The 230,686-nt window shown below is 39.8% G+C and carries 197 protein-coding genes and 2 tRNA genes; 92 read left to right on the top strand and 107 right to left on the bottom strand.

What is annotated here, in order from left to right; genetic code table 11:
- Positions 1-164 precede the first annotated feature (164 nt).
- The 4 genes from NE848_RS07675 (at position 165) to NE848_RS07690 (ending at position 2,244) form a co-directional block, all read left to right on the top strand.
- A complete protein-coding gene (locus NE848_RS07675; RefSeq protein ID WP_252112141.1) occupies positions 165-446 on the top strand; it encodes a GIY-YIG nuclease family protein in 282 nt (93 codons plus the stop codon).
- A gap of 86 nt (positions 447-532) precedes the next feature.
- The gene (locus NE848_RS07680; protein ID WP_252112143.1) at positions 533-814 is read left to right on the top strand and encodes a GIY-YIG nuclease family protein; all 282 of its coding nucleotides are present in this window, start codon (positions 533-535) and stop codon (positions 812-814) included.
- 86 nt (positions 815-900) lie between these two features.
- Positions 901-1,182 carry a GIY-YIG nuclease family protein gene (locus NE848_RS07685; RefSeq protein WP_252112145.1) on the top strand — a complete coding sequence of 94 codons (282 nt, stop codon included), beginning with the start codon at positions 901-903 and terminating at the stop codon, positions 1,180-1,182.
- 264 nt (positions 1,183-1,446) lie between these two features.
- On the top strand, positions 1,447-2,244 hold the full coding sequence (locus NE848_RS07690) for a DUF5694 domain-containing protein (protein WP_252112147.1): 798 nt from the start codon (positions 1,447-1,449) through the stop codon (positions 2,242-2,244).
- Positions 2,245-2,344: 100 nt separating this feature from the next.
- Here NE848_RS07690 and NE848_RS07695 read toward each other — a convergent pair whose 3' ends face one another.
- From NE848_RS07695 to NE848_RS07730, 8 genes are read right to left on the bottom strand one after another with little or no spacing between them, the layout of a single operon-like run.
- The gene (locus NE848_RS07695) at positions 2,345-3,529 is read right to left on the bottom strand and encodes a molybdopterin molybdotransferase MoeA (protein ID WP_252112149.1); all 1,185 of its coding nucleotides are present in this window, start codon (positions 3,527-3,529) and stop codon (positions 2,345-2,347) included.
- Between the two features lie 3 nt (positions 3,530-3,532).
- Positions 3,533-4,309: a sulfite exporter TauE/SafE family protein gene (locus NE848_RS07700; protein WP_252112151.1), complete on the bottom strand. Its 777-nt coding sequence runs from the start codon at positions 4,307-4,309 to the stop codon at positions 3,533-3,535.
- A complete protein-coding gene (locus NE848_RS07705) occupies positions 4,290-5,357 on the bottom strand; it encodes a HesA/MoeB/ThiF family protein (protein WP_252112153.1) in 1,068 nt (355 codons plus the stop codon). The genes NE848_RS07700 and NE848_RS07705 overlap by 20 nt, the downstream gene beginning before the upstream one ends.
- Positions 5,354-5,944 carry an NTP transferase domain-containing protein gene (locus tag NE848_RS07710; protein ID WP_252112155.1) on the bottom strand — a complete coding sequence of 197 codons (591 nt, stop codon included), beginning with the start codon at positions 5,942-5,944 and terminating at the stop codon, positions 5,354-5,356. The genes NE848_RS07705 and NE848_RS07710 overlap by 4 nt, the downstream gene beginning before the upstream one ends.
- Entirely contained in the window at positions 5,934-6,407 is a 474-nt protein-coding gene (gene moaC / locus NE848_RS07715; protein ID WP_252112157.1) for a cyclic pyranopterin monophosphate synthase MoaC, read from the bottom strand. The genes NE848_RS07710 and moaC overlap by 11 nt, the downstream gene beginning before the upstream one ends.
- Positions 6,400-7,386 carry a GTP 3',8-cyclase MoaA gene (gene moaA, locus NE848_RS07720; RefSeq protein WP_252112159.1) on the bottom strand — a complete coding sequence of 329 codons (987 nt, stop codon included), beginning with the start codon at positions 7,384-7,386 and terminating at the stop codon, positions 6,400-6,402. Before moaA ends, moaC begins: the two co-directional genes overlap by 8 nt.
- Before the next feature lie 11 nt (positions 7,387-7,397).
- The gene (locus NE848_RS07725) at positions 7,398-7,814 is read right to left on the bottom strand and encodes a molybdenum cofactor biosynthesis protein MoaE (protein ID WP_252112161.1); all 417 of its coding nucleotides are present in this window, start codon (positions 7,812-7,814) and stop codon (positions 7,398-7,400) included.
- Between the two features lies 1 nt (position 7,815).
- Positions 7,816-8,055, bottom strand: coding sequence for a MoaD/ThiS family protein (locus NE848_RS07730; RefSeq protein ID WP_252112163.1), 240 nt, complete (start codon positions 8,053-8,055; stop codon positions 7,816-7,818).
- 172 nt (positions 8,056-8,227) lie between these two features.
- On the opposite strand from NE848_RS07730, the gene NE848_RS07735 reads away from it, so the two are divergent.
- The 4 genes from NE848_RS07735 (at position 8,228) to NE848_RS07750 (ending at position 12,703) form a co-directional block, all read left to right on the top strand.
- Entirely contained in the window at positions 8,228-9,253 is a 1,026-nt protein-coding gene (locus NE848_RS07735; RefSeq protein ID WP_252112165.1) for an XdhC family protein, read from the top strand.
- Entirely contained in the window at positions 9,246-9,848 is a 603-nt protein-coding gene (locus NE848_RS07740) for a nucleotidyltransferase family protein (RefSeq protein ID WP_252112167.1), read from the top strand. Before NE848_RS07735 ends, NE848_RS07740 begins: the two co-directional genes overlap by 8 nt.
- A 100-nt stretch (positions 9,849-9,948) precedes the next feature.
- The gene (locus NE848_RS07745) at positions 9,949-10,413 is read left to right on the top strand and encodes a (2Fe-2S)-binding protein (protein WP_252112169.1); all 465 of its coding nucleotides are present in this window, start codon (positions 9,949-9,951) and stop codon (positions 10,411-10,413) included.
- Between the two features lie 28 nt (positions 10,414-10,441).
- The gene (locus NE848_RS07750; protein WP_252112171.1) at positions 10,442-12,703 is read left to right on the top strand and encodes a xanthine dehydrogenase family protein molybdopterin-binding subunit; all 2,262 of its coding nucleotides are present in this window, start codon (positions 10,442-10,444) and stop codon (positions 12,701-12,703) included.
- Between the two features lie 82 nt (positions 12,704-12,785).
- Here the strand turns inward: NE848_RS07750 and NE848_RS07755 are convergent, their stop codons facing one another.
- The gene (locus tag NE848_RS07755; protein ID WP_252112173.1) at positions 12,786-13,985 is read right to left on the bottom strand and encodes an NAD(P)/FAD-dependent oxidoreductase; all 1,200 of its coding nucleotides are present in this window, start codon (positions 13,983-13,985) and stop codon (positions 12,786-12,788) included.
- A 637-nt stretch (positions 13,986-14,622) separates the two neighbouring features.
- On the opposite strand from NE848_RS07755, the gene NE848_RS07760 reads away from it, so the two are divergent.
- Positions 14,623-14,976 carry a Na+/H+ antiporter NhaA gene (locus NE848_RS07760; RefSeq protein ID WP_252112175.1) on the top strand — a complete coding sequence of 118 codons (354 nt, stop codon included), beginning with the start codon at positions 14,623-14,625 and terminating at the stop codon, positions 14,974-14,976.
- A gap of 17 nt (positions 14,977-14,993) precedes the next feature.
- On the opposite strand, the gene NE848_RS07765 is transcribed toward NE848_RS07760, so the two are convergent.
- The 3 genes from NE848_RS07765 to era all read right to left on the bottom strand — a co-directional run bounded on the left by NE848_RS07765 (position 14,994) and on the right by era (position 20,132).
- Positions 14,994-17,762 carry an outer membrane beta-barrel protein gene (locus NE848_RS07765; RefSeq protein ID WP_252112177.1) on the bottom strand — a complete coding sequence of 923 codons (2,769 nt, stop codon included), beginning with the start codon at positions 17,760-17,762 and terminating at the stop codon, positions 14,994-14,996.
- Between the two features lie 102 nt (positions 17,763-17,864).
- The gene (gene der, locus NE848_RS07770; protein WP_252112179.1) at positions 17,865-19,169 is read right to left on the bottom strand and encodes a ribosome biogenesis GTPase Der; all 1,305 of its coding nucleotides are present in this window, start codon (positions 19,167-19,169) and stop codon (positions 17,865-17,867) included.
- 75 nt (positions 19,170-19,244) lie between these two features.
- Positions 19,245-20,132 (bottom strand): GTPase Era, encoded by an 888-nt coding sequence (era, locus tag NE848_RS07775; RefSeq protein ID WP_252112181.1) that lies wholly within the window; start codon positions 20,130-20,132, stop codon positions 19,245-19,247.
- Between the two features lie 185 nt (positions 20,133-20,317).
- Here era and cfa point away from each other — a divergent pair, with 185 nt between their 5' ends.
- Together cfa and NE848_RS07785 are read left to right on the top strand one after the other, a co-directional pair.
- Positions 20,318-21,472 (top strand): cyclopropane fatty acyl phospholipid synthase, encoded by a 1,155-nt coding sequence (cfa, locus tag NE848_RS07780; protein ID WP_252112183.1) that lies wholly within the window; start codon positions 20,318-20,320, stop codon positions 21,470-21,472.
- 165 nt (positions 21,473-21,637) lie between these two features.
- On the top strand, positions 21,638-23,179 hold the full coding sequence (locus NE848_RS07785) for a SulP family inorganic anion transporter (RefSeq protein WP_252112185.1): 1,542 nt from the start codon (positions 21,638-21,640) through the stop codon (positions 23,177-23,179).
- 2 nt (positions 23,180-23,181) lie between these two features.
- On the opposite strand, the gene NE848_RS07790 is transcribed toward NE848_RS07785, so the two are convergent.
- Positions 23,182-23,589, bottom strand: a complete 408-nt coding sequence (locus tag NE848_RS07790) for a VOC family protein (protein WP_252112187.1) — start codon at positions 23,587-23,589, stop codon at positions 23,182-23,184.
- 277 nt (positions 23,590-23,866) lie between these two features.
- On the opposite strand from NE848_RS07790, the gene NE848_RS07795 reads away from it, so the two are divergent.
- A complete protein-coding gene (locus tag NE848_RS07795; RefSeq protein WP_252112189.1) occupies positions 23,867-25,318 on the top strand; it encodes a TonB-dependent receptor in 1,452 nt (483 codons plus the stop codon).
- On the opposite strand, the gene NE848_RS07800 is transcribed toward NE848_RS07795, so the two are convergent.
- Entirely contained in the window at positions 25,319-25,783 is a 465-nt protein-coding gene (locus tag NE848_RS07800; RefSeq protein ID WP_252112191.1) for an RNA methyltransferase, read from the bottom strand.
- Between the two features lie 176 nt (positions 25,784-25,959).
- Between NE848_RS07800 and NE848_RS07805 the strand changes: the two genes are divergently transcribed.
- Positions 25,960-26,544 (top strand): c-type cytochrome, encoded by a 585-nt coding sequence (locus tag NE848_RS07805; RefSeq protein WP_252112193.1) that lies wholly within the window; start codon positions 25,960-25,962, stop codon positions 26,542-26,544.
- A 136-nt stretch (positions 26,545-26,680) separates the two neighbouring features.
- Here the strand turns inward: NE848_RS07805 and NE848_RS07810 are convergent, their stop codons facing one another.
- Positions 26,681-27,661: a hypothetical protein gene (locus NE848_RS07810; protein ID WP_252112195.1), complete on the bottom strand. Its 981-nt coding sequence runs from the start codon at positions 27,659-27,661 to the stop codon at positions 26,681-26,683.
- A gap of 246 nt (positions 27,662-27,907) precedes the next feature.
- Between NE848_RS07810 and NE848_RS07815 the strand changes: the two genes are divergently transcribed.
- The 4 genes from NE848_RS07815 (at position 27,908) to NE848_RS07830 (ending at position 35,883) form a co-directional block, all read left to right on the top strand.
- The gene (locus tag NE848_RS07815; protein ID WP_252112197.1) at positions 27,908-29,851 is read left to right on the top strand and encodes an alpha-1,4-glucan--maltose-1-phosphate maltosyltransferase; all 1,944 of its coding nucleotides are present in this window, start codon (positions 27,908-27,910) and stop codon (positions 29,849-29,851) included.
- A 4-nt stretch (positions 29,852-29,855) separates the two neighbouring features.
- Positions 29,856-31,502: a maltokinase N-terminal cap-like domain-containing protein gene (locus tag NE848_RS07820; RefSeq protein ID WP_252112199.1), complete on the top strand. Its 1,647-nt coding sequence runs from the start codon at positions 29,856-29,858 to the stop codon at positions 31,500-31,502.
- Positions 31,503-31,511: 9 nt separating this feature from the next.
- Complete coding sequence (gene glgB, locus NE848_RS07825; RefSeq protein ID WP_252112201.1) at positions 31,512-33,419, top strand: 1,4-alpha-glucan branching protein GlgB; 1,908 nt, start codon at positions 31,512-31,514, stop codon at positions 33,417-33,419.
- A gap of 64 nt (positions 33,420-33,483) precedes the next feature.
- Entirely contained in the window at positions 33,484-35,883 is a 2,400-nt protein-coding gene (locus tag NE848_RS07830) for a glycoside hydrolase family 31 protein (RefSeq protein ID WP_252112203.1), read from the top strand.
- A 69-nt stretch (positions 35,884-35,952) separates the two neighbouring features.
- On the opposite strand, the gene NE848_RS07835 is transcribed toward NE848_RS07830, so the two are convergent.
- Positions 35,953-39,804, bottom strand: a complete 3,852-nt coding sequence (locus NE848_RS07835; RefSeq protein ID WP_252112205.1) for a triple tyrosine motif-containing protein — start codon at positions 39,802-39,804, stop codon at positions 35,953-35,955.
- Positions 39,805-39,984: 180 nt separating this feature from the next.
- On the opposite strand from NE848_RS07835, the gene NE848_RS07840 reads away from it, so the two are divergent.
- Positions 39,985-40,716 carry a hypothetical protein gene (locus tag NE848_RS07840; RefSeq protein WP_252112207.1) on the top strand — a complete coding sequence of 244 codons (732 nt, stop codon included), beginning with the start codon at positions 39,985-39,987 and terminating at the stop codon, positions 40,714-40,716.
- Positions 40,717-40,875: 159 nt separating this feature from the next.
- Here NE848_RS07840 and NE848_RS07845 read toward each other — a convergent pair whose 3' ends face one another.
- The 13 genes from NE848_RS07845 to NE848_RS07905 form a co-directional block, all read right to left on the bottom strand.
- Entirely contained in the window at positions 40,876-41,034 is a 159-nt protein-coding gene (locus tag NE848_RS07845) for a hypothetical protein (RefSeq protein ID WP_252112209.1), read from the bottom strand.
- A gap of 26 nt (positions 41,035-41,060) precedes the next feature.
- Positions 41,061-41,771 carry a sulfite exporter TauE/SafE family protein gene (locus NE848_RS07850; protein ID WP_252112211.1) on the bottom strand — a complete coding sequence of 237 codons (711 nt, stop codon included), beginning with the start codon at positions 41,769-41,771 and terminating at the stop codon, positions 41,061-41,063.
- Positions 41,772-42,221, bottom strand: a complete 450-nt coding sequence (locus NE848_RS07855) for a FixH family protein (RefSeq protein WP_252112213.1) — start codon at positions 42,219-42,221, stop codon at positions 41,772-41,774.
- Between the two features lie 11 nt (positions 42,222-42,232).
- Positions 42,233-43,645, bottom strand: coding sequence for a cytochrome c oxidase accessory protein CcoG (ccoG, locus tag NE848_RS07860; protein WP_252112215.1), 1,413 nt, complete (start codon positions 43,643-43,645; stop codon positions 42,233-42,235).
- Between the two features lie 20 nt (positions 43,646-43,665).
- Entirely contained in the window at positions 43,666-44,625 is a 960-nt protein-coding gene (locus NE848_RS07865) for a cbb3-type cytochrome c oxidase N-terminal domain-containing protein (protein WP_252112217.1), read from the bottom strand.
- A gap of 2 nt (positions 44,626-44,627) precedes the next feature.
- Positions 44,628-44,834 carry a CcoQ/FixQ family Cbb3-type cytochrome c oxidase assembly chaperone gene (locus NE848_RS07870; protein WP_252112219.1) on the bottom strand — a complete coding sequence of 69 codons (207 nt, stop codon included), beginning with the start codon at positions 44,832-44,834 and terminating at the stop codon, positions 44,628-44,630.
- 12 nt (positions 44,835-44,846) lie between these two features.
- Positions 44,847-47,042, bottom strand: a complete 2,196-nt coding sequence (gene ccoN, locus NE848_RS07875) for a cytochrome-c oxidase, cbb3-type subunit I (RefSeq protein WP_252112221.1) — start codon at positions 47,040-47,042, stop codon at positions 44,847-44,849.
- Between the two features lie 2 nt (positions 47,043-47,044).
- A complete protein-coding gene (gene ccoS / locus NE848_RS07880) occupies positions 47,045-47,239 on the bottom strand; it encodes a cbb3-type cytochrome oxidase assembly protein CcoS (protein ID WP_252112223.1) in 195 nt (64 codons plus the stop codon).
- 73 nt (positions 47,240-47,312) lie between these two features.
- A complete protein-coding gene (locus tag NE848_RS07885) occupies positions 47,313-49,724 on the bottom strand; it encodes a heavy metal translocating P-type ATPase (RefSeq protein ID WP_252112225.1) in 2,412 nt (803 codons plus the stop codon).
- 8 nt (positions 49,725-49,732) lie between these two features.
- The gene (locus NE848_RS07890) at positions 49,733-50,548 is read right to left on the bottom strand and encodes a universal stress protein (RefSeq protein ID WP_252112227.1); all 816 of its coding nucleotides are present in this window, start codon (positions 50,546-50,548) and stop codon (positions 49,733-49,735) included.
- Positions 50,549-50,642: 94 nt separating this feature from the next.
- Entirely contained in the window at positions 50,643-51,689 is a 1,047-nt protein-coding gene (locus NE848_RS07895) for a response regulator (RefSeq protein ID WP_252112229.1), read from the bottom strand.
- A gap of 16 nt (positions 51,690-51,705) precedes the next feature.
- Entirely contained in the window at positions 51,706-52,932 is a 1,227-nt protein-coding gene (locus NE848_RS07900; RefSeq protein WP_252112231.1) for a PAS domain-containing sensor histidine kinase, read from the bottom strand.
- A gap of 149 nt (positions 52,933-53,081) precedes the next feature.
- The gene (locus tag NE848_RS07905; RefSeq protein WP_252112233.1) at positions 53,082-53,303 is read right to left on the bottom strand and encodes a hypothetical protein; all 222 of its coding nucleotides are present in this window, start codon (positions 53,301-53,303) and stop codon (positions 53,082-53,084) included.
- A 150-nt stretch (positions 53,304-53,453) separates the two neighbouring features.
- On the opposite strand from NE848_RS07905, the gene NE848_RS07910 reads away from it, so the two are divergent.
- The 3 genes from NE848_RS07910 to NE848_RS07920 are packed head-to-tail and all read left to right on the top strand — an operon-like array spanning position 53,454 to position 54,977.
- Complete coding sequence (locus tag NE848_RS07910) at positions 53,454-53,753, top strand: HPF/RaiA family ribosome-associated protein (RefSeq protein WP_252112235.1); 300 nt, start codon at positions 53,454-53,456, stop codon at positions 53,751-53,753.
- A 16-nt stretch (positions 53,754-53,769) separates the two neighbouring features.
- On the top strand, positions 53,770-54,603 hold the full coding sequence (locus NE848_RS07915) for a universal stress protein (protein ID WP_252112237.1): 834 nt from the start codon (positions 53,770-53,772) through the stop codon (positions 54,601-54,603).
- A 32-nt stretch (positions 54,604-54,635) separates the two neighbouring features.
- Positions 54,636-54,977 (top strand): hypothetical protein, encoded by a 342-nt coding sequence (locus tag NE848_RS07920; RefSeq protein WP_252112239.1) that lies wholly within the window; start codon positions 54,636-54,638, stop codon positions 54,975-54,977.
- Between the two features lie 29 nt (positions 54,978-55,006).
- Here NE848_RS07920 and deoD read toward each other — a convergent pair whose 3' ends face one another.
- Together deoD and deoC are read right to left on the bottom strand one after the other, a co-directional pair.
- Complete coding sequence (gene deoD, locus NE848_RS07925; RefSeq protein ID WP_252112241.1) at positions 55,007-55,705, bottom strand: purine-nucleoside phosphorylase; 699 nt, start codon at positions 55,703-55,705, stop codon at positions 55,007-55,009.
- A gap of 5 nt (positions 55,706-55,710) precedes the next feature.
- Positions 55,711-56,358 (bottom strand): deoxyribose-phosphate aldolase, encoded by a 648-nt coding sequence (deoC, locus tag NE848_RS07930; protein WP_252112242.1) that lies wholly within the window; start codon positions 56,356-56,358, stop codon positions 55,711-55,713.
- Between the two features lie 273 nt (positions 56,359-56,631).
- On the opposite strand from deoC, the gene NE848_RS07935 reads away from it, so the two are divergent.
- The 9 genes from NE848_RS07935 to NE848_RS07975 all read left to right on the top strand — a co-directional run bounded on the left by NE848_RS07935 (position 56,632) and on the right by NE848_RS07975 (position 64,310).
- Complete coding sequence (locus NE848_RS07935; protein WP_252112244.1) at positions 56,632-57,135, top strand: c-type cytochrome; 504 nt, start codon at positions 56,632-56,634, stop codon at positions 57,133-57,135.
- 34 nt (positions 57,136-57,169) lie between these two features.
- Positions 57,170-57,739, top strand: a complete 570-nt coding sequence (locus NE848_RS07940) for a fasciclin domain-containing protein (RefSeq protein ID WP_252112246.1) — start codon at positions 57,170-57,172, stop codon at positions 57,737-57,739.
- A 26-nt stretch (positions 57,740-57,765) separates the two neighbouring features.
- Positions 57,766-59,730 carry a Sec-dependent nitrous-oxide reductase gene (gene nosZ / locus NE848_RS07945; protein WP_252112248.1) on the top strand — a complete coding sequence of 655 codons (1,965 nt, stop codon included), beginning with the start codon at positions 57,766-57,768 and terminating at the stop codon, positions 59,728-59,730.
- Positions 59,731-59,831: 101 nt separating this feature from the next.
- Complete coding sequence (locus NE848_RS07950; protein ID WP_252113430.1) at positions 59,832-60,446, top strand: hypothetical protein; 615 nt, start codon at positions 59,832-59,834, stop codon at positions 60,444-60,446.
- A 5-nt stretch (positions 60,447-60,451) separates the two neighbouring features.
- Positions 60,452-60,886, top strand: coding sequence for a nitrous oxide reductase accessory protein NosL (locus tag NE848_RS07955; protein WP_252112250.1), 435 nt, complete (start codon positions 60,452-60,454; stop codon positions 60,884-60,886).
- Positions 60,887-60,889: 3 nt separating this feature from the next.
- Positions 60,890-62,137 (top strand): nitrous oxide reductase family maturation protein NosD, encoded by a 1,248-nt coding sequence (locus NE848_RS07960; protein WP_423748002.1) that lies wholly within the window; start codon positions 60,890-60,892, stop codon positions 62,135-62,137.
- Positions 62,124-62,834, top strand: a complete 711-nt coding sequence (locus NE848_RS07965; protein WP_252113444.1) for an ABC transporter ATP-binding protein — start codon at positions 62,124-62,126, stop codon at positions 62,832-62,834. The genes NE848_RS07960 and NE848_RS07965 overlap by 14 nt, the downstream gene beginning before the upstream one ends.
- Positions 62,827-63,609, top strand: a complete 783-nt coding sequence (locus NE848_RS07970; protein ID WP_252112252.1) for an ABC transporter permease — start codon at positions 62,827-62,829, stop codon at positions 63,607-63,609. Before NE848_RS07965 ends, NE848_RS07970 begins: the two co-directional genes overlap by 8 nt.
- An 83-nt stretch (positions 63,610-63,692) precedes the next feature.
- A complete protein-coding gene (locus NE848_RS07975) occupies positions 63,693-64,310 on the top strand; it encodes a thioredoxin family protein (protein WP_252112254.1) in 618 nt (205 codons plus the stop codon).
- On the opposite strand, the gene NE848_RS07980 is transcribed toward NE848_RS07975, so the two are convergent.
- Entirely contained in the window at positions 64,307-65,512 is a 1,206-nt protein-coding gene (locus tag NE848_RS07980) for a hypothetical protein (RefSeq protein WP_252112256.1), read from the bottom strand. The two genes, NE848_RS07975 and NE848_RS07980, sit on opposite strands and share 4 nt — an antisense overlap.
- A 120-nt stretch (positions 65,513-65,632) precedes the next feature.
- Between NE848_RS07980 and NE848_RS07985 the strand changes: the two genes are divergently transcribed.
- Positions 65,633-66,064: an RrF2 family transcriptional regulator gene (locus tag NE848_RS07985; RefSeq protein ID WP_252112258.1), complete on the top strand. Its 432-nt coding sequence runs from the start codon at positions 65,633-65,635 to the stop codon at positions 66,062-66,064.
- Between the two features lie 89 nt (positions 66,065-66,153).
- Here NE848_RS07985 and ric read toward each other — a convergent pair whose 3' ends face one another.
- The 3 genes from ric to NE848_RS08000 form a co-directional block, all read right to left on the bottom strand.
- Complete coding sequence (ric, locus tag NE848_RS07990; protein WP_252112260.1) at positions 66,154-66,876, bottom strand: iron-sulfur cluster repair di-iron protein; 723 nt, start codon at positions 66,874-66,876, stop codon at positions 66,154-66,156.
- A gap of 21 nt (positions 66,877-66,897) precedes the next feature.
- Positions 66,898-68,262 carry an oxygen-independent coproporphyrinogen III oxidase gene (hemN, locus tag NE848_RS07995; RefSeq protein WP_252112262.1) on the bottom strand — a complete coding sequence of 455 codons (1,365 nt, stop codon included), beginning with the start codon at positions 68,260-68,262 and terminating at the stop codon, positions 66,898-66,900.
- Positions 68,263-68,348: 86 nt separating this feature from the next.
- Complete coding sequence (locus tag NE848_RS08000) at positions 68,349-68,975, bottom strand: DUF4403 family protein (RefSeq protein WP_252112264.1); 627 nt, start codon at positions 68,973-68,975, stop codon at positions 68,349-68,351.
- 444 nt (positions 68,976-69,419) lie between these two features.
- Here NE848_RS08000 and NE848_RS08005 point away from each other — a divergent pair, with 444 nt between their 5' ends.
- Together NE848_RS08005 and pckA are read left to right on the top strand one after the other, a co-directional pair.
- On the top strand, positions 69,420-69,896 hold the full coding sequence (locus NE848_RS08005) for a carboxymuconolactone decarboxylase family protein (RefSeq protein WP_252112266.1): 477 nt from the start codon (positions 69,420-69,422) through the stop codon (positions 69,894-69,896).
- Between the two features lie 562 nt (positions 69,897-70,458).
- Positions 70,459-72,039 carry a phosphoenolpyruvate carboxykinase (ATP) gene (gene pckA, locus NE848_RS08010; protein ID WP_252112268.1) on the top strand — a complete coding sequence of 527 codons (1,581 nt, stop codon included), beginning with the start codon at positions 70,459-70,461 and terminating at the stop codon, positions 72,037-72,039.
- Between the two features lies 1 nt (position 72,040).
- Here pckA and NE848_RS08015 read toward each other — a convergent pair whose 3' ends face one another.
- Entirely contained in the window at positions 72,041-73,183 is a 1,143-nt protein-coding gene (locus NE848_RS08015) for a hypothetical protein (RefSeq protein ID WP_252112270.1), read from the bottom strand.
- 171 nt (positions 73,184-73,354) lie between these two features.
- On the opposite strand from NE848_RS08015, the gene NE848_RS08020 reads away from it, so the two are divergent.
- The 8 genes from NE848_RS08020 to NE848_RS08055 all read left to right on the top strand — a co-directional run bounded on the left by NE848_RS08020 (position 73,355) and on the right by NE848_RS08055 (position 84,732).
- Positions 73,355-76,603 (top strand): SusC/RagA family TonB-linked outer membrane protein, encoded by a 3,249-nt coding sequence (locus NE848_RS08020; RefSeq protein WP_252112272.1) that lies wholly within the window; start codon positions 73,355-73,357, stop codon positions 76,601-76,603.
- A gap of 13 nt (positions 76,604-76,616) precedes the next feature.
- Positions 76,617-78,035 (top strand): SusD/RagB family nutrient-binding outer membrane lipoprotein, encoded by a 1,419-nt coding sequence (locus tag NE848_RS08025; RefSeq protein ID WP_252112274.1) that lies wholly within the window; start codon positions 76,617-76,619, stop codon positions 78,033-78,035.
- A gap of 11 nt (positions 78,036-78,046) precedes the next feature.
- Positions 78,047-78,820, top strand: a complete 774-nt coding sequence (locus NE848_RS08030) for an SGNH/GDSL hydrolase family protein (protein ID WP_252112276.1) — start codon at positions 78,047-78,049, stop codon at positions 78,818-78,820.
- Complete coding sequence (locus tag NE848_RS08035; RefSeq protein WP_252112278.1) at positions 78,820-80,301, top strand: SLC13 family permease; 1,482 nt, start codon at positions 78,820-78,822, stop codon at positions 80,299-80,301. Before NE848_RS08030 ends, NE848_RS08035 begins: the two co-directional genes overlap by 1 nt.
- Positions 80,302-80,330: 29 nt before the next feature.
- Positions 80,331-82,118: an Ig-like domain-containing domain gene (locus tag NE848_RS08040; RefSeq protein ID WP_252112280.1), complete on the top strand. Its 1,788-nt coding sequence runs from the start codon at positions 80,331-80,333 to the stop codon at positions 82,116-82,118.
- 43 nt (positions 82,119-82,161) lie between these two features.
- Positions 82,162-83,532, top strand: a complete 1,371-nt coding sequence (locus NE848_RS08045) for an Ig-like domain-containing domain (RefSeq protein WP_252112282.1) — start codon at positions 82,162-82,164, stop codon at positions 83,530-83,532.
- Positions 83,533-83,881: 349 nt separating this feature from the next.
- Entirely contained in the window at positions 83,882-84,142 is a 261-nt protein-coding gene (locus NE848_RS08050) for a hypothetical protein (RefSeq protein WP_252112284.1), read from the top strand.
- A gap of 161 nt (positions 84,143-84,303) precedes the next feature.
- On the top strand, positions 84,304-84,732 hold the full coding sequence (locus tag NE848_RS08055; RefSeq protein ID WP_252112286.1) for a DUF6616 family protein: 429 nt from the start codon (positions 84,304-84,306) through the stop codon (positions 84,730-84,732).
- Between the two features lie 136 nt (positions 84,733-84,868).
- Here NE848_RS08055 and NE848_RS08060 read toward each other — a convergent pair whose 3' ends face one another.
- The 10 genes from NE848_RS08060 to NE848_RS08105 form a co-directional block, all read right to left on the bottom strand.
- Complete coding sequence (locus NE848_RS08060) at positions 84,869-85,774, bottom strand: gluzincin family metallopeptidase (protein ID WP_252112288.1); 906 nt, start codon at positions 85,772-85,774, stop codon at positions 84,869-84,871.
- A 195-nt stretch (positions 85,775-85,969) separates the two neighbouring features.
- Positions 85,970-87,520, bottom strand: coding sequence for a hypothetical protein (locus tag NE848_RS08065; protein WP_252112290.1), 1,551 nt, complete (start codon positions 87,518-87,520; stop codon positions 85,970-85,972).
- A gap of 243 nt (positions 87,521-87,763) precedes the next feature.
- On the bottom strand, positions 87,764-88,843 hold the full coding sequence (locus NE848_RS08070; RefSeq protein WP_252112292.1) for a serine hydrolase domain-containing protein: 1,080 nt from the start codon (positions 88,841-88,843) through the stop codon (positions 87,764-87,766).
- A gap of 184 nt (positions 88,844-89,027) precedes the next feature.
- Positions 89,028-89,100 (bottom strand) — tRNA-Met (locus NE848_RS08075).
- A gap of 59 nt (positions 89,101-89,159) precedes the next feature.
- The gene (locus NE848_RS08080) at positions 89,160-89,513 is read right to left on the bottom strand and encodes a SpoIIAA family protein (RefSeq protein WP_252112294.1); all 354 of its coding nucleotides are present in this window, start codon (positions 89,511-89,513) and stop codon (positions 89,160-89,162) included.
- A gap of 62 nt (positions 89,514-89,575) precedes the next feature.
- The gene (locus NE848_RS08085) at positions 89,576-89,758 is read right to left on the bottom strand and encodes a CPXCG motif-containing cysteine-rich protein (protein WP_252112296.1); all 183 of its coding nucleotides are present in this window, start codon (positions 89,756-89,758) and stop codon (positions 89,576-89,578) included.
- 2 nt (positions 89,759-89,760) lie between these two features.
- Positions 89,761-91,092, bottom strand: a complete 1,332-nt coding sequence (locus NE848_RS08090) for a TolC family protein (protein ID WP_252112298.1) — start codon at positions 91,090-91,092, stop codon at positions 89,761-89,763.
- Positions 91,076-94,282, bottom strand: coding sequence for an efflux RND transporter permease subunit (locus tag NE848_RS08095; protein WP_252112300.1), 3,207 nt, complete (start codon positions 94,280-94,282; stop codon positions 91,076-91,078). Before NE848_RS08095 ends, NE848_RS08090 begins: the two co-directional genes overlap by 17 nt.
- A complete protein-coding gene (locus NE848_RS08100) occupies positions 94,279-95,421 on the bottom strand; it encodes an efflux RND transporter periplasmic adaptor subunit (RefSeq protein WP_252112302.1) in 1,143 nt (380 codons plus the stop codon). Before NE848_RS08100 ends, NE848_RS08095 begins: the two co-directional genes overlap by 4 nt.
- A gap of 63 nt (positions 95,422-95,484) precedes the next feature.
- Positions 95,485-97,401, bottom strand: coding sequence for an ABC-F family ATP-binding cassette domain-containing protein (locus tag NE848_RS08105; protein WP_252112305.1), 1,917 nt, complete (start codon positions 97,399-97,401; stop codon positions 95,485-95,487).
- A gap of 52 nt (positions 97,402-97,453) precedes the next feature.
- Here NE848_RS08105 and NE848_RS08110 point away from each other — a divergent pair, with 52 nt between their 5' ends.
- Entirely contained in the window at positions 97,454-97,840 is a 387-nt protein-coding gene (locus NE848_RS08110; protein ID WP_252112307.1) for a DUF983 domain-containing protein, read from the top strand.
- Here NE848_RS08110 and NE848_RS08115 read toward each other — a convergent pair.
- The 8 genes from NE848_RS08115 to NE848_RS08150 form a co-directional block, all read right to left on the bottom strand.
- Positions 97,837-98,895, bottom strand: a complete 1,059-nt coding sequence (locus NE848_RS08115) for an NAD(P)/FAD-dependent oxidoreductase (RefSeq protein ID WP_252112309.1) — start codon at positions 98,893-98,895, stop codon at positions 97,837-97,839. The two genes, NE848_RS08110 and NE848_RS08115, sit on opposite strands and share 4 nt — an antisense overlap.
- A 96-nt stretch (positions 98,896-98,991) precedes the next feature.
- On the bottom strand, positions 98,992-99,885 hold the full coding sequence (gene porN / locus NE848_RS08120; protein ID WP_252112311.1) for a type IX secretion system ring subunit PorN/GldN: 894 nt from the start codon (positions 99,883-99,885) through the stop codon (positions 98,992-98,994).
- Between the two features lie 13 nt (positions 99,886-99,898).
- Positions 99,899-101,443, bottom strand: a complete 1,545-nt coding sequence (porM, locus tag NE848_RS08125; protein ID WP_252112313.1) for a type IX secretion system motor protein PorM/GldM — start codon at positions 101,441-101,443, stop codon at positions 99,899-99,901.
- A gap of 50 nt (positions 101,444-101,493) precedes the next feature.
- Complete coding sequence (porL, locus tag NE848_RS08130; protein ID WP_252112315.1) at positions 101,494-102,141, bottom strand: type IX secretion system motor protein PorL/GldL; 648 nt, start codon at positions 102,139-102,141, stop codon at positions 101,494-101,496.
- Between the two features lie 57 nt (positions 102,142-102,198).
- Positions 102,199-103,563: a T9SS ring complex lipoprotein PorK/GldK gene (gene porK, locus NE848_RS08135; protein WP_252112317.1), complete on the bottom strand. Its 1,365-nt coding sequence runs from the start codon at positions 103,561-103,563 to the stop codon at positions 102,199-102,201.
- 115 nt (positions 103,564-103,678) lie between these two features.
- The gene (locus tag NE848_RS08140) at positions 103,679-104,839 is read right to left on the bottom strand and encodes a formimidoylglutamase (RefSeq protein WP_252112319.1); all 1,161 of its coding nucleotides are present in this window, start codon (positions 104,837-104,839) and stop codon (positions 103,679-103,681) included.
- Positions 104,840-104,842: 3 nt separating this feature from the next.
- Positions 104,843-107,347 carry a type I DNA topoisomerase gene (gene topA, locus NE848_RS08145; protein WP_252112321.1) on the bottom strand — a complete coding sequence of 835 codons (2,505 nt, stop codon included), beginning with the start codon at positions 107,345-107,347 and terminating at the stop codon, positions 104,843-104,845.
- Positions 107,348-107,510: 163 nt separating this feature from the next.
- Positions 107,511-108,533, bottom strand: coding sequence for a hypothetical protein (locus tag NE848_RS08150; protein ID WP_252112323.1), 1,023 nt, complete (start codon positions 108,531-108,533; stop codon positions 107,511-107,513).
- Between the two features lie 159 nt (positions 108,534-108,692).
- On the opposite strand from NE848_RS08150, the gene NE848_RS08155 reads away from it, so the two are divergent.
- Positions 108,693-108,917 carry a hypothetical protein gene (locus NE848_RS08155; RefSeq protein WP_252112325.1) on the top strand — a complete coding sequence of 75 codons (225 nt, stop codon included), beginning with the start codon at positions 108,693-108,695 and terminating at the stop codon, positions 108,915-108,917.
- Positions 108,918-109,039: 122 nt separating this feature from the next.
- Entirely contained in the window at positions 109,040-109,546 is a 507-nt protein-coding gene (locus NE848_RS08160; RefSeq protein WP_252112327.1) for a hypothetical protein, read from the top strand.
- Between the two features lie 4 nt (positions 109,547-109,550).
- Here the strand turns inward: NE848_RS08160 and NE848_RS08165 are convergent, their stop codons facing one another.
- On the bottom strand, positions 109,551-111,572 hold the full coding sequence (locus NE848_RS08165) for a protein-disulfide reductase DsbD family protein (protein ID WP_252112329.1): 2,022 nt from the start codon (positions 111,570-111,572) through the stop codon (positions 109,551-109,553).
- Between the two features lie 221 nt (positions 111,573-111,793).
- On the opposite strand from NE848_RS08165, the gene NE848_RS08170 reads away from it, so the two are divergent.
- The 3 genes from NE848_RS08170 (at position 111,794) to NE848_RS08180 (ending at position 114,462) form a co-directional block, all read left to right on the top strand.
- Positions 111,794-112,906 (top strand): glycoside hydrolase family 130 protein, encoded by a 1,113-nt coding sequence (locus NE848_RS08170; RefSeq protein WP_252112331.1) that lies wholly within the window; start codon positions 111,794-111,796, stop codon positions 112,904-112,906.
- Positions 112,907-112,916: 10 nt separating this feature from the next.
- Positions 112,917-113,783 (top strand): bile acid:sodium symporter family protein, encoded by an 867-nt coding sequence (locus tag NE848_RS08175; protein WP_252112332.1) that lies wholly within the window; start codon positions 112,917-112,919, stop codon positions 113,781-113,783.
- Positions 113,784-113,886: 103 nt separating this feature from the next.
- Positions 113,887-114,462 carry a sigma-70 family RNA polymerase sigma factor gene (locus NE848_RS08180; RefSeq protein WP_252112334.1) on the top strand — a complete coding sequence of 192 codons (576 nt, stop codon included), beginning with the start codon at positions 113,887-113,889 and terminating at the stop codon, positions 114,460-114,462.
- Between the two features lie 244 nt (positions 114,463-114,706).
- Here the strand turns inward: NE848_RS08180 and NE848_RS08185 are convergent, their stop codons facing one another.
- The 8 genes from NE848_RS08185 to NE848_RS08220 all read right to left on the bottom strand — a co-directional run bounded on the left by NE848_RS08185 (position 114,707) and on the right by NE848_RS08220 (position 122,065).
- Positions 114,707-115,171 carry an ArsI/CadI family heavy metal resistance metalloenzyme gene (locus NE848_RS08185; RefSeq protein ID WP_252112336.1) on the bottom strand — a complete coding sequence of 155 codons (465 nt, stop codon included), beginning with the start codon at positions 115,169-115,171 and terminating at the stop codon, positions 114,707-114,709.
- Positions 115,172-115,333: 162 nt separating this feature from the next.
- Positions 115,334-116,347 carry a hypothetical protein gene (locus tag NE848_RS08190; RefSeq protein WP_252112338.1) on the bottom strand — a complete coding sequence of 338 codons (1,014 nt, stop codon included), beginning with the start codon at positions 116,345-116,347 and terminating at the stop codon, positions 115,334-115,336.
- A 149-nt stretch (positions 116,348-116,496) separates the two neighbouring features.
- Positions 116,497-116,634, bottom strand: coding sequence for a hypothetical protein (locus NE848_RS08195; protein ID WP_252112340.1), 138 nt, complete (start codon positions 116,632-116,634; stop codon positions 116,497-116,499).
- A gap of 255 nt (positions 116,635-116,889) precedes the next feature.
- Positions 116,890-117,639, bottom strand: a complete 750-nt coding sequence (locus tag NE848_RS08200; protein ID WP_252112342.1) for a 3-keto-disaccharide hydrolase — start codon at positions 117,637-117,639, stop codon at positions 116,890-116,892.
- A gap of 26 nt (positions 117,640-117,665) precedes the next feature.
- Positions 117,666-119,123: a Gfo/Idh/MocA family oxidoreductase gene (locus NE848_RS08205; protein WP_252112344.1), complete on the bottom strand. Its 1,458-nt coding sequence runs from the start codon at positions 119,121-119,123 to the stop codon at positions 117,666-117,668.
- 144 nt (positions 119,124-119,267) lie between these two features.
- The gene (locus NE848_RS08210; protein WP_252112346.1) at positions 119,268-120,020 is read right to left on the bottom strand and encodes a 3-keto-disaccharide hydrolase; all 753 of its coding nucleotides are present in this window, start codon (positions 120,018-120,020) and stop codon (positions 119,268-119,270) included.
- Between the two features lie 18 nt (positions 120,021-120,038).
- Positions 120,039-121,388 (bottom strand): Gfo/Idh/MocA family protein, encoded by a 1,350-nt coding sequence (locus NE848_RS08215; protein ID WP_252112348.1) that lies wholly within the window; start codon positions 121,386-121,388, stop codon positions 120,039-120,041.
- A gap of 284 nt (positions 121,389-121,672) precedes the next feature.
- Complete coding sequence (locus NE848_RS08220) at positions 121,673-122,065, bottom strand: PAS domain S-box protein (RefSeq protein ID WP_252112350.1); 393 nt, start codon at positions 122,063-122,065, stop codon at positions 121,673-121,675.
- Between the two features lie 305 nt (positions 122,066-122,370).
- On the opposite strand from NE848_RS08220, the gene NE848_RS08225 reads away from it, so the two are divergent.
- The 7 genes from NE848_RS08225 (at position 122,371) to NE848_RS08255 (ending at position 129,917) form a co-directional block, all read left to right on the top strand.
- Positions 122,371-124,356 (top strand): histidine kinase dimerization/phosphoacceptor domain -containing protein, encoded by a 1,986-nt coding sequence (locus NE848_RS08225; protein ID WP_252112352.1) that lies wholly within the window; start codon positions 122,371-122,373, stop codon positions 124,354-124,356.
- Positions 124,356-125,099, top strand: coding sequence for a LytR/AlgR family response regulator transcription factor (locus tag NE848_RS08230; protein WP_252112354.1), 744 nt, complete (start codon positions 124,356-124,358; stop codon positions 125,097-125,099). Before NE848_RS08225 ends, NE848_RS08230 begins: the two co-directional genes overlap by 1 nt.
- Before the next feature lie 926 nt (positions 125,100-126,025).
- A complete protein-coding gene (locus NE848_RS08235) occupies positions 126,026-126,364 on the top strand; it encodes a hypothetical protein (protein ID WP_252112356.1) in 339 nt (112 codons plus the stop codon).
- Between the two features lie 439 nt (positions 126,365-126,803).
- Entirely contained in the window at positions 126,804-127,142 is a 339-nt protein-coding gene (locus tag NE848_RS08240; RefSeq protein WP_252112358.1) for a hypothetical protein, read from the top strand.
- A gap of 225 nt (positions 127,143-127,367) precedes the next feature.
- On the top strand, positions 127,368-127,721 hold the full coding sequence (locus tag NE848_RS08245) for a hypothetical protein (protein ID WP_252112360.1): 354 nt from the start codon (positions 127,368-127,370) through the stop codon (positions 127,719-127,721).
- Positions 127,722-128,010: 289 nt separating this feature from the next.
- A complete protein-coding gene (locus NE848_RS08250; RefSeq protein ID WP_252112362.1) occupies positions 128,011-129,543 on the top strand; it encodes a tetratricopeptide repeat protein in 1,533 nt (510 codons plus the stop codon).
- A 2-nt stretch (positions 129,544-129,545) separates the two neighbouring features.
- Complete coding sequence (locus NE848_RS08255; RefSeq protein WP_252112364.1) at positions 129,546-129,917, top strand: hypothetical protein; 372 nt, start codon at positions 129,546-129,548, stop codon at positions 129,915-129,917.
- Between the two features lie 75 nt (positions 129,918-129,992).
- On the opposite strand, the gene NE848_RS08260 is transcribed toward NE848_RS08255, so the two are convergent.
- Both NE848_RS08260 and NE848_RS08265 read right to left on the bottom strand, forming a co-directional pair.
- Positions 129,993-130,160 (bottom strand): hypothetical protein, encoded by a 168-nt coding sequence (locus NE848_RS08260; protein WP_252112366.1) that lies wholly within the window; start codon positions 130,158-130,160, stop codon positions 129,993-129,995.
- A gap of 381 nt (positions 130,161-130,541) precedes the next feature.
- Complete coding sequence (locus NE848_RS08265) at positions 130,542-132,404, bottom strand: helix-turn-helix domain-containing protein (RefSeq protein WP_252112368.1); 1,863 nt, start codon at positions 132,402-132,404, stop codon at positions 130,542-130,544.
- Between the two features lie 232 nt (positions 132,405-132,636).
- Here NE848_RS08265 and NE848_RS08270 point away from each other — a divergent pair, with 232 nt between their 5' ends.
- From NE848_RS08270 to NE848_RS08280, 3 genes are all read left to right on the top strand, one after another.
- A complete protein-coding gene (locus tag NE848_RS08270; protein ID WP_252112370.1) occupies positions 132,637-133,257 on the top strand; it encodes a hypothetical protein in 621 nt (206 codons plus the stop codon).
- Positions 133,258-134,185: 928 nt separating this feature from the next.
- The gene (locus tag NE848_RS08275; RefSeq protein WP_252112372.1) at positions 134,186-135,475 is read left to right on the top strand and encodes a flavin-containing monooxygenase; all 1,290 of its coding nucleotides are present in this window, start codon (positions 134,186-134,188) and stop codon (positions 135,473-135,475) included.
- Complete coding sequence (locus tag NE848_RS08280; RefSeq protein WP_252112374.1) at positions 135,475-135,630, top strand: hypothetical protein; 156 nt, start codon at positions 135,475-135,477, stop codon at positions 135,628-135,630. The genes NE848_RS08275 and NE848_RS08280 overlap by 1 nt, the downstream gene beginning before the upstream one ends.
- Positions 135,631-135,658: 28 nt before the next feature.
- On the opposite strand, the gene NE848_RS08285 is transcribed toward NE848_RS08280, so the two are convergent.
- Complete coding sequence (locus NE848_RS08285) at positions 135,659-136,975, bottom strand: coiled-coil domain-containing protein (RefSeq protein WP_252112376.1); 1,317 nt, start codon at positions 136,973-136,975, stop codon at positions 135,659-135,661.
- A gap of 1,498 nt (positions 136,976-138,473) precedes the next feature.
- Between NE848_RS08285 and NE848_RS08290 the strand changes: the two genes are divergently transcribed.
- The gene (locus NE848_RS08290) at positions 138,474-139,562 is read left to right on the top strand and encodes a sulfotransferase (protein WP_252112378.1); all 1,089 of its coding nucleotides are present in this window, start codon (positions 138,474-138,476) and stop codon (positions 139,560-139,562) included.
- On the opposite strand, the gene NE848_RS08295 is transcribed toward NE848_RS08290, so the two are convergent.
- Genes NE848_RS08295 through NE848_RS08310 form a run of 4 tightly spaced genes read right to left on the bottom strand, consistent with a single transcriptional unit; the run spans position 139,550 to position 151,503 of the window.
- Positions 139,550-142,774 (bottom strand): non-ribosomal peptide synthetase, encoded by a 3,225-nt coding sequence (locus NE848_RS08295; RefSeq protein ID WP_252112380.1) that lies wholly within the window; start codon positions 142,772-142,774, stop codon positions 139,550-139,552. The two genes, NE848_RS08290 and NE848_RS08295, sit on opposite strands and share 13 nt — an antisense overlap.
- A 2-nt stretch (positions 142,775-142,776) precedes the next feature.
- The gene (locus tag NE848_RS08300) at positions 142,777-148,428 is read right to left on the bottom strand and encodes a type I polyketide synthase (protein WP_252112382.1); all 5,652 of its coding nucleotides are present in this window, start codon (positions 148,426-148,428) and stop codon (positions 142,777-142,779) included.
- A gap of 49 nt (positions 148,429-148,477) precedes the next feature.
- On the bottom strand, positions 148,478-149,785 hold the full coding sequence (locus NE848_RS08305) for an LLM class flavin-dependent oxidoreductase (protein WP_252112384.1): 1,308 nt from the start codon (positions 149,783-149,785) through the stop codon (positions 148,478-148,480).
- Positions 149,782-151,503, bottom strand: coding sequence for a fatty acyl-AMP ligase (locus NE848_RS08310; RefSeq protein WP_252112386.1), 1,722 nt, complete (start codon positions 151,501-151,503; stop codon positions 149,782-149,784). The genes NE848_RS08305 and NE848_RS08310 overlap by 4 nt, the downstream gene beginning before the upstream one ends.
- 439 nt (positions 151,504-151,942) lie before the next feature.
- On the opposite strand from NE848_RS08310, the gene NE848_RS08315 reads away from it, so the two are divergent.
- From NE848_RS08315 to NE848_RS08325, 3 genes are read left to right on the top strand one after another with little or no spacing between them, the layout of a single operon-like run.
- On the top strand, positions 151,943-153,973 hold the full coding sequence (locus NE848_RS08315) for a 3-oxoacyl-[acyl-carrier-protein] synthase III C-terminal domain-containing protein (RefSeq protein WP_252112388.1): 2,031 nt from the start codon (positions 151,943-151,945) through the stop codon (positions 153,971-153,973).
- Positions 153,974-153,984: 11 nt separating this feature from the next.
- Entirely contained in the window at positions 153,985-155,340 is a 1,356-nt protein-coding gene (locus tag NE848_RS08320; RefSeq protein ID WP_252112390.1) for a cytochrome P450, read from the top strand.
- A gap of 19 nt (positions 155,341-155,359) precedes the next feature.
- Positions 155,360-156,109, top strand: coding sequence for a 4'-phosphopantetheinyl transferase family protein (locus NE848_RS08325; RefSeq protein WP_252112392.1), 750 nt, complete (start codon positions 155,360-155,362; stop codon positions 156,107-156,109).
- 247 nt (positions 156,110-156,356) lie between these two features.
- On the opposite strand, the gene NE848_RS17325 is transcribed toward NE848_RS08325, so the two are convergent.
- The 7 genes from NE848_RS17325 to NE848_RS08355 form a co-directional block, all read right to left on the bottom strand.
- A complete protein-coding gene (locus NE848_RS17325; protein WP_423748003.1) occupies positions 156,357-156,665 on the bottom strand; it encodes a phage integrase SAM-like domain-containing protein in 309 nt (102 codons plus the stop codon).
- Positions 156,625-157,026 carry an Arm DNA-binding domain-containing protein gene (locus tag NE848_RS08330; protein ID WP_252112394.1) on the bottom strand — a complete coding sequence of 134 codons (402 nt, stop codon included), beginning with the start codon at positions 157,024-157,026 and terminating at the stop codon, positions 156,625-156,627. The genes NE848_RS17325 and NE848_RS08330 overlap by 41 nt, the downstream gene beginning before the upstream one ends.
- Before the next feature lie 298 nt (positions 157,027-157,324).
- Positions 157,325-157,398 (bottom strand) — tRNA-Asp (locus NE848_RS08335).
- An 86-nt stretch (positions 157,399-157,484) separates the two neighbouring features.
- The gene (locus NE848_RS08340) at positions 157,485-158,414 is read right to left on the bottom strand and encodes a DUF58 domain-containing protein (protein ID WP_252112396.1); all 930 of its coding nucleotides are present in this window, start codon (positions 158,412-158,414) and stop codon (positions 157,485-157,487) included.
- A gap of 172 nt (positions 158,415-158,586) precedes the next feature.
- The gene (trxA, locus tag NE848_RS08345; RefSeq protein WP_252112398.1) at positions 158,587-158,907 is read right to left on the bottom strand and encodes a thioredoxin; all 321 of its coding nucleotides are present in this window, start codon (positions 158,905-158,907) and stop codon (positions 158,587-158,589) included.
- Between the two features lie 221 nt (positions 158,908-159,128).
- Positions 159,129-163,514, bottom strand: a complete 4,386-nt coding sequence (dnaE, locus tag NE848_RS08350; RefSeq protein ID WP_252112400.1) for a DNA polymerase III subunit alpha — start codon at positions 163,512-163,514, stop codon at positions 159,129-159,131.
- 288 nt (positions 163,515-163,802) lie between these two features.
- Positions 163,803-164,249 (bottom strand): ferritin-like domain-containing protein, encoded by a 447-nt coding sequence (locus NE848_RS08355; protein WP_252112402.1) that lies wholly within the window; start codon positions 164,247-164,249, stop codon positions 163,803-163,805.
- Between the two features lie 274 nt (positions 164,250-164,523).
- Between NE848_RS08355 and NE848_RS08360 the strand changes: the two genes are divergently transcribed.
- Both NE848_RS08360 and rimM read left to right on the top strand, forming a co-directional pair.
- Positions 164,524-165,111, top strand: coding sequence for a 30S ribosomal protein S16 (locus tag NE848_RS08360; RefSeq protein ID WP_252112404.1), 588 nt, complete (start codon positions 164,524-164,526; stop codon positions 165,109-165,111).
- Positions 165,112-165,125: 14 nt separating this feature from the next.
- Positions 165,126-165,653 (top strand): ribosome maturation factor RimM, encoded by a 528-nt coding sequence (rimM, locus tag NE848_RS08365; protein ID WP_252112406.1) that lies wholly within the window; start codon positions 165,126-165,128, stop codon positions 165,651-165,653.
- Positions 165,654-165,668: 15 nt separating this feature from the next.
- On the opposite strand, the gene ald is transcribed toward rimM, so the two are convergent.
- The 3 genes from ald to NE848_RS08380 form a co-directional block, all read right to left on the bottom strand.
- Positions 165,669-166,769 carry an alanine dehydrogenase gene (gene ald / locus NE848_RS08370; protein WP_252112408.1) on the bottom strand — a complete coding sequence of 367 codons (1,101 nt, stop codon included), beginning with the start codon at positions 166,767-166,769 and terminating at the stop codon, positions 165,669-165,671.
- 103 nt (positions 166,770-166,872) lie between these two features.
- Positions 166,873-169,689 (bottom strand): leucine--tRNA ligase, encoded by a 2,817-nt coding sequence (gene leuS / locus NE848_RS08375; protein ID WP_252112410.1) that lies wholly within the window; start codon positions 169,687-169,689, stop codon positions 166,873-166,875.
- A gap of 176 nt (positions 169,690-169,865) precedes the next feature.
- Entirely contained in the window at positions 169,866-170,798 is a 933-nt protein-coding gene (locus NE848_RS08380) for a ketopantoate reductase family protein (RefSeq protein ID WP_252112412.1), read from the bottom strand.
- 176 nt (positions 170,799-170,974) lie between these two features.
- Between NE848_RS08380 and NE848_RS08385 the strand changes: the two genes are divergently transcribed.
- From NE848_RS08385 to NE848_RS08410, 6 genes are all read left to right on the top strand, one after another.
- Positions 170,975-171,853: a cell division protein FtsX gene (locus NE848_RS08385; RefSeq protein ID WP_252112414.1), complete on the top strand. Its 879-nt coding sequence runs from the start codon at positions 170,975-170,977 to the stop codon at positions 171,851-171,853.
- A 61-nt stretch (positions 171,854-171,914) separates the two neighbouring features.
- Positions 171,915-172,172, top strand: coding sequence for a DUF3098 domain-containing protein (locus NE848_RS08390; protein ID WP_252112416.1), 258 nt, complete (start codon positions 171,915-171,917; stop codon positions 172,170-172,172).
- A gap of 5 nt (positions 172,173-172,177) precedes the next feature.
- On the top strand, positions 172,178-172,972 hold the full coding sequence (locus tag NE848_RS08395; RefSeq protein ID WP_252112418.1) for an undecaprenyl-diphosphate phosphatase: 795 nt from the start codon (positions 172,178-172,180) through the stop codon (positions 172,970-172,972).
- Complete coding sequence (gene truB, locus NE848_RS08400) at positions 172,962-173,678, top strand: tRNA pseudouridine(55) synthase TruB (RefSeq protein WP_252112420.1); 717 nt, start codon at positions 172,962-172,964, stop codon at positions 173,676-173,678. Before NE848_RS08395 ends, truB begins: the two co-directional genes overlap by 11 nt.
- Positions 173,679-173,700: 22 nt before the next feature.
- Positions 173,701-174,414, top strand: a complete 714-nt coding sequence (locus NE848_RS08405) for an energy transducer TonB family protein (protein ID WP_252112422.1) — start codon at positions 173,701-173,703, stop codon at positions 174,412-174,414.
- 4 nt (positions 174,415-174,418) lie between these two features.
- Complete coding sequence (locus NE848_RS08410) at positions 174,419-175,012, top strand: DNA-3-methyladenine glycosylase I (protein WP_252112424.1); 594 nt, start codon at positions 174,419-174,421, stop codon at positions 175,010-175,012.
- Here the strand turns inward: NE848_RS08410 and aat are convergent.
- The 3 genes from aat to NE848_RS08425 form a co-directional block, all read right to left on the bottom strand.
- Positions 175,005-175,643: a leucyl/phenylalanyl-tRNA--protein transferase gene (gene aat / locus NE848_RS08415; RefSeq protein ID WP_252112426.1), complete on the bottom strand. Its 639-nt coding sequence runs from the start codon at positions 175,641-175,643 to the stop codon at positions 175,005-175,007. The two genes, NE848_RS08410 and aat, sit on opposite strands and share 8 nt — an antisense overlap.
- 80 nt (positions 175,644-175,723) lie before the next feature.
- Positions 175,724-176,098 (bottom strand): DUF3127 domain-containing protein, encoded by a 375-nt coding sequence (locus NE848_RS08420; protein WP_252112428.1) that lies wholly within the window; start codon positions 176,096-176,098, stop codon positions 175,724-175,726.
- 5 nt (positions 176,099-176,103) lie between these two features.
- Positions 176,104-176,976, bottom strand: coding sequence for a flavin reductase family protein (locus tag NE848_RS08425; RefSeq protein WP_252112430.1), 873 nt, complete (start codon positions 176,974-176,976; stop codon positions 176,104-176,106).
- A gap of 114 nt (positions 176,977-177,090) precedes the next feature.
- Between NE848_RS08425 and NE848_RS08430 the strand changes: the two genes are divergently transcribed.
- Positions 177,091-178,239: a sensor histidine kinase gene (locus NE848_RS08430; protein ID WP_252112432.1), complete on the top strand. Its 1,149-nt coding sequence runs from the start codon at positions 177,091-177,093 to the stop codon at positions 178,237-178,239.
- Here the strand turns inward: NE848_RS08430 and NE848_RS08435 are convergent.
- The 3 genes from NE848_RS08435 to greA all read right to left on the bottom strand — a co-directional run bounded on the left by NE848_RS08435 (position 178,236) and on the right by greA (position 179,616).
- A complete protein-coding gene (locus tag NE848_RS08435) occupies positions 178,236-178,649 on the bottom strand; it encodes an acyl-CoA thioesterase (RefSeq protein WP_252112434.1) in 414 nt (137 codons plus the stop codon). The two genes, NE848_RS08430 and NE848_RS08435, sit on opposite strands and share 4 nt — an antisense overlap.
- Complete coding sequence (locus NE848_RS08440) at positions 178,646-179,041, bottom strand: HIT family protein (RefSeq protein WP_252112436.1); 396 nt, start codon at positions 179,039-179,041, stop codon at positions 178,646-178,648. Before NE848_RS08440 ends, NE848_RS08435 begins: the two co-directional genes overlap by 4 nt.
- A gap of 98 nt (positions 179,042-179,139) precedes the next feature.
- Positions 179,140-179,616 (bottom strand): transcription elongation factor GreA, encoded by a 477-nt coding sequence (gene greA / locus NE848_RS08445; RefSeq protein ID WP_252112438.1) that lies wholly within the window; start codon positions 179,614-179,616, stop codon positions 179,140-179,142.
- Positions 179,617-179,872: 256 nt separating this feature from the next.
- Here greA and NE848_RS08450 point away from each other — a divergent pair, with 256 nt between their 5' ends.
- Positions 179,873-180,301, top strand: a complete 429-nt coding sequence (locus NE848_RS08450) for a Rieske (2Fe-2S) protein (protein ID WP_252112440.1) — start codon at positions 179,873-179,875, stop codon at positions 180,299-180,301.
- A 64-nt stretch (positions 180,302-180,365) separates the two neighbouring features.
- On the opposite strand, the gene NE848_RS08455 is transcribed toward NE848_RS08450, so the two are convergent.
- Entirely contained in the window at positions 180,366-182,747 is a 2,382-nt protein-coding gene (locus NE848_RS08455; RefSeq protein WP_252112442.1) for a TonB-dependent receptor, read from the bottom strand.
- Positions 182,748-183,029: 282 nt separating this feature from the next.
- Here NE848_RS08455 and NE848_RS08460 point away from each other — a divergent pair, with 282 nt between their 5' ends.
- The gene (locus NE848_RS08460; RefSeq protein ID WP_252112444.1) at positions 183,030-185,474 is read left to right on the top strand and encodes a hybrid sensor histidine kinase/response regulator; all 2,445 of its coding nucleotides are present in this window, start codon (positions 183,030-183,032) and stop codon (positions 185,472-185,474) included.
- Here the strand turns inward: NE848_RS08460 and NE848_RS08465 are convergent.
- The 10 genes from NE848_RS08465 to NE848_RS08510 all read right to left on the bottom strand — a co-directional run bounded on the left by NE848_RS08465 (position 185,464) and on the right by NE848_RS08510 (position 193,519).
- Positions 185,464-186,822, bottom strand: coding sequence for a sigma-54-dependent transcriptional regulator (locus NE848_RS08465; RefSeq protein ID WP_252112446.1), 1,359 nt, complete (start codon positions 186,820-186,822; stop codon positions 185,464-185,466). The genes NE848_RS08460 and NE848_RS08465 overlap by 11 nt on opposite strands.
- A 340-nt stretch (positions 186,823-187,162) precedes the next feature.
- Positions 187,163-187,513, bottom strand: a complete 351-nt coding sequence (locus NE848_RS08470) for a hypothetical protein (protein ID WP_252112448.1) — start codon at positions 187,511-187,513, stop codon at positions 187,163-187,165.
- Positions 187,514-188,015: 502 nt separating this feature from the next.
- Positions 188,016-188,417, bottom strand: coding sequence for an alternative ribosome rescue aminoacyl-tRNA hydrolase ArfB (gene arfB, locus NE848_RS08475; RefSeq protein ID WP_252112450.1), 402 nt, complete (start codon positions 188,415-188,417; stop codon positions 188,016-188,018).
- Position 188,418: 1 nt separating this feature from the next.
- Positions 188,419-189,954, bottom strand: coding sequence for a DUF4301 family protein (locus tag NE848_RS08480; RefSeq protein ID WP_252112452.1), 1,536 nt, complete (start codon positions 189,952-189,954; stop codon positions 188,419-188,421).
- Between the two features lie 7 nt (positions 189,955-189,961).
- Positions 189,962-190,522 carry an AAA family ATPase gene (locus NE848_RS08485; protein WP_252112454.1) on the bottom strand — a complete coding sequence of 187 codons (561 nt, stop codon included), beginning with the start codon at positions 190,520-190,522 and terminating at the stop codon, positions 189,962-189,964.
- On the bottom strand, positions 190,483-191,115 hold the full coding sequence (pnuC, locus tag NE848_RS08490; protein WP_252112456.1) for a nicotinamide riboside transporter PnuC: 633 nt from the start codon (positions 191,113-191,115) through the stop codon (positions 190,483-190,485). The genes NE848_RS08485 and pnuC overlap by 40 nt, the downstream gene beginning before the upstream one ends.
- The gene (locus NE848_RS08495; RefSeq protein WP_252112458.1) at positions 191,099-191,359 is read right to left on the bottom strand and encodes a thiamine-binding protein; all 261 of its coding nucleotides are present in this window, start codon (positions 191,357-191,359) and stop codon (positions 191,099-191,101) included. The genes pnuC and NE848_RS08495 overlap by 17 nt, the downstream gene beginning before the upstream one ends.
- A 223-nt stretch (positions 191,360-191,582) precedes the next feature.
- Positions 191,583-191,969, bottom strand: coding sequence for a VOC family protein (locus NE848_RS08500; protein ID WP_252112460.1), 387 nt, complete (start codon positions 191,967-191,969; stop codon positions 191,583-191,585).
- A gap of 186 nt (positions 191,970-192,155) precedes the next feature.
- Positions 192,156-192,875 carry a phosphoglycerol geranylgeranyltransferase gene (locus tag NE848_RS08505; RefSeq protein WP_252112462.1) on the bottom strand — a complete coding sequence of 240 codons (720 nt, stop codon included), beginning with the start codon at positions 192,873-192,875 and terminating at the stop codon, positions 192,156-192,158.
- Positions 192,869-193,519, bottom strand: coding sequence for a 4'-phosphopantetheinyl transferase family protein (locus NE848_RS08510; RefSeq protein WP_252112464.1), 651 nt, complete (start codon positions 193,517-193,519; stop codon positions 192,869-192,871). The genes NE848_RS08505 and NE848_RS08510 overlap by 7 nt, the downstream gene beginning before the upstream one ends.
- Positions 193,520-193,581: 62 nt before the next feature.
- Here NE848_RS08510 and ahcY point away from each other — a divergent pair, with 62 nt between their 5' ends.
- The 3 genes from ahcY to NE848_RS08525 all read left to right on the top strand — a co-directional run bounded on the left by ahcY (position 193,582) and on the right by NE848_RS08525 (position 197,549).
- Positions 193,582-194,898 carry an adenosylhomocysteinase gene (gene ahcY / locus NE848_RS08515; protein ID WP_252112466.1) on the top strand — a complete coding sequence of 439 codons (1,317 nt, stop codon included), beginning with the start codon at positions 193,582-193,584 and terminating at the stop codon, positions 194,896-194,898.
- Between the two features lie 109 nt (positions 194,899-195,007).
- Positions 195,008-196,810, top strand: coding sequence for a DUF885 domain-containing protein (locus NE848_RS08520; RefSeq protein WP_252112468.1), 1,803 nt, complete (start codon positions 195,008-195,010; stop codon positions 196,808-196,810).
- Between the two features lie 256 nt (positions 196,811-197,066).
- Positions 197,067-197,549: a YybH family protein gene (locus NE848_RS08525; protein WP_252112470.1), complete on the top strand. Its 483-nt coding sequence runs from the start codon at positions 197,067-197,069 to the stop codon at positions 197,547-197,549.
- A gap of 75 nt (positions 197,550-197,624) precedes the next feature.
- Here NE848_RS08525 and NE848_RS08530 read toward each other — a convergent pair whose 3' ends face one another.
- Both NE848_RS08530 and NE848_RS08535 read right to left on the bottom strand, forming a co-directional pair.
- Complete coding sequence (locus NE848_RS08530) at positions 197,625-197,858, bottom strand: hypothetical protein (protein WP_252112472.1); 234 nt, start codon at positions 197,856-197,858, stop codon at positions 197,625-197,627.
- Between the two features lie 202 nt (positions 197,859-198,060).
- Entirely contained in the window at positions 198,061-198,789 is a 729-nt protein-coding gene (locus NE848_RS08535; RefSeq protein ID WP_252112475.1) for a CPBP family intramembrane glutamic endopeptidase, read from the bottom strand.
- A gap of 164 nt (positions 198,790-198,953) precedes the next feature.
- Between NE848_RS08535 and NE848_RS08540 the strand changes: the two genes are divergently transcribed.
- Positions 198,954-199,388 carry a retropepsin-like aspartic protease gene (locus NE848_RS08540; RefSeq protein WP_252112477.1) on the top strand — a complete coding sequence of 145 codons (435 nt, stop codon included), beginning with the start codon at positions 198,954-198,956 and terminating at the stop codon, positions 199,386-199,388.
- Between the two features lie 238 nt (positions 199,389-199,626).
- Here NE848_RS08540 and odhB read toward each other — a convergent pair whose 3' ends face one another.
- The 3 genes from odhB to NE848_RS08555 form a co-directional block, all read right to left on the bottom strand.
- Positions 199,627-200,901 carry a 2-oxoglutarate dehydrogenase complex dihydrolipoyllysine-residue succinyltransferase gene (gene odhB / locus NE848_RS08545; RefSeq protein ID WP_252112479.1) on the bottom strand — a complete coding sequence of 425 codons (1,275 nt, stop codon included), beginning with the start codon at positions 200,899-200,901 and terminating at the stop codon, positions 199,627-199,629.
- Between the two features lie 51 nt (positions 200,902-200,952).
- Entirely contained in the window at positions 200,953-203,733 is a 2,781-nt protein-coding gene (locus NE848_RS08550; protein ID WP_252112481.1) for a 2-oxoglutarate dehydrogenase E1 component, read from the bottom strand.
- 177 nt (positions 203,734-203,910) lie between these two features.
- Positions 203,911-204,885: a polyprenyl synthetase family protein gene (locus NE848_RS08555; RefSeq protein ID WP_252112483.1), complete on the bottom strand. Its 975-nt coding sequence runs from the start codon at positions 204,883-204,885 to the stop codon at positions 203,911-203,913.
- Between the two features lie 140 nt (positions 204,886-205,025).
- Here NE848_RS08555 and NE848_RS08560 point away from each other — a divergent pair, with 140 nt between their 5' ends.
- Genes NE848_RS08560 through NE848_RS08575 form a run of 4 tightly spaced genes read left to right on the top strand, consistent with a single transcriptional unit; the run spans position 205,026 to position 211,730 of the window.
- Positions 205,026-205,628: a TetR/AcrR family transcriptional regulator gene (locus NE848_RS08560; protein ID WP_252112485.1), complete on the top strand. Its 603-nt coding sequence runs from the start codon at positions 205,026-205,028 to the stop codon at positions 205,626-205,628.
- Entirely contained in the window at positions 205,621-207,060 is a 1,440-nt protein-coding gene (locus tag NE848_RS08565) for a TolC family protein (RefSeq protein ID WP_252112487.1), read from the top strand. Before NE848_RS08560 ends, NE848_RS08565 begins: the two co-directional genes overlap by 8 nt.
- 16 nt (positions 207,061-207,076) lie before the next feature.
- On the top strand, positions 207,077-208,255 hold the full coding sequence (locus NE848_RS08570) for an efflux RND transporter periplasmic adaptor subunit (protein ID WP_252112489.1): 1,179 nt from the start codon (positions 207,077-207,079) through the stop codon (positions 208,253-208,255).
- Positions 208,248-211,730: an efflux RND transporter permease subunit gene (locus tag NE848_RS08575; RefSeq protein WP_252112491.1), complete on the top strand. Its 3,483-nt coding sequence runs from the start codon at positions 208,248-208,250 to the stop codon at positions 211,728-211,730. Before NE848_RS08570 ends, NE848_RS08575 begins: the two co-directional genes overlap by 8 nt.
- A gap of 70 nt (positions 211,731-211,800) precedes the next feature.
- Here the strand turns inward: NE848_RS08575 and NE848_RS08580 are convergent, their stop codons facing one another.
- Positions 211,801-212,133: a toxin-antitoxin system YwqK family antitoxin gene (locus NE848_RS08580; protein ID WP_252112493.1), complete on the bottom strand. Its 333-nt coding sequence runs from the start codon at positions 212,131-212,133 to the stop codon at positions 211,801-211,803.
- A 249-nt stretch (positions 212,134-212,382) separates the two neighbouring features.
- Between NE848_RS08580 and aspS the strand changes: the two genes are divergently transcribed.
- The 4 genes from aspS (at position 212,383) to NE848_RS08600 (ending at position 216,512) form a co-directional block, all read left to right on the top strand.
- The gene (gene aspS, locus NE848_RS08585) at positions 212,383-214,131 is read left to right on the top strand and encodes an aspartate--tRNA ligase (protein ID WP_252112495.1); all 1,749 of its coding nucleotides are present in this window, start codon (positions 212,383-212,385) and stop codon (positions 214,129-214,131) included.
- A gap of 58 nt (positions 214,132-214,189) precedes the next feature.
- Entirely contained in the window at positions 214,190-215,980 is a 1,791-nt protein-coding gene (locus NE848_RS08590) for a chloride channel protein (RefSeq protein WP_252112497.1), read from the top strand.
- A gap of 14 nt (positions 215,981-215,994) precedes the next feature.
- A complete protein-coding gene (locus NE848_RS08595; RefSeq protein ID WP_252112499.1) occupies positions 215,995-216,222 on the top strand; it encodes a hypothetical protein in 228 nt (75 codons plus the stop codon).
- 95 nt (positions 216,223-216,317) lie between these two features.
- Complete coding sequence (locus NE848_RS08600) at positions 216,318-216,512, top strand: cold-shock protein (RefSeq protein ID WP_131397137.1); 195 nt, start codon at positions 216,318-216,320, stop codon at positions 216,510-216,512.
- A 49-nt stretch (positions 216,513-216,561) separates the two neighbouring features.
- Here NE848_RS08600 and NE848_RS08605 read toward each other — a convergent pair whose 3' ends face one another.
- The gene (locus tag NE848_RS08605; protein ID WP_252112501.1) at positions 216,562-217,527 is read right to left on the bottom strand and encodes an NAD-dependent epimerase/dehydratase family protein; all 966 of its coding nucleotides are present in this window, start codon (positions 217,525-217,527) and stop codon (positions 216,562-216,564) included.
- A gap of 151 nt (positions 217,528-217,678) precedes the next feature.
- On the opposite strand from NE848_RS08605, the gene NE848_RS08610 reads away from it, so the two are divergent.
- The 4 genes from NE848_RS08610 (at position 217,679) to NE848_RS08625 (ending at position 223,812) form a co-directional block, all read left to right on the top strand.
- Entirely contained in the window at positions 217,679-218,236 is a 558-nt protein-coding gene (locus NE848_RS08610) for a hypothetical protein (RefSeq protein ID WP_252112503.1), read from the top strand.
- Between the two features lie 41 nt (positions 218,237-218,277).
- The gene (locus NE848_RS08615) at positions 218,278-218,808 is read left to right on the top strand and encodes a nuclear transport factor 2 family protein (RefSeq protein WP_252112505.1); all 531 of its coding nucleotides are present in this window, start codon (positions 218,278-218,280) and stop codon (positions 218,806-218,808) included.
- A 47-nt stretch (positions 218,809-218,855) separates the two neighbouring features.
- Entirely contained in the window at positions 218,856-221,681 is a 2,826-nt protein-coding gene (locus tag NE848_RS08620; RefSeq protein ID WP_252112507.1) for a S9 family peptidase, read from the top strand.
- A gap of 64 nt (positions 221,682-221,745) precedes the next feature.
- A complete protein-coding gene (locus NE848_RS08625) occupies positions 221,746-223,812 on the top strand; it encodes a M13 family metallopeptidase (protein ID WP_252112509.1) in 2,067 nt (688 codons plus the stop codon).
- Between the two features lie 128 nt (positions 223,813-223,940).
- Here the strand turns inward: NE848_RS08625 and NE848_RS08630 are convergent, their stop codons facing one another.
- Positions 223,941-224,300, bottom strand: coding sequence for a YraN family protein (locus NE848_RS08630; protein ID WP_131397127.1), 360 nt, complete (start codon positions 224,298-224,300; stop codon positions 223,941-223,943).
- A gap of 12 nt (positions 224,301-224,312) precedes the next feature.
- Entirely contained in the window at positions 224,313-224,894 is a 582-nt protein-coding gene (locus NE848_RS08635) for a hypothetical protein (RefSeq protein ID WP_252112511.1), read from the bottom strand.
- Positions 224,895-225,016: 122 nt separating this feature from the next.
- Here NE848_RS08635 and metG point away from each other — a divergent pair, with 122 nt between their 5' ends.
- From metG to NE848_RS08655, 4 genes are all read left to right on the top strand, one after another.
- A complete protein-coding gene (gene metG / locus NE848_RS08640; protein ID WP_252112513.1) occupies positions 225,017-227,092 on the top strand; it encodes a methionine--tRNA ligase in 2,076 nt (691 codons plus the stop codon).
- Between the two features lie 45 nt (positions 227,093-227,137).
- Entirely contained in the window at positions 227,138-228,040 is a 903-nt protein-coding gene (locus tag NE848_RS08645; RefSeq protein ID WP_252112515.1) for a histone deacetylase family protein, read from the top strand.
- A 92-nt stretch (positions 228,041-228,132) separates the two neighbouring features.
- Complete coding sequence (locus NE848_RS08650; RefSeq protein WP_252112517.1) at positions 228,133-228,390, top strand: DUF4212 domain-containing protein; 258 nt, start codon at positions 228,133-228,135, stop codon at positions 228,388-228,390.
- Between the two features lie 26 nt (positions 228,391-228,416).
- Positions 228,417-230,186, top strand: coding sequence for a sodium:solute symporter family protein (locus tag NE848_RS08655; RefSeq protein WP_252112519.1), 1,770 nt, complete (start codon positions 228,417-228,419; stop codon positions 230,184-230,186).
- Positions 230,187-230,246: 60 nt separating this feature from the next.
- Here NE848_RS08655 and NE848_RS08660 read toward each other — a convergent pair whose 3' ends face one another.
- Positions 230,247-230,579 carry a single-stranded DNA-binding protein gene (locus NE848_RS08660; RefSeq protein ID WP_252112521.1) on the bottom strand — a complete coding sequence of 111 codons (333 nt, stop codon included), beginning with the start codon at positions 230,577-230,579 and terminating at the stop codon, positions 230,247-230,249.
- Positions 230,580-230,686: the final 107 nt, after the last annotated feature.

The raw sequence follows: 230,686 nt of genomic DNA on the forward strand, positions 1-230,686 counted from the left end.
AGCGAATGAAAAGCAGGGTTTTTATTGAAAAAATTATAAACAAACCGGAGATTCTATCTGACATACTATCTAAAAAATAGTCCCTGGTTCCCCCGAAGCTTCGGGGCTGGAGGCACCACCTTTAAAACCCGCTTCAATTGGAGCGGGTTTTTTATTTTTATAAAATGCATTTTTTATACATTCTCTATTCTGCAAAAATTGATCGCTATTATGTAGGAGAAACTGCAGATGCAGAATTTCGACTCAACCTCCACAATCAACATTATTTCTCTCAAAGCTTTACTAAGGCTGCTAAGGATTGGGAATTGAAATTAATTTTTAAAACCAGCAACAGGGAAGATGCGCTTTTTCTGGAAAAACTTGTTAAGCGAATGAAAAGCAGGGTTTTTATTGAAAAAATTATAAACAAACCGGAGATTCTATCTGACATCCTATCTAAAAAATAGTCCCTGGTTCCCCCGAAGCTTCGGGGCTGGAGGCACCACCTTTAAAAACCCGCTTCATTTGAAGCGGGTTTTTTTATATTCATCATATGCATTTCTTATATATTATCCATTCTGCGAAAATTGATCGATATTATGTAGGAGAAACTGCAGATGCAGAATTTCGACTCAACCTCCACAATCAACATTATTTCTCTCAAAGCTTTACTAAGGCTGCTAAGGATTGGGAATTGAAATTAATTTTTAAAACCAGCAACAGGGAAGATGCACTTTTTCTGGAAAAATTTGTTAAGCGAATGAAAAGTAGGGTTTTTATTGAAAAAATTATAAACAAACCGGAGATTCTATCTGATATACTATCTAAAAAATAGTCCCTGGTTCCCCCGATGCTTCGGGGCTGGAGGCACCACCTTTAAAAACCCGCTTCATTTGAAGCGGGTTTTTTTATATTCATCATATGCATTTCTTATATATTATCCATTCTGCGAAAATTGATCGATATTATGTAGGAGAAACTGCAGATGCAGAATTTCGACTCAACCTCCACAATCAACATTATTTCTCTCAAAGCTTTACTAAGGCTGCTAAGGATTGGGAATTGAAATTAATTTTTAAAACCAGCAACAGGGAAGATGCGCTTGTTCTGGAAAAATTTGTTAAGCGAATGAAAAGCAGGGTTTTTATTGAAAAAATTATAAACAAACCGGAGATTCTATCTGATATACTATCTAAAAAATAGTCCCTGGTTCCCCCGAGGCTTCGGGGCTGGAGGCACCACCTTTAAAAACCCGCTTCAAATGAGGCGGGTTTTTTTATAGAATTTAATCTTTAGGTAATACTGACTTCCTCAGTCATTAATCTAGGTAAATCCATTTTCTAGATCTAGGTTTTTTAGATTCATTTTATTTGTTCTGAAAAAAGAATTAAACATTTACTGGTTAACTGTAACAATTTGTATATCAGCATGTCCTTTCCATACTATTAATCTAAAAAGTCTGAAAAAATGAAAAAGATCACCTTCTTCCTACTACTACTTCTCTTAATTCCCTTTACCGGTTTTTCCCAGGAGGAGCTTCCAAAAGTTGCCTTTTTGGGCACCTTTCATTTTGGTGAAACGAATGACATGAATAGACTCGAAGCTGATAACCTGATGACAGAAAAACGACAGAAGGAACTGGATGTATTATCAGAAAAGTTAGCAGCTTTTAAACCTACAAAGATTATGGTTGAATGGGAACCGGTTCATTATGACAGAGTCAATAATGAATTGCAGCAGTATTTAGAAGGGCAGCTAAGTCTTAAGAACCTGGAAGTACATCAAATTGCCTTTAGAGTAGCCAAAAAATCAGGACTAAAAGAGATTCTCCCTATAGATCATAAATTAGAGCTTGGAGACTCCGAAATGATGCAATACCTGAATGAAAATGAAAAAATGCCAGAATTTCAAAACCTCATGGGCCAGGTCCAACAGTATTTACAGGAAGAAAGTGCTTTTTTGAAATCTCATTCAATTACAGAGTTCTATTCGAGGTCTAATTCTGAAGAAACCGATAATTTTAACCGTAACATGTACCTGGAGGTACTGCCTAAGCTCTCAAAAGAACCTGGTAATCCGCTCCTTGCCTATACCGGAAACTGGTATAAAAGAAATATTTTTATAATGGGCAATATTGACAGTCATCTGGAACCGGGGGACAGGGTACTAATTTTAATAGGTAATGCTCACCGGGCAATATTAAAGGAGTTCTACAGAAATCGCAATGAGGTTGAATACATAGAAATATCAGATTACCTCAAGTAAAACCCGTTAATTTATGTTGAAACGGGATGCTCCACATTTAAAAATCCGCTTCATCTGGAGCGGATTTTTGATTAATATTTTTCCTAACTCATCCTGTCGTTCACCTGAAGGGAACATAACTAAAAGCAGATCCAGTTTTAAAAGCCGATTGCGGCTCAACTTTTATTACTCCGGATGCTTTGCTAAGGCTTACAAGATCCCCAGAGCCGTTACCATTTACCAGATTTCCGGTCAAAACAGCTTTCTCATGATTGGCAGAAACAAGAAGGAATTTGGTTAAGTCAGTAGAATTTTCAACCTCATCATTCATCCTGATCTCATAGTTTTTTGATGACGCACTCATACAGGCATCCAGCCAGTCGTTAAAATAAATATGAAAATTCACATAGGTACTTACGGGATTTCCCGGAAAGGCAAAAATATGTGTCTCATAGTCCCGATGCATCCCAAACCAGAATGGCTTACCCGGTTGCTGGGCCACCCTATGGAATTTCTTCTGAACCGATAGTTTCTCGAAGATCTCTGGCAGGTAATCATATTTTCCCTTTGATACTCCGCCACTCAGGACGAGAACATCAAAGTTCTTTAACGCAGTGAGGATTCGCTTCTCAAGGATATCCTTTTCATCCGGAATATGCATTAATTCACTTTCAATGTTCAATTGCCTCAAAAGAGCCTGCAGAGAATAAGAATTAGAAGTCCTTATCTGGTGTATCTCCGGAACCTTATCTATAGGCACGAGCTCATTCCCGGTGGAAATAATAGCCACCTTTGGCAGCTTTTTCACGCTTATCCTTTCCTTCCCAACAGTAGCAAGAACACCTATATTTTGTGAAGAGATGGGTTCTCCTTTCTTAAGAAGAACCTCATCTTTTTGTTGATCACTTCCTTTTTTATGAATATTCTGCCCTGGGATGGGACTACTACTTATCCTGGCTTTGCCATTCTCAATATCAACTTCTTCATACATGATTACCGCATCGCAATTATCAGGAAGCACAGCGCCGGTCATAATTTCGAGACAGTTAGCGAAATCTTTCAGTTCTTTCTGCGGATCACCGGCAGCGCAAATTCCCTCTATTTTCAAAGAATCGTTTTCCTTTATATATTTCGAATTCACCGCGATGCCATCTTTTGTAGATCTGTTAAACGGAGGAAAATCCCTATCAGCTAAAATATCTTCAGCCAGAACGCAGCCAATACTATCCATTATATGCACCTGGGTTTCACCAAAATCCATTGCTGTTTCAATCACCTTCTTATGGGCTTCCGTATAACTTATCATGATCTAAAAAATTTCGATTCCGTTGACTAAAATCACCCTGACTCCTACTATAAAGACCATCAAGGCGGTAATCAATTTTATACCCTTGCTGGTTAACCTTTTAATGCTTAGCCTTATTCCTATCTGACCACCAAGAAAGACTGCCAGCATGAGAAACAGGATCTCGGGCACGGGTAGCTCCAGCGTTTGGTTAACGGCCAGCCCGGTTAATCCCGAAACTGAATTCACCAGAATAAAGAAACTGGCGAGTGCCGCGATGCTTATTGACCGGTCCCAATTTAATTGGTTGAGTACCGGGGCGAGAAATATTCCCCCACCTATTCCCACCATTCCTGAAAGCAGGCCAATAGCTCCTCCAATAATATAAGCTAAAACAGGATGGTACTCCCTGATCTCTTCTGAAGTCTTTGGATTTTTCAAGGTTTGCCAGGCCAGAAATATCGCAGATAGGATAAGAGCCACACCCAGAATACTGAAAAAGACCTGTTCCCTTAATTTGAACATTGCTCCCACAAAAGCCAGTGGAATACTTGTGATAATAAAGGGCAGGAATTTCCGCAGGTTGAAATGCCCATTTTTCCAGTAAAGGAAGGTACTTCCAGTAACCACCACAAGATTGCAAATAAGGCCCGAACTACGAATTATAAAAAAGCTTGTGAAAAATAAAGTGAGTATAGCCAGGTAACTGGATCCTCCTCCAAATCCTATAGAGGAATACAAAATCGCGATTATAAAGAATCCGAGACTAATGAGCAGCAGCTCATTTAAGGACAATACCATATTTTTTTATACTGTTTATCCCTCCTTCTACATTTTTCAGCTTCGTGAATTGATGTTTTTTTAAAATTTCGACCGCTTTCCCACTACGAACTCCCGACTGACAAATAAGATAAATATCCTTAAGCTTATCTACAGATGCTATATTTCTTTCTAACTTATCCAGCGGAATATTTACCGAATTATCCAGGCTAAATTCTGAATACTCCTGCGGACTACGCACATCTATTATTTGAATATTTTCTGAAGCCCTGATCTTTTCAAATTCTGAAGCATTTATGGAAGCGGTATCGCAAAACTGCTCATAGGTAGCCTGCAATTCTGAAATGGCGGAATTCTTAGTATCCTTTTTAAATTTTATATGTCGGATGTTCTGGCTCAGGCCATCATAGATCAATAATTTACCGGAAAGTACCTCGCCGATTCCAGTAATAAGCTTTACAGTTTCCAGCGCCTGAAAGGTGCCGATAATTCCAGGAAGCACTCCCAGAACTCCGTTAGTATTACAATCCGGCAATTCGTGGGGTTGTGGCATTTTAGGGAAAAGACATCGGTAAGTAGGGCCATCATTATAATTGAAAACAGAAACCTGGCCTTCAAAACCGTGCAAAGCTCCATAAACCAAAGGCTTCTCCTGAATCACACAAACATCGTTGACCAGGTAACGCGTGGCGAAATTATCAGAACAGTCGATAATAATGTCAAAACCGGCTGCAATTTCTTCAGCATTTTCAGTTGAAAAAAAAGTATCAAAAGGAATGATCTTCGTTTCCGAATTCTGGGCTTTTAATTTAGAAACTATCACTTCAAGTTTAGACTTTCCGTGATCTTTTTCAGAATAAATGACCTGCCGCTGTAAATTCGTAAGTTCTATTTTATCATTTTCAACAATCCCAAGCGTTCCCAATCCCATCGCATTGAGATACTGCAAAACAGGAATTCCCAGGCCGCCGGCTCCTATCACCAGAACCCTGGCTTTTGAAAGCTTCTCCTGCCTTTCCTTTCCGAATTGGGGAAGCCTGGTCTGCCTTATGTATCTGGATTTATTCAAGTTTCACTCAATATTTTCTTTACTTCTTTGTAGTCGTCCTCATCGTTGGCATTCATCAATACCGCATCATCATCGGGATGAATGATCTTAATATCAGAATTGATAAGGAATTTACGCGGACAGGTATTTCCGGTTTCTGAAATGAATTCTTTTGCCAGGTCAAAACTTCTGGGTTCCCAGATAGCACATAAAGGTTCAGGAAGATCTGAGCCTGAAACTGCATAAGCCGTGGCAACTTTTTCCTTTTCTCTTTCTACAATCAGTTTTAAAAGAGCATCTTTATTAAGTAAAGGAAGATCTGTAGCCACTATCAGCCAGGCAGCTTCCGGATGCGTTTTATGTGCGCTTTGCATTCCATTCTGTGGCCCGCGAACTTCGTTCATATCAGCAATAGTCCTGAATTTTTCGGGAATTTCATCTTCCTGATCGCTTCGCACACTTAAAAAAACCTCATCACATACCTCCTGAAGCATTTCGTACAGATGATCTCGCTGGGGTTTTCCATGATACTTTAGAATACCCTTATCTGTCCCCATCCTGGAACTTTTACCGCCTGCCAGTACGAGTCCGTATAACTTAGTTTCCATAATCTTTTTTTCCTCCGGTCTTTTTCTCCAGTTGAATACCTGAGATCACAATTTCATGACTCAGGGCCTTTGTCATGTCATATATTGTTAGCGCTGCAGCCGAAACTCCCGTAAGCGCTTCCATCTCCACTCCTGTTCTTTCAGAACATTTCACCTCACAGCTGATTTCCAGACAATCATCCCCAGGTTCTATCTCAATACCGATCTTTGAAAGTTTTAGCGGATGGCAGAGAGGGATGATATCGGAAGTTTTCTTTACCGCCTGAATTCCCGCAATAACTGCCGTCTGAATGACGCTTCCCTTTTTACTTAGAAAATCCTTTTGCAGCAGATCATTAAAAATTTCAGAAGGAAAGATCACTTTCCCCGAAGCTCTTGCATACCTGGAGGTAATTTCCTTTTCGGAAACATCCACCATGTGCGGATTTCCAGCCGAATCTATATGTGTTAATTTTTTATCCACCTATGCTCGTCATTGAATTTGAATAAATATCCGTACTTCTCTCCTCGGCCTCAAAACCATTTTTTGCCCGGTTGGATATAGCTGCCAGGATCTCATTTTCCACAGGTATGTCCTCCGGTGAATCCCTCAAAATATCTCTCAGGTTCTTTGATGCGGTCGCGTAAAGGCAGGTGATCACATCGCCGGTTGCCGTAACTCTCAACCGGTTACAACTTCCGCAGAAATTACGGGTGAATGAAGGGATGATCCCAAAACTGCCCTTATAGCCTTTAATCCTGTAGTTCACTGAAGTGGATGTCTTTTCAGATTCCAGTTTCCTGATATCGTCGTAATGTGATGCGATATACTCATATATTTTACTATGGTTCCATTTGATCTTCTGAAAACTCCTGCTGCCACCATTAAAAGGCATTTCCTCCAGGAATCTTACCGAAACCCGGTAATGTTTGGTAAGCCTTTCAATAATCGGGATTATATCATGAATGTTCTGATTGTCCAGAACAATGAAATTCACCTTAACCTCAAAGCCCTTCTGTATCAGTTTTAAAAGATTCTGGTAGACTGTCCCGAACTGCTCTCTTCTGGTTATCTTATTGAAGGTAGATTCTTCAATAGCATCCAGGCTCAGATTGATCCTGGTAATTCCCAAAGTTTTTAATTCAGGGATATGTTTTTCGATTAAGGTAGCATTGGTCGTAATGCTTATTTCTTCAAGCTCATCCAGGGTTTTAAGTCTTCTAAGAAGTTTCATAAGGTCTTTCCTCATAAAAGGTTCGCCTCCGGTGATCCTGATCTTTCGGATGCCCTGACCAACCATTATCTTGCTTAGGCGGAAAAGCTCATCAATTGATAAAAGATCCTTACTGTCCGCAAAATTGATCCCTTCAGCAGGCATGCAATAATTACATCTCAGGTTACACCTATCGGTAACCGCCAGACGCAGGTAATCTATTTTTCGAATATGGTTATCTATCAACATTCAATTCAACTTTAGGGATGGGCGCTCACCCAGACTTCATCATCATCAAAAAACTCCTTTTTCCAGATCGGCACTTTTTCCTTTAATGTATCTATTAGATACCTGCATGCTTCAAAGCTACTATCCCGATGTGCCGAAGAGGCTCCAACGATCACCACAGGCTCCTGTACTTTTTTATTTCCAACGGCGTGCTTGATGATTACCTTATTCAGGTTCCATTTCTCTGCGACCTCATCGGCGATCCGGTTCATTTCCTTGATAGCCATATTTTCATAGGATTCAAAAAAGAGATGTGAAACCTTTCTCTTTTTGGTAGCTTCCCTTACAGCGCCAAAGAACACACAAATTCCACCGCTTCCGGGATGTGAAAGTTCTTCATATACTTTCCCGGGATCCAGATCTTCAACAAGTTCAATAATTCTTTCCATATCAACCTCCGCTAACCGGCGGAATTAATGCAATTTCGTCATTTGCCGAGATAGCTTTAGAATCTTCAGCAAACTCCTCATTTATTGCGAAATTAAGCGATGATAAATCCTTTAACCGGGGATATTTAGCATTCAGCAGATCACGCAGGTCTCCAACGGTACCGATTTCTTTAAATTCTCCCGCATCAAACTCAGGTTTCCCAACAATATCTCTGGTAATGCCGAAAAAAAGAATTTTCATGACAGTTTTATTTTAAATGTAAGAAAACTGTTCGTAAAAGCTATACCCTTTACATCTAATTTTACCGCTTAGTGAAATTTTCAAACAGGAAGAATAGCCCTAAAATCCTCGCGTACCTACTAACGAATCCAAAATTCTTGCAGGATTTTGCTAATTGAGCTATCTTCAAATCATGACTCACGAATTCAGGAAACTTATTGAAGTCGCTTTTCTTAACGGGCAGAAGAATATTCGAAATGTTCTGGCGAGTGTAGTGGCACTCGAGGGCTCTTCCTACAGAAAACCGGGAGTTCGCATGCTTATTTCGGAAGAAGGTAAAATGACAGGAGCCGTTAGCGGTGGTTGCGTGGAGAAAGAGATCTTTTACCAGGCCCAGGAAGTTTTTGAGACAGGTAAACCGAAAATGATGACCTATGATGGAAGATACCGGCTGGGTTGCGAAGGAATTCTTTATATACTTCTGGAGCCATTTGAGATCGATGAAAAGTTGCATACTTCCTTCCAGGAAACTTTCAGGAAAAGACAATCATTTAGGCTTATTTCAAAGTATGATAAAAATGTTGAAACCGAAGCTGTCTTAGGGACTCATGCACTGATTCCGGATTCTGAAAAAATCAGTTTTAGGAAGGGGTCACAGAAAGAAGCCAAAGTCAGTTCGGTATTTGAACAGGAAATACCTCCTCTTTTTAAGCTTCTTATCATCGGGGCTGAACACGATGCGGTTCAATTATGCAGCCTCGCCTCAATGATGGGGTGGGAAGTGGATGTGGTGGATTCACCAAAAGACCCGAAAAAGTCTGATAATTTTCCCGGCATTAATAATCTGCATCATCTTTTCCCGGAACAGCTTTCAGAACTGACCTTTGATAAAAATATGGCTGTGGTGCTCATGAACCATAGTTATGTGACCGACCTGAAATTCCTGATATCCCTTAAGGATCTTGAACTCCCATATATTGGTGTCTTGGGATCGGTTAAACGCAGGGAAAAACTCTTTAATGAATTGCTCGAAAGAGCTCCCGAACTTGAAGAGAGTTTCTTTGATTCGATCTACAGTCCGGCGGGTATAAAGATCGGTGCTGAGACTCCACAGGAGATAGGGGTCTCGATCATTTCAGAAATACTTTCCGTGATACGCAACAAAGAAATAGGCCATCTTAGAGAGGAAAATGGCAAAATACATTCGGAAATTGAATAATATTCATATTCTCATTCTTGCGGCCGGTTCATCTTCCAGGATAAAAGAGATCAAGCAGCTTTTAAAATTCAGGGACAAGAGCCTGCTGCAACATGCCCTGGATACCGCTAAAACTTCAAATGCCGAAAAAATTTTCTGTGTTCTGGGTGCTAATTTCGAAACCATTACAGAACAGACGGATACAAACGGAGCCGTAATTCTTAATAATAAGAACTGGCTGGATGGCATGGGGTCTTCCCTGGCCTATGGGGTTAATAAAATATTGGAGCAGGAAAACGATTGTGATGGAATTCTGGTCATGCTGGCCGATCAGCCTTTGATAACAACAGATTATCTGAATTCCATTCTTGAAGCTTTCAGTAAAAATGAAAAGCAGATCATAGTGAGTAATTACGGACAAAAAAATGGAGTTCCTGCTCTTTTTTCAAAAGATTTCTTTCCGCAATTAATTGATCTGAAAGGAGATCAGGGCGCTAAGCATATAATTCGAGCCAATCAGGAAATAGTTATTTCTCTACCAGCCCAAGAAATGTTATTTGATATTGACACCAGGGAAGATTATCTAAAACTCCTTAACAAGGAGGACAATAAATAACTAAATATGAGCTGCTAAGCTTCAGGATAATCTTTACAGACTTCATTTTAAACTCCAGATATTTTAAAAAAAACCTTAACTTTTAGAAAAAATTTTTCGCATGGCAAATTTTAAGATCAACATCAACGGAAAGAGCCAGAATGTAGATGTAGACCCTTCTACTCCTATGTTGTGGGTCTTAAGAGACCATCTAAAGCTGGTTGGAACTAAATATGGTTGTGGTGTCGCGCAGTGCGGTGCCTGTACCATTCACCTGGACGGGACTGCAGTTAGATCCTGCCAGTTAACTGTTTCGGCAGTAAAAGACAAGGAAATCACCACGATAGAAGGTTTATCTGAAAATGGTGATCATCCGGTGCAGAAAGCATGGCTGGAGCACGACGTTCCCCAGTGTGGCTATTGCCAGGCCGGGCAGATCATGTCGGCCAGCGCTTTACTAAAGCGGAATCCTCAACCCAGTGATGAGGAGATAGAGAGAGCAATGAACGGAAATATTTGCCGCTGCGGAACCTATACCCGTATTAAAGCTGCCATCAAAACAGCTTCAGATTCCCAGATCGCCTAATCGTCAGTTTAATTAAAGACCGGAAAAAATGAGTAAAGTAAGAACAGGAATAGGAAGAAGATCCTTTATCAAGAGCGTTTCCCTGGCCGGAGGCGGACTGGTAATCGGTTTTAACTGGCTGGCGTGTAAACGGGCTGAAGAAGCAGCCGGAAAAGAAGTGGCCATGCAAATGCCAGATGAATGGTTTGAAATAAACGGATATCTAAAAATTGGCGATAATGGAATTGTCACCATTTATTCACCAAACCCGGAAATAGGTCAGAATGTAAAGACTTCCATGCCTATGATCGTGGCTGAGGAACTGGATGTGGACTGGAATAATGTGATCGTGGAGCAGGCCCCTCTTAACACCGATATTTTTACCCGGCAGTTGGCGGGAGGAAGTCAGTCTATCAGGCAGGGTTGGGAATCCCTGAGAATGGCCGGTGCTACTGCGAGGCAGATGTTGCTAACAGCCGCCGCCAATCAGTGGGAAGTACCTGTATCTGAACTAAGCGTAGAGAAAGGAATCATCAAGCATAAGAACAGCGATAAATCCATCGGTTATGGTGAGATAGCCAAAGCCGCTTCACAGGTAGAGGTACCGGAAGAGGTTGAATTAAAGGATAATGATAATTTCAAAATTATTGGTACCTCAAGAAAAAATGTGGACGCTAAAAAGATAGTGACCGGCAAGCCACTGTATGGCCTGGATGTTCAGCGAGAAGACATGCTTATCGCAATGGTGGTTCAGCCACCCGCTTTTGGGATGGAATTCAAATCTATGGATGCTGAAAAGGTTAAGGATATGCCCGGTATGGTGGATGTTTTCACCATAGACACCTATCCCGAAGACATGGAAAAGGAATGGAGCGATGTGGCTGCCTTTTCTAAACTGGTTGTCCTGGTTGGCGAATCAACCTGGCAGGTGATGCAGGCCAAAAAAGCATTGAAGGTGGAATGGGAACTCAACCCCGAACTCACAAAAGATATTCAGATTCTAGAAAAATCTGCAGGACTGGAGGATGCCAGTGGTTTGGAGAGCAGCGAATTTCACACTTCCTTAATGGCAGAAGCTGGTTCCAAAAATTCTGAAGTAGTACGTCGGGACGGAAATCCTGAAAAGGCTTTCAAAAATGCGGCAAGGGTTATCGAAAGGACCTATACCTGTCCTTTCCTGGCCCATAACTGTATGGAACCAATGAACTTTTTCGCTAATGTCACTGAAGATAAGGCAGAATTACTTGGCCCAATCCAAACACCCGAATATGCCGAAAAGAGTATCAATAAGCGTTTAGGCTTCGATCTTGAAAATATCGATATACAAATGACCCGGATGGGAGGAGGTTTTGGCCGTCGACTTTATGGCCACTTCCTGGTTGAAGCCGCGGTGATCTCTCAGAAACTGGGCAAACCCGTTAAACTTGTTTATACCCGTGAGGACGATATGACCAATGGTGTTTACCGTCCTGCCTATCATGTGAAATACCGCGCTGCACTGGATGGAAATAACAATCTTACCGCTTTTCATGTAAATGCTGGTGGTATTCCTGAAAGTCCGCTTTTTGCCAATCGTTTTCCTGCAGGTGCTATTGATAATTACCTGGCCGAAAGCTGGACCCTGAAGTCGAATATTTCAGTAGGTGCATTCAGAGCGCCCAGGTCTAATTTCATCGCCGGAGCTGAACAATCCTTCCTGGATGAACTTGCCGAGGAAATGGGTAAGGATCCAATACAGTTCCGTTTAGATATGCTGGAAAGAGCGAAAACCGATCCAGTGGGCGAAAATAATGATTATGATGCTTCACGTTATGCAGGAGTTATAAAACTGGCAAGGGATAAAGCCAAATGGGGTAAGGAAAGCTCAGAAATGAGCAGGGGTGTATCAGCCTACTATTGCCATAATTCCTATGTCGCACAGATCCTGGATATGAGCATGAAGGATAACCAACCGATTATAGATAAGGTAACCTGTGCGGTGGATTGCGGAATAGTGGTAAACCCAGATGCAGCTAAAAATATGGTCGAGGGAGGAACTATTGACGGAATCGGCCACGCCATGTATAGTGAAATGAGCTTCAAGGATGGAGTTCCTCAGCATGAGAATTTTGATACTTACAGGCTAATACGTCATAGTGAGGCTCCAAAAGCCATAGACGTTCATTTTGTAGAGAATGGCATAGATCCTACGGGACTCGGCGAACCTCCATTCCCTCCTATCATGGGAGCGGTCGCCAATGCTCTTTATAAAGCTACAGGGAAGCGTTATTACGATCAGCCTTTCATGAAAGCCCAGTCGATATTGGGTTAGAGACTTATATACTTCTAAAAAAGCCCGCTTATTTAAAGCGGGCTTTTTTCATTCAATCAAAAAATTATACATCAATCAATCCCTATGGTAAATAAGACAATCCGTTTCTTGTCTTCCATAGAAAGTATTTTTCAAACAATATTTTAGAGAAGTCATAAAATACATTGGGTATCATAACCGCGAATTTTCGGGGTTTGAAAAGAGTATCAGACAGTATGATCACTTCTTTTTTTCCGGCATCCATAACACATATGCCAGGTATCTTACCCCAGGCCTTCTCTTTAAGCCTGGTTTTACCTATGGAAATACGATGAATATTCTCTGCTACTATCTTTCCTGTTTCATCAGAAGGATAACCGGTCTTTGGACCAGAAAACGGAACTTTTCCAGGGGTAAAGGGCAGTTTCACATCAACAGCGATCCCTGCCGCCCAGATATCGGGATAGTCTACATGTCTGTAATCATTGGTCACTGGTATGTATCCATTTTGGGTTGCATGTAATCCAGGTGAATTCTGAACAAAATCAACGCCTACAAACGGTGGCATAAGCATGGTGAATTTACTTGGCAACACTTCACCGCTTGTAAGTTCTACCCTGTCTTTAAATACTTCTTTTATGCCCACTTCTGTTCTGTAATGAATATGAAACATTTTCATAAAAGACTTGAGCATGGTCTCTCCTCCTTTGATCCCTTCAATTCCAAAATGGCCAAGAAATGTTTCAGGAGTGATCCAGTACAGATCTACCTTTTTACGGATCTTTTGTTCACGAAGCCATTTTTCAGTATTAAACAAAAACTCATACGCGGCTCCCATACAGCCTGCATTTTGTGTAGCTCCAATAACAATTGGACCAGGATCTTTTTTAAAATCCTCCAGTGCTTTACGGGTTTTCATAGCTCCGTTAGGAGTTCCAATATAATGAGCGTATTCCCTAACACCAGGCGCTACATCATATTTCACTTTTGGCCCGGTAGCGATTACAAGTTGATCATAGGAAACATCTCCCTGGCTTGTTGCAACGATCTTCTTTTTAGGATCTACCAAGATAGCCTCTGCGTTCATAAATTCCACGCCTTTTTTACGGAGTAGCTCATCTTTTCTAAAAGAGATATCCTTGACTTCCCTTCTTCCAAACGGAACCCAAATGAGGGACGGAATAAAAAGAAACACAGGAGACTTATCTATCAGTACAACCTGATGCTCATTTTTACCTTTTCTCTTTAATTCCAGGGCAGCGGTTAAGCCTGCGAAATTCCCTCCTATTATTACAGTTTTCATGACTTCTGATTTTAATACTATAAAGTTAGGACTCAGCATTAAAAAGTATGGTAACAAGTGTTACACATAAACCTGATTTTAGAAGTTTTACAATATAATTGATGGGAAGTATTATGAAGATATGTCTTCTTGAAACGCGTAGCAGGTGTGATAAAAAACAAAATCCTTTCACAGTCCTAATAAAGGGCTGCAAAAGGATTCTGAAGATTTAGTAGTTCAATTCTGGATTATACCATAAAATTAAACATTGTGAATGATCACATTTACTATAGCTCCTAAAACTGCAAGTAATATTAACACTAAAGCTAATGTCACCCCAATTTTGGCAAAAATATTTAAACCTCTTAGGGAACTATTGTAATTGTGAACAAAATCAGTAAAAATTTCCATACGCTGTACTTTTTAATTCACACTCAACTCCCTTAAATTTAACTCCTTATTAGGATGACACAAAAATTAATCGGTGAACAAACAATAAAATAGGCGTAGAACATACTGCCGTTTTTTACTGTCATAAAATCTCGCAATTTCCTCCAAAAAGAAGCTGATTTTCTGCTAATATTTGGTTCAGAAACACTTTGTACTGAGATCGCCTTCTTTTATTCTTAACAGATCTTCAATTAGAAATTAGAGGCTTATGGCGGGTATCATGCCTACTGGCATACATGCCACTACCATCGAGGTCCTGACAGCATTTGCAATCCTACCAGTAAAAAATCAGTATCCCTATTATATTGGGGAAAGTAAAATTATTTTAACCATATTAGAAATACTATCCGACTCATGGTTGCCCTTAAGATATCACCCCTGCCCAGAAGGTAGAATGGAAACATATGTATGCGGTAGATCTTTTAGTAGCCCTAGGTTTACAACGTCCCTTTTTAAATCCGAACTGGCCTTTGATACCGAAAACTATCCTGACCCGGCTAAAATGGAAATTTTCTCAGCCTCCTTCCTGGCGGGTATCCTTGGTTATTTTTATTTGAAATAATCAGAACCTAGAAATAATTACATCCTTATAATCCTGTGGCTCCCCCTTCCCTGGGGACCTTTACCACCACCAAAACTGCTGAATTTATAGGTAAAGCTTAGCATGCCGTAGCGCTGAAGAATAAGGTTATTCACATCCTGGATATAGTCATCCCCAACCATTCTTCGGGTATCAACGTTCTGGTCTAAAATATCATAAACCTTCACCTTTATAGTTGCCTTCTCCTTAAGGAACTGGTATCCCAGGCTAGTACTCCATAATAAGGATGTATTATCAAAGCCGGGCGATACGTTCCCGTATACGTTATAGGAAATATCATTTCCAAATACTACATTTTTAGGCCAGTAAGTGGTGGTTTCCAAAGAAAGGTTATGGTTCACGTAGCTCTGGTCCCGCCCCCGGTTAATATCATAGCTGATGTCGTTATAGGTCAATGAATATCGCGGACTTATTTCCAGAAGTTCATCAATGGCATATGATAAAAATACCGTAGGGCTTAGTGTATACTGATCGGAATTATATTTAACGGCATTAATGAAGCCAACATTATGATTATAATTAGCGCCCAGTCTGAGCCTGTAACGAAACTCGTGCTCATCCTTTTTATAGGTCTTTGTATAGCTTGCCCCAAGATATCCATTTACTACCCCGTCAACATTCGTATAGGTAGTTTGCCGCACAAAATCCTCATTTAAACTACTTACAGCCACCACCTGGTTATTGGTAAAGTTCAGATTGAAATAACTGAAAAATCCACTCCTGGTCGCAAAATCAAAATTCCTGAAATTGAAATTTATTCTTTGATTGAAAGTTGGCTTCAATTCAGGATTTCCCACCACAATATTAAGGGGATTCGTACGATCTTCAACAGGCTGTAACTGCCTTACTGAAGGTACATCAGACCTCGTGCTGTATCCCAGATGCAAACTCTTTGAACGCTCTATAGTGTAACGTACGTCGGCATCTACAAATACATTATTAAAGGTATTATCAAACGAGACGTCATCTATAAAATTATTGGTTTGCAGGGTAGTGTTAAGCAAGCCCAACTCGGTATCTACCCTCCACTTCTCACCTTCATAATTGATCCCGGCGTTAGGGGTATGAATGTAACTTATCAGTTCAAAGTCATTGCTGAGCAACTGATTGAAATTGGTATATTCCCCATTTTCAGCATTAAAAACGCTCCTTGTATTGGTAGATTTTGAAGTATTGAAATTATAATTTATATCAAGGAATAGTTTATCTGCCAGAACGCTTCTCTTAGATGCACCCACTTCAAGTGAATTCCGGTTCTCATCCTGGTCTATGTACTGGTCCTGGATCTCTGTTTCCTGAGAACCATCAGAAATAAAAAGGCTTTCAGAATAATAAAAATTATCATTACGCTGCCTGTCATGAGAATGGTTAAGGTCAAGCTGAAGATATGAACCCCTGCTTCCAAAACGTCTTATAAAATCTATCCTATTAGAAAAATCAACACTTTCCAGATCTTCCGTTTCCCGGGTGCCGGTAGAATTTCGTAATGACATATCTTCATCCAGGGTTTCCTGATCCCTGCTTCGGATTGAAGATCCAAAATTGGCGTTTATCCTCGGCCTGATAGAAAGCCGGGTAAGCGTATCAAATTCGATCTCAAAGCGGGTATTGGCGCGGTGACTATCGTTCATCAGATTACTTTGGCTAAGCGAATTTGTAAAATATCTCGAATCCGGAAGGATATTCTCCCGCTCTACCCTAGTTCTTGTTTCGGTATCGTTACGGCCAAAGAAATAATCTGCACTTAATTCTATTCCATTTTCCCATTCATTCACAAAATTGAATCCGCCGGTTTCAGATTTAGTAATTCCTCCGGAACTCCCAAAACCGTTCCCATTGATGCTGAAGGAACCATCCCCGTTTACCCTTACACTTCTCGCGTTGCCACCCATCATACCAAAGACCTCATCAAAGCTAAAACCCGAACTGTTGATATTATTTGAACTGCCCAAAAGACTAACTCTCATATCTTCCTTGAAATAATTACCGATCCCGCTTAGCTCATAACGATCATCGGTACCTCCACCTGCCGTTAGCCGGGCAAAATATCCTTTATTCTTATCTTTCTTAAGTTCAATATTGATGGTCTTGTTATCGGGATCTCCTGCTTTCCCGGTAAACTCCTCGCTTTTGGTTTTAGTATCGGTAACCTGGACTTTATCTATGATCTCTTTTGGAAGATTTTTCGTTGCGATCTGAGGATCGTTACCAAAGAACTCTTTTCCATTTACCAATATCCTTGATACCGGTTTTCCGTTTACAGTGATATTCCCGTCAGAATCAACCTCTACCCCGGGAAGCTTTTTCATTAGGTCTTCCAGGTTCGCGTCCTGTCTTGTATTAAAGGAATTGGCATTGAACTCAAGCGTATCTTTCTTGATGGCTATAGGCGCCCTGTTTGCCGTAAGGGTGACCTCCTCAAGAGTATTATCCATGACGGCCAGGGGAATATTTCCAAGGCTTATCTGGCTTTCCACCTCCAACGCACGCTTGTGAGGAACATAACCGGTATAGCTTACAAAGAGATTGATTTTTTCAGCTTCGGTTTCACCTTGTAACAGAAAAGAACCATCCTTTTCACTTATCGTGTAACTTACAAGGCTACTATCAATAACCTTTTCAGCATACACGGTGGCAGCTTCTAGAGGCTGAGATTTATTATCGGTGATCTTACCGCTGATTTTAAAATCCTGGGAAAAGCTTAAACTGCTAAAAAAAAGTAAAAGCAGACTAAAATATAAACGCATTAGGAAATCTTATAAGGTTGGTTATTTCAATAATCCATACGGGTTACTGACACAAGTTGTCAAGCCTTAGACTTTTACAAATGTTAAAAGTTTAATCTACGTTTATTTTTTTCTGAAATAAATAGTGACGGGTACCCCCTGGAAATCAAATTCCTTTCTCAATTTATTCTCTATGAACCTTTTATACGGATCACGCACATACTGCGGAAGATTACAGAAAAATGCAAACTGTGGATGCGGAGTTGGCAATTGAGTACAGAATTTGATCTTAACATATTTACCTTTATAGGCCGGCGGCGGATTCTTTTCTATAATAGGGAGCATAATATCGTTAAGCTGACGTGTCTTGATCTTACGGCTTCGGTTCTCAAAAACCTTAACAGCCGTTTCAATAGCCTTGAAGACCCGTTGTTTGGTGAGTACAGAAATGAATACGATAGGAACATCGGTAAAAGGCTCTATTTCCCTGCGGATCATAGCCTCATAATCTTTAAGAGTGTTCGTCTCTTTATCTACCAGATCCCATTTGTTCACAAGAATTACGATACCTTTATGGTTACGATGCGCCAGCCAGAAGATATTCTGTACCTGTCCGTCAAAACCACGGGTAGCATCCAGAACGAGCAAGCAAACATCACAATTCTCGATCGCCCTTACAGAACGCATCACCGAATAGAATTCGAGGTTTTCCTTAACCTTCGATTTTCGCCTGATCCCGGCAGTATCTACCAGGTTGAATTCAAATCCGAAACGATTGTACCGGGTATCCATAGAATCCCTGGTGGTCCCGGCAATATCGGTAACAATATAACGCTCCTCTCCTATTAGCGCATTTATGAATGAAGATTTACCGGCATTTGGCCTACCTACCACCGCGAATCTGGGCAGTTCGGTCTCCTCTTCGGCTTCCGTTTCAGGCAGGGCTTCAACCAGAGCATCAAGAAGGTCTCCTGTTCCACTACCATTTGTACTTGCTATGGGGAAGTATTCACCTAATCCCAGTGAGTAGAATTCCACGGCATTTTCAAGCCTCTTATTATTATCTACCTTATTTACGGCCAGAAGCACCGGCTTTTTCACTTTTCGAAGAAGATTGGCAACCTCCTCGTCCATCGGTGTCACACCAGATTCCACATCTACCATAAAGATGATTGCATCGGCCTCATCAATAGCGAGCTCAACCTGCTTATCAATTTCAGCTTCAAAGATATCATCGCTGCCTTTCACATATCCACCGGTGTCTATAAGTGAAAACTTTTGGCCATTCCAGTCAGATTTACCATAGTGCCTGTCACGGGTCACCCCACTCACAGAATCTACGATCGCTTCGCGACGCTGGATGAGTCGGTTAAAAAATGTTGATTTCCCCACATTAGGTCTACCTACAATAGCAACGATATTGCCCATAACTCAAATTGATTTAAGGGTGCAAAAATAATGGTTTTAAACCAATTAAGCGCCCTTTGTATTAACCTGAAAAGATTATTTTTTATCTGTGTACCCGAATCTACGAAGTTGTTTGGAATCGCTTCGCCAGTTTTTGTTCACTTTAACGTAAAGTTCCAGATGTACCTGTTTTCCAAAAAATTTCTCAAGATCCTGTCGGGCTTCCACTCCTACCCTTTTAAGAGCCGAACCTTTATGACCGATTATGATTCCCTTTTGTGTATCACGTTCTACCATAATCACGCTGCGCATCCTGATGATATTTTCCTCTTCAAAAAATTCATCAGTCTCAATCTCCACACTATAAGGAATCTCTTTCTTATAATGCATCAGTATCTTTTCGCGAATGATCTCGTTCACAAAGAATCGCTCCGGTTTATCGGTAAGTGTATCCTTTGGGTAGAAAGCCGGGGATTCAGGAAGCAATTCCACAATGCGATTAAAGACTTCAGAAATATTAAAACCTTCCAGGGCCGAAATTGGATGTATCTCTGCATTTGGCACCTGTTCCTGCCAGTAAGCAACCTGGTCTTCCAGTTGTTCCTGGTTGGATTTATCGATCTTGTTCAAAAGTAAAAGAACCGGAACTCCAGAATTCCTGATTTTGGTAAAGAAGGCCTCATCCTTCAACGCCTTTTCGCCGATCTCCACAATATAAACCAGCACATCGGCATCTTCAAAAGCAGACTTCACAAAATCCATCATGCTTTCCTGAAGCTCATAGGCGGGCTTAATGATACCGGGGGTATCACTTAATATCACCTGGAAATCCTCGCCGTTCACTATCCCAAGAATTCTGTGACGTGTGGTCTGTGCCTTTGAGGTAATGATAGACAACCTCTCTCCCACGAAGGCATTCATAAGAGTAGATTTCCCTACATTAGGATTCCCAATAATATTCACAAAACCAGCCTTATGTGTCATAGCTCTTCTTCATTCTTTTTGAGACCACAAAAATAGGAAGTTAAAAGCGAGCATTCCACAAAACTTGAAGCAAATTTCAAAATATCAGGGAAATGATTTAATTTTAATACTCATTCCCTTCCGGGAATCAATTTTCATAGTTATTGTACTGCCCCCTAATTCTGCCAAAGTAAAATAATAGAGCTATGCAGAATCAGTATAAAAAAATCATCGAAGATCTTCTTGCCAGTGCCGGGATCAGGATTAATGGTAACAAAAACTGGGACATTCGTGTTTTTAATGAAAGGTTCTACCGGCGAATTCTCAGGGATGGTTCCATGGGACTCGGCGAATCGTATATGGAAGGCTGGTGGGATTGCCCACGCCTGGACGAATTCATTCACCGTATTTTTGAGGCCGACCTGGAGAAAAAGATAAAAAACAGCTTCAGTATAAAGTGGCAGATACTTAAAGCCAGGCTTTTTAATATGCAATCCATTAAAAAAGCCAGAAAATCTATTTCCAGGCATTATGATATCGGGAACAAATTATTTAGAGAAATGCTGGATCCGCTAATGATTTATTCCTGTGGCTATTGGCAAGAAACCAATGATCTTGCACGCGCCCAGGAACATAAACTGGAATTAATCTGCCAGAAGCTTCAGCTAAAACCCGGACAAAAAGTACTTGACATTGGTTGTGGATGGGGAGGCTTCCCATATTATGCAGCTAAAAATTATGATGTGAAGGTTGTAGGGATTACCATCTCGAAGGAACAACAGAAAATTGCACTGGAGAGATGTGAAGGCCTTCCCGTTGAAATCAGGTTACAGGATTACCGTGAGGTTAATGAGGAATTTGACCGGATAGTTTCGATTGGAATGCTTGAACATGTTGGGCATAAGAATCATTCTTCATTCATGAAGACCATAAACCATAATTTAAGGAATGACGGGATATGCCTGCTTCATTTTATTGGTGGCAATGAAACCCGTTACACTACCGATGCCTGGATCAATAAATATATTTTCCCGCAGGGGCTTATCCCATCAATTACGCAAATAGGACAATCCCTGGAAAAAAATATGGTTCTTCAGGATCTTCATAATTTTGGCCTGTATTACGACAAAACTCTAATGGCCTGGCATGAGAATTTTCAAAGAGCATGGCCACGCTTAAAAGAGACCTACAACAATTTCTTCTATAAAATGTGGGAGTTCTATCTCTGCTCTTCGGCTGCAGCATTTAGATCACAAAAACTAAATCTTTGGCAACTGGTAATAACAAAAAGGGAATTTCCTCATATTTATCAGTCCGTTAGACCTCAGAATTTGTCTATCAAGGACTTTATCAATGGATAAAATGCAAATCAGGGTTTTCAAAAATCACGAACCCCTTAATCATAAAGGCCTGAAAATCAAAATTTCATAAAAATCCTAATCTAATTCCAACAGAAGTTGTGCTTCAGTTTTTAATGACTATTTTTGCCGGCTCTTAAAGCAAGCTGAAAAGCGAAAAATATTGTCATGAAAAAAGTACTTAATCTCTTCGATTTTTCCCAGAAGGTCAATTACAGAACTGAAATCCTGGCCGGTTTAACAGTGGCTTTAGCCCTGATCCCGGAAGCAGTCGCATTCGCAATGATTGCAAAACTGTCTCCATTAACCGGACTTTATGCAGCTTTCGTAATGGGATTAATAACCGCAATTCTTGGTGGACGTCCCGGAATGATCTCAGGAGCAACCGGAGCTGTTGCCGTGGTGATCGTGGGACTTTCTGTTTCTCATGGTCCCGAATACATATTCGCTACCGTTGTGCTTGCAGGGATCTTACAGGTGCTCGCCGGCGTATTCAGGCTTGGAAAACTTATTCGGCTTGTTCCCCACTCGGTGATCTTCGGATTTGTAAACGGGCTTGCCATCATAATTTTCATGTCCCAGCTAACCCAGTTTAAAACGTTGAACGCTGAAGGAGAAATGGTTTGGATGACAGGAGCACCATTCTACATATTCCTTGGCCTGGTACTTATTACCATGTTTATAATTTGGGGACTCCCAAAGCTTACCAAAGTTTTTCCTTCTTCGCTTGCAGCTATCCTTGCCATATTCGGAATCGTGGTCGCGCTGGGGATCGACACCAAGAGTGTGGGTGATATGGCCTCAATAAATGGTGGCTTTCCTCCTTTTCATATCCCGATGGTACCGGTAAACTTCGAAACCTTATCCCTTATTTTCCCATATGCCCTGATCATGGCTGGGGTAGGATTGATCGAAAGTTTGCTTACTCTTAACATCGTGGACGAGATCACCGAAACCAGGGGAAGCGGCAATAAGGAGTGTGTCGCACAGGGAACTGCGAATATCTTTTCCGGATTTTTCTCAGGAATGGGCGGTTGTGCCATGCTGGGACAAAGTCTTATCAATGTTTCATCGGGAGCAAGAGCCAGATTATCAGGGATAACCGCAGCGATCATGTTACTCGTTTTTATCATGTTCGGAGCAGACCTGATTGAAAAATTACCAATGGCAGCTTTAACCGGAGTAATGGTGATGGTTGCCATAGGAACCTTTGAATGGGCAAGTCTTAAGACCTTCAATAAAATGCCAAAATCTGATGTAATCGTTATGGTTCTGGTAACCGCCGTTACAGTGATCCTTCACAACCTTGCGCTTGCAGTACTGGTAGGTGTTATCATTTCGGCTTTGGTTTTCGCCTGGGATAATGCTAAAAGAATACGCGCCAGAAAGCATATTGATGAGAACGGAGTGAAGCATTACGAGATCTACGGGCCACTTTTCTTTGGTTCAACTACCGCATTCAACAGCAAATTTGATGTCTTGAACGATCCCGAAGAGGTGATCATCGATTTTTCAGAAAGCCGCGTGGTAGATATGTCGGGGATCGAAGCCCTGAATAAACTTACCGAAAGATACCTGAAGCAGGGAAAAACACTTCATTTAAGACATCTTAGCTCCGACTGTCGTAAACTTCTGGATAATGCAGATAAGATCATTGAAGTGAACATCCTGGAAGATCCAACTTACAAAGTAGCAACAGACAGGCTTTAGTTCTAAAGACTGTTATTGTTCACTTCTATCCAGTATCCGTCTGGGTCCTGGAGATAGACCTGTTTTATTCCATCGGGACGGGTGTTGGTCTTTCCTTTTATACCGGGCCAGTTCTCGAAATGAATGTTCTTTGATTTGAGGAACTCCATAAAAGCCTCAAGGTCATCAGTGCTTAAAGCAAGGTGAAAGCCTTTTTTCTTTTCAGGCTGTTCTTCACTCTCTATGAGATGGAATTGAATTTTATCTCCAAGTTCAAACCATCGAATATGATCACCAAGACCTCCATTAGGAATTTCCCTGAGACCGAAGATCTCCCGGTAAAATTTTGCCGAAACATTAACATCTTTTACGAGCAGGGCATCGTGATCCTTTCTTAAGTTAAATGGGTTTTGAGCTGAAGATGAGTTCATAATAATTAATGTGATTATTGAAAGATAAAAGCTTTTCATTCTTTTGAAAGTTAAGGTAAACGATAGAGCACACTTCTTCAAAAAGCAAAAAGAAACTCAGTATTTATTAAATATAAGTTTAATTATACAAAATATAATTTGGTATCTATTTTTTTAATCTGTAACACTATAAAAACCTTCCTAAAAATTAGAGTTCAACCTTTAAACATTACTTAAAATATACCACAGGCACATTTAATATTCCTAACTTTCAGATGCTAAATTAAAAAAGTGTTGTATGTCTGCACTCGCCGAAGATCAATTTGAGAACATACTTTCCATTGAGAATAAATGCACCCGTTTAAATCTCAACGAGAATATATATGGGACTTTTGCAGAGATAGGCGCCGGGCAGGAAACAGTAAGACATTTCTTCAGGGCCAGGAATCCAAAAGGTACCATAGCCAAGACCCTGAGTGCCTACGATAAAGATTTTAGCGATGCCATCTATGGCCTGGATCCTCAGAATCGATATGTGACCGAGCCCAGGCTCAAAAGCATGCTCAAATATGAGACTGGTCTAATTGAAAAGCGTATCTCCAGGGTGAAGCATCCAAATAAACTGTTCTTTAGTTATGCCAATACGGTGGCCACTATAGACTGGGCTAAGAAATATAAAGGACATGGCTGGATTGGCATCCGTTTTCAGAAAAAACCGAAACAGGAATACAACGAGATCATTCTCCATGTACAGTTACATGAGAATAGCGCGTCACATCAACAAGTAAGCCTGGGGATGATGGGGGTTAACCTTATTTATGCCGCTTTCTATCAAAGCGACGATCCCCAACAGCTGATGATCCATCTTTATGACCACCTAGATAAGGATAAAATAGAAATCGACTCCATAAACTTCAGTGGTCCCGAGTTTGAAAATGTGGACAACAGGCTCATGAGCTTATATTTGGTGAGAGAGGGTATTACCGAAGCTGTTATGTTTTCTGAAGACGGTAATAATATCCTGCCTGCAAATGCTCTTTATAAAAAGAACATTTTAACCTTAAGAGGTAGTTTTAGACCTGTAACGAACCTCAACCTGGATATGTTTAAAACGGCCAGGAGATTATTTCTTGACGAAAAGGAAGTGAGAAAAGAAAATACTGTTATTATCTTCGAAATGACCCTGAACAATCTTAAGGCTGAGGGAGAAATCGATGAAAAGGATTTTCTGGACCGTGCAGATCTACTATGTGCCTCAGGGCAAACGGTAATGATCTCCAGCTTCCAGGAATATTACAAGGTTGTTGAATATTTCGCGATGCATACCAAGGAGCAACTAGGACTGGTACTGGGAGTGGACAATCTTCAGGATATTTTCAATGAGAAGTATTATAGAGGATTGAGCGGTGGTATACTGGAGGCGTTTGGCAAGCTTTTCTTTAAAAATCTGAAGGTGTATCTCTATCCTATTCTGGATGAAGAAACCGGCAAAATAACCAACAGTAAGAATTTGAAAGTCCATCCGCGTTTAAAGGAGTTATATAAGTTTTTCATCGATAACGATAAGGTGATAGATATCGAAGATTATGATGAGAAAGCCTTAAAGATACATCCGAGGAAAGTATATGAAATGATTCGTGAAGGAGATAAGAAATGGGAAGGAATGGTCCCCGGACTTACTGCGAAAATGATCAGGGAAAAGAATCTTTTCCAAAGAAAACCCTCCAAAAAATCTTCAGAAACCTCCTGATCAGGTTGAAAACTCGGTTTTTAAACCGCGATCATACATCACTATACTTCCTGCTACCGATACATTAAGACTCAAAGTAGATTTAAATTTCACCAGGTAATGAGCTTTCTCGATGGCCTGATTTGAAAGCCCGTGATCTTCAGCTCCCAGAAGATAAACACATCTTCGTGGATGTTTAAAGGTTTCAAGGGGCTCTGCATCTTTAGTAAGTTCTACTCCAACCAGCATGGCTCCTTTAGGCAAGTGATCGTAAAAATCCTCAAAGGTCTCGTAATGAAAATATGGCATGGCACCCACAGCCTTATGAGTATCACAGGCCTGCTTCGCATAGCGATTACCTATGGTAAAGATAAAGCTTGCCCCCATATTTTGGGCAGAACGCCATAAAACTCCAAGATTTTCAGGGGTTTTTCCGTTCTGTATCCCAATTCCAAAAAATCCCTGTTCAAGGTTATCTAATTTCATGGCTCAAAAATAAGCATCATATAAAAATATGGGTAAATCATCTTTATTTTCTCAACACTCAACGAATAATTACCTAAATATCAAAAACTTATAATATTTTAGAAAGACTAATCAACCATCTAATTATGAATACAATTATTCCAAACATCAATTTTTGTGCATTTCCAAGAAAAATCATGTCTTTCCTTTTAGCAGGAATTCTTCCAATTTTAATCTCCTGTAATGATGGAAAATATGAAGACAAACCGGAAGAAAAGAAAATGACCCTCAACGACAGTATTAAAAGAGGCGAATACCTAATAAAAACCATTGGGTGCCAGGATTGCCATTCCCCTAAACGAATGGGAGAAAGAGGCCCCGAGGAAATTCCTGAACTGGCTTTATCGGGCTTCAGGGCTGGAGACAGCCTGCCTCCAATGAATACTGAGGCGCTCAACAGTGGATGGATGCTGATGAATGGTCAACTCACTGCTTTTGCGGGTCCATGGGGAGTTTCTTATTCAGCAAATTTAACCTCAGATGACACAGGGATAGGGACCTGGTCTATGGAACAATTCAAAAGGGCCATGAGAGAAGGAAAGTTCAAAGGGCAGAAAAATGGCAGAATGCTTTTACCTCCAATGCCATGGCAAAATTTCGCCAATCTCAACGATGCAGATCTTGAGGCTATGTTCAAATACTTACAGAGCACCGAGCCCGTTAATAATGCAGTGCCTGCGCCGGTACCTCCCACCAAACTTGACAGCTTAAAAGCAGCATAAAGAAAGCTGTCTAGAAAGTTAATCCAGGCGTCATTACGAACGAAGTGAAGTAATCTCACCTTTGATTATCAATTATGTAAAGATTGCTTCGTTCCTCGCAATGACAGATAATTGACTTTCTAGACAGCCTTTTTATTTATTTCACTTCAAAGGTTTGTAACATTCCCTTTCCTTGTGATTCTGGCACCTCTGATATTAGTGCATACTTACCCGGTTTGAGGTCCACGGTAAAGAAACCTTTATCACCTGCCTTCATCTCCTGTACTCCGCCCAGAAATCTAAAACCTTCAGGAGCCGGAGTCTGTAAACCTTTAGGATCACTCCAGTTAACCCATTTTTCAAGTTTTGCCATATTAGCCCCCTCATCAACCCAAACAATATTCACATCATGTTGTAAATAATGTTCATGTACTTTTTGCTCGCCGTAGTTTACCTGGAAGGTCTTCTTACCGGCACTTATATTTTTGTCAAATTGAATCCCATTTGTAGCATCAATATCGATCACATAATCTGCTTCCGGTGGTTCCATTCCACTATCCGTTTCAGTTACCTGAACCTGTTCAGTCATTTGTAGAGAATGGAAAGTACCATCGGCCATTTTCACATAACATTCAATTATGTAAGTTCCCGGTTCCAGTTTAATAGTAGACTGAGCTTCAGTGCCGGGAGACAGAAGACCCACCCCTCCCGTGAATTCCACTTCCTGAAACCATTCCGGCAACTTACCAAAAGCCTGTTGCGCTTCTTCCATTTTACCTTCATTAATTAAGTCCATTCCTTCTTGGAAAGGGGGGATTACCTCTTTATGAGCATCCTCAATACCTTTTCCTTCAGGGTATTTATCGAATAGTATTAAATGAACCTCATTAGAGTTATTCTTATACCTGATGGTATTCCATCCTGAAGGCAAAGTGTCTGACGGAATGGTAAATTCCATAGATCTTGTGGTAATAGTAAAGACCCCACTGTTAGCGGAAGATTTTTTATCCGCTTTAGCTGTTTCTTCCATTTCCTTGTCTTCATCCTTATCCTTATCACTTTTACATCCTGCAACAAGACTTAATCCCATAAGGGCGACAAAGAAGAATCTGAAAATTTTCAATTTTTGAATAGACATAGTTTTCAACTTTTGGTTAGTTAGTATTATTTGTATTGGTTATCAGAAGAGTAGGGCAGGAAATAAATTTCTTAAAATTAATTCAAAACACCAAAAGGAAGAGATACTCACATTAAGAATTAGCGGGACAAACCTTAATTAATTGTCAAAAAACCAAACAACTTTGCAAATACATACGATTTTCAGAATCAGTTTATTAAATTTAAGATTCAGCTCATTTTTAAGAATAAAAAACCAACCATTGCTATGCTGGAGAAGAGCAGAATTGTTATTGAAAACATCAGACCTATTGTAAATTGTGGTGAATATGCCATTAAAAGAGTCGTCGATGAAATAGTACATGTAGAGGCTGATATTTTTGGAGACGGTCATGATATAATTCAGGCCTCCGTATTTTATAAGCATTCGAAACAACGTAACTGGAGCGAATCACGAATGAATCCTACGATAAATGATGCCTGGGAAGGATTCTTTAAAGTTGAAAACCAGGGAGATTACCAGTATTACATCCAGGGCTGGGAAGATCATGGCCTGAACTGGCGGCATGGGATCATAAAAAAAATCGAGGATGGGCAAAGAGTGACTTCAGAATTACTTGAAGGTTCAGAGATCCTGAAACGCACCTTAAAAAAATGTACAAAACCAGAAGCCGTTCTTTTAAAAAGAGCTATTTCAGCTTTTACTGATAAAGACCAGTATGAAGAAGCTGTTAATATCTGCCTGGATGAAGGTCTTGAAAAAATCCTTTTAAAATATCCACATAAGGCGGTTCCTTACCAATCTAAGAAAATGCCGGTATATGTTGACCGAAAAAAAGCACGCTTCAGCACCTGGTATGAATTCTTTCCCAGATCTGCCTCAAAGGAAGAAGAAAAGCATGGAACTTTTAAGGATTGTGAAAACATTCTTCCACGAATCGCCGAAATGGGATTCGATACACTCTACTTCCCGCCAATACATCCTATAGGAGAGGTAAACAGGAAAGGAAAGAACAATGCTACCAATGCGGGTCCAGACGATGTAGGTTCCCCATGGGGAATTGGTTCTCAAAAAGGAGGGCATAAAGATATTCATCCCGATCTGGGAAATCTTGACGATTTTAAATCACTGGTGAACAAAGCCAAAGAACTGGGGATTGAAGTGGCTATGGATTTTGCTCTCCAGGCCGCCCCGGATCACCCTTATGTTAGCGAACATCCAAACTGGTTCAGGTGGAGACCAGATGGCACTATTCAATACGCAGAGAATCCACCCAAAAAGTACCAGGATATCCTGCCTATTTATTTTGAATCGGAAGAATGGAAGAAAATGTGGAAGGAGTTCCTGGACATCGTTCTGTACTGGATAGAGGGAGCCGGTATCACCATATTCAGGGTAGACAATCCCCATACTAAACCTTTCTATTTCTGGGGCTGGCTTATTTCTGAAGTAAGAAAAAAACACCCTGACACCCTGTTCCTATCTGAAGCCTTTACCCGGCCGAAGATCATGGAACAACTGGCAAAACAGGGATTCACCCAATCTTACACCTATTTTACCTGGCGTACCGGTAAGCATGAACTAATTGAGTATGTGAACGAACTTACCAAAACCGATCTAAAGGAATATTTCAGACCTAATTTCTGGCCGAATACTCCAGATATCAACCCCTATCATCTTCAGGGGGCCAACGAGTCCATGTTTATGATCCGTTATTTCCTGGCGGCTACTTTAAGTTCAAATACGGGAATTTACGGGCCGGTATTCGAGTTCATGATCTCAGATGCAGTTCCCGGTAAGGAAGAGTATCTCGATTCTGAAAAGTACCAGATAAGGCACTGGGACTGGAATGCTGAAAATAAACTAATGAGAGTGATCACAAAGATCAATGAGGCAAGACAAACCAACCCCTCATTACAGCAAACCAACAATATCCACTTCTGCGATATCCATGATGACGGCCTCATGGCCTATTATAAATATGACCAGGAAAGGGAAAACCATACTTTAATGGTGGTAAGCCTTGATCCTTATTATCAGAAGAATGGTTCAGTAAAAGTACCCCGATACGAACTCGGGCTACACGATGGCCAATCTATAAGGGTTGAAGATCTTATAACGGGAAATTCCTATAACTGGGACCAGGAATGGTGTTATGTGGAGTTACATCCGGGAATGCCTTTCCACTTATTCAGAATCCATAAAAATTAAAAGAATGTCCAAGAAAGTACCATCAAATGTAAATACTTCAGATTTTCAGTTCAAATGCAGCTGGGATGAGGCATTTGAAGATTCAGAATTCATCAAGACCTTCAGCACGGAAATACTGGAGGACTATATTCTGAAAAAACGATGGTATGCGGGAAAATCGAGTACCCTGAAATATATCGAGGTTGTGGATCACTGCAAGATATCCTCAGAAAAAAACACCTTTCATGGAGTATTAATTGAAATAAATTTCAGTGAGGCATTTTTCCAGGATTATTTTATACCCCTAAGTTTTATAAGTGGTCCTAAAGAAAACCTTGAAACCGGAACTATTATCGCACCAGTAAGTTTTAAAGGAAAGGAAGGCCACCTCATAGACGCCATACATATTGAAGAATTCAGGTCACTGGTTTTTAATAAAATAATGGAGTCATCGGCAGATAAACCCGAAAAAAAGATCATCTTCCACAGGTCAGATACGATTCAACCTGGAAAGTATAAATCCTCTCGCTTTATGGGGGGAGAACAAAGCAATACTTCCATTATTTACAATGACCAGTATGTGATGAAGTTTTTCCGAAGGATTTATACCAGTAAGAATCCCGATTATGAGATTATCAGGTTCCTAACGGAAAAGAGTAAATTCAAGAATATACCCGCCTATGTGGGAAGTATAAATCTGGCGCTGGATGGCGGAGACACCATCACTCTGGGACTTATGCAGGATCTTATCGAAAATGAAGGAGATGCCTGGAAATATATGTTACAGGAACTAAAACTAGTATTTGCTAATCTTGAAAAGAAAAGAATAAGGGTGAACCGATTTCCTGATATTAAACTTTATCAGCGACAACCCATAAATACCATTCCGCCCGAAATAATCGACTTTGCCGGCCTGAATCTATTCCTGAAGGTCTCAAAACTGGCTCTCAGAACGGCCGAGATGCACATTGCTCTTGGTAGTGATATGCAGGATACGGCATTCACCCCTGCAAAATACAATGGGGATTACGCGGTTTGGCTGAAGAACAGGCTTATCTATATGTTCCAGAATCGCCTGAACACCATAGAAAACAACATGCACAAACTTGAGGGAGAAGCTCTTGAACTGGCAAAGGAGTTTCTGGATAGAAAAAAGGAGATCCGGGAGCACTTCCTTAATTTCAACTGGACCAGGATGAAGAGTGAAAGGATAAGGATACATGGAGATTATCACCTGGGACAGGTTCTGGTTCATGATGATGATTTCTATTTGCTGGATTTTGAAGGTGAGCCAGAAAGCACCATCCAGGACAGAAAGGTTAAACAACCCCCACTTAAAGACGTGGCCGGGATGTTCCGGTCTTTCCATTACGCGATCTATTCTACCATCTTTAACAGTGATGAAAATTTCTCTACTTCACAGGAAGACCTGTTCAAGGCCGGGGAGATATTATACAAGTACATGATCGGGGTATTTATGGAAACCTATGTTCACAAAGTGCAGGCAGAAAATCTTAACATAGGATATAAGCAGGAAATCGAATTTTTACTCGATTATTGCCTGTTGGAAAAAGCCGTTTATGAGTTAGGTTATGAACTCAATTCGAGGCCCCGCTGGACTATTATTCCTTTAAGAGGAATAGCCAGCATATTAAAACACAAGAAAAACTAGCAACCCATTATGAAAAAAGAAGTACAGGTACACTCTTTATTTTCAGATTTCGATATTTCACTCTTTAGAGCCGGTAAACATTTCAGGCTCTATGAAAAATTTGGCGCTCATCTAACGGAAGTGGATGGCGAAAAAGGAGTCTATTTCGCCGTTTGGGCACCATCTGCAAAATCGGTTTCAGTGATAGGCGATTTCAATTACTGGCTGGAGGGCGAACATCCCCTGAATGTTAGATGGGATGGCAGCGGAATCTGGGAAGGCTTTATTCCCGGTGTTGAGAAGGGAGCAAAATACAAGTATAAGATACAGTCACATCATAATGACCAGGTTCTGGAGAAAGCCGATCCATATGCCCTGAGTTGTGAACACCCGCCAAATACCGCATCTATTGTATGGGATCTGGACTATAAGTGGAAAGACAAGAAATATATGGCTTCCAGAAAGGATAAAAATTCCCTGGATCAGCCTTTTTCCATCTACGAGGTTCACCTTGGCTCATGGCGTAAGAACATGGACGAAAAGCGTTCGCTCACCTATACCGAGATGGCAGATGAACTTGTAAGCTATGTAAAGGAATTGGGCTTTACTCATGTAGAGTTCATGCCTATTATGGAATATCCTTACGATCCTTCATGGGGATATCAGCTTACGGGATATTTCGCTCCTACTTCCCGCTTTGGCAATCCTCAGGAATTCATGCATCTTATGGATGCATTTCACAAAGAAGGAATAGGAGTTATACTTGACTGGGTTCCCTCCCACTTCCCCGAAGATAAACATGGCCTGGGCCAATTTGATGGTTCTCATCTTTATGAACATCCCGATCCCAGAAAGGGTTATCATCCAGACTGGAAAAGCCTGATCTTTAACTACGGAAGGAATGAAGTAAGATCTTTTCTTATAAGCAACGCGGTCTTCTGGCTTGACAAGTATCATGTGGACGGATTAAGGGTAGATGCTGTAGCCTCCATGTTGTATCTTGATTACTCAAGAGAAGATGGTGAATGGGAGCCCAATGAACATGGCGGCAGGGAGAACCTGGACGCGATCAGTTTTCTGAGAGAGCTTAATAAGGAAGTATATAGCAGTTTTGAGGGAGTACAGACCATCGCTGAAGAGTCTACCTCCTTCCCAATGGTCTCACGACCTGTTGATCTTGGCGGGCTTGGCTTCGGAATGAAATGGATGATGGGATGGATGCACGATACTCTGGAATATTTCAAAAAAGATCCTATTTACAGGCAATATCATCAGAATGATATCACCTTTAGTATGACCTATACCTTTACCGAGAATTTTGCGCTTCCACTAAGCCATGATGAAGTGGTGTATGGCAAGCATTCCCTTCTTGGAAGGATGCCCGGTGATGAGTGGCAAAGATTTGCCAATCTCCGCCTTCTGTATTCCTATATGTTCACGCATCCCGGCGCAAAGCTTTTATTTATGGGAGCTGAAATTGGCCAGTATGAAGAATGGAATTATAACACCAGTCTGGACTGGCATCTCCTGCAATATGATTACCACAAAGGAATTAAGGCACTGCTTACCGATCTGAATAAATTATATAAAAAGCAACCGGCTTTACACCAAAAACAGTTCAGTGCTGAAGGTTTTGAATGGATCGCTTATGATGATCACAAAAATTCAGTATTAAGCTTTATTCGAAAGGGAGAAGATCCAAAAGATTCACTGATCATAGTCTGCAATTTCACGCCCAGTGTTCTTACAGATTATACTATAGGTCTTCCGACCTCGGGAAAATTAAAAGAGATCTTTAACTCAGATGATAAGAAATATGAGGGCTCAGGAATTAAGAACAAAAGCCTGAAAATTCAAAAAGAAACTTTTCACGGAAGGGACTATTCCAGCAAAATTACGATCCCTCCACTGGGTACGCTTGTTTTTCAAATTTTATGAACAAGTTTGTAATTATTCAGCTGAAAAAGCTTCTTTTGTAACTTTCTAAAAAGATTGCAAGACTATGATTACCAATACAGAACTAGAACATAAGGGGAATCTATACCCCGCTGGCTTAATATCATTCGAACACGATCAGGACACCATAAATTTTATCTCCAAAAATGGCGTTCGGCTTCAAATTACCGTGCTGCGGGACAACATGCTCCGGTTTCGATATGCTACCAACGGTATTTTCGAGAATGACTTTTCATACGCGGTAGATGAGAATCATCCTCATGGCTTTAACCAGCTTAATATTGAAGATACTGAGACCCATGTAATAATTACAACAGAAAAATTCCAGTGCAAGGTTGCAAAAGATGATCTCAGAGTGGGAATGTATGAACTTGACGGGCGGCCGATCCTGGAAGACGAACTGGGTTTTCACTGGGAAGAAAGCTTTGAATATGGTGGCAATTTCGTGAAGATGAGTAAATCTTCCAGAGATCAGGAAAATTTCTTCGGGCTCGGGGATAAACCCACCAACTTCAACCTCAAAGGAAAGAGGATGAGCCTCTGGAACACCGACCAGTACGCCTATGGCAAGGACACTGTTGAGCTATACAAAGCGGTGCCTTTCTATATGGGCCTGCATAGCAATCTTTGCTATGGGATATTCTTCGATAATACATTCAAAACACATTTCGATTTTTGTCACGAAAGAAGAAATGTTACAAGTTTCTGGGCCGATGGCGGCGAAATGAACTATTATTTCATTTATGGGCCACAAATGCCAGATGTACTTACAACATATACCGATCTCACTGGTAAGCCAGAATTACCTCCAATGTGGGCACTTGGTTTCCATCAGTGTAAATGGAGCTATTATCCCGAAAGCAAGGTAAAGGAGATCGCTTCAAAGTTCAGGGAGCTTGATTTCCCTTGCGATGCCATTTATCTCGACATAGACTATATGGATGGTTTTCGCTGTTTCACCTGGAATAAAGAATATTTCCCCGACCCTAAACGCATGGTAAAGGAACTGGAGGAAGATGGTTTCAAGACAGTGGCGATCATAGATCCGGGTATAAAAATAGACCTGAATTACAGCGTTTTTAAAGAAGGCCTGGAAAATGATTATTTCTGCCGAAGGGCTGACGGCCCTTACATGAGAGGAAAAGTATGGCCTGGAGAATGTTACTTCCCCGATTTTACCAATCCCGAAGTCAGGGAATGGTGGAGCGGATTATATCGTGAGCTTATCGGTGAAATTGGAGTAAAAGGTGTTTGGAACGATATGAATGAACCGGCGGTAATGGAAGTTCCGGGAAAAACATTCCCGTTTGATGTTCGTCACGATTATGACGGTCATCCCTGCAGCCATCGTAAAGCACATAATGTTTACGGAATGCAGATGGCCCGATCTACCTACGAAGGGGTCAAGAAATTCAATTTCCCGAAACGCCCATTTATCATCACAAGAGCTAACTATTCAGGCGGGCAGAGATATACTTCAACCTGGACAGGAGACAATATCGCTACCTGGGAACACCTATGGTTGGCAAACGTTCAGATTCAGCGACTGTGTATGAGTGGGATGAGTTTCGCAGGATCGGATATCGGTGGATTTGCAGAACAACCTTCCGGTGAATTATACACCAGGTGGTTGCAACTGGGAATATTCCATCCTTTTTGCAGGGTACACTCATCTGGAGATCATGGAGAGCAGGAGCCATGGTTCTTTGGTGAAGAAGTACTTGAGATAACAAAAAAATATGTAGAGTTAAGATACCAGTTGCTTCCTTATCTATACACCACTTTCTATAAATATGTATCTGAAGGATTACCAATTCTAAAACCCTTGGTATACCATGATCAGGAAGATGTTCAGACCCATTACAGGTCTGATGAATTTATCTTTGGAAACCACTTTCTTGTATGTCCCGTACAGGAGCCAAACGTACAGGGTCGTAGAATGTATATCCCAAGAGGCAGATGGTACAACTTGTGGACTGACAAACCGGTTTCCGGCGGTCGTGAAATGTGGGTGGATGCTCCACTGGAAACTATTCCTGTTTTTATCAAAGAAGGTGCTATTATTCCAAAATATCCAGTACAACAATACGTAGGCGAAAAGAAGATAGACCAGATGACGTTGGATATCTATTATAAATTAGGAAAGGAAAATTCAGAGTTCTATGAAGATGCGCATGACGGATATGAGTATCGCCAGGGGATCTTTAGCCTGCGTAATTTCAAACTTACCGGAAAGGCCGACGAGATAATCCTGCAACAGCACAAGAGTGGTAAATATTCTGCTCCTTACACTACCTTCAAATTGAAGTTCCATGGACTTCCTTTTGAGATCAAAAAAGCATTTTTCGAAAATGAAGAAGTTTCCCTGAAAGAGCTTCAATTTGATAAAGATGAAAACACAATGATAGTGAATAAGGACTTCAGCGAAATTCACCTGGTAGGTTAAGCATTTCAAAAACAATTAGCCTGGCTGAAATTGAATTTCAACCAGGCTAATTTCTTTCAGGGCAAAAGATCAAATAGGTTTCTCGATAGAATCGCTCAAGTTATAGCCATAGAATTTTTTAAAAGAACTATAGAAAAGCTTGGGACTTGAAAAGCCCGATCTGTAAGCGACTTCCATCGCGTTATACTCACCGCTATCCAGCATTTTTCTCGCATAATTAAGCCTTGTAAATTCCATGAAATCCTGAGGGGAAAGATCTACAAGACCCTTCAGCTTCATGAAAAGAGCATTACTGCTAATTCCAATTTTTCCGCTTAAATCGTGGACAGTAAAATTTTCATTACTAATATTCTGAATAATGATTTCTGTAAGGTTGGAAATGAACCTTTCATCACTCTCACTTCTGTATTTTACAGCCGAAGTATCATTATGCGATTGTACATATGAAGTTCTCAACTCCTTCTGCCATAGCAGAATCTTGGTCAACTGTGACAATAACTGCTTTATGTCTAAAGGCTTTTTCACTATCTGTGTAAGTCCGTCAAGCTGTTCTTTTGCAAACTTGTGTCCTTCGTCTGCCACTACGATAAGATTGATATGATTAAGACCTACATTCCTTTTCAGCATTTTCGCAAGCTGGAACACATTCATATCGGGCAGAACGGTTGCCGAAATAATGATATCGGGAAAGATCATTCCTGCCTTTTCCAATCCTTCTTCGGCAGTTTCGGCCTGATATATCTGGCAGTATTTCCCGATGTTTCTCCCCAGCAACTCCCTGGTCTCCTTGTCATTTTCAATGATAAGGATCTTACTCTCACTTAAATTCTTAAGCTCTGCCGGAATACTTGTCTTAGGCTGGTCTTTTGACTTTTCAGCTTTAAAGATAGCTGCAGCCCTTTCCGGAACCTTACGGTAATCTTCACTTCGGTTCTTTAGAATCGCAGTGAATGTTGAACCTTCATTCTTTTCGGTCTCATAACTAAAACTGCCTCCCGAACGGGAAATAAGCTCTTTGGCCTTCAGAATATATGTTAATCCGCCCCTGTCTCTCAATCTCATTTTGGGGTCTGAATACTTATTTTTCTCCAGCACTCTTATGTCATGGATCGGGATGCCACGTCCATTATCTGTTATTTGTAACTTAAGATCTCCAACACTGGTTTCGATAAGATTCACAATGATCTTGCCTCCCTTAAAAGAATAACCGGCACTACCCGAAATAAGGCTGAAGAATATCTTATCCAGCATTTCCATATTGTAATAGAACTCCCCTTCACCCCACTGGTCGTTAATGATCATTTCGAGTTCTTTTGTCTTGTAAACCGGTTCTATATCTTTTACCACCTGCGGAAGATGCTTCTTAAGGTTGATTTTAGATATCTCATATACAGATTCCTGATAATTGAAATTTAGTATCTGGTGAAAGAGATCGTCAAACCTCGCCGCGAATCGCTGCAGGTCTTCTACGCTTTCCGCATCGGCCTTGGCCGAGATCTTGCTTAAAGACTGTACAGCGCTCTCAACAGGCTTTTTGAATTCCTTTTTCAGCTGATCCCTAAGCTCAGCTCTCGCAATAAGATCGGCACTTCTGGACCTTCTGCTGAACACAAATATGAAGATGGCCACCATTGCCAGAACACTAATTCCCATGAACACGTATACCGTACTAATGGTCGCGGGGGCGGCTTCAACATTGATTGCCAGTTCCTGAGGGCTTGTCCAGCCAGAATCTTTAAGTTTCGAGCGGACTTTAAAGACATAATTTCCCGGTGGCAGTCCTGAATAGCCAGCCTTGCTCACCGGCGAAGCTTTGGTCCATTCCTTATCCAGGCCTTCCAGTTTCCAGGAATACAAAATTCCCTCCGGATCCAAATGAGAGATCCCTTCAAAACTTATTTGAAATCCTGTACCTTCTTTTACTTTCAGATCATTAATTCCGGCCAGTTGCAGTTCCTGTGTCTTTCCATCCTTATCTGGCCTGAGAAAGTTTTTAAGTTCCAGGCGTGGTTTGAACTCGGTTTGGGCAAGCATTGTTTTAGGCTTAAAGATATTAATGCCCTTGGAGCTACCCAGTGCATAGCTGCCATTTCCGAGCTTCACAAAACCGGTGGTAAGTTCATTGGTGCTAAGTCCGTTTAATTCAGAAAATATCTTAAACTCATCACCATTATAAAATGCCATTCCCTTATCGGTCGCTATCCATATATTATCATCAGCCAGCCATTCAAAACCGGTTATATTATTTGAAGGAAGCCCATTTTCTTCATTCAGTCTCTTCAGAATCTCATCTTCAAAATCATAAACAAGCAGCCCGGCACCTTCAGTAGCAAAAAGACCGAGTCCTGTTTGGGTAATTGAAAGGTCATTGATCGAATAATACAGAAGGTCCTCATCAGCAGTAAGAGTCTCCAGGTCGTTTATCCTCCCAGTTCTGGGATCGAGCGAATGAACTCTTGTTCTGGTAGCCACAATAAGTTGTCTTGGCCCCAGTTCGGCAATAGCCTGAACATCTTTAATAGGATAATCCTTGATTTGATTGTCTCTTTTTATCACGGTTAAATAACCATCTTCCCCACCTATCCAGACATTTTTTTCGGCATCGATAAAAAGACTTTTCGCGGCCTGAATCTTTGTTTTGTATAACGCATCTACCGAATAATGGGCTCTTAAAAGCGTGTTTATATTGATCTTGTAGACCCCGTCTTTAGATGTGGCTACCCACATATGTTCATCTACAGCAGCAAGATCTGTAATATCATCAGGCGCGTTCATATGCCGGCTATAATTGAGGTTTTCGATATGTCTCCAGCGGTCGGTTTCAGAATTCCAGATACTGATCCCTTTTCCTGTTCCAAACCATATATTTCCCTGCGAGTCTTTTTCTTCTGCCGTAACAAAGTCATCGGCCAGGCTGGAATATCTTGCCGCATCATTCTGAAGCTTTTCTACAGCAAAGCCAGAGAAATTCTGAATAAAAAGTCCCTCCTTGGCAACGATCCAGAAAAGGTTTTGATGGTTAAGGAAACTCCCATAGACATTTTGAGGATATATGTTAGTCTCTTCCTGAACCAGTTCCAGTTTTTTGTTCAGGCGAATTATGCCAGCTCCATTAGTAGAAACTATGATCTCATCATTGAATTCCTGAAGAGCTGTAATCTCCTTTTGCGCAATATTGTAGGGAATTGAATAAAGCTTTTGAATATTCTTAAAGTCTCTATCGGTTTTATACAGACCCTGACGCAGGGTCCCAAATATCACCATATCATTAAGGGCTAAGACACTGGTGATATGAAGATTCTGATAATACCCCATATCGATCTTTTCAAACTTCCCGGATCGGCGATCTATAGTTAATATCCCATTAGGCCCAGCAAACACCACCAAATTTCCAAAGAGTACCACATCTGCAGCTACCGTATTTTCTGAAAGGAAACGTGAGATCCCGTAATCCTTTTTTGGGGAATCAACTTTAAGCTTAAAGATTCCATTTTCAGCGGCTATCCATAATTGTTTTCCGGAATCCTCGCGCAAAGCGTAGATTCTTCCAGTAACATCACTTACAAATTTGAAGCTGTCATTTTCAGGATGGCGAATAGCGAGTCCCTGGTTACCGGCAAGCCAGGTTTGATCTTCAGAATCGGAATATGTAGCTATGAATTCATCGCCAATTTCGCGTGGAATCCCACGAAATTTATTAAAGTCGACAACCTTAACTGAATTGTACTTTAAGACCTTAACAGGAGTAGTGATCCAAAGGTCATCTTTAGAATCCTGCTGGATGTGTACCTCCGCAGCCCTTATAAAAGGATCGATGGCCTTTACTCTTTTAACTGAACCTGCATCCTGCCCGATAAGCCTACCGGTAATTCCCAAAACCAACAAAAGGGAATACAGAATTTTAAATTTAAAATGCCCCAAATCTCAAATTTTAAATAATGTAAACTGGGATAATTTAGGAATTATCAGACTTATAAAGCCCTGTTTTCTAAAGTTTTGAAAGGGATTTATTAAGAGGATATTAACAATGCATGACACATAAAATCAGACATCTCATTGAATGAAATTTTCGTATATTTTAAATCCTATTAAAATAATATCATGAGATTGAGAAAAAATATAATCGTATTCCCTTTTATCCTGTTCTTATTTTTAACGGTAAATGGCCAAAAAGTTAACTCAGGAATTATCACAGGATCCGGCGATCACAATAACCGGTACCTGGATATGTTCCAGGATTTTAAAAAGAAAATTAACACCCCCATTCCTTTGAGTGAAATGGATGGAAGCCCCTACCTGAAAGAAGAATTCATAAAAGGACAGATTTTTCAGGCAGATAGTAGTTTGGGAGCATATTTCCTTAGATATAATATTTATAATGACGTTATGGAGGTTTTAACCCAGGATGATAAAATAATGGAATTGCGTAAATCCCCCTCATTAAAGGTTTTTATAAATAATAAAAGATTTAAAGTGCTGCCATATTTAAATTCAGAAAAGAAAATAGAACAGGCCTATTTTGAAATTATGGAAGATGGAAAAAGAATCGACTTACTTAAAAAGCACTCCTGTACATATATCCCCGGTGAAAGGGCTAAAACCAGTTTTCATGTTGAAAAAAAGCCGGAGCTGGAATCCTCAATAGACTATTATCTATTTTTTAATAATGAAAACCTGCCTTCAAAGATTGAAAGATTAAACGAACGAAATATTATCAAACAATTAGGGATAGATAAAAAGGAAATCATGAATTTGGTTAAAAGGAATGATTTAAATTTAAGAGATATTGAAGATGTCAATAAATTAGTAACACTTATCAATAGTACTTCCTAGAATCATATAAAAAAGGCTAATCGTTATACAAACGCATAGCCGACTAGCCTTTCTGCTATCCTATAGAAGGATAACAACGTTTAAAGTTACGAAGTAAAATTTCTAAATCCTATCCTTAGGATTTTATTGACGAAAAATACGGGATTTCCCCTATTCCTGTCATTTATTTTCACCTCCTTTATCCTGGTTTTTATTTTTTCCACTGTTAATCATACTATGCACAGTAAGCATCAGACCAATACAAACCAGGCCAAAAAACATGATCATTCCTGTGCCCAGGTTCCAGTTTACGAGGGGTATTAATAAATTTAAAAGCATAATCTACGAGGTTAGTGGTTTATAATTTAATTTGTTGGTTGGCATTCATAATTAGCAGAAATCTTTTCTCCCTGCTGTTTTGGCGAGAGATATGGTATACCGAGCCCCAGACCCCTTATTATAAACATTACCGCAATTATCCCTAGAAATAAGGGAATCATACGGCGGATATATTTTCTCACGTTCACTGAGATAAAATTCCCTATCCAGATTGCTCCCGTCATCAAAGGAATGGTACCCAATCCAAACAACATCATATATAAGGCTCCGTTAGCTGCATTTCCGCTCGCTATAGCTCCAAAAACAGCCATATAAACCAGTCCGCAGGGTAGAAATCCGTTTAAAAAGCCAACGCTAAAAAAAGTATCCAGACGTTTTTTCCTTAATTCCCTTCCAAGCGAATTCTTGAGTTTTCCTACGGACTTCATCCAGATAGCCGATAGTTTATTTCCACCTAATTTCCGGGAAGGAACCATGAGAAATACTAGCATTAAAACTCCGATGATTATGGACAACTGCTGCTGCAAGCCGAACAGAGAAAGGCTCTTACCTACCAGGCCAAAGGCAACACCAATGATCGAATAGGACGTTATCCTTCCAAGATGATATAACATGATCTGCAGGAATTTACGGATGCTGTTTTGCCTGTCTACAGGCAACAGGAAAGCTATAGGTCCGCACATGCCCATACAGTGGAAACTTCCTAACAATCCGAATATCAACGCAGATACCAACATTTAAAAAATGATCTCCTTTTTAAATAAAAATTCCTTTCCCTCAGAGTTCCAGCTTACACTCACATTCCACCGGCCTTCAACCAGTTTATCCTCAGGAATTAGATATTCCCTGGTATTTACCTCAGAAAGCGGGATCTCGAAATCAAGTGCTTTATTAGAAGGGCGGTAGAGAGAAATCACTCCTTCCATTTCTTGTGTTAACATGTTTTCGGGAAAAATTAATAACAGTTTTCCATTATCATTTTTAAGGCTGATATTTTCCTCCATACCAAGAGCATTTCTTTCAGCATCAATATCCTGCTGGTAGTGAAGCTCGGCTTTATAATAATCCTCAACCACGAGGTCGTGATCGTAATCCTTACTGCTCATCATGGTCACCACAAAATACATGATGAAAGAGATAAAAGCGAGCATCCCAATAACCAGTCCTGTTCCCCAATTGATCTTCATAATCTTTATTTTTAATTATAACTTCTCGGGCCTAAAAATGTAGTTGTTGTAGTCTCTATAAGCTTATCGCCACTGTAAACCGCAACCTCCACCTTGTCTTTTTCATCTTTTAGTCCCGACCTGTTTATTTCTATAAAAAGAGTTCCTTCAGCCAATCCGTTCCCTGGAACATGAATCCCGTGATCTTTTACAGTATGGATCTCACCCTTATGAGAAATAAGCATAAAGCTAACCTCGTCATAATCCTGAGTGGTCTTATTGATTAGCTTATAGGTATACACATTACTAATAATATTATTTTCCTTATGTTCATATAACTGCCCAGGTAACCTTAGTATATTTGCTTCAACATCACTCCTTAAAAACAACATTCCTGTTAGTACAGATATCAGAATAAACAATACCACTGAATATCCTTTTAAACGGGGGGTGAATTTGAATTTTGCTTTCTTTTCAATGTTCTCTTCACTCGCGTACCTAATCAATCCTTTAGGGAGATCTACCGCTTCCATCATCTGGTTACAAGCATCAATACAAGCGGTACAGTTCACGCATTCCAGCTGAGTTCCGTTTCTTATATCAATACCTGTAGGACAAACCTGGACGCACTGAAAGCAATCAATACAATCTCCTTTCCCGCTGGCTGCCCTATCTTCGTTCTTTTTGAATTTGGCTCTACCCCTTTCTTTCTCTCCCCTTTTGTGATCGTAAGCGACTACAATGGATTTATTATCAAGCAGAACTCCCTGAAGCCTACCATAAGGACAGGCGATGATACAAACCTGTTCACGGAACCAGGCAAAAACAAAATAGAATACACCGGTAAAGATGAGCAGGGAAAAAAAAGTGCTTAAATGGGCTACAGGCCCTTCTTCAATATATAAAAGCAACCGATCTGCACTTATCAGATATGCAAGGAACACATTGGCTATCGCAAAAGAGATAAAAAAGAAAACACTCCATTTTAAAGTTTTCTTCCTGATCTTTTCCGCATTCCAGGGCTGTTTGTTCAGCCTTATCTGTTTCCCCCGATCTCCTTCAATCCAGTATTCCACCCTTCTGAAAACCATTTCCATAAAAATGGTCTGCGGGCAGATCCATCCACAGAAGATCCTTCCGAAGGCGACTGTAAAAAGCAAAATAAAAACAACCCCAATAAGCATGATTATCACGAAGAGATAGAAATCCTGAGGCCAGAAGGTAGCTCCAAAAATACTGAATCTCCTTTCCAGAACATTGAACATAATGAACTGGTTACCGTCTATTTTTACAAAGGGTGAGATGAAAAGAAAGGATAGCAGAACATAACTTACATATTTACGGTATTCATAAAGTTTTCCTGAAGGCTTCTTGGGATATACCCAGGATCGTTTGCCTTCTTTGGTTACGGTACCTATGCTATCTCTAAATCTTTCGTTCTCCACCTTTTCAGTCTTTCTTTTATTTATTCTTCAGTGTCCTCGTAATCCATCTGAATTTCTACCGAAGCTGAATCGGGTTTGGTGACCTCAACTTCATCTACCGGGGCATCTGGATCCACCCATAATTCACCCTCCGGTTCTTTAGCATCGGCCGGAGTGGTCCCGTGCAGACTCAATACATAACTAGCTACCTGTGCGATCTCATCTGGTTTCAGATCGGTTTTCCAGGAAACCATTCCTTTACCGGCACGACCTCCTTCAGAGATGGTATTAAATACATTCTTGATTCCTCCACCGAGAATCCAGTAAGAATCGGTAAGGTTAGGGCCAATTCCTCCTCCCCCATCAATCTTATGGCATGCGGCACAATTCCCTTCAAAGATTGCTTTCCCGCCGTTTAAATCTTCTTCACCTGTAAGCAGTTCAACGGTATTTGCGTCAATAAGACCTTTTGCAGTCTTTTTATATTCTTCCACGGCAGCTTTAGCTTCAGCCACTTCCATCAAATATTCTTCTTTCTGGGTGGTTCCATCAAAAATGTGATACCAGGCAAGATATATTCCGGCAAAAATGATACTTGCGTAAAAACCGTATAACCACCATGGAGGAAGATTGTTATCAAGCTCCCTGATTCCGTCATAATTATGATCCAGAATGATCTCTTCTTCCTTTTCAAGAGGCTTCTTATCCACCATTTTTTCATAGGTCTTTCTCCACCATGACTTTTCTGCCTTTTTGCCCGCCATCGCCGCATCATACCTTTCCTTAGCTTCAGGCTTCAGAGAATGATATAATGTTCTTTCCAGTGCTGCAATTGAAACTTCTATGGCAAAACCGATGATTATCACCACGGCAAGAATTAGCCATAAAATCGGATAAGCTTCAAAACTCGTTTTATCTCCTGTCTCAAGCGTAACTTCGGCGATAACAATCGCGAGAATGGTGAGACCCAGGATTCTTAATGCTGAAAAAACTCTCTTCATGATTAGTCTGTTTTTTGGTTGTTATGACCTTCCTGATCATTATTCAATTCTAAAGGCAGGTTGCTTACATCTCTGATATATTCTTTTCTTGCAGTGAACACCCACCAGAATAAAGCGGTAAAAAAGAAGAAGAAGATGAGCAGGGAGATGATGGGGTATATCTCAACCCCATCTATACTTTCCAAGGGACCTTTTACAAATTTCAACATGGTCGTATGGTTTTAATTATTTGTAACTTGTTCTAAATCTTCGGCCTTGATATCTGTACCAAGCCTTTGCAGATATGCGATAAGAGCTACAATCTCCCGATCACGCATTTCTGTGAATTCCAGTCCGTTTTCTTCGGCATATTTTTTATCAGCTTCATAGCTAGCCACAAAATCGGGATCTGAATAAAGGTTCTGTTCGATCTGAGTTCCCTGCTCGTCCATCCACTCCTGCGCCCTGGCGATCTCTTCATCGGTATAAGGAACTCCGAGTGTTTGCATGGCCCGCATCTTATCTTCAGTCTGAGATTTATCCAGTTCATCGGTCACTAACCATTTATAGGATGGCATTATAGAACCCGAAGAAGTACTTTGCGGGTCATACATGTGATTAAGATGCCAGTTATCGGAATATTTCTGGCCTATCCTGTGAAGATCGGGTCCTGTTCTTTTACTACCCCAGAGGAAAGGATGATCATAGCGATATTCTCCAGCCTTGGAATATTCCCCATAGCGTTCAACCTCACTCCTAAAAGGCCTTATCATTTGAGAGTGACAGGAAACGCAGCCTTCACGAATATATATATCCCTACCTTCAAGTTCCAGAGGTGTGTAAGGTTTCACACTGGATATAACCGGCACATATTCATCAACCATCAGGGATGGGATGATCTGTACCATTCCTCCTATAAGGATCGCAATGGTCGCAAAAATGGTCAGCTTTACAGGTCTTCTTTCCAGCCAGCTATGATATGCCTCTCCAGCTGTTCTCTTTTTGGTTACTGGTTGTAACGCAGCTGCTTCAGCAAGCTCATCCTCCACTTTACTTCCCTGGCGCGCTGTTTTAACAATGTTATAAAGCATTACAAAAGCTCCAAGGATATAAAGACTTCCTCCAATCGCACGCATCCAGTACATTGGGATGATCTCAGAAACTGTTTCAAGGAAGTTACCGTAAGTCAATGTTCCATCAGGATTAAATTGTTTCCACATTGAGGCTTGAACGAATCCAGCAACATACATTGGCAACGCATAAATAATAATCCCAAGGGTCCCTATCCAGAAGTGAGTATTGGCAAGTTTTACTGACCAGAGTTTGGTTTTGAAAAGCTTAGGCACAAGCCAGTAGACCATTCCGAAAGTCAGGAATCCGTTCCAGGCAAGAGCTCCAACGTGAACGTGAGCAATAATCCAGTCACTAAAGTGCGCAATGGCATTCACATTTTTCAGTGAAAGCATTGGTCCTTCAAAGGTTGCCATCCCGTAACCGGTGATCGCAACGACCATGAACTTAAGTACAGGATCTACCCTTACCTTATCCCAGGCTCCACGCAGGGTTAAAAGTCCGTTGATCATTCCTCCCCATGATGGAAAAAGAAGCATTACAGAAAAAGCGACACCAAGGTTCTGGGCCCAGTCTGGTAAAGCCGTATATAACAAATGGTGTGGCCCCGCCCAGATATAGATAAAGATGAGTGACCAGAAGTGAATAATTGAAAGCCTGTAAGAATAAACAGGGCGGTTCGCCGCTTTCGGAACAAAGTAATACATAAGTCCCAGGAAAGGCGTGGTCAAAAAGAACGCAACTGCATTATGGCCGTACCACCACTGCACCAGTGCATCCTGTACCCCTGAATAAAAGGAATAACTTTTAAGAGCGCTTACAGGAATTTCTATATTATTAAAAATATGAAGTACCGCAACCGTTACGAATGTAGCCAGGTAGAACCAGATCGCAACATACAGATGCCGCTGCCTTCTTTTGATCATGGTACCGATAAGGTTGGCACCAAAAGCTACCCAGATAATCGCGATGGCAATATCAAATGGCCATTCCAGCTCGGCATACTCCTTTGAAGAGGTAAAACCCATTGGCAGGGTGATCGCTGCCCCAACAATGATGAGCTGCCAACCCCAGAAGTTGATGTTACTAAGCGCATCACTCCACATCCTGGCTTTAAGCAAACGCTGGGTGGAGTAATAAACTCCGGCGAAAATAGCATTCCCCACAAATGCGAAAATCACCGCATTGGTATGCAGCGGTCTTAGCCTACCAAAGCTAAGCCAGGAGATACCCTCGGTAACATTCGGGAAAATGAACATAAAGGCGAGCAGCAATCCAACGCTCATGCCGATAATGCCCCAAAACATGGTGGCAATAATAAATTTCTTTACGATCTTATTATCGTAATAAAATTGCTGTACTTCCATAATTAATTTGATTTCTCTTTATTGACAGGTTGATTTTTTTCGGGATCATTTTTGATAAGTTCATCATCGAAGAGCATCCTAACAGAAGGTGTGTAAACGTCATCATACTGTCCCTCTTTCACAGAGACAATAAAGGCAACAAAAAAAATAAGGGCTACAACAACGCTGATTGCCAGTAACATATAGATAATGCTCATGCTATTTGAATATGGATGTAAAAATATCCTGAGAGTGATGGCTAAAAAATGACAATCGTCAGCTTTGCCTTTTTTAGTTCTTTAATCTTTTTCCCAGGATCTGTGTAGCCAGAGTAGTGAATCCAACTATGCTAATGGAACTCAAAGGCATAAGGATCGCTGCAACTACAGGCATAAGATTACCAGAAACAGCAAAACCAAGACCTATCAGGTTATAACAAAGGGAAAGGATGAAACTCCATTTTATTACTGAAATGGCCTTTGAAGAGAGCCCAAAAAAGTCATGGATCTTTCCAAATTTTCTTGCGTCCAGGATACCATCGCAGGCAGGGGAAAACACATTGATATCTTCTGAGATCACTATCCCCACATCGCTTTGGGCAAGAGCCCCGGCATCGTTTAAACCATCACCTACCATCATCACTTTTCTATTCTGATTTTGCAGGTCTTTTATGAACTGAAGTTTATCTCCCGGCCTCTGATTAAAGAACATTCTCGTGCCTCGGGGTAGTATCTGCTCCAGCTTTTCTCTTTCGCCATCATTGTCTCCCGAAAGAATGATTAGTTCTTTATCTCCAGCCAGGCTGTTGAACAGACTGGACAGGTGTTCCCTGTATGAGTTATGAAAAGTAAAACATCCCTTATACTGCTCATTTGAACTGATATGAACTGAGGTCTTTTCAAGTTCTTCCGGCTGTGCGAAAAAAGAAGCATTGGCGACATTTTTCTTTACAAAAGCTGCCGATCCTATTTTTAAAGACAGGTCTTTAGAAGAGGTTTCAAGTCCCTGCCCTACATATTCATTAAAGACCTCGGGAGTTGAAATATTGTTCTTCTGAAGTACCCTGTATAAAGCCCGGCTTAATGGATGATTAGAAGCCCTTAAGCTACCGGATAACAACTCCTTCTCTTCTTCGGTAAGCTCTATACCTTCATATTTTATATTATCACGTTTATTGCTTGTAATGGTACCGGTTTTATCAAAGACCACGGTATCTATTTTCGCAGTTTGCTCAATAACAGTAGTGTCTTTTAAATAAAGATGATACCTGCCAAAAATCCTTAATAGATTTCCCAAAGTAAAAGGAGCCGCAAGGGCAATAGCACAGGGGCAGGCAATGATCAGCACCGCTGTAAAAACATTCCATGCTTTGGCCGGTTCATAATACATCCAGAAGATAGCTGAAATAAAGGCTATACTTAAAACCCCAAATGTGAATCTCTTGCTTATCTGGTTAGTCAGAGTTTGAAACGCACTGCTTTTATCTTTACTGAATACCTCATCACTCCATAATTCGGTAAGATAACTCTGCTGTACAGGTTTTAAAGCTTCTACTTCAATTATGCTTCCCTGCTGTCTCCCTCCGGCATAAAGCCGATCGCCCCTTTTCCTTTTCACAGGTTCGGCTTCTCCGGTGACGAAACTATAATCTATCTTCGCATCTCCTTTGATAAGAATTGCATCCATAGGAATAAGCTCCTCATTCCTGATGATCACCCTGTCTCCTTTCTGAATTTTATAAACCGGAACCTGCTCTTCCTTTTGCTGACCCGTTTCTGAAAATATACGAGTAACGGCAATTGGAAAATAAGATTTATAATCCCTTTCAAATGAAAGGAATGAATAGGTCTTTTGCTGAAAGAATTTCCCTAATAAGAGAAAGAATACGAGTCCACTGAGACTGTCAAAAAACCCCGTCCCGGTATCCGTAATAATTTCAGCGGTACTTCTAAGAAACAGCACGGCAATTCCCAGGGCGATAGGCACATCAATGTTCAGGATCCCCGATCTAAGACCCTTGTAAGCCGAAATAAAATAATCCTTTCCGGAATAAAAGACCACAGGCAGAGAAAAGCTGAACATCAGCCATCTGAAAATATGCTTGAACTGATCCAGCCAGAATTCGTTGATCTCAAAATATTCAGGAAATGAAAGGAACATGATATTTCCAAAAGCAAATCCGGCAACCCCCAGTTTGTATATAAGGCTACGATCAATTCCCTTCTTTTCGCCTTCGAAATTTTCAAGGGAAATATTGGGTTCATAACCTATTCTTGCCAGTAAAAGAACAAGCTCTTTCAAACTTAGATCTTTTGAAGAAAAACTAATCCTCAGTTTCTTTTTGGGAAAATCTACCTGGGAACTTTTAACTGCATTATGCAATTTCTTCAGATTCTCCAAGATCCAGATACAGGAACTACAATGAATGGCTGGAATAACAAATGAAACTATCTGGCTGTCGCCATGATCAAACTCTAGTAGTTTTTCAATAATTTCGGGGTTTTCCAGAAAATCATATTTCCCCTCCCTGATCTTCGGAGATATTCCCGGAGCTTTTTCCAGGTCATAATAATAAGAAAGGTCATTGGAATTAAGGATCTCGAATACCGTTTTACATCCGGTACAGCAGAATGATTTTTCAGAATAATTGATTGGGCCGTCAACACATTCCTCCCCACAATGAAAGCAATTTATCTTTTCCATTCCCAAGGTCATTTGCATTCATGAATAACCAGTATAGGTAATGAATTGCTCAGGGTTGACAACAAACCATAACGTGCATGGAGAAAATGATCACATACGCTCAGGTTCTTCCCAATAATAACGATCATATCAAACCTTCCCTGGATCTCCTTTAGCAAATCTTCACTAAAGATCTGCGATTCACCCATTTTTACATACCTGGTCTTTGCTTTACCATTAACCTTGGCAAGTTTTGGCCAGGCAAATTCATTTGTTGTGCTTTCATGGTGGTCTTCATCCAACTCAATGACCGTAAGTCGGCCCTGATTTATAAAATCGGCCTGTTCAAGTTGACTGAAGACCTTCTCACGGGAGATCACCGAATAGTCAACGGGGAGAACAAACTTCTCAGCTTCAGCATAGCTACTATCACCGGGAACAGCCATAATATTACACCTTATTTTGCGTATCACCTCATAGGCGTGATCTCCAAGAATAGGGTGATGGTGTACAGCCTGACTGGCCGCACCAATAAAAATAAGGTCTATCTTTTTCTCGGTTAGGGCTTTTCTAACAGCATTAATAAGGTTATCTGAAGATAATATAGTATTGAAGCTGTGTTCAGGATTTTTTGTGTAATTCTCCAAATCACGAACACTCTTCTGAAGTTTTTCCAGTGTAGAAACAAGTTCATTTTCCAGAGTTCTGCTGGCCGATTTACTAAAGTTAAAATCGTGAATATTTAGAATAAAAAAGTTTGCCGGGATCTTCTGAAGAAAATCAACAGCATAACGGCCTGCATTATCAGAAACCTCCGAAAAATCGGTAAGGATTAAAACATTCATAGGTCATCACTTATCAAGAGCGAAATTAAGTGAAGCCTGCAACCGGAAAAATGACAAAAGTCAGTTCTTCCCGTTTAAATGAATTTTGGGTGATTTAACTTATACTTTTTAATGCCTCTGAATCAACAAGTTTGATATTACGCCCTTCAATTTCTATAAGGCCCTCTTTTTTAAATTCAGAAAGGGTTCTAATAAGACTTTCTGGTGCCATACCCGCTACACCGGCAAGATCGGCCCTTGAAATACGGATACTTTTAAGAGGATGTTTTTTGATTCTTTCGGCAAAAAGAAGAATGGTATTTGCCGTTTTTTTACGAACAGAGCCATAGGCCATATCCATAAGCTGTCTTTTCAATTCTGAAAGGTTATTATTCAAAACCTCAACAAGCTGAAGCGTAATACGGGGGTTACGGGCAAGGATTTTATGGAACTCTTCGCGAGAAACCACATACAATTGGGTGTCTTCCATCGCGGTGGCATAATCTTCATAAGCCGACTGTGGGTCGTTGGCATGATTTCCGAAGAAATCGTCATCCTTATAAAGCTCGGTGATTAGCTCCTTTCCCTGGTTATCCATTCTATGAGCTTTCACCACTCCCCTTTTTACAAGGTAGAAGAAATTAGACTTTTTACCTTTTTCATAAATGGTATCTCCCTTCTTGAATTCTTCCAGTGGATAATCTTTAAAAAGTTCTCTTAGATCCTCAAGGTCTTTAAGGTCTCCCTCTTTGGTTTGTGAAACTGCATTTTTCTTCTGATGAGATTTCAGAATTTCAACTTTTGCCAGGCGACTTTCAATAGCGCTAAGAAGATCTTCTTCTTCAAATGGCTTGGTAAGATAATCATCAGCTCCAAGGTCCATCCCTTTCCTAATATCCTTATGTTCAGTTTTGGCTGATAGGAATATAAACGGAATATTCAGGGTCTCTGGATTCTTACTTAATCCCTGCAGCACACCATAACCGTCCACTTCGGGCATCATGATATCACAGACTATAATATCAGGAAGATTTTGTTTTGCTTTTTCAATTCCGTTCTTACCGTTAGAAGCGGTAACGACCTCATAACCCGATAATTCCAATAATTCAGCGGTATTTTCGCGAACCGTCACATCGTCTTCAATAAGCAATACTTTCTTCATAAGATAGTCTAATTAATCAGTTGTTTTTCATTGGTATCTCAACAATGAACTTTGTCCCCTCATTTTCCGTGCTGGTAAAGTCTATGCTTCCATTGAGATTTTCAAGGTGGGCCTTGGCAATATTAAGGCCTATGCCCGTACCCTGATCCAAAAGAGCATTTTCTGCCCTGAAATATCTTTCAAAAATATGTTTCTGATCCTTCTCTGGAATTCCCCTTCCCTGATCTTCCACTTCAAAAATTATATTCTCTCCATCCATTTTTACGTCTAACCTAATTACAGTGTCCTCGGGAGAGTATTTAATAGCATTCCCTAATAAGTTAGAAAGGATCAATTCAAGGATCTTTTCATCCTGATGCAAAGTGATCTCATCTAAATCTTTTGGATAGATGATCTCCTGCCCATCTTTAAGCGTGATGTTTGCGTTGTAAACCACTTCATTTATAAGCCTTTTAAGACTAAAGGTGGTATACTTATACTGACCTTTCCCGGAGTCCAGCCTTTCAATAGAAAGAAAATCATTAAGAATATTGTTCAGGTAATGAACTTTATTCCTGATAGTTACCAGGTGTTTTTCCCTCTTCTCCTGCTGCTCTTCCTTAGTGTATTTTTCGATGAGGGTTGCCGAGGTAAGTATCCCGCTTAATGGAGTCTTGAATTCATGGGAAACAAGTGAAAGGAACTTGGTCTTAAGTTCATTGAGCTCTTTTTCCTTCTGAAGTGCATCCTTGATTTTTCGCTCGGCCTCTTTCCTTCTCTTTATTTCTTCTTCCAGATTTTCAACAGTCTCCCTTAGCTCCCGGGTACGTATCTTTATCTTATCTTCAAGCTGAGTATTTAGCTCTCTTATCTGGCGTTGGGTTTCCTTTCTTACACTTATATCGATCACAAGTGACATTACGTAATCCTCCCCATCCATTTTAAATGGATTAAGTCCGGCCTCTACTGGAAAGCGGGTCCCATCTTTTTTTACTCCGTACAGGTCCCGGCCATGACCCATCTGTCTTTTTTCGCTTTTATCGAGAAAATTATCAAAATGATGGTGATGGCTGTGATGATATTCCTTGGGAATAAGAACATCCAGGTGCCGGTCTACGAGCTCACCTTCCTTGTATCCAAACATCTCCTGGGCTGCTGCATTGGCAGCAACAACGATCTGATTCGAATTTACAACGATGATTCCTTCAGATGCGGCCTGAAATAAAATATTAAAAATATCTCTGTGATCCAGAAATTCCTGCAAACTATATAACTTATTAAGTAGGTTTTCCGTTTATAAGCTCCAAAGACCTTCACGGACTCTAAGCGAATTTAAAGGTAAAACTTTTTTACAAAGTTGACGATAATAGAAAAATATTCAAATAAGGAAATGCAAAAAATTGTAAATTGTACCTACTCATCCCTAATAGGGTGGTCTTCATAGAAATCATCAAAGGTTTTTGTGGTAGTATACTTATCGGTCAAGACTTTATAGACCGTAAATATTAATAAAATCTGACCAAAACACATTAAAAAATAGAGAACCGGAAAAGGAAACCCCAGTGCTGAAAAAACAGCCAGCAAGACCAGTACAATAGTGGTAAGAGCTAATAAATTAAGACATAGACTTTTCATGTATATAATTTAGACATTTAGGCTGTAAGGCTTTCTTAAAAATTAGCTAAAAACCCATTACATAAAAGGAAAAATAACAATACTGATAAGGGTCATATTTTTTAAATAAAGTAAGAAGTAGCTTTGAGTAAACTAAAAACTCAATCAACTATGCTTACTCAAATACAATTCGTGAAAATACCTACCAGCGAAGCCCTCACCTACTATACCGAGAAAAAACTGAAAAAGCTAACTTCTAAATTTGAAATGATAAAAGCGATAGATGTCTATTTCAAATTAGAAAAAGATCCAAAAGGAGAAGGGAAAATTTGCGAAATAGAATGCAGTATTCCCGGAACAAAAGTTTTTGCGGCTACCTCTCAAAATTATTTTGAACATGCCGTTAAAGTAGCAATTGCAGAGATAGAGAAACAGCTTGAAAAAAGAAAAGCAGTTATGATGGTTTATTAATCTAAATCCTTTAGTTATGAATACGATTCTAGTACCCGTAGATTTTTCGGAATATTCCGAATATGCACTTGAAGTGGCTGCAAGTATTGCCAGAAAACAGAATGCTGACATAGTTGTAGTTCATATGATGGACCTTCCCGAATCCTTTCTGACTAAAGATGAGAAACAGGAAGTCTTCAATGCCATCTATTTTATGAAGCTCACCAAACAGCGCTTTGATAAATTCCTGGATAAGGATTATATGAAAGATATTGAAGTGACCCAGGCCGTAAGAAACTACAAGGTCTTCAGCGAAATAAACGATGTAGCCAAGGAATATGAAGCCGATCTTATTGTAATGGGCTCACATGGTGCTTCCGGATTCAAGGAGATCTTTGTTGGCTCCAATACCGAAAAAGTGGTTCGTACCTCTGAAACGCCAGTGCTGGTAATTAAAAAACAGATTTCCAATTTTAAACTTGAAAATGCGGTATTTGTTACAGAATTCGATCCTGAAACCCTGGATGCATTTTTAAGTTCAAGACAGTTTTTCCAGCTTTTTGATGTTGACCCAAAACTACTTTTTGTGAACGTTCCCGAAAAATTTATGAGCACCAAAGAAATGATAGCAATCACCAATAAATTTCTCGAAGATGCAGGCCTCGATGCTCCTGAAATAAAGGATCGGGTAATTTATTATGATGATTATAGTCTTGAGAAAGGAATATTCAATTATTGTAATTCTGTAAAAGCCGATATTATTGCGATGCCAACTCATGGCAGAAAAGGGATCGCTCATTTCTTTTACGGTAGTATAGGAGAAGATATTGCCAATCATGCCGATATTCCAGTGCTTACTTTCAAACTCTGAAAAGGAGGCCATGGATTTAATTTTAGGGAATCATGAAGATTGCATTTATAGCCTTATTAATGGTCCATCTTTTAATCCATTTATTAGGATTTTTCAAGGCTTTTGATTTAGTTGAACTATCGGAGTCTGGTAGTCAAATATCCAGAACTCAGGGAATATTCTGGTTAGTGACTGCTCTTCTTTTCATTCCGGGAGGTATACTTTATATTCAGAATAACCCCGCATGGACACTGGCGGTCATTCCCGCAGCTTTAGCATCCCAGATTTTGATCGTTCTCAATTGGAATGATGCAAAATTTGGCACCATCGTGAACCTGCTGATCATTCTGGTTGCCATGATGCATTTTGCAGCCTGGCAGTTTGAAAACACCTAGAAAAGATTAATAAAGGTGCGTCCATAAAATCAAAAAGCATTCAGGGCAATCTCCACCATTTCTACCAGTTTTTTCTCCCTTACCATCGCACTCACCTCTTCGCCGTTCACCAGGGAATCTGAAATAGTAAGTATTGCCAGGGCATCTACGCCAAATTTTGCCGCGAGAGTGTAAATTGCTGCTGCTTCCATTTCTACACAAAGCACACCATGATCTGCCCACTTCTTATAAGAATCCTCATTGTCTTCATAAAACTTATCTGATGAAAGCACATTTCCGGCCCTGAAGGGAATATCATGTTCTTTTGCATAAGAAGCAGACTTCATTAAAAGGTCGAAACTTGCTGTAGGTGCAAAATCTGCATTTGGAAAATGAGACCTATTCATCGCTGAATTCGTAGAGGCGCTCATGGCGATCACGATATCCATCAGTTTGATATCTGGCTGGTATGCGCCGGCACTCCCTACACGAATTAGCTTTTTTACATCATACTCTTTTATCAATTCATTACAGTAAATAAGGGTTGAAGGAATTCCCATACCTGTTCCCTGTACCGAAACTTTTTTTCCTTTGTAAGTACCAGTATAACCCAGCATTCCCCTTATATTATTATAGCAATGGGCAACTTCAAAAAAAGTCTCAGCTATCCATTTAGCTCTTAGCGGGTCTCCCGGAAGAAGTACAGATTCGGCGATCTCACCTTTTTTCGCTTCTATATGTAAACTCATGATGTTTAAGGATTATCGGTGACAATTTTAATTCCGGAAGAGGTACCAATGCGGTCTACACCCAGATCTATATATTCAAGGGCAGTTTTCGCATCCCTGATTCCTCCAGAAGCCTTGATCTTCATTTTATCTCCCACCACTTCTTTCATGATCCTTATATCTTCAGTACTGGCTCCCCGACTGCCAAATCCCGTTGAGGTCTTTACAAAATCGGCACCGGCTTTAAGGGCCAGCTTACAGGCTATCCTTATCTCTTCTTCAGAAAGATAACAGGTTTCAATAATCACCTTTAAAAGTTTGCTGCCAGCTGCCTTTTTAATTAATGCGATCTCTTCTTCAACTTCTGCCTGCTTTGCATCTTTCAAAAAACCAATATTGATCACCATATCAAGTTCATCTGCACCATCCAGGATCGCCTGCCTGGTTTCCTCAATTTTTGAAGTTTTGGAAACTGCTCCTAGAGGAAAACCTATGGTCACTGCAAGTTTTACAGATGAATCTTTCAGGTATTGCTTTGCAATAGCCGTATTACAACTGTTTACACAAACCGCATAAAAATCATGGTTTATCGCTTCTTCACAAAGTTTTTTTATATCGCCAGAAGTCGTATTGGCTTTGAGTAATGTATGATCTATAAAACTGTTTAGATCCATATATGATTTAGTGTTTGAATAAGTGTTACTAAAATTAAGCTTTTTAATCGGCCTGATTAATATTTGATTTTTTAATCAGGATTACCCCTCAAAAATAGCTCCCCAGGCCTCCATCAAAAATGATATATATCAGTCTATCATTAATTGTCTATGCACGGTAATTCTGGCTTTTAAATCAATAAAGGACAATTTTATCCTAAATATGACAACGGTCATATTTTCCCTAAGGCTTCCACCATACTTTTGAAGAGATTAATTAAATGTCAAAACACTATGAAATATATTTTTAAAAGCCTTTGGGTACTTAGCATTATGGCACTTATAAGTTGCGGTGGAAAAGAAGAAAAAAAAGAATCGGATGAGCTTCAATTAGGAAATTATTCCAAAAAAGAAGAGCCCGCCAAACCGGCCACCTCTACTTCTTCAGAATCCATGATAGATATGGATAACAAGGGAATCGGGCCGATTAAAAATGTGGAGCTCAACCCTGAAATTGATCAGGCAATGGCTCAAAAAGGAGAGGCTCTTTTCAATTCAAAATGTCTGGCCTGCCACAAACCAACTAAAAAGTTCATTGGTCCTGCCCCAAAAGGAGTTCTGGACAGAAGATCTCCAGAATGGGTAATGAATATGATGCTTAACCCTGAAGAGATGGTTATGAAAGATCCAATTGCAAAACAATTACTGGTTGAGCATAATGGATCACCTATGGCGAACCAGAATCTTACAGAAGAAGAAGCAAGACAGATCCTGGAATATTTCAGGACAATTGAGTAGGGATTAAAATTATGACCAACTAAATCCTATAAATATGAAAGCAACAATCAAATTTTTTCTATTAACAGTTCTCATTGCAGGCCTTACCTCATGTAGAAATAACAACGAATCGGAAGAAGACAACGTTTCCGCTTCCACAGAGCAAGCCAGTACAGAAAGACAGGGTCAGGCCTTTGTAAAGGATGATGTCTCTGAACCTACAGTTCTGGACATTGCCATTCAATCTGAAGATCACAAGACCCTGGTAGCCGCCGTTCAGGCTGCAGAGTTGGAAAACGCACTTGTGAATGCAGGGCCATTAATGGTTTTTGCTCCAACCGATGAAGCCTTTGCAGCATTACCTGAGGGTACCGTTGAAGACCTTTTAAAGCCGGAGAATAAAGATAAACTGGCTTTTATTCTAAAACATCATGTCACCCCTGGTAAATATGACAAGGAGTTTCTCAAGAAATTTAAAAAACTTGGTCAGGCAAGTGACCTCAGTATCCCTGTAGAAGTAAAAGGAGAAGACGTATATGTTGGCGGCTCCAAAATCATTGCAAGTGTACCTGCCGGTAACGGTATCGTACACGTAGTTGACAAAGTAATAATACCCGAAAATTAATAAGCCTATAAATCAATCTCACAATCATGAAAAAATCAGTTTTATTTATACTATCACTGTTCATGGCAGCCAGTTTCTTTAGCTGCAATAACAGTGAAAACTCCAAAAATGGAGATCGTGGAGCCTTAGCTTCCAGTGCTGCAGAAAAAGTATATGTGGCACCCGGAGAACATGATGAGTTCTACGCATTCATCTCAGGTGGTTTTAGCGGACAATTGTCTGTTTACGGCCTTCCTTCGGGAAGATTATTAAAGGTTATCCCGGTATTTTCTCAGGATGCTGAAAAAGCCTGGGGTTATAACGAGGAAACAAAACCTATGTTGAATACTTCTCACGGATTTGTACCATGGGATGATGCTCACCACCCCGATATTTCCCAGACAAATGGAAAACTTGACGGTCGCTGGGTATTCATAAACGGTAATAATACTCCAAGGATTGCGAAAGTAGACCTTACCACATTTGAAACTACTGAAATTATAGAAGTTCCAAACTCTGCAGGTAACCACAGTTCTTCTTTCGTTACTGAAAATACAGAATATGTAGTGGCAGGAACAAGATTCTCGGTACCTGTACCTCAGCGCGATATGCCTATTAAGGATTACAAAGGTAATTTTAAAGGATCTCTTACTTTTATTAGCGTAGATCCTGAAGAAGGTCATATGGATATTAAATTTCAGCTTATGATGCCAGGTTTCGATTATGACCTTGCTCACCCTGGACGTGGAAAATCTCACGGCTGGTTCTTCTTTTCTACTTATAATACCGAAGAAGCGAATACCTTAATGGAAGTTAACGCCTCTCAAAACGATAAGGATTTTATCGCCGCGGTTAACTGGAAGAAGATCGAAGAATATGTGAACAACGGAGGAGGTAAAAAAATGCCTGCCAATTATGCTCACAACGTATATGATGAAGATACTCACACCGCAACCTCAACCATGAAAAAAGAGGTGCTTGTAGTAGATCCTTTAGAAGTTCCGGGAGCAGTATTCCTATTGCCTACTCCTAAATCCCCTCACGGATGTGACGTGGATCCTACAGGAGAGTATATAGTAGGAAACGGAAAACTTTCAGCTGATCTTACCGTGCATTCATATACTAAAATGATCGAAGCCATCGAAAATAAAAGCTTTGATGGAGAAGCTTACGGAATTCCAATTCTTAAGTTTGAGGATGTTCTTGCCGGAACAGTAAAACAAGCCGGTCTTGGACCATTGCATACCGAATTCGATGGCGAAGGTAATGCCTATACTTCATTCTTTATTTCTTCTGAAGTCGTAAAATGGAATGTTGAATCAAGAGAAGTTATCGATAGAAAACCATGTTACTATTCTGTAGGTCACGTAATGATCCCAGGTGGTAACTCTGCCGATCCTTTTGGTAAATATGTACTGGCGATGAACAAGATCACAAAAGACCGTTATTTACCAACCGGTCCTGAAGTAACTCATTCTGCACAGCTTTATGATATCACAGGTGAAAAAATGGAGTTGTTACTCGATTTCCCAACCATTGGTGAGCCTCACTACGCTGCAGGTATTCCGGCAGATATAATAAAGCCTAATTCCAAGAAGATATTCAAATTGGATGAGAACAAACATGAGCATGCGACCCTTAATAACGGTGATGCCCGTGTGGAAAGAGATGGAAACGAAGTTCATGTTTATATGACTATGATCAGAAGTCACTTTACACCAGATAATATTGAAGGTATCAAGGTGGGAGACAAAGTTTACTTCCACGTGACCAACCACGAACAGGATTATGATGTACCTCACGGAATTAGTATGATAGGTGCCAATACCTCTGAATTGCTGATCATGCCCGGACAGACCGAAACCTTTGTCTGGGAACCAAAACAACCAGGAGTATGGCCATTCTACTGTACCGATTTCTGTTCAGCTTTACACCAGGAGATGCAAGGATACGTTAGAGTTTCCCCCGCTAATTCTAATATAGATCTAAGCTGGTCTTTAGGTGAAGATTGATGTTTAGTTAGATGGGAAATACATGATACTAAGGGCATGTATTTCTGCAAAGGCGGGGGTTGGTTGATTGCTCCCGCCTTTCTATTAAAAATGAGATTATGATGAAAAAAGCCGGAATAATAATGATAATAGGTTCCCTGCTGTTGCTGGGTCTCTTTAAATTTCCTTTATGGAATATCATGCTGGGTGCTCCCCAGTATCCTGACCCTATGGGAATGAACATACATATCACCGGAATTGAAGGAGTTCATGAATTCGATATTCAGAATATAGACGGTCTCAACCATTATATAGGTATGAAAAAAATCCCCAAACCGGAAGAAATGTGGGAGTTTGAAGTATTCCCGAAAGTAGTGGGAGGAATGGCCGTTCTAGGGGTAATAATAGGTCTTCTGGGAATCTTTAAAAAGCTTAGTTATAAGTGGTTCCTTGGCTGGCTGATCTTAATGACGGTGCTTGGTGTCATGGGAATGTATGATTTTAATTTATGGCTTACAGATTATGGGACAGACCTTGATCCTAATGCTATCATGAAGATGACACATCCCGACGGCACTCCAATGACCTACAAACCACCTCTATTTGGACATCAGAAAATGTTAAATTTTGATGTGGATTCCTATCCACATACCGGAGCCTATATGCTCTTTGTTGGAATGCTACTCACATTTATAGCATTCTTCGTAGGAAAAAAAGAATGGAAAACGAATAATTAAGAAAGATGAAACGCTTTATTTACACACTTATTTTTGCCTTAGCGCTGATCTCTTGCGAGATAGGCCCCAAGCCTATAAATTACGGAGAGGACGGTTGTGAATATTGCAAAATGACGATCGTTGACAAACAACATGCAGCAGAACTTGTAACAAGCAAAGGCAAGGTTCATAAATTTGATGCAATTGAATGTATGATCAATTATAGAAAGGAACATACAGACATTCAATATGCTCTTTACCTGGTGAACGATTTTAGTAATCCGGGTGAAATGATCGATGCTACCATGGCTACATTCTTAATAAGCGAGAATATTGCAAGTCCCATGGGAGCAAACCTTTCAGCTTTTTATGCTGAAGCTGCGGCAAATGAAGTCCGGGCTTCTCATGGTGGAGATGTTTACAACTGGAATGAAATTCAGCCATTCATTAGTAAAAATTAAGCTGTGAAGTTCCTGGTTTTCATATTGAGTCTTTTCCTGTTTTCATTCAATTATGGCACGGCAAATACTATTGAAGTATGTGGCAGCTGTAATTACAAAACGATAAAAACAGCAATTGAAGAGGCATCAGCCAACGATACCATCCTTATACAAAAGGGGATCTATCAGGAATATAATATACACATCACCAAACCTCTAACTATAATCGGAAAGGGTTTGCCGGTTATAGATGGTGAGGATCAGGGTGAAATTATTACAATAGAAGCCGATAACGTCACAGTTGACGGATTGAAGATCATAAATGTCGGCACCAGCTACACCACGGATTTTGCTGCGGTAAGAGTGGTTAAAAGTGAAAATTTCCTGATTAAGAACCTTGAACTTGAAAAGCTTTTCTTCGGGATATACCTGGAAAAAGCAAAGAATGGGAAAGTGATCAATAACACTATTAAAGGTGATGCGGTGGAAGAGTTCAATTCCGGGAATGGGGTTCAGCTCTGGTACTGCAATGATGTGGAAGTGATTGGAAACAATATCAAAAATGTGCGTGACGGCATCTACCTGGAGTTTTCAGATGGTATCCTTATAAAAGATAATCTTAGCCAGAACAACCTTCGTTATGGTCTGCATTTTATGTTTTCGAATGAGGATACTTATGAAAACAACATATTTGAGAACAATGGGGCTGGAGTAGCCGTAATGTTCTCCAAGTTCATTACCATGAAGGGAAATATCTTCAGAAAGAACTGGGGTACGGCTTCATTTGGATTGTTGTTAAAAGAGATCAACGATTCAGAAATAACCAATAATAAATTCGAGGAAAATACGGTGGGTATCAATATTGAAGGTTCCAACCGTATTAACTATACAGACAATGATTTCAGGAATAATGGCTGGGCCGTAAAGGTAAGAGGAGCCTGTTATGCCAATATTTTCGAAAAAAATAATTTCTTCAACAATTCATTCGACATTTCATATAACAGCAAACTGAATGATAACAGCTTTGACAGAAATTACTGGAGCAGCTATACGGGCTACGATCTCAATAAGGACGGGATTGGCGATGTACCATACAGGCCCGTTAAGCTGTTTTCCTACATAGTGAATCGCACGCCTGAAACCATCATTCTTTTAAGGAGTCTGTTCATCGATATTATCGATTTTTCGGAAAAAGTTTCTCCGGTATTTACGCCCGATAACCTGATGGATGAACATCCGTTACTTAAACCTGTATCCCATGATATCCATTGAAAATCTACATAAGAAGTTCGGAAAGAACAAAGTGCTTAAAGGCATCGATCTGGAAATAGAACAGGGCGGAATCTTTGCGGTTCTGGGCCCCAACGGTTCCGGAAAGACCACTTTGATTAAAAGTATCCTGGGAATGGTAGTACCAAACTCCGGAAGCATAAAATTAAACGGAAAACCAGTCAAAAATGACTGGAAATACCGAAATGATATTGATTATCTACCCCAGATTGCGAATTTTCCAGGAAACCTAACAGTCCGGGAACTCATTCGCATGATAAAGGACCTGCGCTCCTATAAGAAAGCGGAAGACAAAAGTCTGATAGATCTTTTTAAACTTGAACCTTTTCTGGATAAAAAACTAGGGAACCTTTCAGGCGGGACAAAACAAAAGGTAAACCTTGTTCTGACGTTTATGTTTGATAGTCCCCTGATCATTCTGGATGAACCTACCACAGGACTGGACCCTATCTCCCATTTAAGGTTAAAAGAACTTATTACTCATGAAAAGCAAAAGGGAAAGACCATTCTTATCACTTCACACATTATGAGCTTTGTAGAGGAAATAGCAGACGAGATCGTATTCCTGTTGGAAGGCAAAATCTATTTTAAAGGAGATATTCCCGCATTGAAGACCAAGACCGAGCAGCCCGATTTTGAACATGCCATAGCATCAATTTTAACCACCAGTTATGTTTAAGATATTAAAATACAGTTTCTACGACCTGATGCGAAGCCGCTGGAGCTACGTTTATTTCCTATTCTATTTACTATTGGGACTCGTGCTTCTATTCCTGAATAATGACCTTTCAAAAGCGGTAATAACACTTATGAATGTGATTATCATCCTGGTACCTCTAATCGGGACCATCTTTGGAGTGATGTATTATTATAATTCCAAGGAATTTACTGAATTGCTCCTGGCCCAACCGGTGAAAAGAAGCTCTATCTTTTTAGGGCAATACTTTGGTGTGGCACTATCCCTCGCGCTTAGCCTGGTGATAGGGCTTGGCTTGCCGTTCATCTTTTACGGAATTTTCAACAGTGATGCGATTGGTAATTTCTCTCTGCTATTAATAACAGGAGCTTTTCTAACAATGATCTTCACAGCGCTGGCTTTTGTAATAGCCCTTACGAACGATAATAAGATAAAAGGTTTTGGGTATGCCATCTTATTATGGCTCTTCCTTGCGGTGATCTATGATGGAATATTCCTGATGTCACTGGTTTTGTTTGAGGATTATCCACTCGACAAATTCTCACTGATCGCCACCATGCTGAACCCCATAGATCTTTCTAGGGTTCTAATTCTATTAAAAATGGACATTTCAGCATTACTTGGCTATACCGGAGCGGTCTTTCAAAAGTTCTTCGGAACTAATCAGGGGATCATATTATCATCGGTAATGCTCATCTTATGGGTAAGTATTCCCCTTTACCTAATCAGAAGGATTTCCAATAAAAAAGACTTCTAAAAAGAAAGCCTTCTAACATGAGAATAGTCATAAATATTGGGAGGCGAAGTATTTAATTTAGTGGGGATTTAAAAAATTTTGTCATGAATGAACTACTATTGCAAAGCCTGAAAAACTCTTTCAGCTATCCACAATATTTGAATCTTCTGGAAGAGCTTGTAAAAAATGGAAACACAACGGGAGAACCGACAGAGGACCGGATTAATTTCACAGCCCTTAATTTCAAACGCATTCAGCGACTGAATAAAAGGATAAGACTACCTGAGGAGCAGAAAACCATATTTAAAAATATTGAAACCAAGCAAACCTGGCTTGTTCTTCTTGAATCCTGGTGTGCCGATGGCGCACAGACCATCCCGGTGCTGAACAAAATAGCAGAAACCTCTGATAATATAAGCCTGAAGATCATATTAAGGGATGAGAACCCGGAAATTATGGATAATTTCCTTACCAATGGTACCCGCTCCATTCCGAAACTCATCATTCTGGATGAAGACTTTCAAGTAATGGCAACCTGGGGGCCACGTTCAGTTCCGGCCACTAAAATGGTAGCAGATTACAAAGAGGAATTCGGAAAAATTGACGCCACCTTTAAGGCCAGACTTCAGGTATGGTATAATAAAGATCATGGTTTGAGTATCATCAATGAACTGAGTGATATTGTTCAAAAACTGGAAAAAAATTCATTTACTTCGGTTTAATCTTTTGATAAAACTTGTGTGGCCAGCATCAGGGCAATTGCTATAAAAAGGATCAGGCTGGCCAGACTTATAAGCAGATGTATAGACGGGATTGGCCCGGTTACAAGAACGGCTGCCAAACCCCTTGAAAATATGAGAAACTCTGTTAGAAAGAAACCAAGGAGGTAAGTATACACCTGCATTCTGGTTAGTTTCAGGAGTTTAAAATAGTTGAGAAATGCCAGTAAAAGTATACTCACTATTCCAAGGAATACCCAGTGGATATAGCTAATGATCATATCCAGATTAGTAAAGATGGTTTGGGCTATAACCGGAAACGCACCTAAGATCTGGGCGATCAGTTTTACAAATAATAAAAAGATGACGATCCTTACCGAAAAGGTGAATAAAGAAGGCATACTCTTAAAAACAGACAGGGCTTTAGAATATACCGCTCTGAAGAGTATACCAAATGCAATGAGCTGAATAACCCCGCCTATGAGTGCGAGTAAATAAATCCACCAGTAAGGTTGCATCCACAGCAGTGAGAGAAAAAATGTAAGGATAACTCCTGCATTCAGGAAATTATAGAACCTATTAAAGACTCTTTTTGGGAGTGAAAAGGATCTTTGTTCGAGTATATAAAGAAAAATGCCTGTTAGAGCGACTATAAACCATCCATTATACTGAAAATGAAGAAAGAAATATATAGCGTTCCTGTACCAGGCCGATCCACTTCCGGCAGTATTCATGATAATGCCAAGTGCCCAGGGGCCAATGCTGGAAATCACAAGGTACCAGAGGGAAATCTTTATGAACTTATAAGGTCCGGTCTTTTTAAGGGCATCTGGACAGTATTTAAAAAAGAAAAATACGAACCAATAAGATGCGACAAGAAATAGACTGGAAAAAATGATCGAGAAGAGGGCATAACCTGTAAAAGGGAAAGTTACGAGCATCCCTATAATAGTAATCTGGGTAAACCAGAATATAAGTCTGTATTTATTTTTAATAGGCTGGGACCGCAAAAAGGCAAAATAGATGAGGCTTGTCAAAGCTGTATAAACCCAGCCCAGTAATGCAATATGAGAATGGGTATGAACAATAAACTTATAAGTTATCGGGATGTCAAAAATCGCAAAGAACCGTAGAATGACTCCCATAATTGCAATGAGCAGAAAATACACTAAGGCCGTGCTTGTATGACGTTTCAACATTCTCATAAAATAAAAGCTAGTGCCTGACCAAATTAAAGCTAAAAAATACAATGAAAATTTAAAAAAGGACAATTTTATCCTTTTTTTGAACTATCTTAAAAATCTTCTTATAAACCACATTAGCGAATGTTTTCAAAAGCATGTGAATACGGAATAAGAGCAACTTTGTTCATAGCTCAGGAATCGAAAAACGAGAATCGTACAGGTCTCAAAAAAATAGCCAGGGAAATAAATTCTCCCGAGGCTTTCACTGCCAAGATCCTGCAGAAACTTGTTCAGGAAAATATTATTACATCTTCAAAAGGACCACAGGGTGGTTTTTTTATCGCTCCCGAAAACCAGACAATTGTACTGGCTGAAATCGTAAAAGCCATAGATGGTGATTCCATCATAAATGGATGTGCGCTGGGCCTTGATAAATGTTCTGAAGATCATCCCTGTCCCCTGCATTCCGATTTTGCTGAAATAAGAAGCGGCCTAAAGCACATGCTCGAAAATACCAGTATTCGTGAACTCACCGCAAGGCTGGATTCAGGCCTTGGTTTCTTAAAGACTTAAAAAAATAAGAAGGTGTCTAAAAAAGGTGAATTTAAAGGACGTGAGGTTTGTTTAGACGTTTTAGACACCCTCTCAATTAAGACTTTAATTTAAGCTCTTAATTTCTTTTCCAGCTTTAATGCTTTTGGATGAAGAATATTGTTTTCCAAATGTATATGTTCATGCAGATCCTGCTCAAACTCATCCAGCTTATCAAACAAGGCCCTGTAAGTGTTACAGGCATGTGCCGGTGGCGTATAATCATTTGTTAAGCGGGCAATTTCTTTAAATATATCTCCTGCTTCCTCATGCTCCACTTCCATCATTTTAATAGGATTTTCAACTGTACTGAAATGAGGAACATCTATGGTAGTTCCCTCCTGCTCGGCCGCTACCATCTTCTTGATGAACGGAAAAAGGATAAGTTCTTCTTTTTTAAGATGCGAGGCAAGCTCTCCTGCAACCTGCTCGAATAATTCATAAACCTTCACCAGTTCAGGACTGTTAGCACCATGAACCCGGGCCACTTTATTAGTGTACTGGAGGAGCAGAGGAATATTAGCCTCCACATATTTATGATGTTTTTCTACAATATGATCTATTAACTCATCTAGCGGAAGACTGTTGTAATCGGTCCCCTTATCATCAGCATTTCCTATACTTTTAAGATCATCGGCTAGAAGTTCATAATCCACTCCATATTTTTCACAGGCCTTTTGAATGCTGATCCCTCCGCCGCAGCAAAAATCTATTCCATACTTCTTAAAAACATGAGATGCTTTTATATTTTCTGTTACACAATCGGCAACAGTTCTTTCGGGTGTAAATTCCATAGTTTTAAATTTAAATGTTTATTATACTGTCATTGAAAATAATTGTGTTTGGGGCTTATTCCTTTGCAGTCTCATATCGAAGGCCATGCATATATTTCGCACAAATGGCCGACCCTTTTCCGTAATTTTAAGGTAATTGCTATCTATTTCGATGAGTCCGTCATTTCGCATTTCTTTGAGGCGAACCAAAACATCAGGCAACCCATTGAAAAATTCCTGCCTGGTATACCAGGAAGTCTTTAGTTTACACATAAGATTGAGAATATGTTTCCTTATCACAAGGTCCTCTTCGGTAAGGATATGACCACGGTACACCGGGATCATGCCATTATTAACCAGATTCTGATATTCCTCAACACGTTTTACATTTTGAGCAAAACCGTACCAGCTGTCACTTATCGCAGAAACTCCCAATCCTATCATAGCCTGGGTTTTGGAGTTGGTATATCCCATGAAATTACGGTGTATTGTACGGTCTTCTACAGCTTTATATAAACTGTCTGATTTAAGCGCGAAGTGATCCATTCCTATCTCAACATAACCGGCATCCCGCAACATTTGCTTTCCGGTTTCATACTGCTCCCTTTTTTGTGCTGCAGTGGGAAGATCTTTCTCATTAAAACCCCGCTGACCATTTCCTTTCACCCATGGAACATGGGCATAACTGTAAAAAGCTATCCGGTCTGGCTTCAGCTCCTTGGTACGCTCTATTGTATGGATTATATGTTCTTTTGTTTGAAAAGGAAGCCCAAAAATGATGTCATGTCCCACCGATGTAAATCCTGTTTCTCTTGCCTGCTCAGTAGCTCTCTTCACATTTTCAAAAGGCTGGATTCTATGGATGGCTTTTTGTACGGCTGCATTATAATCCTGCACTCCGTAGCTCACTCTTTTAAAACCTAAAGAAGCAAGTACTTTTAGGTGGTCCCTATTTGTATTGTTAGGGTGACCCTCAAAACTCATCTCAGGTTCAGCAGCTATTTTAGCCTGTTTAAAAATCCCATCTATTAGAAGCTTCAGGTTATCAGGCGAGAAGAATGTAGGAGTACCTCCTCCAAGATGTATCTCTTTTACCACTGGTTTTTCTTCCAGTAGCTCACAGTACATCTCCCATTCTCTTAAAACCGTTTTTATATAAGGATCTTCAACCCCATGATTCTTTGTGATTCTCTTATTACAGCCACAAAAAGTGCACAGGCTCTCGCAAAAAGGCAGGTGTATATAAAGGCTTATCCCTTCAGAAGAGTTACTTTCCTTAAAACTCTTTTTAATAGAGTTCTTCCACTTCTCCCGGGTGAAAAGCTGTTCATCCCAGTAAGGTACCGTAGGATAACTGGTATATCGAGGTCCCGGAACATTATATTTTTCGATTAATTCTGAAGCCACCTTAGGTTTTATTTGGCTTCAAAAATATTGGTAGTCAGGCTAAAGAAATATGATATACATCAGCTTTTGCCGAAAACATAGAAAAATCAGAGTTTAATTTTCTCAATTTCCACAACTCCATTTGCACTAATGTTCAATGAGATCCATAGATCATTTTCCCCTGCTTTAAATCGAGATATTTCCAGATCGTCAAGAGAACCTATGAGATGTATGCCTTCTTTGGCTTCCAGCTTATTTTCGAGCTTTTCGTTAAGAGCGTCCATTTGCTCTTCGATATGCGGCATAAAATTGAAATTCATTTTCTCTTTCAATTTAGCATACATCCACTTGTTGATGACAGCTTCCAGTAACTGATTGGCAATCCAGTTACCAGTCTTACTATCTACTTCATAATCTTTCAGTGAGATCTTCTGAAATTCCCTGTTCAGTTCCAGCGAAGCGTGAAAGAGTAGTTCCACCTGTTTATTCTTAAAAAGACTCGTGAGAGTTTGTAAATTCACATGCAGACAAAGATCAAAATCTTCAAGTTCACTTTTGCTGATAGAAATATCCAGAATTTGTGCATAATTAGACTTTTCACCATCTTCATTTTCCTTGCTAATGATCTCTCCTACCAGCTTTTCCCTTAAATAATTATCAAGTACGGGATAGCCTATCTTTACAGGTATAGATACATTGAAATTGGCTTCCGAAATTTTATCTGAATCATTCATTCTAATAAGATTTATATTTTACTAAGGGCTTGTGAATGCCGAAAGAAAATATTCTAAGAAAAAGGTAAGCATTTCAGGATAGCCTAGATAAACCAGAAATGATAATTTTTTGCTAATTCAATGCAAAATCTAAAAGAAGCAGGCTGTAAAGGTGGAAAAAACAAAAACCTTCCAGTAATCTGAAAGGTTTTGAATGGGCAATTCAACAGTAATAGTCTCAGCTTAAGTGTGCTATATTTCTACCCTACATTGAAATAAGCTTTAAAGCTATAATAGAATACTGGCAGAATTATCCTATTAGCAAGGTAGGAATAAGAAGGAAGCCAGGAAATACCCAAAAAGAGGTATTTTCTTGCCTGCCGGCTCGTTTTTTCTGGTTTTAACCTATTTCGAAAACAGGGAAAATAAATGACCTTAAATATTAATTTCAAAAATTTTATAGTCATGAAATCTCTGATTAAAAAAGAATTAATTAAACTACTACTCATTGTACCTCTTCTGCTAATTTCATTTACGATAAACGCCCAGGACACCAGTTCTTATGAAAAGGCCAAGGCCGAAATTGAAGAAGAATTCGGGATGTTTCCCAAAATGTTTGAAATCTTCCCAGATCATGCCCTCGCCGGAGCCTGGGAGAATTTTAAGATGCTAAACAGTCCTGAAAGCAAGATTCCTGCAAAATATCGGGAGTTATTACAGTTGGCTGTGGCTTCCCAGATACCCTGTAACTATTGTATATACTACCATTCTGCCGCCGCCAAAGCTTATGGTGCCACCGAGGAAGAAATTCAGGAAGCGGTTGCCCAGGGGGCACAGACCCGGCACTGGAGTATGATATTACAGGGAAACCAGGTGGACTTTGAAGAATTTAAGGCAGAGTTCAATGCCATGATGAAGCATATGGCATCAAAGTCTAAATAGATCATTACAATTAGCGAAAGGATCAGGGTTACTGATCCTTTCCTGTTCTGTTACCTAATAGCTTATTTCTTCCGCATATGCCTGAATACAATAAACAAAACTATAAGGGCAACTACGAGGATCGTTATAAGGCCTATCAATTCTAAATTTTCCATTATTAGGTATTTATCATGAATCTATTCCAAACCAGTGTTTTGGACAATTCACTATCAATTTATGAAAATAAGCTTTAAAAAATAAAAAAAGGGCCGATGCCCTACACTATCGACCCTTCAAATCCTTAACCAAAGAAGGAATCAAATATATTTTTATTTGTGCTTGATAGTTAGCTGTATAGCATGAAATATTAGCTCTATAAAATTATTAATGCTTAAGAAAGTTTTCTTTTCCAGCTTCTTTTAAATCGAAAGAGACTAATTGGGTCCATTTTTAGAAATTGGATTATTCAAATCTGAAATAAGAAAATCCACTAAATATTAATAAAATTCAATAAAAAACACTAAAGACCTATTTTTTAATATATTTTTAGTCATATTGCTGAATTATTAACAAAACTTATCTCATGAAATCAGATGTTTTATCAGACTCTAAGGTATTATTTCAGCCTGATCCTGAACAATTAACCGATATAATTATTGATAACAATGAAGGGCAATTGACCGATTCGGGAAGTATTGCCATAAATACGGGGAAGTATACGGGAAGATCCCCGAAAGACAGGTTTATTGTTAAAGATGAGATCACTGAAGAAAAAGTGGATTGGGGTAGTATAAATCAACCTATTCAATCCGAATATTTTTTCAAACTTAGAGAAGACCTGCTGCAATATCTAAAGGGGAAAAAAGTATATAAAAGATATGCATACGCCGGGGCCCTTAAAGACTACCGACTTAACCTTGAAGTAATTACCGAATACTCCTGGTCAAATCTATTTGCTTACAACATGTTTTTAAGACCAGATCCATCAGAAATTGAAAACTTCAAAAAGGAATGGACGGTTATTGATGCCCCCGGATTTATGGCAAATCCACAAATACACGGAACCAGACAGTCCAATTTCGCAGTTATCAATTTTAAGGAGAAGACGGTTCTTATCGGGGGTACGGGTTACACCGGGGAGATCAAAAAAGGAATATTTTCAGCTCTCAATTTCATACTACCGGTACAACACCATGTACTCCCAATGCACTGTTCTGCTAATGTAGGGCGGGATGGAGATACAGCTATTTTCTTTGGCCTGTCGGGCACTGGAAAGACCACTCTTTCCGCAGATCCCAACCGAAAACTTATTGGGGATGACGAGCATGGGTGGACGCCAGATGATAAAATATTCAACTTTGAAGGTGGCTGCTATGCAAAGGTGATCAACCTAAGAAAAGAGTCGGAACCGGATATCTATAACGCTATCAAAAAGGGAGCGCTTCTTGAAAACGTCATGATTAAGGATGGTGAGGTAGATTATACCGATACCTCCATAACTCAGAATACCAGAGTAAGCTACCCCATAGATCATATTAAGAATATCCAGACGCCCTCGGTAGGTAGTAACCCGAAAAACATATTTTTCCTCACTGCTGATGCCTTTGGAGTATTACCTCCTGTTTCCAAGCTTACTTCCAGCCAGGCGGCCTATCATTTCATTTCAGGATACACATCAAAGATTGCAGGTACCGAAGCCGGAATTACAGAGCCGGCACCTTCATTTTCAGCCTGCTTTGGAGCACCATTCATGCCTTTACATCCAACGGTTTATGCCGAAATGCTCAGCGAAAAAATAGATAAAAGCGGTGTTAACGTCTGGCTTATCAATACAGGCTGGACCGGCGGAGCCTATGGTGTTGGGGAAAGAATAAAACTGAAATACACCAGAGCTATGGTGAATGCCATCCTGGACGGAAAACTGGACACCAGGTATTCTTACGAAAAATACCATATACATTCGGTGTTTGGTGTGGCCCAACCCAGAAGCTGTCCCGGAGTTCCTGATAAGGTCTTAAGCCCAAGAGCAACATGGAACGATGATAAGGCATACTATACCGAAGCTTTCAAACTTTCTAATGCTTTCAGGAAAAATTTCGAAAAATTCGAATCATATGCCAATGAGGACATAAGAAGAGGTGGACCTCAGAGATTCGATTTTTAAGCTATCTGCAAATATTGTTAATGTATTGATCGTCCAGAACAAAGATCTTTTCATAATCAATCAAAAACCTTCCGGTGGTGAACTGACATTTAAAACTCAGTTCATCACCTTTATCAATATAATGAAAGTCTGTATTAGGCACCTTTGATGGCTGGCAGCTGATTGGCTTAGAGAAATCCTCCAATCGGTTCTTTGCTATCGCGTTTATCTCACTTTTAAGTTCGTCCACCAGTTTTTCCGATTCTATATTTACCATAAGAGTTTCTTCGGGCAGAAATTCGATATCCCTTCCAATAGCCTTTCCCTTTCTGTTTATCACAGTGCTGTCTATGGAAAATCCATTTCTGAAAAAGGTATGTACATAGGCAATTTTCACAAAATTATCGTCAGTGGCAAAATCTGAATTTTTATAAGATTCTCTGATCCTGGTCCTGTTATCGGCCATCAAAAACGAATCTATGGGAAGCTCCCTCTTATCATACCATATTTCATGTAGCTGATACTCATAACCTTCAAAATTTTTCCCATCGTCACTACTTTCATCCATGCACCTGGCATACATCACGGCATCCTTCGCTACATAGTGAAACCCGTTCCTTTCCCTGAAAAATGGCATCTTGTATTCATTCTTTAAAATCCACTTTCCCTGATATTTATAACATGGGTAATTACAGTCAGCCGGAAGTTCCTTAAGTTTTACGTACGGCATGATATATTTATTCTCAAAACTCCATTTTAACATCTCATATCGGGGAGATTCCTTTGTAATCAGATTTTCACCGGTGTCTCTGGAATATAAGAATAACATATAGGCCAGTAGAATAATAAATGCCAGCCCAAGAATATAAACTACCCAGTTTCTTTCAGCCCGTACACCAACATTTTCTGGTGATCCATACTCCTTTTGGAGCCTGGCTTCATTTAATAAACGGTTGACATTTCTTAAGGCTCTTTGAAATTCCCCTTCAGAAGCAGTGTTATTGATGAGCCTGGAAAACTGGGAATCGCTATAGCAAAGGTCCCTGGCGATTCGGGAATTGCTAGTAGATTCAAACTTATTCTTCCCAGAATCAAACTGACCATACTTAGTCTCAAGCTTTGAAACAAATTCTTTATGATAAGGGGTAGTATTTTCCTGGTTCATTTTAGGCTTTAATCAATAAAATTCGATAAAAATCATTAAAAATTATTAAAGTGACAATTATATGGTTATCATTTTATATAATTGCTAACAAACGTAACAGTTTTTTAAGGTTATAATAACAGATCCTAAAGGTACAATTAATTAACCAGTACTTAAAAAAAACCAATTCCAATGAAATATTTATTTACTAAATCTTTTTTGCTCTTACTCTTTTGCTTTTCTCAGGTTGCGTTTAGTCAGCAACAGGTTACAGGAACTGTTAAAGATCAATATGGCATGCCACTCGCCGGAGTAACGGTTTTAGAAACCGATACCCAAAACGGAACAGCGACCGATTTTGATGGCAAATTTACGATATCGATTTCGAATGAAGATGCTTCGCTAACATTTAGCTATCTCGGCTTTAAAAGAAAAGTGGTTAGCGTTGGGGATGACACTAATATAGATGTTGTTCTGGAAGAAGATGTCGAGTCGCTGGAAAGCGTAGTGATCAACTCTCTTGGCTTCAAAGAAAAACGAGATGAGTTAGGTTATGCCAGTTCTACCGTAGAAGGGGAAACCGTTAGCGAATCTGGAGAAGCCACTTTATTAAATGGATTATCGGGTAAATCCTCAGGAGTACGGATTAGCAGGAATTCAGGTGATCCCGGAGCCGGGGCCTATATTCAAATCAGAGGATTGTCTTCCATAACCAGAAACAGCCAGCCACTTATTGTTGTAGATGGCGTTCCTATCAGTAATGATGTTCGTGGAAATTCTGATAGAAGTGGGGTTAGTCAGGAATCCAGGCTAAACGATATTAACCCGAACGATATTGAATCTATTTCGGTATTAAAGGGTGCTTCAGCAGCCGCCTTGTGGGGGACACAGGCCCTTGGTGGTGTTGTGATCATTACCACTAAAGACGGTAGCTATAACCAGGGCCTTCAGATAAATTATTCCACTACCTTTTCTTATGATGTGATCAATCAGAAGTATCCATTACAGAATGAATACGGACAGGGCGATAATGGAGTTTATGATCAGCGCGCGAGGGATTCTTATGGAGACCTCATTGCCGATCGTCCCGGTGGCCAGGATGACTTTGACACTTCAGGAGAATTCTATGAAGACCAGGATGGGCGTATCTATTACCCTATCATAAACAAGAATTCACAGCAAACTTATGATGAGTCAAATTTCGACAAGGTATTCGACAATGGTTATTTCTGGGAAAATAATATTAGCCTTAGTGGAGGAAGCGCAAAAAGTTCAGTTTTCTTCAGTATAAGTGATCTTGATCAACAGGGTATTATTAAAAATAATTCTGATTACAGAAGAACTACAACGCGTTTAAACGCGAAACATAAATTTAATGAGGTATTGAGTCTGGACTTTAGTTCAACTTATGCCCGAACAAACTCCAACAGAATTAGAAAAGGTGCAAGTTCTTCAGGTTTATATCTAGGACTGTTAAGGAACCCGACAGATTTTGATATCTCAGGTTACCGAGGTAACTACTATTCTGGTCCAGAAGCTTCTCCGGTTTCAGACAGACAAAGATCTTATCGTGAACCCTTGGGAGCCGATGGATCACCGACTTATAACAACCCATTATGGACCATAAATGAACAGGAAAATGAAGCAAAGGTAGACCGTTTTATCACCAATTTTGAACTTACGGCAGAACCAATGAGTTGGCTGGACCTTATCGCAAGAGTTGGTCTTGACCATTATAGTGAAGAACGAGATGAATTCTTTACCCCTGGATCTGCTGCTGGTGCCTATCGTTCAGGCCTTATAGATAATTCTATTGCTACCAACACCATTTTCAATATGGATTATATCGCCAAATCTCAGTTTAACGTAAGTGATGATTTTGGTGGTATTTTCCTTGCGGGATTCAACTATAATTCAAAATCAAGAAGTGTTGAGGGAGCGTCCGCAAGAAATTTCATTCAGTTTGTAGATGTAGATAGCGGAATTCGTGATATAGACAATGCATTGCCTGAAAACAGATCGGTTACAAGTACTGAAGGCCATGAAAGAACCGCAGCGGTCTATTCCTCCCTATCTCTTAATGCCCTTGAAATGTTATATTTCACGGGAACTATCAGGGTAGAATCAGCCTCTACCTTCGGGAATAATGTAGATAATACTTTCGCTTTTCCATCGGCGTCACTGGCATGGCAGTTCACCAAGCTTCTGGACATCAATGACGATGTACTTTCATTCGGTAAATTAAGAGCTTCTTATGGTGAGGTTGGGGTGCAACCCTCTCGTTATAATACTTCCAATATATTCGTTTCACCTTCATTTGGCGATAGTCTTGGTGGTGACCTCGATTTGACCCTATTCGGAAATGGAGCGTTCATTCCAGCTGCTAGTAGAGGAAATAACGCACTAAGACCTGAAAGAAAAAAAGAAGTTGAATTTGGAGTAGATCTTAGATTCCTTCAGGATAAACTTCGATTTAGTGCTACTTATTTCGATAATAAAACCGAGGACGTCCTTTTAGATTTTCCTTTACCCAACTCAACCGGTTACAGTTCCATTTATGCTAATGGAGCAGAAATTGAGAATAAAGGGCTCGAGTTAGATTTAGGATATCAAATAATCCTGACAGATGATTTCTCATGGAGCATTAACTCAAATTTCACCACTGTAGAGAATAAAGTTACCGACCTAGTTGGTATAGAATCATTCGATTTAGGAGGACTGGCAGCAGTTTCTTCCAGAGCGGTTAAAGGTGAGCCACTAGGTGTACTTTGGGGTTCGAGAGTTTTAAGGGATGAAGAAGGTAATTATGCTTTAGATGAAAATGGATTTCCTATACAAGATCAGGAAGTTGGTGTGATTGGGGATCCCAATCCAGATTGGCAGGGAGCATTGTCTACTTCTATTAAATACAAAAATTTTAGACTTTCAGCATTGCTGGAAACCTATCAGGGAGCCGATATTTTCGCTGGAACAAAATCTGTACTTCGTGATCTGGGTAGATGGTACGATACAGCTAACAGAGTTACTGCTGAACGAAATTATGTGACTTCAGCAGGTAATGTGATCAATATAGGTGAAACCTTCCGTGGAAATATTCAGGATTTTGGTGGAGGACCTGTAGCACTTACCGAATCATGGTATAATGGTGAAGGAGGATTTTTTGGTGGAGGGACTGATGAACTTTATATTGAAGATGGTTCCTGGACAAGGCTTCGTGAATTAAGTCTGGGTTATTTATGGGATTCCCAATGGCTAAAAAAAACCACAAAACTTCAATCTATAGAACTTACATTAACCGGAAGAAACCTGTTTTTATGGACAGAGTTTGAAGGTAATGATCCAGATACCAACCTTTCCGGGATTAGTGCAGCTCGTGGTATTGACTATTTCAACAACCCGGGAACAAAATCATATCTGGTAAATCTTAACGTAAAATTTTAAAACTATCAACAACATGAAACGAATTATAATTTTAATACTTGTTGTAAGCTTTCAGCTCTCGTGTAGCGACCTGGTAGATGGCATTAATGACGACCCTAATAATATTACAGAAAGTACATTTGGTAGTATCCTAACAGGTGCTGAAGTTGGAAATCTTCTTGTACAGAGTGGGGAAACAGCAAGAAGGTCTGCCCTTTTTGCCGGACAATACACAGGATTAGACCGCCAGCACCTGAGTTTATCAGAATACAATGTAACTACCAGTACTTTTAATGCTTTATGGTATGATCTCTATGTAAATGCATATAGAAATGCAGTTGTTGCTGAAACTGTTGCGATAGATGATAATATTGGTCCTGTAAGCCTTGGAATTACCCAGGTTTTACAGGCATATATTATTGGGACTGCAGCTTCACTTTATGGAGATGTTCCTTATGATGAAGCTGGCGATATTGAGAATATGAATCCTGCTTATGAAGATCAGCCTGCCGTATTTCAGAAAATCCAGGATCGCCTGGACGAGGCTATTGCTAATTTGCAAACCGGAGGTGGACGTCCGGCAGGAGGTTCTGATATTTATTATGATGGTGCCCCAAATAAGTGGATCGAATCCGCCTATACTCTAAAAGCAAGATTTTATTTAGTTACAAAACAATACGATTTAGCTTATCAGGCTGCACAAAATGGAATAAGTTCTATGGAGAACAGCATGTACGCTCCACACGGTACAGCGGCTGAAAATTCAAATTTAAATTATCAGTTATTTGCTGTCGCAGTTAGACAGGCCGATGTGGTAGTTTCTGATTTTATGACCAGTTTGGTGCAACCCGGATCGGAAAACCCGATGCCCGAAAATTATCGCGGAAACTCTAAAACCGACGAAACAGCGAGATTTAACTATCTCTTCAATATTACCAGCGTAGGAGTTCAGCCGAATATTGAAGATGGTTTTGCAGCGCAAACAGCTCCCGCTCCACTGGTAACTTACCAGGAAAATCTTCTGATACTTGCCGAATCAGCATTAAGATCGCAGGGATTTGACGCCGGACTGGATGCGCTCAATAATTTCAGGGCCTTTATGGATGGTGGTGGATATTTGATGAATATTGACCCGGCTAATCTTAATTATGAAGCTTATACAGCCGCAGATTTCGCTTCAGGAGGCATTGAAAACCCTGACGGACTGAGTCCCGAAGATGCCTTATTAAGAGAGATCCTGGAAGAAAGATATGTTACACTTTTCGGACTTATTGAACCATTCAATGACATGCGAAGAACTCTTAATGAAAGTAACGTAAGGGTTCCGGTAGAGCCTAATACAGGTAACCAGTTGCCTCAGCGTTTTCTAATCCCCCAAACTGAAATAGACAGGAATGAAAACGTCCCAAACCCAATTCCAGACTTTTTTGAACCTACAGATATCAATTCATGATAATGACAGAAATGAAGAGAAATAATGCCCGACGTTTACTGCGTCTATCTATCATATTACTTTTTCTTCCGGCTGTATTGTTCAGCCAGGAAAAGCAGGCAGATAAAATTCTGTTTGTTGGAAATAGTTTCACCTATTTCTGGAATATGCCCCAGATGGTCGAAGCTATGGCGAAAGATCAGGGTGTAAAACTGCAAACCTCGCAATCTACTGTAGGCGGCAGTAACCTTGAACAACACTGGAAGAAAGAAAAGGAAACCAATAGCCGGAATATGCTAGAAAATGAAAGCTGGGACTATGTGGTGCTTCAGGATCATAGTATGAGTACCATAGATGCACCTGAAAGGTTTACTACTTATGCCACCAAGCTCATTGAGCTTGTAAAGGAAAAAGATGCCACTCCCCTGCTTTCAATGACCTGGGCTTATGATTCCAATCCGTTAATGCAGGAAACTATTGGCAATTCCTATATAAAACTTGGAAAAGAGACCGGTGTGAACGTAGTTCCCGTGGGAACCATTTTCATGCAGGCTCAAAAAGCGAGGCCAGACCTGAAGATGTACTTTGATGATAAACATCCTTCATCTGACGGGTCTTACCTTGTAGCCCTTATTTACTATAAATATCTCACAGGCAAATCTGTTAAAGATATTCCGAACCGATTAAAAACCACAGATTCTGACGGAGACATGTTGTATTTGAATTTTGTTCTCCCTGAAACCGGAGCTTTTCTAAGGCAACTGGTGGAAGACTTTGACATGGAATCATTTAAAGAGACACATTAATGAAGGTTCGGAAAAATATTTTTTTAGCACTTGGGCCGGTATTATTTCTTGCACTTCAAAGCATTGGCGGACCTGAGGGCATGCCAGACGCGGCTTACGACGTTTTATGCGCTACCATCTGGATTGCTTTATGGTGGGTGACAGAAGCAGTACCTATCGCTGTAACTGCCTTACTCCCAATTGTTCTATTTCCATTAACGGGAGCACTTGAGCTTTCAACCACGACCGCTTCTTACGGCCACAAATATATTTTCCTTTATATGGGCGGATTTATGCTTGCGATCGCAATAGAGAAATGGAACCTTCATAAACGTATAGCACTCCATATTATCAAATTAATAGGAACCAATGTAAAGAATATCATTCTTGGTTTTATGGTGGCAACGGCATTCCTCTCTATGTGGATATCAAATACCGCTACATCGGTGATGATGCTTCCCATAGGGATGTCTATCGTTTCACAACTTAAGGATAATCCTTCCACCGCGGAAGATGAGAATAAGATCTTCGGAAAAGCCCTGATGTTAAGTATCGCTTACAGTGCATCTATTGGAGGTGTCGCAACCCTTATAGGCACACCGCCTAACCTGGTCTTTGCCGGATATATTCAGGAGATATACAATATAGATATCACCTTTTTTCAGTGGCTGAAATTCGGTCTACCAATATCTGTTTTACTACTTATTATCTCATGGTATTATTTAACCCATGTAGCCTTCAATTTTAAACAGAAAGAATTCCCCGGCGGGAAACAGGAAATTCAAAAATTGATCGCTGAATTGGGCCCTATGAAAAGGGAAGAAAAGATCGTAATGAGCGTTTTTATCATCACGGCTTTCTGCTGGATCACTCGCTCATTTATACTGGAAAAATTCCTGCCTGGAATAGATGATACCATTATTGCGATGATCGCGGGAATTACCCTTTTCACGATAGGTTCTGGAAGTGAAGGTAAAAGAATTATTAAATGGAAGGAAGCCGTAAAAATGCCTTGGGGAATTATTCTCCTATTTGGTGGTGGTATGGCCCTCGCTTCAGGATTTGAGGTTACGGGTCTGGCTGAATGGTTTGGGCTGCAGATGACCCTGCTCCAGGCACTACCACTACTACTTCTGGTATTGATCGTAATTTTCAGTGTGAATTTCATCACAGAACTTACATCAAACCTGGCGACAACAGCGATGCTTCTGCCCATTCTGGCCCCTATCGCATTAAAACTAGACCTGAATCCCTATATGTTACTGGTAGCAACAACGGTGGCAGCCTCTTGTGCCTTCATGTTGCCGGTGGCGACTCCGCCAAATGCGGTGGTGTTCGGTTCAGGGTACCTAAGGATCCCAGACATGGTAAAGACTGGTATCTGGATGAATCTCATCTCAGTTCTCATCCTTACAGTGATGGTCTACCTAATGCTACCTATCCTTTGGGATTTTGATCCTTTTGGATTCAGTGAAGAATTTGTACTAAAAAAACAACCATAAAATAGAATAACTCTCTAAAACATTAAATAATGGAAACAATTATAAAATTTAAAACGAGAGCACTTTTGAGTTCCGGTGTCTTTATCTTCATCTTACTGGCTTTCGCAGCCTGTTCCAATGATGATGACATAGCTGTTAAGGATGACGGAGTTCTTAGGCTGCTAAAACAGAATATTGGTGAAGATGATTTGATGGATGGGGCCGATAATATTCCTGTGGAATCAAATTTAACCCTGGTATTTTCTCACAGTTTGAATACTGAAGCGCTGAGTTCAGCACTTCAGGTGAATTCTGAAGGAGGAAACGCCGACTACAGCCTGGAGTTTTCAAATTCCAATTCGATAGTTACCATAACTCCAAACGATCGGTTTGAATATGAAACCGGTTACACGATTGCGCTCCCCGCAGGAGAATATGGCACTAAAGGAGAAGCTTTAGAAGAACCGGTGAACATCAATTTCAGAACCGCAGCTTATGTGCCTCCGGTGATTAAACTGTCTTCAGAAGCCGATAAGGTAAAAGAAAGTGCCGAGACCATAACGATCACTGCAGAACTGGATAAGGATACCGATGAAGATGTAACGGTAGTTCTTGATTTTGGTGGCTCAGCTACCTTAGACACCGATTATTCAGTGAGCAGCACTGAACTGGTGATTCCTGCAGGTGAACTTTCCACTACATTCGATCTTACTACAACTCCAGACCAGGAAAATGATGATAACGAGTCAGTGATCATAAGTGTTGCTTCAATCGAGAATGCGACCGATAATGATAATACGATGGTGGAGATAAATATTACAGAAGAACTACCTCCACTTTCCCTTAAAGGTGTTATGGCACTTACATGGGATGGTTCTGACACCAACGATGGTAAAGCGGTTCATGTGGTTGCCAATGCCGATATCGCAGATCTTAGTATCTACAGTATTGGGGTTGCAAATAACGGAGGTGGAACCGATGGCCCTGAATATACCTTCCCGGCGATCTCACTTTCTGAAGGGGATAATGTCCTCGTTGCCCGTAATCCGGAAGCATTATCGGCTTATTTCGAAAATTGCACCGATGAATTTGCAGTAATACTCGAATCTAACAATTCGATCAGCCAGAGCGGCGATGACGCGATAGAGCTTTATAATGGGGAAACCGTTATCGAGGTTTACGGAGATGCTGATGTTGACGGAACTGGTTTAGAATGGGAATATTCAGGTTCCTGGGCTTATAAAATAGGCAGGGAATGGACTTATGGCGGTGTTGATTGCAGCGTTGGAGCTTCTCTTAACAGCCAGTCATCCTGTCCATATCCAATTTGTAAAGAAGCTCTTGAGCTTAAGGGAGCACTGGCCATACTTTGGGATGGCAGTGGTACGAACGGTGGAAAAGCCGTACACTTTAAAGCGAATAAGGATATTGAAGACCTTAGCATCTATGGTGTTGGAATCACCAATAATGGTGGTGGAACCGATGGCGTGGAATACGTATTCCCACAAATAGCTGTTGAAGAAGGTGATGACATTTTGCTCGCCAGAGAACCGGGCACCATAGCAGCCTATTTTGGTGGATGCATGGATGAATTTGAACATGTGTTCGAATCAGATTCCATGAACCAGAATGGAGATGACGGTGTCGAGCTTTTCAATGGCGAGACCGTAGTTGAAACTTATGGAGATGCCAATGTGGATGGGACAGGAGAAATCTGGGAATACTCAGGATCCTGGGCCTATAAGATCAATGGTGATTGGACCGTTGGCGGGATAGATTGTGCCGCAGGTTCAACCACCACTCAAAATTCCAGTTGCGTATATCCACTTTGTGAGTAGAATTAGTCACGAGCGGGAGCTCTGTCTCCCGCTCTAAAAAAACATGATGAAAAAACCAAACATATCATTTCAGATCCTGAAATCATTAATAATCGCCTTGCTTTTTATAAGCTGCGATACCGACGACTCAGATCCGCCGCAAGAGGAACTGACAATTAGTTCGGTAAGGATCAATGGCTCAAATCTGAGTAATGATATGTCCAATGTTCCGCTGGATGGAAGCATAGAAATCGCCTTTTCCAGCACTCTGAATTCTGAAGAATTTGCGGAAGCATTTTCATTTTCAGATTCCCAGGGAGAAGCAACTTATGACATTAGCCTGACCAGCGCAGGCTCGAAAGCGATTATATCCTATTCAGGCCTTAATCCTAACTCCTCCTATAACATAAGCATTAATACAACGACAATTGGAAATAATGGCGAAGTGCTATCCACTCAGTTTTCAAGGAGCTTTACCACAACCGAAGCAGAAGAGACAAAGTCACCCTGTACTTCGGCTACCCTAGACTGTATGCAGCAACTGGAGATCACTGAAGGCTTTTCTTTTGAGTTCTACAGTACATTCGACATAGTTTCTGATACCGATTATGTATGGGAAGAAATCGAGGAAGTCGTCTTTTCAGTTCACGGGCAAAACCGGGATGCCGATAATTATTTTCGATATATGACCAATTCCCTTGGTGATGTCGGAATGTTGGAGAACACACTAGTTATATCTCCTTATTTCAAAGAAGAATCCGGTGCGACAGATACAGAATTATTCTGGGGTAGTGACTGGAGAACTGGTAGCGATTCAGGGAATAGCCAGGTTAATATCAGTTCATTTTCAGTTCTTGATGTGATGATAGACTATCTGAGCGACCAGGAAAAGTTTCCTAACCTCAGGAAGATCACAATTGCCGGGCATAGCTCGGGAGCAGCATTTGCACAGCATTATGCGATAGTGAATACATCGGAAGCCAGCCATCCCGATTATGAGTTTCGCTATGTCGTGGCAAACAACCAGTATTTCTACTATCCTGACGGAAATCGATATAATGAAAGTACCGGTGAATTCTACACTCCTGCAGATTGCACGGGTTACAATTACTGGCCTTACGGATATGAATTCGCACCGGCCTATGTAGATGGAATAACCCAGGAAGATCTCCGGCAGCAGCAAATATCCAGAAATACTGTTTATTTACTGGGAACCAACGATACCCAAACCCAAGGAACCCTTAATACCACAGATTGTGCTGCGATTCTATTAGGCTCAAACAGACTTGAGCGGGGAAGGAATATGTTCATTTATTTTGAGACCTTCTATTCTTCTGAAAACAATCATCAGAAGATCGAGGTTGATGGTGTTGGGCATGATGCCAGTGCCATGTTCAATTCTGATGAATTCAAACAATTAATAAGTTCAAATTAATTTTTCAGACTTAGGTGTTTTTTTTTTAAAGAGGCGCTCAGAACCAGGGCGCTTCTTTTATTTTTTCACAAAAAAGTTAACGCCTCAGGAACTGCAAATTCGCAAGCCTTTTTAAATTGAATTCTCATCATGAACTTGGCGATCCCGGGGATTCTGCAATAAGAAAGACCATTAGCAGTCCCATTTCCCCTGATGATTAACAAAAATAAAACACTAGTTAACAGCTATTTATAAAATTTACACTATTACGCGCCTTATCTTTAGTCAGATAATTTAGACCTTATGTTCATTTATTATAATATGAACTTCCCCCTGTATAGAATAAAAACATCCATTAAACCCTACTAAAATGGAATTAATCACCTTAAAGGAATTCAATCGACTCCCAGAGAGCGAGAAAAAAGAGATCATTAGTTTTACCGGAGAGATCCTTGAATACAGAAGCGGCAGGTACAAAAACTTCGCTTTATACACTGTTGAAAGGTTTTTTGTGGAGGTGGAGATATCCGATAATGTTGAAATGATCAATATTAAAGCCTTCGTATCTGGAAAGCTTCTGGATAAATACACTTTGGAACCTGAAACTTTAAAGGGAATACTTCTTCCATAGAGGTCTAGCCATAGATATATCAGGAAAATTCAATCTAGCCATTTTAGTACGACTGCTGCTATCCTGGATGCTACGTTTATTTGAAAAACGAAATATTTTTTATATCTTCTAGCATTCCCTACTCAATTTATTTTCCTAATTATCAACCAAATATTATTAAAATGAAAAAATTATTTTTTTTCTTATCCGTTTCATTTTTCTGTTTTTCAACGCTCTGTGCACAAGAGAATACCAAGGCAGATAATAGCTATATTCTAACCGAGATATGGAAAGCAAAACCCGAATGGTACAAGTTAACTACAGAGGAAAGAACTGAGTTTTTTGAAAACAAGATCAATCCAGTGCTTATGGGAACATTGCAGAGTGGAGCCCAAATTATTGGGACTGCAATAAATAATAATACCGGTGGGGAACGGATGGATTATCAGTTTATGGCAGTATGGAAATTTCCGAACAAAGAAAGTTCGGACCAACTGGAAAAGGCCGCCAAAGAGGCTGGGTTTTTGAAATATTTTGACCAGGTAAATTTTAGCGGAAATATTATTCCTCCACCGGCTCTGAATGAGCATATGATTCAAATAACAAAATAGAAATCCAAAACTTAGTTGCATGAGGATATAGACCTCACAAATAATAAAAGCCACTCAGTTGAGTGGCTTTTATTTTATTAGCGGAAAATTTGAAATATCAAGACCTTTGTTTTTGATCTGGCACTCATTCATTCCATTATTTAAATTCCTCACTCCATTCCACAAACCCAGGCTCGATCTTCTCCAGCCTTGACAGAAGCGCTTCATTATCGTCCAGGTCTTCTGCTCCTGCCGGGAATTCCTCCTTGAGCTCTTTGAGAAACCTTTCACCTCTTTTATCAAATAGTTGGTTGGCCCGCTTTTCGAACATGCACTGGTACCAGGCATAATCTGCCACTCCCACTCCTGCATATTTTTCATTAAATGTATCTAAACTGTTATGGATTGGGCTATAGGCATCCAATATAACCCTGTTAGAAAGATCCCACAGATCTGCAAGGTCAGGGTTTGTTCGCCTCAAAAAGGCATACGAAAAATAATTCGCTACAAATTCATTTAACCAGTGATTGGTAACATTGATCCCATAAGCATTCATGTAAGCATGTCCTATTTCATGAAAACCAATGAGATCAAGCATTTTTGCTGAGAATTTCTCATAAGAATATCCCATTTCAGAGATTTCAGACCGTAAATCCGGGGAAACCTTATCTTTTATTTTAAGCATAAAATCATATACAACCCCATCTGCCCTCGAAGGGATAATGGCAATAGATGTATTACCCGCCGAATAGAACGGAAGTCCGTATGGAACATCGGTATCCAAAGCATGCCAGGTATTTTCATCCAGTAAGGCAAGACGGAAATTGAGATCGGTTCCAAAGTTCTCTTCATAATATTCCAGGGCATCGGCCATAAGAGGTCCTAAGTCCTTTGCTTTTTCGTGAGCTCCTTCGGGATGATAGACGATCACCTCATATTTAGATGAATCAAGGTCTAAAGCCCTTATTTTTTCCAGGGGTCTGGTCTTATTTTGGGAATAGGTTGTTAAAAAGGATAGTACCAGGGTACATAATAGAAATAAAGTATGTGCTTTAAAATTCATATTGTATTGATTTGGTTGGTTATAAATCAATATACTGAATTTCAAATTATTGCTCCTAAAAGCCTCGATGTAACAGGAATTATATCGATTAATAGCTTAACAGGTAATAAAAATTATTCAGGATAAATATCTACCAAAATAAAAAAAGCCACTCGAGCGAGCGGCTTTTTATTATACTATACTGGAATTTTCGAATTATACATATTCGGTATTTATCAAAACTTCATTTTCATCATAGTGTTCTGTTTTAAATAAATTCCCATCGTTGTCATAATATTCAGCTTTGTATAGCTTCCAATCTGGCGTTCTATATTCCACTTTAAAGCTTCCGCTCTTATCTAAATCCCATACTTTCACCATAGCATATCCTTCTTCATCGAAAGCTGCTATTTCCTGTAACCAATCCTTATAATAGGTATTTACAAGTTTATAATCTCCATTAGGATAAAACTCAACATATTCACTACGCCACTCCCCTTCAGTTATATGAAAGGCATTTTGAACTTCATTTTCATCATAGAAATAATCATATACTCGTATGTTATTTGAAAATTCCATTGTCCTTTGAGAAAGCGTATTATCCTCCCGGTAGAAATAGGTATTAAACCTGTCTGATCGATCAGGGAAAAACTGATTCAAGGTATGGAGGTCACCAAAATCAGTATAAGTATACTCATTTCTGGCACTATAATTCACCTCATTTACGATCTCTTCTGTTAAATATCTCATTGCGGAGGTCTTGTTCCCATTTTCCAATCTCTGGTAAACCCATTGTTGTTGAAATTCATTGGCAGGAGTATATGCCTTTGATGTGAGCACATAACCATTAGAATCTAACTCCGTAAACATCAATTTTCCGAATTGAGTATAACTATCACCGTTGATATTGAACCTGTCAAAGCCAGAAATCTGGCCAATCTCGTCATAGATTATATCAACCTTTTCTGAATAATTAACTTCACCCGAAATGTATGATCTATATAAATAACTTTCCGGAAACCCATTTTCATTAAAGCTCAAAATTTCATATTCAGATGATAACCTGGATGGATATTTCTCCATCCTGATAAATTTTTGAATCTTTCCATCTTCATCAAGTACAGTAGACCACTCAAAACTGGACATAGCCGCGGCACTGTTGCTCCAGCTTTTAAGTATAGGAAGAAGGTTCTGATAGGAATTATAATTCTCCCCGAGGGTTTCTGCCAAATGTGATGCTGCCTGTTCAGGATAAACCTCATTAAGTTCTATTCCTGTTGTTTCCTTTACCAGTTTCACAATATTAAACATGAGGTCCTGTTGCGGTTGTTTGAAGCTGATGTTTTGCTGGTCTATTGCATTAACCACATCGGGTATCAGTTTTATCCCGTTCTTGGGATTTCCATCTAAATCGAGTGTTTGCAGGAAGGCTGCCATATACTTCACTTCTTTAGTATAAATGGATGCCCCTTTAACAGAAGCAATAGTTATTGGCGTCATCACAGATTTTGCCATGGCACTTCCTAATTTAATGTCGCCGACGTAAAAACTCACTTTTTCCCCTTTGAGGTATTCAAATTCACCTGCTGAATTTGTAAAACCGCTGCGGGAAGGAGTCTCATAATACAGTCCTTCCACGGGACTATCAATAAAAACACCTACACTAACCTCAGGATTAGGTTTTAAGTTTTCAGACGGTTCATCTTTTGAACAGCCCAAAATGATCATTATCCCCAGAAGGGATAAAATAATTTTTGTTCTTAGCATATAATTTGATTTGTGGTAAGACGCAGGGATCCCAGCCGGTTAATATTGGATTCGTAAAATAGGGATAGTATAGATACGGCAAAATACCACCAAAGAGGTATTTTACTGATTACCAACTTAGAACACAATGAAAATAAAAAAGCCACTCGATTGAGTGGCTTTTTGCTAGTAGCAGGAAAGCTTGAAATATCGAACAAATTCTTTCAGGATTTGTCGGCAATAGCAACCCTAATAAAATATTAACTACTGAAGATATTTCCTGATTTCACTTTCCAATGCCTTAATAACTGGACCCGCAGTATCTTGCCTGTTAGATAAGACTGTTGTCATAACTCTTTCGCCTTTCTGGTTATACAATACTCTGAATGCGGAATAGGTGGAGCCTTTATAACCACCATTATTGCCAATCACCTTAATTTCTGGAGGGTACTCATAAACAAGAAAGGATGAAGCAAGCCCTCCATTTTTCCTTTCACCTCTGTCTGGAAATTCTAAAATACGACCAAAAAGAAGGCCTCGACTTTCGTCTGTAAAATCATCACTGAAAAGAAAATTCAAAAACTTTAATAAATCTCCTGCGCTCATCCAAATCCCTCCATCAGACGAGGCAGGTGGCAAACCTTCATTAACTCGCTCTCTGGATTCTCCTGAATAATAATTCACTTCCCTGCCTCCAACCGAAAAACGAACTTCCTCAATTCCCGCAGGCTGCAAAACTTTTTCCTTTAATAAATCTTCATAAGAATCTTGCCCGATAGCTTCGATGATTGCTCCTAATACTATATAACCGCTATTAGAATACACAAAGGATTCTCCAGGTTTTCCCTTTATTGGTTGTTGCTCAATTATGGATAACAATGTCATGAGGTCTACTTCAGAATCAGGAAGGGATTCATAGTCTTCAGTAGCCATATAATCTCCTAGACCTGAAGTGTGTGAAAGCAATTGTTGAATGGTAATTTTATCCTTATTAGGGATTTCCCTGTGAGGCAAATATTTGCTAATTGTATCCTGAAATTTTAACTTTCCTTCTTGCACCAGCTTCAAGATAACAGCTGCCGTAAGAGATTTACCTAAAGATAGAAGATTAAATAAATCGCTCTCCTCAAGAGATTGCTTTAATTCATCATTAGCCATTCCATTAACGAAAACTTTCTTATCTCCTTCATTAGTTTGAAGGATGATGACACCTGAAAATTCTTTGCTTGCCAAGCTATCAGCAACCTCGAAAATATTATTTTCAGTAGCTGAATTTACTGACTGAGCAGAAAAAGATTGAATTGCGACAAAAAATATCCCTAGGAAGAAAAGAGTTTTCATCATTTCAAAAATTTAATTTTCACTCAAAATAATTTTTTTTTAATAAAAAAGGTGAAATTTCATAATTAAGTAGTAAAACATACTGCAAGCATTAAAGAAGACTCGAACCTTCCGCTTATTCTTATCTGCCTATTTTTTCCATCTTACAACAATAAAAAAGCCACTCGATTGAGTGGCTTTTTGCTAGTAGCGGGAACTGGACTCGAACCAGTGACCTTCGGGTTATGAGCCCGACGAGCTACCTACTGCTCTATCCCGCGATATTGGACGGCAAATATAAGATAGATTTTAGTATTACACCAAACTTTTTTTAGGAAAATTATTGAGAAATCCATTGAATGGCTTCAAGCCTGTCTTTTATCTCAAAAGACTTTACCTGGGTACTTACAAAGAAATTATCTATATCCATAAAAGTACGTACCCAGCCAAGATCTGTTACCATGGCCAGTCTCTTGATCTGGTTAGAATGATCGAATTTGAATTTAATATTCTCAAGGAGTAATTTCAAGGGTACCTTATTATCGGGCATGATCTCACAAAAAAGATTAATATAATCGTGTTCCTGTAACTTCTCTTCAATAAGCCCATGGATCTCTTCCAGATACTCACTGGTAACATCCTCATTTACCATAATTCCAACCACGTGGTCCGCTAATTCAAAACTTATTGCCATAATTAAATTATTAATTTAAAATTAGCGATTATTCAGAAGTGATGATACTTGAAACCGAAATATTATTGCTCTATATCCCTTGCTTCAAAACCTACAAGTTCAGAATTTTCAAAACTCACATGAAATTCTATAGGCCTGCAACAGACTTCACAGTCTTCTATATAGGTTTGATGGGAAATTGAAGGATCAAGAAGAACGGAGATCTCTTCCCAGCAGTAAGGACACTGAAAAAAATGTTCGTACATAATTACAACTCAACATTCAACAACTGACCGGTCAACTGAAGCACCTGTAGTTCAGCAAGCTTTGCGTCATATTTGGCAAGGTTCAGACTGGTCCTGGCATCCAGAAGATTTATCTGTGCCTGCCTGAACTCTATAGATGTAATTCTCCCTAGTTTATATTGTTCTTCAGACCGGTTAAAATTGTCCATATTCGTTTCTACATTCTCCTGCTGAACGTTCAAAATATATAGTTTATTGCGGTAATTCCCAAGTGCGTTCGCTATATCCCTTTCAACCTCGCTTATCAATTGGTCTTTGATGATCTCCTGATTCTGATATCGTATTTTGGAATTTTTGATCTGTACACTTGTTCTTCCACCATCGAAGATATCCCACCTAAGACTCAATCCTGCAGCCAAACCATCGGTAGTTGTGGTTGATCCCGGAAAAAAAGCGGTAGCCGCACTCTCATTCCTGTTCCAGCCATAAGAACCGGTAAGGCCCAAAGTTGGCAGGTAGCCCGACTTACTTATCCTGATATCATAATCGCTAATTTCAAGATTCTTTTCTATCTGTAACAGCGACACATTATTCAGCTCAGCCTGATCAACAAAACTCTCCAATTCCAGTTCTGAAATGAAATTGACCGTGGTGTCTACCTTAAATTCATTGGAGCTGATTTCCCGGTTAAGCAAGACATTCAGGTCTCTTTTGGTATTTCTAAGCCTTTGTTCAGCCTCTATCAAGGCAATGCTGTCGTTATTCACATCTACCCTGGCGTTCAATACAACCAGGTTATTTGCCTGCCCATACTGAAACTGATATTTGGCCCTCGTCACCCTGTTTTGTGATATTCCAAGACTTTCCTCAAGTACACCCACGTTTTCAGATAAACGAGCTACTTCATAATACACACTCATAATCTGCAGAATGGTATTCTCAATGGTTTCCCTCGCTTGCAGTTGAGAGAGATCATATTGCTCCTTCAGGCTCCTGTAATTGTATAACCTTCCAAGACCATCAAAAAGAGTATAATCAAGGTTTATGGAGGCATTGTAACGTGTGTTCTCAATATCCCGCTGATCCACTGGTTCCCTGCCATCCGGTTCTGTAAGACGGTCATTGATATCATAATTAGCACCAGCATTTCCACTAAGACTGGGCAGGTATCCCGAATTAAGGATACTCTGATTGTTTTCAGCTATTTCAACATCATTTCGCGCGAGTCTTATCCCGAAATTTTCTTCAAGGGCTCTGGCAATTACCTCCTCTTTGGTCAAGACCGGCTGCTGGGCCAATGCAGGAGAAAAACAACCAACTATAAGAACAAGAATTAGACTATGTAATACTTTCATGTGATGCTGCTTCTTTTTTCTCTTTAATTGCTCTTTCCATGTCTTCCTTTGCAGGTTTTTCTCCTGTTCTTAACCAACGGCCCCCGACCTTGATACTATTACTTATAGATATAAGTAACGGCAATAACAATAGTGTAAGCACTGTTGCAACCGCTATCCCATAAGAAATGGAGATCGCCATTGGTTTCAGGAATTGAGCCTGCCTGCTCTTCTCCAGTAACAGCGGAGCGAGTCCGGCGATAGTTGTAAGAGAAGTAAGGAAGATAGCTCTGAATCTTGATCTTCCCGCCTCATAAAGTGCTTTTTTGAAATCCATTCCTTCCCGTAGGAAGCCATTGTATTTACCTATGAGAACTAATCCGTCATTTACCATAATTCCCACCAGGGCTATGATACCTAGTGCCGAAAGAACATTGATAGGAAAATCATGCAACCAGTGACCCCACGCCACTCCAATAATACTGAAAGGGATCATGATCATTAGCAGAAATGGCTGACTGTAACTTCTGAACGTAAAGGCAATGGTAGCATAGATCAGGAAGAGAATAATAGGAATCACCTTAGCAGCTGAATCGGTAAGTTTTGAAGCTTCCCGGTTCTGACCTTCATAAGAGACGGTGATACTTGGATATTTTTCGAGTATTGGTGGAATCACATTTGCCCTGATATCTTCAAGGATCTCAGTAGAACTGCCATTGGGGTCTTCCATATCTGCTGAAACCCGGATCTCCCTCATTCCATCAAGATGACTTATAGACTCTGTTCCCCTGACAATTTCATAATTAGCGATCTCGTCGAACGGAACACGCTGACCTGAAGGAGTGACAATTCTCATTTCGTCAAGATTATTGATTGAAGATCTGTTCTCCCTGTTATATCGTACCCATACTCTAATTTCATCCTGACCACGCTGAAAACGCTGTGCCTGGGCTCCAAAGAATCCATTCCTTATTTGTCTCATCACCTCACCTAGGTCCAGCCCAAGCGCATAGGCATTATCTTTGAGCTGTACGTTGATCTCTTTGATACCTTTTGGATCGTTATCGGTAACATCCTTTAAAAGAGAATTATTTTCCAGATTCTGTTTTAATTCTTCCTTGGCCGCTTCCAGTTCTCCAAGATTATTTCCCAGGAGAGAAACCGATATAGGCGAACCACCAAAATTTCCTCCGGAACCGAAAGTGAGACTTTCCACACCGTATACAGGCCCTACTTCATCCCTTATCGCATTAGTGATCTCGGGCGAACCAAAACCCCTTTCCTCCCCGGGTAAAAGATTTACCTGTAAAGAAGCTTTATTGTTACCGGGACCAACCCTTTTTATAATATTTTCAACTACCTGTTTATTTCCCGTCTGCTTCTCGGTATATTCTTCATTAACTCGCCATGCCGCAGACTCCACCAGTGAAATTATAGAATCGGTCCTTTCGGGATTCACTCCCTCGGGCATAAGCAAATCTATGCTCACCCTGTCACTGGCGATACTCGGAAAAAGTGTGATACGTATCCAGTTCCCTCCGATTGCTCCTATAGTAAGTATAAGTACCACAGCAAGTATTGCAAATGCCATTATCTGCTGGGTCAACACAAATCGCAAAACAGGACTGTAAATTTTATCCCGCATAAAGCTCATTGCCCGGTCGCCAAGCGAATTTATCTTCCGCATATAATGGAACAGACTTCTAATGCCCTTCTTCTTCGGCTGTCCATTTTCAGAAGTTCTCCTTAACGCCTTGGAATGTGCAATATGGGCAGGCAGGATGATGAGTGCCTCAATCAGAGAAATGACCAGCGTAAGTATCACCACGGTAGAAACCTCTCCAAAAAACTCTCCTATCCGGCTATCAAGAAAAAGGAAGGTTGAAAATGCCAGCACCGTAGTAATGATCGCCGATAAAATAGGCGGAACTACTTCCATAGTACCATCCAGAGCTGCTTTTACCGGGCTTTTTCCCATTTCGGAATGCTGATAGATATTTTCCGAGATCACGATCCCATCATCTACCAGGATCCCTATCACGATGATCATCCCGAAAAGCGAAAGAACATTAATAGTTACCCCCATAGAGCCTGCAAAAATGAACATTCCTAAAAAGGCGATTGGAAGTCCGAAGGCTACCCAGAAGGCAAGACGAAGATTCAGAAACAATGAAAGAAAGAACAACACCAGCAGGATTCCCATAAACCCATTCTCCACGAGCAACTGGGTTCGCTGTCCCAGGGTGATGGAGGAATCACTCACTACATTCAACTGAACGTTACTGCTCTTCTGGTTGAACTCCTCTATATATTCATTTATTTTCTCAGCGGTAGAAAGAAGGTCTTCGCTATTGGTGTTACTAACAGAGACATTCACCGCAACATTTCCATTAAAGTAAAGGGCATTCGGTGTCTCCGAAAACTGATCCCTCACCACGGCTATATCTCCTAACTGGACGATCTCTCCCGTAGCATTAGATTTAAGTACAATATCATTAAGCTCATCGGCATAGTAGGCCCGGTTATTGGCCCTGATCAGATAATCTTCTGCATCGGTCTTAATAGTTCCCCCGGTAGAAAGGATATTTGAATTTCTGACCGCCTGTGCCACCTGCTCAAAAGTAAGATTATAGGCTAATAGGTCGTTCTGACTCACCGCGATCTCAATCTCTTCCTGGGGAAAGCCGGAAATTTCTATCTGCGAGACTCCGTCAAGCAGCCTGAGGTCATTTTCTATTTGCTGACTTATCTGCTTAAGCGTTGCCAGAGGAACATTCTCCCCACTAACCGCAAAACTTATGGTCTCCCGCACAAATTCCTGTTTGGAAACCACCAGAGGTTCCATTCCTCCCGGAAAGGTTGGAACGCGATCTACCGCATTCTTAACCTCCGTGAGCATGGCATCGATATTCTCGCCTCTTTCAATCTCCACGGTAATGGAACCGCCACTTTCCCTGGCAACCGAGGTCACCCGGTCTATACCTTCAAGCCCTTTCAGGTTATCCTCAATTTTAAGGATGATCCCTTCCTCTATTTCTTCAGGAGCTGAACCCGGGTAAGCAATACTGATATTGATAATCCTGGATTCCTGTAAAGGAAAAAATGAAGATTTCATGTTCAGCACCCCTATGATCCCAAAGATCACAAAGGCGATGATCACTACATTTACAGCAACCCCGAACTTTATAAAGTAATTGATCAGATTTCTCAAGACTGTTCTTTTTTAAGAAGATCCTTCTGACCTTCGATCTTCACCAGCATCCCCGAATAAGCTCCCGGCACATTTGCCGAAAGTATCTTTGTTCCATCTTCAAGGCCTTTTATCACCACAGTATTATTGGTGAAATACACGGGATTTACATCTACCAGGTTAAGTGTGCTATCCTGCACTATAAACACCTTAGACCTTTCTACAAGTAATTCTCTTGGAATTTCTATCGCGTTTTCTTCATCTTTAGCATCAAGCTTTGCTTCGAGATACATTCCCTCGCTTAACTCAGGATTTTCAACCCTTATAAACACCCTGATGCTCTGGGTTTCCTGATTCACTTTCCCGTTTATCCTACTCACTGTTCCCTCAAAGGTTTCAGTCCCCTCAAGATTTGAAAGTTCCACCTTTTTACCAACTTCAAGAATATCGCTGAATTTCTTCGCGATAGAAACTTCCAGTTCATAAACACTTGGATCTATATATTCTCCAAGTTTCTGTCCGGGTCTTATAAGGGTTCCCTTATTTACCAGGGCTTCGGTAAGAATTCCATCATAGGGGGCAATAATGGTGTATTTTGCAAGGCGTTCTTCCAGGTTCTTCACATTGTAATAGGCCGAAATGATTCCACGGCCAGTAATGAAATATTGCTCCTGCTCGGTATCGGTTTCGGGAAGTGCAGGCACCGCTTTGGTTATATCAAAATTATTCAGGTAATTCTCCCACTTCTGAAAAGCATCGGGATAGTCCAGCCGTAAATCTGGCATAATGGACGTAATATTGTTATATAGATCACTCTTCGCTGCCTGAACGCTGGCGCGGTATTCTTCAGAATCTATACTGAGAAGCACCTGACCCTTACGATATTTTTGTCCCGGACGAAAATCCTTGCTGCTATACCTGAAGATCCCCTGAACCTCAGAATATAGTTCCAGCCTGTGCAGCGCCGTAATATTTCCGTTAGCGGGAACAATAATAGGAACCGTTCCGTTCTCAACTGTATCTATAAATACACTTTTAACGGTTTTTCTAACAGGAGGTTTCTCTTTTACATTACTGTCTATGATCAATTTAGCGCCGAAAACAGCAGCAATGATGAGCACGATGCCCAGAACAGATAGAATGATCTTGCGTTTATCCATAATACTTATTGGACTAGATTTAGTCCCTATGGTTTAATTGTCTAAATAATTTATGGCAAACTTCTAGCTCAATTCCTCCAGATCCAGCTGAAGTTCTTCCCATTCTTCCATAAGTTTTTCGAGTTTCTTTTTGGAAGAATTATAGTTATTAAGAAAGTCTGGTTTAGTTACCGTTTCTTCGTAATTCTCTGCCAACTGTTTGTCTTTCGCCTTTAGTTCCCTTTCAATCTTGGTAATCTTGGCTTCTGTTTTACTCAGTCGGTTTTTTAATTTCTTTATTTCTTTCTGGTCTGCAAAAGATTTTTTCTGAGTTCCTTCGTTGCGAGGTTTTGGGTTTTTTACTTTTTCGCTCTTTTCAACCGCCCTCATATCCTGAAGTTTTCGCTGGTCCAGATAATAATCTATATCCCCCAGGTATTCCTTGATCTTATGATTTCTGAACTCATAGACCCTGCTGGTTAGATTCTGAAGAAAATCCCTGTCGTGGGAAACGATTATCAATGTACCTTCAAAATTCTTGAGCGCCTCCTTAAGCACGTTCTTGGATTTTATATCCAGGTGATTGGTCGGCTCATCCATTACCAGCACATTGAATGGCTCCAGCAACATCTTACAAAGGGCAAGCCTGTTTCTTTCGCCTCCAGATAAGACCTTTACTTTCTTTTCTACTTCATCACCACGAAAAAGGAAAGCTCCCAGCATATCCCTTACCTTGGTCCTGTTCTTCTCATTCGCGGCATCTTCCATGGTTTCAAGAACCGTTTTTTCTCCGTCCAGATATTCGGCCTGATTCTGTGCAAAATAACCCAGTTGAACATTATGTCCTAATTTCAGTTTCCCCTGATGCGGGATCTCGCCAATGATGATCTTTGCAAGCGTAGTCTTACCCTGGCCATTCTGACCTACAAAAGCGATCTTGCTTTGCCGCTCGATCAAAAAGTTCACATCCCGAAGCACTTTTTTCTCTCCGTAAGATTTTTCCAGGTGTTCTGCTTCGATCACAACTTTCCCTGGATTTACAGAAACCGGGAAATTTACTGCCATCACAGCATTGTCATCTTCATCAACTTCTATTCGGTCTATCTTCTCAAGTTTTTTGATAAGCGATTGAGCCATAGAAGCCTTGCTTGCCTTAGCCCTGAACTTATCGATAAGCTTCTCGGTACTCTCGATTTCTTTTTGCTGATTCTTCTGCGCAGCCAGCTGTTGTTCCCTAAGTTCTTTCCTGAATTCCATGAATTCGGAATAAGGCTTCCTGTAATCATAAATATTCCCCAGGGAGATCTCTATGCTTCGGTTGGTAACATTATTAAGGAACATCTTATCATGAGAAACGAGCATTACTGAGCCCGGGTAATTATTCAGAAATCCCTCCAGCCAGATGATACTTTCAATATCAAGATGGTTGGTAGGCTCATCCAGAAGTAAAATATCATTATTTTGAAGCAGCAACTTTGCAAGTTCGATCCTCATTCTCCAGCCACCAGAGAAAGTCTCTGTAAGCCTATCAAAATCCTTTCTTTCAAACCCAAGTCCCTGAAGTACTTTTTCGGTCTCTCCCTCGTAATTATAGCCTCCTATTATCTCATACTGGTGCGTGATCTCGCTAAGATCCTGGATAAGCTGATTATAGGATTCACTTTCATAATCTGTACGGGTGGCAAGCTGCTCATTGATCTCGGCCATCTTGCCCTCCAAAACCTTTATCTCCTCAAAGGCCTGATGGGCTTCATCAATTACAGTTCTGCCTTGTTCGAAATCGAGATCCTGTTTTAAAAATCCAATTTTAAGCTCTTTATCCTTGGCGATCTGTCCGGAGTCATATTCCTGTTCTCCCGCGATGATCTTTAACAAAGTGGATTTTCCGGCTCCGTTTTTACCAATAAGTCCCACTCTGTCCCCGGCTCCCAGCCTGAAACTGATTTCCCTGAAAAGATATTCGCCTGCAAACGAGACAGAAAGATTATGAATATTAAGCATTAAAGCAGTTTTTTTGCAAAGATGCTTAAATTTGCAATGCAAAAAAAATTAGATGACTTTCCTTAAAGGAACTAAAATTTACAGTATTCTTACCGGCACCTGCCCTGTATGCCAGGAAGAAAGCATGTATATAGAATCCAACCCCTATAAACTGCACAAGGTTTATAAAATGCACGAGCGCTGTTCAAATTGTGGCACTAAATATAAGATAGAACCTTCCTTTTTTTATGGCGCTATGTACGTGAGCTATGCAGTAGGGATCGCCTTTGCCGTGGCCGCATTCATTATTTCCTTTCTCCTGTTCGGTGCGTCTTTAATGGGATCGTTTTTATCTATTGTTGGAACATTAATCGTATTCATGCCGGTGATCATGCGCCTTTCCAGAAATATCTGGATAAATATTTTTTTCAAGTACAATAAAAATGCAGGTAAGAATTAATCTTTTGGATAATATTTTTGTGTAAATCTCTGAAGGTCCACTTCAGGATCTAGGGCTTTATCATCTTCAATTTTGTCAAGAAGTTCAATAGCCATATTAGGGGCAATCAGTACTCCCCTACTCCCAAAGCCATTGCAGCAATATAGATTTGATATTTCGGGATGCTCTCCAACAACGGGTCGGCGATCAACTACCGCAGGGCGTATTCCCGCAACCTGATCTACCACTTCAAAATCACATTTTATGAGCTGCTTCAAATCACTAACAAGGCGTTCTTTAGCTTTGAGCGTAGTTTCAGCGGTCTTATCCTTATGATCATAAGTAGCTCCGGCTTTATAAAGATCGTTCCCAAGTGGAATCAGAAAGACCGATGATTTTACCGCGAAATCCAGTTTAAGATCTTCCGAATAGATTGTAATATACTCACCTTTGTTTCCATTCAGAGGTAAGTAATTGAAAAATGGGTTTCTCTTTAAGCCAAAACCCTCACAGAAGATAATATTCTTTGCTTTTTCACCTTGATACTCAAAATACCCCTCATTTATCCCGAGATCTGAATATTGAAATCTTTCATTCCTGAAGGCCGATCGGTTTTTAAGGTAATCTATATAACTATCCAAAAGGTTCTCGGTATCGATATTTCCAGTCTTCAGAACTTTTCCAAGGGAATAATGAGCAATAAGGTTAGGATTATCATTCTTCTTAAGTTCAGGATCCAGAAAAGGAGATAAATTGGGTTTATCGGCAGCCACAAACCATTCATTCTGCTCTTCTATCGAATGAAATCTTCGGTATATGTTCCAGTTATGGATAAGCCTCACATGAAGTTTCTGTTCCAGTCCCTCATAAAAAGGAATCGCCGTCTGGATCTGCTCGGCAGCTTTCCAGGCAGGGGTGAATCTTTTTAGAATTACAGGGTTAAAAATACCTCCCGCTACATAAGAAGAGTTCTGCGAATCGTCTTCATACACAACAAAGTTCCTATCTCTTTTTTCAAGTTCCTCTGAAACCGCGATACCGCTCAGGCCGAGGCCAACAACTATATAATCCAACATGGGTTAAAGATATTAAGGCTATCTGCGAATATCAAATGACGACATAAAAAAAGCGCTCGTAATAGAGCGCTTTTTGTTTTATAAAGATCAGAGGAATTAATAACTCCACATATCCTGTTCAAAATTTCTAATCTGTTCCTTGATACGTTCAGATTCAAGCAACTGCATAAAGGCATTATCTACTATATATTCATCAATCTCCCTGTCACCCTGAACATTATCTTCTTTATAGATAACCCCATCAAACCTTCGGGAATTCAGCAAGTGATCAAAGGATATAGTCTGCGAGGTATTACCTCCGGTAAACACCTTTGCATCATGCAGAACTTCTCTTGCATCAGGATACCATACCCAGAATAATTCAACCAGATCGGTCTGTCCTGAATCGATAAAGTTAACATCAGGAGCCACGGGAGCTATTCCCAGCAACCGGTATTTTAATTCAGCAAGACGCTTATCAAAATACCAGAGTCCTCGGATATGATATTCAGCGATATCAGCCGATCCAAGGTCACGACGATCAATAAATTGGGCATCAATTTCTTCACCAGCATTGTATTGCTCGATTCCAAGGTCGGTAGTATCTACCTTAGATAAGGTAGCGCTAATGTCTTTAAGAGTCCTTTTTTCAGTAAAATATGAATCTGCATAAACATTTTCAATCTTACCTTCTTTTATGGCCTTTACAAGAACATCATAAAGTGACCTCCTGTTAGTACCAATGTTATTGGTATCTATGGGGTAATACAGAGGGAAATTCACTCTTTCATCAAGATCTATAATTTCCCAAACACCCTTAGACCAAAGGATGTCACGGTCTCCCACATATCCATATTCCAAAGGCTTATCTTCTTCATCTACCAAAGCCTGAGCTTCCGATTTTTTCCCGATATCTTCGGGCTTATCGGCGTTCAGGATGTTTGCCTGACCGAAAGAAGAGGCACCTGCCATCATCACAAAACCAAATACAAATAATTTCTTCAAGCTCATTTTAAAAAATATTTTAGTTTGTAAGCTCTATCACTACCGGAGCAACTTTCTTAAGCTTATAACTAGAGTTTCCGGCAAGCGAAGCTTCAATATCATAAATCTGAACAGATTCACCACGCCCAGCACGTCTAAGTGCAGACTTAGCTCTGTCATCAAGTCGACCACCATTTACCTGAATTGTTGGCTGTCCAGGCACTTTAAATTTAAAGCCTGTAACATTAAGCTTCAGGTCAAAGTCAAAGTCTGGAAGAGCTGCTCCAACGGTAGCGATCTCAAGACTGTTTCTTTGCATAGACACCGCACCGTCTTCACCTCGAATGGTTCCAACAGGTCTTGGAATATCTTTCACACGGAATTTCTTGCTATCACTCACACTTGTTCCATTAGGAAGTTGTCCGCTAACATTGATTGTAACTTCTCTTGCCTGAAGTGTAGTTACATCTATAACGTATTTACCAGCACCTCCGGCAGATCTCAGTCCAGGTGCATTAGCACTTACTGACGGAACACCGGGAATGGAGATCGTCATCGGGTTTTGAACCCCACGATATACCACATTCATTTTATCAGCAGAAATAACCGCTGAATTTGGCATTGGAATTACAGAATAAGAACTTTTAACAGGGATTACAACTGTTGAATCACCCTCTTTAAATTCTAACTGACCACTAATCTCTTGTTCTCCTACATTACCTGCCGGGAAATCAAGTACAACCTGACCAGCCTCTGTGCTTTCAATATCTCTACCATTAATAGTAACATTATCGAACTGAAGCGTATTGTCTACACGACCAAGCACAACTTTACCTTTAAAGTTCTCTCCACTAAAGAAAGCAGTCTTATCTGGCACTACGATAGCCTGATAATTGGTAAGAGAAACATCACTTTGTAACTGGCCAGAGAACATAGACGAAAGTATCTCGGTCTCGGTACTCTTGATATCAGCCTGTAACTGGGTAAGCTTGGTAATAGAAGCTATTAACGGGAAGCCCTGATAATGATACTCAAGCCAAGGCTTTTTTATATTCTCACGGGTAGTAACTTCTGCAGTAGAGAAGTCCTTCTGAAGATTTACCTTTGAAGCTATGGCAGGATAATCTTCGCTAAGAATCGCGGAAACACCTTCCCTGTACTGATCTATCTGATCTACAAATGCCTGACCATCGGGAGAAACTCTACCACTCTGGAAAAACATTTGGTCCATGGTATTAGCCTTGTCCATGGTCTCATAATCGGTAGGATCGTCTACAGAAGCCCTAAGCTGTTCTTTAATACCTTCAATATATTCGTTAAGATCATTCGAAAGCTGATGGATCCTGTCTGCATCTTCCTTGATGGAAGTATATTTCGCAGGTTGTTCCTCAACCTTCATATCAAGTCCTGCCAGTAATGCCTGATTTCTCTGAGCATAATTGGCCGAGGTCTCGTTAAGTTTTTCGTTCATAAGTCCGAAGGCGGTTAGTACTTCCTTGGACATATTTAATGCCATCATAGCGATGAAAACCAGATACATCAGGTTTATCATCTTCTGCCGTGGCGATTGTTTTCCGGATGCCATGTCTAATTAGTCTTTTTAATTAATAAAAACAGCTTAATTGATAGATTCAATTAGACTCTTGCTTTTCCGTTCATTGCAGTTAACATTCCACCATACACATTGTTAAGTGAAGCCATGTTATTTGCAAGTGAATCCATTTGCGCTTTAAGTTTTCCTGCGTTCTCAGCAACCTCCTGGTTAACTTCGGCCTGTCTGGCAGCAGATTCAACCTGAGCTTTATAGATATTGTTCAAAGTCTCCATTTGAGCAGCGGCAACGCTAAGTTCCTCACTGTATTTCTTTTGAGAAGCCATCGAATCAACAGTAGGAGCTATTCCTTTAGCTGCACCTTCAAAATTTCTAATGCTTTCCCCAAGAGAGCTCATAAGATTGGAATCAATCTTAGCCTCTTTCAGCATTTCATCCAGTTTTTTGGATAACATTCCTTCTGCTTCTTTCTCTTCTGCAATTGCAGTACTTCTTCCTTTTGACTGTCCTCCTGCCAATTCAGGATATACTAGTGACCAGTCCAACTCATCATCTACAGGTTCAAATGCTGAATAAGCGAATACTAACGCCTCAACGATAAGACCTATAATTAACATTGCATTTCCCCCAGGCCAGTGCATGATTTTAAACAGGGCACCTAAAATAACTACAGATGCTCCCAGACCATACACCATATTGGTAAGTTTCTTAGTTGATCTTGAATTTGCCATAACTCTTAATGTTTAGATTTCTTGGTATAAATAGGTTATAAGTGTACTAAAAATAAATTATCGATTATCCTGGTTCAGTGTAACATCTGTTCCAAGATAATCCTGGACAGTTCTAAAGCCAATATAGCTTCTGGCTGAATCCATGTATTCATAATCTCTGGAACTCACCTGAAGGAAGTACGCAACATCCTTCCAGGATCCTCCTCTAACCACTTTTCTACGATCTTGTGGATTGTTAACGGTAGGGTTCATCGTAGACATATATTCATAAGAACCGGGATCGTATGAAGAATCGACCCATTCTGAAACGTTTCCGGCCATATTGTAAAGCCCGTAATCATTAGGATCGTATGATTTAGCTTCAACAGTATAGAGTGCCTGATCGGCCGCATAGTCACCTCGCAGAGGCTTAAAATTAGCCATAAAACAGCCACGATCGTTTAATGTATATGGTCCTCCCCAAGGATAGGAAGCTCCTTCCAGACCTCCCCTTGCAGCATATTCCCATTCACCTTCAGTAGGCAATCTGTATGACGGAACATTTGCATCACCTTTAGCTCGGCGGTAATCATTGTGATATTTTGTTCTCCACTGTGTAAAGGCTCTTGCCTGTTTCCATGAAACGCCAACAACAGGATATTCATCGTAAGCACTATGCCAGAAATAATCGTTATGCATAGGCTCATTATACGAATAATTGAAGTCCTTTATCCACACGGTAGTATCAGGATAAACCGCTACTTCTTCATGTTTTATAAAGTTACTCCTGTCTCCCTGTACCCGGGCAGCAGCCTGAATATCCATCCAGGAATATTTGAATTTAAGCTTTTTAACGTTAATAGTCCGCTGTCCATTGTAAACCTCATCAAGAGGTATATACATTGAATCCATTACCTCGGCATAGTATACATCCGGATAATCTTCAGTATCCCAGATTATATCAATGTCTGTATTAAGTTTTCTGCTTTCGTAATCATCGGAAGGACCACCCTGACCATAAGTGTTCAACATATATTCCTGATACGGGGTAAGGTTTTCGGGATCAGCATCTGCAAAAGCGAATTCTCCAATTCCATCATCTCCAGGAACAGCGCCCTGCATCTCGGCCATTATAGCCAGATTGACTCTCACTATAGAGTCTCTCACATAATTAACAAACTGTCTGTATTCTGAATTGGTAATCTCAGTCTCATCCATATAAAAAGACCGCACCGATACTGTTTTGGGCGGTGCATTCTTCTGGCCGGCAATGTCATCATCAGATTTACCCATGATGAAAGAACCACCGGGAATCAATGTCATACCATAAGGTTTCTCCGGATTCCACTTCTTCCCCTCCGCACCTACAAGCTGTCCACGATCGCCACCACCACAGCTCGAAAGCAAGGCCAGAACAGCAATGAGCGAAATATACTTCTTCATAATTATCTTAGGTTAAGACATTTTGATTTACGGCAGTAAACCTATCTAATTATTTTTTAAAAAACAATATTTCAGGTAAAAATACAGTAAATCAAAATAATGCCTGAATACAATTTTAGACTTCGTTTTTTCTTTTGGCTTTATACCATCTTTCGGGAATTACCTGATTACAAGCTTCGAGATAATCCTCCTCGCTGCAAGGTAATAACGTATGCTTTTTTAATTTAGTATTCACGTTCGACAAAAACGGAATTTCTATCCACCAACGTCCGCTAACGGGGCTCTTAAAAAAAACCAGCACCTCATCATCTATAGGTACCTGATATCTTATAAACTCTTTTTTTGCCGAAATAGTATTTTCATTGGTACGATAATTTACACCTTCGATGAAATACCAGATAATCTGGGAGATTAGCGTATTTGCTAGGCTTCCCAGTTTATCATTAAATTCATATATCCCAAACGAAGATACTTTGTCGCTAATTCCGGCATACCTTGCAAGCCCACAGATCTCTCTTCCGTTAAAACCGTTTGGAGAAGCAAAATAATCTGTATTTGCTGAAGCCGAGTCTATAGATCCCAGATCCAGGCCGACCAAATTGGCACTTCTAAAAATAGGTTCCATCAGCGAAAGATCCGAGGTCACTTCCCCTAACCTATAGGCCTCAAAAAACAGCCTTTCCATCAATTCAATTTCTTCCTGAGAATTGAAATAAGTTTGATAACCAACGGTGGTATAATTAAATAAATTATAGGGCTTATCTATTACGATTTTTCCTACATAAGATTCATTGGTTATCATCTTTTCCGCATCCCCAAGATCGAACTTTTTATCGACATTCACAAGGTTAACCATCTGATCTAGTTTATCATACGCTCTGTATTGAGCATAAACCAGATCCTGACTACCTCCCAAAATGATTGGTATTACATCCTGTTTTATAAGACTTTCAACTAAAGTCTGAACAGCAAAATAGGTGTCCTCTACAGTGGCCCCTGCTTCAATATCCCCAAGATCGGCCAGTCTTAAGCCCCAGTTACCAGGGTATAATCTATAAAACTTACTTCTTAAATCGTAAAAATCAGGTGCTTCGGTTTTTCTTAAAGCTCTCCTAGTCTCTTTCACTCCAAAAAGTGCCACATTAACCCCTTCCATATCAGGAAATCCAGACCTCTGGGTATGAAGTCTCATCTGCGCCCCTATACTCTGGGCATTTAAGTGACTGATCTCGTCCAATAGCTCATCGTGTACCGGACTAAGAAAATCAAACTCCATAAATTATTTCTTTTTCGTAGTTTTCTTTTTGGCTCCTCTTTTGGCTGTAGTCTTCTTTTTGGTCTTACTCTTCTTCTCGAGAAGCTCTTTTACCTCATCAAGCGTAAGTTCTTCAGCCTTTGTAGTCTTAGGAAGCTCTACCTTGGTCCTGCCTTTTATGATATTATATCTACCCCATCTTGCTTTTTCAACTCTAATTCCCTCATCTTCCCAGTGATGGATTAGTTTTTCACGCTCCTTCTTTAATTTATCTTCGATAAGCTCCTCTATATCTTCTGCGGAAAGATTATCAAAATCATACTTCTTGTTCACATTAATGAACATATTGTTCCACTTAAGATATGGACCAAACCTTCCCACTCCCTTCTGAACCGGCTTGTTCTTATATACATAAATAGGAGCATCGGCTTTTTCCTTTTCTTTGATAAGCTCCATCGCCCTGTCAAAGTCAACATTTAAAGGATCTTCTCCCTTTTCCAGAGAAACGAATTTCTTACCGAAACGAACATACGGCCCATAACGGCCATTATTTACTTCAACAGCCTCTCCTTTATACTCTCCTAGTTTTTTAGGAAGCTCAAACAAGGCCATAGCCTCATCATAGGTGAGCGTTTCCATATTCTGATCGGGGCTAAGACTCGCGAATTTTGGTTTTTCATCATCTTCCGCACTACCAATCTGCACCATAGGTCCAAATTTTCCTAATCTGACGCTTACAGGTTTTCCGGTTTCAGGATCCTCTCCAAGTACTCTTTCCCCCACTTCCCTGTCGGCATTCTTGGCAACATCCTGAACATGAGGATGGAAATCCTTGTAGAACTCCTTCATCATAGTAGTCCATTCCTTGTTGCCTTCGGCTATATTATCAAAGCTTTCCTCTACTCTGGCGGTAAAATTATAATCCAGGATATTGGAAAAGTGATTCACAAGAAAATCATTCACAACCATTCCAGTTGCCGTTGGAACAAGCTTACCTTTGTCACTACCAACGGTTTCGGTTAATGTTTTCTCTGAGAGCTTATCGTTCTTAAGTTTGAACTGAACATAATTCCTTTCCGTTCCATCCACCGAACCTTTCTCAATGTAATTCCTGGTCTGGATTGTAGAAATGGTAGGCGCATAAGTCGAAGGTCGACCAATTCCAAGTTCTTCAAGCTTCTTAACAAGGGAAGCTTCAGTATAACGATATGGCGGCCTGGTGAATCTCTCGGTTGCCGTGATATATTCGTTATTAAGAGGCTGATTCTCCTTTAATGCCGGAAGCATTCCACTTTGCTCTTCATCTTCCTCATCGCTGCTTTCAAGGTAAACCTTCAGGAAACCATCAAATTTAAGCACCTCTCCATTTGCTGTAAAGTGATTATCATGCTTATCTGCTTCTATCTTTACATTTGTTCTTTCCAGTTGCGCATCGCTCATTTGTGAAGCGATCGCTCTTTTCCAGATTAACTCATAAAGTCTTTGCTGATCACGATCGGCAGAAATACTATGTTTCTGGAAGTTCGTAGGCCTGATAGCTTCGTGAGCTTCCTGAGCCCCCTTGGATTTGCCTTTGAACTGACGTGATTTTGAATATTTATCACCAAAGGCCTTTAGAATTTCATTCTTAGCGCCTTTTCTGGCATCTTCAGAAAGGTTTACGCTATCGGTTCTCATATAGGTTATATGACCGGCTTCGTATAAACGTTGCGCCATCGTCATGGTCTTACTTACCGAGAAGTAAAGTTTTCTTGCAGCTTCCTGCTGAAGTGTGGAGGTGGTAAATGGCGGCGCAGGATTCTTTTTAGCTGGCTTGGTAGTTAACTCGGCTACTTTAAAATTAGCGCCGATATTATCCTTCAGAAACTGTTCCGCCTCCTCCTTCGTATCAAAATTCTTCGGGATCTTAGCCTTGAAACTCTTGCCGTCTTCAGTAGAAAATTCTGCATCTATTCTATAGGAAGCCTGAGGTTCAAAATCCTGTATCTCACGTTCTCTTTCAACAATTAGCCTTACCGCTACTGATTGTACACGGCCGGCAGAAAGTCCACCTTTCACTTTTCGCCATAAAACAGGAGACAGCTCATAACCCACGAGTCTATCCAGTACACGTCGTGCCTGCTGTGCATTGACGAGGTTGTAATCTATCCCTCGCGGATTCTCTATTGCATTAAGTATCGCAGATTTTGTGATCTCATGAAATACGATACGTTTTGTCTTATCATCCTTAAGCTTGAGTTCCTCGGCAAGGTGCCATGCAATAGCCTCTCCTTCACGGTCCTCATCACTCGCGAGCCATACAGTATCTGCATCCTTTGCAAGGCCTTTCAGCTTTCTTACTACATCTTTTTTGTCTTTGGAGACAATATATTTAGGTGTAAAATCTCCTTCTGTATCCACACCAATCTCTTTGGTGGGCAAATCGGCGATATGCCCAAAACTGGAAGCGACCTTATAGTCTTTTCCAAGAAATTTTTCTATGGTTTTAGCCTTCGCAGGAGACTCAACAATCACTAAATTCTTAGCCATAAATCTGTTGGTTTATAATTGCAAAAGTATATCAAATTTTTCTTCTGCCCGTTAAACTTGAATTAAAACCGGGTGTCCCCTCTATTGGAAAGCCTGATTATACAGCTGTTCTGGAATTTAAAAATCCCTTTTTTTTGGGATTAATGAAAGCTTCGTTTTATCCCTATTCAGTATGAAAGAAAAGTGACGAAACGCCGGCAAGGCTATATTTAAGATCGGGAGAGATGTTGCCATCTATGGAAGTAGCGTCATTAAAGGCCAGGATACGGCCTCCACCATTAACGGCTTCAGCAACAAAGATCACATTGTACGCAGAATCATAGATCACATCTACAGGATTGCCCAACAGGGTATTGTTACCAGCTATTCTTAACTGGTCTTCGACTTTTACAAAACCTCCTGCAGAAGCAGCATTAAATTTAGATTCAAAATCCTGGATCACATGTAAGGCTCCATCACTATTTGATTCTGCTTCCCCGATATCTGAAAGTATCATGGTACCATCTTCGAAATCCAGGCCATGAGAACGTACCAGCCCCTGAAAAGCAACAATTTTATCGGCTGTAACGATCCTGTTCAATGCATGTGTAGAAATAAAATTACGGAATACGGCAATTTTATTGGTTTCATCTACGGCTGCATAAAGATCGTCCCCTATGAACTCAATACCCCAAAGCCTGAATTTAGTTGTAACCACATTCCTAAGAGTGAATCCCATGCTGCCTTTTGTGTAAATAAAAAGCCTTCCTTCAGGAGTCAATTCGTCGTCATCAAGATCGGTATCGTCTGAAACAATATAAAAGTTACCGTTTACTGCAAGGTCACGCGGACTTTCAAGATCAGTACCACTAATGAATTCCGGCTCCAGATCAACTGAAATCCCCGATTGAAAAGTACTTATACCTGTATAGGTTTCAAGTTGAGAACCAGATCTTGAAGCCAAAGTAAAGGAATCATCTACCTGAGAAAAGTAGATACCTTCGGTATCTGTTGATGTTATATTATAAGTAGTGACCTGACCCGTATTGATATCATATCTCTTTACAGGCCCACTGTGAGAGGCAGCGTATAAATGAGCAGTTTCTGAAGTCCTGACATCCCCATTCAGATTATCATCACTACTACATGAACAGAATAGCGCGATAAAGAAAATACCTAAAAAAAGACCCGATCGTTCCAGCTTCATACTTTTTTATTTGCGAATATATTGTTTTAACGAATAAAACTCCAGCATAGTTTAAATGAGTTAAATATCTGTTATTTGAAATTATCTTAACGCAATTTTGACTTTATAATTTTCATATTAAAGGAGAAACAAGGAAAATTTAAAAGTTTAAATAAGTTTATGAATCTCGCACACATATTAAAACTAGCAGGAAAGTTTGTTGTAAGAGGCTTTGTCTTTAAAGCCGGAAAAAAACTGGCTCTAAAAGGTGGAAGAGCCGGAATTGGTGCCGGCGCTCTGATCGCCGGAGGCTACCTTGCCTACCAGCTGCTTCAGGAAAGGGAAAAACAACAGGAAGAGAAAAGAAAAAAGAAAAGCAAAAAAAATACAGGCCGTAAGAATTAAGAATATTACACATATATCGAAAATAACCATCCTCCTTAAATCAAAAAACAAGGGATTCAAATCAGCCACACCCCTGCTAAATAATAAATACTTATCTTGAGTAAATCACTCTAATATTAAACATGAAATATCTACTGCCTGTTCTATCTATTTTCCTATTCATACCCATTACTCTGATTTCGCAAAATAATGACTGCGCATGTTGTACGCCGGCTCATGAACAGTTCGACTTTTGGGTGGGCAACTGGGAAGTATTCAACGAAAAAGGTAAAAAAATTGGTGAAAACCTAATAGAGAAACTCGAAGATAACTGCATTCTAAGTGAAAACTGGGAAGGAGAAAAAGGCGGCTCCGGGAAAAGTTTCAATTACTATGATCCAGCAGACTCTACCTGGAACCAGTTATGGATCAGCAACTCAGGTAACATCTTGAAACTGAAAGGAGAGGGCAAACCCGATAAAATGATCCTTAAAAGTGAACCTGTAAAAGGTGAAAAAGGTAACTACTATAATAAGATCACCTGGACGAAAAATCCCGACGGTAGCGTGACACAACTTTGGGAGCTTTATGATCTTCAGGGAAACCTTTTGAATGAGGCTTTTAAAGGCATTTATAGAAAAAAGGATTAAAGCATTACTGAAAAACGCTTTCAGAACCTTCACTCAGGCTTTCAATACTTTCTGAAGCATCCCTATTGAAAACGGCAATTCCTTTTTTAAGCCATTCATAAAAGTCATCAGCCTCTGGCTCATAAGCGGAAGGAGCAATAAGTTTTTCTTCTTTATGATCTAAAAGCACATAGTATGGCTGGGCATTCGCCTGATATCTGCTAATCTGAAAATCACTCCATTTATTACCTATGGTTTGAATTTCCTTTCCTGTAGTTTCAGAAACATATTGCTCAGATTCCGGTAATTTCCTTTGATCGTCTACATACAGGGAAACAAGAACCACATCATTTTTCAGTGTTTTAAGCACCTGAGGCTCACTCCACACACGTTCTTCCATTTTCCTGCAATTCACACAGGCATGCCCGGTAAAATCTATAAGTAAAGGAAGGTCTTTTTCTTTTGCATAAGCTAGTCCTTTTTCATAATCATGAAAGGATATAATATCATGTGGACCATAATAAGCTCCGTCGGGAAGCTGGTCAGAATCCGAAGCTAAAGTATTTCCCTTAGAACTACCAACGCCGTATGGTGATTCACTATACTGAAGTGGTGGTGGAAACCCGCTAATAATCTTAAGTGGTGCGCCCCAAAGACCTGGAATAAGGTAGATGGTAAAAACAAGAACAACAATCCCTGATATAAGTCTGCCCACAGAAATATGATCTACTTTAGAATCATGTGGCAAACGGATCTTTCCGAACAAATAGAAAGCCAGCACCCCGAAGATCACGATCCAAATGGCAAGAAAGATCTCTCTTTCAAGAAGATGTAACTGCAGCACAAGATCTGCATTAGAAAGAAATTTAAACGCCAGAGCCAGTTCCAGAAAACCGAGGGTTACTTTTACCGTATTAAGCCAGCCACCGGAACGTGGCAAAGTATTAAGCCAACCGGGGAATGCAGCGAACAATCCAAAAGGCAATGCGATAGCAAGAGAGAATCCCAGCATTCCTATTATAGGAGCAGTCCCTCCTTTTGATGCGGCTTCTACAAGGAGAGTCCCCACAATAGGTCCGGTACAGGAAAACGATACTATTGCCAGGGCAAGCGCCATAAAGAATATCCCAATCAAACCTCCTTTATCTGCTTTTGAATCGATCTTAGTCCCCCAACTACTTGGAAGAACAATTTCAAAAGCTCCCATAAATGAAATGGCAAATATCACAAGCAGCACGAAGAACGCAAGATTGAACCACACATTTGTAGATAATGCATTCAGAGAATCGGCACCAAAAATAAGAGTGACCAGAGATCCCAGAAGCACATATATAACCACAATGGAAATCCCATAAAAAATGGCATTTCGTATACCCGCAGCCCTGGACTTACTTTGTTTGGTAAAGAAGCTCACCGTCATGGGAATCATAGGAAAAACACAGGGGGTAAGCAAAGCCGCAAAACCAGATAAGAATGCGACTATAAAAATCCCCCAGAAAGATCTTTTTTCTTCAGGATTATTTACCTCAAGTTCTTCTGAAGAATCTTCAGCAAGACTTTCTACAGACTGGGAGCTGACAGTTCCTTCTCGTATAACAAATTCAAATTTCTCTTCTTCGAAGATGCAGGCTTTATCGTCGCAAACCTGGTACTCTACTTTAGCATTGATAGTACCCAAAGTAGAATCAATTACCCTGATATTCTGTGTAAAAGTGGCCTGATAGGCAAAATAGGAAAGTTCCATTTCGAAAACCTGGTCATATTCGGTAACCGATTCACTTTCTTCGGTATCGCCAATTAACTCATACTTTTCTCCGGTGTTATCAAACCTGAAAACCGTAGGAAGTGCCCCTCCTTCAGGAAGTTCCTGGGAGTACAAATGCCATTTATCTTCGATATAAGCGTTAAAGATGAGCTGGTACTCTCCCTCAGATATTTCTTTTACTTCAGTATCCCATTCAACAGGATCATATATTTGAGCTTGGGTGAAATATCCGGCAAGAAGTATAAAAAGGAAAAGACCTTTCTTTAATAGGCTGTATATCATTATTCTTTAATACCTGATTAGTAAGATTAAAACTCTAAGAACAGCTTCTAAAATTAACGAAATAAAACGATAATTTTTGTTCGAAAGCAAAAGTACCTATTCTAAAAGAGAATGGAAACCATTTTTTGTTTGAGAAGAATTAACAACTTAAACAATGTCGAAAAACATAGCTCATCAGATAGCAGAAAATTATTTAACTTCCGCTACTTAACATCTGTTCAATGAGATATTCCAGTTTATTTATATTGCTTTTTTCAATATTCCCCTTCAATTCCCATTCGCAGGAAAAACCATGGATGCTTGGGCCTTTTGAAAGGTTTACCGATAATCAACCCATACTGCAAAAAGATGAGAATTCAGAATTTGATGACCCTATGAGTGGCAAATTGGTAAAATGGGAATCCATGGCTACCTTTAATCCTGCGGCCATTGTAAGAAATGACACGATTTATGTGCTTTACCGGGCCGAAGAAAAATTAGGTGAAAAAGAAATTGGTGGCCATACTTCCAGACTGGGGCTTGCCTACTCTACGGATGGCATCCACTACCAGAAAATGACAAAACCAGTATTCTATCCTGATGAGGATCGCCAGAAAAAATTTGAATGGCCGGGTGGCACTGAAGACCCCAGAATAGTTGAAACAGAAGACGGGCTATATGTCTTAACCTATACCCAGTGGAACAGAAACGTTCCCCGCCTTGCCGTAGCCACTTCCCAAGATCTTAAAAACTGGAAAAAACACGGGCCGATCTTTTTAAATTATAAGGACGGAAAATATATGGATCGCGAAACCAAATCTGGAGCAATAGTGACCCAACTGAAAAATGGCAGACTCACTGCTGCAAAGATTGACGGTAAATACTGGATGTATTTTGGTGTACCTCATATTTATCTGGCGAGTTCTGAAGATCTAATTCACTGGACCCCTGTTGAGGATTACACTGGGCAACTAGCCCCTGTTCTGAATCCAAGGCCCGGTTATTTCGATTCCTGGCTGGTAGAAGCGGGACCGCCTCCGCTGCTTACCAATGATGGAATCTTAGTCTTGTACAATTCCGGAAATTCACAGAACATAGGTGATAAGAAACTTGGCAACAGAATCTATACCGGTGGCCAGGCTTTATTTGATGCTAAAGAGCCATGGAAAATTATTGACCGTTCCAACAATCCATTCATTAAGCCAGAATTGGATTTTGAGAAATCGGGCCAATATAAAGATGGTACTACATTTATAGAAGGCCTTATAATATTTAAGGGTAAATGGTATTTATATTACGGTACCGCAGATAGTATGGTTGGTGTGGTTAGAAGTGAAACTAACAATAACGAATAATTTCAACTAATTGCAACAGCTTGCCGATATAATAATGCCTGTTTCCATTGCCGTTATCATGTTTGGTATAGGTCTGGAACTCAAATTCGGAGACTTTAGAAGGGTTTTCTATTATCCAAAAAGTATTCTTACAGGGCTTTCCAGTCAGATGATATTACTCCCCTTAATAGCGCTTGCCCTGATATACTTCTGGCCAATGAAACCTATTTATAAAATAGGCGTAATGCTACTGGCAGCCTGCCCCGGTGGCACCGCATCTAACCTTGTTACCAAAATGCTCAAAGGGAGGGTGGCACTCTCTGTATCACTTACGGCTTTCAACAGCTTTTTTATCCTTTTCACCATACCACTAATCATTGAGTTGAGTTATAGCATATTTGGCAATGAAAGCAGAAGTGTAGACCTCAGCTTTTGGCGCACCATGAAGGAAGTGATGTCAAGCGTGGTTTTGCCTGTTCTTGGTGGTATTATTATAGGCAATCTACTTGGTGATCAACAAAGAGAGCGCATTCACAAACCACTGAAGTATATACTCCCCTTACTTCTGCTGGTAGCAGTAATAACCGTGATATTCATAGACGAGTCCAGCAAAGACATACATTATCTTGATTATATCCCTCTTTTTATTCCGCTTATCCTGCTCAATATACTAACCATGCTTGCGGGATTCCTCACTTCAAAGAAATTTAATCTTAAACATGAATCCTGCTTCACTATTGCCATAGAAATGGGATTGCAAAACAGTGTTCTTGCACTTTATATAGCCAACCAGTTGCTGAAGGATAAGGATATTAGCCTGATTGCCATATTATATGGAAGCTTTTCCCTTATCAGTACTTTTGGCATTGCATATTTACTAAAGCGATATCTTAAATAGATTGAGAAGAAGACCAAAAAAAGCTTAAATTTCAGCATCTTTTTTACCCTATTTTTAGTCCTGTTTAAATGCTTTTTAAACAGGAGTTCAAATTAACCTAGATATGGAATTAAACAAGTATAAAGATATTTCAGAACAGTGGCTCGAATATAAAGACGCTTTAAATAATTATATACTTAAGATCGTAAAAGACCCCGATACAGCCAATAGCCTGTCGCATGAAGTACTGATGAAAGTATATTCGTCCTGTTGTTCAGGGAGAGAAATTCGGAACATAAGATCCTGGCTCTTTCAGATAGCCTATAATACCTGTATGGATTATTTCAAAAAAGAAAATAAGAATACAGATCTTCAAACAGAGATAAAAGAATCTGAAGAAGAACCGGTGTATCAAGAGGCGGGTGAATTCGTTGAACCCTTGTTAGGCCTCATTCCTTCGAAATATTCCGAACCATTGAAGCTTGCCGATATTCGAGGTTTAAAGCAGCAGGAGGTTGCAGAGAAACTTGACCTTAGTCTTACAGCTACAAAGAGCAGGATACAAAGAGCAAGGCAGATGTTGAAAGAAAAGATCATGGAGTGTGTTCATATAGAAGTTGACGGCCAGGGTAATCTTATGGCATTTAATATTAAAGGCACCTGCCAGCCTTTAAAGGATCATTTAAAAAAATGTAAATAATTCTGCATCTTTTTGAAGTTATAAAAGTCCTGACAGTAATAGAATAATAATTAAATCATACTGTTATGAACACTTCAAAAAACAATGAGCAAAAATGTTGCAAAGAGATAAATCAGAACAATAAGGGCAGGGCCAAAAGAATTGCCAGGTTCCTAATTCCGAAGGCAAATGAAAACTGGCTCTTATATAAATAGAATGAAAAAAGCACCTTTAAAGGTGCTTTTCTTTTATTCCTACATTTTATTTAGACTGAACAACTGCCATCGCACTCTGATACGGTCTCATCCTTTTTCCAGTTCTCCATTGCCTCCGGAGATTTTTTTGCATTTCGGCCCTCGCCATATACGGTAGACTCTCCATAGGTGAAAAAGGCTTCCCAGTCCACTCCCTGAGGATCGGTTATCCAGGATTTTTCGCTTTTTGAATAGCAGCAGGAACAGTCACCTTCTTCAAAGATCTCGCCTTTTGCCTTTTCCAGGTTTCTGTATACCTCCTGAAGCTCCTCCTGGCTTTCGGTTTGTATTCCCAGGTGTTCGATTCCGTTTTCGGCATGACCGTTCGAAATAGCAAAATTCACTTTTGGATCCTGCAGCATCCATTTGGCATAATCTCCCTTCTGAATGGTAGGCCGGGCTGCAAAAAGCGCATTATAGAAATTTATACTTTCTTCTAAATTCTTCACTCTAACGTGTACATGGAATGTTTTCATAATGATAGTCTTTTAGTTTTTGATTTTTACTTTCTATCATGACTGAACACGAGCTAAAAAGACGCATAAAAAATTTCAATATTATTTCATGGATAAAAAAAAGCCCTTTCCCGCGAAAGAGCTTTTTTGCTAATCAAACGAAATAAAGAATTAAATAATCACCTAGCCATTAAACAAAGCTGCACATTTTATGATATCAGCTTTTTCTGTTTCGTTAATTAATCCTTCATCTACCCAGCTTCGGGTTAGTTTAGTGACAGAACTCACAAAGTCACCATGATTCTTTGCTTCCTCCATCACAAGCCCAATAAGATCTGACATATAAACACCACATTCTGGGGTCAGCTGGTTTTCAATACCGGTGCTACACCCTCCAATTGTAATGATATCTTCCATATTTGAATTAACAAAGGGATCGTCTTCATCAAGACATCCATCTCCATCGGCATCTGCAGAACAGGCTCCAAAAGTGACCTCATCCAACCCAAGCCAGGCGACAAATCTTTCAGAATAGATCTTAACTGAATCGAAGTTTTGCGTTGAATTAATTCCAATAAATTTTGACTGGAAAGGATTGCTAAATACACGAAGTTTATCTATCATCTTTGAATCCTTGTAAAGCTCAATTATGACATAATCTCCTGATTCAAGGTGAAAAAGCTTAAGGCCCAGGGCATTTATTTCACTATCAAAATTCAACCACATAGCATCTGCCGAAGACTCGGTATAGATCTGCGATTCAAAGATGCCAAAATTCAGTAGTACCAATTTCTCACTTTCTGAAGTAACAGCAAATCCTTCTGTGGTTGCAGTACTGAATAAAAAATTATCAGAACTCGAACTTAACGGAGCACTTATTACACTCATGAATAAATTAGGCGCCATAGCACTAAAATCTTCAGAGATGGTTTCAGAACAGACAGCGTTAAATTCCTCAAGCGTGGAAGCAAGGACCAGATCATCACTGGAAAGAGCTGCCTTATTATTTGTCACAGCTTTTTCAGATTTTGGGAGGGTCTTAAGATAGGCTTCAAAGTCGGCCTTTGATTTAAAAAGGCTTACACCCTCCTCAAATTTTGCTTCGGGGCCCGGATCCTGAACAATAGATTCCTTTTCGCAGCTAGTTAAACAAAAAAATAGCAGAAGTAACCATCCAAGGTTCTTTAGATTTTCCATAGTAGTAGGCTTAGTTAGTTTTGGAATTCTAACTTACGAATTAAATCGACAAAAAGCATTTTTTTTCGTTGTAATACACTATTATCTGAACCTGAAAATAAAAAAACCCCGGTTTCTCAACCGGGGGTTCTTTTTACAATTTTAATCTTTTACTGAAATAAATATACGCTTACCATAACAGCAATCCCAATACTGATAACAACAAATCTTCCGATGTTATATGTTCTTTCAATACGGTTATACACTTCAGTAAACTCATGGTCGTTTGAGTTGGTTATGTGCTCCATGATAAATGATTTAGGGATTATAAATATGTCAATCCCTTTATTATCAAGCAAAATATTTAACACTTTAACTCATTTCAAATCGCTTCCTCTATAAATCCTATCCGATCGGAAACACTAGTATTTATAGGCTATTTCAGAAATTAACTTATAAAAAATTGAGTATTTCAGATCAATCATGAATTGTAGGAAAAATCCTTAAGTAATTTACTTATAGGAATGTCTGATTTCTGACAACCAATGGTTTATCATAAATCCTTATAGTTCTTTAATCCAGATATTTCGAAACTGCACAAGACTGGAAGCTCCCATCAGTTTTCCTGTTTCTTTATTAACCCCTCCATGATGTTGTAAACCTATAGGTCCCGATTCTACCATTGATGGATAAAGTGCATTATCTATTACCGTTATTCCATTCAGGATAACTGTAATTCGCTTTCCTTTCAGGATTATATCATAAGAATTCCATTCTCCCACGGGCTGGTCGGCTTTTTCAGAAGGTACTGCTGCCGCACGAACTTCTGCCGGGAGGGATTTATCGTTTCTTACGGTCCATAATTCTCCAGAACCAACAGACCAGCACCACATTTGCACCTGTCCGGCTCCTTTTATCAGGATCCCTGAATCTGAATTAGGTCCAAGGGGCTCCACGATATCGCCATTTTCGTCACGCAGATAATCCCCACTAGGAAGAATCGTTGGCAGTGGGAATAAATGATCTCCATAACCCTTAAACCTCCATTCCACATGAAGTTTAAAATCTGTGTATTCCTTTTCGGTCCAGAGACTCTTATTTCCTTCGGCTTCAGAACGGGCGTCATAATCTATCACCCCGTCTATTACATTCCAGTGACCCCCATCGCCTTCCGGGATCTTCCAGCCGGTAAGATCTTTTCCATTAAACAAACTAACATAACCTTCCTTTTCATAAACAGAGCTCTCCTGAGCCAATAATGAATTAGAAACTATAAAGCATAGTAATAGTGATAATATTCGTAGATTTTTCATAATGATAATTTTATACTTGGTTTAGATTAAAGTTCCCATCCGGCTCTATATTCCCTGGAAACATACTGGTTGGCTTCTTCATTGTTTGTTACTTTCAGGTTGGCTATATCCCATTCAAGACGATCGTCCATCCTGATTGCCAGGTTACCAAGACCAACCGTTTCAGCCACGTTCTGTACTTTATCTATACTTCCCCGCGATGGTTTTACACCTTTGAAACCATCAATCATTTCGGAGGTTTCATCTCTGAGGTCGGCCTCCTCCAGACTGAATTCAGGTAATTGCTGAAGATTACCTTTTTTATCAAAAAGTAAGGGCTCTTCGTATCCATAACCCGAAATAATACTTCCGTTCTCACCAATGAACATCACTCCATCTCCGCCGATCTTTCTTCCATTTTTCGCCAAAGCTTTTGGCGTTCTTGGTTTTATACCTCCCTCATACCAGTAAACATCCATTAACCTGTCTTCACCTTCCACAGGTATTTCCCAGAATGCATTCGCTGCATGCGGATAACTAATATTGTTCTCTATCCAGCCACTCCTAAAGTCTTTTATCTGGCAGTATACATTCTTGTTACCTTCAGCATTATCAGGTTTTCCAAGATTAAGTATCCTCCAGTCTTTCCAGAAACCATAATATCCCATATCGGCCATACAACCGGCACCGAATTCATACCAGCCTCGGAAAACAGTATGAGTATATCCCGGTGAATAAGGTCGGTCTTTAGATGGCCCTAACCATAGCTGCCAGTCAAAGCCTTGAGGCACGGGAGCTGGTTCGGGTAGATAAGGTGAACCCTGCGGCCACATAGGGCGGTTGGTCCATCTGTGAAACTCGGTAACCTTTCCTATCGCTCCACTGTCTATAAGGTTTTGCATCACATAAAGCTCCTTTGGATTTTTATATGCAAAGCAATGAGTTGGAATATTCTTTTCTCTAACCGTATCACAGGTGAGCCTGATCTCGTTCATAAAATTGGAAACAGGTTTGTGAGTGGCCACAAAAAGATCTTTTTTCATTGCGGCCAGAGCTATAGTAGCATGTAAATGATCTGGTGTCATTATAAAAACAGCATCCAGATCTTTTTCCTTTTCGAGCAGTTCCCTGAAATCAGCATAAGTCGAAACTCCATCATAGGAAGCCTTCCCGGTCTTTTCAGCATAAAATTTATTGATCATTCTTTTTGCCACGTCACGGCCTCCGGCTACTCCATGTTCCTCACCCTGAGGAGCTCCCCAGGTGGGGTAATCCCGACTCTCCTTATTAGGGTCACAAACACTTACAAACTGTAATTCGTCACGCTCTAACCAGCCGGGCAGCATTTTTAAGGCCTGAGTCCCAGCTCCTATCAAGGCAACATTAATTTTGTCATTCGGGGCCGTAAAGCCTATCCCTCCCAACACATGAGAAGGGACAATACTCAACCCCATCCCCGTAAGAGCGGTACGGGAAATAAAGGTTCTTCGGTTTAATTTACTCATAAAAAATATTTAGTAGGTTAATAAGAATACTTATTGAAATCTTCAACTTTCAGTTTCAAGATTGGCAAAATATCGAAATTTTAAGAATTGTCTAAGCTCTTTAACTAAAGCTTTTTGACGCTATTCACTTATGGGTGATTAATTCTATAATTTTTTAATTTTAATATTCCTGTACCAAACCTCACTGCCATGGTCCTGTAAACCAATAAATCCTTCCCTGGCTTTCCCATAATCTGGAAATTCCTTCCATTTTCCTTCAGACTTCCTTTTTTCCCAGTCATCAGACCATGGAACGAATTCTACAGTTTTCTGGCCGTTTAACCAGTAACTAACTTTGTCATTAGTAAATATGATACGCGTGGTATTCCATTCTCCGGCTTTCTTTATGTCTTCTTCCTTATAATCTGGAGCATACATCCCATAATCGGCACCGAGAGAGTTCAATTCTTCTAACCTTCGCGGAAATCCAAGCTGGTCTATAACCTGATATTCGGGAGCATTAAAATAAGGTGCCTCATACTGCTCCCCCTCAACTACATGATAAAAGATGCCACTATTACCTTCTGGAGCGATCTTCCATTCAAGATAAAGTTCAAATTCACCGTATTTTTCTTTTCCATAGATAATATCTCCGCCAATATCCCCTCCTTTTCCAAGTGCTTTCAAACTTTCATTTTCCACCACCCAGCCTTCAGGAAGCCCGGCTTCACCATTATAGGCTCTCCAACCATCGGCATTTTTTCCATCTAACAGATAAATCCAATCTTCTTCACTATTTTTCACAGCTTCAGTTTCAGCCTTAGGCAGGCCTTCTGATTTTTCATTTGAATTATCTTTTTCAGTCTTACATCCGAATAACAGACCGATAGAAACTAAACTTAAAAGTATTTTTTTCATCATTTTATATTTAAAAAGTTAAACCACTTTCATATTCACCGGATCCCAGCTAATAAACTTGTTTTGCCTGTAGCTATTATTACAAAGTAGAGCCGGAGCTGCAGCCCTGAAACCAAAAATCGGGTCTTCAACTACCTTCCCGTTGTTTCTTATAGCATTGAAGAAATTAGAAAAATGATCGAAATGCGCTCCCTTATATCCTTTCTGTGCAGTATATACAGTTTCTAAAGGCGCCTGCATTTTCTTTCTTCCGGCGCGACCATCAGCTTCTCTAGACTTTTCCGCTAAAAACGGGTCGTCACTGGCTGCATTCGCATTTCTTTTCAAGGTAACTTTCTCCCATTCAACATCCATAGAACCTTCACTCCCTACCAGTTTTAGATAAGTGCTGCCACTGGTTCCATCCACGAAATTACACCTTAGAGAAAGATTGAAAGCAGGATGCTCTTTAGTGTTGGGATAATCAAACATTCCCAACAGCACATCGGGGACTTCTCTTCCATCTTCCCAGTAACGCAGTCCACCCATTGCGGCGACCTGAGTCGGCCCCAGGGAGTTAGTTATAAAATGAAGACTCGAAAACAGATGAACAAAAAGATCTCCAGACATCCCAGTGCCATAATCCAGGTAATTCCTCCATCTAAAAAAGCGCATCGCATCAAAAGGCCGGTCAGTAGTATTAGCGATAAATTTCTCCCAGTCCACTGTTTGAGGAGAAGCATCTTCCGGGATTGGATATTGCCATGCTCCCATAGGTGAATTTCTTGCCCAAAAACCTTCGGCATAATTCAATTCGCCAATTGCACCAGCAGCAAGAAGTTCCTTCGCCTTTTCATTTCCCAGTGATGAAAGCCCCTGACTTCCCACCATATAAACTTTTCCTGACTTTTTCCAGGCTTTAATAATTTCATGTCCTTCCTCAACAGAATGGATCATGGGTTTTTCACAATAGACATGTTTACCAGCCTTTAAAGCATCCACGCTTATCTGTTTATGCCAGTGGTCTGGGGTACCGATAATCACTACATCTATATCATCCCTTTTCAGAATGTCCTTATAGTCCTTTGTTACATAAATACCAGATCCCCAACGCTCCTTTGCTTCTTCCAGTCTGCCATCATAAAGATCACATACGGCCAGCAATTCGGTGTTTTTAACTTCAAGTGCCGTTTTTGTATCGGCAGTTCCCATACCTCCGGCGCCAATAAGTCCTATGCGGATTGTCTCATCTTCGGCAACACCGGAATAAAGCCTGGTAAGGCTTTCGGTATTCAATTCTGATTGTGCGGCTAAGGTTGAAGGAATTACAGCGAGACTGGCGCCAGCCAGTCCCATGTTCTTTAAAAATGATCGCCTGTTATTTATCATAATTTTTAATGAAAGTTTTTTCAATAAGCAAAATAAATTTAAGAAGTATAACTGTAACAGCTACATTAATCTCAAAAAATTTAATATCCAAGAAAGATAACAGCTTGAAAAATGAAAGGAAAAAATAGGAACTTAAGAGAAATACTAAGAGAGTTGAAGGGAGAAGAGGATGCAATTACAATACCCCTTTCATATACATTAGGAATAGAATAAAAAAGGTTACCCCCTGATTTATTCAACAGTAATTAAAAAAATCAACTTTTATTTTTGAAGGGATAATTATTTCAAATCTTAGATTCAATTTTTTGGAGATGAACGTGTATAAAAGCTGAATTTTTAAAATTTATCTTACACGGTATCGCTTCGGCAGAAAACAATGAACCATCTTTTCTCTTAAATGAAGTAGTCACAGTTAAACTATCTTTTTTCTTCATCTCTTCAAGAACCTCCAGGGAATGCTGAAGTTCAGAATCTGCATGAAGATCAAAAACCTGTAATTTGAGGAATTCTTCCTTGGAATAACCAAATTCAGATATCGCTTTGTCATTAACATCAATGATATTAAAATACATATCATGGATAATGATTGGTAAAACAGAACAATCAAAAATTTGCTTATAAAGTTCACCAGTATTCTGGAATTCCCGGAATTCCATATCCTCTTCAAAAAAGCTCATGTTAGATTTTGTAAGGTTTGAATGCTAATAACTGAAAACTTGTGGAAAGATATAAATTTCAGGTTTTAACCCCAAACACTAACTAAAATTCCATATTATAAATAGTTGCACCCAGTTAAAAGGCTTATACAGAAATTGAATTTTTGTAAAAATGAGATTTATAAAATTTAATCACAGCACCGGCCGAACACCTCAAATAATTTGACATTCAATAACTTATAAAATCACCTGAGGTTTTTTTATAAGGAAATTCAGTATCTTTAAAATCATTATTAGGGTTCTTTACAACCAGTTTTCCAAAAGTTATGCTCAAAACAATCTATACACTTATACTGGTTAGTTTTTTTTCAGGATTCAGCTTATTGCAATTAGAACCCATAATTAAGAAAAGTTACTTTTTCCATCTGCTTTTTTTCAGCCTGTTCTTAAATGCTTCCCTTGCACAAACAGATTCCATTAACACTTACAGCCTACATACTTTCAAAGAGGTGCCTGTAAATATTTCCCTGGAATGGCTAAATGATAACTATGTTGAAAACCCTGAAAATTTTCATGAAAAAGCGTTGCAGACCTTAGACCGGGCTTATCGCTTAGAAGATGAAAAACTTAAAGCGGAAGCACACCTTCTTTTAATGCGCTGGCATGCCTTTCACGTACCCTTTACGATTGATTCGATACTTCCTCACGGTGAAAAAGCAATTGCATTATTCAAGAAAGTGAATGATATGGCCAAGGTAGCTATTACCAGTGTCGAATTGGCCTATGAATACATTGAAGGAAATGACACAGAACGTTCTGAACAATTGATCTTCGATGCCATTGAAATTTACGAAGCTTCAGGGAATGAGAAAGGCTTGGGCTCGGCCTTTAGTGCCCTATCGAGTATTTTTCTTTCACAAAAGGAGCCGCAATTGTCAATAAAATATGGTTTAAAAGCTTTGGAGCTAACACAGAAAGTGGAAGACCATCATACTACCGCTCAAACCTGGCTAGCACTAGTTCTGGCTTATGATGATGCCGGAGAACCAGAAAAGGCGATACACGCTGCAGACATGTGTATTGAAACGATTAATCGCTACAATATAGATGATGATTTCAATCTGGCCCGGGCATATGGCTATCGAGGAGACGTATGGGCAGAGCTTGAAGAGTATCAAAAATCTCTGGAAGATAATGTGAAATCTTATGGAATAGTTGAGGCCAAGATTGGAGCTGAACGGCCAGCTGCTAAAACCTATAGGCGGGGAATCGGCAAGGCATATTATATGAAGGGAGATTACCAGGAAGCCCTTCCACATCTTGAAGCTAGTAAAGATGGATATGTTGCCCTGGGTCAGGGTAGCCAGCCAAAAATGCAGATATTATATAATGAAATCGCAGACAGCTATTCTAAAATCGGGGATTTTCAAAAGGCGTATTTAAATCAGCAACTAGCACATGAGGTATACGAGACTCTTATGCAGAATAAAGTTTCTAACCTGGAATCTGAAGCTTTATTTAAATATGAAAGTGGAAAAAAAGATGAAGCTCTGGCATCCCAGGCCGCTTTAATAGATCAAAAGAGTAAGACCCAGACCCTTATTATCGTGATCGCTTCTCTATTGTTTATATTCCTGCTCTCGCTCTTATATTTCTTTTTGAAAAGCAAAAAAGCCACCAGAATTATCAGGGCCAAAAATGCCGAAAACGAATTATTGCTTAAGGAGATTCACCACCGGGTTAAGAACAATCTGGAAATGGTAAAAAGCCTTATCGCCCTGCAATCGGCTCAAATAGAAGATCCGGCAACTAAAGACGCTATGATCGCCAGTCAGAACCGGGTTCAATCTATGGGAATAATTCATCAAAAATTATATCAGGGCAAAAATCTGGGGAGTATTGAAATGAAAGACTACTTTCTTAATCTTAGTGAAGGTATTCTTGACACCTTTAATGCAGAAGACAGGGTGAAAATAGAGTGTGCTATGGACACACTGGAGCTTGATGTAGATACCGCAGTCCCAATAGGTCTTATTGTAAACGAGTTGCTTACCAATGCGCTTAAATATGCTTTCCCGCAAGAACAACAAGGCGTTATTAATATCAGCCTGGAGAGAGATACTGAACAAAATTTGAAATTACAGGTTAGAGATAACGGAATTGGGAAGGCTGAGGATCTTGAACCAAAGGGAACAGGTTTTGGCTCACAATTGGTGAGGTTATTAACCCGGCAACTTAATGGAAAGATGACAGAACGTAATGAGGACGGAACTTATATTGAATTTGACTTTTTAATCAGCAAAAGCGCATAATGAGTGAAAAGATAAAAATACTTATTGTGGAAGATGAAATGATCATCGCGGCTAATATCTCATTACAGCTGAATGAATTAGGATATGAAGTTACCGGTATTGTTCCAAGAGGAGAAGAAGCTTTAATGCATATTAAAACTGAAACTCCAGATATATTACTGCTAGATATCAACCTTAAAGGCTCTTTAGATGGTATAGAGACCGCATTAAAAATGCAAGAAACTCACGATATTCCAGTGATCTATCTAACCGCAAATGCAGATGAAGCCCACTTCAACAGAGCCAAAGTAACACATCCCTACGCTTTCGTAGCCAAACCTTTTAAAAAATTAGATCTACAGCGGGCAATCGAATTGACCGTTTCCCAAATAGGTTTTAAAAACGAAAATAATTCCAATTTCAAACCTAAAGAAGATGACGCCTTTATCCTAAATGATTGTGTCTTTGTGCGGCACCTAAATACAATGGTAAAAGTTGAAATTAAAGATATACTTTACATTGAAGCTGAACGGAATTACTGCCGAATCTTCACCAATAACAAGGAATATCTGCTTGTTATTACCCTTAAAGAGATGGATAAAAAATTACCTGCAAAACACTTTTTAAGGATCCACAGGTCGTATATCATTAATATTTCTCAAATCACCGAGATAGCCACCAGCCACATCGTTATTGGCAGGAAAGCCATTCCCATTAACAAGTCTTTAAAAAAGGAATTACTCAAGCGACTACAAACGATTTAATCTCTTTGTTAAGCAAACCTTCTTTCCCGGACAGCATATCGATGCTTTCGTCCCACATCGTTTATTTTAACCACTGAATATAGGTTATTTAGCCTTATTGAAGGACATGTAACAATCAAATAAACAACCAAAAAACTCTGAAATGAGCATCTAATTTTGACAATACTAACAGCCTTTTTTAACTAGATTATAAAAATACTCTTTAATTTATTTGAATTACCAGGGATAGAATCTTGGCCGTCATCACAACAGTTCAATCGCAAGCTCTATCCATCATCATTGTAATTTTTAATAGTTAGGTCATTCATCAATCCTAATTAGAATAGTTAAAAAAGGCTGAAAGTATTAAAATAAGATGTTCTTTCCTATAGGAAGTTTTTGCTTGTTATCTATCTCTAAAAAACTATCTATCAAGCCTGAAAAACCCGAAGATTTAGGAATTCTCACCGTTCGCTGGACTTGGGGGGCCAGTGTATAGGTGATTGTGAAAAAATCCAGGGTTCTTTGGGCGATAGATTAATTTAAAGGACTTGTAAAATAGTTTATTATTAAGATTAATCTCAGGCCTACTGATGTCTGAGAAACTGTGAACACGGCTTTATTTACCGGTAAAATCATCCAGAATTTTTTCTGGGTGATTCTATCTAATCTTTCCATCTCATTTTTTCAGTTTGCTCGTTTACTTGAAAACTAACTTTCTCCTCCATAATCTGTATAGAATGAGCCTGGGTAATTCCAATTAGGCAGTGTCCTAAAAGCTTACTCACAACTTCTGATGCAACGTCGATTAGAAGCAAAAGCCACTACTTTTCTTACCTATACATGGAATCTTAAATCACGAACGACAATTAACTTTAAAAAGCACACAACCAGCATTTTAAATCCTTTTTTTTATTATTTTTGCCTCCCCAAATCTTATTATAAAAATGAAAGACAATATAGAAGAAGAGGTTCTTTTGAAATTTCAAAAAGGACAGATCAAGGCACCTATACTTGAGAATGAAAATGAAAAAAAGATTTTTCTGCAATTACAAAAATATAGTTTAATATATATGACTCCTGAGGGGGTATGGGTAGTATCTCAAAAAGGAAAAAATGCTTTAAAATATGGAGTTCAAAAATTTCTTACTCTAGAGAGATTTGAAGAGAGAATAGTAAAAAAGTCAATGAGTAGAGAAACAGAAAGAAAATGGATTTTCTTTGCGGTTATTCCTTTAATAGTAGTATTAGCCGGAGTACTTTGTATTAAAATTATTGCCATATAGGTTATTTTTAGTAAATCCCACGAGCTTTTAACCAGATGGTCTTTTTAATCTTTCCTCTTCATCTTTTCAAAAATATAATCAATTTTGGATATATCCTCCTCCTATAAAATTTGTCCATTGTAAGCCTGAGTAATTCCAATCCTGGAACGGCATAAAAGCTTACTCACAGCATATAAGACCTGAAATCACTTGAAAATCAATTATAAGATAGTAAACAAATGAACAGCTAGCCTTAATAACAAAACAGCTTCTTTCCGAATGCATAGAAAAACTACACATAGGTTCTGTTAATCGACTAAAATCATCCATTCACTAAATTCAATTTCAAAATAAGTTCTATTAAAAAATTTGTCCGAAACCCTGCAGGTAACAAAATATGGGACATCCATTCTAATTGAAGGCTATACTTTTAAAGAGTCAGTTTTAAAAATTCAGCCTCATGAAAACCTTAATAAACTATTGTTCAGTTGCTGCTTTACTGGTTTACCTGATCTTTCTTTCATCAGGTTGTTCGAAGGATTGGATTGATGAACAGTTGAATTGTAAGTTCTATTCATATATAAAAGTAGCTTCAACATGTGAATGTCTGGTGAATCAAGGACCCAATTGTGAAGTTAATTACAGTCAGCTCACAGAAAAAGAGTATAAACGCATCAATGCTCTTTTTGATGAAAGTGGGAACGAGTGTATGGAAATTTCCGGTGTTAATTTCTCAGGAAAGAATTTCTCAGGTATGGCTCAAAGGCCCTTTATCAATGATTGCCGTCAATTTCTCTGAATTCAAAAAGGAAAATCAGACGGAACATCTCAAAAAACCTTCTTTCCGAAATCCGAGAAAAAGCTTTTTATTGATTAGCCATAAACATCTCTTTACTTCTCTCTACTTTATTCCTCAATAATACCACTAAGAAATTTGTCCGAAAATATGTAAGAGATAAGATATCGGACATCCCTTCTAGTTAATGAACATAATTTTATATGTGAAATTTTAAATTTAACCACCATGAAATATTTAGTAGGATTTTCATTAAAAGTTGTGCTCTTATTTTACCTAATCTTGCTTAATACAGGTTGTTCGGAGGACTGGCTTGACTTAGATTTAGATTTTGATCAATGTATGTTCTATTCATATATTGATATTACAGAAACATGTGAGTGCCTGAATAATGGAGAATCAAATTGCGAAGTTTTTAACTACATGTTAAATGAAAAGGAGTATGAACGCATCAATGCTCTTTTTGATGAAAGTGAGAATGAGTGCCTGGAAGTTTCAGGAGTGGATTTCACTGGAAAAAATTTTTCTGGTATGTCTAAAAGACCCTTTGTTGACTATTGCCATAAATTTTTTCAGGGTTAGCATCTGAAAAGTTAGAGAGAAGGTATTACTTGATAATCTTACGTAAAACTGCTTCCAGAATACACAGAAAAAAGTTTTCATTTGATCTTTCATCATTCTAGGTAGCCCCTAATTCTTGATAAAGAAAAATATGTGCTAAATTATATTGAAAACATAATACCAGACATTTATGAGAATCTATTTTAATATTTCTGCTTTAACCATGATTACATAAAAGCTTACGTATCTGTTCATTAAACCGCTTACTGCCTGGGAGGTGACATAACAACCCAACTTTAAATTAAATGTCATGAAATTATATTTCATAATAATATTAATAATAATGGCAAGCCCAGTAAAAAGCCAAACTTACCTCTTAAAAAAGGATCTGATAGAAAGGGACAGGAAAGACTTCTTAGGCTGTATAAAAGAGGTTTTCGATACTGAAGAAAGCATATCGTTTAATTTGGGAACTGGGGATTTAAAATCTTCCCTTATTGAAATAGAAAATGATACTCCCGTAAGCACTGAATATCTTGATAAGTTGAAGGATTCCTTATCCAGAAACCCATCAGATTTTAAACTACTAATGGAAATAGGAGAATATTACTATAATATTGAAGACAAAAACAACAGCAAAAAGTATTATAGCAGGGCGCTGGAACATCTGGAAGCAAGTCATTCTGATGAAGATTTGGCATCCTTCTACTGCAACAGAAGCATCATAAAATCTAAATTAGGAATACAGGGTTTTGTTGAAGATGCGGAAAAAGCTCTTTCATTAAATCCAAATGAAGTTACTACACTCTCTTTTTACCCGATGTATCTTATTTCTAAAAGGGAATTTGATAAGGCAAAAACTTTCCTTGAAAATTCATTGGTAGAGGATCGCCCGGTACCGGAATCATCAATTATGTTTTTAGCTCTAATTAATCTCCTGGAACATTCTGAGGAAATCTATAAAGCATATAATGATCCTGGTCTTAACGAAGAATTCAAACAAACTCATTACGAAGAATTAATAGATTGGTCGTCAGTCCGAATTTATTTACCAAAATTGAAAGACGGGCAAACCAGAGAGAACCTTGAAAGATTACTGAATTTTTATAACCTTTTGGCGAAGGTTCTATTTTCCGATAAAAATGAAAAAGGTCAAATAATTTTTACCTTCAGCCAAATTGAAATAAAACAAATTAAAGAATTGAAAAGCTGGCTGATCAGTTCTTTAGATAATAAAACCTTAAATAAATACACTGCCTACAAATGCCTCGGAATTATCAGTTTCTGTCTTGGAGATGAAGAGAATGCAATAGTTTATTATCAAAAAGCACTACACTCATTTCCAAAGAATAAACCAAAAACAGTATTTAATCCTGACGAGGCCTACGCCATTTTATTATTTTTTTACAGGCAGTTTGGTAAGAACACAGATTACGAAAACCTGCTTCTAAAAAAAATCTCAGGGGCACGGATAAAAAACATTTCAGATTACATCAATTTGTCTAAATTCTATATCACGGAAGATCAAATTGAAAAGGCGCGATTCTACATTAACGAAGCAGAGAAAATAAATTCTGAAAATTTTGATGTTTGTCGCTTAAAAGCTCACCTTGGATATATTGAGGGTACAGAAATAATACGTGAGGGTCTTTACATGAATAAAGCATTTCGCTTCATAAAAGATGATGATGATGCATATCGCTTTTATTTACAAAGCGCTATTTATCATATGCTCAATGAGGACCCGAAAGAAGCATTTAATAATTTAATAACTATTAAAGAAAACAGAGAAAATTGTGAGACATGTGATAGACTTCTAACAGAATATTTTAAAATTGAATAATCATGAAAAAGTTTGTTTATATATTATTAATTACAGGCATTCTACATTCATGTTCTACAGATGATACAGTTGAACCTTTAATAAGTGTAGATATCAAAGAAGGAATTTTAGGTGAATGGCATGTAGAATGGGATTGCCATCGCTCTCATAGCTGGACTTTTTATGAAGATGGTCGCTTCGATTTAAATTTTATGGGTAGAACAAATACTGGCGGTTATTCCCTGGTGGGAAGAAATCTCACCGTAAGAGGTTATAATGATATTGGAGGAGGAGAAATGAGCAGTACGATAATGGTTCTTACTCCAGACAGATTAGAATTGGACGACCCTTCCGACTGGAGTATAGATTATAAATTTATAAGAGTTTGCAATTAAATCTTTACAGTTTTCGGTCTCAAAATCCCTAACACCAAACTGTCCTGAGCCCTACTTTTTTCATCAGAAAAGTCTTTATAATAACATGATAAGTAATGTTATTAAGACGGATGAAAAGGCTATGATGGTCATACTTAAAATTAAAATGCTTTCTTTAGCAGCTAAGTATTCTTTTTTAAATTCCTGATCTTTTTCGGCTAATTCTTTCATTGACACATCAATATCCACAAATATATCATTCACTAAAATCTTTTAAAATACCTTTTTTAAGGTATTTTCCGCATTTTTTATAATAATAAAGAACTGGGGTAGACCATTAAGAAACGTCAGTAAAGGATATTAAAAAAGAACCCCTAAAAACAAAAAAGCCTCTTTCCGAATACAACGAAAAAGCTTCTCGTTGATTATCTAAAATACTAAGCGTACTTATAAAAAAACACAAACAATATCGTATTTCAAAACTGTATTTGGTCCTATTGGAGATAAAGATGCATAATAGTGGACAGTTACCATAAATTTAAGGTTAGAAGAATAGCAACTATATCAACTTAATCGATATAGAATGCTATCTATGGCAAAATAATACTAGGGGTATATGAAAAAGGAGTAGTATTTTAATACCAGTTAGCCTTTGAAGTTTAATTTTTTTAACATTGACTTATATTCTGGTTCTCCCCGAATACATTGCAGATCTATATCATGCATTTTCGCAATAATGGGAATATCGCCAGCTGAATAGCTTTTTTCAAGATAATCTAATGCCCTCTGGGGTTCTCCAATAATGCAGCACAATGGTATAAGTACGTGATAATTTTTATATTCATCAAACTTCAATCGATTATCGATATAATATTCAACAATACCATTAATACCATATTTTTGATAAACCATATTTATTTCAGAATCATTTCTTTTAAAGCCGGGAAGCAATGTTAGTTCGGTAATAAGATGGTTCATGGCTTTTTGATCTTCACCCAATTTGATATAAATCAGCGCATACATCATATACCACTTAGAACCAGTTATTTCATTGGCTTTTTCAACAGCTTCAAGCGCTTTCTCAAACTCATAATTATTGTAGTAAATAATAGCACTAACGCTATTCATAATAGAGGAATTTGGATTGGATTTAAGAGCAAAATCAATTTGTTCACGTGCTTCTTTCTTCCTACCCAATATGTTTAAAAGCTCAGCGTAGTACTGGTGAGCCGTACCATCATTAGATTCCTGATTCAAACCAAGTTTAAACTCATTTTCGGCTTGTTCAAAATCTCTATCAAACCACATGGATAAAGACCCCAGTACAGAATAAGCCGAAGATAAATCTGGATCTAATGACAGTGCCTTTTTTGCATATGTTCTCGCCTTTTCAACATCTTGCTCTCTATCATACCATGCCCACCATCCCATAATAAAATAAGCATCTGCTAATCCGGCATAGGCTAGGGCATATGTTGAATCCAGCTTTATGGCTTCTTCAAAATAATGAACACTCTTTTTAAGTTCCTCCTTTGTTCTCCTGTGCCAGAAAAAACGACCTTTGAGGTATAGATTATAGGCTTCAACACTTTTAGTTGGGGTTTCTTCAATCTTTGTCAGATTAGACCGCGAAAGGTTTTTTTGTAGGTTTTGGGCGACTTCTTTAGCTATATCGCTCTGCAAGCTGAAAATATCCTGGTATGTCCTCTCATAGCTTTCAGCCCAAAGGTGATTATCCTGCTTAGCATCAATCAATTGCACCACCACTCTTACTTTATCGGCATCCCTTTGAATACTGGCCTCCATTACATGGGTTATATTTAGTTCACGTGCAATTTCAGGTATGGTTTTATCAGTCTCCCGATATTGATCCATGGTAGTTCTTGAAAGAACATTAATACCCTCAACTCCCGACAGATGATTAAGTATAACCTCCATAACCCCATCAGCAAAATACTGGTTCGAGGGATCATCACTAAGATTTTTAAAGGGAAGCACACCTAAAACCACTATCTCTGATTTAGTTGAACTACCTCCTGAAACACTCACGAATACATAAGATAAAATAACCACAGCTAATACTCCTATTAGAATCAACACTGCCCTGCTAAAAAGCGGTTTAACCCCGGATTTTAATGTTTTCAGGAAATCATTTTCCTTTGGTTCTTGCTGTTTGTTTTTTATTTCTCCTGGCGAACATTTATAGCGTTCGTGGAAGCACTTCGAAAAGTAGGATGGACTTTTGAAACCAACAGCATAAGCTATTTCTGAAACGGGGGAAACATTGTTCTTCAAAAGACCATAGGCTTTATGCAGCCTGAACCGTTTAATAAACTCACTGGCCGTTTGTCCCTTTATCTCATTTAGCTTTCTATGCAGTTTTGAACGGCTAACACCTGCGGAAGTAGCCAATTCGTTGACACCAAAATGCTCATTATGGAAGTTTTTCTCCAAAATATCATTGAGCTTGGAAATAAAAGCCTCGTCCATTGAAATCTGCTCCTCCATACCTTAAATTATCTGCAAACATTTGATTTACATTAATTTACAACTAAAAAATAATTAGTTCAAAAATTTTGAGTTTAATCAGCTCATTATCAGGAATAATTAAATTTTGACACATTAATTATTCAAAATGACACATAGCTTACAGAACCTGGAACATACTACTGCCGTAATTGGACAACTAACACTTAACTTTAAAGGTGTTATTGATTGTTTAACTAAAAGGTAATAAAAAATGAAAGCGTTTAAAGTACTATTTGTTTTAGGCAGCATGTTATTCATGTTAACTGCCTGTGAAGAGCCTGAAGACCTCAATACTCAGGATAAACTAACTGAATTAAACCTGCAGGCAAAAACATCTAATCATGTGGGGGTTCCGTTTAAAGCCAGGTTATTTACAGAACAGGCTGAGGATGCATTAACTGAGATATGTTCATTCACATCACCTAATGATTTTTGGGCAATGGAACATCAAATAGGCGGTGGTAATGCCACGCATCTTGGTAATTTCAATGTTGATTTTAAATTTTGCTTTCACATTGCTTTGGATGACCAGGGTTTCCCTGATTTAGAAAGCGGATTCGGCCAATATAATGGGTCGGAAGGAAGTACAGCACCACTTATTGTGGCTGCGAACGGGGATCAATTATTTGCTGAAGTACGAGAAGAATCTGAACTTATACCAATTCAAAATGAAAAATATAATTTTGAATTTGATGATATATGGTACATCACCGGAGGGACCGGACGATTTGAAAATGCTTCCGGTGAATTTGTGGGTTATGGACTGGTTAGAAGTGATGGAACTGGAACCGATCATGTTTGGGATGGTACTATTATTTTAAATAAAAACTAAACATTATAAAAATTTTGGGGCTTCATCAATCAAATAGCATAGGCAACCTCCTAAAGGATTACCTTCAATATACTCTTCCTTGATCCGTTTTGACCAACACCATAGTTTAAGGACCGTATCATCACCATTTTGGTCAAACCGGTCAGGGAAGGCCTTAATCCAACCGACTTCGCATCTCATTAAAAATGAATTCAAAGTCTTACTAAACTTGGGGCTAAAACTATCCAGTTTCCATTTTGGACAACAGAAGTAATTTTGGGGTTTCGAATTGCTAACCTTACTGAAGAAAAAGTTCTTGAATTAAATTTTAACGTCCAGCCCTAAAAACAAAAAAGCCTCTTCCCGAATACACGGAAAAAAGCTTCTCATTGGCTAGCACCTCTCAGTGCTAACTACACATCCCGACAAGTCGGGACAAACAACACAACTAATCATTAGTGCCAAAAAAAGCCCCCAGTTTCGTAGGAGCTTTTTTGCAAATTTGCGTTCTGGACGTGACTCGTACAAAAATGACAAGATGACCAAACGGTATTCAGAACCTTTAACTACTATTTATTTCGGTTTCATTGTGGATCTGGAAGTCGGACAATCATTATCAATTTTAGTATTTATGAGACTACTTCTAAAAAACCCATCTTTCCCAAAATCAAAAGAAATATTAAATGACACTAACTATATTGAACAGGAACTCTAAGGGGCCATCGAATTCATCCTAAAAATTTGTATTGTATATTGTATAACAGAAAAAATAAATACTTGAACGGTACTTTATTCATTTCCTTAGTTTAGTCTTAGGCCCTATTATAACTTTAGAAAACTAATTGTGGAATATTTTGCATTTAATCATTTGGAATAAAAAGATAAATTCACATTAGGGTACCTTAAAATTACATTTGAGGTATTTACTAAGTTTATCATTTCAAAAACTATGAAATATTTAATAATCGGAGCAGGTCCCAGTGGATTGGCGGTAGCAAGGGCATTAAGAAAAAACAATATCGCCTATGAACAAGTAGAGGCGGAAAGTCAACTTGGTGGAAACTGGTCACACGGTGTTTATGAAAATGTGTATACCGATGTGTGTAAAGACTTAATGCAATTTTCTGATTTCCCCATGCCTGAATCTTATCCCGATTTTATTTCTAAACACCATATGTTGGATTATCTAAATGCGTATGCAAATCATTTTAATCTTATACAAAACATAGAATTCAATACCAAAGTTATATGGGTTTGTTCTATTGAAAACAACCAATGGAAAGTTAACTTTCAAGATGATTCATTTAAAATATATAAGGGCGTAATTATTTGCAATGGTCATCATTGGGATATGAATTTTGCTAATATAAAAGGAAAATTCACAGGTGAATTCATTCATTCCAAACAATATAAAAGGGTCGAGCAGTTAGTAAATAAAAGAGTTTTGGTCATTGGTTCTGGAAACTCGGCAGCCGACATTGCCTGTGAAGCTGCGAGGGTGTCAACCAATTCAATCATGAGTATTAGAGACAGCCCCTGGATATTTCCAAAATCATTTATGGGTGTTCCACTTGGACGCAATAAATTTAGGAGAGCTCCTAAAATAATACAACCATTGTTAATAAAGCTGCTGTTAAAATTAACTTTTGGAAAACACTCCTCATACAATTTAGCCCCACCTCGTCACCGAGTATTTGAAAAGCATCCAACCATAAGTGAAGAGCTTCCTTATTACTTAAAACATGGTAGAATAAAAATTAAACCACCGATTCTTAAAACAAAAGATAATTTTGTCTGGTTTCAAGATGATTCAAAAATGGAGTTTGATATCATCGTTTCTGCAACTGGATTTCATTTGAGTTTCCCCTTTTTACCGGACGAGTTAATTCGCAAAGATGGCAAGAATCTTAAATGTTTAGGGTATTCTGTATACCCAGATTATAAAGGCCTGTTTTTTATGGGTTGGCCTCAGGTAAGAGGAGGTATTGGTTCGTTAGCGACTCTATTTTCAAACGCCCTCGTTGATTTGATAAAAGTTGAAGAAGCTCTTAATATACCATCTGGAAAGGTGTTGATGTCTCTTAAAAATAAGGAAAGTACAACTCATCTTTATGGGGCAATTGATATATACCAATGGGTGAAGAAGCATCCTTTTAAACGGCTGATAAAAGCAGGTGAAAAGTTATCAAATAAGGAACATTTGAATCCAATTACCACAGCATACCAAAAACACGACTAATGAGGTTGAAAATAGTGGCAGAGGTGTTATTTAATGAATCAATAAACAGATTACTCAATCCGTCAACTATCATGGAGAAATTCTCTGGTGTAATAAGTGATTTTGAATTCGATTATGAATATGGGTGTTTATTGAATTCAATTGAAAGTGATTGAATATAGTTTTGACTTTAAAACTTCCAATTCATGTATCAAATTTGATTTGTTTTGCTTTATCTCCCAGCATCATCTCTAATATTTCCTGTGGTTTTATATACAAACCTATTCTTGCCAGTTTAGTGCTCAATTGGCCAATAATATGATTATACAATACATCAGATTCAACTCCAAAAGCACGGAAAGCCTGAATAAGATGATGATTTTCATCTTTGTCGCCATAAACCGATTTCATAATTTTTTTTAAAGCCATTTTATTTCTTATTCTTTCCCAATTTCCTGTCTTCCTGAAAAGTTCATTATACATTGCAACACATAGATCAATATGCCTTTTTTCATCCTGCGTTGAAATAGTTGTGCAAATGCTACAGAATAATTTCTCTGGCATGTATTTTTCATTAGCAAAAAATTCGAGATAGGCTGCTCCTATAATCTCAACAATAACGGCAAGGAACATGCCCGTAGCCGGCATAAACCGTGCAAGCCACATATATCGGTTGGCCCCTTTGATCAATTTTGCTGAAATATATTCCTTGGCTTCCAGTTTTTCTACTAGATATCGGCGGAAAGTGGCCGAATGTTTTGCCTCATCCCGGATAAAGGTTGTCATTGCTTCCTGTATCTCCCGGTAACGTTTATAATGGATAATCCCCATCGTTAAAGGAGCAATTGCACTTTGCTCAACAACCAAAGCATGATTGGCAATATCCTTAAGAGCGCGAAGTTGCCTTTGAAGTATAAGGTCTTTGATTATAGATCGATCGATATCAGATGATGGTAATTCTTTTAATTGCAAAGTCCGGTCGATTAAGTCCAGTGTTTCTTTTAACTCACTTAACAACTTAGGCTCAATTAAAGCTAATTCGCTGTGGATTTTCGATTGTAATTTTTTCTTTTCACTCTTATTTAGTGCTTTTGTTTGCTTTAATTCTTCCCTGAGTTGTTCGAAACGCTCAGTTAATTGAAGTATTTCATGTGTCTGTTGCTGTCTCTCCTTTTCTGTTTGAAGCTGCTTAACATTTACTCCTTCTCGAAATAATTCTAATCGCTGCAATTCTTTTAAATCGTTCAACTCAAATTGTATTATCTCCAGCTGATCTTTCAATTTTTTAATTGATTTTTCGAACAATTGAAGTGGAGATTGGATTAATAAAGCCTCCCGAATAATAGTGCTTTCAAAAGGTATACATTCTCCAATATCCCTAAGTGCATCTTCTTTAAATGGTAGTCCATGTTCCTTGATTGATTCAATTTCGCCTTCCAACTTTTCTTTTACCATAGGCAAAACCATCATTACTACTTTATAAAGCCCATCCTCATTAAAATTCTCCAGATTAAGTTTCAAGGCATCCGAAACACTTTGAGTCCAATCGAATTCAGTTTCTTTATTCCAGTATTTTTCTTCACAATCCCTGGTATACTTTGTAAAGTCATGGGTAGGTGTTATATAATAATCAGGCCTGCCTCTGTCTGAAATTTTATGGGATGAAGTATTTCTCATTCTGATATTGAGTTTAAGGCTTGTAGATTATTTGACCTTTTCATGAAAAGGTCTATAATTCATTTTAATAGAACTTTTTTATTCAAGTATGGAATTATGAATACTAGGGCCACTTAATAATAATTCATAAGAAAAATACGTTAAAACTTACTATTGATAAAAAAACTAGTCATAATTTAAATATCGAATTGAAAAATTATTCTTTTAAAGAAGTAGGATATTAATTCCTATTGCAATCCTATTTGTGAAAATCCCCACTGCTTAAAATGTAGCAATAGACATCTTTTTTTACCTATTGGGATGTCCCTGTTGTACAACCGAGTGAGAAGCTAGAATTATTAATTTCGATGCTTAAATAAGCAAATTTAAAACTTACAAAAATCGTTCTTCTAAATAATTTATATCTTATTCAGTGATATGAAACTTTTTTCTAAAATAGCCTCTATCATTTTGGCATTTATTGCTCTTCTCCATCTTTCAAGGATTATCTTGAATACTGAAGTTATCATAAACGATAATACAATACCAATGTGGGTTAGTATTATGGGTTTTATTGTGCTATCCATAGTGAGTATTGGATTGTGGAGAGAAACAAAATGACACCATTCGAGTTTGAAAAACTGTGATCAAATGGGAAATATAGGTAGTCTCGATTGTTATCTTCAGACACTCTTTTTTCCTATGGCATCCACCACCAAAATTGAATCAAATTATTATTATTTCACCACTTCTTGTTAATTTAAATAAAGCTATGAAAACAATAAAATCGAATCTATTATATTGATTCAATGGTATTTGATTAGTTATTAAATATGTTATGTTTTAAGCATAATCTTATTCTTCTCTTTTGTTCTTTCTGGTTATACATTCAAAATTTAGAGAAATTAAACTTAAGACGCATAACTCAAATAGGCCGTACGCCTCTTTCCGAATACACGGAAAAAAGCTTCTCATTGGCTAGCCAAAATCCTAACAACATAGGATTATAACTCGGCTAACTAAACTTTAGGGCCAAAAAAAAGCCTCCAGTTTCGTAGGAGCTTTTTTGCAATTTTACGGTCTGACCCGGATTGAAAATTAAATCAAAAATTGGACAATTTGAACTTATTTATTGATCTGTCAGGTGAATTCAAATTTTTGAGGTAATTGCCTGACCCATTATAGCTCTTTCAAGGTTTCAAGAAGTACTTAAACTTAAAAATGAATTCCTTCCTGTCATAATACAGGAAAACCTAAGGTTATTCTTGAACTTAATTTACGGTTCCAATTTTGGGGAAATGGTCGCAATTATTTTTGTAACTTCTTAAACCCTTTAGATGGAAAAAGTCCAATCCTCTTATTTATGAAAAAAGTTTTCCCATTACCGATTTATGTTATTACCTGTATGATACTTAAAAATGGTATTTCGTTAAGAGGATTGAGAAATCTGCCACCATGGATGATTAAAGCATTGGTATTTGAACCATTGCGTTGGGTTGAACTAACTTATAATAGTAAGATCAAGGATCATGTAATTTTAAAGGATCCTATTTTTATCCTCGGCTTTTATCGAAGCGGGACTTCATTTATGCATGAATTTATTACGCAGGACGATCGTTTAGGATATCATACGAATTTTCAAATGGTCTTGCCAGAGATCATGTTGTGTAGTGAAAGGTTCCTATCTCCTTTTTTTGATTTCATTTGCCGGGTTCTTAATATTCAAGATCCGGTTCATAGAATCCGTATGTCATTCAAATTTCCGGGAGAAGAAGATGCCGCAATGACCACAGGGTTTAATATTAGAGGTGCTCACTGGGGTTATTTTTTTCCTAAAATTATGATGAGTCATATTCAAAAATATGTGCTATTTGATAACATTAAGAATTCAGAAATAAGAGGCTGGAAAAATGATTTTGTTTTTTTATTAAAGAAAATTTCTCTTGCCAATAAAGGAAAACAACTGGTTTTGAAGAGCCCCCCAAACACCGCCAGGGTAAAATTATTACTCTCTCTATTTCCCAATGCTAAATTTATCTTCATTCATAGAAATCCATATGATGTCTATGCCTCTAATAAGCGATTTATGAAACTCACCTATAAAATTTATGCAATGGGAGGAACAAAGAACATTAATACCACGGACCATATTTTGGATACCTATACCCAATACATGAACAAATATTTATCAGAAAAGAATTTAATACCAGATGGTCAGTTAATAGAAATACGGTACGAAGATTTTATTAAAAGGCCGATGGAAAGCATGAACAATATTTATACAGCCCTCAACCTAAATGAAATTAAATATTGTGAAAAAAAGATGATGAGCTATATAAATAGCAGAAAAGGTTACAAAAAGCTAGAACATAATCTTCCGCCGGATGAAAAGTCAATAGTTACTAGTAGATTAGAAACGTTTATCAAACAATGGAATTATCAATTGATGTGATCGGTTTTTAAAAATTTTGTCAACTCAGCAATTGTTTGATATTCAAAAAGATTCTCGATACTAATTTGATAGCCATACATATTGGCTTTGGCAACCATTAAAATACTTTGAACTGAAGCGCCACCAAGATCAAAAAAATTATCATGAATACCAACTCTATCCACTTCAAGCAAGTTTTGCCATATTGTTGCGAATATTTCCTCATCTTCATTGCGAGGGGCAACGTATCCAGATCGATTTTCCAGGTCTTCCGGTTCTGGCAATGACTTTCTATCTATTTTCTGATTTTCTGATAAAGGTAAGTCGTCCATTCTAACAAAGAAAGAAGGGATCATATATGAAGGTAACACCGAAGCAAAGAATTCCCGGAGTGAATCATTATCTGGATTGGTGTTTGGTTTCGGCACAAAATAAGCCACTAATCGCTTTACACCGGAAGCCTCTGTTTTGCTTAAAACAATACCTTCATTAACCATTGGATGTTGAATCAAAATAGCGGTAATTTCACCTAATTCCATTCGCTGGCCTTGAATCTTTACCTGATCATCAACACGCCCAAGGAATTCAATTTCATAACCAGGTAAATATCGAGCGAGATCACCTGTTTTATACATACGTTTTCCAGGTTCAGATTGGAAAGTTTGAGTAATGAATTTTTCCTTAGTTAGTTTCGGACTGTTCAGGTAAGCCCTTGCCAAGCCTTCTCCTGAAATATAAATTTCGCCAATTACGCCTACAGGTGTTGGCTGAAAATAACGGTCTAAAACATAAATCTGGACATTATCAATTGGTTTCCCAATGGTTATAGGACAATCACCTTTTTTTATTTGCCCCACGGTAGTCCAAACAGTTGTTTCTGTTGGACCATACAGATTGAAAAGTTTATTAACCCTTTCTAACAACTGATCTGCCAACTTTCGCGTCAGAATATCTCCACCACATAGTGCTTTCAATTCTGGGTTACCCTTCCATCCCGTATCAAGTAATAATTGCCATGTTGCGGGTGTGGCTTGCAAAAGGTTTATATTTTGATCCTTTATTTTTTTTGCCAGTAATACAGGATCCTTTGCCATCTCTTCACCTGAAATTATAACTCTAGCTCCTACAATTAATGGTAAAAATAATTCTAATGTAGAGGGATCGAATGATATAGAGGTTAAGGCCAGTACAACTGAATTATCTTTAATCCCAGGATTCGCTTTCATAGACCAGAGAAAATTTACGAGCGATCTATGACTTATCATAACCCCTTTGGGTTGTCCGGTTGATCCAGAAGTATAAGTCATGTAAACAAGATCATTAGAATGAACAGAGGATTGCAGATTTGAAATCTCTGCTTCGGTATGCTTTAATAAATCGTTGATGTTTAAAACAGTGCCCCTAAATTCATTTAGATCATCAATTTTTATGTTTGTTATGAGCAAATTAGCATTTGCATCGTCCAGTATAAATTTGATTCGTTCCGGAGGAGAATCTATGTGAATTGGGATGTAAGTTCCGCCAGCCTTCATCACTCCTAAAAGGGTTTCAATAATTTCAGGAGATTTCTTCATTAAAATCCCAACACGAATTCCAGGGCCAACACCAAGTTTTTGAAGTTCCAATGCTAAACTATTTGTTCGATCATTGAGATTTTTATAAGTTATTTGAAGTTCTCCCTGTTTTAAAGCTATAGCCTCAGGTGTTTTTTTTACTTGATCTTCAAAAAGCTGATGAACACACCTATTGTAAGGAAAAACTGATTCAGTTTGATTTATTCTTTGAATCGTATTTTGAAACTCCTCTTCGCTAATTAACCGAAGTTCCTTAATGGGCTTATCTGTTTGATCAATAGCATAATTAAGAATATCACGATAATACCTGAACATTTTATTAATGGTACTTAATTTAAACAGATCTGTATTGTATTCAATCGTCACGTGACATTGGCCTTTAATTTTGGAAACCATCAGGGTCATATCATATTGTGACACCCCTTTATCTAATTCGAGAAAATTTGTTTCAAGTCCCTGGATTTTGAGATTGGGCATTGGCGCATTTTGAAGATTAAATACAACCTGAAACAGCGGTGGACGGTTCATGTCTCGTTTTGGCTTTAGAAGCTCCAATAGGTTCTCGTAAGGAAAATCCTGATGTGCGAAAGCCTCAAGTGACATCTTTCTTACCTGTTTGAGTATTTCTCTAAAGCTTAACTCTCCATTTATTTTAGTCCTTAATACAAGGGTATTTATAAATACACCAATCAGGTTTTGAAGTTCTGGATGATTTCGATTTGCAACAGGAGTACCCACAAGGATGTCGTCCTGCCCACTAAATCTATGTAACAAAATATAAAACGCAGATAGCAAGGTCATAAACAGGGTAGCGTCTTCTTTTCTACTCAACACTTTAATTTCATTGGTAATTTCTTCTCGTAAAACAAATCGGTGGGTGCCTCCTTCAAAAGTCTGTTTTGCACCATGTGCATAATCTGTTGGAAGTTCAAGCATAGGAAGCTCTCCGCCGAGCTGTTCCTTCCAATAAGACATAGATGACTTTAATTCGGCTTGCTGTTCTTTTGTTATCTGCCAACGGGCATAGTCATAGTACTGGATTGGTAAATCCGGCAAATCAATTGGGTTACCGGTAATATTAGATTGATAAAATATCATCAATTCCTTTAGAAACACTCCCAGGGACCAACCATCTGCAATGGTATGGTGAATAACAATAAGTAGTAAAGATTCCTGCTCTTCAAGGGTGTATATTTTTAGTCTAATCAAGGGGGCCTGGGAAAGATCGAATGGTCTTAAAATTTCAGCTTCGGCCAATCGTTGAGCTTCAGTTTTTCTTTTAGATAATTCAATATTTTGTAAATCTATATTTGAAACTTTAATTTTTAGATCCTGAAGTATTTCACACGAAGGAATTCCGGACTCCATAAAAAAATGGGTTCTAAGAACTTCATGCCTGGCTAAAATTTGATTGACACTAAGCTCAAAGGAATCCAAATTTAATTCTCCTTTTAGCTCAAGGGATATTGAGAGATTATTTATTGCTGTATTTCTATCCAGCATTTCCAGGAACAAATGCCTCTGCTGTGGTAAGGATATCTTTAGCTGACTATCATTAGGTCTTCTTGGAATGGAAGTAGCCTGGAATTCCAATTTTTCCCCTTGAAGCCACTTTTCTAGCAGCTCACGTTTTGTGGATGATAAATTCTTCTTTTCCATATTCAATCCTTATTGAAAAGTCTTCTCTCAGCTTCTTCCTCAGTCATTTCTTCCATCTGCTTCAGGATTTCTTCCTCAACTATTTTTCCAAGTTTTTCAATAGTGAAGGCTTCAAAAACCTCCTGAGGATTAACACTTATGCCATATACTTTTTTTGCAGAAGCTAAAACTTGTGCGGCTAAAACAGAATCTCCTCCTAGTTCAAAAAATGAGTCTTTAATTCCAACTCGATCTATGTGAAGGGTATTTTGCCATAATTCAGTTAATTTACGTTCTACAGCATTCCTTGGAGCAACATATTCCTGACGTAAATTAGGTCTTGAGTATAATCTTGAAGCTACAGAATCCTTTCCGCCAACTTCAGCAAAAAAAGGCATACCTGCAGCGGTGGGATATAGTTCTATTAAAGTTTCCAAATCAAAAGGCAAAACAACTACCTGGGTAGAAGTTCCTTTAATTAGGAAATCGAGAACATTAAGACCTTCTTCAATTTCAATTTCTTTTATAAGATGCTGGGCAGAAACGTTTTTCTCCTGGAGTCTATCTTTAGCTTCTGCTGCCAATCCCGCCTCAGCCCAGGGTCCCCAATTAATACTAATGCATGGAAGACTTAATTTTTGGCGGTAATAGGCCATTGCATCCAGGAAAGAACTTGCAGCCGCATAATTGGCTTGCCCAGGAGAACCCAGAACTGAGACAGCTGAAGAAAAAATAACAAAGAAATCCAGTTTAAGATCTTTAGTTGCCTCATGGAGATTCCAGGTTCCATTTACTTTAGGGGCCATAACCTTTTTCATTCGACCTTTATCAAGGTTAAATATTGAACCGTCATCTATAATTCCGGCCGCATGAATTACTCCTTTTAATGGTGGGAAATTTTCTTCGATCTGCTTAAAAATTCTTTGAACCTTGGCCTTATCACTAACATCTGCTTTTGCAATCATTACCTCAACACCTTGTTTTTTAATTACATCTAAATGATGTATTGCAGATTTTGAGGGATCACTTCTTCCTAATAGCACCAAGTGCCTAGCTCCTCGTTTCGCTAACCACTTGGCAACGGAAAGGCCTAAGGCTCCGAGCCCTCCAGTGATGAGGTAGGTATGATCTCCAGAAAAATATGACCTGCCAAGTACGATCTTCTTTTCAAAGGCTTTTAATCTTAAGACAAAACGATCTCCGCCTCGAAATGCGATCTGGTCTTCATTGTCATTCGATGCTATTTGATTGAGAAGAAGGGTTGACGATTTATCCATAGACTGCTCAGGATCGAGATCAATACGAATACAGTTAAGTTCTGGAATTTCGAAGCTAATCACTTTTCCAAAGCCCCATATTGGTGACTGATTTGGAACAATTTCTTCGCCAGGCCCAACAAACTGGGCTCCTCTTGTAACGATACACAACTTCGGCGAGCCTTTTATATGGTTTGCCAGAGTCTTGATTAAATACAGTAAACTATTACATCCAAAAAATTCAGTTTTATCATTAGAAAATTCTTCATTTTCAGGAATTGAAATACTCCAAAGGTGAATTATTCCGTGTAATGGATCCTGTATGGTTTTAAAGATGCTTTCGATTTCACTTACCAGAATATCTTCTCTTACACTACTAAATTTTGCGATAGACAGAATATAGCAACGGTCTCCTAAATCTTCCAGTTTACTGGTAATAGCATCACCATATCCTTCACGGTCTGCAAAAATCAGCCAGTTTCTTTTGGTTGTTGATTTCTTGAAATATGGAACACATGCATTTTGTGACAGCCAGGCTAATTGATATAATCGAATGTTCTTCGTTAATGAATATTGGCTCTTTCCTCTTTCCACACGTTTCAGTTCAAAGCCGGTAAATTGTGCTACAATTTGATAGTTTTCATCGTAAAGTTGAATGTCTACCTCTATATTATTTGCTCCAGAGGTAGCCTCAGAGATATATGTTATATGACCCCATAATAACCCGGAAGGTTTACTAAAGCATCTAATATTCCCACATTTCGAAGGGAGGTATTTAAATTGATCTTCCACTGCAAAAGGGGTGCCTGCTATGATTTGAAAACATGCATCCATCAACGCAGGATGAAGATTATAATTTTGAATTTGCTCATCCGGTAAATTAACAGCATCGATTTTCCCAAGTGATACTCCATCCTTATACCAAATATGCCCTACACCTTGTAAACTCGGGCCATAGTTCATGCCTCGATGGGATAATGACTGGTAGAATTCATCTTTAGATTGTTCCCAGGAGCAGTTTTCTTTTAATGACTGAAATGACCTGGAAAAGGTTGATTGTATAGCATCCTGAGTTTCATAGGGTATGATTTCTGTTGAAACATGTACAGTCCAGTCACTACTTGATGAATCGTAGCTGTAAATTTCTAAAGAATAAAAATCTTCTTTTTTAGTAGTTAAAATAGTCTGAACCTGGGTTGCTTTTTCTTTTTGAGGAACGAGCTTATTCAGGAATGTAAAATTAGAAAGTTGGAATGAGTGACCTAAATCCGCTTCCAGTATAGCCTGCCAGGCTATTTCAATAAAAACTGCTGCCGGTAGAATAATTTCATCTTCAATTTGATGATCATTTAAAAATTTAAGTGTTTCCACGCTTATTTCTTTCTGCCAGATATAAGTCGAAGTGTTATTTGCGATTTCAATTCGCTGTCCCAAAAGAGTTGAATTAGTAGAGTAATTAGAGTTTGTCGATAGCCTGTTATTTACTGAATTCCTTATTTCATCCTCTATCCAAAAACGTTCTTTGTTATAGGGTATTGGTGGAAGAGTAACATGGTTGGTGGTATTGGAATAGAGCCTATCCCATAGAACTTTAAAACCATCTAAATAAAGAACACCGAGGCTTCTTAACAGAACTTCTCTTTCAGGTTCTTCACGACGCATAGCAGGAAGTAACCTAAATTGCCGTTTATTCGGATATAAGCATTGTTGTATAGATCCCAGTAGCAATGGATGAGGGCCAATCTCCAGTAGCGTTAAATGTTCATTTTCTTGCAATGATTTAATCGCATCTGAAAACAATACGGTGTTTCTGAGATTGTTCACCCAATAGTTGGCGTCAAATGAAAGGTGGTTGGCCTTCTCTCCAGTAACTGTAGAATAAATCGATATTTTAGGAGTTTGAGATTTAATCCCACTTAACATTTCGATCATTTTTGACCTCAATAGCTCAATTTGAGGGCTATGAGAAGCAACGTCGACTTTCACCCATCTGCAGAATAAATTTTTCCTGTCGAGATCGTCCATTATAGTTTGAAGGATTTCCGTATCTCCTGAAAAAATTATGGAATTAGGGCCATTTATAGCCGCAACAGAAATTTCATTTTTATATTCCGAGCATATGTTTTCTGCCTCTTCATGAGTTAGTTCAGTGGCAAGCATACTTCCTTTACCGCTAAGATCTATCAGGAGTTCGCTACGCAGACAAATTACCTTTATGGCGTCTTCCAGTGAAAGAATTTCAGCAGTATAGGCTGCGGCAATTTCTCCCATGCTATGTCCTATTACTGAGTCTGGTGTAATTCCCCAAAATTTTAAAAGCTCTACCATTGCAACTTGGATGGCAAATATTGTTGGTTGAATTATATCAATTCTCTGAAGGTAAAGTTCTGAATCTTCATCAAGCATTACATCTCTAAGTGACCAATTGAATTCTTTTTTAATAATATGATCTATTCGATCGATAACCTCTGAAAAAACTGGCTCACTGGTCAATAGCTCACAACCCATTCCAAACCACTGGCCACCCTGGCCGGAGAACACAAAGGCCAGTCTTGGAGATGTTTTTGGGGCCATATTTACTGAAATAAGATTGGCATCCTGCTCTCCATTAATATAGGCTTTCAGCCCATTAATTAATTCACTTCTGGATTTGCCTATCGTTGCTAACCGAAATCCAAATTGGCTCCGCCTTTTTCCGGCAGCATGGCATATATCGTATGTAGAATTAGAAAATTCAGATTCAAGTAACTTAATAAAGTCTTTGGCCATAACACGAAGACTTTCATTATTCTTTGCTGAAAATGGTAAAATCTTATAAGATGTTAGTGCATCGTTTTCAGTTTTATTTGTTTTTATATTCTCCTCTGGTTCAGTCAAAACAAGGTGAACATTGGTGCCACCAAACCCAAATGAGCTCACACCTGCAATTCTTTTACCTGTATCCCAGGATGCAAGCTTATTCTGAACTTCTAGATTGAGCTTATCAAATTCGATATGAGGATTAGGTTTTTTAAAATGAAGGCTCGGCGGAATAGCCTCGTTTTTCATTGAAAGGACAACTTTTATAAGTCCCGCTATCCCTGCAGCCGCTTCCAGGTGACCAATATTGGTCTTTACTGAACCGATGGTACAAGGAATTCCTTTTCGGTTTCTTCCGATGATACTTCCCAGGGCAGTTGCTTCCATGAAATCCCCTAAAAGAGTTCCTGTGCCATGGGTTTCAACATATTGGACGTCTCCGGGAAAAACACCTGAAGCTTTATATGCATCAGCAAGAAGTTTCTCCTGAGATTCGCTACTTGGTGCCATCAATCCATTAGTTCGGCCATCCTGGGACATAGCGCTTCCAGGAATTAGCGCGAGAATAGGATCTCCATCGACCAAAGCTTTAGAATAGGATTTAAGAATGATCATCCCACCACCTTCACCGCGAACATATCCGTTGGCTTGTGCATCAAAAGTTTTGCATTTACCGTCTGGAGCTAAAACTCCCGCTTTCGTAAAAGCAATTGAATGAGCTGGTGATAAAATAATGTTAGAACCACCAGCCAAGGCCATCGAGCATTCACCATTTCGTATGCTTTGGCAGGCTAAATGTACTGCGGCAAGTGAGGATGAGCATGCCGTGTCTATAGCCATACTAGGCCCGCAAAAATTAAAAAAATAGGAAAGACGGTTTGCCGCAATGGACAATGCGCTTCCAATGCCGGAATGGCTTGAAATAATATCAGGATTTTGAAAAAGAATATTTCCGTATTCATTAATAGAAATTCCTATGAATACTCCCGTTTTTGAACCATCAATATCTTCCTTACTTAGACCAGCATTATCAATCGCTTCAAAAGATAATTCTAGCAATAGTCGTTGTTGCGGATCCATATGTTTCGCTTCGTTTGGCGAAATCCCAAAAAAGAATGGATCGAACTCATCAACAGTATCCAAAAATCCTCCCCATTTAGAACTAGCTTTACCCGCAAATGCAGGATCTGAATCATAGTAATCCTGCTTATCCCAACGGTCAGAAGGAATTTCTCTAATCGCATCTATTCCATCTTTAAGCAATTGCCAGAATGAGTCTAAATCATTGGCACCAGGAAATCTACATCCCATTCCTATAATGGCGATAGCCTCCTTTGAGTTGGCTGAATCATTGGTTTCCCGTGAAGTTGAATCTTTGGATTCTTTTTTTTCTGAAAGATATTTAGATAAGGCAAAAATATTTGGGTATTCATAAACCAAAGTTGGAGAGAGCCGTTGACCTAAAGTTTCCTCAAGATCACCTGAAAGTGAAACGACCTCACGAGAACTTAGTCCATAATCTACAAATTGTGTATGGATATCAATGGTTTCGGGATCTATTTCCAGTAATTCTGCAATCTCGGAAATCAACCAATTTTGAATATTTTTTTCGCTCTTCAAAACAGTAATATTTAAACCTATTGCTAATTTTTTCCTACTATATAAATGTTTACTTTTTGGTTCTTTTCCCACCAACTTGCATTTGCCAGTAAGCGGTCATTCCAGGACGCCTGTCTGGAGTAGTTTGTTGAGCTTCGCCGCCATTCTTTTTCCACATTAGGGGATATGCTTCTATTGGTGGTATTTCGTTCATCATGCTTAATTCCGGAATGTTCTGAAGTGCTTGCGCTATGTATGGAGCCAGCTTTTCATTCCTTTTTACCTCACGTTCAATTTCTCTCTTCTTAAACTGGGGTAAGACTTCTTTTGCAAAAAGTTCCATGGACCGACAAATGTCTTCGTGCCTGTAGTTGCCACATTGCTGTAAAAGGATCAATTGGTCGACTCCTGCATCTTCTAATGCACGGAAGTTTTCGATAAGATATTCCGGATTGCCAATTCCACGCATTCCTGCCTTCTTACGCTGCCGCTCTATTTCCTTATCTGTAGATGAGGGCCTTTTTTTAAATTCTTCCCATAGGTTCGTACGTCCAGGAATGTGTGTCCCGTCGCGCCAATAATGTCCTAATCCAAAGGCAAAGAACTGAGCTCCTTCCTGACCCAGTTTGAGCGCAGTATCATGATCTTCATGACACATGAAGCCAGATAACATGGCTACCTGAGGATTTACGGCCTGACCGATAGGCTGACATTCTTTTTTAAAGGTCTGATAATACTCATTTACCCAGAATCTGGCCTCTTCTGAATTAACAAATGCAAATGTCAATGCACCTACTCCTAGTTGAGCAGCTAATTTCAAACTATCCCTATTTGAACATGCACTCCATATTGGGGGATGCGGTTTCTGCACTGGTTTTGGAATTACATTTCTATGTGGCATGGAAAAGTATTTCCCTCTGAACCCCGGATAAGGATTCATAGACATCATTTTTGCAGTTTCCCGCAGAGCTTCTTCCCACATAGGACGCTTATCGATGAAGTCAACGCCAAATCCTTCTAATTCAATGCGTGATCCTGATTCACCAGTTCCCCATTCTAACCTGCCGCCGCTAAGTATATCTAAAGTGCTAAGCCTTTCTGCAATTCTAGCCGGATGATTGAAGTTAGGATTCATCACCACAATACCATGTCCCAGTCTTATTCGTTTTGTTCGTTGGGTACAAGCCCCTAAAAAAGCTTCCGGGGCCGAAGAATGACAATATTCATCGAGGAAATGATGTTCCTGAACCCAAACATAATCTATACCCAGACGATCGGCAAGTTCTACCTGTTCGAGTGCTTCGTTAAAGAGTTTCGATTCTGCGCCCTGACTCCAGGGTTTCGGTAACTGGAGGTCAATAAATATTCCGAATTTCATATAACTGCATTTTCATTTAATGTTCCCTGGAGGTATTTTTCTTTGCATAAAAAGTGCATGATTTTTCCACTAGTGGTTCTTGGAATACTGCCTGTAACAGTTAGTTTTATATCAAAAACTGGAAGTTCATATTCTTCTGAAATAGCCTTTCTGATGTCTTTTAATAGCTCAGTTTTGTTGAGGTCAGAATTTCTTCGGATTTCAACAAGAACAACCAAAACTTCATTTCCAGATTTTTCAAAAGAAAAAACAGCACATCCGCCCGTCTGTATGTCCTGGTGGGATTTTTCTACTGTCCTCTCGATATCATGAGGATAATAGTTTTTACCATCAATAATGACCATGTTTTTTAGTCGGCCAGTGATAAATAATTCTCCTTCATCAATAAAGCCTAGATCTCCTGTGCGAAGAAATGTTGCATTATTTTCGCTCCTTAACTGTGCCTGAAAAGTGGACACGGTATCTAAAGGTCTGTTCCAGTACCCAGACGCCACATTAGGACCACTAATCCATACTTCTCCTATTTCATTCGCAGCACATGGCATAAGGCTTTCTGGATTGACAATCATTAGGGTGGATAATTCTGAAACCTGTCCACAACTTACTACTGGTAGGCTGTTTTCAGGCGAAGAAGAATTTATAGCCCTATGGTTTGCAAGCTCTCTTTTATTCAAGCGTTTAAATTCCGGGATTTTGGCTTTTGAAACACCAGAAACCATGAGGGTAGCCTCCGCAAGACCATAGCAGGTTAAAAAGGCCTCAGGGCGAAAACCGCATGGTGCAAAGTATTCTGAAAATCTTTCTAGCGTTTCCAAATTGATCGGTTCAGCGCCGTTGAATGCTACGTCCCAGGAGCTCAGGTCAAGGCCTTCAAGTTGATCGGGTCTTATCTTTCTTAAACAAAGTTCGTATGCAAAATTGGGTCCTCCACTTGTGGTAGCCCTGAATCGAGAGATTGCCTTTAGCCATCTAATTGGTCGTTGTAAGAACATTAAATGAGGCATTAGGGTAACAATATTCCCCGTGAAAAGAGGTTGTAAGATACCGCCAATCAGGCCCATGTCATGGTAAGGTGGTAGCCATATAACGGTCCGGCTCCTAGAGTTTTGCTCAAATGATTTTTCAATATGATACAGGTTACTAAGTAAGTTTCCATGGCTTATCATTACACCTCTAGGAGACAAGGTTGAGCCTGAGGTATACTGAAGAAAGGCTATCTCTTCTGGAATCGCACCTGGTTTAACCCATCGTTCAGGGTTTTCCATCATGTTTTCCTGATCTATTGGGATAAGAGTTAGCTTACTGAGCTGGCTTTTGATATCGGTTTGGGAATTTATTGATTTCAGTAGTGATGAATCTAGTAAAGCAACAGATGGATTGGCATCTTTAATTATTCGGAGTGTTGCAGCCAACGTTTTTTTTACACGCGCGGGATGTGGTGGGGGAAGGGGAATTGCGATAACCCGGGCATATAAGCATCCCAGGAAAGCGGCTATAAACTCTAGGCCACAGGGCAAAAGTAATATCACCCTGTCGAACTTTTTAGTATAGTTCTGTAAAGTTGATCCAATAGAACGTGCTTTAAGGTCCAATTCCTTATATGTAATACTCAACTCGTCATTTTCTCCGTCTAGTTGAAATCGGTATGCTAATTTATGTGGCTGATGATTTGCACGCCAACTCAAAATATCAACTAGAGAATTTTGAAGATCAACCATTTTTAGAAATTAAAAAACGATGATTATAATCACAGTTTCATTATAAACAATCGTTAGGGATTAGAATTTCTGTTTTGCCTGGCTAAGCTTAGAAGGTAAATTTATTGGCTTGTATTAAGAAAATGAGGCAAGTAACCTATTCAATGATTTGTGAATATTTTTTGAACCAATATCAAATTTGAATTCAGCTAGCAAAGGCTTCCACTTAAAGATATGACTTTATTTAAAATTTGAATAGGTTTTATTGCGTATATTTAAATATAAAATGCTTAAGTTCAATTTTTTAGGCTCTTTTTGGTGTGAATTTAAAATAAAATTTAGTTCACAATTATTATCTCGAATAAAAATCATTAAGAGTAGGCCGGGTTAATCCTATAAGCCAAAACTGCTTGCCCCATAAACTGACCCTAAACAGAAGTCGATTTTCTAATATAGAGATATGAGTAAAGAACTGAACACTATAATTGAGAGTTTAGGAACTTACCTTCCCCCTGATTCATGCTCTACCACAGAGATATTGCAAAAATGTAAGAAGGAAATTAGATTTCCACTAGAGAAAATCACGGGTATTGAGTCTAGACGGTTGGCGGGACAAGATGAGTTTGCTATTGACCTTGCAAGGAAAGCCATAATTGATTGCCTGGACAGGTCAAGGTTTAAGCCATCGGATATAGATATGCTTATTTCCTGCAACATATCAAGGTTTGATGATTCAAACTCCTTTTCTTTTGAACCAAATACCTCTATAAAATTAAAGCAAGAATTCGGTTTTAAAAATGCTATTGTTTTTGATGTCACAAATGCCTGTGCAGGAATGTTTACAGGCTTATATATAATAGATTCCTTATTAAAAACGGGGGCAATTAAAACAGGTATGATTGTGAGTGGCGAATATATTACTCACCTTACCGAAACAGCTCAAAGGGAAATTGAAAACTTCATGGATTCAAGAATTGCATGTCTAACCCTTGGAGATGCAGGAGCTGCAATAATTTTAGAAAAAGGAGAAGATGATAACCTGGGTTTTCAAAAAATTCAACTTCAAACGATGGCAGAATATAGCGGCTATTGCATTGGAAAAGAATCAGAGACGGGTGGATGGATTATGTATACCGATGCTGTTAATATGACAAGGGTGGGATTAAAATCTGGAGTGGACCATGCCATAGAGACTCTAAAACAGAATGGGTGGTCACCATACGACTTTAAACATTTGATAATGCATCAGACTTCAAAAACAAGTTTAAATGGAGCTGTACGCCTGATAAATCAATCACTTAATGATAAGGTATGTGATGATACTAATACTTTTAATAATTTAGAGAACCGAGGTAATACTGCTTCAACCTCGCATTTTGTTGCACTTATGGATGGCATCCAACAAAAAAGGATCAATTCTGGTGATAAAGTAGTTTTTAGTATAAATGCATCTGGAATAACCATAGGAACGGCACTTTATCAGCTTGATGAATTACCAAAAAGAATTCGGCAGAAGGAAAAAAGTAAAAGCAATTCAAAATCAAGAATTAATTATCATAACAAGTCCAACTCAATTTCGAAAAATGAAATGTTTGGTGTTAGAATTGAAAGTATAGGAATAGTTTCAAAAGAAACTATTAATGAAAATAACTCATTGAGATTTCTTGAAAATGCAGTGAAAAATTGCCTTAAAAACTCCTCTTACGAAAGTACCGATATAGATTTGGTTATTTACTGCGGTATATATCGAAGTGAGTATTTAATGGAACCGGCCTATGCCACATTGGTTGCTGCTGGTTTGGACAAAGAAACTAGCCCAAATGGGGCTGGAAATAATAAAATAATGGCCTTTGATATCTTTAACGGGTCCATGGGTTTTCTTAATACTTGTTATGTTGTTCAGCACTTGATCAGGTCAAGGAATTGCAAAAGAGCTCTGGTAGTTGCATCTGAAATTGAAAATAACTCAGAATTATTTCCTGATAAACTTTTAGGCGTACAAGAGACCGCCTCGGCAATAATTTTGGATGCTCATCAAAATGAGGGCTTAGGTATGTCTTGTTTTAGTTTTAAATATAACCTAGATGCAATGAGTTCTTTTACATCTAATGCCTCATATTCCCTGCCTTCTAACCCAAAACTATGTTTGAATATATATAAATCTCATGATCTTAATGAGAAATACAGGATCTTGATTTTAAGTACCGTTAAAGCTTTTCTGTCGAAGCACGAACTTAGAAATGACGAAATTAATTTAGTGTTCCCACCCCAAATCTCTTCTGAATTTATTTCTGAATTAGGCAAAAAACTTGACTTTCCGAATGCATCAATAGTTGATGCTGTTGGAGATAATTTTGATTTGTTTACTTCATCCATCCCTTACAGTTTCGAATATGCTTATAGGAAAGAGCTTGTTTCAGAAGGAGATATAGCCCTGATTATTGCAATTGGTTCGGGGATACAGGTTGGCTATTCTATCTATAAGTTTTGAAAATTTAGGCTATGGACACTTCAATAAAATCAAAACTACCTCCAGGACCTAAGCCTAAAATACCACTGACAAATTTGTTCGATTTCAGGAAAGATAGTCTGGCATTTTTAAAAAGGATAGCCGATGAATATGGAGATATCGTTCATTTTAAATTAGGTCTATACCGAGTAGTTCTCTTAAATCATCCGGATTTCATAAAACAGGTGTTATCGACTCATAATGACAATTTTGTCAAAGGAAGACCATTAGAAATGGCAAAAGAGTTAATGGGGGAAGGTCTTTTAACGAGTGAAGGAGAATTCCATAAACAGCAGTCCAGAATAATTCAACCAGCTTTCAGCACCAAAATGATGGATCATTATGGGCCTGTGATGACATTTTATGCTAATAATTTAATGAAAAAATGGAATGATGGTACTACTATCGATGTTCTTTCAGAGATGGTAGAAATGAGTATTGAAATTGCCGGGAAGACAATGTTTAGTATCGATATAAAAAAAGAAGTTCCGGAAATAACTCAGGCACTGGAAAAAATCACGGTCCTTTTTAAGAGAATTTCACTTCCTTTTTCTGAATATTTACTTAATCTTCCATTGCCCAGCACATATCGATTTTATAAAGCGAGGACTCAAATTGATGACATAATTTACAGGATAATTAAAGCTCGTAAAAAAAGCAGGTTAGATAACGGAGATTTACTTTCATTGCTTTTGAATGCAGAGGTTCATAGTGGCACAAAGGGAGTTTTGACAGATAAGCAGATAAGGGATGAGGCTTTAACCCTTTTTTTAACAGCTTTTGATACCACCTCTTTAGCTCTGTCATGGACCTGGTATTTGCTTTCGCAAAATCCTGAAGCTGAACAAAAGTTACATAACGAACTAGAAAACGTCCTAGAAGGGCGTCTCCCAACTATAAATGATATTCCCAAACTAGTTTACACAAAAAATATTTTTGCCGAATCAATGAGAATTTATCCTCCTATTTATATAATTGCTCGTCAATCATTGGAAGAATTTTCAATATCTAATTATATGATACCGAAGGGAACGCTTGTCTTAATGAGTCCCTATTTGATTCATCATGATAAGCGTTTTCATAATGATCCGGAACGCTTCAATCCAGATGTTTGGAGTAAGAAGAATGCTTACCATCAATCAAGATTTGATTATTTCCCGTTTAGCCGGGGGGCACGTGCATGTATTGGACAGCATTACGCATGGTTGGAGGGAGTTCTTGTTCTTGCTACCATTGCCCAATATTGGAAACTGGAAAGAATTCCAGGTAATACAGTAGAAATTGAACAACTAATTAATCTTCGACCCCGGAATGGTCTTAAAATGAAATTATCAAGGAGAAAAAATTAGTAAATAAAGATCTTATAAAATGGATAGTGTTAAGATAAATTGGGCTGATAAATTTCCAGGATGTTTATATGGAATTGATCACATCCATGTTTGGAAAGCTTCTCTGGATTACAATGAATCCAAAATCAATTCGGCTATTGAGTTTCTTTCAATGGATGAAGTTGAACGAGCCAATCGATTTTATTTCGAAAGCGATAGAAGCCAATTCATCGTGAGACGAAGCATTCTAAAACAGATTATTGCTAAATACCTAGAGATTGACCCGAAAAATCTTCTATTTGGATATAATCTTTTTGGAAAACCACATCTTATCAATGATTCCCTAAAACATAGCCTTAAGTTTAATATGTCTTATTCAAATAATATGGCTTTATACGCCATAAGCTATGAAATAGAGGTTGGGATAGATATTGAATTTATTCAAAAGGATATTGAATTTCAGCAGATCATAGATAGGTTCTTTTCTCCTAATGAAATAGAGTACCTCCGAAATATAAATATTGATAAACGTAAAGAGGAGTTTTTTAAAATTTGGACAAGGAAAGAAGCCGTATTGAAGGCCTTGGGAAAAGGTTTTTCTATTCCTTTACAAATGGTTAATGTAGCCTATAATAGAAGTAATTTTATATTGAGGATCAATAATGATGGGAATCATGGTGAAAAATCTTCGTGGAATGTTCAGGATTTATTACCAGCAAATAACTATATAGCTTCAATTGCTAAAGAAGAATCAGATTCTGAAATTTTCTTTTCTCATTTCACGTTTTAAAAGGGAGTCATTTATCTAAAAGGTTCTGAGCCATTGGTAGAATAGGGACTGAAATAGATTTACCAGTTTTTTGACGCTTCATCTTAATCCAATTTCTTCCATCCTTACCCACCACGATATGATGGCTTCTCAGGTTACTCATTTCCTTAAAAGCTAAGCCAGTATAGTAGCAGAATACAAAGCAATCTCTAACTTCCTCTAATCGCTTATTACCTATCTCCTTTTCCTGTAGACGGATAAGCTCAACTTAGTTAAGATATATGACCTCCCTTTTCACAGGCTTAGGTTTATGCATCAGGAATGGGTTTTTATTTAAATAATCCTGAGCAACTGCAAAGTTTATCATCTTCTTAAACCGTTGTAAATTCTTATTGATTGTACTTTGTTGCATCTCCTTTTCAGTCCTTAAGTAATATTCAAAGTCTTTGATAAACTGAAATTTTAATTTATTGAGCTTAACATCACTTTGTTTAAATTTCCATTTGATGAAAGACTGAAGATGCGTTTTAGTATTTTCAAATTTTTTGCCAGGAAACCTCCTTGATATCTTTACCAATCAATTTTTTGTAATAGTCATTATGTTGCTTATAAGTAGCTAATACACCATACTCTTTTTTAATGTCCTCTCCTTTGAAGAGTTTAAAAATATCATCTACATCAAACGATTTCTCCTGAATTTGAAGCATTAAAAAAGCCTGACCAAGTTTTTGCTTAATCAGGCTTAATTGTTTGTTTACATATTCTGAATTCTCAGAGGTGTATAAGACTTTCTGTTTCTCTTTATTCCAATAGGCAGGATTAATAAATAACCCCGTAGAGACTTGTTTATGTGATTTCTCAAAGGTGATTCGACAACGTAAAGGAGTTAAACTAGCTTTATTCGTTTTTCCTTTCTGTATAGAATAATTGATTTTCATAAAATTTAATTTTAGGTGGTTAGTGAATTTTTAAAAAGTGGGGTACTCGAGATTTTTTGGGGTACCTCATAGGGTACTCAGAAAAGGAGAAAAACTTGACAACTTGACGAAAAGAAAGAATTAATGGAAAGCCCGTAAAAACAAAAAAGCCTCTTTCCGAATACACGGAAAAAAGCTTCTCATTGGCTAGCACCTCTCAGCGCTAACTACACATCCCGACACGTCGGGACAAACAACACAACTAATCATTAGTGCCAAAAAAAGCCCCCAGTTTCGTAGGAGCTTTTTTGCAACTTTGCGGTCTGGACGAGACTCGAACTCGCGACCCCCTGCGTGACAGGCAGGTATTCTAACCAACTGAACTACCAGACCGTTGCTTTATTGCGAGGGCAAATATACTACCCTTTTTAATTTCACCAAACCTTTTTTTTAAAAATTTCAGACTAAAAAATAAGCCCCTACCCAAACTTTTGTTTCTCAAGCAAATATGCGGTCATAATATTATCGAAATTTTTATTGATATCGGCCTCCACATACTTTATCCGGTATTTTGCACATTGCATTCTTAGCTCCGCCAGATATTGCTCAACTGCTTTTTTATAATTCTCCCTTATATTATCTGAATACAGGTCTACCTCCATTCCCGTCTCCACATCGGTAAAACGTCGCGGAGTATTCTCAAAATTGAACTCAAGCTCTCTTTTTTCGTCCATAACATGGAAAAGGATTACCTCATGGCGGTTATATTTAAGGTGCCTCAATGCCTCGAAAAGTTTTTCTTCATCGGTATCGGCCTGGAACATATCAGTAAATAAAAATATCAGGGATCTTCTTTTTAGTTTTTCGGCGATCTGGTGCAAATAAGTATAGGTATCAGTAGTCTTCCTTTTAGCCGGCTTCTTTAAGATCTCGTTCAATTTATTAAGAAGCATATGGTGATGCCTTTCACTCGACTTTTCAGGAGCATAATATTCAAATTCATCACTATAGATACTTATCCCCACGGCATCTCTCTGTCGCTTTAGAATATGCATCAAACAGGCCGAAGCCAGCACCGAAAAGCCTATCTTATTCAAAGAGGTGAGACTCTGGTTCTTCAACTTTGGATAATGCATGGAAGCCGAGTTATCCAGGATAAGATGACATCTTAGGTTGGTTTCCTCTTCATATCGTCGCGTATAAAGTTTATCGGTCTTCGCAAATAACTTCCAGTCTATATGCCGGGTGCTTTCTCCGGTATTATAGATCTTATGCTCTGCAAATTCAGCCGAGAAACCGTGAAACGGACTCTTATGCATCCCTGAGATATACCCCTCAACCACCTGCTTTGCCAGGAGGTCCAGGTTTAAAAATCCACCGGTCTCATGAAGTTCCTTTTCTATATTCATAGGCAGTAATCAATAATCCGGACAGTGCCGGAAACAGGATTCAGCAGTAATTCCAAAATTCCCATATCGGTGATCTTACACCGAACCCTCTTTGAGGGATTAAATTACCCATACTTTATGAATAAAAAAAGCCACGCAATGCGTGGCTTAAATAATTATTTTTTTCTGACTCTTATTGCAACAATTGCTCAATAGCGTCAGCGTAAGTCTGCTTTGGAGCAACTCCAACCTGGCGACCTACAACTTCACCGTTTTGGAAAACAAGTACGGTAGGTATATTTCTTACACCGTACTTAGCGGCAAATTCCTGGTTGGCATCAACATCCAGTTTACCAACAACGGCTTTACCTTCATATTCACTACTAATTTCGTCAATAATAGGTCCAACCATTCTACAAGGTCCGCACCATGCAGCCCAGAAATCTACCATTACGGGTTTATCGCTTTTAAGAACTTGTTCTTCAAAATTCGCGTCAGTTATTTCAACAGCCATAATATGTTATTTTTCTAAATTTTTAATTTGATTCGTAAAAATAGTCAATAATATATTTATTCCTTACAGTGCTTATATTTTATTTGGCTATAAGCTGATTGTTAAGCTTTATGTGGGGTCCCCACGCCTATGGCGTGGCCGGGCTTTCGGCGCTACACGGTAGCCTCCTCAATCCCTGGCCCAGACCCTCTTCTCTCCCTTTCCAGGGAAGGCAGGAGAGGTTAGTTCAATTTGTACATAAACTGTTCCTTTTCCAGCATTTCGATTAATTCCTGGGAAATTTTGATCTTGTGTTTCCTGCTTGGCATATGCAGTTTTACCTGCTCTTTCATCTCATAGACCACAAAATTCAGGTGATTATCACCCTTGTGCGCCGTAAAAGTATCTTTTAACCATTCGATCTTTTCGTGCTTAAGATCATCAACATTTAACTGAATGGTCAGTTTTTTAGCATATTTATCCATCACATCATGCAACAGGTTCATCTCCCTGAACTGTATCCTTGGCTCACCCTTCTTGCCAGTGTCCTTATTGGTCCAGCCTTCTTTTACAAAAACCTTCATATGGATAAAGTTATTGGAAACGAAGAAGTGTTTCATCCTCAGGTACTCCTCGCCGAAGATCTTGAATTCATAAGATTCATCATAATCCTCTACCGTGAAGATCGCCCAGCCTTTGCCATTTTTGGAAACCCTGTGCTGAACATCTACCACTACTCCACCAATGGTCAGGTCCCTGTTCACTATCGCTTCCAGATCCCTGAAATCAGATATTTTCCCGTTGCAGAAATAGCTCATTTCTATCTTAAAATCATCAAGGGGATGCCCCGAAATATAAATTCCAACAACTTCTTTCTCCCGGCGTAATTTTTCCATGGTTCCCCATTCTTCACATGGAGGCACTTCCGGTTCCGGGATCTGCACCTCGCTAGCCTCTCCAAACAGACTTACCTGTGATGAATTCTGATTTTCCTGGAATTTCTGAGCGTATTTTATTACTTTTTCCAAAAAGCTCATTCCACTGCCATCATCGTGAAAATACTGTGCACGATGGGTTCCACCAAAACCATCAAATCCGCCCGCCAGCGCGAGGTTTTCAAATGCCTTTTTATTAGCTGCCCTTAGATCTATTCGCTTTGCCATATCGAAAATAGACCTGTAAGGACCTTCTTTGGTCTTCCTGTTCTCTACAATAGTGGCAACTGCTCCGGCTCCAACTCCTTTGATAGCTCCCATCCCAAAACGGATCGCATTGTTCTTATTAACCGAGAATTTATAATAAGATTCGTTTACATCTGGCCCGAGAACGTTCAACTTCATTCGCTTACATTCTTCCATAAAGAAGGTGACCTGCTTGATGTCGTTCATATTATTGGAAAGTACCGCGGCCATATATTCCGCAGGATAATGCGCTTTTAAATAGGCTGTCTGGTAAGCGATCCATGCATAACAGGTAGAGTGAGACTTGTTAAATGCGTAAGATGCAAAAGCCTCCCAGTCTTTCCATATCTTTTCCAGAACCTCTTCCGGATGTCCTTTTTCCTTACCACCGTTGATAAATTTTGGTTTCAACTGGGCAAGTAAGGCGGCGATCTTTTTACCCATCGCTTTACGAAGCATATCGGCTTCACCCTTACTAAATCCGGCAAGTTTTTGTGATAAAAGCATCACCTGCTCCTGGTAAACTGTAATCCCGTAGGTTTCTTCCAGGTATTCTTCCATCTCCGGAAGGTCATAGGAGATCTCTTCCTCCCCATGTTTACGGGCAATGAAACTCGGAATATATTCCATAGGCCCAGGACGATATAACGCATTCATGGCAATAAGATCGTCAAACACCGTAGGCTTTAGAGACTGCATGTGCTTCTGCATTCCGGGAGATTCGTACTGGAATATCCCTATGGTTTCTCCTCTCTGGAAAAGCTTATAGGTTTCTTCATCGTCCAGCGGAAAATTATCCGGATCCAGGTCAATTCCATGTCGACCTTTTACAATCTTACAGGTATCCTTAATTAAGGTAAGGGTCTTCAGACCTAAAAAGTCCATCTTTAGCAGACCAGCACTTTCCACCACCGAGTTATCAAACTGGGTGACATACAGATCAGAATCCTTGGCAACCGAAACAGGAACATAATTGGTAATATCACCCGGGGTGATGATCACCCCACAGGCATGAATCCCTGTGTTCCTAACCGATCCCTCAAGAACTCTCGCCTGGTTCACGGTTTCGGCTTCCAGATCATCGCCTTCGGCTATATTCAAAAGCTCATTGATCTTCTCCACTTCATCTCCCCTGAACTTGCTTTTCAGGGTCTTTTCATCCATTCCAAAGATCTTGGCAAGCTTGGTATTCGGGATAAGTTTCGCGATCCTGTCAGCCTCCATTAAAGGAAGATCCAGCACCCTCGCCGTATCACGAATAGATGATTTGGCCGCCATAGTACCATAAGTGATGATCTGTGCCACCTGGTTGGCGCCATATTTCTTGATCACATAGTCCATTACCCGGCTTCGGCCTTCATCGTCAAAATCGATATCAATATCGGGCATGCTCACACGATCCGGATTCAGGAATCTCTCAAAAAGCAGGTCATACTTGATAGGATCTATATTTGTAATTCCCAGGCAATATGCTACTGCTGAACCGGCTGCCGATCCACGGCCCGGACCTACTGAAACTCCCATCTCCCGGGCAGCTCTTATAAAGTCTTCCACGATAAGGAAATAACCGGGGTAACCGGTATTTTCAATTACAGATAGTTCGAAGTCAAGTCGCTCCTTTATACTTTCGGTGATCTCACCATAACGCTCTTTGGCACCTTCATAGGTGATATGCTTTAAATATGCATTCTCCCCTCTTTTCCCCCCATCAACAAGATCTTCCTCACTCTGGAACTGCTCCGGAATGGTGAACTTTGGAAGCAGAACGTCTCTAGCCAGTTCAAAAGGTTCGATCTTCTCTACAATTTCCTGAATATTACTAATAGCTTCCGGAAGGTCTTTAAAGAGACTCTTCATTTCATCGCCACTCTTAAAGTAATACTCCTGGTTTGGAAGCCCATACCTGTAACCTCTACCACGACCGATAGGAGTGGCCTGCTTTTCCCCATCCTTTACACAAAGAAGGATATCATGGGCATTGGCATCTTCCTGTTTCCAGTAATAGGTATTGTTGGTCGCTACCAGTTTTATATCATGCTTTTTCGAGAATTCCACCATAACAGGATTCACCCTGTTCTCATCTTCCTGGTCATGACGCATGATCTCTATATACAGGTCCTCTCCAAATTCCTCTTTCCACCATAACAAAGCCTCTTCAGCTTGTTTTTCTCCAACATTCAGGATCTTGCTCGGCACTTCGCCATAAAGATTTCCTGTAAGGACGATTACATCCTCTTTATATTTTTTAATGACCTCCTTATCTATACGCGGCACATAATAAAATCCGTCCGTATAAGCCAGAGAAGACATTTTCGCCAGGTTGTGATAACCGTTCTTATTCTTAGCCAGCATCACGATCTGGTAACCATTATCCTTGCGACTTTTATCGGTATGGTTCTCACAAACAAAGAACTCACAACCCACGATCGCCTTTAAAGGACGTTTCAATGGCTCGCCTTTTTCTTCGGCCTCAGCATTCTGTTCTTTGATCTTTCCATTATATACACCAACTTCTTTCACAAAATGAAAGGCTCCCATCATGTTAGCATGATCGGTAAGCGCCACGGCATTCATATTCTCTTCAGCCGCTGCGGCAACAAGATCGGGGATACTGATGGTAGATTGCAGAACAGAGAACTGTGAATGATTATGAAGGTGTGCAAAAGGAATTTCATCCAGCTTCTCCAGATTCTCCTGGATCTCTTCATGAGAAATATCATCTGAAGGCTGTTGCTTTTCCAGTCTTTTCCTAATGGCATCTGAAGCTTTCTTGAGATTGATATGCTTTAAGCCAATAAGTTCTATCGGCTGGGGATTGGCCTGGGAGAAATTCTCAAAATAATCTGCAGGAACATCCAGTTCCTCTAAATTATATATTCTTTGCCTCACCAATTCAAGGAAACAGCGGGTGGTGGCTTCCACATCGGCTGTTGCGTTGTGTGCTTCGGCAAAGGCTTCATCGAATAAGAATTCGTGCAATTCGGTAAGCGTTGGCAGTTTGAATTTACCGCCTCGACCTCCCGGGATCTTACAAAGTTCGGCTGTGGTTTCAGTACAGGTATCAAGTACCGGCATTTCCTGAAGTGAATTCTCAAAATCTCTTCTTATGAATTCGGCACCCATAATGTTGATATCAAAACCCACATTCTGCCCTACCACGAATTTTGACTTTTTCAGGGCTTCATTAAACTTTTCCAGCACCTCGTCTAAAGGAATACCCTGCTCTCTGGCAAGATCGGTTGAAATCCCGTGGATTCGTTCTGAATCATAAGGAATATCAAAACCATCAGGTTGCACCAGGTAATCCTGACTATCAATTAGTTTCCCCATCTCATCATGCAACTGCCAGGCGATCTGTATACATCGCGGCCAGTTATCAGAATCGGTTAAGGGTGCATCCCAGCGCTTGGGAAGACCGGTGGTTTCAGTATCAAAAATGAGGTACATTCCTTTGTTTTTTAAGCCTTTATGAAGAATAGAAAATGCTTTACAAACTTAAAGCATCCCGGCTAAAATAAGGAACTTTATCGCTGAAATAAAACTTAGTTTTCAGGAATTATCAACCATAAAAAAAGCCTCACAAAAACCTGAAAATTCAGATTGTTTGTGAGGCCTGATACGAACACTAAAAACTACTACTACTTCAATCAAACATTGCTCGCATCTGTGTGTTTACATTCCTTCAGTATCGTGTCATTGGGGTGATTTCCCGAAAGACGTTCCATAGTAGCACAATTAAGCTTGTTTCTCAAGCGTTTTCACTTCGTTCAATGCGGCTACAATCGCATTTTTCTGTTTCATCAATATATTTCCTGTCGAAGCGGGAATTTCCGCATTCTTAAGCACTTTTTCATATTCTTCAACCGCAGCTCTCTCTCCACGTATGGCTTCTTCAAGCACAGCTTCGTCCTTATCATTGGAAAGACTTGCTTTAATATTCATCCACGATCTGTGAGCATCTCCGGCCAGGCTTGACCCCTTACTTGGAGCTTCCCCAAAATTGCGAATTTCAGTCTTTAATTCGTGGCCAAAATCATATCTTTCCTGCGCCCGTTCAGCGAAAAAATGCTGAAGGTTCTTATTCTTTACTTTGTCGGCCGCAAGTTTATATCCTTTCTCAGCATCATAGTTCTTCTCCAGCAATTCATTAAGTATACTGGAAACTTCCTCAGAATAACTCATAGCTTCTTTTTTGCAATTTTCTTTTGCGTAAATATAAACTCCGACTTCCTTCCTAACAATCTATTTAACAGGGTTTAGCACTAATTAACCACTTTTAACAAGAGCCATGGAATTTAACTAAATTTATTCCTAATTAGCACTAATCAAATAGGCGATTATTCCTCTAAGAATTTAACTGACAAAATAGGAGTAGAAATCCTTGAAAATTAGAAAAATGTAGTATCTTTGCACACTTATTAATAACCGGGGTCGAGTACCCCAAAATTTAATTTTTATGCCAGTAAAAATAAGATTACAAAGACACGGTAAAAAAGGAAAGCCTTTTTTCTGGATTGTCGCTGCTGATTCGCGCGCGAAAAGAGACGGTAAATTTTTGGAGAAATTGGGAATCTACAACCCTAACACAAATCCTGCTACTATCGAACTTGATGTAGACGGAGCTGTTACCTGGTTGCAAAATGGAGCCCAGCCAACAGATACTGCTCGCGCTATCCTTTCTTACAAAGGAGCCCTTCTTAAGAAACACCTTGCAGTAGGTGTGAAAAAAGGTGCTTTAACTGAAGAGCAGGCTGAAGAGAAATTCAAAGCCTGGTTAGAAGAAAAAGAAGGAAAAATTGATTCTAAGAAAGAATCTTTAGAAAAAGCAAAAGAAGAAGAAAAAGCTAAGGCTCTTGAGGCTGAAAAAGCAGCTAACGCCAAGCGTGAAGCTGAAGCCAAGGAAGCTGAAGAAGCAGAGGCTGCTGCCGCTGCTGAAGCTGAAGCTGCAGAAGCAACAGATGAGGCTACTGTAGAAAGTGCTGAAGAAGAAGTGGGAGCTGCAACTGCAGAAGAAGCTAAAACTGAAGACAAAAAAGACGCTTAAAACAACTGCCGGCGATGACTAAGGAAGAATGCTTCTACCTGGGAAATATCGTTGGTAAATTTAGCTTTAAAGGGGAGGTGCTGGTTAAACTGGACACCGATGAACCCGAAACTTACACTGAAATGGAATCAGTTTTCATTGAATACAATGAAAATCTGGTTCCATTTTTTATTGAACGCTCCTCGCTTCATAAGAGCACTTTACTCCGTGTAAAATTCGAGGACATAGATACTGAAGATGATGCTGAAGACATGGTTGGCGCTCAGCTTTATCTTCCACTCAGCCTGCTTCCCGAGCTTCCGGAAGATAAATTCTACTTTCATGAGATCATTGGCTTTGATGTTCTGGATGCCGAGCACGGAAATATTGGTAAGATCGTTTCTGTAAATGATTCCACTGCCCAGGCCTTATTTGAAATAGAAAAAGAAGGAAAGCAAATCCTTATCCCCATGAATGATGAGTTCATTCAAAAAGTGGATAAAAAAAATAAGACCATCAGGGTAGTAACCCCCGAAGGCCTTATCGATCTATATTTAGGCTAGTCTTAAGTATTCTGCCTAGGCAAATGCATTATTCCAGTCGAAAGCCTCAAGGATTGGCTCATAAACAATTTTACCGCTTACAATATTAATTCCTCTGGCCAGCGCAATATCTTCTTCACAGGCTTTTTGCCAACCATTTTCAGCTAGTTTAAGAACATAAGGAAGCGTAACATTCGTAAGGGCTATTGTTGAAGTATGAGGCACCGCTCCAGGCATATTCGCCACGCAATAATGGACTACATCGTCTATAATGTAAGCAGGATCTTCGTGAGTGGTAGGCCTGGTGGTTTCGGCACACCCCCCCTGATCTACTGCCACATCAACTATCACCGCTCCAGGCTGCATCTGCTTTAACATATCCCTTGTGATAAGTTTTGGAGATTTGGCGCCGGTGATCAACACCCCACCTACCACAAGATCACTGGTTCGCAAATGTTTTCTAATATTATATTCATTGGAAAATTCGGTAACCACATGACTCGGCATGATGTCGTTTACGTACCTCAGCTTATTCATGTTTACATCAAGGATGGTAACTTGGGCTCCAAGTCCCGCGGCCATTTTTGCGGCCTGTATTCCCACGGTCCCTGCTCCCAGAATAAGTACCTTCCCGGGAGGTACCCCAGGGACTCCGCCAAGAAGCAAACCCTTACCTTTTACAGGTTTCTCAAGGTATTTTGCGCCCTGCTGGATCGCCATTCTACCAGCTACTTCTGACATTGGCGTCAATAAAGGGAGGGTTCCATCTGACTCCTCTACGGTCTCATATGCGATACAAACAGCCTTACGCTCCATCATAGCCTCGGTAAGCTGCTGATTCGAAGCAAAATGGAAGTAGGTGAAAACAACCTGATCTTCCTTTATAAGCTCATATTCCTGCTGAATAGGCTCTTTCACCTTGATGATCATATCGCTTTGAGCATAGACCCTGTCTATTGTTGGCAGGATCTTAGCGCCTGCCACATAGTAGTCTTCATCATCAAAGCCACTGCTATCTCCAGCGGTAGATTGAACAAAAATTTCGTGACCAAGTTTGGAAAGTTCCAGGACACCTGCGGGTGTCATCCCTACACGGTTTTCATTGTTTTTGATCTCTTTTGGAATCCCGATTTTCATAGTAGAAGTTTTTAGATTCCGAAAAATAATCAAAGAAAACAAAAACAGGGGTCAAAAAGTAAAAAATAACTTTTTGATCCCTGTTTTGATATTTTTAAGGGGGTTAAATTACAATATTTACAATTTTACCCGGAACAACTATCACTTTCTTGGGGGTTGATCCTGATAATTGATTTTTTGTGCGATCGTCTTCAAGCACCGATTTCTCTATTTCGTCCTTAGCCATATCTAATGGCAATTCCATTGTAAATCTCATCTTTCCGTTAAAGGAAACCGGATAATTCTTGGTGCTCTCTACCAGATATTTTTCCTCATATTCAGGATACTTCGCAGTGGAAACCGATTCTGAGTTCCCAAGGCGCTCCCATAGTTCTTCTGCAATATGTGGCGCATAAGGCGCAATAAGAACAGCCAGTGGCTCCAACACCTCCCTGCAGTTGCATTTTTGAGCGGTAAGCTCGTTCACGCAGATCATGAAGGTTGAAACCGAAGTATTAAAACTGAATTCCTCAATATCCTCTGTAACTTTCTTTATGGTCTTATGCAGTGTCTTTAAGGAGTCTGCCGAAGCTTTTTCATCTGAAACCGAAAATTCTTCCACATTATGATACAACTTCCAAAGCTTTTTAAGAAAACTATGAACCCCGGTGATTCCGGCTGTATTCCATGGTTTAGCCTGATCCAGTGGTCCAAGGAACATCTCATACATCCTAAGCGTATCAGCACCATAATTGGCACAAATATCATCAGGATTCACCACGTTGTACTTTGACTTGGACATTTTTTCGACTTCCCGGCCTACTATATATTGTCCATCACCTTCAGTTATAAATTCAGCATCAGTGAATTCTGGTCTCCATTTTTTAAATCCTTCAACATCCAGTTCATCAGAAGCATTGACCAATGAAACATCAGCATGAATTGGCTGAACTTCACTGTCACTGATCATATTTTTTGAAATGAATTTATTCTGCCCCTCAAGACGATAAACAAAAGCACTTGTGCCAAGGATCATTCCCTGGTTGATCAGTTTTTTGAATGGTTCCTCCACGGTCAGCCAGCCCAGATCATGTAAAAATTTAGTCCAGAATCTTGAATATAACAGGTGACCGGTGGCATGCTCGCTTCCTCCTATATACAGATCAACATTTTCCCAGTATTTCTGTGCTTCCTCTGAAACGAAACGATCGGGATTCCCGGCATCCATATATCGGAAAAGATACCAGCTGCTTCCAGCCCAACCCGGCATGGTGTTAAGCTCTAAAGGAAATACAGTTTCATCATCGATCTTATCATTAGAAACCACTTCATTTTTGTTTGTATCCCAGGCCCAGTCGGTCGCATTGCCTAACGGAGGCTCTCCCGTCTCGGTGGGAAGGTATTTTTCAACCTCCGGCAACCTTAAAGGAAGATGCTCTGTTTCTATAATTTTTGGAAGCCCGTTCACATAATAGACCGGGAACGGCTCTCCCCAGTAGCGTTGACGGCTAAATACAGCATCTCTCAACCTGTAATTCGTCTTCCCATATCCCTGATCGGTTTTTTCCAACTCAAGGATTACCTTATTCAATGCTTCTTTATATTCCAGTCCGCTAAGGAAATCTGAATTAGCGATCACCGTACCTTCCTTGCCCGCATAAGCTTCCTGGGAAACATCTATATTTTCAAAAATGTTCTTGATAGGGATATCAAAATGTCGTGCGAAATCGTGATCACGCTGATCTCCACATGGTACGGCCATTACAGCACCGGTTCCGTAACCCGCGAGCACATAATCTCCTATCCAGATAGGCACCGATTCTTTAGTAAAAGGATGTTCGGCGTAAGCTCCTGTGAAAACTCCACTTATTGTTTTCACATCTGCCATACGTTCGCGTTCGCTTCTTTTTGCAGAGGCCTCTATATAAGCTTCAACTTCTTCCTTATGTTCAGGAGTTGTAATCTTCTTTACTAACTCATGTTCAGGAGCAAGCGTCATAAAGGTCACACCAAAGATCGTATCGGGACGTGTTGTGAAAACCCCAACCTTATGATCGGTACCCTGAATTTTAAAATCTACATGTGCGCCCACCGATTTCCCGATCCAGTTACGCTGACTTTCCTTAAGACTTTCGGTCCAGTCGATCTTATCAAGCCCCTGAAGCAGTCTTTCAGCAAAAGCGGAAATTCTCATGCTCCACTGTGTCATTTTTTTCCTTATCACGGGATAACCTCCACGCTCAGAAACTCCGTTCACGATTTCATCGTTAGCCAGAACGGTTCCAAGCTGAGGACACCAGTTAACTTCAGCCTCAGCAAGATAGGTGAGACGGTATTTTAAAAGGATTCTTTCCTTTTCATCTGAAGAAAAAGCATTCCATTCATCAGCCGAAAAACTTTCGGTACCATCATCACAGGCTGCATTCACCCGCATATTCCCTTCAGCAGTAAAGATCTCCTCCAGTTCAGCGATCGGTCTGGATTTATCAGCTTCCTGATCGTACCAGCTTTCAAAAAGCTGAATAAAGATCCACTGGGTCCACTTATAGTAATCGGGATCACTGGTTCTCACCTCTCGGCTCCAGTCGAACGAAAACCCGATCTTATCCAGCTGCTCCCTGTAGCGATTAATATTATTCTCGGTAGTTACCGCGGGATGCTGACCGGTTTGAATGGCGTACTGCTCTGCCGGAAGTCCAAAACTATCATAACCCTGTGGATGCAATACGTTAAAACCCTTATGGCGCTTGTATCGCGCATAAATATCACTGGCAATATATCCCAGTGGATGCCCAACATGAAGTCCGGCGCCCGACGGATAGGGAAACATGTCCAGCACATAATATTTCGGTTTATCAGAATCGTTTGAAGCTTTGAAAGTCTGGTTCTTGGCCCAGTACCTCTGCCATTTTTCTTCGATCTTATTAAAGTGGTAACTCATGTTCTTCTTTCTCTTATTACAATTAGCTACAGTCATTGCGAACGAAGTGACGCAATCTTTTAATTATAAGACTGCTTCATTCGTTTCACTCCTTCGCAGTGACTATCCCATACAGGGATTAAAACCTGCCTGCAAAAATACAATTTTAAAGGACTTATAAGGAATGATTCGGGGGTCTATTCCCGGCTTTTTCTAGCTTCAGCCTCAATGGGTTTAAGGCATTCGTAGATATATTGGTTTACCGGAGTTTCAATACCATATTTCTCACCTTCCTTAACTATATAACCGTTGAAATTTTCAAGTTCCGAAGGTTTTCCCTGCATAATATCGCGTTGTGTGGAAGCGGTATTGCCTTTAGGCTGGGAATTGATGATCTCGAATACCATCTCAATATGCTTATCGGTCAAAGGAATCCCTTTGGCATTTCCCACTTCTTTCATTTCCTCGGCAGTTTTTCTCATCATATCATAGAGAAATTCACTCTCGCGTATCTTATCGATAGAAACCCTCGTTAATCCACCAATACCGCTCACAGTACATATAAACAGGAATTTTTTCCAAATCTCAAGCTGAATATTTTCTGGGATTGTATTGGTTATCCCGGCTTGATCAAAAATACTCTTGATCTTTTCGATTCTGGTTGTCCTTGAATTATCTATCTCTCCGAAAGTGATCTTGGGATCAAAAGCGACATGCTTGATCTTTCCTGGCTTTTCGATAAAACTAACTACGAAACACAAACCGGCAAGTACATTTTTCTCTGGTAGCACTTCAAGCAATTTTTCCACATTGTTCGCTCCGTTCTGAAGAGGAAGCACCAGGGTGTTTTCTCCAATTACAGGCTTCAGATTTCTGGCCACTTCAGGTATCTGCCAGGATTTTATACCAAGAATCACCAGATCGGGCTTTGGAACTTCGGCAACATCATCGGTGGCCAATTTTGGTCTTACTTTAAAATCTCCATTTATACTTTCCACTTCCAGACCATGTTTCCGGATAGCTTTTAAATGCTCTCCCCTTGCGATCATACTTACCTCGAAACCTGCATCGGCAAGTTTTCCTCCAAAATATCCTCCTACCCCACCAATCCCATATACCAGTATTTCCATTGTTCGATTTTTTCCAAATTTAGGAAACTAGATACAGATTCCTTCCCTGCGCTCGGAATGACTTTAAAGATCCAATCGAAAAAATCAATCACTCCCAATATTTTATAAACTTTAAGCGTTTTAAAGAACGAGAAAGCTGAACTTTCTTATTTTTACAAAAAATCTGAAGTCACTCTATGACCACATCTTTTGAAAGGTATCAGAAACGCCGACTCATATCCTCATATTTTTCAGTAGTTATAAGTATTTCATTGGTATTGTTCCTTTTAGGAATGCTTGGGCTTTTGGTCCTTAACACCAAAAAAGTGGCTGATCATTTCAAAGAACAGATCGCTCTTACCGTTTATCTGAAGGATAATGCCAAGGAAGTGGAGATCGAGCAACTGAAGAAAAGCCTGGCCATGGCCGATTATACAAAATCGACGAATTACGTTTCCAAAGAAGACGCCGCGGAGGCCCATAGTGAAGAGATCGGTGAGGATTTCATGGAATTCCTGGGATATAACCCCTTGCAGAATTCTATTGATGTATACATGAATGCCGATTATGTATCTTCAGACCAGGTAGACAAGATAGCCACAGATCTTACTGAGAAAAGTTTCGTAGACGAAGTAGTATACGACAAACCCCTTATTGCCCTGCTCAATGATAATGTTAAGAAAATAAGCCTATGGGTTTTAATAGCGAGTTCTGTATTCACCTTTATTGCGGTTCTCTTGATCAACAGCAGTATCAGACTTGCGGTATACTCAAAAAGATTTATCATAAAAACCATGCAGATGGTGGGAGCCACTAAAGGCTTTATCAGAAGGCCTTTTATATGGCAAAGTGTAAAACTAGGAATTATAGGTGCTATCGTGGCTCTCATTGGGATGGCCGGAGTGCTTTACTATCTTAACAACAGTTTTAGAGAACTTGATCTTTTAGGCGATGTAAAAATGCTGGCAACCTTATTCATAGGAATCTTCCTGATGGGAATTGTAATTACATGGATAAGTACGTATTTTGCGACCTCGCGTTTTCTTAACCTGAAAACGGATGAGCTTTATTATTAACAGCTGAAAGCTCCAAGTTTTAAGCTTAAAGCTTAGAACTTATAGCTTATAACTTTTAAAAATGAAAGAAGAAAATAACAGCGGAGGCAGCTTCAATACCGGATTCGTTTTTGGTAAAAAGAACTACACTTTTATGTTCATAGGCCTTGCCGTCATAGCGCTCGGATTTATCCTAATGTCGGGTGGCGGAAGTGAAGACCCGAACCAATTCAACGATGCCATTTATAATTTTCAAAGGATCAGGCTTGCACCTGCACTGGTATTGATTGGTTTTGCGATCGAGGTCTACGCCATTTTGTTGAATCCCAGTAAAAAATAAGAATCTTGAACGCATTCGATGCTGCCATCCTTGGGGTTATCCAGGGACTTACCGAATTTTTACCTGTTTCATCCAGTGGTCATTTAGAACTTGGGAAAGCTATTCTTGGAGATACCAGCGTGCCGGAAGAATCACTTCTTTTTACGGTAGTGCTGCACTTTGCAACAGCCCTCAGTACCATTGTGGTATTCAGAAAAGATGTTTTTGAGATCATAGGTGGCCTTCTGCAATTCAAATGGAATGAGGAAACTAAATTCTCTTTAAAGATCATTATCTCCATGATCCCTGCTGTGATCATCGGTGTCCTGTTTGAAGAGGAGCTTGAAGCTTTATTTAGCGGCAACATCATTTTTGTAGGTTTTATGCTTCTCATCACCGCCCTGTTGCTTTGGCTTGCTGATAAGGCTAAAGACACCGGAAAAAAAGTAAGTTATAGGAACTCCTTCGTGATAGGAGTCTCCCAGGCTATTGCCATGCTTCCGGGAATTTCCCGAAGCGGGGCAACCATTTCCACTTCTGTATTGTTAGGAAACGATAAGACCAAAGCGGCAAGATTTTCCTTCCTTATGGTGGTTCCACTGATCTTCGGAAAGATCGCAAAGGATATTCTCAGCGGAGAGCTTGCAAATAGTTCGACTGAATTTTCAGTGCTGGCCATAGGTTTTGTAACTGCATTCATTGCAGGCCTCATAGCCTGTACATGGATGATATCCCTGGTGAGACGAAGTAAACTATCATGGTTTGCTATCTATTGTTTTGTAGTGGGTCTCGCTGCCATTATTTTTGCATATGCGCAATAAAGAATTTACCCTCGAAGAATTTAAAACAGGACAGATACTTCTTTTTGACAAACCACTGAACTGGACTTCATTTCAGGTAGTAAACAAAGTGAGATGGTTGATCAGAAAAAGATGCCATATCAAAAAGATCAAAGTTGGTCATGCGGGTACTTTGGATCCACTAGCCACAGGTTTACTTATCATCTGTACCGGAAAATTCACAAAAAGAATTCCCGAGCTTCAGGGACAGATCAAGGAATATACAGGTACCATAACTTTAGGAGCCACAACCCCGTCTTATGACCTGGAGACCGAAATTGATCAAACCTACCCAACCGATCATATTTCAGAAGATCTGCTGCAGGAAACCCTTAAAAAGTTCATTGGAGAGATCGAACAAACCCCTCCGGTATTTTCCGCTTTAAAGAAAAATGGAAAAAGACTTTACGAATATGCCAGGGAAGGCAAGGAAATTGAAGTAAAATCCAGGAAGGTGGAAATTTCGGAATTTGAGATTGACACAGATAATTTTCCTGAGATAGGCTTCAGAGTAGTTTGCAGCAAGGGAACTTATATTAGAAGCCTTGCCCATGAATTCGGCCAGGCCCTGAATAGCGGAGCTCATCTTTCGGAATTAAGGCGCACCGGGATTGGAGAATATTCTGTAGATGACGCAATGAATATCGAGTATTTCGAAAATTTGCTACCTTCACGAGAGAATAATTAAGTCGATTGACTGTTAATTAGATATGGATTTTTTCGACAGGCATAAAGCCCTGATCATCACTACGCTTTTATTTTCGGTACTGATGCTGGGGCTGTATAATTTCAAGCTTTCCTCGAATAACGACGAGGTTAGCGAAATGCTTGTGCAGCTCGATCAGCTTAAGATAGAACAGGAAGAAAAACAGCCCGAGAAACCGCAGGAACAACAGCAAACCAACCGCAGGAAGATTCAGACCCACCAGGCTTATAATCAGGATAAGGAGACACGTGAAGCCGATTTCAACAAAAAACTTAACGAGATCTTCGAAAAGAACAGTGCAGAGCAGGAAGAAGCCGAAAATGAAGAGACAGAGGGTTCAGAAGGGAATTATGCTATTAACAGGAAGAACTCTGAAGAAAAGAAAAAGCGATCTGATGGTGACGATTCCTCTAAAGAGACTTCTCAAAAATCTGCTACCTATGATTATAGTTCTATCTCCTTCTCTTTAAAGGGCCGCCGTGCGGTAAAAATCCCCAATCCCGTATATACCTGTGATACTGCCGGAAAAGTTGTGGTGAATATCACCGTTGATGCCAATGGATATGTGATTGACACCTCAATAAACCGGGGAAGTTCAACTACCAATAACGAATGTCTTACCGATCGAGCATTGGAATACTCGGCAGGAGCAAGATTCAGCAAGCTGGCAGGAAGGGATTCACAACCCGGAACCATTACTTATTATTTTAGATCTTAGAACTATGGAAGAAGTTAAACGTTGCGGCTGGTGTGTTGGCGATCCTTTATATGAGGCCTATCATGACTTTGAATGGGGAGTGCCCGTACTTGATGATGAAAAATTATTTGAATTCCTTACTCTGGAAACCTTTCAGGCGGGTTTAAGCTGGATCACCGTTCTAAGAAAACGAAATAACTTCAGGGAAGCTTTTGATAATTTCGACTACCGGAAGATCGCGCAGTACAAGGATGCAAAGATCACTGAACTCATGCAGAATTCAGGAATCATAAGAAACCAGATGAAGATAAGGGCGGCTGTCACCAATGCCAGGGAATTCATGAAAATTCAGGACGAATTTGGCAGTTTTTGCCAGTATATCTGGAAATTTGTTGACGGAGAACCTATTCAGAACGAGCTTGAACATTATAAGGAAGCTCCTGCCACTACAGAGATCAGCGACCAATTAAGTAAAGACCTTAAGAAAAGGGGCTTTAAATTCGTGGGATCAACAGTGGTCTATGCTCATATGCAGGCCACCGGAATGGTAAACGATCATCAAACAGATTGTTTCCGGTACGAAGAGGTAAAAAAACTGGGGAAAGATGTATCTATTTAAGATACTCTAGGAATTGACTACGAGGGATCTCCTCTGCTCCCAGGCTTTCAAGGTGATGGGTATACACCTGGCAATCTATGAGCTTTACTCCTTCTTTTTTTAGTTTTTCAACCAGTTTGATAAAGCCAAATTTAGACGCGTTGTTAACCTTCGCAAACATACTTTCTCCACAGAACATTTGTTTATCCCTAAGGTATATGCCATATAGTCCGCCCACTAATTCATCCTTATCCCAGACCTCCGTTGAAAAGGCAAGACCTTCGTTATGAAGATGAAGATAATTTTTCTTTATTTCTTCGGTGATCCATGTACCGTCCTGTCCTTTTCTATCTATCTGGCCGCAATTCTCTATAACCTTTTCAAATTCCCGGTTGAAAGTTACCCTGAATTTATCCTGATTCAGCAAAGGGCGCATGCTTTTGGCGATTTTGAGCTTTTCCGGAAAAAGAACCATCCTGGGATCTGGTGACCACCAGAGGACCGGCTGATCTTCATTGTACCATGGAAAAATTCCCTTGTAATAAGCTTCCCTTAGCCTTTCAGGACTAATATCCCTACCAACGGCAAGAAGCCCGTCATCGTCGGCTAAACTTACTGGTGGGAACTGATCTGCTGGACCTATAAAATACAATGAATGAAATTTGATATCTGAAAATAAAAAAGTCCGGCTAGATAAACGAACCGGACTTTATAAAAATTTATCCTTTTTAACTAGAAAGGAAGATCATCGTAATCTTCTTCATTAAGGTCATTTGCCGGCTCAAACTGGTCTGGAGGCGGCACATTAGAACCTCCTGATGGCTGCTGAGCAGCAAGATTTTCAATTCTCCAGCCCTGGATAGAATTAAAATATTTGGTTTCTCCCTGCGGACTCACCCATTCGCGACCTCTAAGGTTGATGCCGATCTTAACAGGTTGTCCCACCTGGAAGCTATCCAGTAAACTGGTCTTATCCTGAACAAATTCTATCATTAAAGTTTGTGGATACTGCTCCTCTGTTGTAATAACCATTTCCCTCTTCTGAAAACCGTTGTTTCCAAAGGTTTTCGTCTCTCCAATAAGCTTGATTTTTCCTTGTACTTCCATTTCGTTTATTTTGCTAATAATATTTTCCAGGCATTTTCAGGCTGGTGTTCTTCAAGGTAAGCCTGCGCCTTTTTATGAATTTTCTCCCGGTCACCATTTCTGACCAGTTGTGCATCTTCTTCGTTATTCTTTAAAAACTCTTCTATTTCACCATTTTCGGGAAGAGCTTCTACGTTCCCGAGTTTTCCAAGATCATTTCCGGTAAGGACCTTACTGTTTCTTATGTCTTCAGGGATTGAATCCACACCTATCCCAAGTGTGGAAAGAGGTTTTGGGACCTCAAACATACCTTCTCTTGCCCTGGTGTACCAGTTACCTCCCATTCGGGCTACCTGGTCTATCTTAAACTGGTCTATAAAACCATTTTCATCCAGGATCTCCTCTTTCACATGCATTTTCACAACATGGCATATCACAAGATTTCCCGCTCCACCTTCAGAACCGGTCTCAACAACCTCCTTGATCTTGCACTCGAATTGCACCGGTGATTCCGCTACCCTGAAAGGTTTCACAAGATCAGATTTCAGCATAGTTAAACCGGCCTTTTCGAATTCGTTCACTCCTTCGGCATATTCAGTACTGGAAAGAGACATTTGCTGAACGATATCAAAATTCACAATATTGATCACCACCTCATCAGTCTTCCTGGCATTCTCAAAAGTATGCTTGGTAGTATTATCCCTCCCTCTCCTGGCCGGCGAAAAGATAAGCACCGGTGGATTGGATCCAAAGACATTAAAGAAGCTAAAAGGTGAAAGATTAGGCCTTCCATTTTCATCAAGTGTACTTGCAAAAGCTATGGGCCTTGGCCCTATTGCCCCAAGCAGGTACTGATGCAATTTTCCAACACTAACATCCTTAGGTTCTATACTGAACATATGGTAATTTTTGCCAAAGATAAAGAAACGAGGAAGGAATGAAAAGCGATGCCTCACAATAAAAATAGATTTAAAACGCTTATATTTAATTCCGATTAAAAGCCGGAAAAATTCATGCATTTACCCGACGAGCGCAGCTTTAACCGCTGGTTTATCATAATTTCCTGTCTTGTAGTCATCGTTCTGGTGCTCTGGAATACAAGTATATTTTTCCAACGGCTTAAGGAAGATGAACGGGCCAAGATGAATATCTGGGCAAGGGCACAGGAAGAACTGGCAAATGCTCCCGAAGATGCCGATCTAACGCTGGTTCTTGAGATCCTGAACAATAATACCACGATTCCAATTATCCATACCGATGAACATGGCGAAATTGCCTATACCACTAATATTGATCCAACTATACTTGAAGATCCCAAAAGTACCCGGGAATACCTAGAAGATCTGAAGGATGAGAATGAGCCAATTGCCGTTGACCTGGGTGACGGACAAATTCAGTACTTGTATTACGGAAATTCCCCGGCACTTAACAAACTGAAATATTATCCTATTGGCCTTACTCTGATTGGCTTTTTATTCATAGGAGTGGTTTACTTCTTTTACACCACCACGAAAAATAGTGAACAGAACAAATTATGGGCTGGAATGGCAAAGGAAACGGCTCACCAAATAGGTACGCCCCTAAGTTCACTAATTGGCTGGACCGAAATTCTAAAGGCAGAACAGGTAAACCCCGCCTACGTAGAAGAAATGGAGAAGGATATCGAAAGGTTAAAGACCATTACGGAAAGGTTCTCCAAGATTGGATCTCTACCAAATTTACAGGAAACCGATATTGTAAGCGCTACCCGGGAAAGTTTTGAATACCTGAAGTCAAGAAGTTCCGAACTTATCGAATTCAGTATGAGAGCGCCAAGACAACCTATCTACGTGATGCTAAATGAACAGCTTTATAGCTGGACCATTGAAAACCTGGTAAAGAACGCCATAGACGCCATGCGCGGAAAGGGTTCATTGAACATTGAGATCAAACAGGATCTAAGGCAGGCACATATCTATATTACCGATACAGGCAAGGGAATTGACAAGAATAAATTCAGGCTGATATTTGAACCCGGGCAGACCACTAAAAAAAGAGGCTGGGGTCTCGGACTTTCCCTCGCAAAAAGGATCATTGAAGAATATCACAGAGGCAGGATAAAAGTAGCTCGAAGTGAGATCAATAAAGGCTCTACTTTTCAGATCAGCCTTAAAAAGGTCTAGAACTGGGAGATGTTCTCGCGGAGCCAGTCAGGCACAGGAAAGGTTTCATTCTTATTAAAATCGAAACATACCACCACGTCGGTCCCTTCGGCACAAATTTCATCATTTTCATTAAGGATGATATGTTTTAGTCCAAAACTCGTATTCCCAATGAAATCCAGTTTTGTTTTTATCACTGCCTTGCCAGGATAGAAAAGCGGCTTTCTGAAATCACATTTCGTGGAGACCAGCATGGTGCCCTGGTTAGAACCCCTATAATATTCATGAATGCCCGAAGCTTCCCAGAAATTCACCCTACCACTTTGAAGATAACGCATGTACGAAACATTGTTCACATGCTCATACATATCCAGATCACCCCAGTCAATTCTAATTTCCAGGCTTAATTTAAAATCAGATAATTTGCTCACAGGTCTACTTTTGAACCGATACTGGCTGCAAGTTCCTTAAATTCCTCATCGCTCATCTCTACATTATTTGAAAAGTCCATATCTCCCATTTCATTCAGTGGAATAAGATGAACATGAGTATGCGGAACTTCAAGTCCCACAACGGCCATTCCCACTCTTTTACAGGAAACCGTCTTTTCCAGGGCTATAGCAACACATCGCGTAAAACGCATAAGTTCCTGGTACATTTCGGCCTCAAGGTCCCAGATCTTATCTATCTCCTTTTTTGGAATACACAAAACATGTCCTTTCGCATTTGGCCTGATATCCAGGAACGCCAGAAACTTGCTGTTTTCAGCGACCTTATAGGCTGGTATCTCTCCTCTTACAATCTTTGTGAATAATGTTGACATAATTGGGATGGTTTTTAATAAAAATAAAAAATCCTTTTCTCAAATCCGAAAATCCAGATGAAAGAAAAGGATTAAATTTTGACTGAAATGAGGAGCTTTTAATCCCTCCAGATATCTATCACTTCAAATTTCACCGTACCGTTAGGAACTTCAATTTCTGCCGTATCACCAACCTGTTTTCCTAAAAGTCCTTTGCCAATAGGGGAGTCTACCGAAATTTTGCCCGATTTAAGATCGGCTTCGCTCTGTGCTACCAGTTTATATTCCATTTCGGCTCCATTGGTCTTGTTCTTTATCTTAACATGGGAATGCACCAGTACTTTAGACGTATCTAACTGGGACTCATCTATAACCCTTGCATTTGCCACAACTTCTTCAAGCTTGGAGATCTTCATTTCCAGTAAACCCTGTGCTTCCTTGGCCGCATCATATTCGGCATTCTCACTTAAATCTCCTTTATCTCGTGCCTCAGCTATGGCCTGAGAAGCTTTTGGTCTTTCTACATCTTTTAGATGATTGAGCTCATCTTTAAGCTTTTTCAACCCTTCTGGGGTATAATAAGATACTTTGCTCATAACTTTCTCGTTTTAATAATTCAGGAGTTCAGGGAGAATTTCCCTGTTCCTGATTAAATACCTTATAATGATTTTAGTAATAAATAAAATCCCCGGGTATGGGATTGCCCGGATCTATAAAGGTTTAGCCTTCCGGGATTAAACTATTGCATCATTAACTGAAAAAATCCCAGTTTTAGCGGGATTTCTCTAAACAAATGTAAGAAATTTAATCTTTAAGAACAATTATATTATTTTCGTTGCAACTCAATTTTTTATGAAAAATATCCTAAGTTTTTTGTTTGTATTTATCCTTATCACGGCATGCTCTAGCTCTGATGATAATTACCGCAATAATCCAAACTTACCCGACCTCAATTTCAGGTTCCAGATCAATCTAAACCTTCCAGAATACAACGATCTCCAATTCGCAGGAAACTCATATGCTACCTACAACTATGGAGTAAAAGGAATTGTTATCTATAACATCAATAACTCTCAGTATGCGGCCTTTGAACTTAGTGATCCCAACCATCCGCCAAACGAATGTTCAGCAATGACGGTTAACGGTGTTATCGCGAGTTGCGGTTGTGACGATAATAAATACAATGTGATCACTGGAGAACTCACCGAGGGAGAAGGACAATACACCATGAAACCCTACAGGATACAGAGATCTGGTAATATTATAGAAGTGTGGAATTAAAAAAGCCCCCTTTTCAAACCCTACATTTAGAAAAGGAGGCGGCTGTAACTACCACTGAAGCTATTTATAGCTTCAATGTAAGTCCCAGCAAAAAGTTAGTGGTCGCCTGCGGGTAATATCCAGCTCCATCAAGGGTTTGGACGCCGGAAGGCAGATCTTCATTAGGAATATTAAAAGTGTAATAATATCCGTTAGAGACGTATTCTTCACCTAATATGTTATTTACCAGTCCTGTAAGCACCACCTCTCTGAAAAGCCAGGCATCCTCCCAGCTATACTGAATATTAAGATCGTTCACAAAATAACTATCCAGCCTGGAATTTTCGGCCTCCACATTACTCATGTACTGATCTCCCACATATTTTGAAAATAAATTGAGTTCCAGCCCATTTGTCGGCATATAGCTTAAAATGTTACCGGCAACTATTCCCGGGGAGTAAGAAATATCAGTATCTCCATACTCTACCAGCTCTCCATTAAATGTGGAAACATAGTCAACATTCTTATTCCGGCTAATCGCGATATTTGGCCTGACAGTGAACTTATCTGACAGCCTGACGGTAGCATCAATCTCCAGTCCCAGCCTGTAACTGTTACCGCTATTTTCCCGTATAAAAGCCCCTACATCATCAATGCCTCCGGTTAGCACCAGCTGATTTTGATAATCCATAAAATAAAGGTTAGAATTGATCTGAACGGAAGGTTTATTGAATCTCCAACCGAGTTCAAAATCGTTTAATTCTTCCGGTTCCGGATCCCCGCTCTTGTAATCGGCACGGCTTGGTTCCCTGTGCGCCCTGGCATAGGAGAAATAGAACTGGTTAGACGGATTGAGTTCATAAGTTAGTCCGGCTTTCGGATTGAAAAAGCTAAAATCATCATCGTTAAGAAACTGACTTCCATCATCCAGGATCCCGTCGGTCTCATAATGCACCGTCCTCAGTTGCAGATCAGCATAACCGGCAAGTTTATCGGTAATGGCAAAATTTGCCTTTCCATAAACATTGAAATCAGTTTTATCTGAGGTTCCAAAATAGTAAGGCTCATAAGGGTCATTGTTCCTGGCAAACCTTGTATAGATCACCTCTCCAAAATGATCGCCTTCATATTTATTCCAGCCACCGCCGAAGGTTACATCCCAGTTGCTGTTCTGGTAATTCATACTGAAAACCGTTCCGTAAAAATCATTATCCAGCCATTTTCGGCTTACGAGATCTGAAGTCGTTACCTCTTCTCCATCTGAGACAAAAGGCTGCAGACCAAAACCTGTTAAACCGGCATCTTCATTGAATTCCTCATAATAACCGCGCCCATAGGTATAGTGGAAAGCGATATTTGAAGTCCAGCTAGTGCCATAATCCTGATTCCATAATAGCTGATAATTATCCTGAGTATAATTATCGGTTTGATTATCATAGAATTTCATAGTGCCGCTTTCATCAAAATAGATCCCAGCAGGATTGAAGGTTCGGTCACTTTCCAGGGTCTCGGCATCTATTCCGTACCAGGCCTGGTAGGTCTTCTCCTTTCCTCCAAAACCAAGAGCCTTCACCAGGGTATTCTCATCTACATATGTAGCCTGAAGGAAATAAGCCTTCAAATCGCTGCTGGCCCTGTCTATATAACCATCACTTCGAATTTTAGAAGCCCTTCCCGCTATTTCCCAGTGATCATTGATTAGACCGGTACTGAATTTAGCCGTATGCTTGAAGGTGTTATAGGAACCTACGCTATTCGAAAACTCTGCCTGGGCTTCTTCCTTATAAGAATCAGTAAGGATATTAAGGCTGGCACCAAAGGCTCCTGCCCCATTAGTGGAGGTCCCAACCCCTCTTTGCAACTGAAGATTCTCTACCGAAGAGGCAAAATCGGGAAGATCTACCCAGAAAGTCCCCTGACTTTCCGCATCATTATAGGGCACCCCGTTAATGGTTACATTTACCCTGGTCGCATCGCTACCACGCACCCTTATCCCTGTATAACCGACTCCCGCACCGGCATCGGAGGTGCTCACTACATTGGGCATATAGCTCATCAAAACAGGGATATCCTGACCAAGGTTACGATCCTCTATCTCTTCATTGGTTAGGTTACTGTAGGTGATTGGTGATTGCGCATTTACGCGAACTGAAGAAAGGAAGACCTCATCAAGGCTTTCCCATGCTTCTGCAAGATCAACATCAAGAACCTTATCAGCATCAAGAACTATTCGTTTACTCGTTTTATTCCCGAAGGAAAAAACAATAGTATAGGTTCCCTTTTCCAGATAAAAACTGTAGTTTCCCTGCGTATCGGTTATTGTACCCTCTCCGGTTTTCTTCACATAGACCGAAGCTTCTTCAACGGGTGATCCATTTTCTGTGACTTTCCCGGATAATTGAAATTGTTGTGCCTGGGCCTGTATGGTAAGCACTAAAAGGCCCAAAAGAAATAATACATTTTTCATTCGTAATAAATTTTACGAATAAAAAGGGGCGATTATTCTTGGTTTACGTTAATAAATAAAAAATCCTGACATGCCAATCCAGCAAATATCAGGAGTACCTACATTGCGCTTTTGCGCAATTCCCTTGGCAGCATTACCTGCCCAGGTTCATTGGGTATGATCTCAGCCCATTTGGGCACCCCTTTTTGAGATTATAGCGCAAATGTAAGATGCTTTTTTATAAATCCAATACATTTGAAGACATTTGCCAGAATTGGCTTAATTTTAGATAAAATTAGAATAATGTTAAATTCCAGACGCTCCATCACCGTAAAAGTAGTCGCCGGATATGTGATCGTAGCCATTTTGGCGGGAATCGCTGTTTGGTATATCTACAACCAGGTAATAGCATATTCTGAAATTGCACAATCTAACACCGAAAATAACCAGCAGCTTATCCTTGTAAGCGAAGTTACCACCGACCTTAACGAATCTGAAAATACCAGCCGGAGGCTTATCCAGACAGGAGATGAAGAAGAATTTGAACTTTATAACGCGCAGATAGATACTATAAAAAACAAACTGGAAAAACTGGAGGCCAGTTATGATAATATTGACCTGGAATATGAAGCCGACAGTATTTCTAAACTACTGGATCAAAAGACCGAAAACCTCAAGGAGTTGGTAGCGCTAAGAGATAGTGACAGGAACACAAATTATTACGCTAAGGCACTTGCTGAACTTAGAAATATTGATGCTTCCTTTAAGGATTACAACTACGAAAACAGGTTCAGGAATCTTAAGCCCTATCAGAAGGATGTACTTATAAAATGGCTGGAATATTCCAGAGAAGATAATGCCGAAAAAATCACTACCGAAAGGCTTGATTCACTGGTAAAGTCTGTAAAGCGTGTTCTTACAGACCTGGAATTTGCCAACAGGCAGTTTCAGAATGAGGTAATACAAAAGGAAAACGAGCTGCTTAACAATGATATGGTGCTGAACCAACAGTTAAGAAATGTATTATCCAGCCTTGAAAAGAAGGAAAGAGAAGATTCGGTAGAGCGTGCAGAAATGTTTCAGAGCATGCTGGACAAAACCTCAAACATCATTATAATTGGAGGCTGTATCATTGGGATCATCATCATCTTTTTCATTATTAACATTCTTGGTGACATTACGCGCAGCCAGCGGTACAGAATTGAACTGGAAGATGCCAAGGAATTTGCTGAGTCGTTACTGGCTCGGCGTGAACAATTCATGGCAGCGATCACCCACGACCTGCGCAGCCCTCTTACCACCGTAATGGGCTATACCGATCTCATCAACAAGACCGAGCTAAACGAAAAACAGAAACATTACCTTACTCAAATAAGAAAATCTTCAGAATTCATCCTGCACCTGGTAAACGACCTGTTGGACCTTTCAAAACTTGAAGCAGGAAAAATGCTGGTAGAAAAGATCTCTTTCAACCCTAAAAAACTTATTGAGGATACAGTTAACAACATTATTCCGGCTGAAAAGAATAAGGATGTAGAGATAGAAATAAACACTTCTCCGGATACTAACGCCCAGATACAAAGCGATCCTTTCAGGATCAAACAGATCCTGGCCAACCTCATTTCCAATGCATGGAAATTCACTGAAAAAGGAAGCATAATAATCTCAGCAAAACTGAATGAAGTTCAACAAGATGATCATATACTGGAAATAAGCGTTAAGGATTCAGGCATCGGAATTTCAAAAGAAATGCAGGATAATATTTTTGAAGAGTTCTCTCAGGAAGATAGCAGTATTGAAAAACGTTTTGGCGGTTCTGGTCTGGGTCTTGCAATAACTAAGAGACTAACAGAACTTTTAAAAGGTAAGATAAAAGTGGAAAGTGAACCGGGTGAAGGAAGTGAATTCATCATTTCCATTCCCGTGAAAAAGCTCTCTGAAGCAAGAGAAGAGCTTGAAAAAGAGGATAACACTGAAGAAGAGATCATCATGCCTGATAAGATAGAACAAGCAGGGATGAAAGCCCTGATAGTAGATGATGAACCGGGACAATTATCCCTTACAGTGGAATTGGCCAAATCTATGGGATTGACCATAGACACTGCTTCTAACGGTAAAATAGCCCTGGAAAAACTTACCGGAGGTGATTATGATATAGTGCTTACTGACATACAAATGCCTTCTATGGATGGCTTTCAACTCATCAAAAATATTCGTAAAAGCGGAGACTTTGGGCATCTCCCTGTTATTGCCCTCTCAGGGCGTACCGATGTTGACAGAAAAGCTTATAAAGAGGCAGGCTTCGATAACAACCTTTTAAAGCCCTACAAACCAGCAGAATTAAAGAAAAATATTGCGGAATTTCTCCACATTAAGTACACAAGTGAGGCTGAAGAGGACAGTTTGCAGAATGGAAAACTGAGGTCTCAAAATTATGATCTTAGCGATATTTATGAATTTTCGGGACGTGATGAAGAAGCTATGCACACTATTATCCAGGCATTTTTAGAGGGGGCCGGTAGTAGCCTGAAAGAACTTGAATCAGCTTACCGCGAAAATGACACCGATAAAATGGGAAAACTCGCCCACAGGATGCTGCCCATGCTCAGACAGATGAAAGCAAACGAAGTGGTTCTGGTACTTGTTAAAATAGAAGACAGAGAGCCAGTGAGCCAGTCTGAATTTGATCATTTCAATAAAAATATCAGGGAACTGATGGCAAGCCTGGAAGAAGGAACTACAGTTTAATACCGTATTGTTTCAGTTTATTGTAAAGCGTTTTCCGGTCTATTGAAAGCATTCGGGCTGCCTTACTCTTATTACCCCCGGTCTTTTCCAGAGCGTCCAGTATTAACTGCTCCTCATTCTTATTTTTGAACAATCCGTAATCATTTTCGTTGTTATTACGGGTTGCAGTAGCGATCTCATGGGGAAGCACTTTTAGAGGAATCAGGTCATCTTTGGTAAGAAGAACAGCACGTTTTACCATATTCTTCAACTCCCTGAGGTTTCCAGGCCAGTTATAATTACGAAAGGCATGAATGGCCTCATCGGTAAAGCCAACCACATTCTTTTCAAGATCGGCATTGGCCTCATTAAGAAACTGGTTCGCGAACAACATAAGGTCTTCTTTTCTTTCTCTAAGAGCCGGCACTTTTATGGAAAACTCATTCAACCTGTGATAAAGGTCTTCTCTGAATTCTCCATCTTTAACAGCCTTTGAAAGATCCTCGTTAGTGGCCGTAACCACCCTGATATCAACCTCCACTTCGGTATTGCTTCCCACAGGTTTTATCCTGCGTTCCTGCAATGCCCTTAGCAACTGCACCTGAAGTTCATAAGTAAGGTTCCCAATTTCATCAAGAAACAAGGTACCTCCATTGGCCGCTTCAAAATGGCCTGTCTTATCGTTTATGGCCCCGGTAAAAGAACCTTTTATGTGACCAAAAAATTCACTGGAAGCTATTTCTTTTGGGATGGCTCCACAGTCTACGGCAATGAATGGAGCAGCATGCCTCTTGCTTTGAAGATGAATACTCTTGGCGATCTGTTCTTTTCCGGTCCCGCTTTCTCCGGTTATTAGAACCGACATATTCGTTGGAGCCACGAGTTCAACATAGTCGTTAAGCCTTCTGGATGCTTCACTTACTCCTTTCACAAGTTCCTGATTTTCATTCAGGATACCTTTCTCCTTTTTCGCCGGCTTTGCTTTTTTAGGTTGTACTGGGGCAACTTCATTGGTCTCCAGCGCATTTTCTATGGTCTGCAGAATGGATTCCGGCCTGAAGGGTTTCGAAACATAATCAAAAGCGCCTTCTTTCATGGCCTCTACTGCCATACTTATCTCAGCATAGCTTGTCATCACGATCACCTGGGTAGCGGGATTTTCCGATTTAACCTTTTTCAGAATATCAAGCCCATCATTATCGGGTAAACGAACATCGGTAAGTACCAGATCAAATTTATCTGATGATATTTTTTTGAAGGCTTCAGAAGCTGAATACACCAATGTTACTTTATAATCCCTTTTCTCGAGAAAGGTTTTCAACATGGTACCAAACGCCACATCATCTTCAACTACCAGAACTTTAGACATAGATCAATTTTAAAAAAGCTTAACAAAGGTAATAATCTTTAAATCATTAGTTTTTAAAAGAAAACATAAAAAAAGAGAGGTTAAAAATAACCTCTCTTTCTGACAAATTTAAATTTATAAAAAATGTCTCGTACTTAGATCCCATTTTGCAGATTTCCGAAATTTCCGATTAAAAAAACAAGCAAAAAAGTGACGTTTTTAGTGTTAGTTTTTGGTCGTTAGTAATCAGGATGCATCCTGAATAGTGTCACTTTTTTGCAAGTTTACCGGGGTAGATTTACCTTTTTTAACCTCTTCATTGATCTGCTGCCCTGGAGTTGGTTTCTCCGTTGCCAGGCATCTACTTGTCGCTGTCTTCGTTATCGTCTTTTTCCAGCCATTTACCGTCCTGGTCTATATAGACCTTTTCGGTTTCGCCATTTACATCAATCTTTAATTTGTATACTTTTATGTCATCCTTAGACTTCACCCATGCCTCGGTTGCTACAGCACCATTATAATCTGTCATAAGAGCATCCTTTACGGCCTGTGGCAAAGCTGTCACATCTACAGAAGCAAATTCGTCCTGTTCCACTTCAACCTCAACTTCAGTTTCAATCTCTTCAATTTCCTCTTCCTCCTGAGCCTGTAAATTTTGTGTTGCAAAGAACATAGCTCCAATGGTCATGATACTTAGTGCGATCTTTTTCATAATTATTTATTATTTAAGTTTAGTGATCTTGTTTACTATTTATAGAGGAATAATTATGCCGTTCTTATCCATTTATCACAAAACACCTAATAATCAACAGTTTAAAAGAATTTAAGTTTGCTTTTTCACAAAATTTTATGTAGAACTTTGAAAGATTTTCAACAAAATATGTGGAATTTTAGCATCAACCATATCGGACCACAAAAAGGTTTTACTATTAATTTTTTAAATAAAAATAGAAAAGGCTCCGAGTGGAGCCTTTTCAATCCGAAAATCTAAATTATAAAACAGAATAAATAAGCTAGTCTGCAATTTATTCCATTCCCAATACTAACCTATCTTAATCATTGTAAAAATTATACCACTAAGAAAAAACAGCCTTTAAAACCCCTTAATGTTTGTCTTACAGACACTTAAACAAAAACAAGGTATTTTAGTGGTGTGGAATTTTGATGAAAAAGTTGTGGAGTCTTCACAAAAAGTGGGGAAATAATCCCCGTTTTTATTTTAACGGATCCTTCCGGTTTGCCTTGATCTCAGATTTTCTCTTCTTTTCTTTCAGGCGTTTGAGCTTTGAAGCCTTAGTGGGTTTTGTCTTCTTTCTTTTCTTAGGCTTTTTTAGAGCTTCCTTAATTTCGCTCAGAAAGTTGGCAGTAGCGATCTCCCTGTTTGCATGCTGACTCCTGGAATCTTCACTACTTATCTTCAGGATCCCATCTTTATTGATCCTTCCTGAAAGTTTCTTATGCAGCCTGTTCTTTTCATCTTCGGTAAGAGCCTCTGAATTTGAAACATCAAAACTCAGTTCCACTTTGGTAGCCGTCTTATTCGCGTGCTGGCCACCGGGCCCGGAACTGCGTACTGCCTTATACTCCAGTTCTCTTAGAATGATATCTTCTTCCATACTAGCCTGGCTGATGGGATTCCTTCAGCAAATCACTAACAGTCTTTACAGGATTAAAGGTCTCAACAGGGACTTCAACAAAAATAGTATTCCATTTAGCCATACCTCCATTCCAGAGACCAGGTCTTTCAAGCGCTTTCAAAGGCTTACCGTCTTTGGTCTTATCGGCAATAAAACTCATCTCCTCATCAACATATTCATGAAGATCATAGCTTTCCCCTTTATGATCTTTCAGGCTACAAACAATGTCTACCGGATTAAAATGCGTGGCTTCCCTGGCGGTTTTTGCCTGCTCAGGATTCTCATTATCTATCTGGGCTCCCTCGATAATCTGAAGTGAGATCGCACCATTCTTATCCTTAACCAGGAAAGGCCCTCCACCAGGCTCTCCTTCGTTCTTCACCATTCCGCAAACCCTTAGCGGACGATGAAGTATATTTTTCAGGTAGTCTGCAGTTACATCACCGGAGCTCCCTTTGATAAACAACTCGCTATTCAGGAAATTATGAATCTCTTTAAGCTTGTCATCAGAAACATTTCCGCTTTCCAGTATTTTAAGATATTCGAAAATTTTCTTCTGTACTCTAAACAGCTTACCACCAAGCATCTTTTTAAAATCGGCCACATATTGAAGCTGATCTTCGGTCACCACATTATCTATATTCTTTACATAAACGATCTCCTCTTCAAGCTGATTGAGATTCTCGATCAGAGCTCCGTGACCTCCGGGCCTGAAGAAAAGGTCTTCTTCTTCAGTCCTGAAGGGTTTAAAATCATTGTCTACCGCAATGGTATCGGTTTTGGGATCCTGATAGGAATATTTGATCTCAAACTTAACACCGGTCTTCTCTTCAACTCTTTCCCTTATCTCTTTCCATTCGCCCTGGAATTTCTCCTTATCTCCCTTAGAAACTGTAAAATGAAGTTTTGCAACTCCGTTTACAACTATATATTTTGCAGCCTCCACCAGGTGCTCCTCAAAAGCTGTTGCTATATGTGAATCGTATTTATGGAATGGCACCAGCCCCTTCGGCAGATTGCTGAGATACAAACCATCAGACTCAAGAATGGTTTTTACCAGGATCTTATGTTGTTCATCATGGGATAATGATTCATAATCTGAATGATTCTTATTGGCCCTTTCAGTGGCATGCTCATAAAACGGAAGACTTTCAATATGATTAAAAAATTTCTGAAGGTCTTCTTCTTCCTTTTCATCCAGGTATTCTCGCAAGCTTTGTTTTTCCGGATCGAATTCGTCTGCAAAATTATGAAGCGCCTTAAACATCCTGGTTGCTGCGCCTGAAGCCGGAACGAACTTCAGAATACTGTGATCAGACTTTTCAGAATCATAAAAACTGATAAGCTCTTTTTTCTCAGGCTCATCAATCCGGCTTATTCCTTTTCCTATGGTTGCCGCCTCGGTAATATTCACTTTGATATTACCTCTTTTAAAAATTTCTATTTGCTCCTCAACTTCCTTAGTAGAAAGTCCTTTTTCTTCAATTTGTAATATATCCTTTTCACTAAAATTCACGGTTATCTCATTTTAATAGTTGGTCAATCTTCTTAACGGCGCTTTCCAGGCGCTCTTCCCTGTTTCCTTTCAGAATAAAATAAGGTTTTTGATGCCGATCCAAAGCATTTTTGAATCTCTGAAACATACCTTCACGATCGTGAGGCTTATCCCTTAGATCATCAGGAATCCAGGGAACATCAATATACGTTAAAAAGTACAGATCGTAGTGGTTGTTTAACGCATGTTTAAGAACTTGGGGTTCGCACCAGCCCTGATAATAGGCTTCGGAATATACTTTTAGTTCGAGGAGATCGGTGTCACAAATAAGAAGTTCACCGGCTTCCCGGGAGAGTCGGTTTTCGGCTTTCATCTGCCCTCGGGCTATTGGCAGAATATCTTCAGGTTCACAAACCCTTTTTTCCCGGTCCCATTTTTCCTGAAGATATTCACGCATGAATTCCTTCACCATGGGAGCGTTGAAATAGGACGCCAGATCTTCAGAAAGAGTGGTCTTTCCGGTAGATTCGGGCCCGAAAATCACAATTTTTATGCAGGACGCAGGTCGTTGCGCAAGTTCCTTTTCCATGCTTTATAACCGTAAATTGCAATAATGGTAAATACCAGGTATTGCAGACTCGTAAAGGTAAGGCCTTTATAGAAATACAAAGGAACCGATATAAGGTCACCAATGATCCAGTATACCCAGTTTTCCAGCTTTCTCCTGGCCATAAGCCACATCCCTACGAAGAAAATAGCAGTGGTAAGAGTATCTACATAAGCCGTCCAGCTATTCCACTTATCAAAATATTCATATACCGCAAATACAAAGAGCAGGGTTGCAATAAATATAAAGACCGACTGATATTTTTCTTTGGTAGTAGTTGATGTAATGGGAGTATAATGGGTGGGATCAACCTTTCGCGTCCATACATACCAGCCATAAATGCTCATTGAAAAATAATAGGCATTTATCATCATGTCGCCCAGCAATTCCCATTGCCATAACAGATATACAAAGATGAGCGTACTCACGATCCCTGTTGGATATACCAGGATATTGTTTTGCTTGGAATACCAAACCGAAAGAAATCCGAAGATCACTGCAATGATCTCGAGAATGATGAATAAAGTTGGGTAACCGGAATACTGATCGAAGAAAAAATCAAAAATCGGCTGCATAGTCGCTCAGATCAGATTTTACGATTTTCACATGAATGAGACCACGATCTATTGCCTCAAACGCATTCTTTATTTCTTCGTTCAAAACCCCCATCACCTCATCGTATTCTCCATATACCTGGGTACTTAAAGGAGTTTCTTTGATTGTAAGCCCGGATTGTCTTAGTTTCTTTATAAAATTTATCACCTTAGGTTCAAAATCATCCTGAAGCGGACTGAGCGTGAGCTCTACTGAAATTTTCATGGAATTCTGTTTTGCCGTTCAAAGGTAGCTAAAACTGAATGGAAATTGAGAACTGGATTTTTGGATGGTTGGATTGTTGGCTTGTTGGACTATTGGATGGCTGGAATGTTGTATCACTGGATTTTTCCCGCTGGTCGAAATGACTACGTCTGATAATCTCGATTCATCAAAAAAAGTGGACGTACTGAGCCTGTCGAAGTGCGTTTAGCAGATCAACTTAAATCTACTCCAGGGAATGAATCCCGATCATATTTCCTTCAGAATCCCGTGCCAGGGTAATAAACCCATATTCTCCTATAGAAGTTTTGGATCTTACCAGGGTACCACCTGCATCAGCTATCCTGGCCTCCTCAACACTACAATCAGGACTTGCAAAGTAAACTATGGTACTGTTCCCTCCTGCCTTTACACCCGGAACCTGGACGAGTGAACCGGAAGCCTTGTTTTTGGACTCCATATCACCAGGAAATGCCCACATTTTCAAGGAGTTTTCGGTTGGGTTAGACAATTGAGAAAGCTCCATCTGAAAGACTTTTTCATAAAAAGATTTTGCGCGGTCCATATCATCTACATAGATCTCGAACCATATTACGGGGTTGTCGTTTTTCATAACAATATAATTAACATATTAAGAAAGGTTAATTTAAGATTTTTAAATGATATAAATAACTGTAAATTAGAGCTTAACGATAATTTATACGTTAGAAAGATGACTCACTAGCCACAATCTATGAGGTAAAGCTTTTCTTTTCTAAGTCTGAACCCATTACTACAGAAATATTTTATCAAGGAAGATTTAATTCTGGAATGATCCATTTTCAAAAGCGGTTCCTATCACCACCAGATCGGCACCTGCTTCATAGGTTTTCTGAAGTTGCTGCTCGCTGCGGATTCCTCCACCCACAATAAGGGGTATATCCAGGGCTTCTTTCACCGCTCTTATAATCTCTTCCGAAACAGGAATTTCAGCCCCGCTTCCGGCTTCAAGATAAATAAGTTTTTTTCCGGAATACTGTCCGGCCAGGGCGGTATTGACAATATTCTCAATTTCGTGTTGTGGTAAGGGAAAAGTATTGCTCACTTTATGAACCGTGCATTTCTTCCCTCCATCTATCAGGATATAACCAGTAGGAATGATCTCGAGTCGGGTGTTTTTTATCTTCTTTACAGAACGAACCTGCTGTTCTATCAAATATTCCGGATTCCTGCCCGAAATAAGGCTTAAAAAAAGAAGTGAGTCGGCATGGGCTGAGATCTGGCTATGATCTCCCGGAAAAAGTATCAACGGAAGCTTGGATAAATTCTTCAGCCTTTTTACAACCTCACAGGTGCGCCCCTCTGCAACAGTACTTCCACCTATAAAAATATGAGTGGTTTCCTCAGGCAAATTACTCAGGAATATCGCTGCCTTGCTTTCATCAAATTTATCAGGATCCACAAGTACTGCCAGAAGCTTTTTATTCTCTTTAGCAGCGCTGAGGATCTCTGCGAAACACTCCTTAGTATCGGTTACCATGATTCATTATTATTCCCTGAAGGCAAGGCATACACACAGGTGAAATTCTCAAATTCAAGGAATTCCACATCGAACCAGGAATCAATTCCGTTATATCTCACATGAGTGGTGGTTTTGGAATCATCAAAATCGAAATCGGTCACATTTATATGTTGCAGAAAGCCGATTCCCGGTTGTGCCAGGAGCTTATAAACAGATTCCTTTGCTCCCCAGACAATGGTAAGTTTTCGAATAAGTGCCTCCTCATTCGCAAGAGTATGATATTCGTCTAAAGGAGTAAATTTATTAGCAATCTTAAGTATTTTTTCCCGCTGCTTTTCAATATCTATCCCAACATGATCTTCGCTGACGATAATAGCAGTAAAATTGAAGGAATGGGTGATTGAAATATATTTGTTATCCACCAGATGAGGCTTACCCAGATCGTCATAATAAAGATCTTCGTCCACATAGCCTGCTTCGGCCATTAAGTGTCTTATGCTCATAAAACCCCGGCGATGGATCTCAGATTTCATTCCGTCTACACGTCTCTGGCAGTGTGGAGTAAGCCTTATCCCCTCGGCGAGCCATTCGTAAGGTTCTTCCACCTTCCAAATGAAGGCTTTAGTATGCTTGTTTACTGTTATTGTTTTGTAAAGAGGCATAAATTTTATAAGAGTTTCCGTATTTTTGCAGCGATTAAATGCTAATATTCAAATATAATAATATGTCGACTAAAACAGTGCCTTATACCAAGTATAAAGTAAAAGATATTTCCCTGGCTGAATGGGGACGAAGAGAGATCGAACTCGCGGAAGCCGAAATGCCGGGACTTATGGCACTTCGTGAAGAATACGGAAAGCAAAAACCTCTGAAAGGAGCCAGAATTGCCGGATGTTTACATATGACCATTCAAACCGCAGTTCTTATCGAAACCCTTGTGGAGCTTGGTGCTGAAGTTACCTGGAGTTCATGTAATATCTTTTCTACCCAGGATCATGCTGCTGCCGCGATCGCCGCTGCTGGAATTTCAGTTTATGCATGGAAAGGAATGACCGAAGAGGAATTCAACTGGTGTATAGAGCAAACGCTTTTCTTTGGGGAAGAGCGCAAACCTCTTAATATGATCCTTGACGATGGTGGAGACCTTACCAATATGGTGCTTGATGAATATCCTGAACTTGGCAAGGACATCAAAGGACTTTCAGAAGAGACTACCACAGGAGTTCACAGACTTTATGAGCGTATGAGAAAAGGAACACTTCCTATGCCCGCGATCAACGTGAACGACTCTGTTACCAAGTCGAAATTTGACAATAAATACGGATGCCGCGAAAGCTCTGTAGATGCTATTCGCCGTGCCACCGATGTAATGATAGCCGGAAAGCGTGTAGTTGTTTGTGGCTATGGGGATGTTGGTAAGGGTACCGCTGCTTCCTTCAGAGGAGCAGGTGCAATTGTTACTGTTACCGAGATAGATCCTATTTGTGCACTTCAAGCTGCAATGGATGGCTATGAGGTAAAGAAACTGGAGACCGTTCTTCCTAAAGCCGATATCGTAGTTACCGCGACAGGTAATAAAGATATAGTTACGGGAACCCATTTTGAAGCGATGAAAGACAAGACCATCGTTTGTAATATTGGGCATTTTGACAACGAGATCGATGTTGCCTGGCTGAAGCAAAACCATGGCGATACTAAAGTGGAGATCAAACCACAGGTAGACAAGTATACCGTAAACGGAAAAGACATCATCCTGCTTGCAGAAGGAAGACTTGTGAACCTTGGATGTGCAACCGGTCACCCTAGTTTTGTGATGAGTAACTCATTCACCAACCAGACCCTGGCACAAATCGAACTTTGGAATAATACTGACAAGTACGAGAACAAGGTTTATATGCTACCAAAACATTTAGATGAAAAAGTGGCGAAACTACACCTTGAAAGAATTGGTGTGGAACTTACCGAACTTAAACAGGACCAGGCCGAGTATATTGGTGTTGAAGTTAAAGGGCCATTCAAGCCTGAATACTACAGATATTAAAAACTGGTTTAGAAGTAGTACTTTTAAATCTTAAGAATTAAGCCCTCGCCAACCGCGAGGGCTTTTTATTTTAAATCTTAGTATCTTAGGTAGCCTTAAAATAAACATTATGTCTAAAAGAATATTAGCTGTGGTCTTATTCAGCTTCCTTGTCTTAACCGGATGCAAAGACGATAGTAAAAATGCTTCTGCCGAAAATGAGAAAAATGCCGTAAGCGCAAAGTTCGATACCATACTTCATAATTATTATGAAGACGGCTTACGCCTTAACCCAATAGCCGCCACCACTTCAGGCGATATGAGGTATAATGATAAGTTCCCGGACTTTCTTTCGGATGAATACGAGGATAGTCTGAGAAATTACTATACCACTTACCGCGATCTGGCTTCACAGATTGCCGATGAAGACCTTAGTGAAAGTGAAAGAATGAGCAAAGACATTCTTCTGTGGGAATGTGAGATCAATCTCGAATCCATGCAATTCGAGAAGGATAAATATATGCCCATAGACCAGATGTGGAGTGTTAACCTTTTTATGGGGCAGCTAGCCAGTGGGGCCAGTGCTCAGCCATTTAAAACCGTAGAGGATTATGAGAACTGGCTAAAAAGAGTGGATGGTTTTATTACATGGATGGAGTCCGCCGAGGAAAATATGAGAGAAGGAATGCAGCAGGGTTATGTACTTCCAGCATCCCTTATAAGAAAGGTAATTCCTCAAATGGAATCTATGACCACTGAAGATGTTGAAAATCATCTTTTTTACGGACCATTGGACAGGCTTCCTGAAGACTTTTCAGAAGAAGAAAAAGAAAGGATTACTTCAGAATACAAAACAATGATTACCGAAAAGGTGATCCCGGCCTATAAGAGGATGCATGCTTTTATGAAAGACGAATATCTTCCTCAGGGAAGAAAAACCAGCGGAATTGCTGATATTCCGGAAGGTGAAGAATATTACAGGCATCAGATAAAACGATACACCACTACCGATATGACTGCTGAAGAAATTCATCAGCTAGGCCTTAGCGAAGTGGAAAGAATCTCAAGCGAGATGGAAAAAGTAAAGCAGGAAGTAGGTTATAAAGGTGACCTTAAATCTTTCTTCAATTATGTTAGAGAGAACAAAGAACTGATGCCTTATGATTCTCCGGAAGAAGTGATCGCGCATTTTGAAGAGATCCATGAACGAATGAAACCAAATATAGATAAGCTTTTCAAGCTAACTCCAAAAACTCCTTTTGAAGTAAGGAGAACTGAAGAGTTCAGGGAAGAGTCATCAAGCGCCGAATACAACCAGGGCTCTCTGGATGGCACGAGACCTGGGATCTTTTATGTGCCTATCCCTGATGCTTCTGCCTATAACATCTATAGCGATGAATCCCTGTTCCTTCACGAGGCCATCCCGGGACATCATTACCAGATATCGTTGACCCAGGAAAATGAGGACCTGCCAGACTTCAGAAAGACCCTTTGGTATAGTGGTTATGGGGAAGGCTGGGCCCTGTATGCGGAATCGCTTGGAAAGGAACTAGGCCTTTATACCGATCCCTACCAGTATTTCGGAATGCTGGGAGCTGAAATGCACAGGGCTGTAAGGCTCGTGGTAGACACCGGTCTTCACAGTAAGGGCTGGACACGGGAAGAAGCCATTCAGTATTCACTGGATAACGAAGCAGAACCAAAGGCAAGCATTATCTCAGAGATCGAAAGATATATGGCCAATCCCGGCCAGGCGCTTTCATATAAGATAGGTCAGTTAAAGATCCGTGAATTAAGAGACAGAGCTAAAAAAGAGCTTGGAGATAAGTTCGATATACGGGAATACCATAAACAGGTGCTGGAGACAGGCTGTGTCCCACTTCAGTTGCTCGAAGACAAGATCAACCGATGGATAGATGAGCAAAAGTCCTGAAAACACCATAAGAGCCCTTACATAAGGGCTTTTATTTTTATAATCATATTTGAGTATAACGAGATAAGAAGATTTAAATTTCCGGTCTGAAATTAATTATAGCATCATTTTTTCTAATCTCCAGAATATAAGTCAATCCTGATTTCTGGTTTAAATCATTAACAGATTCTCAACATATTATTTAAATTCATCTTAATTTTTCATTCATTTAACTATTTATCAGTAATTTAGGGTATAAATTTAAAATAATCAACCTATGAAATTTCTAAAGTTAATTCCCTTATTTGCGCTAATGTGTTTTATAGGATGTGACAATCCTAACAAGGAAGACGCAGACGATATGGAAGAAATGGAGGTCCGTGATCCTTCGGAAACAAATAAAGAATGGATGGATGCCTGGAACGCTAACGATCCTGATAAGCTCCAGAGCCTTACCGCAGAGAACGCGGTGCTTTATTTGGATGGAGAAGCATACCCTACAGACAGTATTAATCCATGGTATAATAATAATGCTCCTATGATGAGGGATCTTAAAACGTCTCCGGAGCTTAAATACTCCAGTGATAGCATCGCCTATGAAGCCGGAACCTATCGTCATATGGTGAAGGAAGACAGCCTTAACACTCCTCATGAAGGAACCTATACGGTAATCTGGGAGCGTGATGAGGATGACTGGAAGGTAAGATTTATGAATATCACAGAAAAGCATACCGATACGACGGCCACTGAAAATGAATAAGTAGAACAGAATATTAAGCAAGAAAAAACCCTTTCTAGTTTTAGAAAGGGTTTTTTAATGAATTTAGGATCTGACTTAATTAAGTGATAACTGGAAGTTCTTCATCATTTTGTAGATACACTTGAAAACGAATTTCCTTTTAGGTTTAAAGGCTTTTTTCTCAAAGCGAAATTTGATGAATTTACTTCCCGGTTGATCATTGGAAAGATTGTAGTTGGTCCCATCCAGAACAAAACGGGTTCGTTCAGAAAAGATGAAATCAGACACATACTTCTTTACCAGTCTGCGTTTTCCCGATGAGCCTTTCATATCTTTTTGGTTTTAGTTAGTGATATAAAAGATACGAAAAATTTGATTTAAGCCATTGCTACTAAAAACTCTATTTAATTTTAAAGCAAAAAAACTTCTTTACTTTGCCAGGTAAGTGCCCATATTTAAAGCTTTTTTTAAATAAAGATATCCTATTAAGCCCCCTTTCAAGACCTAACTAAAAATCTGTGGATTAAAAGATCTATCCAGCCATATTGTAGATACCTACTAGTGAAATCGTATCTACAAGGCCATGTACAAGAATTAATGGCCAGATACGTCGCCCGTTAACAATGTATGCAACGCCAAATATTATCCCGATAATTGTGGTGGTAATTATTCCGCTTACACCCTGGTAGGCATGAATTCCTCCAAAGATTAAAGCACTTATTGCTACGGCCGCATACACAGATAATTTTCCAGCTCCAAAAAGAATTTCCAGAGAATTTATAAAGAAGGCCCTGAATACAAGTTCTTCTAGAAATGCCGCAGTGATCCAGACTGCAATGAGTGCTGAAATTAATTCAGGAAGATTTTGTTTTAAAATATATAAATGAGAAATATTTATTTCTCCCCAAACTTCTTTCACCCATGGGTCTATAAAAGCTGAGTATAGAAGGATAGACAGAAAACATCCTATCCCAACAAGAACAGGCTGCCACCAGTTAGCAGGCTTTGCAAGTCCCAGGTCGCTCCATGACCATTCAAATATCTTCTTATTGAAATATACAACCACAGCCATAAGCATGGAGTTAAGCCAGTACAACCAGTTACCCGGACTGCTTCTGTCAAGCAATTCTCCACTGAAAAAAGTATGGGAAATATAATTCAAGATAAAATATCCTGCCAGAAGAAACATCACACACAGGCCTATAAAATTCTTTTGGTCTGCTGAATACCTTCGTAACCGGGCTGGAAGTTTCGCCTGCATTATTTGTAGTTTATTTAGCTTTCTTTCATATAGAATTCTGAAGTTTTCGAATTTAAAATAAAAATGAGATCATAAAAAGAATGAATTATTAAATTTTTTAATAAAGATGAAATTCAGAGATGGAATGCCAGACAAGCTAATTCCTTATATTTACAAAAAAAGTAATGTCTTTGAAAAAGCTTTTGAAAGAGAAAGGATATCACCGTATTAAATTAACATATACCAGGACTAATCACCTGGAACTGGTTGCAAAGATCAACAATATAGAAGGGAATTTTATACTGGATACCGGGGCCTCAAGTACCTGTGTTGGGCTGGATGCTGTGGAGCATTTTGATCTCCTGCCTGAAGACAGCGACATAAAAGCCGCGGGGGCCGGAGCCACCAACATGCTCACCCAGATCTCCCAGAAGAACAGTATCGAAATAAAAGGCTGGAAAAAGAAGAAGGTAGACCTTGTGCTATTTGATCTTAAACATGTTAACGAGGCACTCGTAAATCATAAGGCCGAAAGAGTACACGGAATCATTGGGGCCGATATCCTTAAAAAAGGAAAAGCTATTATAGACTACAAGAATAAGGCACTCTATCTTAAATAAGGGGAAATTTCCCCGTTGACCCGCCCTGCTTTAATTGATAGATTTGATTGGTTACAATTAATTCATACATCATCAAAAGCAAGCTCCTATCTCAACTCTTCTTTCTGATTCTAGCCATCCTGGTGGTAGGAGCTTTAATTTTGAACGTTGTTCGTTTGTTAGTTTTGTTTTAATTTTGTTAGAAATAAAAAAGGTCCCGCGGCGGGACCTTTTTTATTCATTTATTATTCTGACCTCTCTATAATTCAAGAGCTCTTTTCACATCATTATCCATCAGTAATTCTTCAGGATTTTCAAGGGCTTCCTTAACGGCAACAAGGAATCCTACAGATTCTCTACCGTCAATGATCCTGTGATCGTAAGAAAGAGCTACATACATTATTGGCCTTATCTCCACATGACCATCAATAGCTACCGGTCTCTCCACGATATTATGCATTCCAAGAATGGCACTCTGCGGTGGATTGATTATTGGTGTTGAAAGCATCGACCCAAATACACCTCCATTTGTAATGGTAAATGTACCCCCTGTCATTTCGTCTACGGTTATCTGTCCGTCACGAGCTCTAAGGGCAAGTCGTTTTACCTCATCCTCTACTCCACGGAAACTAAGGTTCTCTGCATTTCTTATCACGGGTACTGTAAGACCTTTAGGTCCTGAAACCGCGATACTGATATCCTTATAATCAAAGCTAATCACTTCTTTCCCGTCTATCATCGAGTTCACCGCAGGGAATTCCTCCAGTGCACGCACACAGGCAAGGGTAAAGAAAGACATGAATCCGAGGCTAACACCGTGTTTTTCCTTGAATTCTTCCTTATATTTTTTACGCAAGGCGAAGATCGGCGACATATCCACTTCATTAAAAGTAGTAAGCATCGCGGTATCGTTCTTTGCACTTACCAGTCTTTCAGATAGCTTACGGCGGAACATAGACATTTTCTTACGTGATTCACCACGTTTTCCTGTTCCCGGAGTTCCCATAGAAGCTTTGGCTTCAACAGCATCTTCTTTGGTGATACGGCCGTCTTTACCCGAACCTTTCACTTCTTTTGGGTCTATTCCTTTTTCGTCCAGTATTTTCTTGGCTGCTGGAGAAGGACTTCCGGTAGCGTAAGTATCTTGTTTCTGGCTTGGAGTACTGCTTTTTGAAGGAGTCTCGGTCTTAGGCTCGGCTTTATCACTATCCTTTTTATCTTCTTTGGCTTCCTGACGCTCCTTCTCCTCCTGTTCTGCCGGCTTATCCTCTGAATCATCTCCACCTCCCGGTTTTTCGGCTTCGGTATCTATAAGGCATACCACCTCTCCAACTTCTACCACATCACCTTCTTCGGCTTTCAGGGTAATGACCCCACTGGCTTCAGCGGGAAGTTCCAGTGTGGCTTTATCGCTGTCTACCTCGGCAATCGCCTGATCTTTTTCTACATAATCCCCGTCTTCTACCAGCCACTGTGCTATTTCAACTTCAGTGATGGATTCCCCGGGTGAAGGAACTTTCATTTCTAAGGCCATGATTATTCTCGTTTTTATTTTGGTTCCTGAACTTCAGGAAATCGTTGGTTCTTAATTATTTTCTTCTTCGTTTAGATCTTTATCGAAAACGCTGGCGATCACACGCTCATGACGTTTTTTAAATCGCACGGCACTACCGGCGGCGGGTGATCCGTAGAATTTACGGCTGCACACCCTGAAGTTACGGGATTCAGGGAAATGCAATAACAAATGCCCGTATGCTCCCATATTTCTTGGTTCTTCCTGTGCCCATACAACATCGTCTGCATTGCTGTACTTCTCTATCAACTCTTTCATCCTGGTTGTTGGCAGCGGGAATAACTGTTCTACTCTCACGAGCGCCACATCCTCTCTTTCGTTCTCTTCCTTATGCTTCAGCAGGTCATAATAGAATTTACCAGTACAAAATACAAGGCTTTTCACCTTATCTGCGCTTGCATCCTTATCATCTATCACCGGCTGAAAACTACCATTGGCGAACTCTTCTTTTGTAGAGATCACTTTTGGATGACGCAGCAGACTCTTTGGAGTGAAAATGATAAGTGGTTTTCTGAACTTGGCCTTCATTTGCCTTCTAAGAATGTGGAACATATTGGCCGGAGTTGAAATATCGGCCACATACATATTGTCCTTAGCGCAAAGCTGAAGGAAACGTTCCATTCTACCGGACGAATGCTCTGCTCCCTGGCCTTCATAGCCGTGAGGTAGGAACATTACAAGTCCGTTCTGGAGTTTCCATTTATCTTCTGCAGCAGAGATATACTGATCTATCATTATCTGGGCACCATTCACAAAATCACCAAACTGGGCTTCCCAGATAGCCAGCGTGGTTGGGCTCGCCATGGCATAACCATAATCGAAACCTACAACGCCATATTCGGAAAGCGGTGAGTTATAAATGAAAAAATCGCCATCCCTGTCCTCTATATTATTATGAAGAATGATCTCTTCTTCGCTATCTTCTACTTTTACGACCCCGTGACGGTGAGAAAAGGTTCCCCTTTCACTATCCTGACCGCTAATCCTTATGTTATAACCCTCGGTCATCAGGGCACCATAAGCCAGATGCTCGGCCATAGCCCAGTCCAGCTTATTATCTTCAAAATACATTTTCTTTCTTGCGTCTATGAGTTTCTTGATCTTTCTCATAAACTTCTTGTCTTCCGGAAGTTTGGAGACTGCCTCTGCAACCTTGTCAAGCTTTTCAAGAGGAAATGTAGTATCCACTTCTTCCATCATCCTGTCTTCCTGGACATTTTCGAAACCTTCCCACTCATCCTGCATGAACGGGGTTATCCTGGTGGTTTCTTCTTTCCGGGAATCTTCAAGTTTCTCTTCAAGAGCAGCTTTATAGGTCTCTTCGAGATTTTTCAGGTAGGCATCATCTGCGACACCCTCTTTCTTGAGTTTCTCGAAATAGATATCCCGGGCATTCTCATGCTTGGCGATGGCCTTGTATAATTTAGGCTGAGTAAACCTCGGCTCATCTCCTTCATTATGCCCATACTTCCTGTAGCCCAGAAGATCGATGAACACATCCCTTCTGAATTTCATCCTGAAGTCAAGAGCGAAAAGAATCGCGTGCACCACTGCCTCGGCATCATCGGCATTCACATGCAGTACTGGAGAAAGGGTTACTTTTCCTACATCAGTACAATAGGTTGAGCTTCTTGCGTCCAGGTAATTCGTGGTAAAACCAATCTGGTTATTCACCACAATATGTATGGTCCCACCGGTTTGGTAACCTTCCAGCTGGGCCATCTGAATTATTTCATAAACCACACCCTGACCTGCGATAGCCGCGTCTCCATGAACAAGGATGGGTAGTACTTTTGAGTTATCACCTTTATAACGGCGATCCTGTTTTGCACGCGTGATACCTTCAACCACAGAACCCACGGTCTCCAGGTGTGAAGGGTTAGGCGCAATATTGATGTTTATATCTTTTCCGGTATCAGTAGTACGGCAGGAGGTCCATCCAAGGTGGTACTTCACATCTCCATCAAAAATGTCCTGCTCATAGTCCTTACCATCAAATTCACTAAAGATATCCTTGGCACTTTTCCCAAAGATATTGGTAAGCGTATTCAACCTTCCGCGGTGGGCCATTCCCATTACGAAATCTTTCACACCGAGTTCGGCCGCTTTTTCTATCAAAGCATCAAGCGCAGGAATAAGACTTTCCCCACCTTCCAGTGAGAAACGCTTCTGCCCTACATATTTTGTATGAAGGAAGGATTCAAAGGAAACCGCTTCGTTCAGCTTTTTAAGGATCTGCTTTTTTCGGTCCTCATCAAACTCGGGATGATTCTCGTTTATATTCAGCTTGTCCTGTATCCACTGGATCTCTTCGGGCTTTCGAATGTACATATACTCAATCCCAATGGAATCACAGTAAACATTCTCAAGATGCCTTATTATCTCCTTTAACGTAGCAGGCCCTATCCCAAGAACATCACCAGCATTAAAGGTGGTGTTGAGATCACTTTCTTCAAGCCCGAAATTGGAAATATCAAGGGTAGGTGTATATTTTCTTCTTTCCCTTACAGGGTTGGTTTTGGTAAATAAATGCCCTCGTGTACGGTATCCATCTATAAGACGAATTACCTGGAACTCTTTAATAACATGTGCCGGTATCTCTCCTTCAGAAAATTCAACAGGTGCCTCCGCCAATACTTCATCTGAAACGCCATTTTGTTGCATTCCGAAATCAAATCCTTGAAAAAAAGCCCTCCAACTGGGCTCCACACTATCAGGATGTTTCAAATATTGATCGTAAAGTTCTGCGAAATATGCAGTATGAGCAGCATTTAGAAATGAAAATCTATCCATAAAATTGAAACAAATGTTTCTTTTGTTTTAAAAACATAGCAAAAATACAATTTTTAAAAAAAACAGCTTGCAGGCTTTATGATAATTATCTATCGGATTATAGGAATTTTAACAATGACAAAAAAAGGCTCTTTTAATGTCAATTATATTAAAAAATTAAGGCTAAACTGAAGAAAATCAAACCTGTCGCTCCATAAGCATCTGCCCGAATTTGCGCAATGGGTCTTTTTTGGCTTCCGGCAATTCTATTTTATCCAATATCCTGAAAGCCTTATCGGTATAATTTTCAATCTCCTTTCGGGTGAGTTCTGCAGCACCGCTACTTTCAAAAAGAGCCTTTACAGCTTCTATCTTTCCGGAGTTCTCTGCAGGGCTTATGGAATACAGGTGTTCCAGTTGTAAAGCCTCGCTCCTGCCGGCCAGCTCTACGGTTTTCAGGTATAAAAATGTCTTTTTATTCTCGATAATATCTCCCCCGGCCTGTTTTCCAAAAGTCTCGGGATCACCAAATGCATCCAGGTAATCATCCTGTAGCTGGAACGCGATCCCAAGTAACCTTCCATACTGATAGATAGCTTCCTTGCATTCCTTAGAAGTACCGGCCACAATAGCTCCCATTTGCAGTGAGGCACCCACCAGGACAGCCGTTTTATACTCGATCATTAAAAGGTAATCACTAATACTCACATTGTCCCGGGTCTCAAAATCTATGTCGTATTGCTGACCTTCGCATACCTGTATCGCGGTCTTGGTAAAAAGCGTGGAAAGTTCTTTAAAAGTATCGCCCTCGTAACTTTCAAAAAGCTGATAGGCATTAATCAGCATCGCATCACCAGACAGGATGCCTGTATTTATATCCCATTTTTCATGGACGGTTTGCTTTCCTCTTCTTATAGGAGCATCATCCATAATATCATCATGCACCAGCGAAAAATTATGAAAGATCTCAATTGCCAGGGCCGCATCCAAAGCCTTTTTATAGTCACAATCAAAGATCTCGGTCGCCATTAGAACCAGTACAGGCCTCAATCGTTTCCCTCCCTGTTCAAGAATATAAACCATAGGCTCATATAAATTGGCAGGCTCTTTCACCCTTATTTTCTCGTGTAAATATTCTATTACAGCTTCTCTATACTGGGAAATCGATAGCATGAGGTCAAAAATTTTCCGCTAAAATACCATAATTGAAAGTTTTTCAAATTTTAAGCAAGTGTTAAATAAATTTAAACTCTGGAAACTTTTTTTGTTTTTAAAGTTTCCTCAGATTAAATTTGCACCAAAATTTAGGACAATTGGAAGAGAAAATTTTAAACACGGCTGCAGAGATGTTCCTGGATTATGGTTTTAAAAGCGTTACCATGGACGACATTGCCGAGAGATTAGGCATGTCTAAAAAAACCATTTATAACCATTACCCTACTAAAACTAAACTGGTTCATGCCGCAGCAACTCATATTTTCCAGACTATTCAGAAAGGAATAAATGAGATAAGGTCTATTGAAAATGACCCGCTGGAAGAGAACTTTGAGATCAAAAGATTTGTAATGCATCGGCTTAAGGATGAAAAATCCTCGCCGCAATATCAGCTTCAGAAGTATTATCCGAAGATCTATGAAGAACTAACATCAAAGCAGTTTCACCTCATGGAAACCTGTGTAAGGGAAAACCTGGAAAGAGGGATAAAGATCGGCTGCTATCGTAAGGATATTCCTGTAGATTTTATCAGCAAAATATACTTTAAAGCAATGCAGAACATAAAGGATCCGGATCTGTTCCCGCCCGAAGACTATTCAAAGCTCTATCTCATGGAGCAACTTATGGAATACCATTTAAGAGCTATTTGCACCGAAAAAGGAATTCAAAAACTTGAAGAACTAATAATCAATCATGAATAAAACAAACAGTACCATTCTGATCCTTTTACTTGGTTACCTCACCACATTCGCTCAGGTAAATGACAGTTTGAAAACATATTCTTTCTCCCTTCAGGAAGCCATTGAGTTCGGGATCGAAAATAATTACCGTTCACAGATAGCGCAAAAGGATGTTGATATCGCCCTTCAGCAAAAATGGGAAATCATTGCGCAGGGTTTGCCACAGATCAATGGAAGTGTGGACTATCAGAACTATCTGAAACAACCTGTCACTCTTTTACCTGCCGCTGCTTTTGACAATACCCAGAGCACCATAGATATTGTACAGGATTATTTTGAAAATGTACAGCGTAACGATGTACCGGTAGACTCACCGGAAGGTTTTATCCCGGTGCGATTCGGAACCAGACAAAGCATGAATGCCACTGCGACCTGGAACCAGCTTATTTTTGACGGTTCTTATATCGTAGGTATTCAATCGGTAAAGACCCTGCTTCAGATCTCCAAGAACGCCAAGACCAAGACCGATCTGGAGATTAAGAAAGCAATCATAAATGCCTACGGAAATGTTCTCCTTGCCGAAGAAAGCGTGGAAATATTTGAGAAGAACGTGAACACACTTCAAAAGAATTATGACGATACTAAAAAGATCTACGAAAACGGACTAACAGAGCAGGAAGCTGTTGAACAGCTGGAGATCACTTTACTCGGACTGAAAACTGACCTGAGCCGGAGTAAAAGAATGCGTGACATCGCTTATGAAATGCTGAATCTAAGCCTGGGAATCCCAGTAGAAGATAAAGTGATTCTTACCAACGACCTGGATGAACTGGCTATGAAGTATTACGACCTCTCCCTTTTACAGGATGAAATCCCGGTAGAAGAAAATATCGATTATCGAATCGCAAAGAATTCGGCAGAATCTGCCGAGATCCAGGTGAAACTCCAGAAAGCAAAGGCACTACCCACACTTACGGGGTTTGTAAACTACGGTTACCAGGGATACAGCGACAAGTTCACCTTTCTTAATAGTGAGCAGGAATACTTTGGACAATCTATTCTGGGCGTAAGCCTTAACATCCCCATTTTCAGTAGCGGGATGAGAAGTTCCAGAACCAAACAGAGAGAAATTGAATACGAACAGGCCATGCTCGACCTGGAACAGACCGAAAACGAAGTGAAACGCCAGATAAATATGGCAAAAAGTGAATACGAATTCAATCTTGAGAATTATCAGAATGCCATTAGGAATCTTGACCTGGCCGAAAGGATAGAAAACAAAAACCAGGTGAAGTTCTTTGAAGGCATCGCCAGCAGTTTTGAGCTTAGCGAAGCACAGCGACAGCTGTATTCTGCCCAGCAAAACTATCTCCGGTCCATGCTGGACGTGATCACTGCCAAGGTGGAACTTGAAAATCTACTAGATACCAGAACATATAACGATGAAAACTAAACATTCCTTCCATACAATGAAAAAATTTATTCTGCTAACAGCAATCTTAGGTCTTGTTGCCTGTGGAGATAATAAAGAAACATCTGTAGAAGATGTTATTGCGACCCAGGATCTAAGTGAAATAAGAGCTAAAAAGTCCGAACTGAGCAATCAGCAAAGCGATCTTTCAAAAAAGATCGATCAATTGGACGAGGCCATTAAGAAACTGGACAAAAACAGAAATTTCGCACTTGTAAGTATTGACACTCTGAACCAACAGAATTTTAAACATTATGCAGAGGTCCAGGGAAATGTCGCGACCGATGAGAATATTATTATCTATCCTGAATATTCAGGAATTCTTACCAGTGTCAAGGTGAATGAGGGAGACAGAGTCTCAAGAGGACAGGTACTGGCAACCATCGATGATGGCGGATTAAAAAATCAGCTCGCGCAACTTGAGGCCCAGGCCCGTCTGGCCAAAACAACCTACGAGCGTCAGGAACGGCTTTGGGAACAAAATATCGGTTCGGAGATCCAGTACCTGGAAGCCAAAACTAATTATGAGGCGCTTGAAAGTTCTGTAAACCGACTTAAATCCCAGCTTTCAAAAACAGTGGTTAGAGCACCTTTCAGCGGAGTGATAGATGACGTGATAAGTGAACAGGGAGAAGTAGTAAACCCTGGACAGAATCAGCTTTTCAGATTGATTAGCCTGGATAAAATGTATGTGGAAGCTGATGTTCCTGAAAATTATCTAAATAAGATTCAGAAGGGAACCGATGTAAAAGTGCAGATCTCATCTGTTGGAAAGGAATTCGAAGGAAAGGTGAGCCAGGTAGGAAATAACATAAATCCTAACAACAGGACCTTCCGTATAGAAGTTTCGGTTCCTAACGAAAAAGGAATGATAATACCTAACCAGATCGCGACCATAAAACTGAATGATTACACCTCAGATACTGCCATGGTGGTACCTGAAAGCAGCATTCAGAAAAATGCCCTGGGAGAAAGCCTGGTTTATCTTTATCAACCTAATGGTAACTCAAACATAGGAACTGCAAAAAAAGCTGTTATTGAAGTGGGCTATACCTACAATGATTCTATAGAGGTGAAAAGCGGGCTTAACAGTGGAGATATTCTAATAACCGAAGGATCGAAGAATCTTAGAGACGGTCAGGAAGTAAGAACAAGAAAATCTGGGGAGAATGAATAAGATAGACAGAGAATTTAAACTTTCGTCCTGGGCCATTGACAATAAAATGACGGTCTACGTCATCATTGCCATACTGCTTATTGGGGGATTGCTTTCCTACTACAGTATGCCGCGGGAATCCTTTCCGGAAATAATCGAGACCAAGATCTATGTAAGCTCGATCAACCCCGGAAACTCGGCCGAAGATGTTGAAAAGTTCATCACTGAACCCCTGGAAGAGGAGTTCAATGATGTTGGAGGGGTTAAGGAGATCTCTTCTACCACTCTTCAGGATTATTCCCTGGTAATAGTGGAATTTGAAGAAGAAGTAAGTGTTGATGTTGCAAAACAGAAGATAAAAGACAAGGTAGATCTTGTGAAAGCTGAAACTACCTGGCCTACCATGGATAACGGAGCAAAAGTGGAGCCCAATGTGTTCGACCTTAACCTTTCGGAAGAGCAGCCTATTTTGAACATCAACCTTACAGGGGATTATACGGTACAGCAGCTTAAGGATTACGCCGAATATCTCCAGGAAAAGATTGAACTGCTTCCGGAGATCAAGGAAGCGAGCATTAGGGGTGCTGAAGACATGGAGGTTGAAATAGCCGTTGACGTATACAAAATGACAGCTTCCATGGTAAGTTTTAATGATATTGTGAGTGCGGTTAGTTCAGAGAACCGCACCATCTCGGGAGGTAATATCATCACCAGTGGAACCCAGAAGAACATAAGGATCATTGGTGAAATAGAGGATCCTGAGGAGCTGGAAAACGTCGTGGTAAAGCAGGATGGCGGGAATATCTTTCTCAAGGATATCGCCGAGATCAGGTTCAGAGAGAAAGACCCAACCACTTATGCCAGGGAATATGGCGAACCTGTAGTGATGCTTGATATTAAAAAGCGTAGCGGAAAGAATATGATCGAGGCTGTAGATGAGATCAAGAACATCATCTCGACAGAGCAGGAAGAATATCTTCCCGACTCCCTACACATAAGCCTTACCAACGATCTTTCAACCGATACACGTAACCAGGTAAACGACCTTGTAAACAACATTATTTTCGGGGTCATACTCGTGGTCCTGGTACTTATGTTTTTCCTTGGTTTCCGTAACTCACTTTTCGTGGGGCTTGCGATCCCGTTATCGATGTTCTTATCATATATCATCCTTTCCAGCCTTGGATATACTTTAAATACCATGGTTCTGTTTGCTCTTGTAATGGGACTGGGGATGCTGGTAGACAATGGGATCGTAGTAGTTGAGAATGTTTACAGCCTCATGGACGAAGGAATGCCAAGACTAAAAGCGGCCAAGCAAGGTCTTGGAGAGATCGCCTGGCCAATTATCGCTTCTACGGCGACCACCCTTATGGCATTCTTCCCGCTTGGACTGTGGCCGGGTACTATCGGAAAATTCATGGTGATCTTTCCAATTACCCTTTCCATTGTACTGGGCTCCTCGCTTTTTGTAGCATTGATAATCAACTCGATGCTTACCTCCCAGTTCATGAAGACTGAAGAGGGTAAAATTTCAAAAAAGAGACTTATAAGACTCAGTATTATCATAGGCGGGATCGGATTTATCCTGCTTACTGCCGGATATATGTTGCCTTTAGGAGTACTTAGAGCACTGGGTAATTTATTCCTTCTGGCGGTACTGCTTTTATGGTTCTATAAATACGCATTATCAAAAGCAGTGGATTATTTTCAGTTTAAAGCATTAAAGAAACTGGAAGCCGGCTATGAGCGATTTCTGAAATTCGCCCTAAGAGGGAGGAAAGCTTATGTCTTCTTTTTCGGAACTATAGGCTTACTTCTATTCTCATTCATACTTATGGCACTGGTTCAGCCAAACGTGCTTTTCTTTCCCGAGAACCAGCCAAAGCAGGTGATCACCTACATAGAATATCCTGAAGGAACCGATATCAAGAAGACCAACGAGCTAACAAAGAAAGTTGAGAAACAGATATTTGATGTGGTCGAGAAATATGAAGATGAAGACGGTTATAATTTCATGGTAGAATCGGTTATATCACAGGTTGGTGAAGGCGCCGGAAATCCGCAAACCGATGGTGGACAGCAAAATGCCATGCCGCATAAAGGGAAAGTAACCATTGTTATGCGTGAGTTCAAAGAAAGAAGAGGTGTTGAAAGTGCGCAGGTGCTTAGTGAAGTACGGGAAGCGGTGAAACAGTTCCCTGGAGCTTCCATAATTGTTGAAAAAGATGCTGCAGGACCACCTTCTGGCTACCCCGTAAATATTGAATTAAAAGGTGAAGATTATGAGCAAATGCTTGCAGAAGCTGAAAATATCCGCTCTTATATCAATGAACTAAATGTTCCGGGTATTGAAGAACTGAAGATAGACGTGAACAAATCCAAGCCCGAGCTAGATGTCACTGTAGACCGTCGTAAAGCAGGCCAGCTAGGAATTTCCACTTCTCAGATCGGTCAGACCCTGAGACGTGCGATCTATGGAGAGGAGGTTTCAACTTATAAGGATGGAGACGAAGATTATGAAGTGAACGTAAGATTCAAAGATGAATACAGGTACAATGAAAATGTACTTTTTAACCAGCCTATCACATTCAGGGATCAGAATTCAGGTCAGTTAAGGCAGGTGCCTATCTCTTCACTTATAGAGACCGAAGTTGCCTCTTCTTTCAGTTCCATCAAACGTAAGGATCTCAAGAAGGTAATCACGATTTATTCAAACGTTCTTCAGGGGTATAACGGAAACCAGATCGTTGAACAACTGCAAACGGCGCTTAAGAATTATGAACTTCCCGAAAGTATGAACCTGGAATTCACTGGAGAGCAGGAAGAACAACAAAAGAATATGAACTTCCTCATCAAGGCACTACTTATTGCTATTGGCGGGATCATGCTTATCCTGGTTGCGCAGTTCAACTCGATAACAAAACCATTCATTATCTTAATGGCGGTTGTTCTTAGTATGATTGGAGTTTTCCTTGGATTGATTATTTTCCAGATGGACTTTATCATCATAATGACTATGATGGGTATTATCTCGCTAGCCGGAATTGTGGTAAACAATGCCATCGTCCTTATTGACTATACGCAGATCTTAATAGACAGAAAGAAAATCCAATTAGGTCTTGAAAAGGATGATCTACTTACTAGAAAACAGTATTTTGATACGATAGTTGCCGGAGGTAAATCAAGGTTAAGGCCGGTATTACTAACAGCAATCACCACGGTTCTGGGGCTTATCCCTCTTGCCGTGGGCTTGAATATAGATTTCTTCGGCCTTATAACAGATTACGATCCCGGGATCTATATAGGTGGGGATAATGTGATCTTCTGGGGACCTCTTGCATGGACAGTAATCTTCGGACTATTATTTGCTACTTTCCTCACCCTTGTGGTGGTACCCGTAATGTTCTACCTTGTTAACAGAGCTAAAGTGAGGTTCAAGGACAAAAGGACTGAAAGAAAAGAGAAAAAAGAACGAGAACTGGTAAATGCCTAGAAAAAAACAAACCCCCGCATTGCTGCGGGGGTTTGTTTTTTTATAAATAGAATTTTTTAATTACTGTTCATCAGTGAAATTCTGTTTTCCACTTATTCACGGATGCGATCCTGCTATTTTCATAATCTACCTCAGTAAGTCGATCACCATTCCAAAAAAACCACTTCCCTTCTTTTTCTCCCTTGTTATAATGTGCGATGGCTGTCTTTTCACCGTTTTGGTCGTAAGAAATCCATTGCCCGTGGAGTTTTCCGTTCTTGTACGTACCTTCCTGTCTAATATTTCCATCTTCATAATAAAACGTTCCTTTAATTAAATCGTCCTGTTTTTCAAATACAGGTTTAGGGTCTTTATTTTGAGCCATAGCTGCACCTCCTGCTACAAATAACGCCGCTAATAGCATATTTTTCAACATCTTCACAGCCCTGTTGTGTTTACGTTAACTTAACAAATATATCGAAAGTTTACATTAATTCAATATTTACATAACCTTAAGTTAACATTCGATTTACTAAAAACTGACTTATAGAGGGTTAAGAAATATGTTTTATATCCCTTGGAGGGAATATGAAATTTAATTTTAATCTATAATACTTATAGAAAACATTATAACTTCTTACTTTTGTGCCCATTCAAAACTGAAGGATAAAAAATGTACAGAAGTCATACTTGTGGCGAACTAAACGCCAAAGAGATAGGCAGTAAAGTAACCCTGGCCGGTTGGGTTCAAAAAGTAAGAGATAAAGGCTTTATGATCTGGGTGGATCTTCGTGACCGTTACGGTTTGACCCAGCTGATCTTCGATGAGGAAAGATCTTCTAAAGAGCTAATGGAAAAAGCCGGAAGTCTTGCCCGGGAATTCGTGATCCAGGTAGAAGGTACGGTTATAGAGAGAGAATCTAAAAATCCGAATATCCCCACAGGAGAGATTGAAGTCCTTGTTGAGGATTTTAAGATCCTGAATTCTTCTGTAACACCACCCTTTACTATAGAAGACGAAACCGATGGCGGTGAAGATCTTAGAATGAAATATCGTTATCTTGATATTCGTCGTAACCCGGTGAAAAATAAACTCATCTTCCGCCATAAGGTAGCCATGCAGGTAAGGAATTATCTTTCGCAGGAAGGTTTTGTTGAAGTGGAAACTCCATATCTTATTAAATCTACACCTGAAGGAGCCCGTGATTTTGTGGTACCAAGCAGAATGAACGAAGGTCAGTTCTACGCCCTTCCGCAATCACCTCAAACCTTCAAACAGCTATTGATGGTAGGAGGAATGGATAAATATTTCCAGATCGTAAAATGCTTCAGGGATGAAGATCTTAGGGCTGACAGACAACCTGAGTTCACCCAGATAGACTGCGAAATGGCCTTTGTGGACCAGGAAGACATTTTGAATATTTTCGAGGGACTTACCAGGCATTTATTAAAGGAGATCAAAGGTGTTGAAGTTGACAAATTCCCAAGGATGACCTTTGATGAAGCCATGAGAAAATATGGGAATGATAAACCGGACATTCGATTCGGAATGCAGTTCGCCGAACTGAATGAACTAGCCAAGAATAAAGGCTTCAATGTTTTTGACCAGCAGGAACTGGTTGTGGGGATCGCGGTTCCAAATGCAGCCAGCTTCACCAGAAAAGAAATAGATAAGCTTATATCCTGGGTAAAAAGGCCTCAGGTTGGTGCTAACGGACTGGTTTGGGCGAAGTATAATGAAGATGGAACTTTAAAATCATCTGTAGATAAGTTCTATTCTCAGGATGACCTTAAAGCCTGGGCAGAAGCCACTGGTGCAAATCCAGGTGACCTGATACTTGTAATGGCTGGAGAAACATCTAAAACAAGAACTCAGCTTAGTGCTCTTAGAATGCATTTAGGTAATGAACTTGGTTTAAGAAAAGCTGACGAATTTGCCCCATTATGGGTTGTGGATTTCCCTCTGCTTGAATGGGATGAGGAAACCGAAAGATTCCATGCGATGCACCACCCTTTCACCTCTCCAAAGAAAGAAGATTTTGAACTTCTGGAAACCGAACCGGGTAAAGTCAGAGCCAATGCCTATGACCTTGTCTTGAACGGTAATGAGATTGGTGGTGGTTCTATAAGGATACACGATAAGCAAACACAGTCTCAGATGTTCAAGTATCTTGGTTTCACTGAGGAAGAAGCCAGGGAACAGTTCGGATTTCTAATGGATGCCTTTCAGTATGGAGCTCCTCCTCATGGTGGGATCGCTTTTGGATTTGATCGCCTTGTAGCTATTCTGGGAGGTCAGGAAAGCATAAGGGATTTCATAGCATTCCCTAAGAACAATGCGGGAAGGGATGTAATGATAGATGCACCGGCAAAACTTGATGAAGAACAACTTAACGAATTACATCTTAAATTGAAGTTATAAATATAAATCCCACTTTAAGGTGGGATTTTTTATCTTCATAGGATAATATCTCAGCACAGTGGCGAAATTCAGAAATTCCTTACTGCACAGGTTTTTGAACTGGAAGTCCAGGAATCTCTCCCATCGCCAGTTTTTGATGATGCTTAGTGCTTTGATAGGCTTTATTGCGGGTATTTGCGCAGTCACTATAAAAAACCTCACACATTTTATTCAGCTCCTTCTTGAAGGAAAATCCTTTATTAATTATCATCAGGCATTCTACTTTATATTTCCGGTTCTGGGCTTACTAGTTGTCTACCTAATTATAAAATTCATCTTTCGGAGACCAATAGGACAGGGCATCCCTGCTACTTTGTATGCGATTTCGCGTCAAAAAGGCATCATGAAGAGATTCCAAATGTACGCGTCTTTAATAACCGCACCAATTACTGTTGGTTTTGGAGGTTCAGTTGGGCTGGAGGCACCTACTGTAGCGAGCGGGGCTTCCATAGGTTCTAATCTTTCAAGGCTTTTCTTGATGAACCAGACTACCCGCACCCTTCTTATTGGCTGTGCTGCTGCCGGAGCCATGTCTTCTATTTTCAATGCACCCATAGCCGCGATCATTTTTGCTATCGAGGTATTTAGCCTGGACCTAACACTGGCCTCCTTACTACCTTTATTAACCGCATCGGTTTCAGCAGTGCTTACCTCCTATTTTTTCTACGGAAACGAGATCATCCTTCCCTTTCAGCTAAAAGATGCCTTCACTATTTCTGAAGTTCCATATTACATTTTATTGGGGATACTGGCTGCAGCATGCTCTGTTTATTTTACCTGGATACATTTCAAGCTGATGAAGACCATGGTTAAGATCAGGTCTAAATTTGTAAGATTAATTGCTGCCGGGCTGGTTTTAGGAGTATTGATTTATTTTATTCCTCCATTATATGGTGAAGGTTATAATGTGGTAAATAATCTTCTCCAGGAAAATTATTTACAGGCTTTAGGAACCAACCTTTTTAATGCTTACCTGGATAATATTTGGATAGTGATCACATTACTGGCAGGACTCGTAATTTTCAAAATCGTGGCTACTTCCCTTACGCTCAGTGCCGGAGGGGTTGGTGGAATCTTTGCTCCGGTAATGTTCATGGGTAGCGCGATGGGACATTGTTTCGCTCTCATTCTAAACAATCTCGGGATATTTGGCTATAAGATCTCGGTAAGTAATTTCACCCTTGTTGGTATGGCCGGATTAATGGCCGGTGTACTACATGCCCCGCTTACCGCCATTTTCCTTATCGCCGAGCTCACTCATGGGTATGAACTTTTTATTCCTCTTATGATCACTGCGGCGATCTCATTTATGATCTCCTCTAAATTCCAGCCACATTCGGTATATACCATGGAGCTGGCACAGCGAGGCGACCTGCTTACCCATGACAAGGATCATAAAGTTCTAACCCTTATGAACATTACCCGTGTAATAGAAAAGAATTTCATCCCTATAGAAATAGACATGAATCTAGGGGATGTAATTCACCAGGGAGTGGTAAAATCATCCCGGAACATTTTTCCTGTGATAGATGAAAACCGTAACTTCATGGGAATCATTCTCCTGGATGATATTAGGCCGATCATGTTTGATGAAAAATTGTATAACGAAGTAAAAGTGCAGGATATAATGCAGCAGGCACCCGAAATTATTGATATAGAAAATGATCGTATGAAAGAGATCATGAAGAAATTCCAGGATAGTGAGGCCTGGAACCTACCCGTGGTTAAAAAAGATAAGTATGTTGGTTTTATTTCAAAATCAAAACTCTTAACCGCTTACCGACAAAAATTAATAGAAGTTACCGTTTAGTTATGAAATTATTTATGAAAATATTGGGAATTCTCATACTTATAGCAATAGGCGTGGGATTTTATTTCCGCCTTACCGGAGAGGTCCTAACAGGTGACAGGATCATCGGAATTTCAGTTCTTGTAAGTGCCTTTATCCTCATGCCAGTCTTCCTTTACGTAAGATGGAAAGGTAAAAGACTGAAAGACTATACACTATCTGAAGAGAACATGAAGAAGATGCGGGATCGCGGGATCGATTAGAAATCTTAACATAAAAAAATCACAAAAAAAACTGATTTTCAGTCAATTCTAAATTTTTATCTAGTATGTTTGTGCTTTATTAATTATTATTTTTTATGCAAGGCACAGTTAAATTTTTCAATGAATCTAAAGGTTATGGATTCATTACCAACGACGAAACCAAAAGAGACATCTTTGTACACGTAACCGGATTAAACGGCGAAACTATCCAGGAAGGCGATAGAGTTGAGTACGAAGAAACAGAAGGAAGAAAAGGAGTGAACGCTACAGAAGTACGCGTGATCGAATAATATAATTTTTTCTGAGTACAAAGTAAAAGCCGCTTTTCAGCGGCTTTTCTTATTTATTTGCATTTTCCTTCAGGCTTTCCTCTACTCCTTTTAGCATGGTGGTTGTCATCTTCTCCAGGCCATATTCATGCTTCCAGCCCCAATCCTGTCGCGCAACAGAATCATCGATGCTTGAAGGCCATGACTCAGCGATAGCCTGTCTGAAATCGGGTTCATAAGAGATTTTAAAATCCTTAATGTGTTTCCTGATCTCATCCGCAAGAATCTGAGGTGTAAAACTTATGGCTCCAAGGTTATAAGAAGATCTTACCTTTATCTTTTCCGCCGGGGCCTCCATAATATCTACAGTAGCTTTTATCGCATCGTCCATATACATCATTGGCAAAGCCGCATCGCTTGCCAGAAAACTGGTATATGCTGAATTCTTTAAGGCCTCATGAAAGATCTCTATGGCATAATCGGTAGTTCCTCCTCCAGGTAGAGTTTTATAGCTAATGATCCCGGGATACCTTATACTGCGCACATCCACTCCATATTTACGATTGTAATACGCACACCATCTTTCACCGGTTTGTTTACTTATACCATAAACAGTGGTAGGTTCCATAATAATGGTTTGCGGAGTCTTATCTTTTGGCGTGGTAGGGCCAAAAACAGCGATACTTGAAGGCCAGAATATCTTTTCAATTTTTCCTTCTTTGCCAAGGTTAAGAATATGGAAAAGAGAGTCCATATTAAGGTCCCAGGCTTTCATAGGAGCTTTTTCTGCAGTTGCACTCAGCATGGCAGCCATCAAGTAGACCTCTTTTATTTGATATTTTTCAACGATCTCCCTAATATGAGGCTCGTCAGTTGCATTAAGGATTTCAAATGGTCCTGATTTCATTAATTCAGCGGCTCCTTCCCTGATATCACTGGCAATCACCTCCTCATTTCCATGTATCTCGCGCAATTTGAGCGTTAGTTCGGTACCTATTTGTCCGCAGGCACCAATAATCAAAATCCTTCCGGCCATAGATTAAATTTTTTGCAAATATATTTATTTATATAAAGGAAATCGTAATATTAGCATTTTATTGACGCACCTTTTTAAGGATTTCACAATTCATTTTTCTTCCAGAATTGCGGTAAAATATCAATAACTTTGTAAGATACCGATTTAAACTATGAAGAAATTCATCCTTTTCATCTCCCTCCTTGCATTTGTGTGCTGTAAAACAGAACAGGATGCGGAAAAGTCGGCAGAAGAAGCTGTAGACACTACTGCTTTTCAGGCCAAAATAAAGATCGAGGATAACGAGCTTGCCCTGAGGCCTGAGGCGAGGGATTATGCCCTTGGATGGGTAGAGTTTATTACCGCTCAGAACGAAATTGAAAAGCTCAATAATTCTACCGTGAACGAGGTTATGAGCAATGCCGGAGCCATAGCTCAAATTATGGAGTCCCTTAAGACTTCGGTTCCAGACAGTTTGAGATCTGTTCCGGTGGAAGCAAGGCTAAATGTGGTGAATACAAAAGCACAGTTGCTCAGGCAGTATTCCGCTAAACAGGAACCCGATGCCGAAGTAATTGCACAGACCACAAAAGAATTATTTCAGGAATTCAATAATCTTAAGCTACAGATGAATGAAATTTTCCTGAAAAGCCTGGAAGATTTTGAAAAGGAGCTCGACGAATTTGAACAGCAGGAAAGACAAAAGGATACCACTTCTGAAGACTTTTAATCAATTTTTAAATATTGTAACTTAATACAAATTTCCAACCGATGAAGAAAATAGCTCTCATAAGTCTTTTCCTGTCCGGGGTATTTTTGCTTCCAAGCCTGAATGCACAGGTGAAAAACACAGAACAAAATATACTTTCAGCAAAAAGAAGTATAATCAAAAACCTCGAAAGATGGCATAAAGCCGCAGCTGAAGCAAATTTTGAGGATTACTTTAGTTTAATGACAGATGATGCTATATTCATTGGCACCGATGCTACGGAGAACTGGAACTTAGAAGAGTTCAAAGAGTTTTCACGCCCCTATTTTGAAGCGGGAAAAGCCTGGTCTTTCAAAGCAATCGAAAGGAATATTTACTTGAAGGAAAACCGCAGACTGGCCTGGTTTGACGAACTTCTGGATACCCACATGGGAATTTGCCGTGGTTCTGGAGTAATGGCCAAGGATAATGGAAAATGGAAGGTGCAGCACTATGTGTTATCCATCACCATACCCAATGAAAATGTGGATGAGATCACCCTTATTAAAAAAGAATTTGACGAAGAACTAATCTCCAAACTTCGCGACAATTAAACCTTTTCCTTTTTTCTTAATCAAACTTATATACCAAACTAAACAATATGCATAAACGTATTGCCCTTATTCTATTATTAATAATTTCAATTTCGGGAACTTCCCAGGAAAAAAGACCCCTTACTCATGATGATTATGATCTCTGGAAAATGATTCAGAATCCGCAAATCTCTGCTGCGGGAGATCTGATTGTTACCGAAGTGACTACAACAACGGGCCGTGGAGACGGTTACCTGAAGATCTTTAATAGAAGAACCGGGAAAAGCGCCCAGTTTCACAATGCTTATCGAGCTCACATCGCTGCAGATGGCCAGCATATATTCTTTCTGAAAAAACCCGATTATGAGGTCACCCGTCAGGAAAAGAAAGATGATGTAAAAAAGGAAAAACAGACCAAGGATGATTTCTTCATCTTTGATGTAAAAGCACACCGATTAACCGACAGTATTACCAGGGTAAAAGACTTTAAAGCGCCAGACGAATATTCTGACTGGGTAGTGATAGAAAAATTAAAGGATCTAAAACCCGAAAAAGAAAAGGATACTGCCAGGACTGAAGAGAAGATAAACGACAGCCTAAAAACCGAAAAAAAGAATCTTACCCTGGAGGCGAACTATGCCTTGATATATGATCTTAAAAACGGAGCAACAGACACTATTTTCCAGATCAAGGAATTCAAACTCGCCGAGGATGAACCTGCACTGTACTTTTCCAAAACCAAAGGAGAGAAAAAAGGGGATATAGGGGTCTTTCAATTTGACCTGAAAGAACATTCACAAAAAGTGATAGACACGGGTAAATTCGCTTACGAGAAACTATCGGTGAGTAAAAAAGGAGATCAAATGGCATATGTTTCGGCAAGAGATTCTATTGAAACCGACAGCCTCAAGTTTGAACTTTTTCATCTCCAAGAAGGGAAACTCAGTCAGGTCACTGATACGCTTGGAAAAAATCTACGTGAAAACTGGGAATTGAGTGCCGCTCAGGCACCCTTCTTTTCAGAAAATGGGAAAAGACTTTATTATTATTCAAGGCCTTCAAGAAATTTTGATATTGACACTACCCTGCTTGAAGAAGAAATTCCCGATGTAGATGTATGGACCTACAAAGACAAGCTCATCCAGCCGGAACAGAAGGTAAACCTGAAAGAACTGAAGAACAAGGCGTATCTTTCATATTTAGATACAGAAACACAAAATGTAATCGCCCTTCATGATGATAAATTGGAGTATATTAATCTTGACAAGGATGCTGAACAAAGATATGTTCTGGGTTATACTACTTCACCTTATGATGTGTCACGCTCCTGGAGATATCCATGGCTGCGGGATTTTTATATAGTTGACACTGAAACCGGAGAAAAAAGACTGGCTTTAAAGGAAACTGCAGCCAGGCCCGATCTTTCCCCCGACGGAAAGTATGCCATTTATTTCGATACCGAAAGTCAGGACTGGTGGGTGCTTAACCTTGAAAAGAACGAAAAAAGAAATCTTACCGCGAACCTTGAAGTTCCATTCTATGACGTGGAAAATGATGTTCCGGCAGCACCCTGGGCCTATGGCAATGGAGGTTTTACCAAGGACGGAAAAGCACTTCTTTTCGACCAGTATGACATCTGGATGGTAGATCTTGATAAAAGCTCACAACCTGAAAATATCACAAAGGATGGTAGGGAGAATAAAATTGTATACAGGAGTCTGCTTCTTGACCGGGAGAACAGGGAGGCCGCATCTTACTTTAAAAAACGTCTTCTTGTAAATGCTTTTGATAAGAATGACAAAACAGAAAGTCTTTACTTATTGAATCTGAAAAACGGGAAAAAAGAGGCAATTTTAGATCCGGAAGGAATGATCCTGGATGATTATATTCTTGCCGAAGATGAGGACATCTTTCTTTTCAGAAAGGAGAATTTCACCACTTATCCCGATCTCTATCTTTACGAGGGAAAAACCGGAAACTCCATCAGACTTACCGATGCGAACCCACAGCAAAAAGATTTTAAGTGGGGAACTTCAGAGTCTTTCAGCTGGATAGCCTATGATGGGACAGAACTTGAAGGCATCATCTATAAGCCAGAGAATTTTGATCCAAATAAGAAATATCCATTGATCACTTACTTTTATGAAAGAAGAAGTGATAATCTCAATAATTATTATTCACCCCAGCCAAGTGCATCGATCGTGAATATGTCTTACCTGGTGAGCAATGAGTATGTGGTTTTTGTGCCAGATATTGTTTACAAGGAAGGCAAACCGGGAGAAAGCGCCTATAACTGTATCGTTTCAGGAGTTGAAGCAGTCGAAGAATTAGGTTATATAGATCCAGAAAATATGGCTATCCAGGGACAAAGCTGGGGAGGCTATCAGGTAGCCTATCTGGTCACTAAAACCGATAAGTTTGCTGCAGCAATGGCCGGTGCTCCCGTAAGCAATATGACCTCAGCCTATGGCGGAATAAGATGGGGAAGCGGTCTTAGCCGTGCCTTCCAGTACGAAAAAACACAGAGCCGTATAGGAAAGAACCTCTGGGAAGGTTTAGACCTTTACCTGGAGAATTCACCGCTATTCGGAATCCCGAACATTAAAACCCCTCTATTGATGATGCATAATGATAATGACGGCGCTGTACCATATTACCAGGGAATCGAAATGTTCATGGGTATGAGAAGACTCAATAAGCCGGCATGGTTACTTGTATACAACGACGAGGCACATAATCTTCGAAAAATGAAGAACCGCCAGGATCTATCCATAAGAATGATGCAGTTCTTTGATCATTATTTAAAGGATGAACCTGCTCCAGTATGGATGACTCGGGGTGTGCCTGCAGTAATGAAAGGAAAGGACCTTCAATATGATCTGGAAGATGAATAATTTATTTTTCGTTTAAGTTCTTTTAATAAATTAGCAAGCCTTGTTTTTAACTTATTTAAAAAAAATGAAGAAAATAAATAGTTTAGTGATCTTATCCCTTGTCGGATTGGGGTTTTTATCTGCCTGTGGCGATGATGATAAGAAAATTGAAAAAGAAGAAGTACATGGTATCAATCTGGCCTATATGGACACTACTACGAGTCCGCAGGAGAACTTCTTCAGATATGTTAATGGTACCTGGTTGGATTCTACCGAAATTCCCAGCGACAGAACTAGCTGGGGAAGTTTTCAGGAATTAAGACAAAGAACCGATGAAGATGCATTGGCGCTTCTTGAAGGTGTTTCAAAAAGTGAGAGTCTTGATGCCTCAAGTGACCAGGCCAAGGCGGTTTATCTTTATAAAAGTATCATGGATACTGTAACACGTAACGAGCAGGGAATTGAGCCTGTAAAACCTTACCTGGCAAAAATTGATGCTATCGAGACCAAAGAAGACCTTCAGAGCTTCCTTGTTGAAATGAGCGAATATGGCAGCGCCGGCTTCTTTGGTTTTGGAGTTCGCGCCGATAGAAAAAACAGCAACATGAACGCGGCTTATCTATACCCGTCAGGATTAGGTTTGCCAGACAGGGATTATTATGTAGGGGACGATTCAGATTCAAAGGAAAAAAGAGAAAAGTATAAGGCATATATCGCTGAAATGCTTCAGTATCTTGACTATTCTGAAGAAGAAGCTAAAAAGGAAGCTGAAACGATCCTTGCTTTTGAGACCAGCCTTGCAGAACCTCAGCTGGATAAGGTAGACAGAAGGGATGCCAGAAAAACCTATAACCCAATGACGGTGGCAGAACTTCAAAACACCGTTCCATCCATGCAATGGAAAGAATATTTTGAAGGAATAGGTACCAAAGATCTGGATACGATAATTGTTTCGCAGCCGGAATACATGAAAGCTCTTCAGGAAATAATCGCTGAAAATTCAGTAGAAGACTGGAAAGCTTACCTTAAATGGAACCTATTTAACGATGCGGCTCCGGCTCTAACCACCGAACTAGAATACAAGAACTGGGAGTTTTATGACAAGACCCTTCAGGGAGCACAGGAGCAACGCCCGAGAAAGGAAAGAGCTTTAGCTACTGTGAATCGCACCATAGGGGAAGCCCTTGGAAAGCTTTATGTGGAAGAGCATTTCCCGGCAGAGGCTAAGCAAAAAGCCCAGGAAATGATCGCTAATATTGTAAAGGCTTATGAAAAAAGGATAAATGATCTTAGCTGGATGAGCGAGGATACCAAGAAAAAAGCTCTGGAAAAACTAAGCACTTTTACTGTTAAAGTTGGATATCCCGACAAATGGAAAGATTACAGCGATCTTGAGGTGAAAGGACCTGAAGAGGGAGGTTCATATTTTCAGAATATGCTAAACGCTCAAAAATGGAGAGTAGCTGAAAATCTTGAGGATCTTGGTCAGCCGGTTGATAAGACCGAGTGGTACATGCCTCCTCAAACCGTGAATGCATATTACAATCCGAGTTTTAATGAGATCGTGTTCCCGGCAGCTATCTTACAGCCTCCATTCTATGATTACAAGGCCGATGCTGCTGTGAACTATGGCGGGATAGGAGCCGTTATTGGTCATGAGATCTCTCACGGCTTTGATGATAGCGGTGCCCGGTTTGACGCGGAAGGGAACCTCAACAACTGGTGGACAGACAAAGACCTTGAACAGTTTGAAGGTCTTGGCAGAGACCTGGCAGATCAATACAGCAATATTGAAGTACTTGACAGTGTTTATATCAATGGAAAGTTCACACTTGGAGAGAATATTGGTGATCTAGGTGGAGTCAACGCCGCTTATGACGGACTACAGATCCACCTCGCAGAACACGGAAACCCTGGAAAAATTGACGGATTCACTCCGGAGCAAAGATTCTTCCTGTCCTGGGCTACCGTATGGAGAACAAAAATGAGGGACGAAGCTTTGAAAAACAGGATCAAGACCGATCCACATTCTCCTGGAATGTACAGGGCCTATGTGCCGCTTCAGAATATCGATGCCTGGTATGAAGCCTTTACCATTGAAGAAGGTGATCCTATGTATATAAAACCAGAAGAACGAGTAAGGATCTGGTAAAGAAGATTAAAATGGATTTTATAAAAAAAGACCGGTTTATAGCCGGTCTTTTTTATTCTTTATTGATTCTATCCTCCGCTCGACCTGACATTTTTTAATCAAAATTCATCCCGTCAGTCCAGAGACGCTTAAAAATACAGAAAGGCGTCCTGGATATGTTCAATCTTAGTTCCGGCTTTATTCTTTACAATGGCAATAATATCAAAACGAACATCCACATCAAGCTCCTCTTCTTCAACGAAATGATTCATGGCCTTAACCAGCTGTTTGATCTGTTTTGGTTTTACAAAATCCTGCGGATTACCAAACTCAGGAGTGCTTCTGGTTTTCACCTCAGCGGCTATAAGCAAATTTCCTCTTCGCGCAATGATATCTATTTCAGCCTTCTGATACCGGTAATTGCGTTGCAGGATCTCATACTCCTTCAGTAGAAGGTATTCGGTAGCAAGATTTTCCCCTTTTTTCCCAAGTTTATTATGCTCTGCCATCTATCCGCTTAATTAAATAGCATAGTTTATCATAATTGATGCTACCTGGAGGTCCAGTGCTTCTATCTCTTCCGGGGTTGCCTCAATAAGATGATCTCCATAGAATTTATTTGGGTGATCTCTCTGTGGAGAAAGAAAAACTCTCAAACCACTATTTTCCAGCTTGCCGCCATTCCATACAACTGCTCCGCTATAATCCCAACCGAAGCCATAGAAGGATACAGGCTTAGCATTAAGTTTAGTAAGTTCGTCATAAGTAGTGCCTATTTTTACACCGGTTTCCGATTTCCATTTTCCATTGCCGGCATAGCGAAGATCATGGATCCTGGTACGCCCCTCATCCTGCCAGGTAATATGAAGCTCATCTGGAGTGCCCGGATAGAGAATCGTATATGGCCTTTCATCGGTTCCTTCTTCAAAAAGATCGGTCCCTTCCTCTATATTGGCATCGGGATAATTTCTTTCCAGATCTTCAGCATCCATTTTCCCAAGATTTTCAATGGTATACTTGGCAGTACTACCGGAAGTTCCTTTTTTTGCACTATTACATGCAGCCAGTAGAAGTATTGCAGATATTATAAAAATCTTACGCATTTCGATTAGGTTTTAGGTAAAAGTAGAAAGTTCTCGCTCATAGCTTTGGCCTTTTACAAGAATTTAACGCGTATTAGCACACCTTTGCTTAACTTTACGGCTCTTAAAAAGTAAACCAGATAATGAACAAAAATCCTCAGAGATTTACGATCACAGCGGCCTTACCCTATACAAACGGGCCTATACATATTGGACACCTTGCCGGAGTTTATGTGCCGGCCGACATCTATTCCCGATTCCTTAGAATGCAGGGGCATGATGTGGCTTTTGTTTGCGGAAGTGATGAACATGGAGTGCCGATTACCATAAAAGCCAAAAAGGAGGGTGTTAGTCCGCAGGATGTTGTGGACAAATACAATGCGATCATCAAGAAATCTTTTGAGGAATTCGGGGTTAGTTTTGATAATTACTCACGTACTTCCGGAAAGACCCATCATGAAACCGCTTCGGCTTTCTTTAAAAAGATGTTTGAAGATGGTAAATTCATTGAGGAAACCACGAAACAATTATACGACGAGGAGGCGAGCCAATTCCTGGCCGATCGTTTTGTGACCGGGACCTGCCCGAAATGTGGAAATGAAGAAGCATACGGCGATCAGTGTGAAAGCTGTGGAACCTCTTTAAATGCTACCGACCTTATAAATCCAAAATCAACATTAACCGGAGCTGTTCCTACCTTGAAAGAGACCAGACACTGGTTTCTTCCGCTTGATCAGTATGAAGACTGGCTTAAAGAGTGGATACTTAAAGGGCATAAAGCTGACTGGAAAAGCAACGTATATGGCCAGGTGAAAAGCTGGATAGATGACGGACTCAGACCCAGAGCCGTAACCAGAGATCTTGACTGGGGAATTCCTGTTCCCGTTGAAGGAGGTGAAGGAAAAGTACTTTATGTATGGTTCGATGCCCCTATTGGTTATATCTCTTCTACCAAAGAATGGGCGGCCAGGGAAGGTAAAGACTGGGAACCTTATTGGAAAGATGAGAATACAAAGCTTATTCATTTTATAGGGAAAGACAATATTGTTTTCCACTGTATCATTTTCCCGGTCATGCTAAAGGCTCACGGCGATTATATCCTTCCGGAAAATGTTCCTGCCAATGAGTTTTTGAACCTGGAGGGTAAGAAGCTTTCAACTTCGAAAAACTGGGCGGTTTGGTTACATGAATATCTTGAAGATTTTCCTGACCAACAGGATGTTTTGAGATATGTACTAACGGCCAATGCTCCTGAAACCAAGGATAACGATTTTACATGGAAGGACTTCCAGGCCAGAAATAATAATGAACTGGTTGCCATTTTTGGTAATTTCATCAATCGTGTAGTGGTCCTTACCAATAAGTATTACAACGGAGTGGTTCCTCAGCCGGGAGAGTATTCAGAAGTAGATAAGAAGACCATCGAAGAACTGAAAGCGTACCCATCTGTGATCGCCAGCTCTATCGAAAAATACCGTTTCAGAGAGGCACAGGCTGAATTGATGAATCTTGCCAGGCTTGGGAACAAGTACCTGGCCGATGAAGAGCCATGGAAGCTAATCAAGACCGATGAAGAAAGGGTGAAAACCATCATGTATGTGGCCCTTCAGTTAGCCTCGGCACTTTCTATTATAAGCGAACCTTTTCTTCCATTCACTTCAGAGAAACTGAAAAGAATGTTGAACCAGACTGAAGAAGATTCAGGAAATACCCCGGAATGGGATATCATTGGAACAAAAGAGGCTTTGATCTCTGCTGGTCACCAGATAGGAAAGGCTGAATTACTTTTCAGCAAGATCGATGACGAACAGATTGAAAAACAACTTGAAAAACTAAAAGCGACCAAAACCGCCAACGAAATGGAAAATCATCAAGCCGAGCCACAGAAAGATACCGCTACTTTTGAGGATTTCACCAAAATGGATCTCCGCGTCGGAACCATTATCGAGGCGCAAAAAATGCCAAAAACCAAGAAGCTAATGGTTTTAAAAGTAGATACAGGCCTGGATAAAAGAACCGTTGTTTCCGGGATTGCAGAGCATTTTAAAGCTGAGGATATACTCGGAAAAAAAGTTACCGTTCTTGTTAACCTTGCACCAAGAAAACTTCGCGGTGTGGAAAGCGAGGGAATGATCCTGATGACCGAAAATTCTGAAGGAAAACTTGTTTTTGTGAATCCAGATGAGACAAATGTGAATAACGGAACGACAATAAATTAAAAGTAAACCTCACAGGTTTTAAAAACCTGTGAGGTTTATTGCTTCATGCTAAAAATTGCATACCATCCCATCTATAAACATCCTCTCCCTCAAGGTCATCGTTTCCCGATGGAGAAATATGAGCTATTACCTAAACAGCTTTTATATGAAGGCACCTGCAAAGAGTCTAATTTCTTTAAACCAGGTTTCCCTAAAGAGGATTACATACTCTCGGTTCACGAAAAAAACTATTACGAAAGGCTAAAATCTTTAAAACTGGATAGAAAAGAGATTAGAAAATCTGGTTTCCCGCTTTCTCAAGAACTTGTAGATCGTGAACAGATCATCGCAGATGGAACCATCAAAGCCTGCCAATATGCTCTTGAACACGGAATTGCGATGAACATTGCCGGCGGAACTCATCATGCGTACACCAACCGGGCCGAAGCTTTTTGTTTGCTTAATGATCAGGCAATAGGAGCAAGATATCTTCAGAATCAGAAACTGGCAAAACAAATCCTTATCGTAGATCTGGACGTTCATCAGGGTAATGGTACTGCGGAAATCTTTCAGAATGATCCTTCGGTTTTCACTTTTTCCATGCACGGCAAAGGCAATTATCCATTTAAAAAGGAAAGCTCCGATCTGGATATTGAACTCAAGGATGGAACTGACGACAAAACTTATCTTAAAAAACTACGATCGGTACTCCCTGAATTGATTGAAGAAGTTAAACCAGATTTTATTTTCTACCTGAGCGGTGTGGATATTCTAGAGACCGATAAACTTGGGAGACTTTCCTGTACAATTTCAGGATGCAAAGCACGGGATAAATTCGTATTGAATACCTGTTACGAGCAAGGTATCGCGGTTGAATGCAGCATGGGGGGCGGCTACTCCAAAGACATCAGGCTTATTATTGAAGCCCACGCAAATACTTACCGACTGGCACAAGAGATCTATTTTTAAGTTATTTACTTTTTTAACGAAGATTTACTTCAAGTATAAACTTTTAATAAAATTACTGCTATATTCGTAACAATTACATTTATTTTTTACGAATGGAATCACGATCAAATGCCAGGGCTTACTGGAAAGCCAACCTGAAATATCTTTTAATTCTTCTTTCTGTCTGGTTTGCCGTTTCCTTTGGAGCCGGCATTCTGTTCAAGGATTTTCTTAACCAGTTTCACCTCGGTGGTTTTAAACTTGGATTCTGGTTTGCCCAGCAGGGCTCTATTTATGTTTTCGTGATTTTGATTTTTATCTATATCCATCTCATGAACAAACTGGATAAAAAATATGGATATAGTGAATAAATACGTTACCCGTTAAGCCTCATTTTATGGATGTACAATTATGGACCTGGATTCTGGTCGGATTAAGCTTTGCACTATATTTTGGAATAGCCATCTGGGCACGAGCCTCTTCAACTCAGGATTTTTATGTTGCGGGAAGCGGTGTATCCCCTCTTGCAAATGGTATGGCAACCGCGGCCGACTGGATGAGTGCGGCATCCTTTATTTCCATGGCCGGGATTATTTCATTTATAGGCTATGACGGATCTGTATACCTTATGGGCTGGACCGGAGGTTATGTCTTGCTGGCTCTCTTACTGGCTCCCTATCTCCGAAAATTCGGAAAATTTACCGTTCCTGATTTTATTGGTGATCGTTACTATTCCAATACGGCAAGGACAGTAGCCATCATCTGCGCCCTCATTGTTTCTTTCACTTATGTGGCAGGCCAGATGAGAGGGGTTGGAATCGTTTTCTCCCAGTTCCTGCAGGTGGAGATCACCTACGGGGTGATTATCGGAATGGCAGTAGTACTGGTCTTTGCTTTTCTGGGAGGTATGAAGGGGATCACTTATACCCAGGTTGCGCAGTACTGTGTTTTAATATTTGCCTTTATGGTTCCCGCCATTTTTATTTCCATCCAAATGACAGGAAACCCGATTCCCCAGCTAGGAATGGGATCACAGCTGGAAGACGGCACTTATCTTCTCGACAAACTTGATAACCTGCATACTCAGCTTGGGTTTAAAGAGTATACTGACGGATCTAAATCTACCTGGGATGTCTTCGCCATCACACTGGCACTGATGGCCGGAACATCAGGATTACCCCATGTAATTGTTCGTTTCTTTACCGTTCCAAAAGTAAAGGATGCCAGAAAGTCAGCGGGTTATGCACTTCTGCTAATCGCCGTACTATATACCACTGCACCGGCGGTTTCGGTCTTTGCAAGAACCAATTTGATCGAGACAGTTCAGAATAAAGCATATGCGGCCATGCCCCCTTGGTTCAAGAACTGGGAAAATACCGGGCTCATTTCCTGGACAGATAAAAACAATGATGGTAAAATCCAATATTCAAATTCTGATGCGGTGAACGGAAAACCGGAGTTTAAGGAATCCAGGGGAGAGAATGGTGAGAGACTGGTTTCAAATCCAACAGCTTACGGCAATGAACTTTATGTAGACCGTGATATCATGGTGCTTGCCAATCCTGAAATAGCGAATCTCCCTAACTGGGTGATCGCCCTGGTGGCTGCCGGTGGACTGGCGGCTGCTCTGTCTACAGCAGCCGGTTTATTATTGGTGATCTCCACTTCTATCTCTCACGATCTTTTGAAAAGACAATTGAAACCGGACATTTCCGATAAACAGGAATTATTGGCCGCCCGGTTGAGCATACTGGCAGCGGTATTGGTGGCCGGCCTGTTTGGGATCTATCCTCCCGGCTTTGTCGCGGCCGTGGTCGCCCTGGCCTTTGGCCTTGCTGCCGCCTCTTTTTTCCCCGCCATTGTTCTGGGTATTTTTGATAAAAGGATGAACAAGGAAGGAGCTATCAGCGGAATGATAGTAGGAATTAGCCTGATGTTATTTTATATGATAAGATTTAAGACGGGATTTTTCTGGCTGGAGCCACTCCCCCCTTCCGAATGGTGGTTTGGGACATCTCCAGAAGGATTTGGAGTGATCGCAATGACATTAAATATTATTACCTCTGTTATTGTATCCAGACTCACAGTTGCACCTCCTGAAGATGTCCAAAACATCGTGGAAGATATACGTATCCCTTCCGGAGCAGGAAAAGCTTCTGATCATTAAAAAATAAAAGAGCCCTTGGTCTTAACCGAAGGGCTCTTCCAATCAATCACATCAGGTTCATCATTTACCCAGGAGCAACAACTCATTGCATATAACTTCGGTGATGTAACGTTTATTCCCGTCCTTATCCTCATAACTCCTGCTGGTGAGTTTTCCTTCAATCCCAACTTCCTTCCCTTTCGGAACATAATTTTCTATTAACTCGGCGGTCTTACCCCAGGCGACGATATGGTGCCATTGAGTATCGGTGATCTTCTCTCCTTTAGAGTTCTTATAACTCTCATTGGTGGCAATTGAAAATTTCGCCAGTTTCTTTCCAGATTCAAGATTTACGATTTCAGGCTCATTACCTACATGCCCGATCAATTGTACTGAGTTTCTTAAAGTGCGCATAACTATAGAATTTTTTGAAGCTGAAAATCATTAGTTCAATTCAGCGAGACAAATATGCAACAGCAATAATATGAGACTCGTATACAAAATATTTGTTTACGTTTACT

The organism is Gramella jeungdoensis, from assembly GCF_023805255.1.
Classification (GTDB): domain Bacteria; phylum Bacteroidota; class Bacteroidia; order Flavobacteriales; family Flavobacteriaceae; genus Christiangramia; species Christiangramia jeungdoensis.

Bases quoted from the DNA above. Each gene is read 5' to 3' on its own strand.
- NE848_RS07675 (WP_252112141.1), top strand. From the start codon at position 165: ATGCATTTTTTATACATTCTCTATTCTGCAAAAATTGATCGCTATTAT.
- NE848_RS07680 (WP_252112143.1), top strand. From the start codon at position 533: ATGCATTTCTTATATATTATCCATTCTGCGAAAATTGATCGATATTAT.
- NE848_RS07685 (WP_252112145.1), top strand. From the start codon at position 901: ATGCATTTCTTATATATTATCCATTCTGCGAAAATTGATCGATATTAT.
- NE848_RS07690 (WP_252112147.1), top strand. From the start codon at position 1,447: ATGAAAAAGATCACCTTCTTCCTACTACTACTTCTCTTAATTCCCTTT.
- NE848_RS07695 (WP_252112149.1), bottom strand. From the start codon at position 3,529: ATGATAAGTTATACGGAAGCCCATAAGAAGGTGATTGAAACAGCAATG.
- NE848_RS07700 (WP_252112151.1), bottom strand. From the start codon at position 4,309: ATGGTATTGTCCTTAAATGAGCTGCTGCTCATTAGTCTCGGATTCTTT.
- NE848_RS07710 (WP_252112155.1), bottom strand. From the start codon at position 5,944: ATGGAAACTAAGTTATACGGACTCGTACTGGCAGGCGGTAAAAGTTCC.
- moaA (WP_252112159.1), bottom strand. From the start codon at position 7,386: ATGTTGATAGATAACCATATTCGAAAAATAGATTACCTGCGTCTGGCG.
- NE848_RS07725 (WP_252112161.1), bottom strand. From the start codon at position 7,814: ATGGAAAGAATTATTGAACTTGTTGAAGATCTGGATCCCGGGAAAGTA.
- NE848_RS07730 (WP_252112163.1), bottom strand. From the start codon at position 8,055: ATGAAAATTCTTTTTTTCGGCATTACCAGAGATATTGTTGGGAAACCT.
- NE848_RS07735 (WP_252112165.1), top strand. From the start codon at position 8,228: ATGACTCACGAATTCAGGAAACTTATTGAAGTCGCTTTTCTTAACGGG.
- NE848_RS07745 (WP_252112169.1), top strand. From the start codon at position 9,949: ATGGCAAATTTTAAGATCAACATCAACGGAAAGAGCCAGAATGTAGAT.
- NE848_RS07750 (WP_252112171.1), top strand. From the start codon at position 10,442: ATGAGTAAAGTAAGAACAGGAATAGGAAGAAGATCCTTTATCAAGAGC.
- NE848_RS07755 (WP_252112173.1), bottom strand. From the start codon at position 13,985: ATGAAAACTGTAATAATAGGAGGGAATTTCGCAGGCTTAACCGCTGCC.
- NE848_RS07760 (WP_252112175.1), top strand. From the start codon at position 14,623: ATGGCGGGTATCATGCCTACTGGCATACATGCCACTACCATCGAGGTC.
- NE848_RS07765 (WP_252112177.1), bottom strand. From the start codon at position 17,762: ATGCGTTTATATTTTAGTCTGCTTTTACTTTTTTTTAGCAGTTTAAGC.
- der (WP_252112179.1), bottom strand. From the start codon at position 19,169: ATGGGCAATATCGTTGCTATTGTAGGTAGACCTAATGTGGGGAAATCA.
- era (WP_252112181.1), bottom strand. From the start codon at position 20,132: ATGACACATAAGGCTGGTTTTGTGAATATTATTGGGAATCCTAATGTA.
- cfa (WP_252112183.1), top strand. From the start codon at position 20,318: ATGCAGAATCAGTATAAAAAAATCATCGAAGATCTTCTTGCCAGTGCC.
- NE848_RS07785 (WP_252112185.1), top strand. From the start codon at position 21,638: ATGAAAAAAGTACTTAATCTCTTCGATTTTTCCCAGAAGGTCAATTAC.
- NE848_RS07790 (WP_252112187.1), bottom strand. From the start codon at position 23,589: ATGAACTCATCTTCAGCTCAAAACCCATTTAACTTAAGAAAGGATCAC.
- NE848_RS07795 (WP_252112189.1), top strand. From the start codon at position 23,867: ATGTCTGCACTCGCCGAAGATCAATTTGAGAACATACTTTCCATTGAG.
- NE848_RS07800 (WP_252112191.1), bottom strand. From the start codon at position 25,783: ATGAAATTAGATAACCTTGAACAGGGATTTTTTGGAATTGGGATACAG.
- NE848_RS07805 (WP_252112193.1), top strand. From the start codon at position 25,960: ATGTCTTTCCTTTTAGCAGGAATTCTTCCAATTTTAATCTCCTGTAAT.
- NE848_RS07810 (WP_252112195.1), bottom strand. From the start codon at position 27,661: ATGTCTATTCAAAAATTGAAAATTTTCAGATTCTTCTTTGTCGCCCTT.
- NE848_RS07815 (WP_252112197.1), top strand. From the start codon at position 27,908: ATGCTGGAGAAGAGCAGAATTGTTATTGAAAACATCAGACCTATTGTA.
- NE848_RS07820 (WP_252112199.1), top strand. From the start codon at position 29,856: ATGTCCAAGAAAGTACCATCAAATGTAAATACTTCAGATTTTCAGTTC.
- glgB (WP_252112201.1), top strand. From the start codon at position 31,512: ATGAAAAAAGAAGTACAGGTACACTCTTTATTTTCAGATTTCGATATT.
- NE848_RS07830 (WP_252112203.1), top strand. From the start codon at position 33,484: ATGATTACCAATACAGAACTAGAACATAAGGGGAATCTATACCCCGCT.
- NE848_RS07840 (WP_252112207.1), top strand. From the start codon at position 39,985: ATGAGATTGAGAAAAAATATAATCGTATTCCCTTTTATCCTGTTCTTA.
- NE848_RS07845 (WP_252112209.1), bottom strand. From the start codon at position 41,034: ATGCTTTTAAATTTATTAATACCCCTCGTAAACTGGAACCTGGGCACA.
- NE848_RS07850 (WP_252112211.1), bottom strand. From the start codon at position 41,771: ATGTTGGTATCTGCGTTGATATTCGGATTGTTAGGAAGTTTCCACTGT.
- NE848_RS07855 (WP_252112213.1), bottom strand. From the start codon at position 42,221: ATGAAGATCAATTGGGGAACAGGACTGGTTATTGGGATGCTCGCTTTT.
- NE848_RS07865 (WP_252112217.1), bottom strand. From the start codon at position 44,625: ATGAAGAGAGTTTTTTCAGCATTAAGAATCCTGGGTCTCACCATTCTC.
- NE848_RS07870 (WP_252112219.1), bottom strand. From the start codon at position 44,834: ATGTTGAAATTTGTAAAAGGTCCCTTGGAAAGTATAGATGGGGTTGAG.
- ccoN (WP_252112221.1), bottom strand. From the start codon at position 47,042: ATGGAAGTACAGCAATTTTATTACGATAATAAGATCGTAAAGAAATTT.
- ccoS (WP_252112223.1), bottom strand. From the start codon at position 47,239: ATGAGCATTATCTATATGTTACTGGCAATCAGCGTTGTTGTAGCCCTT.
- NE848_RS07885 (WP_252112225.1), bottom strand. From the start codon at position 49,724: ATGGAAAAGATAAATTGCTTTCATTGTGGGGAGGAATGTGTTGACGGC.
- NE848_RS07890 (WP_252112227.1), bottom strand. From the start codon at position 50,548: ATGAATGTTTTAATCCTTACCGATTTTTCGGAGGTTTCTGATAATGCA.
- NE848_RS07895 (WP_252112229.1), bottom strand. From the start codon at position 51,689: ATGAAGAAAGTATTGCTTATTGAAGACGATGTGACGGTTCGCGAAAAT.
- NE848_RS07905 (WP_252112233.1), bottom strand. From the start codon at position 53,303: ATGAAAAGTCTATGTCTTAATTTATTAGCTCTTACCACTATTGTACTG.
- NE848_RS07910 (WP_252112235.1), top strand. From the start codon at position 53,454: ATGCTTACTCAAATACAATTCGTGAAAATACCTACCAGCGAAGCCCTC.
- NE848_RS07915 (WP_252112237.1), top strand. From the start codon at position 53,770: ATGAATACGATTCTAGTACCCGTAGATTTTTCGGAATATTCCGAATAT.
- NE848_RS07920 (WP_252112239.1), top strand. From the start codon at position 54,636: ATGAAGATTGCATTTATAGCCTTATTAATGGTCCATCTTTTAATCCAT.
- deoD (WP_252112241.1), bottom strand. From the start codon at position 55,705: ATGAGTTTACATATAGAAGCGAAAAAAGGTGAGATCGCCGAATCTGTA.
- deoC (WP_252112242.1), bottom strand. From the start codon at position 56,358: ATGGATCTAAACAGTTTTATAGATCATACATTACTCAAAGCCAATACG.
- NE848_RS07935 (WP_252112244.1), top strand. From the start codon at position 56,632: ATGAAATATATTTTTAAAAGCCTTTGGGTACTTAGCATTATGGCACTT.
- NE848_RS07940 (WP_252112246.1), top strand. From the start codon at position 57,170: ATGAAAGCAACAATCAAATTTTTTCTATTAACAGTTCTCATTGCAGGC.
- nosZ (WP_252112248.1), top strand. From the start codon at position 57,766: ATGAAAAAATCAGTTTTATTTATACTATCACTGTTCATGGCAGCCAGT.
- NE848_RS07950 (WP_252113430.1), top strand. From the start codon at position 59,832: ATGAAAAAAGCCGGAATAATAATGATAATAGGTTCCCTGCTGTTGCTG.
- NE848_RS07955 (WP_252112250.1), top strand. From the start codon at position 60,452: ATGAAACGCTTTATTTACACACTTATTTTTGCCTTAGCGCTGATCTCT.
- NE848_RS07965 (WP_252113444.1), top strand. From the start codon at position 62,124: ATGATATCCATTGAAAATCTACATAAGAAGTTCGGAAAGAACAAAGTG.
- NE848_RS07970 (WP_252112252.1), top strand. From the start codon at position 62,827: ATGTTTAAGATATTAAAATACAGTTTCTACGACCTGATGCGAAGCCGC.
- NE848_RS07975 (WP_252112254.1), top strand. From the start codon at position 63,693: ATGAATGAACTACTATTGCAAAGCCTGAAAAACTCTTTCAGCTATCCA.
- NE848_RS07980 (WP_252112256.1), bottom strand. From the start codon at position 65,512: ATGAGAATGTTGAAACGTCATACAAGCACGGCCTTAGTGTATTTTCTG.
- NE848_RS07985 (WP_252112258.1), top strand. From the start codon at position 65,633: ATGTTTTCAAAAGCATGTGAATACGGAATAAGAGCAACTTTGTTCATA.
- ric (WP_252112260.1), bottom strand. From the start codon at position 66,876: ATGGAATTTACACCCGAAAGAACTGTTGCCGATTGTGTAACAGAAAAT.
- NE848_RS08000 (WP_252112264.1), bottom strand. From the start codon at position 68,975: ATGAATGATTCAGATAAAATTTCGGAAGCCAATTTCAATGTATCTATA.
- NE848_RS08005 (WP_252112266.1), top strand. From the start codon at position 69,420: ATGAAATCTCTGATTAAAAAAGAATTAATTAAACTACTACTCATTGTA.
- pckA (WP_252112268.1), top strand. From the start codon at position 70,459: ATGAAATCAGATGTTTTATCAGACTCTAAGGTATTATTTCAGCCTGAT.
- NE848_RS08015 (WP_252112270.1), bottom strand. From the start codon at position 73,183: ATGAACCAGGAAAATACTACCCCTTATCATAAAGAATTTGTTTCAAAG.
- NE848_RS08020 (WP_252112272.1), top strand. From the start codon at position 73,355: ATGAAATATTTATTTACTAAATCTTTTTTGCTCTTACTCTTTTGCTTT.
- NE848_RS08025 (WP_252112274.1), top strand. From the start codon at position 76,617: ATGAAACGAATTATAATTTTAATACTTGTTGTAAGCTTTCAGCTCTCG.
- NE848_RS08030 (WP_252112276.1), top strand. From the start codon at position 78,047: ATGAAGAGAAATAATGCCCGACGTTTACTGCGTCTATCTATCATATTA.
- NE848_RS08035 (WP_252112278.1), top strand. From the start codon at position 78,820: ATGAAGGTTCGGAAAAATATTTTTTTAGCACTTGGGCCGGTATTATTT.
- NE848_RS08040 (WP_252112280.1), top strand. From the start codon at position 80,331: ATGGAAACAATTATAAAATTTAAAACGAGAGCACTTTTGAGTTCCGGT.
- NE848_RS08045 (WP_252112282.1), top strand. From the start codon at position 82,162: ATGATGAAAAAACCAAACATATCATTTCAGATCCTGAAATCATTAATA.
- NE848_RS08050 (WP_252112284.1), top strand. From the start codon at position 83,882: ATGGAATTAATCACCTTAAAGGAATTCAATCGACTCCCAGAGAGCGAG.
- NE848_RS08055 (WP_252112286.1), top strand. From the start codon at position 84,304: ATGAAAAAATTATTTTTTTTCTTATCCGTTTCATTTTTCTGTTTTTCA.
- NE848_RS08060 (WP_252112288.1), bottom strand. From the start codon at position 85,774: ATGAATTTTAAAGCACATACTTTATTTCTATTATGTACCCTGGTACTA.
- NE848_RS08065 (WP_252112290.1), bottom strand. From the start codon at position 87,520: ATGCTAAGAACAAAAATTATTTTATCCCTTCTGGGGATAATGATCATT.
- NE848_RS08070 (WP_252112292.1), bottom strand. From the start codon at position 88,843: ATGATGAAAACTCTTTTCTTCCTAGGGATATTTTTTGTCGCAATTCAA.
- NE848_RS08080 (WP_252112294.1), bottom strand. From the start codon at position 89,513: ATGGCAATAAGTTTTGAATTAGCGGACCACGTGGTTGGAATTATGGTA.
- NE848_RS08085 (WP_252112296.1), bottom strand. From the start codon at position 89,758: ATGTACGAACATTTTTTTCAGTGTCCTTACTGCTGGGAAGAGATCTCC.
- NE848_RS08090 (WP_252112298.1), bottom strand. From the start codon at position 91,092: ATGAAAGTATTACATAGTCTAATTCTTGTTCTTATAGTTGGTTGTTTT.
- NE848_RS08100 (WP_252112302.1), bottom strand. From the start codon at position 95,421: ATGGATAAACGCAAGATCATTCTATCTGTTCTGGGCATCGTGCTCATC.
- NE848_RS08105 (WP_252112305.1), bottom strand. From the start codon at position 97,401: ATGCTTAATATTCATAATCTTTCTGTCTCGTTTGCAGGCGAATATCTT.
- NE848_RS08110 (WP_252112307.1), top strand. From the start codon at position 97,454: ATGACTTTCCTTAAAGGAACTAAAATTTACAGTATTCTTACCGGCACC.
- NE848_RS08115 (WP_252112309.1), bottom strand. From the start codon at position 98,895: ATGTTGGATTATATAGTTGTTGGCCTCGGCCTGAGCGGTATCGCGGTT.
- porN (WP_252112311.1), bottom strand. From the start codon at position 99,885: ATGAGCTTGAAGAAATTATTTGTATTTGGTTTTGTGATGATGGCAGGT.
- porM (WP_252112313.1), bottom strand. From the start codon at position 101,443: ATGGCATCCGGAAAACAATCGCCACGGCAGAAGATGATAAACCTGATG.
- porL (WP_252112315.1), bottom strand. From the start codon at position 102,141: ATGGCAAATTCAAGATCAACTAAGAAACTTACCAATATGGTGTATGGT.
- porK (WP_252112317.1), bottom strand. From the start codon at position 103,563: ATGAAGAAGTATATTTCGCTCATTGCTGTTCTGGCCTTGCTTTCGAGC.
- NE848_RS08140 (WP_252112319.1), bottom strand. From the start codon at position 104,839: ATGGAGTTTGATTTTCTTAGTCCGGTACACGATGAGCTATTGGACGAG.
- topA (WP_252112321.1), bottom strand. From the start codon at position 107,347: ATGGCTAAGAATTTAGTGATTGTTGAGTCTCCTGCGAAGGCTAAAACC.
- NE848_RS08150 (WP_252112323.1), bottom strand. From the start codon at position 108,533: ATGAAGCTGGAACGATCGGGTCTTTTTTTAGGTATTTTCTTTATCGCG.
- NE848_RS08155 (WP_252112325.1), top strand. From the start codon at position 108,693: ATGAATCTCGCACACATATTAAAACTAGCAGGAAAGTTTGTTGTAAGA.
- NE848_RS08160 (WP_252112327.1), top strand. From the start codon at position 109,040: ATGAAATATCTACTGCCTGTTCTATCTATTTTCCTATTCATACCCATT.
- NE848_RS08165 (WP_252112329.1), bottom strand. From the start codon at position 111,572: ATGATATACAGCCTATTAAAGAAAGGTCTTTTCCTTTTTATACTTCTT.
- NE848_RS08170 (WP_252112331.1), top strand. From the start codon at position 111,794: ATGAGATATTCCAGTTTATTTATATTGCTTTTTTCAATATTCCCCTTC.
- NE848_RS08180 (WP_252112334.1), top strand. From the start codon at position 113,887: ATGGAATTAAACAAGTATAAAGATATTTCAGAACAGTGGCTCGAATAT.
- NE848_RS08185 (WP_252112336.1), bottom strand. From the start codon at position 115,171: ATGAAAACATTCCATGTACACGTTAGAGTGAAGAATTTAGAAGAAAGT.
- NE848_RS08190 (WP_252112338.1), bottom strand. From the start codon at position 116,347: ATGGAAAATCTAAAGAACCTTGGATGGTTACTTCTGCTATTTTTTTGT.
- NE848_RS08195 (WP_252112340.1), bottom strand. From the start codon at position 116,634: ATGGAGCACATAACCAACTCAAACGACCATGAGTTTACTGAAGTGTAT.
- NE848_RS08200 (WP_252112342.1), bottom strand. From the start codon at position 117,639: ATGAAAAATCTACGAATATTATCACTATTACTATGCTTTATAGTTTCT.
- NE848_RS08205 (WP_252112344.1), bottom strand. From the start codon at position 119,123: ATGAGTAAATTAAACCGAAGAACCTTTATTTCCCGTACCGCTCTTACG.
- NE848_RS08210 (WP_252112346.1), bottom strand. From the start codon at position 120,020: ATGAAAAAAATACTTTTAAGTTTAGTTTCTATCGGTCTGTTATTCGGA.
- NE848_RS08215 (WP_252112348.1), bottom strand. From the start codon at position 121,388: ATGATAAATAACAGGCGATCATTTTTAAAGAACATGGGACTGGCTGGC.
- NE848_RS08220 (WP_252112350.1), bottom strand. From the start codon at position 122,065: ATGAGCTTTTTTGAAGAGGATATGGAATTCCGGGAATTCCAGAATACT.
- NE848_RS08225 (WP_252112352.1), top strand. From the start codon at position 122,371: ATGCTCAAAACAATCTATACACTTATACTGGTTAGTTTTTTTTCAGGA.
- NE848_RS08230 (WP_252112354.1), top strand. From the start codon at position 124,356: ATGAGTGAAAAGATAAAAATACTTATTGTGGAAGATGAAATGATCATC.
- NE848_RS08235 (WP_252112356.1), top strand. From the start codon at position 126,026: ATGAAAGACAATATAGAAGAAGAGGTTCTTTTGAAATTTCAAAAAGGA.
- NE848_RS08240 (WP_252112358.1), top strand. From the start codon at position 126,804: ATGAAAACCTTAATAAACTATTGTTCAGTTGCTGCTTTACTGGTTTAC.
- NE848_RS08245 (WP_252112360.1), top strand. From the start codon at position 127,368: ATGAAATATTTAGTAGGATTTTCATTAAAAGTTGTGCTCTTATTTTAC.
- NE848_RS08250 (WP_252112362.1), top strand. From the start codon at position 128,011: ATGAAATTATATTTCATAATAATATTAATAATAATGGCAAGCCCAGTA.
- NE848_RS08255 (WP_252112364.1), top strand. From the start codon at position 129,546: ATGAAAAAGTTTGTTTATATATTATTAATTACAGGCATTCTACATTCA.
- NE848_RS08265 (WP_252112368.1), bottom strand. From the start codon at position 132,404: ATGGAGGAGCAGATTTCAATGGACGAGGCTTTTATTTCCAAGCTCAAT.
- NE848_RS08270 (WP_252112370.1), top strand. From the start codon at position 132,637: ATGAAAGCGTTTAAAGTACTATTTGTTTTAGGCAGCATGTTATTCATG.
- NE848_RS08275 (WP_252112372.1), top strand. From the start codon at position 134,186: ATGAAATATTTAATAATCGGAGCAGGTCCCAGTGGATTGGCGGTAGCA.
- NE848_RS08280 (WP_252112374.1), top strand. From the start codon at position 135,475: ATGAGGTTGAAAATAGTGGCAGAGGTGTTATTTAATGAATCAATAAAC.
- NE848_RS08290 (WP_252112378.1), top strand. From the start codon at position 138,474: ATGAAAAAAGTTTTCCCATTACCGATTTATGTTATTACCTGTATGATA.
- NE848_RS08295 (WP_252112380.1), bottom strand. From the start codon at position 142,774: ATGGAAAAGAAGAATTTATCATCCACAAAACGTGAGCTGCTAGAAAAG.
- NE848_RS08305 (WP_252112384.1), bottom strand. From the start codon at position 149,785: ATGAAATTCGGAATATTTATTGACCTCCAGTTACCGAAACCCTGGAGT.
- NE848_RS08310 (WP_252112386.1), bottom strand. From the start codon at position 151,503: ATGGTTGATCTTCAAAATTCTCTAGTTGATATTTTGAGTTGGCGTGCA.
- NE848_RS08315 (WP_252112388.1), top strand. From the start codon at position 151,943: ATGAGTAAAGAACTGAACACTATAATTGAGAGTTTAGGAACTTACCTT.
- NE848_RS08320 (WP_252112390.1), top strand. From the start codon at position 153,985: ATGGACACTTCAATAAAATCAAAACTACCTCCAGGACCTAAGCCTAAA.
- NE848_RS08325 (WP_252112392.1), top strand. From the start codon at position 155,360: ATGGATAGTGTTAAGATAAATTGGGCTGATAAATTTCCAGGATGTTTA.
- NE848_RS08330 (WP_252112394.1), bottom strand. From the start codon at position 157,026: ATGAAAATCAATTATTCTATACAGAAAGGAAAAACGAATAAAGCTAGT.
- NE848_RS08340 (WP_252112396.1), bottom strand. From the start codon at position 158,414: ATGAATATAGAAAAGGAACTTCATGAGACCGGTGGATTTTTAAACCTG.
- trxA (WP_252112398.1), bottom strand. From the start codon at position 158,907: ATGGCTGTTGAAATAACTGACGCGAATTTTGAAGAACAAGTTCTTAAA.
- dnaE (WP_252112400.1), bottom strand. From the start codon at position 163,514: ATGTACCTCATTTTTGATACTGAAACCACCGGTCTTCCCAAGCGCTGG.
- NE848_RS08355 (WP_252112402.1), bottom strand. From the start codon at position 164,249: ATGAGTTATTCTGAGGAAGTTTCCAGTATACTTAATGAATTGCTGGAG.
- NE848_RS08360 (WP_252112404.1), top strand. From the start codon at position 164,524: ATGCCAGTAAAAATAAGATTACAAAGACACGGTAAAAAAGGAAAGCCT.
- rimM (WP_252112406.1), top strand. From the start codon at position 165,126: ATGACTAAGGAAGAATGCTTCTACCTGGGAAATATCGTTGGTAAATTT.
- ald (WP_252112408.1), bottom strand. From the start codon at position 166,769: ATGAAAATCGGGATTCCAAAAGAGATCAAAAACAATGAAAACCGTGTA.
- leuS (WP_252112410.1), bottom strand. From the start codon at position 169,689: ATGAGTTACCACTTTAATAAGATCGAAGAAAAATGGCAGAGGTACTGG.
- NE848_RS08380 (WP_252112412.1), bottom strand. From the start codon at position 170,798: ATGGAAATACTGGTATATGGGATTGGTGGGGTAGGAGGATATTTTGGA.
- NE848_RS08385 (WP_252112414.1), top strand. From the start codon at position 170,975: ATGACCACATCTTTTGAAAGGTATCAGAAACGCCGACTCATATCCTCA.
- NE848_RS08390 (WP_252112416.1), top strand. From the start codon at position 171,915: ATGAAAGAAGAAAATAACAGCGGAGGCAGCTTCAATACCGGATTCGTT.
- truB (WP_252112420.1), top strand. From the start codon at position 172,962: ATGCGCAATAAAGAATTTACCCTCGAAGAATTTAAAACAGGACAGATA.
- NE848_RS08405 (WP_252112422.1), top strand. From the start codon at position 173,701: ATGGATTTTTTCGACAGGCATAAAGCCCTGATCATCACTACGCTTTTA.
- NE848_RS08410 (WP_252112424.1), top strand. From the start codon at position 174,419: ATGGAAGAAGTTAAACGTTGCGGCTGGTGTGTTGGCGATCCTTTATAT.
- NE848_RS08420 (WP_252112428.1), bottom strand. From the start codon at position 176,098: ATGGAAGTACAAGGAAAAATCAAGCTTATTGGAGAGACGAAAACCTTT.
- NE848_RS08425 (WP_252112430.1), bottom strand. From the start codon at position 176,976: ATGTTCAGTATAGAACCTAAGGATGTTAGTGTTGGAAAATTGCATCAG.
- NE848_RS08430 (WP_252112432.1), top strand. From the start codon at position 177,091: ATGCATTTACCCGACGAGCGCAGCTTTAACCGCTGGTTTATCATAATT.
- NE848_RS08440 (WP_252112436.1), bottom strand. From the start codon at position 179,041: ATGTCAACATTATTCACAAAGATTGTAAGAGGAGAGATACCAGCCTAT.
- greA (WP_252112438.1), bottom strand. From the start codon at position 179,616: ATGAGCAAAGTATCTTATTATACCCCAGAAGGGTTGAAAAAGCTTAAA.
- NE848_RS08450 (WP_252112440.1), top strand. From the start codon at position 179,873: ATGAAAAATATCCTAAGTTTTTTGTTTGTATTTATCCTTATCACGGCA.
- NE848_RS08455 (WP_252112442.1), bottom strand. From the start codon at position 182,747: ATGAAAAATGTATTATTTCTTTTGGGCCTTTTAGTGCTTACCATACAG.
- NE848_RS08460 (WP_252112444.1), top strand. From the start codon at position 183,030: ATGTTAAATTCCAGACGCTCCATCACCGTAAAAGTAGTCGCCGGATAT.
- NE848_RS08465 (WP_252112446.1), bottom strand. From the start codon at position 186,822: ATGTCTAAAGTTCTGGTAGTTGAAGATGATGTGGCGTTTGGTACCATG.
- NE848_RS08470 (WP_252112448.1), bottom strand. From the start codon at position 187,513: ATGAAAAAGATCGCACTAAGTATCATGACCATTGGAGCTATGTTCTTT.
- arfB (WP_252112450.1), bottom strand. From the start codon at position 188,417: ATGGAAGAAGATATCATTCTAAGAGAACTGGAGTATAAGGCAGTACGC.
- NE848_RS08485 (WP_252112454.1), bottom strand. From the start codon at position 190,522: ATGGAAAAGGAACTTGCGCAACGACCTGCGTCCTGCATAAAAATTGTG.
- pnuC (WP_252112456.1), bottom strand. From the start codon at position 191,115: ATGCAGCCGATTTTTGATTTTTTCTTCGATCAGTATTCCGGTTACCCA.
- NE848_RS08495 (WP_252112458.1), bottom strand. From the start codon at position 191,359: ATGAAAATTTCAGTAGAGCTCACGCTCAGTCCGCTTCAGGATGATTTT.
- NE848_RS08500 (WP_252112460.1), bottom strand. From the start codon at position 191,969: ATGAAAAACGACAACCCCGTAATATGGTTCGAGATCTATGTAGATGAT.
- NE848_RS08505 (WP_252112462.1), bottom strand. From the start codon at position 192,875: ATGGTAACCGATACTAAGGAGTGTTTCGCAGAGATCCTCAGCGCTGCT.
- NE848_RS08510 (WP_252112464.1), bottom strand. From the start codon at position 193,519: ATGCCTCTTTACAAAACAATAACAGTAAACAAGCATACTAAAGCCTTC.
- ahcY (WP_252112466.1), top strand. From the start codon at position 193,582: ATGTCGACTAAAACAGTGCCTTATACCAAGTATAAAGTAAAAGATATT.
- NE848_RS08520 (WP_252112468.1), top strand. From the start codon at position 195,008: ATGTCTAAAAGAATATTAGCTGTGGTCTTATTCAGCTTCCTTGTCTTA.
- NE848_RS08525 (WP_252112470.1), top strand. From the start codon at position 197,067: ATGAAATTTCTAAAGTTAATTCCCTTATTTGCGCTAATGTGTTTTATA.
- NE848_RS08530 (WP_252112472.1), bottom strand. From the start codon at position 197,858: ATGAAAGGCTCATCGGGAAAACGCAGACTGGTAAAGAAGTATGTGTCT.
- NE848_RS08535 (WP_252112475.1), bottom strand. From the start codon at position 198,789: ATGCAGGCGAAACTTCCAGCCCGGTTACGAAGGTATTCAGCAGACCAA.
- NE848_RS08540 (WP_252112477.1), top strand. From the start codon at position 198,954: ATGTCTTTGAAAAAGCTTTTGAAAGAGAAAGGATATCACCGTATTAAA.
- odhB (WP_252112479.1), bottom strand. From the start codon at position 200,901: ATGGCCTTAGAAATGAAAGTTCCTTCACCCGGGGAATCCATCACTGAA.
- NE848_RS08550 (WP_252112481.1), bottom strand. From the start codon at position 203,733: ATGGATAGATTTTCATTTCTAAATGCTGCTCATACTGCATATTTCGCA.
- NE848_RS08555 (WP_252112483.1), bottom strand. From the start codon at position 204,885: ATGCTATCGATTTCCCAGTATAGAGAAGCTGTAATAGAATATTTACAC.
- NE848_RS08565 (WP_252112487.1), top strand. From the start codon at position 205,621: ATGAATAAAACAAACAGTACCATTCTGATCCTTTTACTTGGTTACCTC.
- NE848_RS08570 (WP_252112489.1), top strand. From the start codon at position 207,077: ATGAAAAAATTTATTCTGCTAACAGCAATCTTAGGTCTTGTTGCCTGT.
- NE848_RS08575 (WP_252112491.1), top strand. From the start codon at position 208,248: ATGAATAAGATAGACAGAGAATTTAAACTTTCGTCCTGGGCCATTGAC.
- NE848_RS08580 (WP_252112493.1), bottom strand. From the start codon at position 212,133: ATGCTATTAGCGGCGTTATTTGTAGCAGGAGGTGCAGCTATGGCTCAA.
- aspS (WP_252112495.1), top strand. From the start codon at position 212,383: ATGTACAGAAGTCATACTTGTGGCGAACTAAACGCCAAAGAGATAGGC.
- NE848_RS08595 (WP_252112499.1), top strand. From the start codon at position 215,995: ATGAAAATATTGGGAATTCTCATACTTATAGCAATAGGCGTGGGATTT.
- NE848_RS08600 (WP_131397137.1), top strand. From the start codon at position 216,318: ATGCAAGGCACAGTTAAATTTTTCAATGAATCTAAAGGTTATGGATTC.
- NE848_RS08605 (WP_252112501.1), bottom strand. From the start codon at position 217,527: ATGGCCGGAAGGATTTTGATTATTGGTGCCTGCGGACAAATAGGTACC.
- NE848_RS08610 (WP_252112503.1), top strand. From the start codon at position 217,679: ATGAAGAAATTCATCCTTTTCATCTCCCTCCTTGCATTTGTGTGCTGT.
- NE848_RS08615 (WP_252112505.1), top strand. From the start codon at position 218,278: ATGAAGAAAATAGCTCTCATAAGTCTTTTCCTGTCCGGGGTATTTTTG.
- NE848_RS08620 (WP_252112507.1), top strand. From the start codon at position 218,856: ATGCATAAACGTATTGCCCTTATTCTATTATTAATAATTTCAATTTCG.
- NE848_RS08625 (WP_252112509.1), top strand. From the start codon at position 221,746: ATGAAGAAAATAAATAGTTTAGTGATCTTATCCCTTGTCGGATTGGGG.
- NE848_RS08630 (WP_131397127.1), bottom strand. From the start codon at position 224,300: ATGGCAGAGCATAATAAACTTGGGAAAAAAGGGGAAAATCTTGCTACC.
- NE848_RS08635 (WP_252112511.1), bottom strand. From the start codon at position 224,894: ATGCGTAAGATTTTTATAATATCTGCAATACTTCTACTGGCTGCATGT.
- metG (WP_252112513.1), top strand. From the start codon at position 225,017: ATGAACAAAAATCCTCAGAGATTTACGATCACAGCGGCCTTACCCTAT.
- NE848_RS08645 (WP_252112515.1), top strand. From the start codon at position 227,138: ATGCTAAAAATTGCATACCATCCCATCTATAAACATCCTCTCCCTCAA.
- NE848_RS08650 (WP_252112517.1), top strand. From the start codon at position 228,133: ATGGAATCACGATCAAATGCCAGGGCTTACTGGAAAGCCAACCTGAAA.
- NE848_RS08655 (WP_252112519.1), top strand. From the start codon at position 228,417: ATGGATGTACAATTATGGACCTGGATTCTGGTCGGATTAAGCTTTGCA.
- NE848_RS08660 (WP_252112521.1), bottom strand. From the start codon at position 230,579: ATGCGCACTTTAAGAAACTCAGTACAATTGATCGGGCATGTAGGTAAT.